Annotated in this window: 216 protein-coding genes, 1 tRNA gene and 1 riboswitch (2 of these 218 only partly in view); of the genes, 123 read left to right on the top strand and 94 right to left on the bottom strand. The window is 69.4% G+C overall.

The genetic code is table 11. The features are described from left to right. A protein-coding gene (locus ACIOHP_RS33075; protein ID WP_401893286.1) for an NAD(P)/FAD-dependent oxidoreductase crosses the window boundary here: on the bottom strand, positions 1-298 show its 5' portion. Its footprint begins 1007 nt before the window's first position; 298 of the gene's 1305 nt are visible here — the first part of the coding sequence; it begins with the start codon at positions 296-298; the stop codon falls past the left edge of the window. Between the two features lie 213 nt (positions 299-511). On the opposite strand from ACIOHP_RS33075, the gene ACIOHP_RS33070 reads away from it, so the two are divergent. The 10 genes from ACIOHP_RS33070 to ACIOHP_RS33025 all read left to right on the top strand — a co-directional run bounded on the left by ACIOHP_RS33070 (position 512) and on the right by ACIOHP_RS33025 (position 10492). Then, complete coding sequence (locus ACIOHP_RS33070) at positions 512-1327, top strand: SOS response-associated peptidase (protein ID WP_361542421.1); 816 nt, start codon at positions 512-514, stop codon at positions 1325-1327. A 10-nt stretch (positions 1328-1337) separates the two neighbouring features. Then, positions 1338-1967, top strand: coding sequence for an alpha/beta family hydrolase (locus ACIOHP_RS33065; protein WP_401893322.1), 630 nt, complete (start codon positions 1338-1340; stop codon positions 1965-1967). A gap of 257 nt (positions 1968-2224) precedes the next feature. Next, positions 2225-2908 carry an RNA polymerase sigma factor SigR gene (gene sigR / locus ACIOHP_RS33060; protein ID WP_266822218.1) on the top strand — a complete coding sequence of 228 codons (684 nt, stop codon included), beginning with the start codon at positions 2225-2227 and terminating at the stop codon, positions 2906-2908. Next, complete coding sequence (gene rsrA / locus ACIOHP_RS33055) at positions 2905-3210, top strand: mycothiol system anti-sigma-R factor (RefSeq protein WP_307026071.1); 306 nt, start codon at positions 2905-2907, stop codon at positions 3208-3210. The genes sigR and rsrA overlap by 4 nt, the downstream gene beginning before the upstream one ends. 127 nt (positions 3211-3337) lie before the next feature. Next, the gene (locus ACIOHP_RS33050) at positions 3338-4627 is read left to right on the top strand and encodes an HD-GYP domain-containing protein (protein WP_401893283.1); all 1290 of its coding nucleotides are present in this window, start codon (positions 3338-3340) and stop codon (positions 4625-4627) included. Further along, positions 4624-5856, top strand: coding sequence for an HD-GYP domain-containing protein (locus ACIOHP_RS33045; RefSeq protein WP_401893281.1), 1233 nt, complete (start codon positions 4624-4626; stop codon positions 5854-5856). The genes ACIOHP_RS33050 and ACIOHP_RS33045 overlap by 4 nt, the downstream gene beginning before the upstream one ends. Before the next feature lie 105 nt (positions 5857-5961). After that, positions 5962-6942, top strand: coding sequence for a tetratricopeptide repeat domain-containing protein (locus ACIOHP_RS33040; protein WP_046260485.1), 981 nt, complete (start codon positions 5962-5964; stop codon positions 6940-6942). A 150-nt stretch (positions 6943-7092) separates the two neighbouring features. Next, entirely contained in the window at positions 7093-7743 is a 651-nt protein-coding gene (gene def, locus ACIOHP_RS33035; RefSeq protein ID WP_361542409.1) for a peptide deformylase, read from the top strand. Between the two features lie 290 nt (positions 7744-8033). Then, positions 8034-9119, top strand: coding sequence for an epi-isozizaene synthase (gene cyc1, locus ACIOHP_RS33030; protein ID WP_401893278.1), 1086 nt, complete (start codon positions 8034-8036; stop codon positions 9117-9119). Continuing rightward, positions 9116-10492 carry a cytochrome P450 gene (locus ACIOHP_RS33025; RefSeq protein WP_361542403.1) on the top strand — a complete coding sequence of 459 codons (1377 nt, stop codon included), beginning with the start codon at positions 9116-9118 and terminating at the stop codon, positions 10490-10492. Before cyc1 ends, ACIOHP_RS33025 begins: the two co-directional genes overlap by 4 nt. A gap of 4 nt (positions 10493-10496) precedes the next feature. Here ACIOHP_RS33025 and ACIOHP_RS33020 read toward each other — a convergent pair whose 3' ends face one another. Continuing rightward, the gene (locus ACIOHP_RS33020) at positions 10497-11462 is read right to left on the bottom strand and encodes a helix-turn-helix domain-containing protein (protein ID WP_266888224.1); all 966 of its coding nucleotides are present in this window, start codon (positions 11460-11462) and stop codon (positions 10497-10499) included. A 92-nt stretch (positions 11463-11554) separates the two neighbouring features. Here ACIOHP_RS33020 and ACIOHP_RS33015 point away from each other — a divergent pair, with 92 nt between their 5' ends. Next, positions 11555-11773 (top strand): hypothetical protein, encoded by a 219-nt coding sequence (locus ACIOHP_RS33015; RefSeq protein WP_361542400.1) that lies wholly within the window; start codon positions 11555-11557, stop codon positions 11771-11773. On the opposite strand, the gene ACIOHP_RS33010 is transcribed toward ACIOHP_RS33015, so the two are convergent. The 9 genes from ACIOHP_RS33010 to ACIOHP_RS32970 form a co-directional block, all read right to left on the bottom strand. Continuing rightward, positions 11740-12165 (bottom strand): hypothetical protein, encoded by a 426-nt coding sequence (locus ACIOHP_RS33010; protein WP_401893275.1) that lies wholly within the window; start codon positions 12163-12165, stop codon positions 11740-11742. The two genes, ACIOHP_RS33015 and ACIOHP_RS33010, sit on opposite strands and share 34 nt — an antisense overlap. A 60-nt stretch (positions 12166-12225) precedes the next feature. Then, positions 12226-13236 carry a ribonucleotide-diphosphate reductase subunit beta gene (locus ACIOHP_RS33005; protein WP_361542394.1) on the bottom strand — a complete coding sequence of 337 codons (1011 nt, stop codon included), beginning with the start codon at positions 13234-13236 and terminating at the stop codon, positions 12226-12228. Further along, positions 13236-15605, bottom strand: a complete 2370-nt coding sequence (locus tag ACIOHP_RS33000; protein ID WP_401893273.1) for a ribonucleoside-diphosphate reductase subunit alpha — start codon at positions 15603-15605, stop codon at positions 13236-13238. Before ACIOHP_RS33000 ends, ACIOHP_RS33005 begins: the two co-directional genes overlap by 1 nt. Before the next feature lie 148 nt (positions 15606-15753). After that, a riboswitch (cobalamin riboswitch) is annotated at positions 15754-15836 on the bottom strand. A 77-nt stretch (positions 15837-15913) separates the two neighbouring features. Continuing rightward, positions 15914-16417 (bottom strand): GNAT family N-acetyltransferase, encoded by a 504-nt coding sequence (locus tag ACIOHP_RS32995; RefSeq protein WP_401893271.1) that lies wholly within the window; start codon positions 16415-16417, stop codon positions 15914-15916. A 73-nt stretch (positions 16418-16490) separates the two neighbouring features. Next, on the bottom strand, positions 16491-18101 hold the full coding sequence (mctP, locus tag ACIOHP_RS32990; RefSeq protein WP_401893269.1) for a monocarboxylate uptake permease MctP: 1611 nt from the start codon (positions 18099-18101) through the stop codon (positions 16491-16493). Further along, entirely contained in the window at positions 18098-18355 is a 258-nt protein-coding gene (locus tag ACIOHP_RS32985; protein ID WP_401893268.1) for a DUF3311 domain-containing protein, read from the bottom strand. Before ACIOHP_RS32985 ends, mctP begins: the two co-directional genes overlap by 4 nt. Positions 18356-18493: 138 nt before the next feature. Next, the gene (locus ACIOHP_RS32980; protein ID WP_046260443.1) at positions 18494-18694 is read right to left on the bottom strand and encodes a YbdD/YjiX family protein; all 201 of its coding nucleotides are present in this window, start codon (positions 18692-18694) and stop codon (positions 18494-18496) included. After that, positions 18666-20804: a carbon starvation CstA family protein gene (locus ACIOHP_RS32975; protein ID WP_401893265.1), complete on the bottom strand. Its 2139-nt coding sequence runs from the start codon at positions 20802-20804 to the stop codon at positions 18666-18668. Before ACIOHP_RS32975 ends, ACIOHP_RS32980 begins: the two co-directional genes overlap by 29 nt. A gap of 88 nt (positions 20805-20892) precedes the next feature. Beyond that, positions 20893-21657, bottom strand: a complete 765-nt coding sequence (locus tag ACIOHP_RS32970) for a GntR family transcriptional regulator (RefSeq protein WP_307026037.1) — start codon at positions 21655-21657, stop codon at positions 20893-20895. A 321-nt stretch (positions 21658-21978) separates the two neighbouring features. Between ACIOHP_RS32970 and ACIOHP_RS32965 the strand changes: the two genes are divergently transcribed. The 4 genes from ACIOHP_RS32965 (at position 21979) to ACIOHP_RS32950 (ending at position 26694) form a co-directional block, all read left to right on the top strand. Beyond that, positions 21979-23262, top strand: coding sequence for an extracellular solute-binding protein (locus tag ACIOHP_RS32965; RefSeq protein ID WP_361479656.1), 1284 nt, complete (start codon positions 21979-21981; stop codon positions 23260-23262). Between the two features lie 76 nt (positions 23263-23338). Continuing rightward, positions 23339-24328, top strand: coding sequence for a sugar ABC transporter permease (locus ACIOHP_RS32960; RefSeq protein WP_361542373.1), 990 nt, complete (start codon positions 23339-23341; stop codon positions 24326-24328). Further along, positions 24325-25200 (top strand): carbohydrate ABC transporter permease, encoded by an 876-nt coding sequence (locus ACIOHP_RS32955; RefSeq protein ID WP_401893263.1) that lies wholly within the window; start codon positions 24325-24327, stop codon positions 25198-25200. The genes ACIOHP_RS32960 and ACIOHP_RS32955 overlap by 4 nt, the downstream gene beginning before the upstream one ends. Before the next feature lie 9 nt (positions 25201-25209). Further along, complete coding sequence (locus tag ACIOHP_RS32950; protein ID WP_401893261.1) at positions 25210-26694, top strand: glycoside hydrolase family 3 protein; 1485 nt, start codon at positions 25210-25212, stop codon at positions 26692-26694. Positions 26695-26831: 137 nt separating this feature from the next. On the opposite strand, the gene nagB is transcribed toward ACIOHP_RS32950, so the two are convergent. Beyond that, the gene (gene nagB / locus ACIOHP_RS32945; protein WP_401893259.1) at positions 26832-27617 is read right to left on the bottom strand and encodes a glucosamine-6-phosphate deaminase; all 786 of its coding nucleotides are present in this window, start codon (positions 27615-27617) and stop codon (positions 26832-26834) included. A gap of 234 nt (positions 27618-27851) precedes the next feature. Here nagB and ACIOHP_RS32940 point away from each other — a divergent pair, with 234 nt between their 5' ends. Continuing rightward, entirely contained in the window at positions 27852-28922 is a 1071-nt protein-coding gene (locus tag ACIOHP_RS32940; protein WP_401893258.1) for an SIS domain-containing protein, read from the top strand. Positions 28923-28963: 41 nt separating this feature from the next. Here ACIOHP_RS32940 and ACIOHP_RS32935 read toward each other — a convergent pair whose 3' ends face one another. Beyond that, positions 28964-29725, bottom strand: a complete 762-nt coding sequence (locus ACIOHP_RS32935; protein ID WP_361542358.1) for an SDR family oxidoreductase — start codon at positions 29723-29725, stop codon at positions 28964-28966. Positions 29726-29820: 95 nt separating this feature from the next. Here ACIOHP_RS32935 and ACIOHP_RS32930 point away from each other — a divergent pair, with 95 nt between their 5' ends. Then, entirely contained in the window at positions 29821-30453 is a 633-nt protein-coding gene (locus ACIOHP_RS32930; protein ID WP_361542355.1) for a TetR/AcrR family transcriptional regulator, read from the top strand. A 449-nt stretch (positions 30454-30902) separates the two neighbouring features. Beyond that, complete coding sequence (locus ACIOHP_RS32925; protein WP_361542817.1) at positions 30903-32369, top strand: PAS domain-containing sensor histidine kinase; 1467 nt, start codon at positions 30903-30905, stop codon at positions 32367-32369. A 181-nt stretch (positions 32370-32550) separates the two neighbouring features. On the opposite strand, the gene ACIOHP_RS32920 is transcribed toward ACIOHP_RS32925, so the two are convergent. Next, positions 32551-32808 carry a WhiB family transcriptional regulator gene (locus tag ACIOHP_RS32920; RefSeq protein ID WP_016639615.1) on the bottom strand — a complete coding sequence of 86 codons (258 nt, stop codon included), beginning with the start codon at positions 32806-32808 and terminating at the stop codon, positions 32551-32553. A 319-nt stretch (positions 32809-33127) separates the two neighbouring features. Next, positions 33128-34096: a diacylglycerol kinase family protein gene (locus tag ACIOHP_RS32915; protein WP_046260433.1), complete on the bottom strand. Its 969-nt coding sequence runs from the start codon at positions 34094-34096 to the stop codon at positions 33128-33130. 140 nt (positions 34097-34236) lie between these two features. Between ACIOHP_RS32915 and ACIOHP_RS32910 the strand changes: the two genes are divergently transcribed. Then, the gene (locus ACIOHP_RS32910; protein WP_361542349.1) at positions 34237-34686 is read left to right on the top strand and encodes a hypothetical protein; all 450 of its coding nucleotides are present in this window, start codon (positions 34237-34239) and stop codon (positions 34684-34686) included. A 14-nt stretch (positions 34687-34700) separates the two neighbouring features. Here the strand turns inward: ACIOHP_RS32910 and ACIOHP_RS32905 are convergent, their stop codons facing one another. The 3 genes from ACIOHP_RS32905 to ACIOHP_RS32895 form a co-directional block, all read right to left on the bottom strand. Then, positions 34701-35777, bottom strand: coding sequence for an RNA polymerase sigma factor SigF (locus tag ACIOHP_RS32905; protein ID WP_389956933.1), 1077 nt, complete (start codon positions 35775-35777; stop codon positions 34701-34703). 17 nt (positions 35778-35794) lie between these two features. Then, positions 35795-36208 (bottom strand): anti-sigma regulatory factor, encoded by a 414-nt coding sequence (locus tag ACIOHP_RS32900; protein ID WP_030784224.1) that lies wholly within the window; start codon positions 36206-36208, stop codon positions 35795-35797. A 259-nt stretch (positions 36209-36467) separates the two neighbouring features. Continuing rightward, positions 36468-36728, bottom strand: coding sequence for a UBP-type zinc finger domain-containing protein (locus ACIOHP_RS32895; protein ID WP_361479628.1), 261 nt, complete (start codon positions 36726-36728; stop codon positions 36468-36470). A gap of 62 nt (positions 36729-36790) precedes the next feature. On the opposite strand from ACIOHP_RS32895, the gene ACIOHP_RS32890 reads away from it, so the two are divergent. Continuing rightward, positions 36791-38386, top strand: a complete 1596-nt coding sequence (locus tag ACIOHP_RS32890; RefSeq protein WP_401893255.1) for a Na+/H+ antiporter — start codon at positions 36791-36793, stop codon at positions 38384-38386. Between the two features lie 119 nt (positions 38387-38505). Here the strand turns inward: ACIOHP_RS32890 and ACIOHP_RS32885 are convergent, their stop codons facing one another. Together ACIOHP_RS32885 and ACIOHP_RS32880 are read right to left on the bottom strand one after the other, a co-directional pair. Beyond that, a complete protein-coding gene (locus ACIOHP_RS32885; protein ID WP_401893253.1) occupies positions 38506-39408 on the bottom strand; it encodes a 1-aminocyclopropane-1-carboxylate deaminase/D-cysteine desulfhydrase in 903 nt (300 codons plus the stop codon). A 45-nt stretch (positions 39409-39453) separates the two neighbouring features. Next, complete coding sequence (locus ACIOHP_RS32880; RefSeq protein WP_361542339.1) at positions 39454-40044, bottom strand: N-acetylmuramoyl-L-alanine amidase; 591 nt, start codon at positions 40042-40044, stop codon at positions 39454-39456. A 283-nt stretch (positions 40045-40327) separates the two neighbouring features. Here ACIOHP_RS32880 and ACIOHP_RS32875 point away from each other — a divergent pair, with 283 nt between their 5' ends. The 3 genes from ACIOHP_RS32875 to ACIOHP_RS32865 all read left to right on the top strand — a co-directional run bounded on the left by ACIOHP_RS32875 (position 40328) and on the right by ACIOHP_RS32865 (position 43760). Further along, positions 40328-41734 carry a family 2B encapsulin nanocompartment shell protein gene (locus ACIOHP_RS32875; RefSeq protein WP_401893251.1) on the top strand — a complete coding sequence of 469 codons (1407 nt, stop codon included), beginning with the start codon at positions 40328-40330 and terminating at the stop codon, positions 41732-41734. 113 nt (positions 41735-41847) lie between these two features. Further along, positions 41848-42924: a family 2 encapsulin nanocompartment cargo protein polyprenyl transferase gene (locus ACIOHP_RS32870; RefSeq protein WP_401893249.1), complete on the top strand. Its 1077-nt coding sequence runs from the start codon at positions 41848-41850 to the stop codon at positions 42922-42924. 236 nt (positions 42925-43160) lie between these two features. Further along, positions 43161-43760 (top strand): GNAT family N-acetyltransferase, encoded by a 600-nt coding sequence (locus ACIOHP_RS32865; protein WP_401893247.1) that lies wholly within the window; start codon positions 43161-43163, stop codon positions 43758-43760. Positions 43761-43821: 61 nt separating this feature from the next. Here the strand turns inward: ACIOHP_RS32865 and ACIOHP_RS32860 are convergent, their stop codons facing one another. After that, positions 43822-44412 (bottom strand): TetR family transcriptional regulator, encoded by a 591-nt coding sequence (locus tag ACIOHP_RS32860; RefSeq protein ID WP_361542327.1) that lies wholly within the window; start codon positions 44410-44412, stop codon positions 43822-43824. Between the two features lie 129 nt (positions 44413-44541). On the opposite strand from ACIOHP_RS32860, the gene ACIOHP_RS32855 reads away from it, so the two are divergent. From ACIOHP_RS32855 to ACIOHP_RS32835, 5 genes are all read left to right on the top strand, one after another. Next, the gene (locus ACIOHP_RS32855) at positions 44542-45126 is read left to right on the top strand and encodes a dihydrofolate reductase family protein (protein WP_361542324.1); all 585 of its coding nucleotides are present in this window, start codon (positions 44542-44544) and stop codon (positions 45124-45126) included. A gap of 26 nt (positions 45127-45152) precedes the next feature. Then, complete coding sequence (locus ACIOHP_RS32850; protein WP_401893245.1) at positions 45153-45362, top strand: hypothetical protein; 210 nt, start codon at positions 45153-45155, stop codon at positions 45360-45362. 84 nt (positions 45363-45446) lie between these two features. Continuing rightward, a complete protein-coding gene (locus tag ACIOHP_RS32845; RefSeq protein ID WP_401893243.1) occupies positions 45447-45860 on the top strand; it encodes a YciI family protein in 414 nt (137 codons plus the stop codon). Between the two features lie 5 nt (positions 45861-45865). After that, positions 45866-47062 carry an RNA polymerase sigma factor gene (locus tag ACIOHP_RS32840; RefSeq protein ID WP_401893241.1) on the top strand — a complete coding sequence of 399 codons (1197 nt, stop codon included), beginning with the start codon at positions 45866-45868 and terminating at the stop codon, positions 47060-47062. A 9-nt stretch (positions 47063-47071) separates the two neighbouring features. Then, positions 47072-47398, top strand: a complete 327-nt coding sequence (locus ACIOHP_RS32835) for a DUF952 domain-containing protein (RefSeq protein ID WP_361479592.1) — start codon at positions 47072-47074, stop codon at positions 47396-47398. 123 nt (positions 47399-47521) lie between these two features. On the opposite strand, the gene ACIOHP_RS32830 is transcribed toward ACIOHP_RS32835, so the two are convergent. The 5 genes from ACIOHP_RS32830 to sodN form a co-directional block, all read right to left on the bottom strand. Further along, positions 47522-48268 (bottom strand): VOC family protein, encoded by a 747-nt coding sequence (locus tag ACIOHP_RS32830; RefSeq protein ID WP_401893239.1) that lies wholly within the window; start codon positions 48266-48268, stop codon positions 47522-47524. Between the two features lie 15 nt (positions 48269-48283). Then, positions 48284-48694 carry a VOC family protein gene (locus ACIOHP_RS32825; RefSeq protein ID WP_307025994.1) on the bottom strand — a complete coding sequence of 137 codons (411 nt, stop codon included), beginning with the start codon at positions 48692-48694 and terminating at the stop codon, positions 48284-48286. Between the two features lie 26 nt (positions 48695-48720). Further along, positions 48721-49113, bottom strand: coding sequence for a helix-turn-helix transcriptional regulator (locus ACIOHP_RS32820; protein ID WP_046260418.1), 393 nt, complete (start codon positions 49111-49113; stop codon positions 48721-48723). An 85-nt stretch (positions 49114-49198) separates the two neighbouring features. Beyond that, the gene (locus ACIOHP_RS32815; RefSeq protein WP_401893238.1) at positions 49199-49498 is read right to left on the bottom strand and encodes a hypothetical protein; all 300 of its coding nucleotides are present in this window, start codon (positions 49496-49498) and stop codon (positions 49199-49201) included. A gap of 98 nt (positions 49499-49596) precedes the next feature. Beyond that, positions 49597-49992, bottom strand: a complete 396-nt coding sequence (gene sodN, locus ACIOHP_RS32810; RefSeq protein WP_020123534.1) for a superoxide dismutase, Ni — start codon at positions 49990-49992, stop codon at positions 49597-49599. A 145-nt stretch (positions 49993-50137) separates the two neighbouring features. Between sodN and sodX the strand changes: the two genes are divergently transcribed. After that, positions 50138-50572, top strand: coding sequence for a nickel-type superoxide dismutase maturation protease (sodX, locus tag ACIOHP_RS32805; RefSeq protein WP_361542300.1), 435 nt, complete (start codon positions 50138-50140; stop codon positions 50570-50572). Here the strand turns inward: sodX and ACIOHP_RS32800 are convergent. Beyond that, on the bottom strand, positions 50476-51105 hold the full coding sequence (locus ACIOHP_RS32800) for a CGNR zinc finger domain-containing protein (RefSeq protein ID WP_361479569.1): 630 nt from the start codon (positions 51103-51105) through the stop codon (positions 50476-50478). The two genes, sodX and ACIOHP_RS32800, sit on opposite strands and share 97 nt — an antisense overlap. Before the next feature lie 102 nt (positions 51106-51207). Here ACIOHP_RS32800 and ACIOHP_RS32795 point away from each other — a divergent pair, with 102 nt between their 5' ends. Next, the gene (locus tag ACIOHP_RS32795; RefSeq protein ID WP_401893236.1) at positions 51208-51966 is read left to right on the top strand and encodes a class I SAM-dependent methyltransferase; all 759 of its coding nucleotides are present in this window, start codon (positions 51208-51210) and stop codon (positions 51964-51966) included. A gap of 58 nt (positions 51967-52024) precedes the next feature. Here the strand turns inward: ACIOHP_RS32795 and ACIOHP_RS32790 are convergent, their stop codons facing one another. From ACIOHP_RS32790 to ACIOHP_RS32780, 3 genes are read right to left on the bottom strand one after another with little or no spacing between them, the layout of a single operon-like run. Continuing rightward, positions 52025-52786 carry an amino acid ABC transporter ATP-binding protein gene (locus tag ACIOHP_RS32790; RefSeq protein ID WP_401893234.1) on the bottom strand — a complete coding sequence of 254 codons (762 nt, stop codon included), beginning with the start codon at positions 52784-52786 and terminating at the stop codon, positions 52025-52027. Then, positions 52783-53727: an amino acid ABC transporter permease gene (locus ACIOHP_RS32785; protein WP_401893232.1), complete on the bottom strand. Its 945-nt coding sequence runs from the start codon at positions 53725-53727 to the stop codon at positions 52783-52785. Before ACIOHP_RS32785 ends, ACIOHP_RS32790 begins: the two co-directional genes overlap by 4 nt. A 32-nt stretch (positions 53728-53759) precedes the next feature. Next, entirely contained in the window at positions 53760-54719 is a 960-nt protein-coding gene (locus tag ACIOHP_RS32780; RefSeq protein WP_401893230.1) for an ABC transporter substrate-binding protein, read from the bottom strand. A gap of 614 nt (positions 54720-55333) precedes the next feature. Here ACIOHP_RS32780 and ACIOHP_RS32775 point away from each other — a divergent pair. The 4 genes from ACIOHP_RS32775 to ACIOHP_RS32760 all read left to right on the top strand — a co-directional run bounded on the left by ACIOHP_RS32775 (position 55334) and on the right by ACIOHP_RS32760 (position 58788). Beyond that, a complete protein-coding gene (locus ACIOHP_RS32775) occupies positions 55334-56554 on the top strand; it encodes an NADP-dependent malic enzyme (RefSeq protein ID WP_361479554.1) in 1221 nt (406 codons plus the stop codon). Between the two features lie 383 nt (positions 56555-56937). Continuing rightward, positions 56938-57903: a zinc-binding dehydrogenase gene (locus tag ACIOHP_RS32770; RefSeq protein ID WP_266888123.1), complete on the top strand. Its 966-nt coding sequence runs from the start codon at positions 56938-56940 to the stop codon at positions 57901-57903. A 109-nt stretch (positions 57904-58012) separates the two neighbouring features. After that, positions 58013-58222, top strand: a complete 210-nt coding sequence (locus ACIOHP_RS32765) for a helix-turn-helix domain-containing protein (protein ID WP_007384656.1) — start codon at positions 58013-58015, stop codon at positions 58220-58222. Then, positions 58222-58788: a Clp protease N-terminal domain-containing protein gene (locus ACIOHP_RS32760; protein ID WP_401893229.1), complete on the top strand. Its 567-nt coding sequence runs from the start codon at positions 58222-58224 to the stop codon at positions 58786-58788. The genes ACIOHP_RS32765 and ACIOHP_RS32760 overlap by 1 nt, the downstream gene beginning before the upstream one ends. 72 nt (positions 58789-58860) lie before the next feature. On the opposite strand, the gene ACIOHP_RS32755 is transcribed toward ACIOHP_RS32760, so the two are convergent. Both ACIOHP_RS32755 and ACIOHP_RS32750 read right to left on the bottom strand, forming a co-directional pair. Further along, positions 58861-59913, bottom strand: coding sequence for a helix-turn-helix transcriptional regulator (locus ACIOHP_RS32755; protein ID WP_401893227.1), 1053 nt, complete (start codon positions 59911-59913; stop codon positions 58861-58863). Position 59914: 1 nt separating this feature from the next. Next, positions 59915-60916, bottom strand: coding sequence for a DUF4097 family beta strand repeat-containing protein (locus tag ACIOHP_RS32750; protein WP_401893226.1), 1002 nt, complete (start codon positions 60914-60916; stop codon positions 59915-59917). A 150-nt stretch (positions 60917-61066) separates the two neighbouring features. Between ACIOHP_RS32750 and ACIOHP_RS32745 the strand changes: the two genes are divergently transcribed. Further along, on the top strand, positions 61067-61903 hold the full coding sequence (locus tag ACIOHP_RS32745) for a hypothetical protein (RefSeq protein ID WP_401893224.1): 837 nt from the start codon (positions 61067-61069) through the stop codon (positions 61901-61903). 62 nt (positions 61904-61965) lie between these two features. After that, a complete protein-coding gene (locus tag ACIOHP_RS32740) occupies positions 61966-62148 on the top strand; it encodes a DUF6104 family protein (protein WP_046261288.1) in 183 nt (60 codons plus the stop codon). Here ACIOHP_RS32740 and ACIOHP_RS32735 read toward each other — a convergent pair whose 3' ends face one another. From ACIOHP_RS32735 to ACIOHP_RS32715, 5 genes are all read right to left on the bottom strand, one after another. Next, entirely contained in the window at positions 62149-62793 is a 645-nt protein-coding gene (locus ACIOHP_RS32735) for a hypothetical protein (protein WP_401893222.1), read from the bottom strand. It lies immediately after the preceding gene. 20 nt (positions 62794-62813) lie between these two features. Next, complete coding sequence (locus ACIOHP_RS32730) at positions 62814-66608, bottom strand: multifunctional oxoglutarate decarboxylase/oxoglutarate dehydrogenase thiamine pyrophosphate-binding subunit/dihydrolipoyllysine-residue succinyltransferase subunit (protein WP_361542264.1); 3795 nt, start codon at positions 66606-66608, stop codon at positions 62814-62816. A gap of 281 nt (positions 66609-66889) precedes the next feature. After that, complete coding sequence (locus ACIOHP_RS32725; protein ID WP_307025947.1) at positions 66890-67996, bottom strand: ATP-binding protein; 1107 nt, start codon at positions 67994-67996, stop codon at positions 66890-66892. Continuing rightward, complete coding sequence (locus ACIOHP_RS32720) at positions 67993-68733, bottom strand: response regulator transcription factor (protein ID WP_046261291.1); 741 nt, start codon at positions 68731-68733, stop codon at positions 67993-67995. Before ACIOHP_RS32720 ends, ACIOHP_RS32725 begins: the two co-directional genes overlap by 4 nt. A gap of 134 nt (positions 68734-68867) precedes the next feature. Then, positions 68868-69545, bottom strand: a complete 678-nt coding sequence (locus ACIOHP_RS32715; protein WP_401893220.1) for a spermidine synthase — start codon at positions 69543-69545, stop codon at positions 68868-68870. Between the two features lie 139 nt (positions 69546-69684). On the opposite strand from ACIOHP_RS32715, the gene ACIOHP_RS32710 reads away from it, so the two are divergent. Beyond that, a complete protein-coding gene (locus ACIOHP_RS32710) occupies positions 69685-70500 on the top strand; it encodes a rhomboid-like protein (RefSeq protein ID WP_401893218.1) in 816 nt (271 codons plus the stop codon). Between the two features lie 166 nt (positions 70501-70666). On the opposite strand, the gene ACIOHP_RS32705 is transcribed toward ACIOHP_RS32710, so the two are convergent. Together ACIOHP_RS32705 and ACIOHP_RS32700 are read right to left on the bottom strand one after the other, a co-directional pair. Further along, the gene (locus ACIOHP_RS32705; protein ID WP_401893320.1) at positions 70667-71422 is read right to left on the bottom strand and encodes a GNAT family N-acetyltransferase; all 756 of its coding nucleotides are present in this window, start codon (positions 71420-71422) and stop codon (positions 70667-70669) included. Between the two features lie 95 nt (positions 71423-71517). Next, positions 71518-72162, bottom strand: coding sequence for a GNAT family N-acetyltransferase (locus ACIOHP_RS32700; protein ID WP_401893217.1), 645 nt, complete (start codon positions 72160-72162; stop codon positions 71518-71520). Positions 72163-72325: 163 nt separating this feature from the next. Here ACIOHP_RS32700 and lon point away from each other — a divergent pair, with 163 nt between their 5' ends. Beyond that, entirely contained in the window at positions 72326-74740 is a 2415-nt protein-coding gene (lon, locus tag ACIOHP_RS32695; protein WP_361479509.1) for an endopeptidase La, read from the top strand. A gap of 93 nt (positions 74741-74833) precedes the next feature. Here the strand turns inward: lon and ACIOHP_RS32690 are convergent, their stop codons facing one another. Further along, positions 74834-75667: a lysozyme gene (locus ACIOHP_RS32690; RefSeq protein WP_361542248.1), complete on the bottom strand. Its 834-nt coding sequence runs from the start codon at positions 75665-75667 to the stop codon at positions 74834-74836. 233 nt (positions 75668-75900) lie between these two features. On the opposite strand from ACIOHP_RS32690, the gene ACIOHP_RS32685 reads away from it, so the two are divergent. After that, a complete protein-coding gene (locus ACIOHP_RS32685) occupies positions 75901-76395 on the top strand; it encodes a MarR family winged helix-turn-helix transcriptional regulator (RefSeq protein WP_401893216.1) in 495 nt (164 codons plus the stop codon). 12 nt (positions 76396-76407) lie between these two features. On the opposite strand, the gene ACIOHP_RS32680 is transcribed toward ACIOHP_RS32685, so the two are convergent. Then, a complete protein-coding gene (locus tag ACIOHP_RS32680; RefSeq protein WP_401893214.1) occupies positions 76408-77196 on the bottom strand; it encodes a protein phosphatase 2C domain-containing protein in 789 nt (262 codons plus the stop codon). Between the two features lie 369 nt (positions 77197-77565). Between ACIOHP_RS32680 and ACIOHP_RS32675 the strand changes: the two genes are divergently transcribed. The 5 genes from ACIOHP_RS32675 to ACIOHP_RS32655 are packed head-to-tail and all read left to right on the top strand — an operon-like array spanning position 77566 to position 82995. Continuing rightward, positions 77566-80229: a nitrate- and nitrite sensing domain-containing protein gene (locus ACIOHP_RS32675; RefSeq protein WP_401893212.1), complete on the top strand. Its 2664-nt coding sequence runs from the start codon at positions 77566-77568 to the stop codon at positions 80227-80229. Further along, the gene (locus tag ACIOHP_RS32670; RefSeq protein ID WP_307025928.1) at positions 80226-80726 is read left to right on the top strand and encodes a roadblock/LC7 domain-containing protein; all 501 of its coding nucleotides are present in this window, start codon (positions 80226-80228) and stop codon (positions 80724-80726) included. Before ACIOHP_RS32675 ends, ACIOHP_RS32670 begins: the two co-directional genes overlap by 4 nt. Next, the gene (locus ACIOHP_RS32665; protein ID WP_307025926.1) at positions 80723-81130 is read left to right on the top strand and encodes a DUF742 domain-containing protein; all 408 of its coding nucleotides are present in this window, start codon (positions 80723-80725) and stop codon (positions 81128-81130) included. The genes ACIOHP_RS32670 and ACIOHP_RS32665 overlap by 4 nt, the downstream gene beginning before the upstream one ends. Then, complete coding sequence (locus tag ACIOHP_RS32660) at positions 81111-81722, top strand: ATP/GTP-binding protein (RefSeq protein WP_361479485.1); 612 nt, start codon at positions 81111-81113, stop codon at positions 81720-81722. Before ACIOHP_RS32665 ends, ACIOHP_RS32660 begins: the two co-directional genes overlap by 20 nt. 25 nt (positions 81723-81747) lie before the next feature. Further along, complete coding sequence (locus ACIOHP_RS32655) at positions 81748-82995, top strand: styrene monooxygenase/indole monooxygenase family protein (RefSeq protein WP_361542232.1); 1248 nt, start codon at positions 81748-81750, stop codon at positions 82993-82995. Here the strand turns inward: ACIOHP_RS32655 and ACIOHP_RS32650 are convergent. The 4 genes from ACIOHP_RS32650 to ACIOHP_RS32635 form a co-directional block, all read right to left on the bottom strand. Continuing rightward, complete coding sequence (locus ACIOHP_RS32650; protein WP_401893210.1) at positions 82974-84023, bottom strand: NlpC/P60 family protein; 1050 nt, start codon at positions 84021-84023, stop codon at positions 82974-82976. The two genes, ACIOHP_RS32655 and ACIOHP_RS32650, sit on opposite strands and share 22 nt — an antisense overlap. Before the next feature lie 103 nt (positions 84024-84126). Further along, a complete protein-coding gene (locus ACIOHP_RS32645; protein ID WP_361479476.1) occupies positions 84127-84438 on the bottom strand; it encodes a hypothetical protein in 312 nt (103 codons plus the stop codon). 10 nt (positions 84439-84448) lie between these two features. Beyond that, on the bottom strand, positions 84449-85096 hold the full coding sequence (locus tag ACIOHP_RS32640; protein WP_401893208.1) for a TetR/AcrR family transcriptional regulator: 648 nt from the start codon (positions 85094-85096) through the stop codon (positions 84449-84451). Between the two features lie 112 nt (positions 85097-85208). Further along, positions 85209-86147, bottom strand: coding sequence for a diiron oxygenase (locus ACIOHP_RS32635; RefSeq protein WP_327719372.1), 939 nt, complete (start codon positions 86145-86147; stop codon positions 85209-85211). Positions 86148-86236: 89 nt separating this feature from the next. Between ACIOHP_RS32635 and ACIOHP_RS32630 the strand changes: the two genes are divergently transcribed. Both ACIOHP_RS32630 and ACIOHP_RS32625 read left to right on the top strand, forming a co-directional pair. After that, on the top strand, positions 86237-87343 hold the full coding sequence (locus ACIOHP_RS32630; RefSeq protein ID WP_401893206.1) for a ferritin-like domain-containing protein: 1107 nt from the start codon (positions 86237-86239) through the stop codon (positions 87341-87343). After that, positions 87340-88236, top strand: a complete 897-nt coding sequence (locus ACIOHP_RS32625) for an ADP-ribosylglycohydrolase family protein (protein ID WP_361542216.1) — start codon at positions 87340-87342, stop codon at positions 88234-88236. The genes ACIOHP_RS32630 and ACIOHP_RS32625 overlap by 4 nt, the downstream gene beginning before the upstream one ends. A 21-nt stretch (positions 88237-88257) precedes the next feature. On the opposite strand, the gene ACIOHP_RS32620 is transcribed toward ACIOHP_RS32625, so the two are convergent. From ACIOHP_RS32620 to ACIOHP_RS32590, 7 genes are all read right to left on the bottom strand, one after another. Next, on the bottom strand, positions 88258-88764 hold the full coding sequence (locus ACIOHP_RS32620; protein WP_401893204.1) for a DUF3291 domain-containing protein: 507 nt from the start codon (positions 88762-88764) through the stop codon (positions 88258-88260). Positions 88765-88836: 72 nt separating this feature from the next. After that, positions 88837-90294, bottom strand: coding sequence for a penicillin-binding transpeptidase domain-containing protein (locus ACIOHP_RS32615; RefSeq protein WP_401893318.1), 1458 nt, complete (start codon positions 90292-90294; stop codon positions 88837-88839). Positions 90295-90314: 20 nt separating this feature from the next. After that, positions 90315-91676 (bottom strand): FtsW/RodA/SpoVE family cell cycle protein, encoded by a 1362-nt coding sequence (locus ACIOHP_RS32610; RefSeq protein WP_401893202.1) that lies wholly within the window; start codon positions 91674-91676, stop codon positions 90315-90317. A 41-nt stretch (positions 91677-91717) separates the two neighbouring features. Next, positions 91718-92125 carry an SH3 domain-containing protein gene (locus ACIOHP_RS32605; protein WP_401893201.1) on the bottom strand — a complete coding sequence of 136 codons (408 nt, stop codon included), beginning with the start codon at positions 92123-92125 and terminating at the stop codon, positions 91718-91720. Positions 92126-92275: 150 nt separating this feature from the next. Further along, positions 92276-93523 (bottom strand): ATP-binding protein, encoded by a 1248-nt coding sequence (locus ACIOHP_RS32600; protein ID WP_401893200.1) that lies wholly within the window; start codon positions 93521-93523, stop codon positions 92276-92278. Continuing rightward, positions 93520-94209, bottom strand: a complete 690-nt coding sequence (locus tag ACIOHP_RS32595; RefSeq protein ID WP_401893198.1) for a hypothetical protein — start codon at positions 94207-94209, stop codon at positions 93520-93522. Before ACIOHP_RS32595 ends, ACIOHP_RS32600 begins: the two co-directional genes overlap by 4 nt. A gap of 100 nt (positions 94210-94309) precedes the next feature. Beyond that, the gene (locus tag ACIOHP_RS32590) at positions 94310-94816 is read right to left on the bottom strand and encodes a dual specificity protein phosphatase family protein (RefSeq protein WP_401893196.1); all 507 of its coding nucleotides are present in this window, start codon (positions 94814-94816) and stop codon (positions 94310-94312) included. Positions 94817-94916: 100 nt separating this feature from the next. Between ACIOHP_RS32590 and ACIOHP_RS32585 the strand changes: the two genes are divergently transcribed. Continuing rightward, positions 94917-95720, top strand: coding sequence for a nuclease-related domain-containing protein (locus tag ACIOHP_RS32585; protein WP_401893195.1), 804 nt, complete (start codon positions 94917-94919; stop codon positions 95718-95720). A gap of 28 nt (positions 95721-95748) precedes the next feature. Here the strand turns inward: ACIOHP_RS32585 and ligD are convergent, their stop codons facing one another. Then, the gene (gene ligD, locus ACIOHP_RS32580) at positions 95749-96639 is read right to left on the bottom strand and encodes a non-homologous end-joining DNA ligase (protein ID WP_401893194.1); all 891 of its coding nucleotides are present in this window, start codon (positions 96637-96639) and stop codon (positions 95749-95751) included. Positions 96640-96708: 69 nt separating this feature from the next. Between ligD and ACIOHP_RS32575 the strand changes: the two genes are divergently transcribed. After that, positions 96709-97758, top strand: a complete 1050-nt coding sequence (locus tag ACIOHP_RS32575) for a Ku protein (protein ID WP_401893193.1) — start codon at positions 96709-96711, stop codon at positions 97756-97758. Positions 97759-97805: 47 nt separating this feature from the next. On the opposite strand, the gene ACIOHP_RS32570 is transcribed toward ACIOHP_RS32575, so the two are convergent. Further along, on the bottom strand, positions 97806-99584 hold the full coding sequence (locus ACIOHP_RS32570; protein ID WP_401893191.1) for a beta-ketoacyl-[acyl-carrier-protein] synthase family protein: 1779 nt from the start codon (positions 99582-99584) through the stop codon (positions 97806-97808). A gap of 558 nt (positions 99585-100142) precedes the next feature. Between ACIOHP_RS32570 and ACIOHP_RS32565 the strand changes: the two genes are divergently transcribed. Continuing rightward, a complete protein-coding gene (locus ACIOHP_RS32565) occupies positions 100143-100385 on the top strand; it encodes a hypothetical protein (protein ID WP_401893316.1) in 243 nt (80 codons plus the stop codon). 490 nt (positions 100386-100875) lie between these two features. Here the strand turns inward: ACIOHP_RS32565 and ACIOHP_RS32560 are convergent, their stop codons facing one another. Together ACIOHP_RS32560 and ACIOHP_RS32555 are read right to left on the bottom strand one after the other, a co-directional pair. Further along, positions 100876-102762 (bottom strand): restriction endonuclease, encoded by a 1887-nt coding sequence (locus tag ACIOHP_RS32560; protein WP_401893189.1) that lies wholly within the window; start codon positions 102760-102762, stop codon positions 100876-100878. 602 nt (positions 102763-103364) lie between these two features. Beyond that, positions 103365-105566, bottom strand: coding sequence for a P-loop NTPase fold protein (locus tag ACIOHP_RS32555; protein ID WP_401893188.1), 2202 nt, complete (start codon positions 105564-105566; stop codon positions 103365-103367). Between the two features lie 203 nt (positions 105567-105769). Here ACIOHP_RS32555 and ACIOHP_RS32550 point away from each other — a divergent pair, with 203 nt between their 5' ends. After that, complete coding sequence (locus ACIOHP_RS32550) at positions 105770-106198, top strand: GntR family transcriptional regulator (protein WP_401893186.1); 429 nt, start codon at positions 105770-105772, stop codon at positions 106196-106198. Position 106199: 1 nt separating this feature from the next. Continuing rightward, complete coding sequence (locus ACIOHP_RS32545) at positions 106200-106766, top strand: HD domain-containing protein (protein ID WP_401893184.1); 567 nt, start codon at positions 106200-106202, stop codon at positions 106764-106766. Here the strand turns inward: ACIOHP_RS32545 and ACIOHP_RS32540 are convergent. Together ACIOHP_RS32540 and ACIOHP_RS32535 are read right to left on the bottom strand one after the other, a co-directional pair. Further along, positions 106754-107227, bottom strand: coding sequence for an NUDIX domain-containing protein (locus tag ACIOHP_RS32540; protein WP_401893182.1), 474 nt, complete (start codon positions 107225-107227; stop codon positions 106754-106756). The genes ACIOHP_RS32545 and ACIOHP_RS32540 overlap by 13 nt on opposite strands. 4 nt (positions 107228-107231) lie before the next feature. Beyond that, entirely contained in the window at positions 107232-107990 is a 759-nt protein-coding gene (locus tag ACIOHP_RS32535; RefSeq protein WP_401893181.1) for an XRE family transcriptional regulator, read from the bottom strand. Positions 107991-108670: 680 nt separating this feature from the next. Here ACIOHP_RS32535 and ACIOHP_RS32530 point away from each other — a divergent pair. From ACIOHP_RS32530 to ACIOHP_RS32460, 15 genes are all read left to right on the top strand, one after another. Further along, complete coding sequence (locus ACIOHP_RS32530) at positions 108671-109297, top strand: hypothetical protein (protein WP_401893179.1); 627 nt, start codon at positions 108671-108673, stop codon at positions 109295-109297. Continuing rightward, positions 109294-110184 (top strand): DUF2637 domain-containing protein, encoded by an 891-nt coding sequence (locus tag ACIOHP_RS32525; protein WP_401893177.1) that lies wholly within the window; start codon positions 109294-109296, stop codon positions 110182-110184. Before ACIOHP_RS32530 ends, ACIOHP_RS32525 begins: the two co-directional genes overlap by 4 nt. A gap of 16 nt (positions 110185-110200) precedes the next feature. After that, complete coding sequence (locus ACIOHP_RS32520) at positions 110201-110584, top strand: RRQRL motif-containing zinc-binding protein (protein WP_401893175.1); 384 nt, start codon at positions 110201-110203, stop codon at positions 110582-110584. Between the two features lie 28 nt (positions 110585-110612). Next, positions 110613-111110, top strand: a complete 498-nt coding sequence (locus tag ACIOHP_RS32515) for a hypothetical protein (protein ID WP_401893174.1) — start codon at positions 110613-110615, stop codon at positions 111108-111110. 19 nt (positions 111111-111129) lie between these two features. Continuing rightward, positions 111130-111693: a plasmid transfer protein TraA gene (gene traA, locus ACIOHP_RS32510; protein ID WP_401893172.1), complete on the top strand. Its 564-nt coding sequence runs from the start codon at positions 111130-111132 to the stop codon at positions 111691-111693. Positions 111694-111750: 57 nt separating this feature from the next. Beyond that, positions 111751-113562 (top strand): plasmid transfer protein TraB, encoded by a 1812-nt coding sequence (traB, locus tag ACIOHP_RS32505; protein ID WP_401893314.1) that lies wholly within the window; start codon positions 111751-111753, stop codon positions 113560-113562. Then, positions 113549-114667 carry a DUF3631 domain-containing protein gene (locus tag ACIOHP_RS32500; RefSeq protein WP_401893313.1) on the top strand — a complete coding sequence of 373 codons (1119 nt, stop codon included), beginning with the start codon at positions 113549-113551 and terminating at the stop codon, positions 114665-114667. Before traB ends, ACIOHP_RS32500 begins: the two co-directional genes overlap by 14 nt. A 203-nt stretch (positions 114668-114870) precedes the next feature. Next, positions 114871-115062 carry a helix-turn-helix transcriptional regulator gene (locus tag ACIOHP_RS32495; protein ID WP_401893171.1) on the top strand — a complete coding sequence of 64 codons (192 nt, stop codon included), beginning with the start codon at positions 114871-114873 and terminating at the stop codon, positions 115060-115062. Beyond that, positions 115059-116564, top strand: a complete 1506-nt coding sequence (locus tag ACIOHP_RS32490; RefSeq protein ID WP_401893169.1) for a tyrosine-type recombinase/integrase — start codon at positions 115059-115061, stop codon at positions 116562-116564. Before ACIOHP_RS32495 ends, ACIOHP_RS32490 begins: the two co-directional genes overlap by 4 nt. A gap of 483 nt (positions 116565-117047) precedes the next feature. Then, positions 117048-118121: a hypothetical protein gene (locus ACIOHP_RS32485; protein ID WP_401893167.1), complete on the top strand. Its 1074-nt coding sequence runs from the start codon at positions 117048-117050 to the stop codon at positions 118119-118121. Beyond that, positions 118094-119683 (top strand): hypothetical protein, encoded by a 1590-nt coding sequence (locus ACIOHP_RS32480; RefSeq protein ID WP_401893166.1) that lies wholly within the window; start codon positions 118094-118096, stop codon positions 119681-119683. Before ACIOHP_RS32485 ends, ACIOHP_RS32480 begins: the two co-directional genes overlap by 28 nt. Continuing rightward, a complete protein-coding gene (locus ACIOHP_RS32475; RefSeq protein WP_401893164.1) occupies positions 119683-121419 on the top strand; it encodes an NERD domain-containing protein in 1737 nt (578 codons plus the stop codon). Before ACIOHP_RS32480 ends, ACIOHP_RS32475 begins: the two co-directional genes overlap by 1 nt. Then, positions 121416-124883, top strand: a complete 3468-nt coding sequence (locus ACIOHP_RS32470) for a helicase-related protein (RefSeq protein WP_401893162.1) — start codon at positions 121416-121418, stop codon at positions 124881-124883. The genes ACIOHP_RS32475 and ACIOHP_RS32470 overlap by 4 nt, the downstream gene beginning before the upstream one ends. Beyond that, complete coding sequence (gene drmB / locus ACIOHP_RS32465) at positions 124880-126772, top strand: DrmB family protein (RefSeq protein WP_401893161.1); 1893 nt, start codon at positions 124880-124882, stop codon at positions 126770-126772. Before ACIOHP_RS32470 ends, drmB begins: the two co-directional genes overlap by 4 nt. Before the next feature lie 114 nt (positions 126773-126886). Then, complete coding sequence (locus ACIOHP_RS32460) at positions 126887-127174, top strand: hypothetical protein (RefSeq protein ID WP_401893160.1); 288 nt, start codon at positions 126887-126889, stop codon at positions 127172-127174. A 169-nt stretch (positions 127175-127343) separates the two neighbouring features. Here ACIOHP_RS32460 and ACIOHP_RS32455 read toward each other — a convergent pair. Further along, positions 127344-127415, bottom strand: a tRNA-Arg gene (locus ACIOHP_RS32455). 115 nt (positions 127416-127530) lie between these two features. On the opposite strand from ACIOHP_RS32455, the gene ACIOHP_RS32450 reads away from it, so the two are divergent. The 26 genes from ACIOHP_RS32450 to ACIOHP_RS32325 all read left to right on the top strand — a co-directional run bounded on the left by ACIOHP_RS32450 (position 127531) and on the right by ACIOHP_RS32325 (position 155654). Continuing rightward, on the top strand, positions 127531-128091 hold the full coding sequence (locus ACIOHP_RS32450) for a response regulator (RefSeq protein ID WP_401893159.1): 561 nt from the start codon (positions 127531-127533) through the stop codon (positions 128089-128091). Positions 128092-128223: 132 nt separating this feature from the next. Further along, positions 128224-129507, top strand: coding sequence for an ArgS-related anticodon-binding protein NrtL (nrtL, locus tag ACIOHP_RS32445; protein WP_401893157.1), 1284 nt, complete (start codon positions 128224-128226; stop codon positions 129505-129507). Positions 129508-129524: 17 nt separating this feature from the next. Further along, positions 129525-130916: a diaminopimelate decarboxylase gene (lysA, locus tag ACIOHP_RS32440; RefSeq protein ID WP_361542165.1), complete on the top strand. Its 1392-nt coding sequence runs from the start codon at positions 129525-129527 to the stop codon at positions 130914-130916. Positions 130917-131060: 144 nt separating this feature from the next. Then, on the top strand, positions 131061-132353 hold the full coding sequence (locus ACIOHP_RS32435) for a homoserine dehydrogenase (protein ID WP_361542162.1): 1293 nt from the start codon (positions 131061-131063) through the stop codon (positions 132351-132353). A gap of 6 nt (positions 132354-132359) precedes the next feature. Continuing rightward, complete coding sequence (gene thrC / locus ACIOHP_RS32430) at positions 132360-133418, top strand: threonine synthase (protein WP_351689423.1); 1059 nt, start codon at positions 132360-132362, stop codon at positions 133416-133418. A 239-nt stretch (positions 133419-133657) separates the two neighbouring features. Next, complete coding sequence (gene thrB / locus ACIOHP_RS32425) at positions 133658-134587, top strand: homoserine kinase (RefSeq protein ID WP_361542159.1); 930 nt, start codon at positions 133658-133660, stop codon at positions 134585-134587. 408 nt (positions 134588-134995) lie between these two features. Then, on the top strand, positions 134996-137053 hold the full coding sequence (gene rho, locus ACIOHP_RS32420; protein WP_401893155.1) for a transcription termination factor Rho: 2058 nt from the start codon (positions 134996-134998) through the stop codon (positions 137051-137053). A 172-nt stretch (positions 137054-137225) separates the two neighbouring features. Then, the gene (locus tag ACIOHP_RS32415) at positions 137226-138968 is read left to right on the top strand and encodes a trypsin-like serine protease (protein WP_401893153.1); all 1743 of its coding nucleotides are present in this window, start codon (positions 137226-137228) and stop codon (positions 138966-138968) included. Positions 138969-139172: 204 nt separating this feature from the next. Continuing rightward, complete coding sequence (locus ACIOHP_RS32410; RefSeq protein ID WP_401893151.1) at positions 139173-140309, top strand: LCP family protein; 1137 nt, start codon at positions 139173-139175, stop codon at positions 140307-140309. A 159-nt stretch (positions 140310-140468) separates the two neighbouring features. Next, positions 140469-140687: a 50S ribosomal protein L31 gene (rpmE, locus tag ACIOHP_RS32405; RefSeq protein ID WP_307025833.1), complete on the top strand. Its 219-nt coding sequence runs from the start codon at positions 140469-140471 to the stop codon at positions 140685-140687. 103 nt (positions 140688-140790) lie between these two features. Next, positions 140791-141867 carry a peptide chain release factor 1 gene (prfA, locus tag ACIOHP_RS32400; RefSeq protein ID WP_361479402.1) on the top strand — a complete coding sequence of 359 codons (1077 nt, stop codon included), beginning with the start codon at positions 140791-140793 and terminating at the stop codon, positions 141865-141867. Between the two features lie 40 nt (positions 141868-141907). Next, complete coding sequence (prmC, locus tag ACIOHP_RS32395; protein WP_401893150.1) at positions 141908-142753, top strand: peptide chain release factor N(5)-glutamine methyltransferase; 846 nt, start codon at positions 141908-141910, stop codon at positions 142751-142753. A gap of 50 nt (positions 142754-142803) precedes the next feature. Next, the gene (locus tag ACIOHP_RS32390; RefSeq protein WP_046262518.1) at positions 142804-143451 is read left to right on the top strand and encodes an L-threonylcarbamoyladenylate synthase; all 648 of its coding nucleotides are present in this window, start codon (positions 142804-142806) and stop codon (positions 143449-143451) included. After that, positions 143448-144119, top strand: a complete 672-nt coding sequence (locus tag ACIOHP_RS32385) for a protein-tyrosine-phosphatase (RefSeq protein ID WP_361479395.1) — start codon at positions 143448-143450, stop codon at positions 144117-144119. Before ACIOHP_RS32390 ends, ACIOHP_RS32385 begins: the two co-directional genes overlap by 4 nt. A 153-nt stretch (positions 144120-144272) precedes the next feature. Continuing rightward, a complete protein-coding gene (gene glyA, locus ACIOHP_RS32380) occupies positions 144273-145514 on the top strand; it encodes a serine hydroxymethyltransferase (RefSeq protein WP_401893147.1) in 1242 nt (413 codons plus the stop codon). A 129-nt stretch (positions 145515-145643) separates the two neighbouring features. After that, a complete protein-coding gene (locus ACIOHP_RS32375; protein ID WP_401893145.1) occupies positions 145644-146984 on the top strand; it encodes an MraY family glycosyltransferase in 1341 nt (446 codons plus the stop codon). Positions 146985-147295: 311 nt separating this feature from the next. Next, positions 147296-147733 (top strand): hypothetical protein, encoded by a 438-nt coding sequence (locus ACIOHP_RS32370; RefSeq protein WP_361542136.1) that lies wholly within the window; start codon positions 147296-147298, stop codon positions 147731-147733. A 273-nt stretch (positions 147734-148006) separates the two neighbouring features. Next, on the top strand, positions 148007-148774 hold the full coding sequence (gene atpB, locus ACIOHP_RS32365; RefSeq protein WP_361542811.1) for a F0F1 ATP synthase subunit A: 768 nt from the start codon (positions 148007-148009) through the stop codon (positions 148772-148774). 72 nt (positions 148775-148846) lie between these two features. After that, entirely contained in the window at positions 148847-149083 is a 237-nt protein-coding gene (locus tag ACIOHP_RS32360) for a hypothetical protein (RefSeq protein WP_015657805.1), read from the top strand. A gap of 38 nt (positions 149084-149121) precedes the next feature. Continuing rightward, positions 149122-149670 (top strand): F0F1 ATP synthase subunit B, encoded by a 549-nt coding sequence (locus ACIOHP_RS32355; RefSeq protein ID WP_361479383.1) that lies wholly within the window; start codon positions 149122-149124, stop codon positions 149668-149670. Continuing rightward, positions 149667-150482 (top strand): F0F1 ATP synthase subunit delta, encoded by an 816-nt coding sequence (locus tag ACIOHP_RS32350; RefSeq protein WP_361479380.1) that lies wholly within the window; start codon positions 149667-149669, stop codon positions 150480-150482. Before ACIOHP_RS32355 ends, ACIOHP_RS32350 begins: the two co-directional genes overlap by 4 nt. Before the next feature lie 122 nt (positions 150483-150604). After that, positions 150605-152197 carry a F0F1 ATP synthase subunit alpha gene (atpA, locus tag ACIOHP_RS32345; RefSeq protein ID WP_307025814.1) on the top strand — a complete coding sequence of 531 codons (1593 nt, stop codon included), beginning with the start codon at positions 150605-150607 and terminating at the stop codon, positions 152195-152197. A 20-nt stretch (positions 152198-152217) separates the two neighbouring features. Next, positions 152218-153135: a F0F1 ATP synthase subunit gamma gene (locus ACIOHP_RS32340; RefSeq protein ID WP_327719417.1), complete on the top strand. Its 918-nt coding sequence runs from the start codon at positions 152218-152220 to the stop codon at positions 153133-153135. Further along, on the top strand, positions 153135-154571 hold the full coding sequence (gene atpD, locus ACIOHP_RS32335; protein WP_361542131.1) for a F0F1 ATP synthase subunit beta: 1437 nt from the start codon (positions 153135-153137) through the stop codon (positions 154569-154571). Before ACIOHP_RS32340 ends, atpD begins: the two co-directional genes overlap by 1 nt. A 132-nt stretch (positions 154572-154703) precedes the next feature. Continuing rightward, positions 154704-155078: a F0F1 ATP synthase subunit epsilon gene (locus ACIOHP_RS32330; protein WP_046262507.1), complete on the top strand. Its 375-nt coding sequence runs from the start codon at positions 154704-154706 to the stop codon at positions 155076-155078. Between the two features lie 129 nt (positions 155079-155207). Beyond that, positions 155208-155654: a DUF2550 domain-containing protein gene (locus ACIOHP_RS32325; protein ID WP_327719418.1), complete on the top strand. Its 447-nt coding sequence runs from the start codon at positions 155208-155210 to the stop codon at positions 155652-155654. Between the two features lie 24 nt (positions 155655-155678). On the opposite strand, the gene ACIOHP_RS32320 is transcribed toward ACIOHP_RS32325, so the two are convergent. The 3 genes from ACIOHP_RS32320 to ACIOHP_RS32310 all read right to left on the bottom strand — a co-directional run bounded on the left by ACIOHP_RS32320 (position 155679) and on the right by ACIOHP_RS32310 (position 159452). Then, positions 155679-157505 (bottom strand): glycosyl hydrolase family 18 protein, encoded by a 1827-nt coding sequence (locus ACIOHP_RS32320; protein WP_401893142.1) that lies wholly within the window; start codon positions 157503-157505, stop codon positions 155679-155681. Between the two features lie 118 nt (positions 157506-157623). After that, positions 157624-158265: a response regulator transcription factor gene (locus tag ACIOHP_RS32315; RefSeq protein ID WP_361542124.1), complete on the bottom strand. Its 642-nt coding sequence runs from the start codon at positions 158263-158265 to the stop codon at positions 157624-157626. Continuing rightward, complete coding sequence (locus ACIOHP_RS32310) at positions 158262-159452, bottom strand: sensor histidine kinase (RefSeq protein ID WP_401893140.1); 1191 nt, start codon at positions 159450-159452, stop codon at positions 158262-158264. Before ACIOHP_RS32310 ends, ACIOHP_RS32315 begins: the two co-directional genes overlap by 4 nt. A 152-nt stretch (positions 159453-159604) precedes the next feature. Here ACIOHP_RS32310 and ACIOHP_RS32305 point away from each other — a divergent pair, with 152 nt between their 5' ends. Next, a complete protein-coding gene (locus tag ACIOHP_RS32305; RefSeq protein ID WP_401893139.1) occupies positions 159605-160138 on the top strand; it encodes a hypothetical protein in 534 nt (177 codons plus the stop codon). On the opposite strand, the gene ACIOHP_RS32300 is transcribed toward ACIOHP_RS32305, so the two are convergent. From ACIOHP_RS32300 to ACIOHP_RS32290, 3 genes are read right to left on the bottom strand one after another with little or no spacing between them, the layout of a single operon-like run. Then, a complete protein-coding gene (locus ACIOHP_RS32300) occupies positions 160135-160707 on the bottom strand; it encodes a cob(I)yrinic acid a,c-diamide adenosyltransferase (RefSeq protein WP_361542115.1) in 573 nt (190 codons plus the stop codon). The two genes, ACIOHP_RS32305 and ACIOHP_RS32300, sit on opposite strands and share 4 nt — an antisense overlap. Before the next feature lie 13 nt (positions 160708-160720). Then, the gene (locus ACIOHP_RS32295; RefSeq protein ID WP_401893137.1) at positions 160721-161470 is read right to left on the bottom strand and encodes an ABC transporter permease; all 750 of its coding nucleotides are present in this window, start codon (positions 161468-161470) and stop codon (positions 160721-160723) included. A 13-nt stretch (positions 161471-161483) separates the two neighbouring features. Continuing rightward, positions 161484-162266, bottom strand: coding sequence for an ABC transporter ATP-binding protein (locus tag ACIOHP_RS32290; protein ID WP_401893135.1), 783 nt, complete (start codon positions 162264-162266; stop codon positions 161484-161486). Positions 162267-162346: 80 nt separating this feature from the next. On the opposite strand from ACIOHP_RS32290, the gene ACIOHP_RS32285 reads away from it, so the two are divergent. From ACIOHP_RS32285 to ACIOHP_RS32270, 4 genes are all read left to right on the top strand, one after another. Then, positions 162347-162988 carry a TetR/AcrR family transcriptional regulator gene (locus tag ACIOHP_RS32285; protein WP_361479354.1) on the top strand — a complete coding sequence of 214 codons (642 nt, stop codon included), beginning with the start codon at positions 162347-162349 and terminating at the stop codon, positions 162986-162988. 136 nt (positions 162989-163124) lie between these two features. Further along, entirely contained in the window at positions 163125-163973 is an 849-nt protein-coding gene (locus tag ACIOHP_RS32280) for a 3-hydroxyacyl-CoA dehydrogenase family protein (RefSeq protein ID WP_266887979.1), read from the top strand. Between the two features lie 150 nt (positions 163974-164123). Further along, a complete protein-coding gene (locus ACIOHP_RS32275) occupies positions 164124-164447 on the top strand; it encodes an STAS domain-containing protein (RefSeq protein WP_067029557.1) in 324 nt (107 codons plus the stop codon). Between the two features lie 255 nt (positions 164448-164702). Beyond that, a complete protein-coding gene (locus ACIOHP_RS32270) occupies positions 164703-167231 on the top strand; it encodes an ATP-binding protein (RefSeq protein WP_401893131.1) in 2529 nt (842 codons plus the stop codon). 103 nt (positions 167232-167334) lie between these two features. Here ACIOHP_RS32270 and nucS read toward each other — a convergent pair whose 3' ends face one another. Next, positions 167335-168018 (bottom strand): endonuclease NucS, encoded by a 684-nt coding sequence (nucS, locus tag ACIOHP_RS32265; RefSeq protein ID WP_307025783.1) that lies wholly within the window; start codon positions 168016-168018, stop codon positions 167335-167337. A 249-nt stretch (positions 168019-168267) separates the two neighbouring features. Here nucS and ACIOHP_RS32260 point away from each other — a divergent pair, with 249 nt between their 5' ends. Further along, on the top strand, positions 168268-168660 hold the full coding sequence (locus ACIOHP_RS32260; RefSeq protein ID WP_046262495.1) for an SCO5389 family protein: 393 nt from the start codon (positions 168268-168270) through the stop codon (positions 168658-168660). An 84-nt stretch (positions 168661-168744) separates the two neighbouring features. On the opposite strand, the gene ACIOHP_RS32255 is transcribed toward ACIOHP_RS32260, so the two are convergent. Next, a complete protein-coding gene (locus ACIOHP_RS32255) occupies positions 168745-169773 on the bottom strand; it encodes an LLM class flavin-dependent oxidoreductase (protein WP_361542100.1) in 1029 nt (342 codons plus the stop codon). Positions 169774-169995: 222 nt separating this feature from the next. Here ACIOHP_RS32255 and ACIOHP_RS32250 point away from each other — a divergent pair, with 222 nt between their 5' ends. Beyond that, complete coding sequence (locus ACIOHP_RS32250; RefSeq protein ID WP_361479339.1) at positions 169996-170319, top strand: ATP/GTP-binding protein; 324 nt, start codon at positions 169996-169998, stop codon at positions 170317-170319. Here ACIOHP_RS32250 and ACIOHP_RS32245 read toward each other — a convergent pair. The 7 genes from ACIOHP_RS32245 to mce all read right to left on the bottom strand — a co-directional run bounded on the left by ACIOHP_RS32245 (position 170316) and on the right by mce (position 180518). Continuing rightward, positions 170316-171194, bottom strand: a complete 879-nt coding sequence (locus ACIOHP_RS32245) for an ABC transporter permease (protein WP_361542097.1) — start codon at positions 171192-171194, stop codon at positions 170316-170318. The two genes, ACIOHP_RS32250 and ACIOHP_RS32245, sit on opposite strands and share 4 nt — an antisense overlap. Next, positions 171191-172558 (bottom strand): ABC transporter ATP-binding protein, encoded by a 1368-nt coding sequence (locus tag ACIOHP_RS32240; protein ID WP_401893125.1) that lies wholly within the window; start codon positions 172556-172558, stop codon positions 171191-171193. Before ACIOHP_RS32240 ends, ACIOHP_RS32245 begins: the two co-directional genes overlap by 4 nt. Positions 172559-172669: 111 nt before the next feature. Then, positions 172670-173440, bottom strand: a complete 771-nt coding sequence (locus ACIOHP_RS32235; protein ID WP_361479330.1) for an ABC transporter permease — start codon at positions 173438-173440, stop codon at positions 172670-172672. 2 nt (positions 173441-173442) lie between these two features. Beyond that, the gene (locus tag ACIOHP_RS32230; protein ID WP_401893121.1) at positions 173443-174402 is read right to left on the bottom strand and encodes an ABC transporter ATP-binding protein; all 960 of its coding nucleotides are present in this window, start codon (positions 174400-174402) and stop codon (positions 173443-173445) included. A gap of 436 nt (positions 174403-174838) precedes the next feature. Then, positions 174839-175777 (bottom strand): cellulose-binding protein, encoded by a 939-nt coding sequence (locus tag ACIOHP_RS32225; RefSeq protein WP_046263072.1) that lies wholly within the window; start codon positions 175775-175777, stop codon positions 174839-174841. Between the two features lie 209 nt (positions 175778-175986). Beyond that, complete coding sequence (gene scy / locus ACIOHP_RS32220) at positions 175987-179868, bottom strand: polarized growth protein Scy (protein ID WP_401893118.1); 3882 nt, start codon at positions 179866-179868, stop codon at positions 175987-175989. A 209-nt stretch (positions 179869-180077) separates the two neighbouring features. Then, complete coding sequence (gene mce / locus ACIOHP_RS32215) at positions 180078-180518, bottom strand: methylmalonyl-CoA epimerase (protein WP_388642411.1); 441 nt, start codon at positions 180516-180518, stop codon at positions 180078-180080. 148 nt (positions 180519-180666) lie between these two features. Between mce and ACIOHP_RS32210 the strand changes: the two genes are divergently transcribed. The 3 genes from ACIOHP_RS32210 (at position 180667) to ACIOHP_RS32200 (ending at position 184231) form a co-directional block, all read left to right on the top strand. Further along, a complete protein-coding gene (locus ACIOHP_RS32210) occupies positions 180667-181869 on the top strand; it encodes an acetyl-CoA C-acetyltransferase (RefSeq protein ID WP_361479315.1) in 1203 nt (400 codons plus the stop codon). Between the two features lie 30 nt (positions 181870-181899). Then, on the top strand, positions 181900-182856 hold the full coding sequence (gene meaB, locus ACIOHP_RS32205) for a methylmalonyl Co-A mutase-associated GTPase MeaB (RefSeq protein ID WP_266887950.1): 957 nt from the start codon (positions 181900-181902) through the stop codon (positions 182854-182856). Positions 182857-183004: 148 nt separating this feature from the next. Next, positions 183005-184231, top strand: coding sequence for an MFS transporter (locus tag ACIOHP_RS32200; protein WP_401893114.1), 1227 nt, complete (start codon positions 183005-183007; stop codon positions 184229-184231). A gap of 93 nt (positions 184232-184324) precedes the next feature. Here the strand turns inward: ACIOHP_RS32200 and ACIOHP_RS32195 are convergent, their stop codons facing one another. Further along, positions 184325-184966: a PepSY domain-containing protein gene (locus tag ACIOHP_RS32195; protein WP_401893111.1), complete on the bottom strand. Its 642-nt coding sequence runs from the start codon at positions 184964-184966 to the stop codon at positions 184325-184327. A gap of 149 nt (positions 184967-185115) precedes the next feature. Between ACIOHP_RS32195 and ACIOHP_RS32190 the strand changes: the two genes are divergently transcribed. Next, positions 185116-186522 (top strand): ATP-binding protein, encoded by a 1407-nt coding sequence (locus tag ACIOHP_RS32190; RefSeq protein WP_401893311.1) that lies wholly within the window; start codon positions 185116-185118, stop codon positions 186520-186522. 14 nt (positions 186523-186536) lie between these two features. Here ACIOHP_RS32190 and ACIOHP_RS32185 read toward each other — a convergent pair whose 3' ends face one another. The 5 genes from ACIOHP_RS32185 to ACIOHP_RS32165 all read right to left on the bottom strand — a co-directional run bounded on the left by ACIOHP_RS32185 (position 186537) and on the right by ACIOHP_RS32165 (position 189590). Then, on the bottom strand, positions 186537-187013 hold the full coding sequence (locus tag ACIOHP_RS32185; protein ID WP_361542074.1) for a MarR family transcriptional regulator: 477 nt from the start codon (positions 187011-187013) through the stop codon (positions 186537-186539). 95 nt (positions 187014-187108) lie between these two features. After that, positions 187109-187906 carry an AIM24 family protein gene (locus ACIOHP_RS32180; protein ID WP_266887941.1) on the bottom strand — a complete coding sequence of 266 codons (798 nt, stop codon included), beginning with the start codon at positions 187904-187906 and terminating at the stop codon, positions 187109-187111. Then, a complete protein-coding gene (locus ACIOHP_RS32175) occupies positions 187903-188553 on the bottom strand; it encodes an AIM24 family protein (protein ID WP_351689492.1) in 651 nt (216 codons plus the stop codon). The genes ACIOHP_RS32180 and ACIOHP_RS32175 overlap by 4 nt, the downstream gene beginning before the upstream one ends. 1 nt (position 188554) lies before the next feature. Next, on the bottom strand, positions 188555-189187 hold the full coding sequence (locus ACIOHP_RS32170) for an AIM24 family protein (RefSeq protein ID WP_361481286.1): 633 nt from the start codon (positions 189185-189187) through the stop codon (positions 188555-188557). Between the two features lie 85 nt (positions 189188-189272). Beyond that, positions 189273-189590 carry a DUF6191 domain-containing protein gene (locus ACIOHP_RS32165; RefSeq protein ID WP_361542068.1) on the bottom strand — a complete coding sequence of 106 codons (318 nt, stop codon included), beginning with the start codon at positions 189588-189590 and terminating at the stop codon, positions 189273-189275. Between the two features lie 129 nt (positions 189591-189719). On the opposite strand from ACIOHP_RS32165, the gene ACIOHP_RS32160 reads away from it, so the two are divergent. The 4 genes from ACIOHP_RS32160 (at position 189720) to ACIOHP_RS32145 (ending at position 194472) form a co-directional block, all read left to right on the top strand. Next, entirely contained in the window at positions 189720-190067 is a 348-nt protein-coding gene (locus tag ACIOHP_RS32160; RefSeq protein ID WP_401893106.1) for a DUF3817 domain-containing protein, read from the top strand. Next, positions 190064-190357, top strand: coding sequence for an MTH1187 family thiamine-binding protein (locus tag ACIOHP_RS32155; protein ID WP_384168863.1), 294 nt, complete (start codon positions 190064-190066; stop codon positions 190355-190357). Before ACIOHP_RS32160 ends, ACIOHP_RS32155 begins: the two co-directional genes overlap by 4 nt. A 375-nt stretch (positions 190358-190732) precedes the next feature. Next, positions 190733-192514: a glycosyltransferase family 2 protein gene (locus ACIOHP_RS32150; protein WP_401893103.1), complete on the top strand. Its 1782-nt coding sequence runs from the start codon at positions 190733-190735 to the stop codon at positions 192512-192514. Positions 192515-192516: 2 nt separating this feature from the next. Continuing rightward, positions 192517-194472: a galactose oxidase-like domain-containing protein gene (locus ACIOHP_RS32145; protein WP_401893101.1), complete on the top strand. Its 1956-nt coding sequence runs from the start codon at positions 192517-192519 to the stop codon at positions 194470-194472. 31 nt (positions 194473-194503) lie between these two features. On the opposite strand, the gene ACIOHP_RS32140 is transcribed toward ACIOHP_RS32145, so the two are convergent. Both ACIOHP_RS32140 and ACIOHP_RS32135 read right to left on the bottom strand, forming a co-directional pair. Then, entirely contained in the window at positions 194504-195502 is a 999-nt protein-coding gene (locus ACIOHP_RS32140; RefSeq protein ID WP_401893098.1) for a glycoside hydrolase family 6 protein, read from the bottom strand. Positions 195503-195672: 170 nt separating this feature from the next. Continuing rightward, positions 195673-196659, bottom strand: coding sequence for a DUF5937 family protein (locus ACIOHP_RS32135; protein WP_401893096.1), 987 nt, complete (start codon positions 196657-196659; stop codon positions 195673-195675). Positions 196660-196762: 103 nt separating this feature from the next. Between ACIOHP_RS32135 and ACIOHP_RS32130 the strand changes: the two genes are divergently transcribed. From ACIOHP_RS32130 to ACIOHP_RS32115, 4 genes are all read left to right on the top strand, one after another. Further along, positions 196763-198016 (top strand): MFS transporter, encoded by a 1254-nt coding sequence (locus tag ACIOHP_RS32130; protein WP_401893093.1) that lies wholly within the window; start codon positions 196763-196765, stop codon positions 198014-198016. Positions 198017-198027: 11 nt separating this feature from the next. Beyond that, positions 198028-198537, top strand: coding sequence for a MarR family winged helix-turn-helix transcriptional regulator (locus ACIOHP_RS32125; protein WP_307025739.1), 510 nt, complete (start codon positions 198028-198030; stop codon positions 198535-198537). A gap of 161 nt (positions 198538-198698) precedes the next feature. Continuing rightward, positions 198699-198860, top strand: coding sequence for a hypothetical protein (locus ACIOHP_RS32120; protein WP_401893090.1), 162 nt, complete (start codon positions 198699-198701; stop codon positions 198858-198860). A gap of 8 nt (positions 198861-198868) precedes the next feature. Next, complete coding sequence (locus ACIOHP_RS32115; protein ID WP_401893088.1) at positions 198869-199177, top strand: hypothetical protein; 309 nt, start codon at positions 198869-198871, stop codon at positions 199175-199177. A gap of 3 nt (positions 199178-199180) precedes the next feature. Here the strand turns inward: ACIOHP_RS32115 and ACIOHP_RS32110 are convergent, their stop codons facing one another. Further along, the gene (locus ACIOHP_RS32110) at positions 199181-199522 is read right to left on the bottom strand and encodes a DUF3817 domain-containing protein (RefSeq protein WP_361542037.1); all 342 of its coding nucleotides are present in this window, start codon (positions 199520-199522) and stop codon (positions 199181-199183) included. 64 nt (positions 199523-199586) lie between these two features. On the opposite strand from ACIOHP_RS32110, the gene ACIOHP_RS32105 reads away from it, so the two are divergent. Next, positions 199587-201287, top strand: coding sequence for a methylmalonyl-CoA mutase family protein (locus tag ACIOHP_RS32105; protein WP_361542034.1), 1701 nt, complete (start codon positions 199587-199589; stop codon positions 201285-201287). Here ACIOHP_RS32105 and ACIOHP_RS32100 read toward each other — a convergent pair. Continuing rightward, positions 201263-201901 carry a TetR/AcrR family transcriptional regulator gene (locus ACIOHP_RS32100; RefSeq protein ID WP_361542031.1) on the bottom strand — a complete coding sequence of 213 codons (639 nt, stop codon included), beginning with the start codon at positions 201899-201901 and terminating at the stop codon, positions 201263-201265. The two genes, ACIOHP_RS32105 and ACIOHP_RS32100, sit on opposite strands and share 25 nt — an antisense overlap. Positions 201902-202105: 204 nt before the next feature. Here ACIOHP_RS32100 and ACIOHP_RS32095 point away from each other — a divergent pair, with 204 nt between their 5' ends. The 4 genes from ACIOHP_RS32095 to ACIOHP_RS32080 all read left to right on the top strand — a co-directional run bounded on the left by ACIOHP_RS32095 (position 202106) and on the right by ACIOHP_RS32080 (position 206367). Next, complete coding sequence (locus tag ACIOHP_RS32095) at positions 202106-203086, top strand: tetratricopeptide repeat protein (protein ID WP_401893083.1); 981 nt, start codon at positions 202106-202108, stop codon at positions 203084-203086. Between the two features lie 664 nt (positions 203087-203750). Then, positions 203751-204386: a DUF6230 family protein gene (locus tag ACIOHP_RS32090; RefSeq protein ID WP_361479264.1), complete on the top strand. Its 636-nt coding sequence runs from the start codon at positions 203751-203753 to the stop codon at positions 204384-204386. A 117-nt stretch (positions 204387-204503) separates the two neighbouring features. Then, positions 204504-205073, top strand: a complete 570-nt coding sequence (locus ACIOHP_RS32085) for a DUF6114 domain-containing protein (RefSeq protein WP_361542025.1) — start codon at positions 204504-204506, stop codon at positions 205071-205073. Continuing rightward, complete coding sequence (locus tag ACIOHP_RS32080; RefSeq protein WP_401893079.1) at positions 205063-206367, top strand: hypothetical protein; 1305 nt, start codon at positions 205063-205065, stop codon at positions 206365-206367. Before ACIOHP_RS32085 ends, ACIOHP_RS32080 begins: the two co-directional genes overlap by 11 nt. Before the next feature lie 126 nt (positions 206368-206493). Here ACIOHP_RS32080 and pyk read toward each other — a convergent pair whose 3' ends face one another. The 3 genes from pyk to pta form a co-directional block, all read right to left on the bottom strand. Next, entirely contained in the window at positions 206494-207918 is a 1425-nt protein-coding gene (gene pyk / locus ACIOHP_RS32075) for a pyruvate kinase (RefSeq protein WP_361542019.1), read from the bottom strand. A gap of 82 nt (positions 207919-208000) precedes the next feature. Beyond that, a complete protein-coding gene (locus ACIOHP_RS32070) occupies positions 208001-209224 on the bottom strand; it encodes an acetate kinase (protein ID WP_401893077.1) in 1224 nt (407 codons plus the stop codon). Further along, on the bottom strand, positions 209221-211314 hold the full coding sequence (gene pta / locus ACIOHP_RS32065; protein ID WP_401893075.1) for a phosphate acetyltransferase: 2094 nt from the start codon (positions 211312-211314) through the stop codon (positions 209221-209223). The genes ACIOHP_RS32070 and pta overlap by 4 nt, the downstream gene beginning before the upstream one ends. A gap of 182 nt (positions 211315-211496) precedes the next feature. On the opposite strand from pta, the gene ACIOHP_RS32060 reads away from it, so the two are divergent. Continuing rightward, entirely contained in the window at positions 211497-212522 is a 1026-nt protein-coding gene (locus ACIOHP_RS32060; RefSeq protein ID WP_361542010.1) for an ATP-dependent 6-phosphofructokinase, read from the top strand. A gap of 19 nt (positions 212523-212541) precedes the next feature. Here the strand turns inward: ACIOHP_RS32060 and ACIOHP_RS32055 are convergent, their stop codons facing one another. Further along, positions 212542-213255: a helix-turn-helix transcriptional regulator gene (locus ACIOHP_RS32055; protein ID WP_361542008.1), complete on the bottom strand. Its 714-nt coding sequence runs from the start codon at positions 213253-213255 to the stop codon at positions 212542-212544. Between the two features lie 175 nt (positions 213256-213430). On the opposite strand from ACIOHP_RS32055, the gene ACIOHP_RS32050 reads away from it, so the two are divergent. Further along, complete coding sequence (locus tag ACIOHP_RS32050; RefSeq protein WP_361479240.1) at positions 213431-213895, top strand: PPOX class F420-dependent oxidoreductase; 465 nt, start codon at positions 213431-213433, stop codon at positions 213893-213895. A gap of 64 nt (positions 213896-213959) precedes the next feature. Continuing rightward, positions 213960-216077 (top strand): tetratricopeptide repeat protein, encoded by a 2118-nt coding sequence (locus tag ACIOHP_RS32045; protein ID WP_401893070.1) that lies wholly within the window; start codon positions 213960-213962, stop codon positions 216075-216077. Here the strand turns inward: ACIOHP_RS32045 and ACIOHP_RS32040 are convergent. The 3 genes from ACIOHP_RS32040 to ACIOHP_RS32030 are packed head-to-tail and all read right to left on the bottom strand — an operon-like array spanning position 216067 to position 219153. Further along, entirely contained in the window at positions 216067-216894 is an 828-nt protein-coding gene (locus ACIOHP_RS32040; RefSeq protein WP_401893067.1) for a carbohydrate ABC transporter permease, read from the bottom strand. The genes ACIOHP_RS32045 and ACIOHP_RS32040 overlap by 11 nt on opposite strands. A 5-nt stretch (positions 216895-216899) precedes the next feature. Next, the gene (locus ACIOHP_RS32035; protein ID WP_361479231.1) at positions 216900-217760 is read right to left on the bottom strand and encodes a sugar ABC transporter permease; all 861 of its coding nucleotides are present in this window, start codon (positions 217758-217760) and stop codon (positions 216900-216902) included. Positions 217761-217770: 10 nt separating this feature from the next. Then, complete coding sequence (locus tag ACIOHP_RS32030; RefSeq protein ID WP_401893064.1) at positions 217771-219153, bottom strand: extracellular solute-binding protein; 1383 nt, start codon at positions 219151-219153, stop codon at positions 217771-217773. 175 nt (positions 219154-219328) lie between these two features. Between ACIOHP_RS32030 and ACIOHP_RS32025 the strand changes: the two genes are divergently transcribed. Continuing rightward, positions 219329-219877: a hypothetical protein gene (locus tag ACIOHP_RS32025; protein WP_401893061.1), complete on the top strand. Its 549-nt coding sequence runs from the start codon at positions 219329-219331 to the stop codon at positions 219875-219877. Here the strand turns inward: ACIOHP_RS32025 and ACIOHP_RS32020 are convergent. Together ACIOHP_RS32020 and ACIOHP_RS32015 are read right to left on the bottom strand one after the other, a co-directional pair. Beyond that, positions 219864-220553, bottom strand: coding sequence for a response regulator (locus ACIOHP_RS32020; protein WP_327719468.1), 690 nt, complete (start codon positions 220551-220553; stop codon positions 219864-219866). The genes ACIOHP_RS32025 and ACIOHP_RS32020 overlap by 14 nt on opposite strands. Further along, on the bottom strand, positions 220550-222571 hold the full coding sequence (locus ACIOHP_RS32015; protein ID WP_401893058.1) for an ATP-binding protein: 2022 nt from the start codon (positions 222569-222571) through the stop codon (positions 220550-220552). The genes ACIOHP_RS32020 and ACIOHP_RS32015 overlap by 4 nt, the downstream gene beginning before the upstream one ends. 152 nt (positions 222572-222723) lie before the next feature. Here ACIOHP_RS32015 and ACIOHP_RS32010 point away from each other — a divergent pair, with 152 nt between their 5' ends. Next, positions 222724-224106: a cation:dicarboxylate symporter family transporter gene (locus ACIOHP_RS32010; protein ID WP_361541992.1), complete on the top strand. Its 1383-nt coding sequence runs from the start codon at positions 222724-222726 to the stop codon at positions 224104-224106. Positions 224107-224202: 96 nt separating this feature from the next. On the opposite strand, the gene ACIOHP_RS32005 is transcribed toward ACIOHP_RS32010, so the two are convergent. Beyond that, positions 224203-224820 carry a TetR/AcrR family transcriptional regulator gene (locus ACIOHP_RS32005; protein WP_361541989.1) on the bottom strand — a complete coding sequence of 206 codons (618 nt, stop codon included), beginning with the start codon at positions 224818-224820 and terminating at the stop codon, positions 224203-224205. 124 nt (positions 224821-224944) lie between these two features. On the opposite strand from ACIOHP_RS32005, the gene ACIOHP_RS32000 reads away from it, so the two are divergent. Further along, positions 224945-226618 (top strand): MFS transporter, encoded by a 1674-nt coding sequence (locus tag ACIOHP_RS32000; protein ID WP_401893056.1) that lies wholly within the window; start codon positions 224945-224947, stop codon positions 226616-226618. Positions 226619-226698: 80 nt separating this feature from the next. Continuing rightward, positions 226699-226717, top strand: the beginning of a protein-coding gene (locus ACIOHP_RS31995; RefSeq protein ID WP_401893054.1) for a DUF2127 domain-containing protein. It continues 758 nt past the right edge of the window; the window shows 19 of its 777 coding nt (coding positions 1-19); its start codon is at positions 226699-226701; its stop codon lies beyond the right edge, outside the window.

Genomic DNA, 226717 nt, shown 5'->3' with positions numbered 1-226717 from the left:
CCGACTCCTGCGTGGCGACGCCGAGTTCGTCGAACAGCCGCAGCAGATACGGGTAGGTCCGCCGGTTGTGCACGATGAAACCGGAGTCGACGCGGTGCACCCGCCCGTCGTGCGGCGAGGTCAGCTCATGGGTGTGCGCGTGTCCGCCGAGCCGGTCGTCGGCCTCGTAGAGGGTGACGTGACGGTCCGGGCCCAGGACGTACGCGGCGGTCAGCCCCGCCACCCCGGCGCCCACGACGGCAGTGCGCCGCCCCGCGTCCTGCGGCGCTCGCGACGCCTGTCTCGACGTGCGCTCCATCGCCCTTCCTCCTGCCGGCCGCGATCAGTGCTGTCCCGCGTAATCCGGATCAGGTCGGGCAGCGGATTGGCCCCGCGGCGGATCGCCTGTGCGGCACCGGGCGCCGGGCCGTCTCCTGTCCGCTCGCCCACCCGGCGTGGGCGCGGCGGCGGTCTGCCACTCTTGGATGTGTCCCGGTGGACGGGGCGCAGGAAGCCGGAGGGGTGGTCACGGATGTGCGGGCGGTATGCGGCGAGCCGGGGGCCCGGGGATCTCGCAGGAATCTTCGAGATCGAGAAGTGGGAGCCCGAGGAGACACTGGCGCCCGACTACAACGTGGCCCCCACCAAGGAGGTCTACGCCGTCCTCGACCGTCCTCTCAAGGACGCGGATGATCCACGCCCCGTTCGCCAGCTGCGCACGCTCAAGTGGGGACTGGTGCCGAGCTGGTCGAAGACCCCCGAGGGCGGCGCCCGGATGATCAACGCCCGCGCCGAGACCGTCCACGAGAAGCCGTCGTACAAGCGGGCCTTCTCCTCCCGCCGCTGCATCATCCCCGCCGACGGCTACTACGAGTGGGTCACCGCCAAGGCGGAGCGGGACCTGGAGGTCGAGGGCAGGAAGAAGCGACCGCGCAAGCAGCCGTACTTCGTGCTGCCGGCCGACGGGTCCGTCTTCGCGATGGCGGGGCTGTACGAGTTCTGGCGTGACAAGACCCTCCCCGACGACCACCCGCAGGCCTGGTGGGTGACCTGCTCGGTCATCACCACCGAGGCGGAGACCACCCCGCTCGCGGTCGCCCCGGCCGACGGACCGTACGTCCTCGCCGACATCCACCCCCGGATGCCGCTGATGCTGACGCCGGACCGCTGGGACTCCTGGCTGGACCCCTCCCGCACCGACGTCGAGGACCTGCGCTCCCTCCTGGAGCCGCCCCCGGCAGGGCTGATGCGCGCCTACCCGGTCTCCACGGCCGTCAGCAACGTCCGCAACAACGGACCGGAGCTGCTGACCGAGCTGGAGGGCCCCGAAGAGGGCACACTCTTCTGACGTGACCACAGTGACCACCGAGATCATCGGTACGGATGCCGGCGACGCCCGCATCACCTGGCACCCCGCGAAGAAGGCACGCCTCGTGCTCGCCGTCAGCCATGGCGCCGGCGGAGGGATCGAGGCGAGGGATCTGCAGGCTCTCGCGCGGACGCTCCCGGACCACGGCGTGAGCGTCGCGCTCGTGGAGCAGCCCTGGCGGGTGGCGGGCAAGAAGGTGGCGTCCCCGCCGAAGACCCTCGACGCGGGATGGCGGGGGATCTGGCCCGCCGTGGCCGGGCCGGGGCTGCCCGTCATCTCCGGCGGGCGCAGCGCCGGGGCCCGCGTGGCCTGCCGTACCGCCGTCGAACTGGGCGCCGCCGCCGTGCTCGCCCTCAGCTTCCCGCTGCACCCGCCCGGCAGGCCCGAGAAGTCCCGTGCCGACGAGCTGCTCGGATCCGGGGTGCCCACGCTGGTCGTACAGGGCGGCAACGACCCCTTCGGGAAGCCGGAGGAGTTCCCCGACGGTGCGTATGAGCTGGTCGAGGTGGCGTACGGCGATCATGGGTTCGCGGTGCCGAAGAAGGCGGACCTCACCCAGGAACAGGCCGTGACGCTCATCACCGACGCGGTGGTGAAGTGGGCCGGGTCACTCGGGTAAAGGCTCGGGAATGTTGAGCCCCGGAGCTCTGTTGTGGCGGACAGAAGTGCTGAAGAACCAGCACCGACCGTCGTAGAGAGGAAGTCCGCCGCATGGGTTCGACCTTCTGCCCGAGCCGCAGCAGCCGCGCTGACCTGGACTGGACGGTGCTGCACGCGGCCAAGACCGGCCCTATTCGGGCGGCGGGCGGACCGGATCGTGTTCTATCCTCCGATTCTGGTGGGATCGGTTTCGGTCCTGCCCGCAATCTTGAGGAGGTGGGTCCGGTTCCCGGTACCGACGCAGGGACCGAACACGGCCAGGCGGAGCAGCCCGAGGGCCAGGGCACGAGCACGGAGACCACCTCGGAGCGCACCGCGCGCTTCGAGCGGGACGCGCTCGAATTCCTCGACCAGATGTACTCGGCCGCCCTGCGCATGACGCGCAACCCGGCCGACGCCGAGGACCTGGTGCAGGAGACGTACGCCAAGGCGTACGCGTCCTTCCACCAGTTCCGCGAGGGCACCAACCTGAAGGCCTGGCTGTACCGGATCCTGACCAACACCTTCATCAACTCGTACCGCAAGAAGCAGCGTGAGCCCCAGCGCTCCGCGGCCGAGGAGATCGAGGACTGGCAGCTCGCACGTGCCGAGTCGCACATGTCGACCGGTCTGCGCTCCGCCGAGTCGCAGGCGCTCGACCACCTGCCCGACTCGGACGTGAAGGAAGCGCTCCAGGCGATCCCCGAGGAATTCCGCATCGCCGTCTATCTGGCGGACGTCGAGGGCTTTGCGTACAAGGAGATCGCGGACATCATGGGGACACCCATCGGTACGGTGATGTCCCGGCTGCACCGGGGCCGTCGCCAACTGCGCGGCATGCTCGAGGACTACGCCCGTGAGCGCGGGCTGGTCCCGGCCGGCGCCGGAGAGTCGAACGAAGCGAAAGGTTCGGGCTCATGAGCTGCGGAGAGCCGCACGAGACGGACTGCAGTGAGGTACTCGATCATCTCTACGAGTTCCTCGACAGTGAGATGCCGGACGTCGACCGCGACAAGTTCAAGCAGCACTTCACGGAGTGCTCGCCGTGCCTGGAGAAGTACGGCCTGGAAGAGGCCGTGAAGAAGCTGGTCAAGCGGTGCTGCGGTCATGACGACGTCCCCACCGACCTGCGCTCCAAGGTCCTGGGGCGGCTCGACCTGATCCGCTCCGGACAGGCGGTGCCCGACCACGACATCACCGCGGCCCCGGCCCAGGAGGCCTGAACTCCCTTCTGGGAACGGGCTGTCGTCACTCGAACGTGCTAATCCGCGGGTAATCGGCCCGCGGAACCCCCTCTTGCCCTCCTAGGCTCCGAAGCTGAGCAGGCTCGGGAGATCTCTAAGGGGCGTCATGGAGGGGACAGCGGCACGGGCACGCGTGTACGTCGTCGGTGTCGCCCTCGGCGCCCTCTACTGCGTGCACGCGCTGCCGGCGGTGACCGCCCCCTGGTGGGCGGTCGCCCTGCTCGCCGCCCTCTACGCCGGAGGCGAGCGGTTCTCCGGCACCTTCTATCCCGTGCTGCTCGCCGGGGCCTTCCTGCTGCCGCCCCCCGCCGCCGCGCTCGTCGCGCTGCCGGGGGCGCTGCTCTCCCCGGTCGTGCAGCGGCCGCGCACGATCCGCCGGATCTGGCGGGCCGCCCAACTCGCCGTCGCCGTCTGGGCGGCATCCCGGGTGCACTGGACGCTGGGCGGCAGGGACGCCGTCGTGGCCCCCGACTTTCCGTATGTGCTCGTCCCGGCCGGGGCGGCCGTCATCGCCTTCTGTCTGGTGCTCACCGTTCTGGACGGGGGCATTTTGGCGCTCGCCGAGCGGGTGCCGGTACGACTGGCCTGGCGCGGTCTGTTCGTACGTTCCCTCGCACCGATCGCCGTGCACGGTCTCGCCGGGCTGATGATGGCCGTGCTGTGGCGCAGCCCGTACGGGCCCGTCGCCGCGCTGCTCGTGCTGCTGCCGATGTGCGTGTCCTGGTGGGCGTTCGCCCAGTACCACCGGGAACAGGCCGCCCATCAGGCCACCATCCGCGCACTCGTGCAGGCCGTCGACATCAAGGACGAGTACACCCGCGGACACAGCGAGCGCGTCGGCCAGGCCTCGATGATGATCGCCCGTGAGCTCGGCATGGACGAGGGGCGCGTCGAGGTGCTCCGGTTCGCCGGGATCCTCCACGACGTCGGCAAGCTGGGCGTGCCGACCCGGCTGCTGCGCAAGGACGGGCCGCTGACCCCGGAGGAGCGGCGCGTCATCGAACTGCATCCCGAGTACGGGCACGAGATGGTGCGGGGGATCTCGTTTCTGGGGGAGGCGCGGGCTGCCGTTCTGCATCATCACGAGCGGCTGGACGGGAGCGGGTATCCGTACGGGCTGGTGGGAAGCCAGATCCCCGAGTCCGCGCGGGTGGTGGCGGTCGCCGACGCCTTCGACGCCATGACGTCGACGCGGTCCTATCGCCGGGCGCGGCCTGTCGCCACCGCGCTGGAGGAGCTGGAGCGGTGCGCGGGGTCGCAGTTCGACCCGCGGATGGTCACGGCGCTGGTGCGGGCGCTGGGCCGACACGGCTGGCACCCCGCGGTGACCGCGGACGAGGAACGCCCACCGAGCCCCCGGCGACCGGTCTCCAGCCGCCCCGGAGCGCACCGATGAGGTGGCCTCGGCTGCTGGTGCATGGTTCGGCGGGGGTTCTCGCTCTTGTGTCGCTCGGGGTCATTCTCTGGACGGGGCTAGAGGAGCGCGGGGTCGCGCTGGCCTTCGGGGTGCTGATCGCCGTCGGTGAGCTCGCGCGGTGGACCGGTGCCCGGGTCCGGGAGGCCGCGCCGCTCGGGTCCGCCGGGGCGCTGGCATACGCGCTGCTCGGGGCGGACGCCGGGCGGCCCACCACACACGGGGTCCTCCAGGTGGTGGCCGTCGTGCTCGCCGCCGCGCTCCTCGGCAGCGTGCCGCACATCGCGCGGGGGCAGGGTCCGATGGTCGACCATCTCTCGCGCCGCCTGCTCAGCACCGCGTTCTGCGCCGTCTGCTTCCAGCCCCTCTACAACCGGGGCGTCCTCGACGACTGGGGCGGACCGGCGTACGCCCTCGTGCTCATCGCGCTCCTCACCCTCACCGCGCTCTGCGACGCCGTGCTCGCCGCCGCGCTCGCGCACTCCCGCACCCGCTGGCCCTTCGCCCCGCTGCTGAGGCACGAACTGCGGGCCCTGCTCGGCATCGGGTCCGCCGTCTGCGCGACCGGCGCGGTGATGGCCCTCGCGGTCGCCGTCGTCGGACTGTGGGCGCTGCCCGTCTTCTCCCTGCCCCTCCTCCTCACCCAGCTGGCCTTCCGGCGGTACGCCGCCGTACGGACCACCTACCGGCAGACCATCGTCTCCCTCGCCCGGGCCACCGAGATCGCCGGGTACACCCCCGCGGGGCATGCCCGCCGCGTCGCCGAGCTCAGCAAGGCCGTGGGGCGGGACCTGGGGCTGACCGGACCCGATCTCACCGTCCTGGAGTACGCCGCCCTCATGCACGACATCGGACAGCTGAGCCTGATCGATCCGGTCCCGGCGGGGGCCACCGCAGGGCTGCCCACCGAGGAGCAGCGGCGGATCGCCCTGCTCGGCGGGGCCGTCGTACGGCAGACGGGGGTGGACGGCTCGGTCGCCGTGGTCGTGGAGCGGCAGGCCGACCCCTACCGGCAGCAGCCGGTCGCCGCGCGGATCGTGCGGGCGGTGAACGCCTACGAGGAGAAGGCGCGGGACGCCGGACCCGGCGGGCCCCTCACCGCCCTGGAGGAGCTGCGGCTCGCCACCGCGGGGGACTACGCGCCCGAGGTCGTGGAGGCCCTGGCCCGGGTGCTGGCCAGGGACAGTCTTACCCTGCCCTCGGTTGGGTAACCCATGGGTAATGAGCGCCCTTCCAGCCGCGCATGGTTGGATGCGAAGAAGAGGGTGTCCGGGGGCGATGGCCAGCCCACTGAACGGAACTGGCAGGCGGGAATCGTGAGGATCTTCGGCAAGGGACGGCACCGGCCCTCCGCCTCCTGGCGGCAGGCCACAGACCGCGCGTTCACGCTGATCGGCGACGGTCGGTACGAGGACGCGGGCGCGCTGCTGACGCGGGCCGCCGACCTGGAGCCCTGGCTGTCCGAGTCCTGGTTCAACCTCGCCCTGCTGCACAAGTTCCGGCACGACTGGGAGCAGGCGCGGGCCGCGGGCCTCAGGGCCGTCGCGCTGCTCGACCGGGAGACGGGCGCACCCGACTGGTGGAACGTCGGCATCGCGGCCACCGCGCTCCAGGACTGGCCGCTGGCCCGGCGGGCCTGGCAGGCCTACGGGCTGCGGGTGCCGGGCGGGGCCGCGGACCCCGGCGAGCCGGTCGGCATGGACCTCGGCAGCGCCGCCGTACGGCTGTCCCCGGAAGGGGAGGCCGAGGTGGTGTGGGGCCGGCGGCTGGATCCGGCCCGCATCGAGGTGCTGTCGATCCCGTTGCCGTCGTCCGGGCGGCGCTGGGGCGAGGTCGTGCTCCACGACGGGGTGCCGCACGGCGAGCGGACCACCGCCGCCGGGCACTCGTACCCCGTGTTCGACGAGATCGAGCTGTGGGCGCCGTCGCCGGTGCCGACGTGGGTGGTGCTGCTGGAGGCCGCTACGGAGGCCGACCGGGACGCCCTGGAGCAGCTCGCCTCCGACGCGGGGTTCGCCGCGGAGGACTGGTCGTCGTCCGTCCGGCTGCTGTGCCGGATGTGTTCCGAGTCGCAGATGCCGTCCGACGAGGGCGACGGGGAGCATCTCGATCCGCATGACCACAGCGAGCCGGGGCATCCGGGGCCGCTGGGGCATCGGACGGACGGGCAGTTGTGGGTGCCGGAGCGGGAGTGCGGGGTGGCTGCGCCGGCTGCGCTGGTTCGGGGGTTGCTGGACGGGTGGGTCGCCGACAGCCCTGATTCGCGGGACTGGCGTGATCTCGAAGAGGTGTGCTGACGGATTTCGGGCGCGGGCCCGTCGTGACTGGTCGCGCCCATGCGGCGGGGCCGCATATCGGGCACAGCCCCGCGCCCCTGAAAGCAAGCTCCCCTTACCCTGTATCAGCATCAACCCCCCGTTCTTGTTTGAGGAAGGCATACGTCGGTCATGGCGCAGCAGGACACCGATCAGCAGCACGCGGGCGTGCTCCCCGTGGACGACGAGGGCTTCGTCATCGACACCGAGGAGACCGAGGAGCGGGAGAACGGCTGGCGGGAGCGTGGGACCTCGCGGCCCATCACCGTCGTCGGGAACCCGGTGCTGCACAAGGAGTGCAGGGACGTCACCGAGTTCGGCGCGGAGCTGGACCAGCTGGTGGCGGACATGTTCGCCTCGCAGCGCACCGCCGAGGGTGTGGGCCTGGCCGCCAACCAGATCGGTGTCGACCTGAAGGTCTTCGTGTACGACTGCATGGACGACGAGGGCAAGCGGCACGTCGGCGTGGTCTGCAACCCCAAGCTCGTCGACCTGCCCGCCGACCGGCGCGTCCTGGACGACAGCAACGAGGGCTGCCTGTCCGTGCCGACCGCGTACGCGCCGCTCGCCCGCCCCGACTACGCGGAGCTGGCCGGGCAGGACGAGAAGGGCAACCCGATCAAGGTCCGCGGCACCGGGTACTTCGCTCGGTGTTTGCAGCACGAGACCGATCACCTCTACGGATACCTCTACATCGACCGGCTCTCCAAGCGTGAACGCAAGGACGCGCTGCGGCAGATGGCCGAGAACGAGCCCCGCTACCCCGTGGTCGCCAACGACTGAGACCTCTCGGGATCACCCAAGTCCCTTGCGTACGGCGTCTGTTCAGGTTCCCCTCGCTGACCAGGCGCCGTTCGTCTGTCCGTCGCACGTTCGATCGCATGTGCTCCCTTAGTGATCCAGATCCAGTCACACAAGGGGAGATTCTCGGCACTGTGGGGTAGTGAATGGTGCAAATGCGTTCCCAGATCGGTCAGTTGTAGTGCTGAATGGGAAGTGCGGGGATACGCAACGGCGCACGCCCGGCACTGCGGGAGGGGCGTGCGTAACTGGCGGCTGAGAGGGGTTAGTTCGTGCATGCTTTCTCACACGGCACCACATCGACACCGACAGCGATCGCGGTCCCGCCGTCGCTCTCTCTCCCGATGATCGAGGCGGCGTTTCCCCGGCAGCTCCACTCGTATTGGCCCCAGCTCCAGGAGAAGACACGCACCTGGCTGCTGGAAAAGCGGCTCATGCCGGCGGACAAGGTGGAGGAATATGCCGACGGACTTTGCTACACGGACCTCATGGCGGGCTACTACCTGGGAGCCCCCGACGAGGTCCTCCAGGCGATAGCGGACTACAGCGCGTGGTTCTTCGTCTGGGACGACCGGCACGACCGTGACATCGTCCACCACCGGCGTGGTGCCTGGCGGCGGCTCAGGTACCGGCTGCACGCGGCACTCGACTCCCCCGGGGAGCACCTGCACCACGAGGATCCCCTGGTCGCCGCGTTCGCCGACACCATGGTGCGGCTGTACGCGTTCCTGCCCGGCACATGGAACGCACGGTTCGCCCGGCACTTCCACTCGGTGATCGAGGCGTACGACCGGGAATTCCGCAACCGCACCGAAGGCATCGTGCCGACCGTCGAGGAATACCTCGCACTGCGGCGCCTCACTTTCGCGCACTGGATCTGGACCGATCTGCTGGAGCCGAGCGCGGGCCGGGAACTCCCGGACCGGGTGAGGAAACACCCGGCATATCGGCGGGCGGCACTCCTGAGCCAGGAATTCGCCGCCTGGTACAACGACCTCTGTTCGCTGCCGAAGGAAATAGCGGGCGACGAGGTCCACAATCTCGGAATCAGCCTCATCAAACACGAGGGTCTGACACTCGAAGAGGCAATAAGGGAAGTCCGGCGCCGGGTCGAGAAATGCATCATTGAATTCCTGGTCGCCGAAAAAGCGGCCCTGCGGTTCGCCGCATCGCTCGACGACGGAACCCTGCGCGGAAAAGACCTGAGCGCCACCGTGCGGGCCTGCGTCGGCAATATGCGCAACTGGTTCAGCACCGTCTACTGGTTCCACCACGAGTCCGGCCGCTACATGGTCGACAGCTGGGACGACCGGTCCACACCCCCGTACGTCAACAACGAAGCGGCAGGTGAGAAATGACCGTCGAGTCTGTGAAGCCCGAAGCCCCGATGACACCGGAGCCCGGGCCGCGTGAGCCGGTCCTCGCGGGAGGGGCCGTTCCGGTCCTCGGGCACGGGCTGAAACTGCTGCGGGATCCGCTGGCCTTCATGTCCCAGCTGCGTGACCACGGCGATGTCGTACGCCTCAAGCTCGGCCCCAAGACGGTGTACGCCGTCACCACGCCGGCCCTCACCGGGGCCATGGCACTCAACCCCGACTACGTCATCGACGGGCCGCTGTGGCAGTCCCTGGAGGGCCTGCTCGGCAAGGAGGGCGTGGCCACCGCCAACGGTCCGCGGCACCGGCGGCAGCGCCGTACCATCCAGCCCGCCTTCCGGCTGGACGCGATACCCGGATACGGGGCGATCATGGAGGAGGAGGCACACGCGCTGACGACGCGCTGGCAGGTCGGGGAGACCATCGACTGCACCTCCGAGTCCTTCCGGGTGGCGGTGCGCATCGCGGCCCGCTGTCTGCTGCGCGGCGACTTCATGGACGAGCGGGCCGAGCGGCTGTGCGTCGCGCTCGCCACCGTCTTCCGGGGCATGTACCGGCGGATGGTCGTCCCGCTCGGACCGCTGTACAACCTCCCCCTGCCGCCCAACCGCAAATTCAACGCGGCCCTGGCCGATTTGCATCTGCTGGTCGACGAGATCGTCGCCGAGCGCCGCGCATCTGGTCAAAAGCCGGACGATTTGCTGACGGCATTGCTGGAGGCGAAGGACGACAATGGCGACCCCATCGGGGAACAGGAGATCCACGACCAGGTGGTCGCCATACTCACCCCGGGCAGTGAAACAGTGGCCTCCACGATCATGTGGCTGCTCCAAGTGCTCGCGGAACATCCGGAACACGCGGACAGGGTGTGCGAGGAGGTTCAATCCGTAACGGGCGGCCGTCCTGTCGCATTCGAGGATGTCCGGGCGCTGACCCACACGAACAATGTCGTCGTCGAGGCCATGCGTTTGCGCCCCGCCGTGTGGATATTGACGCGCCGGGCGGTCGCCGACACGGAACTCGGTGGGTATCGCATTCCGGCCGGTGCCGACATCGTGTACAGCCCGTACGCGATCCAGCGCGATGCGAAGTCGTACAAGGGCAACCTGGAGTTCGACCCCGACCGCTGGCTTCCCGAGCGGGTGAAGGAGGTGCCGAAATACGCCATGAGCCCGTTCAGCGTGGGCAATCGCAAGTGCCCCAGCGACCACTTCTCGATGGCGCAGCTGTCGCTGATCACGGCGGCGGTCGCGACCAAGTACCGCTTCGAGCAGGTGTCGGGCTCCGACGACGGGACGCGGGTGGGCATCACGCTCCGCCCGCACAAGCTGCTGCTGCGGCCCGTCGCGAGGTGACCGCTCAGGCCGCTTCGGGCCCCCTGAACGCCCTTCGGTAGGCGTTCGGGGTGGTCCCCAGCGCCCGGACGAACTGGTGGCGCAGTGCGGCCGCGGTGCCGAACCCGGTTCGGCCCGCGACCGCGTCCACCGTCTCGTCGGTGCCCTCCAGCAGCCGCTGGGCCAGCAGCACGCGCTGGCGCAGGATCCAGCGGTAGGGGGTGGTGCCCGTCTCCTGCTGGAAGCGGCGGGCGAAGGTGCGCGGGGACATATGGGCGCGGTCGGCGAGCTGCTCGACGGTGACGTCCTCGTCGAGGTGGTGCTCCATCCACACCAGCACCTCGCCGACGGTGTCGCACGAGTTCTTCGGCAGGGGCCGTTCGATGTACTGCGCCTGTCCGCCGTCCCGGTGCGGGGGTACGACCATGCGTCGGGCGATCTTGTTGGCGACCTCGGGTCCCTGTTCCTTGCGCACGATGTGCAGACAGGCGTCGATGCCGGCGGCGGTGCCGGCGGAGGTGATCACCGGGTCCTCGTCGACGTACAGGACGTCGGGCTCGATGACCGCCCGCGGGTTGCGTACGGCGAGCTCGTCCGCCTGCCGCCAGTGCACACTGCAGCGCCGCCCGTCGAGGAGTCCGGCGGCGCCGAGCACGAAGACGCCGGAGCAGACGCTGAGCACCCGGGCGCCCCGGTCGACGGCCCTCCTGAGCGCGTCGAGCAGCTCGGGCGGATAGTCGCGCACGACATAGTCCGCCCCCGCCGGCACCGCGATCAGATCGGCCTCCTCCAGCCGCTCGAGACCGTACGGCGTGCCCACGGTGAGGCCGCCGACATGGGTGGTCAGCGACGGGCCCTCCGCCGAGGCGACCGCGAAGTCGTACGTCGGCAGCCCCTCGTCGCTGCGGTCGATGCCGAACACCTCGCAGATCACCCCGAGTTCGAAGGGGTGCACACCGTCGAGCAGAACGGCCGCCACGTTTTTCAGCATGGTGTCAGTATGCCTCGGAAGTGGCAGTAAATCGAGGTTGTACGGCAGTCCTGCCACTGTCGGTAAGGAGTGTCCGGCGCGACAGTGGTGTCATGACTACCGCACAGACAGAGGGACTGATCGGAATGCTCATCGTTCTCGCAATCCTGGTCCTGCTGGTCACCCCCGCCGTGATCGGCATCGCCCGCGACCGCCGGATCGACCGTGAGATCAGGGAGGCAGAGCTGGGCCGGGAGCACGCTCGTCCGAACGCGGGGCGCGCTGCTCGCCGGCAGGGCTACTTCACCACCACGGTGACCCACCACTCCTGAATCCCCTGGCACGCGACCCGTCCGGCCTCGGTGGCACACAGCGGGCGGGAGGAACCGAGCCGGACCGTGCCCTGCGACTCCGCCTCGAACGCGGCGTTCGCGTCGCCCGGTAGCAGCACGATGCCGCTGTTGGTGGGTTTCAGGCCGCTGCCCTTGGTGGTGACCGGTGTCCATGGCCGGTTCTTCGCCCCGTCCAGGGCGACCCGGACCGTGCCGCCCACCGTCAGGCAGACCGTGCGGCCGCTGTCGGCGGCGTGGAGTTCGGGTACGGACGTACAGCCGGAAGGCGACGGCGACACGGAGTCACCGCTGTCGCCTCGGTCGCCGCCGGTCTGGGTTCCGCACCCGGTCAGCAGCAGGGCTGTGACGGCGAGAGTCGCGATACGGCGCATGAAGAATCCCTCCTCACCGTTGTGACGTAACAGCGGCGAGGAGGGATCCACGATCCTCGGTCAGAAGTCCTCGTCCAGGTCGACCGTGCCCTCCACGGCGACCTGGTACGCGGACGGCCGCCGTTCGAAGAAGTTGGTCAGCTCCTGGACGCCCTGCAGCTCCATGAAGGAGAAGGGGTTCTCGGAGCCGTAGACCGGGGCGAAGCCGAGGCGGGTCAGGCGCTGGTCGGCGACGCACTCGAGGTATTGCCGCATCGACTCGGTGTTCATGCCCGGCAGGCCCTCACCGCACAGGTCGCGCCCGAACTGCAGCTCGGCCTCGACGGCCTCCTTCAGCATGTCGACGACCTGCTGCTTGAGCTCGTCGTCGAAGAGCTCCGGCTCCTCCTTGCGGACGGTGTCGACGACCTCGAACGCGAAGGACATGTGCATGGTCTCGTCCCGGAACACCCAGTTGGTGCCGGTGGCGAGGCCGTGCAGCAGGCCCCGGCTGCGGAACCAGTAGACGTAGGCGAAGGCGCCGTAGAAGAACAGGCCCTCGATGCACGCGGCGAAGCAGATCAGGTTGAGGAGGAAACGGCGGCGGTCGGCCTTCGTCTCCAGGCGGTCCAGCTTCTCGACTGAGTCCATCCACTTGAAGCAGAACTCGGCCTTCTCGCGGATGGAGGGGATGTTCTCCACCGCGTCGAACGCGGCCGCGCGGTCCTCCGGGTCGGGGAGGTAGGTGTCCAGAAGGGTCAGATAGAACTGGACGTGCACGGCCTCCTCGAAGAGCTGGCGCGACAGGTACAGGCGCGCCTCCGGGGAGTTGATGTGCTTGTAGAGGGTCAGGACCAGGTTGTTCGCGACGATCGAGTCACCCGTCGCGAAGAAGGCCACCAGGCGGCCGATCATGTGCTGCTCGCCCTCGGACAGCTTCGCCAGGTCGGCGACGTCCGAGTGGAGGTCGACCTCCTCGACGGTCCAGGTGTTCTTGATGGCGTCCCGGTAGCGCTCGTAGAAGTCCGGGTAGCGCATGGGGCGCAGAGTCAGCTCGAAGCCGGGGTCGAGCAGGTTCTGGTTGCTGGGCATTACTGGCAGGCCTCGCAGGACTCGGGGTTTTCCAGGGAGCAGGCGAGGGCCTCTTCGGAGGTCACCTGCTGGACGGGGACGGTCTTCTCGGGCTGGGCCTGCGCCTGGGCCGCGCGGGCGATCCTCGTCGCCGGGCGCGAGCGCAGGTAGTACGTCGTCTTCAGACCCTGCTTCCAGGCGTACGCGTACATCGAGGAGAGCTTGCCGATGGTCGGCGTCTCCAGGAACAGGTTCAGGGACTGCGACTGGTCGAGGAACGGGGTCCGGTCCGCCGCCATGTCGATCAGGCCGCGCTGCGGGATCTCCCACGCCGTGCGGTACAGGTCGCGGACGTCCTGCGGCACCCAGGTGAAGCCCTGCACCGAGCCGTTGGACTCGCGCAGCGCCTCCCTGGTCTGCGCGTCCCAGACGCCGAGCTTCTTCAACTCGGCAACCAGGTAGGAGTTGACCTGGAGGAACTCACCGGACAGCGTCTCGCGCTTGAAGAGGTTCGAGACCTGCGGCTCGATGCACTCGTACACGCCCGCGATGGACGCGATGGTGGCCGTGGGGGCGATCGCCAGCAGCAGGGAGTTGCGCATGCCGACCGCGGCGATACGCTCCCGCAGCGCCGCCCAGCGCTCCGGCCAGGTGAGCTCCACGTCGTAGTGGTCGGGGTGCAGGACACCCTTCGCGGTACGGGTCCTCTCCCACGCCGGCAGCGGGCCGTTGCGCTCGGCCAGGTCGGCGGAGGCCTCGTACGCGGCGAGCATGATGCGCTCGGCGATCCGGGTGGAGAGCGCCTTGGCCTGCGGGGAGTCGAAGGGCAGCCGCAGCTTGAAGAAGACGTCCTGGAGGCCCATCGCACCCAGGCCCACCGGCCGCCAGCGGGCGTTGGAACGGCCCGCCTGCTCGGTCGGGTAGAAGTTGATGTCGACGACCCGGTCGAGGAAGGTGACGGCGGTGCGGACGGTCTCGTCCAGCCGCTCCCAGTCGATGTCGTCGCCGAGCACGAACGCGCCGAGGTTGACGGACCCCAGGTTGCAGACCGCCGTCTCCCCGTCGTCGGTCACCTCCAGGATCTCCGTGCACAGGTTGGACGAGTGGACGACGCTGCCCGCCTCGGCCGTCTGGTTGGCGGTGCGGTTGGCTGCGTCCTTGAAGGTCATCCAGCCGTTGCCGGTCTGCGCGAGGGTGCGCATCATGCGGCCGTACAGGTCACGGGCCGGGATGGTCTTCTTGGCGAGGCCCTTCGCCTCCGCCTCGCGGTACGCCGCGTCGAACTCCGCGCCCCACAGGTCCACCAGCTCGGGCACGTCGGCGGGGGAGAACAGGGACCACTGGCCGTCGGCGTTCACCCGGCGCATGAACTCGTCCGGGATCCAGTGCGCGAGGTTCAGGTTGTGGGTACGCCGGGCGTCCTCACCGGTGTTGTCCCGCAGCTCCAGGAACTCCTCGATGTCGGAGTGCCAGGTCTCCAGGTAGACCGCGGCCGCGCCCTTGCGCCGGCCGCCCTGGTTCACGGCGGCGACCGAGGCGTCGAGCGTCTTCAGGAACGGGACGATGCCGTTGGAGTGCCCGTTGGTGCCGCGGATCAGCGAACCGCGGCTGCGGATGCGGGAGTACGACAGTCCGATGCCGCCGGCGTGCTTCGAGAGACGGGCGACTTGGTGGTAGCGGTCGTAGATGGAGTCCAGCTCGTCCAGCGGGGAGTCGAGGAGGTAGCAGGACGACATCTGGGGGTGCCGGGTGCCGGAGTTGAAGAGCGTGGGGGAGGAGGGCAGGTAGTCGAGGCGGCTCATGAGCCGGTAGAGCGCGGCGACTTCGTCCATGGCCCTGGCCGTGTCGTCCTCGGCGAGGCCGGACGCCACCCGGAGCATGAAGTGCTGGGGGGTCTCGATGACCTGGCGCGTGATCGGGTGCCTCAGGAGGTAACGGCTGTGCAGGGTGCGCAGACCGAAGTAGCCGAAGCGGTCGTCTGCGTGCACGTCGATCAAGGCGTCGAGCCGCGCGGCGTGCACCCGGACGAACTCCGCCGTGCGGTCCGCGATCAGGCCCTCACGGTGGCCGACCGCGACCGACTCGGTGAAGGTCGTGACGCCCTGGGAGGCGGCCTCGGCGGCGATGCTGATCGTCAGCAGCCGGGCGGCGAGCCGGGAGTAGGCGGGGTCCTCGGAGATCAGCCCCGCGGCCGCCTCGGTCGCCAGCTCGCGCAGCTCCGACTCGTCGGCCCGGGCGGACCGGCCGCGCAGCGCGGCGGCGGCGACCCGTCCGGGGTCGGCGTCGGGGAGGTCGGCGGTCAGCTCGGTCAGGGTCCGCAGCAGCGCGGTACCGGGACCGTCGGTCTCCGCCTGCGTCACTGAAGCCGGGTCGACTGGCGCGATGGTCACGTGGGGGCTCTCCCTCGCTCGGCACGGGGGCCTTGCGGAGGGCAGGGGGCAGCACACGAGCGCACGGGGCGTCGCGTCCACCGGCCCACTCCACGAGGCCCGGACGTCTTGGCACCCGGGCCACGGCGGCCTGGGCACACTGTCGACAGGTCCTCGGACTGACTCTCATATGCGCTTATGCACACATGAGTACACCGTTGCGGGACAGTTCCGGATTCGCACCGGATTCCCCTGCGGCGACAGCGAGCATGAGCATACATCTTGTGCCGGGTTCAGTTGGCACCCCTAGATGTTGTGTCGCGGCGACTTCAGAGAGTCAACTCGTAGGTGAGGAGCGTGAACTCCACGCCCTCGATCGGGTTCCAGTCGCGCGCGGGGACGCGGGTGAAGCCGAGGCGTTCGTAGACGCGGTGCGCGGCGTGCATGATCTGCTGGGTCGACAGGACCATGCCCGTGCAGCCGTCGGCGGCTTTCGCCCGGTCGACGCAGGCGCGGACGAGGGCTTCGCCGGCTCCTCTGCCGCGGGCCGCGCGGGACACGGCCAGCATGCGGATCTCGGCCTCTCCGGGACGGGCGAGGTTCGCCATGGGGCCGCCGGCGGGGACGTAGGTGACGGTGCCGATCGGCTCGTCGCCGAGGAGGGCCACGAGTACCTCGGCCGCCGCGGCTCGTTTGGCGACGTCTCTCAACTCGCCCAGGTACCAGTCGCTCTCGCCGAAGGTGAGGAGGCCGTCCAGGAGGTAGGCCTGGGCTGTGATCTCGCCGATCGCGTCGTATTCGGTGGGGTCCGCTGCCCGGATCTCGATGTCCATGAGGGCGAGTGTGCCCGACCCGCACGCCGACGGGCCGCCGGATATTCCGGCGGCCCGCCGATCACCGTGACCCTCAGTGAGCGGAACCCGCGGTCGCCGGCGGCAGCTCCACCTGTACGCCCGGGTCGCCCGCGTCCGCCGTGTAGTCCTCGGGGCGGGTCTCGTCGATGCCCTCGGGGGCCTTCGCGGCCCTCAGGACGAACGTGAGGACCACCGTGACCGCCACGTTGAGCACGAACGCCGTCAGACCGATGTAGCCGATCTCGCCGATGCCCGGGATCTCCTTCGACGAGCCGCCGAAGTGCTTCTGTGTGGGGGAGGCCACGCCGTACGCCGCGACCGTGCCGTAGACCATGCCGACCGCCCAGCCCGCGAGCAGCGCCCAGCGGTGGAACCAGCGGGTGAACAGGCCGCCGACCAGCGCCGGGAAGGTCTGGAGGATCCAGATGCCGCCCAGGAGCTGGAAGTTGATGGCGACCGTCTTGTCCATGGTGAGGACGAAGATCAGGGCCCCTACCTTCACCAGCAGCGAGACCAGCTTGGAGATCTTCGTCTCCTGCTGCGGCGTCGCGTCCGGCTTGATGAAGTCCTTGTAGATGTTGCGGGTGAAGAGGTTCGCGGCCGCGATGGACATGATCGCCGCCGGCACCAGCGCGCCGATGCCGATCGCCGCGAAGGCCACGCCCGCGAACCAGCTCGGGAACATGTCCTCGAAGAGCTGCGGGATCGCCAACTGCGGGTTGGTGACGTCGACACCGGCCGCGATGGCCATGAAGCCCAGCAGGGCGAGCAGGCCCAGCATCAGCGAGTACAGCGGCAGGATCGTGGTGTTGCGGCGGATCACCTCACGGCTCTTGGAGGAGAGCGTCGCGGTGATCGAGTGCGGGTACATGAACAGCGCGAGCGCGGAGCCCAACGCCAGCGTGGCGTACGTCCATTGGCCCGCCTCGGGCGGGACCAGGCCGCCCGCCTTGGCTGCGGTGTACTTGTCGTTCGCCGCGCCGAAGACCTCGTCGAACCCGCCCAGCTTGATCGGGATGTAGATGATCGCCACCGCGATGACGATGTAGATCAGCGTGTCCTTCACGAACGCGATCATCGCGGGGGCGCGCAGACCCGAGGAGTAGGTGTACGCCGCCAGCACACCGAAGGCGATGAGCAGCGGGAGGTCCTTGACGAACCAGTTGGTGTCCTCCCCGCCGCCGACGCCCATGACGTCCAGCACCGCCTGGATGCCGACGAGTTGGAGGGCGATGTAGGGCATCGTCGCCAGGATGCCCGTGACGGCCACCGCCAGCGACAGGCCCTTGGAGCCCCACCGGCCGCGCACGAAGTCGGACGTCGTCACATAGCCGTGCTTGTGGGAGACCGACCAGAGGCGGGGCAGGAAGGTGAAGATCAGCGGGTAGACGAGGATCGTGTACGGCACCGCGAAGAAGCCGGCCGCGCCCGCCGCGTAGATCGCCGCCGGTACGGCGACGAAGGTGTACGCCGTGTAGAGGTCGCCGCCGAGCAGGAACCAGGTGATCCAGGTGCCGAACGACCGGCCGCCCAGGCCCCATTCGTCCAGCGTGTGTTCGTTCTCGGCCTTGCGCCAGCGCGAGGCCAGGAAGCCCATGACCGTGACGGCCAGGAAGAAGATGATGAAGACGGCGAGTGCCACGCCGTTCACGCCGTCGTTCACTTGGAGGCACCTTCCCGGCGGGCGCGCTGGTCACGCTGCCACAGCTTGTACGCGACCATCGTCAGCGCGGTGGAGATGAGCACCCACAGCATCTGGTACCAGTAGAAGAACGGGATGCCGATGAACGTGGGGTCCACCTTGGCGTACGAGCCGACCCACAGCATGGCGACGAACGGTGCCAGGAGGCACAGGGCGATGACGACCCGCGTGGGTGTCACCACCGGTGGTCCGGCCTCGGGCGAATCTGTTGACATACGGCGGCTCCGATCCCCTCACTGATCACCGTGTAACGCGCAGGCAATGTAGGTCACGGTGTGACAGGAGAGGAAGACCTCGTCCGCATATCGGTATGTCGATTCCGTGAAGGTCCGACAACAGGCCCGACAACGGTGTCAGCAGCAGCGGAACCCCTGGCGCGGATCCGCCTCCTGGCGGTCCGTCCGCATCCGCTCGAACGCCCGCCGGGTCGGCACGTCCGCCTGCGGGTGGTCCCGGCGGACGTGCGCGACATAACGGTCGTACGCCGACTCGTCGGTCAGCTCACGCACGTACCAGCGCACACCCCTAAGTGCGCGCCGCAGTGCCGACCTCATGGCGTGCCTCCTCCTTCTCCTCCCGGGTCGGGAACAGCCCGGCCGGGGCGACGAGTTTCGACTCGACGTACGGCGACTCGCTGAGCGTGGAGAGCGCGGGACGGCGTATGTGCCGGACGCAGACCCGCAGGGCGTCGGCGATCACCACGACGATCAGCAGCGCGAGGACGGCCGTCAGTACGCCGTCCACCGTGGAGTTGGTGACCACGGTGCGCATGTCGTCCATGGTCTTGGCGGGCGGCAGCACCTCGCCCCGGTCGATGGCGTCCTGGAAGATCTGCCGCTGCTTGAAGAAGCCGACCTTGGGGTCGCTGGAGAACACCTTCTGCCAGCTCGCGGTCAGCGTGACCGTGGCGTCCCAGGCGAGCGGGATCCCGGTGATCCAGGCCCACTTGAGGCGTCCGGACTTCACGAGCAGCGTGGTGCAGACGGCCAGGGCGACGGCGGCGAGGAGCTGGTTGGAGATACCGAAGATCGGGAACAGCTGGTTGATCCCGCCGAGGGGTTCGTGGACGCCCACCCAGAGGAAGTAGCCCCACAGACCGCACACGATCGCGCTGGTGATGACCAGGCCGGGCTTCCAACCGATGTTCTTGAAGGGCTTGATGACGTTGCCCAGCATGTCCTGGAGCATGAACCGGCCCACGCGCGTGCCGGCGTCGAGCGCGGTCAGGATGAACAGCGCCTCGAACATGATCGCGAAGTGATACCAGAAGGCCCTCAGGCTCCCGCCGGTGACCTTGGAGAAGATCTCCGAGACACCGATGGCCAGGGTGGGCGCCCCGCCGGTCCGGGACAGCAGCGACGACTCCTCGACCCGCTCGGCCGCCCGGGCCAGATCGTCGGGGGAGATCGCGTAGCCCCACCCGGTCACCACCCGCGAGGCCTCCTGCACGGTCGTGCCGATCGCTCCCGAGGGCGCGTTCATCGCGAAGTACAGGCCCGGGTCGATGATGCTCGCCGCGACCAGCGCCATCACGGCGACCGACGACTCCATCAGCATGGAGCCGTAGCCGATCATCCGGACCTGCGTCTCCTTCTGGATCATCTTCGGCGTGGTGCCGGAGGAGATGAGGGAGTGGAAGCCGGACAGGGCGCCGCAGGCGATGGTGATGAAGACGAAGGGGAACAACGACCCCGCGAAGACAGGGCCGTTGCCGCGCGAGGCGAAGTCGGTGACCGCGTCCATCTTCAGAGTCGGCAGGGAGACGACGACACCGAGCGCGAGCAGGAAGATCGTGCCGATCTTCATGAAGGTGGAGAGGTAGTCGCGCGGTGCGAGCAGCATCCACACCGGCAGGATCGAGGCGATGAAGCCGTATGCCACCAGCCAGACGACCAGCGTCGAGGGCGCGAGGGTGAAGGTGCCGGCCCACGAGGACTCCGCGACCCAGCGCCCCGCGACCAGGGCGAACAGCAGCAGCGCCACACCGATGAGCGAGACCTCGGCGACCCGGCCGGGGCGCAGGACCCGCAGATAGAAGCCCATGAGCAGGGCGATCGGGATGGTCATCGCGATGGAGAAGGTGCCCCAGGGCGACTGCGCGAGGGCGTTGACGATGACCAGGGCCAGCACACCGAGCAGGATGATCATGATGGCGAAGGCGGCGATGAGGGCTGCCGCGCCGCCGAACGGGCCGATCTCCTCGCGGGCCATCTGGCCGAGCGAGCGGCCGTCGCGTCGGGTCGAGAAGAACAGCACCACCATGTCCTGGACGGCGCCCGCGAAGATCACGCCCACGATGATCCAGATCGTGCCGGGCAGATAGCCCATCTGCGCGGCCAGCACGGGGCCGACGAGCGGTCCGGCGCCGGCGATCGCCGCGAAGTGGTGACCTAGGAGCACGCGCCGGTCGGTGGGGTGGAAGTCGATGCCGTTGTCGAGGCGTTCGGCCGGGGTGGCCCGGGTCCCGTCGACCTTGAGGACCTTGTAGGCGATGAACTTCGAGTAGAAGCGGTAGCCGATCGCGTACGAGCCGAGGGCGGCCGCGACCATCCAGGCGGCGGAGACGTCCTCGCCGCGGGAGAGTGCGAGCACGGCCCAGCCGGTGGCGGCGATCAGCGCGACGACGGTCCAGATGGCGATGGTTCGGACGTTCGCGGTACGCACAGCGCGGTCCTCCCGTCCATACGGAGACGGGAGGACCGTAGAGCAGGATGCGCGGTCGCGCTACACCGCGTGCGGTATTGCAAGCCCGCTAGTCGACAGGCCTCTTGAGCCTCGCCACGAACTTGTACCGGTCCCCGCGGTACACCGACCGCACCCACTCCACCGGCTGCCCGTCGCGGTCCAGCGAGTGGCGGGACAGCATCAGCATCGGCAGGCCCACGTCGGTGCCGAGCAGGCCGGCCTCGCGGGGAGTGGCCAGCGAGGTCTCGATGGTCTCCTCGGCCTCGGCGAGATGGACGTCGTAGACCTCGGCGAGCGCGGTGTAGAGGGAGGTGTACTTCGCGAGGCTGCGCCTCAGCGCCGGGAAGCGCTTGGCGCTCAGGTGGGTCGTCTCGATGGCCATCGGCTCGCCGTTCGCCATACGGAGGCGCTCGATGCGCAGCACCCGGCCGCCGGCCGTGATGTCGAGGAGCTCGGCGAGGCGGTCGTCGGCGGTGATGTAGCCGATGTCCAGGAGCTGCGAGGTGGGTTCGAGGCCCTGGGCGCGCATGTCCTCGGTGTACGAGGTGAGTTGGAGCGCCTGGGAGACCTTCGGCTTGGCGACGAAGGTGCCCTTGCCCTGGATGCGTTCGAGGCGGCCCTCGACGACGAGCTCCTGCAGGGCCTGGCGGACGGTCGTGCGCGAGGTGTCGAACTCCGCGGCCAGGGTGCGCTCGGGCGGGACCGGCGTACCCGGCGACTGCGTCTCCGTCATGTCGAGCAGGTGCTTCTTCAGGCGGTAGTACTTGGGCACGCGCGCGGTACGGACGCCGGCCCCGCCCTCGTTCTCCGCACTGCTGACGTCGGTAGTCATGCTCTGCCTTCCCGGCTCCGGATGCGGGTCACATCGTGATCCCTTCTGTATACCGTCGCCGCCTCTTTTGGTCTAGTCCATAGCCCCAGGTGGTCTAGTGGAAGACAGTACTCCGGCGGAGCTGATTTCGCTGGCTTCTTACTTAAAGGTTCTTGCATATGTAGGTCGGATAACGGCTGGTCAGAGCCTATTCGGACACCCTTGACAGGCTTCCTGGTCTGGTCCAAGCTCCCGGTACTGGTCTACACCATTGGTCCAGGTCCCGGCCCAACGCTCGTGCGGGGAGGCAGGGGGGTTTGTGGCATCCCTGAGGAGGGTGGCGTGAAGCGCAAGCTGATAGCCGCGATCGGTATCGCGGGCATGATGGTCTCCATCGCGGCATGTGGGGACAGTGACAGCGGCAGCTCGGACAACAGCGGCGCCGACGCCAAGGAACTGACCGTCTGGCTCACCGTGGACGCGCAGAACAACTGGCCCGAGCTGGTGAAGGCCGCCGACGCGGCGATCGTGAAGAAGCACCCGGGCATCAAGATCAAGCACGAGTACTACGGCTGGCCGGACAAGAACGCCAAGCTCGACGCGGTCCTCGCCACCGACAAGGCCCCCGACGTGGTCGAGATGGGCAACACCGAGATGCTGAGCTACATGGTCAAGGGCGCCTTCGCGCCCGTCGACCCGGCGAAGTTCGACAGCTCGGACGCCTGGCTGGACGGCCTCAAGGCCTCGGTGACCTACGACGGCAAGACCTACGGTGTCCCGTACTACGCCGGTGGCCGCGTCGCCAACTGGCGCAAGGACCTCTTCGCCTCGGTCGGCGTCAAGTCCACGCCGAAGACGTACGACGAGCTCACCGCCGCCCTGGACAAGGTCCAGAAGAAGGAGGGCGACAAGTTCAACGCCTGGTACCAGCCCACCCGTGACTGGTACGCGGCCATGTCCTTCGTCTACGACGCCGGCGGCTCCATCGCGGTCGAGTCCGGCGGCCAGTGGAAGGCCAACCTCTCCTCGCCCGAGTCCGTCAAGGGCCTGAAGGCGTTCCAGAACGTCGTCGACACGTACATGCACGGCGACAAGACCAAGGACGAGTCCGACCGCTACATCGTCTACGGCCAGGGCAAGTCCGGCATGATCTTCGCTCCCGCATGGGAGGGCGCCACCGCCGCGGCCAAGGAGAACGACAAGACCGGCAAGCTCGAGGGCAACGTCGAGAACTTCGTGATGCCCGGCCCGTCCGGCAAGAACCTCCCCGTCTTCCTGGGCGGCTCCGACCTCGCCGTGCCGGTGAAGTCCGACGCGCAGGCCGTCGCCGCCGAGTGGATCAACGCCTTCACGGGCTCCGCCGGTCAGAAGGGCCTGATGGCCAAGGGCAACCTGCCCAACAACAAGACCGACCTCGCCACCCTGAAGAACGACCCGGCGACGGCGGTCCCGGCCACCGCGGCCGAGTCCAACTGGTTCGTCCCGATGGCGCCCGGCTGGGGCCAGGTCGAGAAGGCCCAGGTCCTGCAGACCATGCTGCAGTCCATCGGCACCGGCAAGAAGTCGGTCGAGGACGCCGCGAAGGAGGCGGACGCCGCGATCGACAAGGTCATCAACACCAAGTGACCACCGGCGGGGCCCCGTTGAGCGTGACGGGGCCCTGCTTCTCGTACGACCTGAGGGACCGCTGAGGAGCGCGCGGATGAGTGCCGCAGACACGACCACTGCCAAAGTGCCGCCGGCGCGGCAGTCACCACCACCAGCACCGGCCGTGCGGAAGAAGCCGGCCGGAAGACGCAGCTCCGGCGGAGCCGGCACCCCCTGGCTGCTGCTCGCCCCCTGTCTGCTGATCCTGGCGCTCGTCCTCGGCTATCCGCTGGTCCGCCTGGTCACCCTGTCCTTCCAGGAGTTCGGGCAGTCCCAGCTGTGGGGCTTCAAGCCGGCCGAGTCGGTCGGGTTCGACAACTTCAGCAAGGTGCTGGGCGACGGCGAGTTCTGGGCGGTCGTCGTGCGCACGGTCGTCTTCGCGGCCGGCTGTGTCATCTTCACGATGGTCGCCGGCATGCTGATCGCGCTGCTGCTCCAGCGGGTCTCCGGCTGGGTGAAGACCCTCGTCAACATCGCCCTCGTGGCCAGCTGGGGCATGCCGATCATCGTCGCCACCACCGTCTTCAAGTGGCTCTTCGACGCGGACTACGGCATCCTCAACGCGCTGCTCAGCAAGTTGCCCGGGGTCGAGATGGTCGGCCACAACTGGTTCGCGAGCGGACCGCAGGGCCTGGCCGTGATCATGCTGCTGGTGGTCTGGGGAGCCGTCCCCTTCGTCGTGATCACCCTCAGCGCCGGGCTCACCCAGGTCCCGGCCGAACTGGAGGAGGCGGCCCGCCTCGACGGCGCGGGCGCCTGGGGCGTGTTCCGTTTCGTCACCCTCCCCATCCTCAAGCCGATCATCGTGATGCTCACGACCCTCTCGGTCATCTGGGACATGGGCGTCTTCCCGCAGGTCTTCGTGATGCGCAACGGGCATCCGGAGGCCGAGTTCCAGCTCCTCACCACCTACTCCTACGACCGCGCCTTCGTGGTCAACGACTACGCCCAGGGCTCGGCGATCGCCCTGCTCACCGTGCTGCTCCTGCTGGGCGTGGTCGCGGTCTACATGCGTCAGATGCTGAAGATCGGAGACGTCGAATGACCAGCATGAGCGCGATCGCCACGTCGGGGCGCGGCTCGAAGGGCCGTTCGGGGCGCCGGAAGTCCAAGGCCGGCTGGAACCTCCTCGGTCTCCTCGTCTTCGTCACCGCCGGCTTCCCCGTCTACTGGATGCTCAACACGGCGTTCAAGCCGGCCAAGGACGCCATCGACCCGGACCCGAGCCTGCTGCCCACCGGCATCACGTTCTCCAACTTCGACCGGGCGCTGAACATCGCCGACTTCTGGGGCCCGGTCGGCCGCAGCCTCGTCGTGTCCCTCTCGGTGGTGGCGATCGGCGTCGTCATCGGCCTGCTGGCCGCGCTCGCCATCTCCCGGTTCGCCTTCCGCGGCCGCAAGATCGTGATCGTCGGCATCCTGGCGGTCCAGATGGTCCCGCTGGTCGCGATGATCATCCCGGTCTTCCTGCTGCTCAACGACCTCGGCCAGTACGACCGGTTGTCCGGCCTGGTCCTCACCTATCTGACCTTCATCCTCCCCTTCACGGTGTGGACGCTGCGCGGCTTCATCGTCAACATCCCCAAGGAGCTGGAGGAGGCGGCGATGGTGGACGGCTGCTCCCGCACGACCGCGTTCCTGCGCGTGGTCTTCCCGCTCCTCGCCCCCGGCATGGTCGCCACCTCGGTCTACGGCTTCATCCAGGCCTGGAACGAGTACCTCTACGCCCTCATGCTGCTCAGCCAGGAGAACCAGACGGCGACCGTCTGGCTGGGCAACTTCACCACCAAGCACGGCACCGAATACGCCCCGATGATGGCCGGATCCACCCTGATGGCCGTGCCGATCGTCGTCCTGTTCCTCCTCGTCCAGCGCAAGATGGCCGCGGGCCTGACCGCCGGCGCGGTGAAGGGATAACGCCACCCGATGACGACTTTCGCCAGCGGAACGGACACGCTCACCCGCGACGCCCTGACCGTCCTCCAGCCCGGTTTCACCGGCACCACCGCCCCCGACTGGCTGCTGCGCCGCCTGGGGGAGGGGCTCGCCTCGGTGGGCCTGTTCGGCCGCAACATCAGCTCCCCGGACCAACTGTCCGCCCTCACCGCCCAGTTGCGCGCCGAACGTGACGACGTCCTGGTCGCCATCGACGAGGAGGGCGGCGACGTCACGCGCCTGGAGGTGCGGACGGGCTCCTCCTTCCCCGGCAACCACGCACTCGGCGCGGTCGACGACGTGGACCTCACGCGCGAGGTGGCCTTCGAACTGGGCCGCCGCCTCGCCGCCTGCGGGGTCAACCTGAACTGGGCCCCGTCGGCCGACGTGAACTCGAACCCGGACAACCCGGTGATCGGCGTCCGCTCCTTCGGCGCCTCCGCGGACCTGGTCGCCCGGCACACGGCCGCCTACGTCACGGGCCTTCAGTCGGCCGGGGTCGCCGCCTGCACGAAGCACTTCCCGGGCCACGGCGACACGGCGATCGACTCCCACCACGCCCTGCCGCGCATCGACGTGGACCTCCCGGTCCTGATGTCCCGTGAACTCTCCCCGTTCCGCGCCGCGATCGCCGCCGGCTCCCGCGCGGTGATGAGCGCCCACATCCTGGTGCCGGCCCTGGACCCCGAGCACCCGGCGACGCTGTCCCACAAGGTGCTGACGGACCTCCTTCGCGGCGAACTCGGCTACGAGGGCCTGATTGTCACCGACGGCATGGAGATGCGGGCCATCGCGGGCACCTACGGCATCGAACGCGGCAGCGTGCTGGCCGTCGCCGCCGGCGCGGACGCGATCTGCGTGGGCGGCGGCCTGGCGGACGACGAGACGGTACGACGGCTGCGCGACGCGCTGGTGTCGGCGGTCCGCTCGGGCGAGCTCCCCGAGGAGCGCCTGGCGGACGCGGCGGAACGCGTCCGCTCCCTGGCCCGCTGGACGGCGGCGGCATCGGCGGCCGACCCGCAGGCCGAGCCGGACCCGGAGGTGGGCCTCCGCGCAGCCCGCCGAGCCCTCACCCTGACCGGCGTGAACCCCGCCCCCCTCACCGAACCGCCCTATGTCGCCGCCTTCACCCCGGTCGCCAACTTCGCGGTGGGCGACGAGACCCCGTGGGGCGTGGCCGCGGAGCTCACCCGCCTGCTGCCCGGCACGGAAACGGGCAGCTTCGCGGGCGAGGGCGCCGGCATGGCCGCACTGGCGGCAGCGGGGCGGCGCCGTATCGTCGCCGTCGTCCGCGACGAACACCGCCACCCCTGGATGACGGCAGCCCTGGACAGCGTCCTCCGCAGCCGCCCGGACACGATCGTGGTCGAGATGGGCGTCCCCCAGGCCCCCGCACGCGGCGCCCTGCACATCGCGACGCACGGCGCGGCGAGAGTGTGCGGCAGGGCGGCGGCGGAAGTCATCGCGGGCGAGTAGCCGCTACGACAAGACAGGCGCCGGTTCCTCGGAAGGGAACCGGCGCCTGTATTGCGTTGAGGGGCGCGGGGAACTGCGCGATCAGCCACATCGGACCCGCACCCGGCAGCAAACCGAACCCGGCAGACGAGACTCCGCTAAATCCCCTGCCACTCCGGCTTGTTGGCGAACGTGTGCCGGAAGTAGTCCGCCAGCTTCAACTTGGACGCGGCACCCTCGTCGACCACAACCGTCGCATGCGGATGCAACTGCAACGCCGACGCGGGACACACCGCGGCGACCGGTCCCTCCACCGTCGCCGCCACCGCGTCCGCCTTCCCCTCACCCGTGGCGAGCAGCACCAGATGACGGGCCTCCAGGATCGTCCCGATCCCCTGGGTGATCACGTGATGCGGCACCTGTGAGATGTCCCCGTCGAAGAACCGCGCGTTGTCCACCCGAGTCTGCTCGGTCAACGTCTTGATCCGGGTCCGCGAGGCCAGTGAGGAACACGGCTCGTTGAACCCGATGTGCCCGTCGGTCCCGATCCCGAGCAACTGCAGATCCACACCACCGGCGTTCGCCAGCGCCGCGTCATACGCCTCGCACGCCCCCTGAACGTCCTCCGCCGTACCGTCCGGCCCGATGAAGGAGGACATCCCGATCCCCAGCGGCTCCAGCACCTCGCGCCGCAGCACCGACCGGTACGACTCCGGATGCTCGGCAGGAAGCCCCACGTACTCGTCGAGCTGGGCGATCCGCGCCCGCGAGACGTCCACCGCACCGGCCCGCACCTTCGCCGTCAGCGCCTGGTAGATCGGCAGCGGAGTCGAGCCGGTGGCCACGCCGAGCAGCGCGTCGGGCTTGCGCCGCAGGAGCTGCGCCATGGCCTCGGCGATGAGCTCGCCACCCGACTTGGCGTCCGGAACGATGACAACTTCCACGCTGGGCCTGCCGTTCTGAAAGGGCTGTGTGGTTTAGACCAATTTAACAGAATCAGCCTTCCCTGCCCAGGTGAAGCGGCCCGTACGAGACGGCCGCGAACAGGTGTGGACGAGATGCCGGGACGGACGGATCCGCACCCCGCACAGGCGTCCTGGCGCCCGGGGGAGTGGAATGGGAGAGGCCACTGGCCGATCGAGAACCGGACGCACGGCCCCACCCGGGAGGACCCCCGCATGACCGCCACGACATCGGAGCCCCAGAGCGACCTCCCCGGCCGGATCATGGCCCGCGAGATGGCCGAGCAGCCTGCCGTGCTCCGCCGGATCCTGGAGGAGGGCGCCCCCGCCATCCGGCAGGTCGCCCAGGAGATCGCCGCCCGCAACCCCCGCTTCGTCCTGCTCACCGCCCGCGGCACCTCCGACAACGCGGCGCTCTACGCCAAGTACCTCCTGGAGATCCGCCTCGGCCTGCCCTGCGGTCTGACCTCGATGTCGACCACCACCGCCTACGGCGCCCGCCCCGACCTCACCGACGTCCTGGTCGTCACCGTCAGTCAGTCCGGCGGCTCCCCGGACCTCGTGGCCTCGACCCGGGCCGCCCGCGAGGCCGGCGCGATCACCCTCGCCGTCACCAACAACCCCGACTCGCCACTGGCCGGCGTCTCCGAGTACCATGTCGACATCATGGCCGGACCGGAGAAGGCCCTCCCCGCGACCAAGACCTACACCGCCTCCCTCCTCGCGCTCTATCTCTTCGTCGAGGGCCTGCGCGGCGGCGACGGCGCCCCCGCGAAAACCCTGCCCGACCTCGCCGAGCGGCTCCTCGCCCGGCAGGACGAGATCCGCGCCCTCGCCTCCCGCTACCGCTTCGCCGAGCGCATGGTGATCACCTCGCGCGGCTACGGCTACCCCACGGCCAAGGAGGCCGCCCTCAAGCTGATGGAGACCAGCTACATCCCCGCCCTCTCCTACTCCGGAGCCGACCTTCTGCACGGCCCCCTCGCCATGGTCGACAACGTCTCACCGGTCATCGCGGTCGTCACCGACGGCAAGGGCGGTGAGGCTCTCCAGCCCGTCCTCGACCGACTGCGCGGCCGGGGCGCCGACCTGGTCGTCATCGGCCCCGCCGACCAGGTCGAGCAGGCGTCGGCCGGCTTCGTCCTGCCCACCGAGGGCATCGCCGAGGAGCTCCAGCCCGTCCTGGAGATCATCCCGCTGCAACTCCTCGCCTACGAGGTCACGATCGCCCGCGGCCAGGACCCGGACGCGCCGCGGGCCCTGGCGAAGGTGACGGAGACCCGCTGACAGGGTGCCCGCTGACGGCCGGTGCGGGACCGGCCGGGGAGCTAGTGCAGGCTCAGCAAGGACCCCCCGGTCGCGTCGATGTGCTGCCCCGTGACCCAGCGGGAGTCCGGTGACGCCAGGAAGGCCACCACATCGGCCACGTCGGACGGGGTGCCGACGCGCCGGAAGACCGACACGGACTCCGCGTGCGCGCGTATAGCGGGGTCGGCCAGGGCCGCGCTCGTCAGGTCGGTGTCGATGAAGCCGGGCCCGACCGAGTTGGCGGTGATGCCGCGCGGTGCCAGCTCGGCCGCGAGGGAGCGGGTCAGGGTCGTCACGGCTCCCTTGGCCATGTGGGTGGCGGCGATGGGGGAGATGGCGGCGTCCGTCGCCGCCGTGACGTTGATGATCCGGCCGTGGTCGCGCAGTCGCCGCAGGCCGTGCTTGACGATGAAGAACGGCGCTCTGGCGTTGACCGCCTGCGTCCGGTCGTAGAGCTCCTCGTCCGTCTCCTCGACGGTCGCGAAGAGGGCCATGCCCGCGTTGTTGACCAGGATGTCCAGTCCCCGCGCCTGCCGGTCGAAGGCCTCCCACAAGGACTCCGCGTCGCCGGGCACGCCCAGCTCGGCCCGGATCGCGAAGGCGTTCCCGCCCGCCGCTCCGATCGCGGCGACCGTCTCCTTCGCCGCCGCCTCATTGCTGCCGTAGTGCACGGCGACCCGCGCCCCGTCGCGCGCCAGCCGCTCGGCCACCGCCCGCCCGATCCCCCTGCTCGCCCCCGTGACCAGTGCCGTCCTGCCCGCGAGCACACCCGTGCCACCCATGCCGACGCCCCCTCGCAATTCCCTAGCGGTCGATACAGAAAGACCGTACAACAGGGTGCCGGCAATTCTCTAGCACCCGCTATAAAATGCACTCCATGGTGAGCAGCGAGGAGACGAAGGCGAAGACCGCACCCGTGGCCAGGCCCCGCGGCCGGCCCCGTTCCTTCGACCGGGAGACCGCCCTGGAGAAGGCGATCCTCGCCTTCTGGGAGCACGGCTACGAGGCCACGTCGGTCTCCGACCTCACCCGGGTCATGGACATCGGCGCCCCGAGTCTCTACGCCGCCTTCGGCGACAAGCGCTCCCTCTTCGACGAAGCCGTCCGCGTCTACACCGCCCGCTACGCGGCCTTCGCCGACCGGGCCCTCGCCGAGGAGCCCACGGCCCGCGCCGTGGTGGAGCGGACCCTGCGGGAAGCCGCCGCCCGGTACACGGACCCGGAGCGCCCGCACGGCTGCCTCATCGCCCACGCGGCCATCAACTGCACGACCCCGGAGGTCGCCGACTCCCTGCGCGACCGGCGCAACGCCACCATCGCCGCCTTCGAGAGTCGTATCCGGGCGGACATCGCCACCGGCGCGCTCCCGCCCGGCGTCGACGCCGCCGCGCTCGCCCGTCACACCGGGGCGATCATCAACGGCATGTCCCAACAGGCGCGCGACGGGGCGAGCCGGGCGGAACTGGAGGCGCTCGCGGAAATTGCCATGGCCATCTGGCCCCGCACATGAACCCACACGGGTTAGGCTGCGTGGTGGATGCTAGGGCGTCCGATCAGTTCTCCAGCGGGGGTCGAGCCGCTTCGGGGACCCTCGGAGAACTGACAACAACGAACAGCCTCCAACGCATGGACACATCGAGTGGTCTAGTCCACAATGCGTTGCAGAGAACTGAATACACAGACTTCCGTCTTCCCCGCACAGGAAGGCGGACCGAGGAACCGGTGCTCTCTGCCCTGACTGCCCCGGCTCCTCATCCTTCGGCCGACCGGGACCGCACACCCCGCGGCCGTTGTTGCTCCGGGCTGCGGTGCCGAGAGGGTTGAGGGTCCCTCTCAGGCGCCGCGGCCCGCGGGTGTTCTCAGGGCCCGTCCGGGCCGGGCCGGTGCGCGGGGCCGTACGACCCCCGGCGCTTTTAGGCCATCCACATACCGCCAGGTACGCTCGCACACGTGCCCTCCATGAACGAACTGGTCCGCCAGCACACCGCCCTCGACGACTCCGACCTCGAGTGGCTCCATCTGCTGGTGTCGGAGTGGCAACTGCTCTCCGACCTCTCCTTCGCCGACCTCGTGCTGTGGGTGCCCACCCGGGACGGCGCCCGGTATGTGTCGGTGGCGCAGATGCGCCCCAACACCGGCCCCACCTCGTACCAGGACGACATGGTCGGCCATCTCGTCCCACGCGGCCGCCGCCCGCTTCTCGACGCCGCGCTCGACGAGGGCCGGATCGTGCGCGAGGGCGACCCGGAGTGGCGCGAAGAGGTCCCCGTACGGGTCGAGTCGATCCCCGTACGACGGGAGGGGCGCGTCCTCGGTGTCATCGCGCGCAACACCAACCTGCTCACCGTGCGCACCCCGAGCCGTCTCGAACTGACGTATCTGCAGAGCGCGTCGGACCTCGCGCAGATGATCGCGGCCGGTTCCTTCCCGTTCGCGAACCAGCAGATGGACATGGACGCCGCCCCACGCGTCGGCGACGGCCTGATCCGCCTCGACGCCGACGGTGTCGTCCAGTACGCCTCCCCGAACGCGCTGTCCGCCTACCACCGTCTCGGCCTCGCCTCCGACCTGGTCGGCCACCACCTGGGCATGACCACCGCCGAACTCGCCCCCACCCGCGGCCCGGTGGACGAGGCGCTCGCCAAGGTCGCCAGCGGCTGGGCGCCGCGCGAGTTCGAGATCGAGTCGGGTGACGGGGTCATCCAGTTCAGGGCGATCCCGCTGAAGCCCAAGGGCACCCGCATCGGTTCGCTGGTCCTGCTCCGGGACGTCACCGAACTGCGGCGCCGCGAGCGCGAGTTGATCACCAAGGACGCGACCATCCGGGAGATCCACCACCGGGTGAAGAACAACCTCCAGACGGTCGCCGCGCTGCTGCGCCTCCAGGCCCGCCGCATCGAGTCCGATCGCGGCCGCGAAGCCCTGGAAGAGGCGGTGCGCCGGGTCGGGTCGATCGCGATCGTGCACGAGACGCTGTCTCAGAACCTGGACGAACGCGTGGAGTTCGACGAGATCGCCGACCGGGTCCTGGCGATGGTCGCGGAGATCTCGCCCGGCAAGGTCGCCGGCCGGCGCACCGGCCGCTTCGGCATCCTCGACGCCGAGGTCGCCACCCCGCTGTCGATGGTGCTGACCGAGATCCTCCAGAACGCCCTGGAACACGGCTTCCGCGAGGGCGAGACCGGCACGGTCGAGGTCTCGGCCGTCCGTGGCGGTACGACCAAGGATGCCCGCCTCCTCGTCACGGTCCAGGACGACGGGGTCGGTCTGCCCGAGGGCTTCGACCCGCACACCGGCGGCAACCTCGGTCTTCAGATCGTCCGGACGCTGGTCGAGGGCGAGTTGGGCGGCACGTTCGACATGGTTCCGGCACCGGAGGGTGGCACCCGGGTGATCCTGGACGTTCCGGTGAGCGCGAACAAGTAGGAGTGAAACGCGCTGTGTTCAGTAAACGGGCACAGCAAGAAGCCCCGGACCTGAAGTGGTCCGGGGCTCGAATGCTCGTTGGCAGCTTGTGCTGCGCATCGGGGGTACTGCGCGCTGCGGCTCGGGGGCGGGAGATGCGTACTCGCTGTACGCGCCGCCAAGCTCAGGCGGGGTGGGTGCGTCAGGCAGAAGCCTGACGGGCCCGGTTGCGGGCGGCGCGGCGCTTCATGGCGCGACGCTCGTCCTCGCTGAGACCACCCCAGACGCCGGAGTCCTGGCCGGACTCGAGCGCCCACTGCAGGCACTGCTCCATGACGGGGCAGCGGCGGCAGACGGCCTTGGCTTCCTCGATCTGCAGCAGCGCAGGACCGGTGTTGCCGATGGGGAAGAAGAGCTCGGGGTCTTCCTCGCGGCAAACGGCGTTGTGACGCCAGTCCATGGCTGCTACCTCTCCTTGGTATTACATGCAAGTTGCTTGTGAATGTGAACGCTTTCACGAATCCCTCAACAAGTGAAGGGCCGAACGTCAGGTTTCCCCGGCGTGGTCCTGGGTTTTGATGAGGGGTTCCGGTGATCTGTGGAGCCGGTGTTGCGGGCTGTCCCGATCGCCACGTAGAGACTCGCAAACCTCAGCGGCGGATACAACCCCTTCCGGAAAGTTTTTTTTGATTCCTCGGTGTCGACTAGGTCACAGCCGTACTTCCATGGGGTGGATGCTGGCCTAAACGTTCGAGTGAAAGGACTTCAGCCCTTTCTGCTCACACAATCACACGCAGTGCACGGCGTACGCCTGTGAACGTCACGCTCGTACGCAGCCCCAGGTGGTCGCCGTCCATCTGAAGGGGCAGGGGCACCTTGGAATGCAAGGTGAACTGGTCCAGGTCGTGCAGGGAGAACGCATGCTTGCCATGCGGGCCACGCTCGGGGGACGAAGTGAGCAACTGGGTGCCATACCGGGCAACCGCGGTCGTCGTCATTCGGCTGAGACCGAGTACGTCGAGGCCTTTATCGAACGAGGCCTTAGGTGACGCGTACATCGGGTGATTGCCCAGGAACGTCCACGGAGAAGTGTTCGAGACTATGGACAGCACCAGATCGGTCACCGGATCGGCGTCCGGGCGCTCCAAGGTGATCGTGCCGTGCCGGCGGTGGGCCTCGCCGAAGAACTGACGCATGGCCTGGCGGACGTAGAGCGCGTGCGTCGACTTCCTGCCGCGCTCGCGCTGCTGCTCGACCCGGCCGACCACGCCGGCGTCGAAACCGAGGCCCGCGTTGAAGGTGAACCAGCGCGCGGGCACCGCCTCGTCCTCCGTGCCGGGCGTGCCCGAGGTCAGACCCAGGCCGACCGTGCGCTCGCTGCCGTCCCGCAGCGCGTCCAGGATCGCGCCGGTCGCCTCCACGGCGTCGTTGGGCAGGCCCAGGGCGCGGGCGAAGACATTGGTGGAGCCGCCGGGGACCACGGCGAGACGGGGGAGCCGCTCCGGATCGGGCCCGGCGTGCAGCAGACCGTTGACGACCTCGTTGACCGTCCCGTCGCCGCCGAGGGCGACCACCAGATCGACGTCCCGGCTCTCCGCCGCCTGCCTGCCCAGATCGCGCGCGTGCCCTCGGTACTCGGTGGTGACCGCCTCGAGCTTCATCTCGCTCGCGAGCGCGTGGATCAGCACATCGCGCGTACGTGCGCTTGTGGTGGTAGCTGCCGGATTGACCACGAGAAGTGCACGCATGAGTTGCAGGGTACCTACTGGGTGGTACCCGGCACAGGCCGAGGTAGGGATCAAGTAAGAGATGAGCACGTGAACCTCGCCACGGAGGAGACGCTCGGGCCCGCCATGGGGGCGCTGTGGGCGGCCGATACCCTTCAGGGGTGACCAGTGAGCAGACGCCCGTTCCCGAGGAAACCGCCGGTCCGCGTCCGCGGCGGCTGACCTACGCCGCCGCGCTGGCGGCGCTGGAGGGGCTCGCACTGTTGGTCGGGGGCGTGTGGATGCTCGTGGCGGGTTTCACGGGCGACTCGGAGAACAGGGAGACCGGTGTCACCGGCGGGATCACGGTGATCGTCCTCGCCCTGCTGCCGCTGCTCGCCGCACGGGGGCTGCTCGCCCGCCGCAGCTGGAGCCGGGGACCCGCCGTCATCACACAGATCCTGGCGCTGCCCGTGGCCTACAACCTGCTGCAGGCCGACAGCGTGGCGATCCCGGCGGGGATCGTGCTCGCGGTCGTCGCGGTCACCGCGCTCGTCCTGCTCGTCAACGGCGAGACGACCCGGGCCCTCGGAATCCGCGGACCCGGCAACGCCGGCGGCGCGGAGAAGTAGGGCCCGGCCCTCGGCTACTCCTCCACCAGGAGCTTCTCCCGCAGCTGCGCCAGCGTCCGCGCCAGCAGCCGGGAGACGTGCATCTGCGAGATGCCGACCTCCTGCGCGATCTGCGACTGCGTCATGTTGCCGAAGAAACGCAGCAGCAGGATCCGCTTCTCGCGCGGGGGCAGGTCCTCCAGGAGCGGCTTGAGCGACTCGCGGTACTCGACGCCCTCCAGCGCCTCGTCCTCCGCGCCCAGGGTGTCCGCCACCGCCGGTGACTCGTCGTCGGTGTCCGGGACGTCCAGGGACAGCGTGGAGTACGCGTTGGCGGACTCCAGGCCCTCCAGGACCTCCTCCTCCGAGATGCCCAGCTTCTCGGCCAGCTCGTGGACCGTGGGGGAGCGGCCGTGCAGTTGCGAGAGCTCCGCCGTCGCCGTGGTGAGCGAGAGGCGCAGTTCCTGGAGCCTGCGCGGGACGCGGACCGCCCAGCCCTTGTCCCGGAAGTGCCGCTTGATCTCGCCGACGACCGTCGGGGTCGCGTATGTCGAGAACTCGACGCCGCGCTCCGGGTCGAAGCGGTCGACCGACTTGATCAGGCCGATGGTGGCGACCTGGGTCAGGTCGTCCAGCGGCTCGCCGCGGTTGCGGAAGCGGCGCGCGAGGTGCTCGACGAGCGGCAGGTGCATACGGACCAGCCGGTTGCGCAGGTCCGCGTACTCCGCGCTGCCGTCCTGCAGCTTGCGCAGCTCGATGAAGAGTGCCCGCGCCCCGCTGCGGTCCTGAGGGTTGTGCTGCGTGGCCTGCCCGCTCTGCGCGCCCTGTTGATCGTCTCGCTGGTGCTCGCTCATCGTCCCGCCCGTCGCCCTTCCCCGAGCCCTCGTCTCTGCTCGGACAGGGGAGACCCCGATCCGTCCGTCCAGAGACACGCTCTGCACGGCACCTTCCTGATCCCGCTGCCCGTCGTCCAGGAAGCCGGCCTCCGGCGAGTCGTCCTCCGGATGCGGCCGGGCCTGTTCGGGGATGCCGTTGACGCCGTCCCCCATGCGTCGGGACCCGCCTGTGCCCTCGGCCGGCAGCTCCCGTGTGCCGCGCTCTTCGTCACGCACCGGCCCGTCCCCTGTCCTCACGCCGGCCCGGGTCCCGCGCCGCGCTGTTTGTAGAGGCTGATCGAAACGGTTTTGTCGTCGTCCACGGCTGAGGAGACCTTGCCCGCGAGAGCGGACAGGACGGTCCAGGCGAAGGTGTCACGCGCGGGGGCGTGACCGTCCGTGGTCGGCGCCGAGACGGTGACCTCGAGTGAGTCGTCGACGAGGCGGAAGACGCAACTGAGCACCGAGCCGGGCACGGCCTGCTGGAGCAGGATCGCGCACGCCTCGTCCACCGCGATGCGCAGGTCCTCGATCTCGTCGAGGGTGAAGTCCAAACGGGCCGCGAGGCCGGCAGTCGCCGTACGCAGCACCGACAGGTAGGCACCCGCAGCCGGCAGCCGGACTTCCACGAAGTCCTGGGTCGCGGGCTCGCCTGCGATCTGGGACACCCTCACCTCCAAGGTGGTACAAGCATTTCGGGGCCGAGGGTCGCCCCCCGGGGTAACGCGAAGTGTGGTTCAGCGGTGACGCTATCGCGCTCTCAACTTTCCTGTCCCCAGGACCCCAACCCCTCGGCGTCACTCACAGTAAAACTGTGGATACGCTCCGTGTCTAGGGGTCTGCGGCTCCAATTGGGAAGAACGCGCGCCGGGTTGACGTACCCAGACGTCAGACGGTCGAACCGTCGAAAACCGGAGCGGTCCGAGGTCATACGAGGACGTGGTCCACGAAGCACCAGCGCCAGCTCTCACCGGGTTCGAATGTCCGCATGATCGGGTGTCCGGAATCCTTGTGGTGCTCGGTGGCATGTCTTCCCGGCGAGGAGTCGCAGCAGCCGACGTGGCCGCAGTCGAGGCACAGTCGCAGCTGCACCGGATGCTGGCCCTCGCGCAGACACTCGACGCACGTGTCGCTCAGCGGGGCGGGTTCCGGGTGCGGCAGCGCGTCGGCATGCGTGCACTGTTTCATGATTGCCAGATTACGACGGCTGCGCGGAAGACCGTGCGGAAAAACGAGGGCGGGCGAAGACCATGGACGTGATGCCACTGCTGTTGCTGGTGGCGGGCAGCGCCGCGGTCGCCGCGGCGGCCCGGCGCACCCCGGTGCCGGCACCCCTGCTGCTGGTGGCCGTGGGGCTGGTGCTCTCGTACGTCCCGGGGGTCCCGGAGTACACCCTCGACCCGGACGTCGTCCTGCCCCTGGTGCTGCCCCCGCTGCTGCACTCGGCGGCCACCGACAGCTCCTACCTCGACCTGCGCGCGCAACTGCGGCCCGTGGCGCTGCTGTCCGTGGGGTACGTGCTCTTCGCGACCTTCGTCGTCGGCTGGGCCGCCTACCAGATCGTGCCCGGCCTGTCGCTGACCGGGGCACTCGTCCTGGGCGCGGTGGTGGCGCCGCCGGACGCGGTCGCGGCGACGGCGGTCGCGCGCCGGGTGGGGCTGCCGTCCCGGATCACCACGATCCTCCAGGGCGAGTCCCTGGTGAACGACGCCACCGCGATCACCGCCTACCGGGTCGCCCTCGCGGCCGCGGTCGGCGAGGGCGCGTCCTGGGCGGGCGGCATCGGCGAGTTCCTGCTCGCGGCGATCGGCGGCGTGGCGGTCGGTCTGATCCTGATGGTCCCGATCCACTGGCTGCGCACCCACCTCAAGGAACCGCTGCTCCAGAACACCCTCTCCCTGCTGATCCCCTTCGTCGCCTACGCCGCCGCCGAGCAGTTCCACGCCTCCGGGGTCCTCGCGGTCGTCGTCGTGGCCCTCTTCCTCGGGCACCGCGCGTGGGAGGTCGACTTCGCCACGCGCCTCCAGGAGGACGCCGTGTGGAAGATGGTCGCCTTCGTGCTGGAGTCGTCGGTGTTCGCCCTCATCGGTCTGCAGCTGCGCGTCGTGGTGAAGGGGCTCGGCGAGTACGAGGGCGGCGACGCCGTCTGGTACGCGGTGGCCGTCTTCGCGGTGGTCGTCGTGTCCCGGTTCGTCTGGGTGTACCCCGCGACCTTCCTGCCGCGTCTGCTCTCCGCACGGATCAGGGAACGTGAGCCCGACCCCACCTGGAAGGCGCCGTTCGTCATCGCCTGGGCCGGCATGCGCGGTGTCGTCTCGCTGGCCATCGCCTTCTCGATCCCGGAGACCATGCACGGCGGCGAACCGTTCCCCGGCCGCAACCTCATCCTCTTCCTGACCTTCACCACCGTCATCGGCACCCTGGTCGTCCAGGGCGTCACCCTGCCCCCGCTGATCCGCCTGCTGAAGCTCCCCGGCCGCGACGTTCAGGCCGAGACCCTGGCGGAGGCCAACGCCCAGGCCCAGGCCTCCCGGGCCGCCGAACGCACCCTGGACAGTCTCCTCTCCGACGAACGCAACGCCCTCCCGCAACCCCTCGCCGACCGCCTCCGCTCGGTCCTGGAGCGCCGCCAGAACGCCGTCTGGGAGCGCCTGGGCTCGGTGAACCCGGTGACCGGCGAGACCGTCGACGACACCTACCGCCGGCTGTCCCGGGAGATGATCGGCGCCGAACGCGAGGTGTTCGTGAAACTGCGGGACGGGCGCTACATCGACGACGAGATGCTGCGGACCCTGCTGCGCAGGCTGGACCTGGAGGAAGCGGCGGCGTACCGGGAGGCGACGTGACGATTTCCGTACTCCCGCGGCGGTCCGACGGGGGCATGGGCGGGTACGCGGGTCGGCAGGTCCAGAAGCTGATGGGGAAGTCGGCGACGAAGCGTGGATTTCGCGAGGAGTCCCGCCAGTCACCCGGAGAAGGGAGCCCCGGTGATCACCGCGACCACCTTGGTCCCCGCCGGAAACGAGTCGCCCTCCGACAACGCGACAAGTCCATACAGCAACTTGGCGACATAAAGCCGCTCCACCCCCACCCCGTGCCGCCCCTCGAAGTCCTCCGCGAAGGCGTCGAGTTCGGGTGTCGTCCGTGCGTACCCCCCGAAGTGGAACCGGTCGTCCAAAGACCAGTCGCCGCGACGCCCCCCGAACGCCTCCCGTTGCAGCCGCTCTATGTCGGCCGTCAGGAACCCGCCCTTGAGCACCGGTATCCCCAACGCCCGCTGATCCGGCCCCAGTCCCGCCGCCAGCCCCGCGAAGGTCCCGCCGGTCCCGCACGCCACCGCGACCACGTCGGCCCGCCCCCGCAACTCCTCACCGAGCGCCCGGCAGCCCCGTACCGCGAGCGCGTTGCTCCCGCCCTCGGGCACCACGAACGCGTCCTCCGCGCCCGCGGCCCGCAGGACGGCCTCCAGTGCGGACGGTTCGGACTTGCGGCGATAGGTCGATCTGTCGATGAAATGCAGCCGCATGCCGTCGCTCACGCAGCGGGCCAGGGAAGGGTTCAGGGGCCGGTCGGCCAGTTCGTCGCCGCGGACCACGCCGACTGTCGGCTGCCGCAGCAACCGCCCCGCGGCAGCCGTCGCGCGCAGGTGGTTGGAGTACGCGCCGCCGAAGGTGAGCAGCGTACGGCCGGCCGCGGCCGTGAGGTTCGGGGCGAGTTTGCGCCACTTGTTGCCGACGAGGTCCGGGTGGATCAAGTCGTCGCGTTTCAGCAGCAGGCGGACACCCCGGCGGGTGAAGCGTTCGTCCTCGATCTCCTGCAGCGGCGACGGGAGCCGGGGGCGCAGGGCGGCGAGGTCGGTGCTGGTCACGCCCTCATTGTCGCCTGTGCGGCCGCCCCCGGACCAGCCGCGCCGTCACGTCAGACGGTTCCTGATCCGGGTCCGCATCGACGCCATCGTGAAGCCGCGTGGGTCCACCTTCCCGGGCTGCCACTCCAGGTGGCCGATGACCGACCGTTCCGTCCAGCCGTGGTGGCGGCAGATCGCGGCGGCGACCTTCTCGATCGCGTCCAGCTGGGCCGCCGGCCACGGGTCCCGGCCGTCGCCGAGGTTCTCGCACTCGAAGCCGTAGAAGTGGCGGTTGCCGTCGGTGTTCGCCTCGTTGTCCGCAGGGAGCGCCGTCTCGGCGATCACCGCGCGCAGGACGTCGTCGTCGCCGAGGCCCGCGTGGTTGGCGCGGCCGTAGCCGACGAGGTGGACGCGGCCGTCCTTGGTGATCACGCCGTGGCAGAGCGGGCCGGGGAGGTCCTCGTAGCCGTCGCGGCAGAGTTCGACGGTGCGTTCGCTGCCCTTGGTCACCGTGTGGTGGATCATCACGCCGTGCACCGGGCCCCAGGGGCCCTTGTGATTGCGGTTGTGATGTCTCCAGTCGCCGACCTGGACGACGGTGACGCCCTCGTCCTGCAGGGCGTCCAGGAACGTGCTCGCGGACATGGGTGGGGCCATGCCGCCTCCTTCGCTTGCGCGGCGACCGCCTGTCGCGACCGGCTCGTACCGCTGCTTGTACCCGTGGCGGACAACCTGGACCACCTGGTTCGTACGGTGTGCGAGCCGTTTCGGACACCGGGCCGGGAACAGTGTGCGAGATCTCGGTACTGCCCAGTTATCGAAGATCCATTCCAACTCTTTCGTGTAATAGCACCAGCACACTCCGTGATGGAAGGCTGGTCCGCAGTTCGATGCCCCGGTGCAGACCGGCGCCGGGGTTGACCGGGAGGGCAATTCTCATATGTCGGTAGGCGAAGAGGTCCGCACCGAGCAGGGTCGGCCGCAGCAGAGTCTCGGCACGGCGGCCGCGCGGAACCTGGCCACCACCACCAAGTCCGCACCCCAGATGCAGGAGATCAGCTCGCGCTGGCTGCTGCGCACGCTGCCCTGGGTGAATGTTCAAGGCGGTACGTACCGCGTGAACCGGCGGCTGACCTACGCCGTGGGGGACGGCCGGGTCACTTTCGTGAAGACGGGCGATCGGGTCGAGGTCATCCCGGAGGAGCTGTGCGAACTGCCGGCGCTCCGGACGTACGAGGACGAGGAGGTGCTCACGGAGCTCGCCCGGCGGTGTGAGCAGCGCGAGTTCGCGGCGGGGGACGTGATCGCCTCGTTCGGCAGCCAGGCCGATGTGGTCTTCCTTCTCGCGCACGGCCGGGTGGAGAAGATCGGCACGGGCCCCTACGGCGACGACGCCGTCCTCGGAGTCCTCGCCGACGGCGCCTACTTCGGCGACCAGGCGCTGCTCGACCCCGAGGCCATCTGGGAGTACACCGCGCGCGCGGTCACCGCCTGCACGGTGCTCGTCCTTCCGCGGAACGCCGTCGAGCAGGTCGCGGAGCGGACCGACTCCCTGCGTGAGCATCTCCAGGCGCTGCGCTCGATCCCGGAGCAGAGCACCAACAAATACGGTGAGAAGGCGATCGACCTCGCGGCAGGCCACAGCGGCGAGCCGGACATCCCGCACACCTTCGTGGACTACGAGGCCCGGCCGCGCGAGTACGAACTGAGCGTGGCCCAGACCGTGTTGCGCATCCACTCGCGCGTGGCCGACCTCTACAACCAGCCGATGAACCAGACCGAGCAGCAACTGAGGCTGACCGTGGAGGCGTTGAAGGAGCGCCAGGAGCACGAGCTGGTCAACAACCGCGAGTTCGGGCTGCTCAGCAACTGCGAGTACGACCAGCGCATCCAGCCGCACGACGGCGTGCCCAGCCCCGACGACCTGGACGAGCTCCTCAGCAGGCGGCGCGGCACCAAGCTGCTGCTCGCGCATCCGCGCGCGATCTCCGCGATCGGGCGCGAGCTCAACAAGCGCGGACTCGTCCCCGAGACCATCGACGTGGGCGGCAACCGCATCCCCACCTGGCGGGGGGTGCCGATCTACCCGTGCAACAAGATCCCGGTCACCGAGGCCCGTACGACGTCGATCATCGCGATGCGTACCGGCGAGGCCGAGCAGGGTGTCATCGGTCTGCAGCAGGTCGGCATCCCGGACGAGATCGAGCCGAGCCTGTCGGTGCGGTTCATGGGCATCAATGAGCAGGCGATCATCAAGTACCTGGTGACGGCGTACTACTCCGCCGCGGTGCTGGTGCCGGACGCGCTCGGAGTGTTGGAGAACGTCGAGATCGGCCGGTGGCGGTGACGTTTCTGCAGCTGGGAACCGTGTCCCCGCCCCCGCGGGCGGGTACACCCCGGTCGTATGCGCCCAGTCGCAGCGGAAACGCCACCGTCCGCGGACTCTCCGAGGGGACCTCCATGGCCGAGCTCATGAGGGAGGTGCCCCAGCACCCCGCCGGGACGGAGCCGCTCGACGGGCACGACGCGGCGGTGATCCTGGAGCGGGCCCGGGCGTCGGTCGACCCCGTGCTGCGCGAGGCGATCGAGTCGCTGCCCGGCTCCATGCGCCGGATCGCGCTCTACCACTTCGGCTGGGAGCACGCCGACGGCACTCCGGCGGCGGGCAACGCCGGCAAGGCGATACGGCCCGCACTCGTCCTCACCGCCGCCGCCGCACTCGGGGGAGCGGCGGCGCGGGAGGCGGCCGTGCGGGCGGCCGCGGCGCTGGAGCTGGTCCACAACTTCACGCTGCTGCACGACGACGTGATGGACCGGGACACCACCCGGCGGCACCGGCCCACCGCGTGGACGGTGTTCGGTGACGCCGACGCGATCCTCGCCGGGGACACCCTCCACGCGCTCGCCCTCGGGCTGCTCGCCCAGGACCCGCACCCGGCGGCCGGGGCCGCGGCGGCCCGGCTCGTGGCCTGTGTCGTCGAGCTGTGCGCCGGTCAGCACGCGGACACGGCCATGGAGACACAAGGCCCCGGAGAGGTCACCCTCGACGAGGTGCTCGCCATGGCCGAGGCCAAGACCGGCGCGCTGCTCGGATGTGCCTGTGCGGTGGGCGCGCTGTACGCGGGCGCGTCGCGGGAGGACGTCGAGGCGCTGGACGCGTTCGGCCGGGAGGCCGGGCTCGCCTTCCAGCTCATCGACGACGTGATCGGCATATGGGGCGACCCGCGCCACACCGGCAAACCGGCCGGGGCCGACCTCGCGGTCCGCAAGAAGTCCCTGCCGGTGGTCGCCGCGCTGGCCTCCGGCACCCCGGCGGGCGCGGAACTCGCGGAGCTCTACGCGACCCCGTACGCGAAGGAGGACCTGGACCGGACGACACTCGCCGTCGAGCGGGCCGGCGGACGTGACTGGGCGCAGGTCCAGGCGGCCGACCGGATGGCCCGCGCGATGGTGGAACTGTCCCGTGCGGTGCCCGAGCCGGCGGCGGCGGAGGGACTGCTGGCCCTGGCCGAGTTCGTGACACGGCGTACCAGTTGAGCGCTGGTACCTCAGTAGGCCGTACTGCTCTGCGGAAGCAGTCGATCCGGACCCCGGAGCCCCCGGGGCCGTGCGGCTCCTGACCCCGCACGGCCCCGAGGGGCTCCGGTCAGGCGGGTCCCGCACATCCCCACGGCGTGCGGGCCCCGCCCCTTTTCCGGCCCACCCGCCACTTGGTCCCCGATAGAGTCAACGCCCGTACGATCACGGTCGGTTGAGACGAGGGGCGGCGGAACATGGGTGTGGCGATCCGGACGGCGGGCGAAGGGGACCGTGAGCTGGTCGTCGGACTGCTGGACGCGGCGTTCCAGGACGACCCGGTCAGCCGGTGGGTGTTCCCGGGTGACGAGCACCGTCGTACGGCCCACCCTCGGCTCATGGCCGCCTTCACGGACATCGTGCTGGCCGAGGGGCGCGTCGACGTCACCGAGGACGGTACGGCCTGTGCGCTGTGGCTGCCGGTGCCGGACGGCGAGCACGCGGACGAGGAGGGTGCCGACGGTCCCGCCGAACTGCGCGCGGAGGTCGACCCCGACAACGAGCGCGTCGAGCTGATCGGCCGGCTGACGGCGGACATCCACCCCGCCGGCCGCGCCCACGAATACCTGTGGATGATCGGCGTGGCACCGGAGCACCAGGGCCAGGGCCTGGGCACCGCGCTCATCGCCTCGGTCCTCGACCGCTGCGATCGCGAGGGCCTCTCCGCCTATCTGGAGGCGAGCAGCGCCCGCAGCCGCGCCCTGTACGAACGCCTCGGCTTCCAGCCCACCGGTCCCGCACTGGACCTCCCGGACGGCCCCCGGATGTGGCCGATGTGGCGCGAGCCGCGGGGCTGAGCCGACACGAGCGGGACCCGGGGGCGCGGGCGGCCACAGGGGTGCCGGACGGGCCCGGCGGCTACGCCTCCGGCACGACCGCCCTCACAACCCGCTCCACCATCCCTTCCGGCACCCCCACCCCCGGCAGCACCCCGTCCAGTACCCCCGGCAGGGTCAGGTGCTCCAGGATCAGGCCGAGCATCGCGAGGTAGAGCACCACGACCGTCTCGTCGCCACCGGGCAGCCCCGCGTCGCGGTGGAACCGCATGCCGTATTCGAGGTCTCCGCGTACCGACCCGGTGTAGGACTCCCGGAGTCCGGGGCGGCGTGTTGCCTCGAGGCGCATTTCCAGAAGGGCCAGATAGCCGGTGCGGTCGTGGGTCGCGCGGGCCATGAGGTCGTGCATGAAGGCCGTGACCAGCGCGCGGTCCTTCGGTCTCGTCATCAGCTCGGCGAGCACGGAGGGATCCGGAGCGAGCCGTACATGGAGCCGGGCGTCTATCTGGCGCAGCAGGTCGTCGCGCCCGGTGAAGTAGTTGGAGGCGGTCCCCACCGGCACCCCGGCCTCCGCGTCCACCGCGCGGAAGGTCAGCCCCCGCGCCCCCTCCCGTGAGAGCACCTCGATCCCCGCGTCGACCAGCGCCGCCCGTCGCTCCGGATTGCTCGCCATGCGGAATCCCCTTTCCTACTTGTGCCAGGTGCCGAAAACATCTTGCAACCACTACAAGTGAAGCACTACAAATGAAGTTGTTCAACGGACAGTACACAGCCAGCACCAAGCCGACGGAAAGAGACCAGTTTGCGCAAGCTCACGTACTTCATCGCCTGTTCCATCGACGGCTTCATCGGGGACGAGAGCGGCGACGCGACGTTCATGATGCCGTTCGTCGACGAGGAGTTCCTGGCGTTCCTCGCGGCCGAGTACCCGGAGACCCTGGCGACCGCGGGCCGCAGGGCCCTCGGTCTCGACGGCCTCGAGAACAAGCGCTGGGACACCGTCGTCCAGGGCCGCGGCAGCTACAACGAGGGCCTGAAGCAGGGCATCACCAGCCCCTACGCCCACCTGCGGGAGTACGTCGCCTCGCGCACCCTGACCGAGTCGCCCGACCCCCACGTCGAGATCATCACCGACGACCTGGTGGGCAAGGTCCGCGAACTGAAGGCCGAGGAAGGGGAGCTGGGCATCTATCTGTGCGGCGGATCCCGGATCGCGGGCGAACTGTTCGACCTGATCGACGAGCTCGTCATCAAGACGTACCCGGTCACCATCGGCTCGGGCATGCCGATGTTCGGATCCGGTTTCTCGATCACCGAGTTCGGCCTCGACGACGTCCGCACCTTCAAGAACGGCGTGTTCGTGCGGACGTACAGCAGGAAGCGCTGACGTCCTGTCCGCCCTACCCTGAAGGCATGGACAGCGAAGGAAATGCCTGTCCCGCCTGTGGACAGTCTGTCGAAACGGTCGTCAAGCGTCACAAGACGCTGGGTGCGTGGGTCCCGGTCTGGGTGGCCGGGCGGTGCCGGAATCCGAAGTGCGAGACGTACGCCGAAGAGGGCGGTGAGCGCGAGGACGAGCGCGCGAAGAAGACCGACGGGAAATCCGCCGCGAAAAAACCCTGAACCCTGTCGAGAACCCGGGCCCGGCTCCGACGTCCCCTGTGAGAGCCGCCCGTCAGGGGCGGCCGGAGCCGAAGGAGTGGACTCATGAAGTACCTGGTCATGGTGCAGGGAACCCAGGCCGACTACGAGGCCATGCGCGGCAAGGCCTCCGCGAACTCCCCGGCCTGGAGCGAGCAGGAGATCCAGGCGATGTACGCCTTCATGAGCGCGATCAACGACGACCTGGCCGAGAGCGGCGAGATGGTCGACGGCCAGGGACTCGCCGAGCCCGCGAAGATCCGGCACGTCGGCCTCGGCGCGGACGGCAAGGCCGTGATCACCGACGGGCCGTACAGCGAGACCAAGGAGCTGCTGGCCGGCTACTGGGTGCTGGACTGCGCGAGCCTGGAACGGGTCACGGAGATCGCCGAGCGCATCGCCCGCTGCCCGCAGCCCGCGGGCGCCCCCGAGTACCCGGTGGTCATCCGCCCCATCCTGGACGGCGCCGGGGACATCTGAGCCCCGTGCGACGGACGACCGACGTCGAGGACCTGCTGCGCCTGCACGCGCCGCAGGTCCTCGGCGCGCTGATCAGGCGCTACGGCCATTTCGACACCGCCGAGGACGCCGTACAGGAGGCACTCCTCGCGGCGGCCGGGCAGTGGCCCGAGGCCGGGGTGCCGGACAACCCGCGCGGCTGGCTCATCAAGGTGGCCTCGCGGCGGCTCGTGGACGCACTGCGGGCGGAGGACGCGCGGCGGGCGCGGGAGGAGAAGGCGGCGGCGCTCGCCCTGCCGCCGGCCGAGCGGGTCCCGCAGGACGACGACACCCTCTCCCTCCTCTTCCTGTGCTGCCACCCCGATCTGCCCCCACCCGCGCAGATCGCCCTCACCCTCCGCGCGGTCGGCGGTCTGACGACGGCCGAGATCGCCCGCGCCCACCTGGTGCCCGAGGCGACCATGGCCCAGCGCATCAGCCGTGCCAAGCAGCGCGTCAAGGGGGTGCGCTTCGGGCGGCCCGACCACGGGGTGGAGCGGCTGCCTGCCGTCCTCCACACGCTGTACCTGATCTTCAACGAGGGCTATACGGCGACCTCCGGCCCGGCGCTGCAACGCCGCGACCTCGCCGGCGAGGCGATCCGGCTGACCCGCACCGTCCACCGCCTCCTCCCCGGCACCGGCGAGGTCACCGGACTGCTCGCCCTGATGCTGCTCACCGACGCCCGCCGCGAGGCCCGTACCGGCCCGCACGGCGACCTCGTGCCCCTCGACGAACAGGACCGCGACCGCTGGGACAAGGCCGCGATCGAGGAGGGCGTGGCTCTCGTCACCCACGCCCTGAGCAGCGGCCCGGCGGGCCCGTACCAACTGCGCGCGGCCATCGCCGCCGTGCACGACGAGGCACCCTCCGCGGAGGCCACCGACTGGCGGGAGATCCTCGGCCTCTACGACGTCCTGGTCCGCCTCGTCCCCGGCCCCGTCGAACTCCTCAACCGCGCGGTCGCCGTCGCCATGGTCCACGGGCCCGAAGCGGGTCTCGCCGAAGTGGATGTTCTGGAGGGCGAGTTGGGGCACCGCCGGGACGCCGTACGGGCGCATCTACTGGAGCGCGCCGGATCGTACGACGAAGCCCGCGCCGCCTACGAGTCGGCGGCCGCGCAGACGCTGAGCCTGCCCGAGCAGCGCTATTTGCACGCGCGGGCCGCACGGCTCAGGGCTTAACGTGAGTCCATGTCCACGCCGATCGTGCACCTGACCGAACGTTCCCTCTGGGAAGCCGCGCGCGCCCGCGGCACGTACGAGATGTCGACCCGCGGCAAGACCCTCCAGCAGGAGGGCTTCATCCACTGCTCGACGCGCGCGCAGCTCCCGGACGTCGCCGCGTTCCTCTACGGCTCCTACGACGGCCCCGACGAACTGGTGCTCCTGGTCATCGACCCCGACCGGCTCGGCGTACCCCTGAAGTACGAGGCCCCGGAGCCCGGTGCCGAGGCGTTCCCGCACATCTACGGGCCGCTCCCGGTGGAGGCGGTGGTCGACGTGGAGCCCTGGGGGTGACGCCACGGCCCCGGTGGTGGTGATGGGCTGTGCTCACGTGGGCGATCGTGGTGGTCGTCGGAGGCGGGCTCACCACGCCCAGCCCGCCGGAGGAGGAGAGCGACGGGATGGATGTCCTGTGCGTCACGACGCGCTGGGCAGCCCGCCCGTCTCCGGATCCCGGCCCGTCAGGCAGTACGTCCCGCCCGCAGGGTCCCGCATCACCGTCCAGTGCTTGCCGTGCGCGACCGTCGCCGCTCCCAGCTCCTCGTGCCGGACCCGGGTCGCCTCGATGTCCGCGCAGGCCAGGTCGAGATGGGCGGAGCCCGCGCGTTCCTCGCCGAGCCGCTGGAGCAGGATGCGGACCGGGAGGCCGGGCGGCGGCGCGAGTACGTGGAACTCGGGCAGGGAGCCGGGGCGGGACTCCCAGTCGGGCAACAGGGCGCTCCAGAAGGCGACTTCGGCGTCGTGGAGCGAAGGCGCGACGTCGAGGCAGACCTGGTCGAGGCGGCTGCCGCGGACGACGGGCGGGCGGACCGACTCCCCGTGCCAGGGCACCGCGCAGAACAACTGCCCGGCGGGGGAGCGGAGTACGGCCCACCCGTCGTGCTCGGCGGCCATGGTCGCGCCCAGCCGCAGAGCCGACCGCACGAACTCCGGCAGGTCGTCCGCGTCCACGCAGAAGTCGAGGTGGGCGCCGCCGTCGCCCCCGTCGACGCCCTGGACCTTGACGCAGGCGTCGGCGCCGTCGGGGAGAAGGGTCACGAACTCGCCCCGCGAGCCACGTGGCGCGGACAGTCGCGTGTCGGTGACCGCCGTCCAGAACTCTTGGGCCCGGTCGAGGAGTTCGATGCGACGGTCGACGAAGGCGTACGTCCAGCGGATGCTCATGCCGGGGATCGTAGGTCAGGGGGACTGCATGAACCGCAGCATATTTCCGGCGGGGTCCCGGAACGCGCAGTCGCGCACCCCGTACGGCATGTCCGTCGGTTCCTGGATCACGTCGGCGCCGGATTCCCGCACGCGGGCGAAGAGGGCGTCGCAGTCCTCGGTGGTGAAGTTGACCCCGCGCAGCACGCCCTTGGCCAGCAGCTGCTCCATCGCCTCCCGGTCGGCGGGGGAGAGGTCGGGGTTGGCCGCGGGCGGCTCCAGGACGATCGACACGTCCGGTTGCAGCGGCGATCCGACGGTCGTCCACCGCATGCCCTCGTACTTGACGTCGTTGCGGACCTCCAGGCCCAGGACGTCGCAGTAGAAGGCGATCGCCTTGTCGTGGTCGTCGACGGCGATGAAACAGGTGTGGAGTTTCAGGTCCATGGGACCAACCTAAGGTCAGAACGGCGTCACGTCCGTCTGGGGCGCGTGTACGCCCGCACCACACAGGGCGGGATCTCCGCGCTCTCCTCGTGCGAGCGGGCCCGGTAGGAGCTCGGTGTCTCGCCCACCAGTTCGGTGAAGCGGGAGCTGAAGGAGCCGAGGGACGTACAGCCGACCGCCATGCAGACATCGGTGACGGAGAGGTCGCCGCGGCGCAGCAGCATCTTCGCGCGCTCGACGCGGCGGGTCATGAGATAGCCGTACGGCGTCTCGCCGTACGCCTCCTTGAAGCTGCGCTGGAAGTGGCCCGGGGACATCAGGGCCGTGCGCGCGAGGGCGGTCACGTCGAGGGGCTCGGTGTACTCGCGGTCCATGCGGTCGCGAGCCTTGCGCAGTCTGACCAGATCCTCACGATTCACCTCGCCACCATCGCACGCAGGCGCACGACTCGACCAGGTCTTATGAGGCGGGCCAATGACGAGCGAGGCGCTCAGGTGACCTGTGTCAGCCTTCGTCGTCCAGCGCGAAACGCAGATACCGCTCCGCCGAACGCCGCACGAAGTCGGGGACGCTGTGCATGAAGCTGACCCACCGCCGGTCCCTGACCACCATGAAGATGCCGCCGCTGAACAGCGCGCCGCGCCCCTCGGGATCGTCCGCCCAGTGCAGCACGGTGCCGCCGGCGAAGTGCGTGCCCGCGTTGACCAGCGTCATGCCGGGGGCGATCGAGTGGGTGTCGCCCGACCCGGCAGCGCCCGCTGCCCGATGGCCACGGACGGCTCCGCGGCGACGCCGCCGACGCATGCCGAAGGGGTCCGGCCAGAACTTCGGCCGGACCCCTTCGGATCCCCGCTGACCCGCGATGGTGCACCGATCGCCGGTCAGGGACGGCTGACTGTGTGTCAGGCCTTCTTGGTCTCCCAGAAGATCTTGTCGATCTGGGCGATGTAGTCCAGCGCCTTCTGGCCGGTCGCCGGGTCGGTGGACGCCTTGGCGGCCGAGAGGGCCTTCAGGGCGTCGTTGACCAGCTGGTGCAGCTCCGGGTACTTCTCGAAGTGCGGGGGCTTGAAGTAGTCGCTCCAGAGCACGGAAACGTGGTGCTTCGCGAGCTCGGCGCGCTGCTCCTTGATGACCGTGGCACGGGCCTGGAAGTGCGGGTCGTCGTTGGCGGCCATCTTCTCCTGCACGGCCTTCACCGACTCCGCCTCGATGCGGGCCTGGGCCGGGTCGTACACACCGCAGGGCAGGTCGCAGTGTGCGCTGACCTTGACCTTGGGGGCAAACAGGCGGGAAAGCATGGAGCATTCCTTCCTCGTGATCGTCTTCTCAGGTGCGACATTACTCCCTGGGAGAGGCGATTTCGCGAGTGCCCCCATGGGCTTAGGACAAAAGTCCGGGGTCAGTATCAGACTGGTGGATGAACGGACAGGGGAGGTGCCGGGGATGCCGGAACTGTCGCAGGAGACCGAACACAGGGGAGCGCTCCTGCCCTTCGGACCGGCCGAGGTGACCGGGCCGTCGATGGTGCCCACGCTGCACCACGCGGACCGGCTCGTGGTGCAGTACGGGGCCCGGATCCGGCCCGGTGACGTGGTGGTCCTGCGGCATCCGTTCCAGCAGGACCTGCTGGTCGTCAAGCGGGCCGTGGAGCGCCGCGAGGGCGGCTGGTGGGTGCTGGGGGACAACGCGTACGCCGGCGGCGACAGCACGGACTACGGTGTCGTGCCCGTCGAACTGGTCCTGGGCAAGGTGCGTCTGAGGTACCGGCCGCGCAGGCCGGATCAGCGTTCGCCGTTCGCCGTCGCGCGCTGGGTGCTGTCCTGCGCCAGGCCCGTCCTCTCCGACCGGTCGGCCTCCAGGCGTTTGCGGGCGCGGTAGGCGGCCACGTTGGCGCGGGTGGCACAGCGGTCGGAGCAGTAGCGCCGGGAGCGGTTCGTGGACGTGTCCAGATAGGCGTTGCGGCAGGGCGACGCCTCGCACAGGCCCAGGCGGTCCACGCCGTACTCCGTGAGGTGGAAGGCGAGGCCCATCGCCGCGATGGCCGCGTAGCCGGCGGTCGCGTTGGACGGGTGGTCCGCCAGGTGCATGTGCCACAGGGGGCGGCCGTCGTCGTCGCGGTGGTCGTGCCCGGAGATCTGCGGGCTCACCGGGAACTCCAGGAGGAGCGAGTTCAGCAGGTTCACCGCCAGGCTCTCGTCGCCGTCGTTCGCGGCCTCGAAGACCGCCCTCAGGCGTCCGCGGACCGAGCGGAAGCGGCTGACATCGGCCTCGGCGGCGCGCCGGGCCGCGTCCTGGCTGGCGCCGAACAGGTCGCGCACGGCCTCGACCGAGGTGAGCGAGTCCTTGCCCCGGGCCGGGTCCTCGGTGTTGACGAGGCGCACGGCGTAGTCCGAGTAATAGGCCAGTTCCACTTGTAGTCCTTACGGAGGCGTTCTATCGTCGTCGTGCGGTCGGCCGGTAACAGCTGATCGTGCTTCCAGGGTATTACGCATACGTTCGAAGAGGGGGCTCCCATGACGACGAGTACCGGAACCGACTGGCAGGCCTGGCAGGAGAGCTGGGACCGGCAGCAGGAGTGGTACATGCCCGACCGGGAGGAGCGCTTCCGGATCATGCTCGACATGGTCGAGGCCCTCGTCGGACCCCGCCCCCGGGTACTGGATCTCGCGTGCGGCACGGGAAGTATCACGGCCCGGCTGCTCGCCCGGTTCCCGGAGGCCGTCAGCACGGGTGTCGACCTCGACCCGGCGCTCCTCGCTATCGCCGAGGGCACCTTCGCGGTCGACGAGCGGGTCACCTTCGTGACGGCCGACCTCAAGGACCCGGACTGGACGGCGAAACTGCCCCACGCGTCGTACGACGCCGTCCTGACCGCCACGGCCCTGCACTGGCTGCACAGCGAACCCCTCGCGGCCCTCTACGGTCAGGTCGCGGGCCTGGTCCGCGACGGTGGTCTCTTCATGAACGCGGACCACATGATCGACGACACCACGCCCCGGATCAACGCGGCCGAACGCGCCCAGCGCCACACCCGTATGGATCAGGCCAGGCGCGACGGCGCCCTCGACTGGTCCGAATGGTGGCAGGTCGCCGCCAACGACCCCGTCCTCGCGGAGCCCACCGCCCGCCGCTTCGAGATCTACGGCGACCACGCCGACGGCGACATGCCCTCCGCCGCGTGGCACGCACGCGTGCTGCGTGAGAAGGGCTTCGGGGAGGCTCGGCCGGTGTGGTGCTCGCCGTCGGACACGCTGTTGCTCGCGGTGAAGTAGCGCATGGGAAAGGGGCGGTACGGGAATCCCGTACCGCCCCTTCCACGTCGTACCGCCGCTACAGCACCTTCGACAGGAACGCCTGCGTCCGCTCGTGCTGCGGGTTGGTCAGGACGTCGCGGGGGTTGCCGGACTCGACCACCACGCCGCCGTCCATGAAGACCAGGCTGTCGCCGACCTCGCGGGCGAAGCCCATCTCGTGGGTGACGACGATCATCGTCATGCCGGACTCGGCGAGGTCGCGCATGACGTCGAGGACGTCGCCGACCAGCTCCGGGTCGAGGGCCGAGGTCGGCTCGTCGAACAGCATCAGCTTCGGGTCCATGGCGAGGGCCCGGGCGATGGCGACGCGCTGCTGCTGGCCGCCGGAGAGCTGCGCGGGGTAGGTGTCGGCCTTGTCGGCCAGTCCGACCCGGTCGAGCAGCTCCCGCGCCCGCTCCCTCGCCTGGGCCTTGCTCACGCCCTTGACCTGGACCGGCGCCTCGATGATGTTGTCGGCGGCCGTCATGTGCGGGAACAGGTTGAACCGCTGGAACACCATGCCGATGTCCCGGCGCTTCAGGGCGACCTCGCTGTCCTTGAGCTCGTACAGCTTGTCGCCCTTCTGGCGGTAGCCGACCAGCTCGCCGTCGACGTACAGCCGCCCGGCGTTGACCTTCTCCAGGTGGTTGATGCACCGCAGGAAGGTCGACTTGCCGGAGCCGGACGGGCCGATGAGGCAGAACACCTCGCCGGACTGCACTTCCAGGTTGATGCCCTTCAGGACCTCGACCAGGCCGAAGGACTTGTGGACGCCCTCGGCCTTCACCATGGCGGTCATGCGGCACCTCCCGTCGACGAACGGTTCGACAGGGACAGCAGGTTCGCCCTGACCTTCTGGAGCGGGGTCGCCGGCAGGCTGCGGCTGGAGCCGCGTGCGTAGTACCGCTCCAGGTAGTACTGGCCGACGCTGAAGACCGAGGTCAGCACGAGGTACCAGGCCGCGGCGAGGAACAGCATCTCGGCCGGGGCACCGGAGGTCTGACCGATGTCCTGGGCGACGCGGAGCAGCTCCGAGTACTGGACGACCGACACCAGCGAGGTCGTCTTCAGCATGTTGATGACCTCGTTGCCCGTCGGCGGCACGATCACGCGCATCGCCTGCGGGATGACGATCCGGCGCAGCGTCTTGGCATGGCTCATGCCCAGCGCGTGCGACGCCTCCGTCTGGCCCTCGTCGACGGCCAGCAGGCCGGCGCGGCAGATCTCCGCCATGTACGCCGCCTCGTTGAGGCCGAGGCCGAGCAGGGCCGTCAGGAACGGGGTCATGAACTGCGACCACTCGTCCTTGTAGACCGGCCCGAGGTTGATGTACTCGAAGACCAGGCCCAGGTTGAACCAGACGATGAGCTGGACCAGGACCGGGGTGCCGCGGAAGAACCAGATGTAGAACCACGCGATGGACGAGGTCACCGGGTTCTTCGACAGGCGCATCACCGCCAGCAGGATGCCGCCGACGATGCCGATGACCATGCACAGCACCGTGAGCAGAAGCGTCTTGCCCACGCCGCTGAGGATGCGGTCGTTGAAGAAGTAGTCCGGGATCGCGCCCCAGTTGATCCTGCCCTGGGAGAACGCGTAGACGATGGCGCCCAGCGCGGCGAGCGCGACCACGGCGGAGACGTACCGCCCGTAGTGGCGGACGGGGATGGCCTTGATGGCCTCCGGACCGGCCGGCGGGGTGTCCGCCGGCCCGTCCTTCTTGTCGATGTCAGCAGTCACGGATGTTGCCTTTCAGTGCCCGCGGTCCGCGGTCACTTGCCGCCGTTGACGGCGGCCTTGGTGACGGCGCCGTCCTCGACGCCCCACTTCTTCATGACCTTGTCGTACTCGCCGTTCGCGATGATCGCGTCCAGGGCGGCCTGGAGGGCGTCCCGCAGCTGGGTGTTGTCCTTGGCGACCGCGATGCCGTACGGAGCGGCCTCGACCTGCTCGCCGACGAGCTGGAAGTCCTTGCCGCCGCCGGAGTTCGCGACCGCGTACGCCGCCACCGGGAAGTCGGAGGAGCCGGCGTCGGCGCCGCCCGCGCGCAGCCGGGTCTGGGCCTGCTGGTCGTTGTCGAAGGACTCGAGCGTCAGCTTCTTGCCGCCCGGGCACTTCTTGGCCTCGGCCTTGGCGAGGTCCTCGGAGACCGAGCCGCGCTGCACGACGAGCTTGCGGCCGCACAGGTCGGCCCACGTCTTGATGTCGGTGTTCTTGCCCTTCTGGGTGTAGATCGAGACACCAGCGGTGAAGTAGTCCACGAAGTCGACGCCCTCACCGACCTTCTTGCCGGTCTCGGAGTCGACGCCCTCCTGGCGGTCCTTGGTGTCGGTCATCGCGGACATGGCGATGTCGTACCGGTCCGAGCGCAGGCCCGTGATCAGCGTGTCGAAGGTGCCGTTCTCGAACTCGAACGTCACCCCCAGCTGCTTGCCCAGGGCGGCCGCGATGTCCGGGTCGATGCCGACCGTCTTGCCGGAGTCGTCCTTGAACTCGACCGGCGCGTACGCGATGTCCGAACCGACCTTGATGACGCCCTTGTCGCGGATCTCCTTGGGCAGCTTGTCGGCCAGCGGAGCAGAGGACGTCGAGGCGGTGTCGGAGCCGTCCGACCCGTTGTCCTTGGTCTGGTCACCGCAACCGGTGAGAAGCAGGGCGCCTGCGACCGCGATCGCGCCTACCGCGGCAGTCCTGGAGCGCGCGGCGGTCGTACGACGGGAGCTTGCGGTCATTTTGGGTTCCTCCGGCGGATGGGTGGAGTTGCCGATGGGGCGGGCATCTGTCGACGGTGCCGACGAACGCCTTGGTTTCTCAGGTCGACGAGAGCACACGCCTTCGAGTGTCGCGACCTCGTGTGATTACGGCATCTTGCCATTCGGACTGGACCATTCAGGGGCCCAGCCATGTCAAAATCGGATAACGGGTGACCCCCGAACCGCATCAGGTCGGACATCACGGCCGCACCTTCTGCGGGAATCTCTCCTTCCGGCCGGAGGATCTTCGGCGCATCTCAGGATGCGAGCGTGGCCTTGACGTCACGGCCCGCTGTTCAAGTCCTTGTCAAGAGGCAATCGAGGATGAGTCCGCATATTTGACCATGATTCATGTCACCGGTCTGTGGCCCACAAGGTCCGTCATGTGACCTTGCACTTATGGACTCGTCGCGGGTGCCGTCCGTCCGGTAAGAAGGTTCTTTACACCCCTCATCCGGGGCTCAGGGCGCGTGTGCGGCGCGCCCGTCGCGCACGACCCATACGCATCACCGACAGGGTTGTACGCGGTGCCCGCCCACTTCTCAACCAGGAGTGGCCACCCTCAAACCATGAATATCTAAGGGGTAGAACAAGTGGCAGCGGAGATCGTCAATCCTCGCAGCGACAGCGATACGGGCCAGGACGGGGCGGAGCCCCTCGATTCCTTCGACCCCGCGTTCGCGCTGCATCGCGGCGGCAAGATGGCTGTGCAGGCCACCGTGCCGATCCGTGACAAGGACGACCTGTCCCTCGCGTACACGCCCGGCGTGGCGAAGGTGTGCAGCGCCATCGCCGAGCAGCCCGACCTCGTCCACGACTACACGTGGAAGTCCTCCGTCGTCGCCGTCGTCACGGACGGCACGGCCGTGCTCGGACTCGGTGACATCGGGCCCGAGGCCTCCCTTCCGGTGATGGAAGGCAAGGCCATCCTCTTCAAGCAGTTCGGCGGCGTCGACGCGGTGCCGATCGCGCTGGCCTGCACGGACGTCGACGAGATCGTCGAGACCGTGGTCCGGCTCGCGCCGTCCTTCGGCGGCGTGAACCTGGAAGACATCTCGGCGCCCCGGTGCTTCGAGATCGAGAAGCGCCTCCAGGAAGCCCTCGACATCCCGATCTTCCACGACGACCAGCACGGCACGGCCGTCGTGACCCTCGCCGCCCTGCGGAACGCCGCGCGGCTGACCGGGCGCGGGGTCGGTGAGCTCCGTGCGGTCATCTCGGGCGCCGGCGCGGCCGGTGTCGCCATCGCGAAGATCCTCGTCGACGCCGGGATCGGGGACGTCGCCGTCGCCGACCGCAAGGGCGTGGTGTCGGCGGACCGGGACGACCTCACCCCGGTCAAGCGCGAGCTCGCCGGCTTCACCAACAAGGCCGGCCTCACCGGGACCCTGGAGGCCGCTCTGGAGGGTGCCGACGTCTTCATCGGCGTCTCCGGCGGCACGGTGGCGGAGGAGGCGGTGGCGTCGATGGCCAAGGGCGCCTTCGTCTTCGCCATGGCCAACCCGAACCCCGAGGTGCACCCGGACGTCGCGCACAAGTACGCGGCGGTCGTGGCCACGGGCCGCTCCGACTTCCCGAACCAGATCAACAACGTCCTCGCGTTCCCGGGCATCTTCGCCGGTGCGCTCCAGGTGCGGGCCTCCCGTATCACCGAGGGCATGAAGATCGCGGCGGCGGAGGCGCTGGCGGCGGTCGTCGGTGACGACCTCGCGGCGGACTACGTGATCCCGTCGCCGTTCGACGAGCGGGTGGCTCCGGCCGTCACCGCGGCTGTCGCGGCCGCGGCCCGTGCGGAAGGTGTTGCCCGCCGCTGAGGCAGGCAGCTGTGGGTGGCCCCGTCCGGTTCGCCGGGCGGGGTCGCTTTTTTTACCTGAGCAGGGGGCTGAGCGGGTGGTTTTTCGCCCCCGCAGCCCCTGCCCGTCCCGTCCTCCAGGGGCTGCCGCCGCTTTGACCCCGCTCCCAGCGGGCTCCGCCCCTGCACCCCCGTCGGCCCTGAAGGGGCCTCGTCCTCAAACGCCGGACGGGCGGGAAGATCCTGACCGGCGTCGAGGGGCGCAGCCGCCTTCGGGTGGGTGGGGGTGGGGACGGTAGGGCCTCGTCGTCGGACGCCGGACGGGTTGGACCTGTCGCGCAAGAGGGTGTGTGTCACACGCTTTCCCGGTTCCCCGTGTCGCCGGTGGACCCTATCGTCAAGGTCATGTTCGCCGCCTATGCCGCCCGCATCGACCGTGACCAGCCGCTCTCCGGACTCGAGTTGGGGGAGCGTCCGGCTCCCGAGGCCCGCCCCGGCTGGAGCGTGATCGACGTCAGGGCCGCCTCCCTCAACCACCACGACCTCTGGTCCCTCAAGGGCGTCGGTCTGTCCGAGGACAAGTTGCCGATGATCCTCGGCTGTGACGCCGCCGGTGTCGACGAGGACGGCAACGAGGTCGTCCTGCACTCCGTGATCGGCCAGACCGGACACGGCGTCGGCCCCAGGGAGCCCCGCTCCATCCTCACCGAGCACTACCAGGGCACCTTCGCCGAACAGGTCGCCGTGCCGACCTGGAACGTCCTGCCCAAGCCCAAGGAGCTCTCCTTCGCCGAGGCCGCCTGTCTGCCCACGGCGTGGCTGACGGCGTACCGGATGCTCTTCACCAACGCGGGCGTACGCCCCGGCGACTCGGTCCTCGTCCAGGGCGCCGGCGGTGGTGTCGCCACCGCCGCGATCGTGCTCGGCAAGGCCGCCGGTCTGAGGGTCTTCGCCACCAGCCGGGACGAGGCCAAGCGCAAGCGGGCGATCGAGCTGGGCGCCGTGGAGGCGCTGGAGTCGGGGGCGCGGCTGCCGCAGCGGGTGGACGCCGTCATCGAGACCGTCGGCGCCGCCACCTGGTCCCACTCGGTGAAGTCCCTGCGGCCGGGCGGCACGCTGGTCATCTCCGGTGCGACGAGCGGCGACCGGCCCTCGCACGCCGAACTCACCCGGATCTTCTTCCTGGAGCTCAAGGTCGTGGGCTCGACCATGGGCACCAAGGACGAGCTGGAGGACCTGCTGTCCTTCTGCGCCGCCACCGGGGTGCGTCCGGTGATCGACGAGGTGCTTCCGCTGGACCGGGCCCGCGAGGGCTTCGAACGGCTGGCGTCGGGCGAACAGTTCGGGAAGATCGTGCTCACGCATTCCTGAGGTGCCGTGAGGTGACATGAGGCGGGTCCGGGATCTCGGGCCCGCCTTTCTCGCATCCGCGGCGTCAACTTTGGTTGACACGCGGTTGCTGTCAACGTAAGTTGACGGCATGACCGAAGCAACGGATCTCGCCGAGCGTGCGGGCGACCGCGATCCACGGGTCGGCCTGCGGGCCGTCGCCGCCCTGCGCCGGCTTCTCGAACAGCTGGAGTCGGTGCAGGTGCGCAGCGCGCGCAACCAGGGCTGGTCGTGGCAGGAGATCGCCGCCGAACTCGGTGTGAGCAGGCAGGCCGTGCACAAGAAGTACGGGAGGCATTGATGTTCGAGCGGTTCACGAAGGACGCCCGCGCCGTGGTGCAGTCGGCGGTGACACAGGCCGAACGGACGGGCGCGGACACCGTAGACGCCGAGCACCTTCTGCTCGCGCTGCTCGACCGCGAGGCGAGCCGTGCCTCATTCGCGCTGGCCTCGCTGGGCGTCGCGGAGGAAGGCAAGGAGTCGGTTCGGCAGTCCCTGGCCGAGGCCCGGCGCCGTGCCGGCCTCTCCCAGGCCGAGTCCGACGCCCTCGCCGGACTCGGCATCGACGTCGCGCGGATCGTCGCCCGCGTCGAGGAGGTGCACGGCGTCGGCGCGATGTCCGGCGACCGCAAGGGCAGGAGTGGCCTGTCCGGGCGCCGCCCCTTCAGCCGGGGCGCCAAGGACACCCTGGAACGCTCCCTGCGCACCGCCGTCGCCCGCCACGACCGCCATATCGGCGACGAACACCTGCTTCTCGCCCTCACGATCCGCCCCGGCGTCCCGGGCGAGGTGCTCGCCGACCACGGGGTGACGTACGAGTCGCTGGTCCGTGTGCTCTACGGCGACGGGGAGGCGAAGGCGGGCTGAGGGGGGTGAGGGGGCGGAGGCGGACCCGGGGCGGTGGGGCGGCGCCGGGTCCGGAGGTGGGCCTGAGGAGACTCAGGCCTTCGGTGCCCTCAGCAGTGCCCCGATGTGCGCCGCCGCCGTCGACAGGTGCCGGCGGGCGTCGCGGAGCTGGTCCGAGGTGACGCCGTGGTCCCGGGCCGCGTCGCGGATGTCGTCCCGGAAGCGGTCGAGGAGGCGGTCCAGGTCGCGGGCCGAGTCCCCGGTGCCGTCGTCATGGGCCCAGGCCGGTTCGTAGTCGGCGGGGAAGTCCTCGGGGGTCTGTGAGTACTCGGGCGCGCCCGCCGCCGGCTTCGCGCCGTCCTTCTCCGCGTGCCCGTGCCCGAACCCGAAGTCCTTGCCGAACTCCCTGCCGTAGTCCCGCCCGAACTCGCCGAACTCCTTGGCCAGTTCGGTCAGCCCCTCGCGCACCCCCGTCGGCCAGTCGCCCCGCGCGAAGTGGTCCTGCACCTGCTCCTGGACCCGCCGTGCGATGCGCTGCACCTCTTCCTGGGCCTGGACCCGCGCCCGCTCCTGCGCCTCCTTGGCCTGACGCCGGGCCCGCTGGGCCTCCTCACGGGCCCGCCGGCTCTCGTCCTTGGCACGCCGGGCCTGCTCCTTCCACTCCTGCTTGACGCGGCGCATCTCCTCCTTGGCCGCGCGCCACGACTCGTTGTCGCCCTGGTCCCCGAACTCCCCTGGAGGGCCGTCCTGGTCGCCGCCGCGGGCCTGCGAGGCGGCCGCCCGCATCTCGCGCCGCAGGTCGCCCGCCGCACCGCGCACATCGGCCCGGATCTCGGCGGCGAGCTCGGCGACCGACTCCCGGATCTCCAGCTCCAGATCGGCCAGCTCACCGCTGCGGTCGGCCAGTTCGGCGCGGCCCGCGTCCGTGATGGCGTACACCTTGCGGCCGCCCTCGGTGGTGTGGGTGACCAGGCCCTCGGCCTGCAGCTTGGCGAGGCGGGGGTAGACGGTGCCGGCCGAGGGTGCGTACAGCCCCTGGAACCGCTCCTCCAGCAGCCGGATCACCTCGTAGCCGTGGCGGGGGGCCTCGTCGAGCAGCTTCAGCAGGTAGAGGCGGAGGCGGCCGTGGGCGAAGACGGGAGGCATGTCAGAGCACCTTCTTGTCGGTCGTGCCGTCGGCCGGGGTGTCGTCGGCGTCGGCCGCGTCCGCGGCGTCAGCGCCCTCACCCGGGCCGGAAACGGAATTGTCCCCCGAGTCGCTCTGCGGACCGGTCACCGGGCCGGTGCCCGCCTCCTCGGGCACCGGGCCCCTGTCCGCCGGGTCCGCGTCCCACGGCACGTCCTCGGCCGGCGGGCGGCGCAGCAGGGCGATCGAGCCCGAGACGGTGGTCGCCTTCAGGCTGCCGTTGCCCGCGCCGAGCCGGCCGGTGATCCGCTTGGCGCCCCACTGGCCGCCGACCCGCAGGTCCTCGAAGGCGTTGGAGACCTTTCCGCTCGCGGTGTTCGCCTCCACCTCCGCGTCCGCCGGGTGGGGGAGGCGGATGGCGATCTCGCCGGACACGCTCGTCAGGTTGATGTCGGTCGGGCGGCTGGTCGGATCGAGGTCGACGATCATCGAACCGCTCACCGAGTCCGCCTTGACGGAGGAGCCCGCCTCGACCACGGTCAGGTCGCCGGAGACGGAGTTGAAGCGGAGGTCTCCGCGCAGGGCCTGGGCCTCCAGGTTGCCCGAGACGGTGTCGGCGCGGACGGGGCCGGTGAGCCCCACGAGCGTGGTGTCGCCGGTGACCCCCTTGACCTCCGCGCGTCCGTCGATCCCCGAGATCACGGCCGCGGCGCCCACCACGCCCACCTCGACCCGGGTGTCGGCCGGCACGGCCAGCGAGACGACGGCACTGCGCCGCCAGCCCTTGCGGTCCAGCCACTTGAGGAAGCCCTTCCAGGGCAGGTCCTCGTAGGCCACCGTGAGCGTGCCGCCCTCCTGGGTCACCACCAGGGGCGGCCCCTCCAGCTCGGAGACCTCCAGACGGGCGGAACCTTCGTCCGTGCCCACGACGTTCACCGTGCCATTGACGATGCGTACATGGAGCTGGCTCACCGGCTCGTCGAATGTGAGCTTCCTGGGCTCCGATACGGACCACTCGGACATGGTGCAGACCTCCCCGTGACACCGCACACGCCATATCGCGTCTTCCGTCATTCACGATATATCGCGGACACGGAAAGTCAAGACACCCGTTCTGGGGATGTTCGGAGCCCAAAAATGCCCAAACCATATGAATCCGCCTAGCGTGTGAGCATGTCCCCGACGGATGTTCCTCGTACCGGTCCCGCCCCGGGTGCCCTGCTGCTCTGCCGCGCGGAACCCGAGTCCGTCGCCCCGGCCGCCCGGCTGCTGCGCGAGCGCATGCTGCTCACGAGCGCGGGCGCGCAGTGGAGCGTCCTCGTCCCCGAAGGCAAGCCCTGGCAGCAGGGCGGCGAGCCGGTCGACCGCGTTCTCACCGGCTGGGCCACGGCACTGGCCGTCGGCGCCCCCTGGCCCGTCCTCGCCCTGTGGTGGGACGCCGACCGCAGCGGCTACACCCTCGCCGCCGGCTTCCGCCGCCCCGTCGGCTACGTCTGGCTCGCGGGCGGCACCCCGGCCGGCGAGGACGAGGCCATGCGCACCTTCGCCACCCGCCTGGGCCTGGACCCGGTCCTGGACGTGCAGTCCCTGAACGCCCTCATGCAACCCGACCCGGCCGCCGACGCCCGCGCCCGCCTCCGCGGCCTCCTCGCCGTCCTCACCCGCGCGGGCCTGACCCTCCCCACCGGTCTCGCCCCCGGCGAACCCGCCGACCGCCTCCGCGAGGTCGCCGGCGTCCAGCCGGACGCCCGCCCGGTCGAGTGGTCGGGCTGGCGGGACGCGGTCCGCGCGGAACTCGACGTCGTCGAGAGCAGCCGCCTGGGCCCCTGGCTCCCCTGGGCGGGCACCCCCAGGGCGCGCGTTCTCGCCCTGGCCCAGGTGGCCGCGGGCGTCCCGCTCACGGCCCTCGGGCTGCGGCGCCGCAGCGGCGGCTGGATCACGGCGGGCGCCCTGCTGCTGGCGCACGGGACGCTGGGGCTGGCGTACGACCTGGGGCGGCCGCGCGACTGACGTACGGCATACCCTGAGGGAGTAGGTCCGAGGGCAGTGCCCGTCCGTATCAGGAGCGAGAGTTGTACTTCACCGACCGTGGCATCGAAGAACTGGAGAAGCGGCGCGGCCAGGAGGAGGTCACCTTCGAGTGGCTCGCCGAGCAGCTGCGGACGTTCGTCGATCTCAACCCGGACTTCGAAGTGCCGGTGGAGCGGCTGGCCACGTGGCTGGCGCGACTGGACGACGACGAGGACGACGAGTAGTCAGTCCGCCCGGCCGACGGGCGGCAGATACCGCGGCTGCCCGTCCGGATCGGTCACCGCGGTGAACCCGGCGCCCTCCAGCAGGGCGGCGTTCTTGGCCCGGTAGCGCCGGTTCGCGACGAGCAGGACCGGGACGAGGGCCATCAGCGCGGCCCAGAGGGTGCCGCCGACGAGAAGGCCGAACTTGATCCAGGGGCCGATGGCCAGCCCGGTGAAGCCGAACGTGGTGAGCCCGAGCATCTGCTTCTCGGTGAAGCGGGTGGCCAGCTCGAAACTGATCCGCGCGTTCAGCACCGCGACCGCGTGGTCGTCCAGTGGCGGCAGCGCGCCTCCCCGGGCGGCGCCCGGGTATCTCACCCAGTTCTCCGCCGCCCGCGCGCGGGCGGCGGGGCCGTGGGCGGGCACGACCCGGATCGCGTACTTCCTGTCGAGTTGCTGAGCGCTCACGTACTCGTACCCGAACTGCTCGGCGTAGAAGGCGAGTCGAGCGAGCCCCTTGGTGGTCCCCAGGCCGGTGGTGGCCTGGACGGGCTCACCGCCGCCCATCCGGCGCAACATCTTCCGTACATGGCGCTCGCCCACGCACACACCCCCGTAGCGGGAAGGGCCCGGCCCCTGGACGGGGTCGGGCCCTTCTGCGATCAATTGATCAACTGTGCCGAGACCTACGCCTCGAACACCTCACGCACCAGCTGCTCCTGCTCGGCCTGGTGGCGCTTGGCCGAACCCACCGCAGGCGACGAGCCGTGCGGACGCGAGATGCGCCGCAGACGCTCGCCGTGCGGGACGTCCGCGCCGACCGCCAGGTCGAGGTGGTCGATCAGGTTGAGGGCGATGAAGGGCCACGCGCCCTGGTTCGCCGGCTCCTCCTGGGCCCACAGGTACTTCTCGGCGTTCGGGTACTTGGCGATCTCCGCCTGGACCTCGGCGCCGGGCAGCGGGTACAGGCGCTCGATACGGATGATCGCCGTGTCCGTGTTGCCCCGCTTGGTGCGCTCGGCATCCAGGTCGTAGTACAGCTTGCCCGTCACGAAGACGACCTTGCGCACCGCGGCCGGGTCCGGCACCGTCGAGTCGCCGATGACCGGGCGGAACTGACCCGACGTGAACTCCTCCGTCTTCGACGCGGCGGCCTTGAGGCGCAGCATCGACTTCGGGGTGAAGACCACCAGCGGCTTGTGGTGCGGGTTGTGCACCTGCCACCGCAGGAGGTGGAAGTAGTTCGACGGCAGGGTCGGCATCGCGACCGTCATGTTGTTCTGGGCGCAGAGCTGGAGGAACCGCTCGACACGGGCCGAGGAGTGGTCCGGGCCCTGGCCCTCGTAGCCGTGGGGGAGGAGGAGGGTGACGCCGGAGGTCTGGCCCCACTTCTGCTCCGCCGCCGAGATGTACTCGTCGACCACCGTCTGAGCGCCGTTGACGAAGTCGCCGAACTGCGCCTCCCACATCACGAGCGCGTCGGGGCGGGCCAGCGAGTAGCCGTACTCGAAGCCCATGACCGCGTACTCGGACAGCAGGGAGTTGTAGACGTTGTAGCGCGCCTGGTCCTCGGCGAGGTACTGGAGCGGGGTGTGCTCCTCGCCCGTCTCACGGTCGATGAGGACCGCGTGGCGCTGACCGAAGGTGCCGCGCTGGGAGTCCTGGCCGGAGAGCCGGACCGGGGTGCCCTCCAGCAGGAGGGAGCCGACGGCCAGCGTCTCGCCCATGCCCCAGTCGATCGTGCCGTCCTCGACCATCGTCGCCCGGCGCTGCAGCTGCGGCAGCAGACGCGGGTGGACGTGGAAGGTGTCGGGGATGTTGACCTGGGACTCGGCGATCCGCTTCACGGTCTCCGAGGTGATCGCGGTGTTCACGGCGACCGGGAAGTCCGCCTGCGGGTCCGAGATCGGTCCCGCGGCCGGCTGGGCCGTGATGGCCTCGCGGACCTCGGTGAAGACCTTCTCCAGCTGGCCCTGGTAGTCCTGCAGGGCCTGCTCGGCCTCTTCCAGGGTGATGTCGCCGCGACCGATGAGGGACTCGGTGTAGAGCTTGCGCACCGAGCGCTTCTTGTCGATCAGGTCGTACATCAGCGGCTGGGTGAAGGCCGGGTTGTCGGACTCGTTGTGGCCGCGGCGGCGGTAGCAGATGAGGTCGATCACGACGTCCTTGTTGAACGCCTGACGGAACTCGAAGGCCAGCCGGGCCACGCGGACGACGGCCTCGGGGTCGTCGCCGTTCACGTGGAAGATCGGTGCCTCGATCATGCGGGCCACGTCCGTGGCGTACATCGAGGAACGCGACGACTCGGGAGCCGCCGTGAAGCCGACCTGGTTGTTGATGACGATGTGGACCGTGCCGCCGGTGCGGTAGCCGCGCAGCTGCGACATGTTCAGGGTCTCGGCCACCACGCCCTGGCCCGCGAAGGCCGCGTCACCGTGCAGGGCGACCGGCAGGACGGTGAAGTCCGTGCCGCCCTTGTTGATGATGTCCTGCTTGGCGCGGGCGATGCCCTCGATGACCGGGTCGACCGTCTCCAGGTGGGACGGGTTCGCGGCCAGCGAGACGGTGATCTGCTCGCCGTCCAGGCCGGTGAAGGTGCCCTGGGCGCCCAGGTGGTACTTCACGTCGCCGGAGCCGTGCATCGACTTCGGGTCGAGGTTGCCCTCGAACTCGCGGAAGATCTGGGCGTACGACTTGCCGACGATGTTCGCGAGCACGTTCAGCCGGCCGCGGTGGGCCATGCCGATGACGACCTCGTCCAGACGCGACTCGGCCGCGCTGTCGATGACCGCGTCCAGCAGCGGGATGACGGACTCGCCGCCTTCGAGCGAGAAGCGCTTCTGGCCGACGTACTTCGTCTGCAGGAAGGTCTCGAAGGCCTCCGCCGCGTTCAGCCGGCGCAGGATGCGCAGCTGCTCCTCGCGCTCCGGCTTGGAGTGCGCGCGCTCGATGCGGTCCTGGATCCACTTGCGCTGCTTGGGGTCCTGGATGTGCATGAACTCGACGCCGGTGGTGCGGCAGTACGAGTCGCGCAGCACGCCGAGGATGTCGCGCAGCTTCATCAGGGACTTGCCCGCGAAACCGCCGACCGCGAACTCGCGCTCCAGGTCCCACAGGGTGAGGCCGTGCTCGGTGATGTCCAGGTCGGGGTGCTTGCGCTGGCGGTACTCCAGGGGGTCGGTGTCGGCCATGACGTGGCCGCGGACCCGGTAGGAGTGGATCAGCTCGAAGACGCGGGCGGCCTTGGTGACGTCGTCGTCGTGCGAGGCGTCGATGTCCTTGAGCCAGCGGACCGGCTCGTAGGGGATGCGCAGGGCCTCGAAGATGTCGTCGTAGAAGCCGCCCTCGCCGAGGAGGAGGTTCGCGACGATCCGCAGGAACTCGCCGGAGGCGGCGCCCTGGATGACCCGGTGGTCGTAGGTCGACGTGAGCGTCATGACCTTCGAGATGCCGAGCTTGTTCAGGGTGTCCTGGGAGGTGCCCTGGAACTCCGCCGGGTAGTCCATGGAGCCGACGCCCATGATGACCGACTGTCCGGGCATCAGACGCGGCACGGAGTGGACGGTGCCGAGGCCGCCGGGGTTGGTCAGGGAGACCGTGACACCGCTGAAGTCGTCCATCGTCAGCTTGCCGTCGCGGGCGCGGCGGACGATGTCCTCGTAGGCCTGCCAGAACTCGAAGAAGTTCAGCGTCTCGGCCTTCTTGATGCCCGCGACGACCAGCTGGCGGTCGCCGTTGGGCTTCACCAGGTCGATCGCGAGGCCGAAGTTGACGTGCTCCGGCTTGACCAGGGTCGGCTTGCCGTCCTTCTCCGTGAAGGAGTAGTTCATCGACGGCATGGCCTTGATGGCCTGCACCATCGCGTAGCCGATCAGGTGCGTGAAGGAGATCTTCCCGCCCCGGGCGCGCTTCAGGTGGTTGTTGATGACGATGCGGTTGTCGAAGAGCAGCTTCACCGGGACCGCGCGCACGGACGTGGCCGTGGGCACCTCGATCGAGGCGTTCATGTTCTTCGCGACGGCGGCGGCGGGGCCGCGCAGCGTGACCAGCTCCGGGCCGGCCGCGGACGTGGCGGCGGGCTCGGCCTTCGGCTTGGCCGCTGCGGGCTGCGCCGCGGCCGGAGCCGGGGCGGCGGCCTTCGCGGGCGCCGGAGCGGCGGCCGCGGGCTGCGCGGCCGCGGGGGCGGCGGGAGCCGGAGCGGGCACCGCGGGAGCCGCTGGAGCGGCCGGGGCGGCGGGCGCGGCCTGGGCCGGCGCGGCGGCGGGGGCCGGAGCGGCCGCCGCCGGGGCGGCAGCGGCACCCGGCTTGTAGTCGGCGAAGAAGTCCCACCAGGCTCGGTCGACCGAGTTCGGATCCTGGAGGTACTGCTGATAGATCTCGTCGACGAGCCACTCATTGGGACCGAACGCAGCAGCAGGGTTCTTCCCCGCTTGGTCGGTGTCGGTCGAGATGCTCGAGTTACTGGGGGACTGTGACGACACGGCGGCAACCGCCCTCTTCCGCTTCACAAGGTGATGGACAGCGGGAATAAAGGCTACGCCCCCATGGCCGGGAAGTTCAGGTCGGGCAAGGTCATCGTCGCGTAAGTCACATCGGAAAGTGTGTTTCGGGGCCAGAAATGGCGGGAAACAAGCGTGGTTCCGCTTCAGATGGGAAGGGCTTCGCAGGACCCCGGACGCCGATGGCGCGGGCCTGTGGCTGATCACACGTGTCCGTCAGTGCGGACGCACATGGATCTTGTGGCTCCGGTTCGAACTTTACGTCAACTTGGCAGAGATGGAAGTCCCGGAAGGGTGACAAGAATCCGGCAACCCCGCTCGGATTCGGCCACTCCTATCCGGCCGCCGTGCAGATCCACCGCCCAGCGGGCGATCGCCAGACCGAGCCCCGTGCCGCCGTCGCTGCCGGGACCGTGCGGCCGGTTCACGGCCCCCCGGTTGAACCGCTCGAAGACGCGATGCCACTCCGAGCGCGGGATACCGGGGCCCTCGTCGAGAACCTCCAGCTCCAGGGAGTCCGACAGCGGCCCGCGCCGGGCCTTCACCGTCACGCGCCCGTGCGGCGGGCTGTGCTTGACCGCGTTGTCGATCAGGTTGGCCACGACCTGGTGGATCCGCTCCGGGTCCGCGTTCGCGGTCAGCTCGGGCGGGGACACGTCCAGGTGCAGATGGACGTCCGTACGCGTGTGACTGCCCGATCCGGAGGCGATGCCCGCACGCGCCGAAGCGACCATGTTGGCCTCCTTCAGCACGCCGGACAGATACGGCCACACCTCGAAGCGACGCGTCTTCAGCGGTACGACGCCGTTGTCGAGGCGGGAGAGGTCCAGCAGCGTCTCGACCAGCCGGCCGAGCCGCTCCGTCTGTTTCAGTGCCGTCCGCATCGTCTCGGGGTCCGCGGGCGAGACCCCGTCCACGATGTTCTCCAGCACCGCCCGCAGCCCCGCGATGGGGGTGCGCAGCTCATGGGAGACATTCGCCACGAGTTCCTTGCGCTGCTGCTCCTGGGCCTCCAGGTCGTCGGCCATCCGGTTGATGGTCTCGGCGAGGTCGCCCAGCTCGTCCCGGCGGTTCTCCCGCACCCGGCGCGTGTAGTCGCCGTGCGAGATGGACCGGGCCACCGCGTTCATCTCGTCCAGCGGAGCCGTGAGCGAATGCGCCACGAACTGCGTAATGAGCAGTGTGGCGATCATCGAGAACACCGTGATGAAGCGCAGCTCCGTCTTGGTGCGAACCGCGATCATCGACAGACCCGTGGTGATCAGGACCGAGGTGACGACGAGCGCACCCAGCTTGGTCTTGATCGAGAACGGGCGCACGCCGCCCCAGGGCTCCCAGGGACCTCTCCGTCCGGACGGACCGCCGCTCATGGCGTCGGCGTCTCCAGGGCGTAGCCCACGCCGTGCACCGTGCGGATCCGCTCCGCGCCGATCTTCCGGCGCAGCGCCTTGATGTGGCTGTCGACCGTGCGGGTGCCGGAGGCGTCCGCCCAGTCCCACACCTCCGCGAGCAGCTGCTCGCGGGACAGGACCGCGCGCGGGGTGTTCGCCAGGCACACCAGGAGGTCGAACTCGGTCGGCGTGAGGTGAACATCCTCACTCCGCACCCGCACCCGGCGCTGCGCGTGGTCGATCTCCAGCTCGCCCAGGCGCAGGATGCCGCTTCGGGGCGTAGCGGCGGCCAGTGCGGCCCGCTCCACCCGGCGCAGCAGCACATGCACGCGGGCGGCCAGCTCACGCATGGAGAAGGGCTTGGTCATGTAGTCGTCGGCGCCGACCCCGAGTCCGACCAGCATGTCGGTCTCGTCGTCGCGCGCGGTCAGCATCAGTACCGGCACCGGCCGGGCGGCCTGCACACGGCGGCAGACCTCCAGACCGTCGAAGCCGGGCAGCATGATGTCGAGGATCAGCAGATCGGGCTGCCAGGCCTCGGCCGTGTCGACCGCCGCCGGACCGTCGCCCGCGGTCTGCACGAGGAATCCCTCGGCACGCAGGCGGGTCGCGATGGCCTCCACGATCGTCGGGTCGTCCTCGACCACGAGCACCCGGCGCTGTGCGCCGGGAGTGGCCGTGGCCGTGCCGTTGTGGGAGGTGTGTGTCTGCTCCATCGCCCGCCCCAAGGGTTGCTTTCCGGAATCAGTGGGGTGATCCCGCTTACTGGCTTATGCCTGCGCATGCTTGCGATTGACGCTTGAATGATCTGCGCCAGGGAAGCAGAGTACGGGGAGTCACCACGCCTCGGCTATCCAGGTCGGACCCCGAGGTGCACGACGTCCGGAACGCCCCGGGCAACGGGCACCTCTTCGGTACGCACCCCCTGGAACCCGGCATTCCGTAGGGATCCTTCGAATTCCGGCGAAGGCTGCGCCGACCACACGGCGAGCACCCCGCCGGGCCTCAACACCCTTGCGCAGCTGGCCAGTCCGCTCGGCGAGTACAGCCCGTCGTTGCCCTCGGTGACGGTCCAGTCGGGCCCGTTGTCGATGTCCAGGCACAGCGCGTCATACGTGTTCGATGTCTCATTCACATAAGCGACAAGATCTGTTTCCAGAATCTCGGTCCGTGGATCGGCGAGCGCCGGCGCCGAGAGCGCGGACAGCGGGCCGTGACGGTGCCAGTCGACGATGGCCGTCTCGCGCTCCACGACCGTGATCCGCCCCCAGCGCGGATCCGCGGCCGCGTGGGCGAGCGAGAACCCGACCCCGAGCCCGCCGATCAGCACACCCGGCTCGGGCCGCCCCTCCAGCGCGTCGAGCGCCACGTCCATCAGCAGCCGCTCCGAGCGCCCGTCGGAGGTGTCCATCAGGAAGCACCCGTTGGCGATGATCTGCAGCAACTCACCGTGCCGGCGCAGCACGACCTCACCGTGCGGGCCCTCACGACGGTCCAGGACTTCGGGAATGTCGTACGAGATGGGCATCCGCCCATCCTGGCAAAGAGATCGGGCTGCCGGACGGTTCTTGAGAAGTGCCTGTGAATCGGGGTCCGCGTGGCGCCGGTCACAGACACGGGGGCGGCGGAGCGCGAAGGCTGGAGTGCAACGGAAGGAGCGCCTCACGGTGGAACGTAGCGAGGCCGCCGCGCGGGCTTCTGAGGACGGGGCGGGTACGGAGTCCGTGCCGGACAGCGCCTCGGGCCTGCTGGACGGGTTGCCGAAGCAGCGCGGGGCGGTCTCCGTACCGGCCCCTGTCCCGGCCGTTCTCCCGGTCGCCGGGGCCGCCCCCGAGGCCGGCCCGGGGATCCGCCCGTGGCGGCTGTTCCCCACCCCCACCGGGACGCCGTTCACCTTCGGTTACGCCGCCGTCCTGGCCGTCACCTCGCTCGTCACGGAGTACGCCGACCCGTCCCTCGTGCACGCCCTGCTCCAGGGCTCCAGCACCGACGTGGCCCACCTCGTGCGCACGCCCGTGCTCGTCCTGCCGGCCAGCGCGCTGTGGATCGCGGGCGGGGTCGCGTCGCCGTACGTCCTCGGCTTCCTGCTGGTCATGACCGCGCTGGAGCGCCGGATCGGCGGTCTGCGCGCGGCCGGCGTCTTCCTCCTCGGCCACGTGCTGGCCACTCTCGCGACCGAGGTCCCGGTGGGCCTCGCCGTCCTGGCCGGCCACCTCCCCGACACCTCCCTGCACCGCCTCGACTACGGCATCAGCTTCGGCGTCGCCGCCGCGACGGGCGCGCTCGCCGGGCTGCTCCCGCCGTGGCTGCGGTGGCCGTTGCTGGGGTTGTACGGGGGGATGCTCGTGCAGGACCTGCTCGCCTTCGCCGACCCGATGACGGAGTGGGGGCATCTGATGGCGCTGGCGATCGGGGTGGCGACCTGGCCGACGGTCCGGCGCTGGTACCGGGCTCGGACCCCGGGCGCGGCCACCGCCGGATAGGCCCCGGGCGCGTCCGGCTCCGCGAGCGTGCCGTGGCACGGGACGCGCCCGCCGGACAGGCCGAACACCTGGTCTCCGGCGGGGCTAAGGGGCTGCTGGAACATGACGTACGACCGAGGCGCCCGGCCGTCATCCGGAACGGCACCGGGGGCGATCGCAGCGTGTCTCAGGCCGTGCGGGGCGGGTTCCAGACGTACGGCGTGGTCGTCGTCACCGCCTCGAAGCCGAGGCGGCGCAGGATGGGTGCGCTGTCGTCGGAGGCGTCCACGTGCAGATAGGTGACGCCGCGCGCGGACGCGAGGGCGGCGCGGGTGGCGACCAGGGCGCGGTAGATCCCCCGTCCCCGCCACTCCGCGAGCGTGGAGCCGCCCCACAGGCTCGCGAACGCGGAGCCCGCGCGAAAGGCCAGCCAGGCCGCGGAAACCACCTCGCCGTCCGCCTCGGCGACGTAGACCGCGATCTCGTCGGGGGCCGCGGCGACCCGGCCGACGAGGTCGTCGGCGAGCCAGCTCCAGTCCTGGCCCCAGACGGTGGACTCCATGGCGGCGATCCGGCGCATGTCGGCGTCCGCCGTGACCCGCCGCAGCGTCACACCGTCCGGCAGGACGGGCTCGCGTACGGACATGTCGGCCGCGCGTCCGATCAGCACCGTCTCCCGGTCCTCCGGCAGGAAGCCCGCCGCGCGGAGCCGTTCGGTGAGGTCGGCCGGGGTGTCGTGGCCCCGGGTCTTCCACTCCACGGCCTCGCCGCGCGCCGCGAAGAAGTCCCGCTGCGAGGCGATGAGTCCGTCCAGCGCGTCCCCGTCGACGCCGAGTTCGCGCGGCCCGCTCACGAACCCCCGGAACTGCCCGACGATCCGGAGCAGCGGGCCGTCCTTCTCGTACGTCACCCCGGCGGGCGGGGTGGGCGGCGCACCGCGCATCTGGTCGTCGTAGGCTGCGAGGAAGATCTCGGTGTCGGTCACGGCACGACCGTACGGCGCCCGGCACAGGAGGCAACCGGTTTTGTGCGGCGCCCTCAGCCGGTGAACTTCGCGCTGGTCAGTGGCGCGGCCACCGTCCAGCCCAGCGACTCGTACAGCCCCCGCCCCGCGGGGGTCCCCGCCAGGACGCAGAGCTCCGCGCCCTGTTCCGAGGCGGCCCGCTGGAGGGTGTGCATGACGAGCGTGCCGAGGCCCTTGCGGCGCTGCCGCGGCGAGGTCTCGATCTGGTCGACGACCGCGGTCGCGCCGGTCGGGGCGAGCTGGCCGCGGGCCGCCCAGGAGCCGTCGGGGGCGGCGAGCATGGTGCGGGTGACGCCGCCGCGGGACCAGGTGCGCAGGCGGTAGCCGTCGGGGACCGTCGGCTGGTCGGGCGCCGTGGTGAGGGGGAGGGTCATCAGGTGGCCGGGTTCGGGGTCGATCCACCAGCCCTCGCCGAGCCAGCCGCCGACCACGCCCGGATCCCGGAACACCTTGAGCCACACACCGGCACCGGTGACCGCCCCGGCCACCTTCCGCACGGCCGTCTCCTCGACGCCGTCGCCGATCGCGCCGAACACATGCCGTGCGACATGGCCGTCCGTGCCCACGTCGATCGTGCACCCCCACGGCTCGACCACCGGCGGGGCCGCCCCGCGCGAGAGCACCCATCCGTCCACCCATGCCCGTACGAGCCGGTCCATGACACCCCTCCGGTAACGAATGAAAGCCGTCTGGGGTTATTACAGTCGCTGGTCACGCGTTCCGGCAGACGTGATCGCTCACAGCGAACGCGCCCAGGGGAACAATCGAAGGCTCACGTGCATTGAGTCGGCATAGCTCAACTTGAGTGCCGAAGGGGAGATCATGGCTTCGACGTCCACACCGCTCACTCTGCCCGTGCTGCCGCTCGACGACGAGGTCGTGCTTCCCGGCATGGTGGTCCCGCTCGACCTGAACGATCCCGACGTACGCGCCGCGGTGGAGGCCGCCCAGGCCGCCGCCCGGTCGGAGCCGGGCAAGCCCAAGGTGTTGCTGGTGCCGCGCATCGACGGCACCTACACCGGTACCGGCGTCCTCGGCACGGTCGAGCAGGTCGGCCGGCTGGCCGACGGCGACCCGGGCGCGCTGATCCGCGGCCGGGGACGGGTGCGCATCGGTGCCGGGACCACGGGGCCGGGCGCCGCCCTCTGGATCGAGGGCACCCGTATCGACGAGACCACGCCCGAGCCGCTGCCGGGCCATGTCACCGAACTGGTCAAGGAGTACAAGGCCCTCGCCACCGCCTGGCTGCGCAAGCGCGGCGCCTGGCAGGTCGTGGACCGTGTCCAGGCCATCGACGACGTCTCCGCGCTCGCCGACAACTCCGGCTACTCACCCTTCCTGACCACCGACCAGAAGGTCGAACTGTTGGAGACCGCCGATCCGGTGGCCCGCCTCAAGCTCGCGACCCAGCACCTCCGCGACCACCTCGCCGAGCAGGACGTCGCCGAGACCATCGCCAAGGACGTCCAGGAAGGCGTCGACAAGCAGCAGCGCGAGTTCCTGCTCCGCCGCCAGCTGGAAGCCGTGCGCAAGGAACTGCGTGATCTCAACGGCGAGAAGGACGGCGAGGAGTCCGACGACTACCGCGCCCGCGTGGAGGCCGCCGACCTGCCGGAGAACGTCCGCGAGGCGGCCCTCAAGGAGGTCGACAAGCTGGAGCGGTCCAGCGACCAGTCGCCCGAGGGATCGTGGATCCGGACCTGGCTGGACACGGTGCTCGAACTCCCGTGGAACGAGCGGACCGAGGACGCCTACGACATCCAGGGCGCCAAGGCGGTCCTGGACGCCGAGCATGCGGGCCTGGAGGACGTGAAGGAACGGATCACCGAGTACCTCGCGGTGCGCAAGCGGCGCAACGACCGGGGGCTGGGTGTGGTGGGCGGCCGCCGTGGCGGTGCCGTCCTGGCACTGGTCGGCCCGCCCGGCGTCGGCAAGACGTCCCTGGGCGAGTCCGTCGCGCACGCCATGGGCCGCAAGTTCGTCCGCGTCGCCCTCGGCGGGGTGCGGGACGAGGCCGAGATCCGCGGTCACCGGCGTACGTACGTCGGCGCGCTGCCCGGCCGGATCGTCCGTGCCGTCAAGGAGGCCGGGTCCATGAACCCGGTGGTCCTGCTCGACGAGATCGACAAGGTGGGGTCCGATTTCCGGGGCGACCCGGCGGCGGCCCTGCTGGAGGTCCTCGACCCCGCGCAGAACCACACCTTCCGGGACCACTACCTCGAGGTGGAGCTGGACCTGAGCGATGTGGTCTTCCTCGCCACCGCCAACGTCCTGGAGGCCATCCCCGAGGCCCTGCTCGACCGTATGGAGCTGGTCCGCCTCGACGGCTACACCGAGGACGAGAAGGTCGTCATCGCCCGTGACCACCTGCTCCCGCGCCAGCTGGAGCGGGCCGGCCTCGACAAGGACGAGGTGACCCTGGACGAGAGCGCCCTGCGCAAGCTCGCCGGCGAGTACACCCGCGAGGCGGGTGTCCGGACCCTGGAGCGGTCCATCGCGCGGCTGCTGCGCAAGGTCGCGGCCCAGCACGAACTGGGCGAGCGGAAGCTGCCGTTCACCGTGACGGACGAGGAGCTGCGGGGCCTCATCGGGCGGCCGCACCACGTGCCGGAGTCGGCGCAGGACCCGGCGGAGCGCCGTACCGCGGTGCCGGGTGTGGCGACGGGCCTGGCGGTGACGGGAGCGGGCGGTGACGTGCTCTTCGTGGAGGCGTCCCTGGCGGACCCGGAGACGGGCGCGGCGGGTCTGACCCTGACGGGCCAGCTGGGTGACGTGATGAAGGAGAGCGCGCAGATCGCGCTGAGCTTCCTGCGCTCGCACGGCGCCGAACTGGAGCTGCCGGTGGGCGACCTGAAGGACCGGGGCGTGCACATCCACTTCCCGGCGGGCGCGGTGCCGAAGGACGGCCCGAGCGCGGGCGTCACGATGACGACGGCACTGGCGTCGCTGCTGAGCGGGCGGCTGGTGAGGACCGACGTCGCCATGACGGGCGAGGTCTCGCTGACGGGCCGCGTGCTGCCCATCGGCGGCGTGAAGCAGAAGCTGCTGGCCGCGCACCGGGCGGGCGTCACGACCGTCATCATCCCCAAGCGCAACGAGCCCGACCTGGACGACGTCCCCGCCGAGGTGCTGGACAAGCTCGACGTCCACGCCGTGACGGACGTCCGCCAGGTCCTGGAACTGGCGTTGTCGCCGGCCGTTGCCGGAGCGACGTCGGAGGTTCCGGTGGCGGCGTGACTTCCGATGACGGCGTGACGGACGTCATCGGATGAGGTGAAGGCCCGGGTTCTCGTGAGGGAGGCCCGGGCCTTCGCCGTACCGGGGAGGGGATCAGCCCTTGGCGAGCGCCTGCACCCGGTCGAGCGCCCCGTTGAACCGGTCGTGGTCGCCGACCGTCGGTCCGGACGAGGTGTACTGCCACATCGTGTAGGTGCTCCAGCCGGCCGGGAGGGTCCCCACGGTCGAGGCGTAGCGGGCGATCCACAGCGGGTTGGCGGCGAAGCCGGCGTAGTTGCCGGTGCACTGGGTCCACCAGCTGGTGGAGGTGTAGATGACGGCGTCCCGGCCGGTGCGGGCCTTGTACCGGTTCAGGAAGTCACGGATCCAGCTCACCATCGCGCTCTTGGTCTTTCCGTAGCAGGAGTCGCCGTACGGGTTCCACTCGATGTCGAGGGTGCCGGGCAGGGTCCTGCCGTCGGCGGACCAGCCGCCTCCGTGGTCGACGAAATAGTTGGCCTGCGTTGCTCCGGTCGTGGTGTCCGGGGTCGCGAAGTGGTACGCGCCGCGGATCATGCCGACGCCGTAGGAGCCGCTGTACTGCTGGGAGAAGTAGGGGTTCGTGTAGTACGTCCCCTCGCTCCCCTTGGTGTAGGCCCACCGGACCCCGCTGTTCCAGAGGGTCGTCCAGGCGACGTTGCCTTGGTAGCTGGCCACGTCGACGCCCTCGGTCTGGGCGGCGCGGGTGCCTGCGGGCAGGCCGCCCTGTCCGTCGTGGGCGACGACGCCCATGCCCATGCGGGCGGTGCCGCGCGTCGGGGTGGCTGTGGCGTCGGGCGACTCGGCGGCCGACGCCGGGGCTATGGACAGCAGCGCGAACACGGCGGTGAGGACGCCGGCGAGGAACAGAGGGCGCGGGCGGGGCGATCCGGGTCTGTGCGCGGGCATGGCGTGCCTCCGAGGGCTCGGTGATGCTCGGTGGGGGACACCCGGCCGGGGGTGTATGGCGTGGGCATGCCAGAGTCAGCGCCTGGTCAAGAAGCTACGCACGTCGACGAGCGGGTGGGAAGAGGGACCGGTTGCTGCCGTTGGTCTAGCCCTGCGAAATACTTACCGAGCTGCGGTGACGGCGCAATTTGGCGGAAACTTTCACAACCGGGAAAACCGAGGCAGGGACTGACGTGCACGAAGACGGGAACGACGGCGGACACGGAGACGGGCCCGGAGGGCCCAGGACTGGTCTCGACCAGCCAGAGTTCCTGGCGCTGGAACGCGAGTTGACCGTGCTCCTGCGGCGCGCCCGGGCCAACCAGGGCGAGATGGCACGCGAAGTCCACCCTGACCTGGAGTCCGCCGCGTACGGACTGCTGGTGCGGCTCGAGGAGTCCGGACAGCAGCGCGCCACGGAACTCGCCGCCTACATCGGCGTCGGCAAGGCCACCATGTCCCGCCAGCTGCGCGCCCTGGAGACCCTGGGCCTCGTCACCCGCGCCCCGGACCCCGCGGACGGACGCGCCTGGCTCGTCGAGCTCACGGCGGAGGGACGGTCCCGGGTCGGGCGGGTACGGAACGCGCGACGGGCGCGGTACGCGGGGCGGCTGGCGGACTGGGACCCCCGCGAGGTGTCCGAACTAGCGCGGCTGCTGCATGAGCTGAACCGGGGCATGGAGCGCTGACCCGACCCCGCCTCACAACTCGGCGTACACCACCGTCGCGTCGTCATGCGTCTTGCTCCGCCCCAGATACATCCGGCCCTCCGCATCCGCGCTCTCCAGCTCCCGCACCCGCGCCACCAGCGCCCCCGCCCCGTCCTTCCGTACGAGGGTGAAACAGTCCGCCCAGTCCCCCTCGCGGAACTTCTCCACCCACCGGGCCGCCCCGTCCGTCAGCGCGGCCAGGGAACGGACCGACGAACGCGGCAGCGCGCCCGTCACCGCCCTGCCCGCCACCGACGGATCGGCCGCGGCGGTGAAGAAGCCGCCCTCCATGTTGCGGAGGGTCGAGTCGATGAGGGCGTCCGTGGCCAGGGCGGAGCGGGGGAGGCGGGCGAGGCGGTCGTCGAGGACGGCCGTCACCGTGCCGTCCTGCGACTCCAGCAGCAGGGCCGAGTCCGAGAGGACCAGGTACTCCACCGTCCGCGCCGACCAGCGTGCGACGACCACCGTTGCCTGCGGTGTTCGTGGGTGAGAAAGGTCACAGGTGTGGGCGTGGGACGCGGAGGTACGGGAGATGGCGAGGCCCAACGCCTCGGTCAGCGGAACATCGGGGAGGGAAACGGTCAGTTCGGTCAGCGCGCCACCCAGGCGTGCCGTGAACCAGGGGACGGAATGCAGACACCCCGTCCCGCCCTTCGGCGGCGTGACGCCGTCCAGGACCACGAGCGCCCCGCCCTGTCCGGAGGCCGGAAGGGCGACGCTCGCGAAGTCCTCGTTGGGGCGGGTGCGGTCGCCGGGCTCCGAGACAAGTTCCGTACGCATCCGGCCAGTCTGCACGAGCCCTTCACGGTGTTCACAAAAGGCTGGCAATGGTTGCCGGACGGGCGCAGCCGCGCAGGTCAGGCGCCTGGTTTGGGAGGGATTGGTTCACTCCGGGAAGACGTGGTGGCGGATAATGCCATCGGTCGGCGGCGACGTCCAACCGGCCCGCCGGTCAAGGTCGCTGACCATGCCACCGGAACTTGCTCGCCAACTCCCGTCCGGGGTTCACTCCTTCGGGTGGCGGGTCGGGTGATGCGCGCCCGCTGCCCAGCGGCACTGGGAGGGTCGGGAAACGTACCCGGTGTGTGACTCCAGTTGACGGAGCGTCACCCGGGCCCATGGGTACACGAGTCAGGAATGCGAGCACCGGTGCAGAAGACGCGGCCACGTCGTACGAGCAAGCAGACGGCCCCCGCCGATCCCACCACCGCCGACGGTTCCGCCGTCGGCAAGGGCCGCCCCACCCACGTACGCAACCGGCTGATCATCGCCGCGGCCGTCGTGGCAGCCGCCATCGCCGGAGCCGGGGCCCCCTCGATCCTCGCCGCCTCGGGAGAACTGAGCGACTCCCAGGACCTGGTGACGCTCGCCGAGCAGACCCAGGACGCCCTGATCCTCGCGCACTCGCTCGCCGACGAACGGGACGAGGTCACCTCGTACGTCGCCGCCGGGCGCGCCAAGTCCAAGGCGCCCTCCGAGCAGCGCGGCGCCCGCGTCGACCGCCAGGTCGAGGAGTTGCGCGCCGACACCGACACCCCCGCCGACCTCCGCGCGGATCTCGACGGCATCGCCGCCCTGCGCCGCGCGGCGCTCACCGGCAAGAGCTCCGCCCTCGAGGTGCACCAGACCTACTCCGCGGCCATCAACGAGCTGCACCGTCTCGCCGAGCACCTGCCCGAGCAGATGCCGCCCCGCGCGGGCTCCGGCGCCTACGCGCTCGCCGAGCTGGACTCCGCCGTACAGCAGGCGGCCGCCACCCGCGGCCTGCTCCTCGCGGCGCTCAACGTGCCCCGCACCACCCAGACGGTCACCGACCCCGTCACCGGGATCGCCTCCACCGTCGTCGCCTCCTCGGCCGCCGACACCAAGCAGCGCGACGCCCTCACCGCCGCCGCCCAGCAGGCCCGGCTGCGCTCCGACGCAGCCCTCGCCGACTTCCACGACACGGCTCCCGAGGCCGCGAAGAACAGCTTCGACTCCACGGTCACCGGCCCCGAGGTCAACTCCGCCGAGAAGTACCTCGCCGGCCTCACCGACCGGGCCACGCTCTCCGACGGCGAACTCGACACCAGCACCAAGAAGGCCGACGCGGCTCTCTCCGCCCGCGTGGACCTCATGCGCGGTGTGGAGTCCGCCCTCTACAACCAGCGCACCAAGGACCTCGCCCAGCTCCGCGACGACGACGTCACCGCGTTGGAGCTGCGCGTCGCGGTCCTCGGCGCCCTCATGCTGCTCGCCGTCGGTATCGCCACCGCCATGGCCCGCACCCTGACCCGCCCCCTCGCCGTCCTGCGCCTGGGCTCCGCACGGCTCGCCGGGTCCGAGGAGCCGGCCGCCGAGGAACCGGTCAAGTTCACCGGCCGCAACGACGAGTTCGCCCAGGTCGTCCGCTCCGTCAACGCCCTGCACGCGCACGCCGTCGCGGTCCAGGAGCGCGTCGTCACCCTGGAGTCCGACCGTAAGCACCTGGTCGGCCAGCGCCAGAAGATGGCCGACGCCCGCGAGGAGCTGCGCACCGAACTCGCCGAGTCCGCCGCCCAGTTGGCGCGGCTTCGCGAGAGCATCGGCGGCACCTTCGTCAACCTCGCCCTGCGCACCCTCGGCCTGGTGGAACGCCAACTCGCCGTCATCGAGGGCCTGGAGGAGCGCGAACAGGACCCCGACCGCCTCGCCACCCTCTTCAAGCTCGACCACTTCGCCACGGTCATGCGCCGCCACAGCGAGAACCTCCTGGTCCTCGCCGGCACGGAGCACGTCCAGCAGCACGCGGGCCCGGTCCCGCTGGTGGATGTCGTACGGGCGGCGGTGAGCGAGATCGAGCGCTACGAGCGCGTCCGTATCGCGGCCCTGCCCCCGCACGCGCATGTCGCGGGCTTCGCGGCCGACGACCTGTCCCACCTCCTGGCCGAGCTGATGGAGAACGCCACGTCGTTCTCCCCGCCGGACATGCCCGTCGAGGTCTCCGGCTGGCTGCTGGAGAGCGGCGAGGTCATGCTCTCCGTCCAGGACGAGGGCATCGGCGTGACCGACGAGCGGCTGACCCGCCTCAACTCCCGCCTCGCCGACTTCGACCCGGACTCCCCGTACGACCAGGAGGGCGAGGAGGGCCTCGGCCTCGGCCTGTACGTCGTCGCCCGCCTCGCCCACCGCCTCGGCGTCCGCGTCCAGCTCCGCGAGCAGAAGCAGGGCGGCATCGCCGCGGTGGTCGTCCTCCCGAAGGGCCTGCTGGCGCCGGCACCGTCCGCCGCGGTCCCCTCCTCCGCCCCGCTGCCCACCGACCACACCTTCTCCCTGCCGGGCGCCGACGCGGAGGCCAACTCCAACGTCCTGCCCACCCGTTCGGGCACCGGTGACGTGCTGGTGGCCCTGGCGGAGAAGGCGGTACGGACGTCGGAGACGGCGGGGGCGGAGACCCCGGCCGAGACGACGATGGAGCTGTTGCTGCCGGTTCCGGCGGAGCCCGAGGCAACCCCCGAACCCGCGGCCGCCGACGGCGAGGAACCCCCACAGGGGCCACCCGCGCCCGACGACGGCGAGACGGAGCACGAGCGCACCCCGGACGAGGACCAGCTCACCGCGAAGGGCCTCCCCAAGCGCACACCGAAGATCACCGCGCCCGCGACCACACCGCGGCCGCGCAGCAGTTCCGTGGACGCCGAAGCCCTCCGCCGGAGGCTCGGCGGCTTCCGCCGGGGGGCGGAGGCCGGCTACCGCGACGTAGAAGCAGAGATCGCCGAACAGACGGGTCAGACGAGGACGCCCGCACACAGCGAAGATTCCACGGGGGGCACTCCCGAGGAGGCAAGCAGTTGACCGCGCCCAGTACCTTCGGACTGAGCAGTGAAGCCCGCAACCTGCACTGGCTGCTGACGAACCTGGTCGAGGAGGTGCCGGGCATCCAGTCAGTAGCGGTCGTCTCATCGGACGGCCTGCTCCTGCTCTCCTCCGACCCCGGCACCAACGACGAGGCCCGTCAGACCCGCACCACCCCGAAGGGCCCACGAGGCTCCTCCGCCGATCTCGCGACCATCGTGTCCGGCATCGGCAGCCTCACCATCGGCGCCGCCAAGCTCATGGAGTCCGGCGGGGTGAAGCACACGATGGTCGCGATGGACGAGGGCAGTCTCTTCGTGATGTCGATCAGCGACGGCTCGCTGCTCGGTGTGCACGGCTCTGCGGACAGCGACATGAGCGTCGTGGCGTACCACATGGCGCTGTTCGTCGGCCGTGCCGGGCACGTCCTGACCCCCGAACTCCGCAGTGAGCTACGGCAGTCGCTGGAGTCCGAGACCACGGGGGGCGGGCGATGACCGGCCGTCCGAACCTCCCCGTCCGCGGCGGGGACCGCAAGCCCGCCCGTGTCCGCCCCTACTCGCTCACCGGCGGCCGCACCCGCTTCGGCCACGTCCTCCTCGTGGAGACGTTCGTCGCGGCACTGGAGGCAGCCGAGGAGCGCAAGGAACTGACGAATGGTTCCCTCAACACCCGGGTCATGCCGGAGATGCGGGCCATCGTCGAACTCTGCCGCCGTATGCGCACGGTGGCCGAGATCGCCGCGCTGCTGAAGATGCCGCTCGGCGTGGTCCGCGTGCTCCTGAGCGACCTCGCGGACCAGGGAAAGATCCGTGTGTACGGCACCGGCACCGGTCACGGCACCGGCCGCCCGGACCGCGCTCTGCTCGAAAGGGTGCTGAGTGGACTCCGCCGTCTTTGACGACACCGACGAGGACGTGAAGTCCTGGCAGACAGACCGTACCCGGGCCCCGATCGCGACGAAGATAGTCGTGGCCGGCGGCTTCGGCGTCGGCAAGACCACGCTCGTCACCGCCGTCTCGGAGATCACGCCTCTGCAGACCGAGGCGCTGATGACCGAGGCGAGCGAGGAGACCGACGACCTCACCGCCACGCCCGGCAAGCTGACCACCACCGTGGCCATGGACTTCGGCCGCCTCACGCTCGACGACGACCTGGTGCTCTATCTGTTCGGCACGCCGGGCCAGCAGCGGTTCTGGTTCATGTGGGACGACCTGGTGCGCGGTGCGATCGGCGCGGTCGTGCTGGCCGACACCCGCCGGCTGAAGGACTGCTTCCCGGCGCTGGACTACTTCGAGAGCTGCGGGCTGCCGTACGTCGTCGCGGTCAACCACTTCGACGACAGCGAGCTGTTCGAACCGGAGGACGTGCGGGAGGCGTTGACGATCCCCGCGCACATACCTGTAATGATCATGGATGCGCGCCGCAGGATCTCGGTGATCGAGAGCCTCCTGGCCCTCGTCGGCCACGCGCTGGACGAAACACCCGAGTAGTCGCGACCTAGGAGCCACCAGCCGTATGCGGAAGATACTCGTCGTAGGGGCCGGCCAGTCCGGTCTCCAGCTCGCCCTCGGACTCCAGTCGCACGGGTACGAGGTCACCCTGATGTCGAACCGGACGGCGGACGAGATCCGCTCCGGCCGGGTCATGTCGACGCAGTGCATGTTCCACACGGCACTGCAGCACGAGCGCGATCTCGAGCTGAACTTCTGGGAGTCCCAGGCCCCGAAGATCGAAGGACTCGGCGTCTCGGTCGCGGCCCCCGGCTCGTGGGCCGAGGGTCCCGCGGCCCGTGCGATCGACTGGGTGGGCAAGCTCGACGGGTACGCGCAGTCGGTCGACCAGCGCGTGAAGATGGCGGGCTGGATGGAGACGTTCGCCCAGCGCGGCGGCCAGCTCGTCATCCACGGCGCGGCGGTCTCCGACCTCGACTACTTCTCCCGTACGTACGACCTGGTGCTGGTGTCGGCGGGCAAGGGCGAGCTGGTGTCGATGTTCGGCCGGGACGCCTCCCGTTCGCCGTACAGCGAGCCGCAGCGCGCGCTGGCCGTGTCGTACGTCCACGGCCTGGGCCCCCGGCCCGAGCACCCGGACTACGACGCGGTCCGCTGCAACCTGGTCCCCGGTGTCGGCGAGCTGTTCATCATGCCGACCCTCACGACCTCCGGCCGCGCGGACATCCTGTTCTGGGAGGGCATACCCGGCGGCCCGCTCGACGTCTTCAACGGCGTCAAGGACCCCGCGGAACACCTCTCCCTGACCCTGGAACTCATGGAGCGGTTCACGCCGTGGGAGTACGCGCGGGCCACGAAGGTCGAACTGACCGACGCGGGCGGCACATTGGCGGGCCGGTACGCGCCCACCGTCCGTAACCCCATCGGCCGTCTGCCCGGTGGCGGCCTCGTCCTCGGTGTCGCCGACGTCGTCGTCGCGAACGACCCGATCACCGGCCAGGGCTCCAACTCCGCCTCCAAGTGCGCCGCTTCGTACCTCGCCTCGATCCTCGAGCGCGGGGAGAAGGAGTTCGACGAGGAGTGGATGCAGGGCACGTTCGACCGCTACTGGGACACGGCCCAGCACGTCACCAAGTGGACGAACGCGATGCTGGCGCCGCCGCCGGAGCACATCCTGAACCTCATCGGCGCGGCAGGACAGTTGCAGCCCGCCGCCGACCGGTTCGCCAACGCGTTCAACGACCCGGCCGACTTCGAGAACTTCTTCTACGAGCCCGACAAGACGGCGGCCTACCTGGCCTCGCTGTCCTGATCAGGGCGTACGGCTCCGAGGATCGGGTTCGACGCGATCGGCGACACCTTGATCTTCTCCCCGGTCCTCGGAGCCTGGACGATCCTGCCCTTGCCCAGGTACATCCCCACATGGGTGGCGTCGGGGAAGTAGACCACCAGGTCGCCGGGGCGCAGCTCCTTGAGAGGGATACGGGGGAGCCGCGCCCACTGCTCCTCGCTGGTCCGGGGGATGGGCGTCCCCGCATGACCCCACGCCTGCGAGGTCAGACCTGAGCAGTCGTACTCCTTCGGCCCCTCCGCACCCCACTTGTACGGCTTCCCGAGCTGGTCCATGGCATAGCGCACCGCCTTGTCGCCCTGGTCCGACGGCTTGCCGTCCTTGTCGCTCAGGGCACCCGACGCGATGAGGTCGTCCTGTGCCTCGGTGATCTCGTCCTCCTCGAACCGGGCGAGCTCCCGCACCTGCTCCTCGCTCAAGGACGAGAGCAGCTCCTCGACGTCGTGCAGCTTCCTCCGTACCTCGTCCCGGTCCTTCTTCTGGCGTGCGGCCAGGGTGAGTTGGCCGTCCAGCGCCTTGCGGGCCGCGCGCGCCACGCCGTCGGCCTTCTTCTCGCTCCCGGTCAGGCGGCCGACCGTCTCGGCGCGCTCCTGGGCCATCCGGCCGATGACATGGCCCTGGTCGAGGGCGTGCTGGGGGTCGCGGGCCAGGAGCAGACGGACGTACGGGGAGATGTCGGTGCTGTTCTGGTACTGCTGGCGGGCCAGACGGCCGGCCGCGCCCCGGCTGTCGTGGAGGGAGAGCCGGGCCCGGGACAGCGCGGTGTCCAGACGGAGCACCTCCGCCTTCTGCTTACTCAGCTTCTCCTCGGTAGCGTTGTACGTCTCCGTGGCCCGCTCCGCCTCCCGGTACAGGCGCTGAAGGTCCGTCAGCAGTTCGGCGACGGTGCGCTCCCCGGGTTCCGGTACGGCGTTCGCGGGCACGGGCGCCAGGGCGGTACCGGCCGCGATCGCCGCCGTACACGCCAGGCGCAGAAGCCTTCCTGACACGTCATCACCTCCGGTGCGGGACAGCCACTCTGTTCCGCACCGCGAGCATGGGACGGGCCGGAAGGGCGCGCGCGTCGAGCGTGCGCGGTTCGGCCCAATCACGTCACCCGTCGGTGTCCTCCCGCTTGCCACCCGGCGTGGCGTCGGGCTTGGTGCCGGGTTTCGACCATGGCCAGCGCAGCCGGGACGGTGTGCCCTCGGGCTCGTACTCGTACTTCCACCCCTGCGGGAGGCCGAGCCGCTTGCTCTGGCCCCGGGGGACGCGCCGGTAGACCAGCACGGTGGGCGGGCCGCCGGCGGCGTCCGGGACCGGGATGCGGTACTGCTTGGGCGGGTGGCCGGTGGGGCCCAGGAGGACGGGCAGCACGCGGCCGTCCATCGGGCCGCCCTCGAAGGGGGTGTCTTCGCTCTTCACGGGACCAGTCTCAGATATCCGACGTGAGGGCCTGCGCCAGCGTCGCCGTCTGCGGGTCGCGGGCGGCGGTGACGGTGAGTACGGCGACGAACTGGTCGACCAGCCAGTCGCGGAGCTCGTCGAGGGGAGGCTGCTTGCCCTCGTCGAGCCAGATCAGGGACGCCGCCTCCACCGCGGTGATCCACATGCGTACGGTCATGCGGAGCCGGAGGCCCGGTTCGGTGACCCCGAGGTGGCTGAGGATGTGCTCGGCCGCGGCTCGGCGTACGCCGTCCACGATGGCCGTCGTACGGGACGTCTCGACCACGCTGCCGCCCTGGAGCAGGGCGCTGAAACCGGCGTCGTGCTGGTCGACGAAGGCGAGGTAGCGGTCCAGGGCACGGGAGAGACGGATGAGGAGCGGGCCCTCGCGGGGCTCGTCGAAGCACTGCCGGAGTTCATCGGCGGCGGATCTGAGAGAGGCCTCGTACAGTTGCTGCTTGCCGCCGGGGAAGTACCGGTACACCAGGGGGCGGGAGACTCCGGCCGCCTCCGCCACGTCGTCGAGAGACACGTCCTCGGGTGCGCGGTGCGCGAAGAGGCCGAGGGCGGCCTCGAGGAGCTGGGTGCGGCGCTCCTCGACACTCAGACGGCGGTAGGCGGGCGCGGCAGGGGTCATGGGTGCAGCGTAGTCGGGCGTTCCCCGCGCCCCTGAGGTACGTGCACTGGACCCAGCTTTTCAGGGGCGCGGGGAACTGCGTGACCAGCCCCCACCGGCCCGCACCCGACGATCAAGCCAACAGCCCCGAAGCCCTCCACAGCCGTCGCCCGACCCCCCGCAGCACCCCGATGTCGTCCAGGAAGTCCGTCAGCTTCTTCGCGCCCGTCTGCATGACCTCCCGGCGGTGGCCGCTGGCCTTCACCTGCGCCATCGCCTCCCGGCTGTCCAGCCCCACATTCGTGTAGACCTCCGGATTGACGAACGCCACCGAGAACACCCGGGCGAACTCCCCGGACGTCACCCGGGTGAACTCCTGCGACCACCGGGGCGCCGTCATCATCTGGCGGCGCAGTTCCTCACGGGCGTAGCGGACATGGCGGGCCTCCTCCACGACGTGGATGCGGGTCACGCCCCGGACCAGGGGCTGCACCCGCTCGTCGGGGAACGTCAGCCGCTGCATCCAGTCGAGGACCTCCTCGCCGAGCAGCGTGGCCGTGAAGGAGCCGGGGGTGGTGGAGATGGTCTTGAAGAGGCGGCCCAGGTTCTGATGGGCCCGGCTGACCGGGTACCAGGGGGTGCCGCCGCGCGAGATCAGCCGGGCGAACATCTTCGAGTGCCGGCACTCGTCCTCGATCTCGGTCAGCGCGTAGCGCACATGCGCACTCGTCGCCGCCTTGTCGTAGATGTGCCGGACGAGCAGCTGCATCAGGATGATCTCGAACCAGATGCCCAGCGAGGCCAGCGCCGCCGCCTCGTGCTGGGAGAGCAGGATCCGCTGCTCCTCGCTCATCCGTTTCCACATCGGGGTGTCGTAGAGGGAGACCAGTTCCGGCGGCCAGAACCACTTGCCCTCCTCGAAGGGCGCGTCCCAGTCCAGTTCCTTGTCCGGGTCGAAGGAGTGCTTCGCGGAGGAGTCGAGGAGCCGCTGGGCCACCTGCTCCCGGTCCTTGAGCAGGCCGAGCGCATCGCGCAGTCCCGCGAGCGCGTCGGCGTCCGTCAACGTCGTCATGCCCTTATGAGACTGCTTGTCAGCAAGCTCGTCAATCCCTCGCGCGCGACTTGTTGACCCCGCGTCTACCGCGTGTGAGCCTGCGGGACATGCCGACTTTCGACCTGTACGCCACAGATCCGGGAGATCCCCACTGGCAGGTGCCGGCCACCGGCGCGGCGCGTTTCAGCTGGGAGTACGACGACGGGCGGGACCGTCTGCTCGCCCTCTATCAGAAGGGCAAGGACAAGCAGTGGGACGGGCAGAAGCGCATCGACTGGGAGCTGGAGGTCGATCCGAACGACCCACTCGGCACCCCCGACGAGTCCATGTCCCTGTACGGCACCAAGCACTGGGCGAAGCTGACGGAGAAGGACAAGGGGGAGTTGCGACAGCACTACGCCTCCTGGCAGTTCAGCCAGTTCCTGCACGGTGAGCAGGGCGCGATGGTGTGCGCCGCGCGGATCGTCGAGTCCGTGCCCGACCTCGACGCCAAGCTCTACTCGGCGACCCAGGTGATGGACGAGGCCCGGCACGCGGAGATCTACGGCCGGTTCCTGCACGAGAAGATCGGGATGCTCTACCCGGTCAACGACAACCTCCAGTCCCTGCTGGGCGACACCCTGCGGGACAGCCGGTGGGACATGCCCTATCTGGGGATGCAGGTCCTCATCGAGGGGCTCGCCCTCGCCGCCTTCGGGATGATCCGCGACACGACCGACAAGCCGCTGCCCCAGCAGATCCTCGCCTACGTCATGCAGGACGAGGCCCGGCACGTGGCCTTCGGGCGGATGGCGCTGCGGGACTACTACAAGCAGCTCAGCGACGCCGAACTCCGGGAGCGGGAGGAGTTCGTCATCGAGGGCTGCTACCTGATGCGGGACCGGCTGCGGGGCGTCGAGGTCCTGGAGAACTTCGGGATCCCGACCGCCGAGGCCGAGGAGTACAGCGAGCAGTCCGAATTCCTCGCCCTGTTCCGGCAGTTGCTGTTCTCGCGCATCGTGCCCTGCGTCAAGGACATCGGACTGTGGGGCAAGCGGCTCCAGCAGGCCTATGTCGACATGGGGGTCTTCGAGATGGGGGACTCCAACCTCGATCTGCTGATGGCCCAGGACGAGGAGATCGCCGAGAAACTGGATGCGGAACGGTTCGCGGCGGAGGAGCATGAACGCGTCGCCGAAGTGCGGCAGTCGATCGAACTGGGGGCCAGTGAGTGACCATCGTCCCGGACCGTGCCGCCGCGCGGCGCAGCCTCGAGGGCCTCGCCCTCGGTGACGCGTTCGGCGAGCGGTGGTTCCCGCTCTTCCGCGAGCCCCGGCAGGCGTACAACGAGGTCCGTGACCGTCGGGTGCCGCAGGAGCCCGAGTGGCACTGGACCGACGACACGGCCATGGCGCTCGGGATCTTCCGGGTGCTCGACGAGTTCGGTGAGGTACGCCAGACCGAGCTGGCCCAGGCGTTCGCGCTCGGCTACGACGCCGATCCCGCCCGTGGGTACGGCCATGGCATGCACCAGTTGCTGCCCCGGCTGCTCCACGAGCCCGGCCGCTGGCCCGAGTTCGCCCGGGAGCTCTTCGGCGGCGAGGGCAGCCTCGGCAATGGCTCGGCGATGCGGGTGGCGCCGTTGGGCGCGTGGTTCCACACCGATCTGTCCCGGGTGGTCGAGCAGGCCACCCTGTCGGCCGAGGTCACGCACGCCCATCCGGAGGGGGTCGCGGGTGCGGTCGCCGTGGCGGTGGCCGCGGCGCTGTCTGCCGGACATGAGCTGACGCTGGACGCGGTGGCGTCGCTGACGCCCCGGAGCGCGGTGCAAGAGGGCCTCGTCCGGGCCGCGGAAGTCCCCTTCTCCACCGAACCCTGGAAGGCCTCCGACCTCCTCGGCAACGGACAGCGGATCCGCGCCGACGACACCGTCCCCTTCGCCCTCTGGACCGCCGCCCGCCACCCCGACGACCTCGTCTCCGCCCTCTGGGCCACCGCCGAGGGCTTCGGCGACGTCGACACCACCTGCGCCATCACGGGCGGCATCGTCGCCGCCCGTACGGGTGTGGAAGACGTGCCGGAGGGGTGGCTGCGACGGCGGGAGGCGGTACCCGGCGGAGCGGGCTAGGGACCGTCCGCCGTTCAGGCCCTAGACCCCGCAGCCCAGATCCTCCGGCACCGCGAACGACACCGGCTCCGCGCCCTGGGCCGGGAACGACGTCCGCAGGGTGAAGGCGTACGGGGTCGGGCCGTTCGCCCGGAGGTGCAGGAGGCGGGCCTCGGCCTCCGCGACCGTCGGGCGATGGCCGGCCGGGACCCACCACAGGGCCGTCATCGCCTCCGTGACCTTCTCGAACCACTCGCGGCGCCGGGCCAGCATCTCGCGGTGCTGCCCCTGGTACATGAAGGCCGTCAGGGCGTTGGTGTCCCGCCACACCGTCAGGTTGATGATCAGCCAGTCGTCGCCGAAGACCTTGATGTCGGTCGCGTCGCCCCCCTCGGACTGCAGACGCCAGACGTAGCCGTCGGCCGCCTCGGCGGAGGCGTTGACCGGGTCGAGCGCGTCGACGAAGTCCTTCAACTCGGGTGAATCCAGCGGGAACCTGAGGCGGGAGACATTGACCTGGGCGAGTTCGTAAGCGGCGGCTGAAGTCATGTACCGAACGTTAGGTCGGCCCTCTGTCGGAAGTACAGACCCCGTCTCACCACGTGAACAGGCGCCGCCGCCCTACGAGTTGAGCACCGCCTCCATCACCGCCCGGGCGATCGGCGCCGCGTCCCCGCCCCCGCTGATCTCCCCCCGGTCCGCCTCCGCGTCCTCCACCACCACGGCGACCGCGACCTTCGGTTCCATGTCCCGCTCGCCCTGCGCCCAGGAGATGAACCAGGCGTACGGCGTCCCGGAGTTGCCGACCCCGTGCTGCGCGGTGCCGGTCTTGCCGCCGACCCTCGCGCCGGGGATCGCGGCGTTGGTGCCGGTGCCCTCCCGCACCACGTCCTCCATCAGCTCCTTCAGACGTACGGCGGTCGACGGGTACATCGCCTGCCGTACCGGCCGGGAGCCGGACGTCGCCACGGTGGCACCGCCCGAACGGGTCGTACGCTCCACCAGATACGGCGGCCGCAGCTGACCCCCGTTCGCGACCGCCGCCGACACCATCGCCATCTGCAGCGGTGTGGCCCGCGTGTTGTACTGCCCGATCGACGACAGCGCGAGCTGCGCCTTGTCGACGGAGACGTCGAAGGTGCTCTCGGCGACGGAGAACGGGATGCCGAGCCCCTGGTCGTTGAAGCCGAACCCCGCCGCCGTGGCCGCCATGTCCGCCACCCCGACCCGCACCCCCAGCTTGGCGAACACCGTGTTGCACGACCACACGAAGGCCGCGTGCACCGAGGCGTCCGCACAGCCCGTCGCCTCGTTCACCAGCGAGGTCGAGGTGCCCGGCAGACGGTAGGGGTCCGGCGAGTCGGTCGGCTTCTCCACGTCCGTCACCACTCCCGCGTCCAGCGCGGCCGCCGCGGTCACCACCTTGAAGGTCGAACCCGGCGGATAGGTCTGCCGGATCGCCCGGTTGAGCATCGGCTTGTCCGGGTCCTCGTTCAGCCCCGCCCAGGACCGCTCCACGGCCGCGCCGTTCCCGGACAGCACCCCGGGGTCGTACGACGGGCTCGACACCAGTGCCAGAATCCGCCCGCTCGACGGCTCGACGGCCGCCACCGCGCCCTTCCGTCCGGCGAGCCCCGCGTAAGCCGCTTCCTGAGCGGCCCCGTTGATCGTGGTGACCACGTTCCCGCCGGGGCTCTGGGCACGAGTGAAGTCGTTCCACAGCGGGAACGCCGAGAGCATCGGGTCGGTCCCGGACAGGATGCCGTCCTCGGTGTGCTCCAGGAACGTCGTGCCGTAGATCTGCGAGGCGAACCCGGTGACCGGCGCGTACAACGGGCCCTTGGGATACGTCCGTTCGAAGCGCAGCCGCCCGTCCGTGTCCTGGGAGCCGGTGACCGGCTCTTCGCCGACCAGGATGTCGCCGCGCGGCTGGCCGTAACGGGCGATGGAGGAGCGGCGGTTGGCGGGGTTGTCGTCGTAGGACCGGGCCTCGAAGACCTGGACGCGGGTGGCGTTGACGAGCAGCGCCGCGAGCAGCAGGGCACAGAAGCAGGCGGCGTGCCGGATGTAGCGGGTCATGTGCCGGGTCCTGTCCCGGGTCATGGGGCCACCTCCCCGTCGTACTGGCTGCGGGCCGAGTCGCTCACCCGGATCAGCAGCGCCACGATCGCCCAGTTGGTGACGACCGACGAACCGCCCTGCGCCAGGAACGGCATCGCCATCCCGGTCAGCGGGATCAGCCCGGTCACCCCGCCGGCGATGACGAACACCTGCAACGCCACGATCGAGGCGAGCCCGACGGCGAGCAGCCGCCCGAAGGGATCGCGCAACGCCAGCCCGGCCCGGATCCCGCGCTCCACCAGCAGGGCGTAGAGCAGGAAGATCGCCGACAGCCCGGCCAGGCCCAACTCCTCGCCCGCCGTCGCCAGGATGAAGTCCGACTTCGCGGCGAACCCGATGAGGATCGAGTGGCCGAGCCCCAGCCCGGTGCCGAGCATGCCGCCGGCGGCGAAGGCGAACAGGGACTGTGCGAGCTGGTTCGGCCCCTGGCCGGCCTCGATCGAGGCGAACGGATGCAGCCAGTCCTCGACCCTGCTGTGCACATGCGGCTCCAGCCATCCGACGGCGACCGCGCCGAAGGAGGCCAGCAGCAGGCCCACGGCGATCCAGCCGGTGCGCCCGGTGGCGACGTAGAGCAGGACCACGAACAGTCCGAAGAACAGCAACGAGGTCCCGAGGTCCCGCTCCAGCACCAGCACGCACACGCTCAGCAGCCAGATCGCCACGATCGGCCCGAGCACCCGCCCGGTCGGCAGCTGGAGCCGCCACACCCGGCGCCCCGCGTACGCGAGCGCGTTGCGGTTGGCGGCGAGGTAGGCCGCGAAGAAGACCGCGAGCAGCACCTTCGCGAACTCGCCCGGCTGGATGGAGAATCCGGCGATCCGGATCCAGATCCGGGCCCCGTTCACGGAGGGGAAGAAGATCGGCAGGGTGAGCAGCACGAGGGCGGCCGCCACGCAGACGTACGCGTACCGCTGGAGCACGCGATAGTCGCGGAGCAGCAGCACGGTCACGATGAACAGGGCGACGCCGACCGTGGACCACACGAGTTGGGTGGGGGCCGCCCGGTCGCCGGGCGTCTCCAGGTCGAGCCGGTAGATGAGGACCAGGCCGAGCCCGTTGAGCAGGACGCCGATCGGCAGAAGCAGCGGATCGGCGTACGGCGCCCGGTAGCGCACCACGAGATGCGCGACCAGCGCCAGCACACCGAGCCCGGCGCCGTAGCCGGCGGCGCCGGGCGGGACGGCGCCGTAGGTGGCGAGGCCGACAGCGCAGTAGCCGTACACGGAGAGCAGTACGGCGACGACGATGAGGGCGAGTTCGATGCCACGGCGCCGGGGGAGACGTACAGCGGGAGCGGGGGGATCCGCTTGAGCCACGGTGGTTCCGGCCTTGGTCATGTCCGGAACTTACCCAAATGGTGCAGGTTGTCTTCCTAGCCTCAGCACCAGCGTGGCGCGGCCCCGATGTTGTCGATGTACCGGGCGGCGCCCCAGGCCCAGGTGCCGTCCGTGAGGAGGTACCAGAGGTGGTTGCCGTCGACGTTCTGGCCGCCGGTCTTGCAGAAGATCGAGACGATCTCGCCCTGGTAGGCGTAGCGGATGACCTGGGAGCCGGTCGTCGGCTTGCTGCGCAGCCGCAGCGTGCTCGCCGTGACGACGCCCTTGTAGAGGCGCGGCTTGCTCTGGTGGTTCTGGCCCCAGTCGCCGCGGGAGCCGCTCTGGGAGTCGCTCTGGGAGGTGCTCTGGGAGCCGTTCCAGTCGTCGTTCGCGACGGCGGGGGTGACGGCGGCCGTGGCGAGAAGGGCGCCGGCGGCGACGGTTATGGAGAGACGGGAACGCAGGGACATGGGGGAGACCTCCACGTATGGGGCGAAGCTGACTATTCGCCACATTAGGAGCGCTCGCGGATGAACGCGCGCCACGATGGGCCATAGGAGCGCGCAGCTGTATCCGATATGCGGCTCCGCCGCGTGGGCGCGACCGGCCACACACAACCGTCAGACCGCGAACGACCGCAGCGTCAACGTCGCAACCGCCCCACCACCGGCCGCATTCGCGAACGAAAGCCGCGCCCCCAACACCTCCGCCTGACCGAGCGCGATGGTCAGCCCCAGCCCATGCCCCTTGGAACCCCCCTCCGTCCGGAACCGCTGCGGCCCGTGCTCGACCAGATACTCCGGAAACCCGTCCCCGTGATCACGAACGATCACGACCGGCCCGTCCACCGTCAGAGACACCGGCCCCCGCCCATGCCGATGCGCATTGGCCACCAGATTCCCCAGCACCCGCTCCAGCCGCCGCCGATCCGTCTCCACGGAAACATCCCGTACGACGACGACCTCGGTGTCGGTCCCGGACGCCCGCACCACCCGCTCGGCCAGCGCCCTCAACGGTTCGGTGTCCAGCTCCACCCGCTCCCGCCCGGTGTCCAGCCGCGAGATCTCCAGCAGATCCTCCGTCAGCGTCCGCAGCGCCCCCACCCGGTCCCGCACCAACTCCGTCGGCCGCCCCGGAGGCAACAGCTCCGCCGCCGCGTGCAACCCGGTCAACGGCGTCCGCAGCTCATGCGCCACATCCGCCGTGAACCGCTGCTCGCTCAGCAGCTTCCCCTGCAACGAGGCCGCCATGGAGTCCAGTGCCGCGGCGACCGCGGCGACCTCGTCCTGGGGCCGCGAGGGATCCTTCGTGCGGGGATCGTCGACCCGTGCGTCCAGGTCACCCGCGCTGATCCGGCGGGCCACCCGGGCCGTGGCGTGCAGCCGCCGGGTCACCCGGGTCACCGCGAACGCCCCCACCAGCAGCGTCGCCCCGATCGCCAGCGCCGAGGACCACAGGATCGACCGGTCGAGGGCGGCGATGGTGCGGGCCTGCTGGCGATAGTCGACGCGGACCGCGAGGGCCCGGTCCCCGTCGGCGGGGCCGGCCGCCCACATCGTGGGGTCCCCGTCCCGGGAGGCGACCATCGTGCCGCGGTCGCCCGCCACGGCCAGGTCCCGCAGCGAGGTCGGCAGTCCCGGCGGATCGACGCCCGCGAAGGGTCCGAGGGTGTCCCCGGCCTCGTACGCCGAGGTCGCGTCCTCGAGTCGCTGGAGCGCGAGGTCACGGGCCTGGCCGACGGTCTGGTTGGTCACCGAGACATGTACGAGGACGCCGAGCAACGCGGCGAGCGCACAGCACATCACCGTGATGAAGAGGGCGGCCTTCACGGCGAGGGCGCCGGCCCACCGGGGGAGCGCGAGCCTCACCGCGAGCTCCCCGACGGGGACGGGCTCTTGCCGATGTGCAGCATCTCGTCGTGGGTCAGCAGCATGACGCGCTGCTCCGGATCCCAGGTCCACTGGAAGCGGTACTCGTAGTCCGCGAGGTCGGACGGCGCGTGGATGATCACCGAGCGCCCGGCCAGCTCGACCCCGCTCACGGCGTCCTCGTTGGCCATGACCTGGACCAGCCGGCCGCCCTCGAAGGTGTAGACGCGCACCGCCGTCTGGTGGCCCGGCAGCAGCCGGAACCCCAGCGTCAGATCGTCGTGCCCGTCGCCGGTGAGGTCGCGGTAGTACGCCTTGAGCAGCGGGCACCGGCTGTCGGCCGGCTTCTTCCCGCAGTACGCCATGCGGCGGGCCGTCTCGCGGTACGGCGCCTTCGCACCGGAGTACTCGTCGGGATGCTGGGCGATCTCCGCCTTCACGACGGCCACCGGATCCACCTCGCGGACGTCGTCGCCCGGCGCCGTGATGCCCTTCATGGTCTCGGACTCGCCGTCGTCGTAGTTCCAGGCGGGACTGGCGGCAGGGGTCAGATTCGGCCACAGCCGGGCCGGGCTGGTCGCGGTCGAGGTGGGGCCCGCGCCGTGCAGGCCGCCCGCGTCACCGCAGCCCGCGACGGTGGCCAGCACCAGGGCTGCGGTGACGAGGGAACGGACGGGGCGTGGCACTGTGCTCCTGGCGGGACGGGCGGGCGGTGGGGTGTGACCGGCCCGTACACCTTATTCGTACGGAAGTCCTTTTTGCGCACCTGGTGGGCGGGGCGTGGGCCTACTCTGCCAGCTCCTCCAGCAGCCGTGCGGTCGGCAGCCCCGCCCGCAGATAGTCGACGAACAGGTCGTTGTGCAGCGCCCACGGCGAGCGGCGGGCCCGGATCGTCCGGATCGCCTCCTCCGCGGAGCGCCCGCTCCGGATCAGCGTGTGTGCGATGACCAGTCCCGAGCGGTTGTAGCCGTGATAACAGCGGACGAGGACCTTGCGGCCCTCGTCCAGTGCGTCGCTCGCGGCTTGCGCGAGGCGTATCACGCCCGCGAGCTGGGTTCCGTCCAGTGGCCCGTCGGGAATCGGCCAGACATGGTGTTCCACTCCCGGGTCGGGCCCGTGCCCCGGCAGCCTCAGCAAGGTCTGGACGAGATCGAACTCGTCCCGTACGACGGCGAATTCCAGTTGCCCCGAGTGCCCCCTGAACTCGTGCCCGCCCATCCACAGGCCGGGCACTATCTCGCTCCATGGACTGTCCGGGGCCGGTACGTCGGGCTGCTTCCTGCGGGTACGCAACAACGCCTCCCCAACTCCCCCACCCAACTACTCCCAAAGGTAACCGCCTTCTTGCCCCTGGAGCACCCCGCCTGTTCCCATGGTCAAGGGGTGATGGTGCATGAGCGGACTGCGCGTCATACCGACCTGGCGCCACGGCCAGGAGCGGCTCTACGTGTGCCTGACGGACGGGCGCAACGTCGCCTGGTACGACCGTGAGGCGGCCCGGGTGAACCTGCTGAGCGAGGACCGCAGGGACGACGTACTCGAAGTCCTCGGTCCCTTCCTGACCGGCCCGGTGGCGGTGGGGCCGCCCCCGGTGCCGACACCGGCGGAGCTCGCCCGGCTCACCCTCCACCCGGACGACGACCTGGCGCCCAACCGCCCCGGCGAGGCCCTCCAGGTCGCCCTCGACCGCGACCCGGGACCACCGCACCGGCTGCGCCCGGACCCGCGCCGCAGGGCACTGCTGGCCGAGCAGGCGGTGGGGGAGGCGCTGGACCGGCTGGACGGGGCGGGCTGGCACGTCCTGCACTCGGTCCCGTTGCCCGGCGGCGACCGCGTCCACCATCTGGCGATCGGTCCGGGAGGCCTCTTCGCGATCCATTCGGTGTACGCCCGCAAGCAACGGGTGACGGTCGCCGACCCCATGGTCGGCCTGGGCCGCCGCGACGCCCGTCCGCTGCTGCGCCGCGTCCGCGCCGACGCCGACCGCGCCTCCTACGCCCTGACCGCCGAGGTCCATCCCGTCCTCGCCCTCGTCGGGCCGACGGACGTCCGGATCACCGCCCCGCCGAGGGAGGTCCGGATCATCGCGGACACGGAGGTGGAGAGCCTGGCCCGGCTCGGCGGGATGCTCAAGCCGGCGGACGTGGAGGCCCTGCACGCGATGGCACGCGACCGGCACACCTGGACGCGGGTGTGACCACGTCAACCGCCTGAAGCGATGACGGTCACCGAGGCGGGGGCAGCCGAGCGGCGTCAGCGCTGTCGAAGAGCGGGGCGAGCAGGTCGCCGTGGTCCTGGAGGCGGGGCGGGACGTCCGTCGCGAGGAAGGTGAGTTGGCCGGGTGACCGGCACTCCTCGACCTCGTCCCAGGTGACGGGAGCGGAGACGGTGGGCTCCGGTCGGGCCCGCAGCGTGTAGGGCGTGGCGGTCGTCTTCCGGGCCGCGTTCTGGCTCCAGTCGACGAAGACCTTTCCGGGCCGCAGGCTCCTGGTCATCCGGTGCACGGCGAGGCGGGGGAGGGCACGCTCGGCGGCGACGGCCAGTTCCTTGGCGTACTCGGTCACGCGTTCGGACGGGGTGGGGTGCACGGCGGCCAGCAGATGCAGCCCCTTGGACCCCGACGTCTTGGCGTACGCCTCGATCCCGTCCTCGGCGAGACGCTCCCGCAGCCAGAGCGCGACCTCGCAGCAGTCCACGACGGTGGCCGGGGAGCCGGGGTCGAGATCGAAGACGATCCGGTCGGCATGGTCGGGCCGCTGGATCACCCACTGGTGCGTATGGAACTCCGTGACGAGGTTCGCGGCCCACATCAGGCTCGCCAGATCCTGGACCAGCACCATCCGCGCCGGCCCCTCCGACCTGGGCACCTCGGCCGTGGTGACCCAGTCGGGCGTACCCGGCGGCACGTTCTTGGCGAAGAACACCTGACCGTCGGGGCCGTCCGGATACCGCAGGAAGGACAGCGGCCGGTCCCGCAGATGGGGGAGCAGGGCGTCGGCGGCGGTCGCGTAGTAGTGCAGCACCTCGCCCTTGGTGAACTCGGTCGCGGGATACAGCACCTTGTCCAGATTGCTGAGCGCGAGCCGGTGCCCGTCCACCTCGGTGATCGGCGTCATACGATGAGAATCCCACGGAATGGGTGGATAACACCCCAAATGCCTTTATGTTCCGGAAAGGTGCTGATCGTGCGATCCATATGGAACGGCGCCATCTCGTTCGGCCTGGTCAGCATCCCCATCAAGCTGGTCAACGCCACCGAGAGCCACTCGATCTCCTTCCGTCAGATCCATCTGGAGGACGGCGGCCGCATCCGCTACCGCAAGGTCTGCGAGCTGGAGGAGAAGGAGGTCGGCTCGGCCGAGATCGGCAAGGGCTACGAGGACGCCGACGGCACGATCATCCCGATCACCGACGACGATCTCTCCCACCTCCCCCTCCCGACGGCCAAGACGATCGAGATCGTCGCCTTCGTACCGGCCGACCGTATCGACCCGCTCCAGATGGACGCGGCGTACTACCTCGCGGCGGGCGGCGCCCCGGCGGCGAAGCCGTACACGCTGCTGCGGGAGGCGCTGAAGCGCAGCAACAAGGTCGCCATCGCCAAGTTCGCGCTGCGCGGCCGGGAGCGCCTGGGCATGCTGCGGGTGGTGGAGGACGCGATCGCCATGCACGGGCTGCTGTGGCCGGACGAGGTCCGGGCCCCGCAGGGGGTCGCGCCCGACACCAAGGTCACGGTGAACGACAAGGAACTGGACCTCGCGGACGCGCTGATGGACACCCTGGGCGAGATCGACCTGGACGACCTCCACGACGAGTACCGCGAGGCCCTGGAGGAGGTCGTCGCCGCCAAGGCGGCCGGCGAGACCGTGCCCGATGCTCCGGAACCCGCGAAGGGCGGCAAGGTCCTCGACCTCATGGCCGCCCTGGAGAAGAGCGTCCGCGACGCGAAGGAGTCCCGGGGCGAGGAGCCCGCGGAGGTCCGCCGCCTGCCCCAGCGCAAGTCGGCACGCGCCACGCCGAAGCAGGCGGGGGGCAAGAAGTCGACGGCGACGGCGACCGCGGCGGCGAAGAAGACGACTGCTTCCGCGAAGACGGCGGCGTCGGCGAAGAAATCGACGGCGTCGAAGAAGACGGCGTCGAAGAAGACGGCGTCAAAGTCCGCAGCGTCGAGATCCACGGCGTCGGCGAAGAAGACGACGGCGAAGAAGACGACACCCCGCAAGCGCTCGGCCTGAGGCGAGCCCCGCTGTCCCTTCCGGCATCGCAGCCCGGCGGTGCCGGACTATGCGAGCCCGAGCCGCCGCAGGGCCAGTACCGCGTTGTGCCCCCCGAACCCGAACGAGTTGCTGAGCGCCAGGTCGCCGTCGGCCGGCAACTCCCGCGGCTCCCCGAGCACCACGTCCAGCCCGACCGCGTCGTCGACCTCCCGGCACCCCACGGTCGGCGGCACCACCCCGTGATGCAACGTCAGCACGGCGGCGATCGCCTCGACCCCGCCCGCGGCCCCCTGCAGATGCCCGAGGTGCCCCTTCAACGCGGTCACCGGCACCGACCGTCGCCCCAGCACGGCTCGCAGAGCGCCCGCCTCGGCAAGGTCACCCTCCACGGTCGCCGTCGCATGCGCGTTCACATGGACGACGTCCACCACATGCCCACCCGCGTCCCGCACCGCCCGCCGCACGGCCAGCGCGACCCCGCTGCCGGACGGATCGGGCGCGGCCATGTGATGCGCGTCGGCGGAGAGCCCCCACCCGGCGGCCTCGCAGTAGATCCGCGCACCCCGGGCCCGGGCATGCTCCTCGGCCTCGAGTACGAGCACCCCCGCACCCTCCCCGTTCACGAACCCGTCCCGATCCTTGGCGAACGGCCGCGAGGGCGATCCCTCCGCCAGCCCCGCCTGGGACAGCGCCCGCATGGAGGCGAACGAGGCCATGATCGCCGGCGTGACGACAGCCTCCGCGCCACCCGCGAGAGCGAGGTCGACCCGGCCGTACCGTATGCGGTCGATGGCCTGTCCGATCGCCTCGGTCCCGGAGGCGCAGGCGCTGGTGACGGTCCGTGCCTCGCCCGTGATGTGCAGATCGAGGGAGACCTGGGAGGCGGCCTGCGAGGGCACGGTCATGGGTGTGGTGAGCGGCGAGACCCCGCGAGGTCCCTTGTCCCGCAGCTTCCGGTCCCCGCCGACGAGCACGGACGCGTCCCCGAGAATCGCCCCGAGGCTCACCCCCACGCGCGCCGGGTCGAGCCCGCTCTCGACCGTCCCGCCGTCCACGAACCCGGCATCCCCCCAGGCCTCCCGCGCGGCCAGCACGGCGAACTGGGCGGCACGGTTCATCCGCCGAGCGGCAGCGCGGGGCAGCAGCGTGACGGGATCGACGGGTACGGTCCCGGCCACCCGCACCGGCAGCTCACGGAACTCCTCGTCGTCCAACTCCCGTATCCCGTGCCGCCCGTCGAGCAGCCCCCGCCACAGCTCGTCGACCCCGACGCCGAGCGGGGTGACGGCCCCGAGCCCGGTGACGACGACCCGCCGAGGTCCGGAGGCGGCGGCCGCACGCGCCGGCCGAGGGTGATGCCGTACGACGAACCCCTCCCGGTCCGCGTCGGCGGCCCACCGCCGCACGTCACGGTCGGACACGGCCGACTCGGCGCAGTGGTCGAGATCCCGATGCCAGACCCCCCACCGCCGTACGAAGGTCATCTCGACGGCACCCGGATCGACGGCCCGAAGGGACCCCACGCGGTCCCCGTCCCGGAACTCGACGTCGTCGAGAGGGGGCGAGGAGAGCCGAGGCACCCCGGCGACATCCATCCGCCGACAGGCGACGGTCACCGGCCGCTCCCGCCCGATCACCTCGTCCCGGTCCACCCCGCCCAACGGCGGCCGCAACGTCAGCCGGATCGTCTCCGGCGACTCGGGCAGCGTGTGCGTGACGACGTACCACCGAGGCGCCTCGACATCCTCCGGCGCCAGGGCGACGAGATCCCCCGGGATGACCTCGGCGGCGCTAACGGGGTGGGGATTTATCGGTACTTGCGGATTCTCGGACGATTTGGACATATCCGTACATGCTTCCTGTGGTCCGAACTGCCTTGCGGCAGGCCGTCCCGAGTGAACTGGACGAAAGCCGGAAAGGCCATAGTTGAAAGGGAAACATGCCCGCTTCCTTGCACTCCGCAAACGGACCGCGAAACGAACCCGTCGTCAACTCACCTCGGTCACTGGTGAGTTGCCGGACGATGCGGTGGATGATCTGTGTGGAAGGTCACGGCCGCACACGGCCTGATCACCGCCCAGCCTCACAACGCGAAGGTCGATGACACGGGGACGGCCCGTCGTGAGCGAAGCCGTGCGGGGCGGAGCGAGCGAGAGACACGACGGCACCCCTGCGCCGAGAGCCGAGCCGGCACCCTCGTCATAAGGGGCAGCGCGTCGAGCAACGTCGACAGATGCGCTACCGGCCCTCATGGCAACAACCTCGCCGCAATCCCGGCCTCAAATGGGCGTCCGGCTAACCGACTTGAGGTCCGCGCGCTTGCCGCCGTGCAGGCAGGCCTGTGGCTTGTCGCCCGATCGCGTGGCGACGCTGGAGTGCGACTGGCGCTGCTCGAGCCGGACATGGGGCCGTCGGCCCACGCCGTGCCGGCGGAACACCGATGGATCGAGCTGTCCGACGGGCGGGTGACGGTCTACGACGTGTGCCCGCCGGCCCCCTTTCCGCGGTGCCGCATCGACCACGGACCACCACGGACTCGCCTGCTCGGCCCAATCCGAGCGGACCGACAGCAGCCTTCTCTTCGAACCCAACCCCCGAGACACGGTGGCGTCCCACCGAGTGGTGCAGCCGCGCAGAGTTCGTGACTCCGCAGGTCAGTTGGCCGACGCGGTCGCCTTGGCGCCGGATCGGGGTGCTTACGCCCGCGAGCAGCACGCGCTGCGGCCGGGTGAGCCAGTCGGCTACAGCCATCTCGACCCTGAGCCGAGCCCCACGGCCGGCATGGCTGCACCACTCGGCGGGACACCACCCGAGACACTGCCGGACGCCGGGCGAGAACACCTCGATGCCACGGTGCCTCAGGGCCTACGCATACGCGAAGACCCCGCACTCAGCATCTCTGCTGGTTACGGGGTCTCTGGGCACCTCATACAGGGTGCCCCCGGCAGGATTCGAACCTGCGCACACGGCTCCGGAGAGCATGCCTCGGCGATATCAGAAATGCTGCTTGACTTGCGATTTTTCCCCGTCGAGAACAGAGCGGGTCTGATCCCTATCGCATACCGTGCACAGGCTGACTTCGATGCGTCCTGACGGACACGGGCGCTAGGGGGACCCGAGCAGGCCTCAGCTGTCCTACAACAGGCCGACGACTCGCAGGGCAGAAGCTGTGTCCGTGTCGGGATCCTCGAAAACGTGACCATGTTCGAGACTCTTTAGCAGCACTTGTCCCTTGGGCACTCGGTCCACGTGAAACGTGGACCAGGTGCGGCATTTACGACAGTCCTGGCCGATCAAGAACGGCCGCAGCAGGTGAAGCCCATGGTTGGGATCACGTAGATACAGGCTGCCCGGCTCAAGGTCATTGCTGGGCAGAGTCATGGCCTTGATGGGCACGACCGGATGGTCACCCATAAGTTCGCGGTATTGGACTCGGGAAGTCCGAACCAAAGAGTCCGGGCGAACGTTGGCGATGTCTAGCAGAGACCAGTCAGCGAGGAATCGCGCATTGTCCACCAGGGTTTCGAAGTCATCGAATGCCTCCTTGATGGCGTGCGGAAGGTCGATGGAGTCGACGCGGCGCAAATGAGCTTGATCATTACGGCGATCATTTAGTCGCTTGCACGCATCAACCGCATCGTTGTCGGATAGTAGTGACCGGATTTCGTTCAACGGATGCTCGGCGGGCAGCTTGCGCAGTTTGCGACTGGTGGCGACCTCTTGGAGGACGGCCACCCAGTCTCCGAATCCCGGTCCGCTGCGCCCTCCAGCAAATTTCTCTTTGATGGCTGTGACCGCACCTAGCTCGGTCCCGGCTGACCGAGCTAGGGCGAGCGCGAGTTGCGCGGTGTAACAAAGCAAGATTTCGGCAGCATCAAGTACAGCGCCGTATGCTGCTTGAGAATCACCCTCGCTCAGGTGAGCCTCCATCGCCCGCCACCGGTAGGCCACGGGGTAGGGAAAGCGAGTGCGCACCGTATAGCCTAGATCATCAATTTGGGAAGCAGCCTCCGCTCTCAGGCGGAGCGTACGCCCTGACCGGATAACACGTGACCTGGCCTGAGCCGCGGTCTTTTCCAGGAACACGGACTCTAGGACTGCGTCTGCTTCCGCTTCCCAGTTCCTGAGTTGCTGCTTGACACTAGCCAAATCGTCTAGCGCTTTGGCCAGAGCTTCGTCTGGTTGCGGAACGGTGAGAGCTTGCAACTGGCGAACACTGACGTGAACACCGTCCGCACCAACCAGAGCACGGGCCAGCTTTGTGCGCAAGAACATCAGCGCAAGACGGACCTGTTGTGGCTCTAGTTCTTGGCGAGGGCGAAGCGCGATGGTCATATGACTGGCAGCCATTGGCAGGTTCTCGGCTGTTACCTGTGCTGCTCTGAAGCCGTAAAGGTCACTCGTCCGAGAAACGGCGCCCACCACGAGGTCACCGGAGGCCAATAGGTACTTTTCTGGCACCTCGGCCCAATATGTGTCGTCTGACGGCGCGGTAATCATGCCATCGCGACTGATATCACGTCCGCCGATTAGCCGAACTGTTTTAGGGCCCTGTTCAGAGCGAATCCATTGAGAATCATTAGCCATGTGAACCCTCGGCAAGCTGTCGTACAGGTCACCCAGTCTTCTCACGCTGCCGAAGCTGGCCAGTTCATCCCGACGGTCCAAAAGGGTCGGATCATAAAGGTCGAATGCGAGACTCTCATGTGGTGCTGGCACCGATCGGGCCACATAACCATGGGACACACGACCGCCACCTCGATTGAGTAGTCGCTCGAAGTCCTGCGTGATTGTTGTCTGGTCATTCTGCTGAGACATGCGAAAAATCTTCAGCGGAGGCCGGGTCGCAGCGCGGGCACGCAGGAAGACGGCCGCAATCACAAAGCTCGAATGCGCCCCCACCACTACACCTTCACCAAAGGCGACGATGAGTGTGTCCCAGTGTTCCGCTATGGCTACTCGACAGTCCACGGCCCACGGTGCCTCCGAAACAAAAGCGTTTGCGGGAAGCAGGATTGCCATCAAAGATTCAGGTCCTGCAGGCCGGCAGTTGCGCAACATCTCGGCAAGGGTGCTCCCCTGAGCCTCTCTCCTCCTGCCGGACATCAGCTTCTGATCCCATGGCGGGACCAGCAACACGGGGCACTGGTTGAGTAGTTCCTCAGCTCTGACGGCCAGGTTTGCCCATACAGGTTCTCGGTAGGAAGTCCAGCCCTCCGGGGCTTTGAAGGCCTCGCCGTCAGAGAGCTCACCACTCGTCAAAACGACTGGCTCTACCCCGCTCGGTCCCAAGCGCGCGAAGCCGAGTGTTAGTGACTGTTCGTACCCTGAAATCAGCGATCCTGCCACTCGCGCCCCCACTCACCACGACGACTGTTGTTTGCACACCGCTTGGCCCCGAAGCCTATGTGACGCGATGAGTTGGGCGCCGCCTCTACTACTGGGACGCTGGCTTGGGTCACGCCGCTCAACAGGACAGCTGGCGGCGAAGGACAGCACTGACGGCACAGTGCGAACGACCGCGGTCGACACCCCTCCAGTCGAACTCCGCCGGTAGGCTGTTGTCACTGTTCGGCTCCGCACCAGCCCATGCACAGTCCCGGGCCGGCGCATGTTGGGCGCGGTTAGCCAGCGGGGTTTTGTGCTTCCACGTCACCCTCGCCAGGCTTGTTCTCTGCTTCTCGCCGCCGATGACGGGCAAATCTCAAGGCTGCAAGCGCAACCGATCGCCGATTCTCAGGCGTGTCAGGGAGTCCTTTCATAAGCACATCTGTCGATGCATCATCAATTTCCGTGGAGAGATGCTCGAAGACATAGTTGAGCCCCAATGTCGCTTCGACAGTGTGGTCTTCAAGCCCCATTAGTACCGTCCCGGGGCGGCCGTCAGCAGTGCCGCGAGTAACGAGCCTGTCGACGACTTCGATAAGTGGCCAAGTGCCCGATTCGGTCTGTCCCCTCAGGAACTCAATAACCGCAGTTGAATCGATCTCTGCCCAAATGTGAACTGAGCTAAAGACACTTTGATCCATAGAAGCGATGTTCCTGCTTTTGGAGTGTTCGAACCTTTCTGTAATGATCCGCGTGATATCTCCCGTCAGGCGCCGGGCAACCTCCTCTCTTCCTGATCGATTCGCCCGTGCCCTAGCTTGCTTCAGCCCGCGCAAGGCCATGCAGTAACCGCCGTCGGACTGCGCGATTGCATCCAGATTTTCCTGGAGCGGCTCTGGCTTCCCCTCAAGGAAGAGGTCTGCTGCGAACCCCTCAATGGAGCTTCTTGAGAATAGACTAAGAAATCCGATGCCATTTGGAATGGCGAGGTACTTTTCGGCCATTAGAAGCAAAATTTTAAGGTTGCCTCCCGCTCCTAGATCTCCATAGTTGCGAACTTTTCTAACGATTCGCTCAGGATCCTTTTCCAGTGCTTCTAGTAGCCGGGGGATTCGATCAGATTCTTCCCCCTGCGAGATGCTGTCCAGTGCCGCATCGACCACGGAGTCAGGAATGTCATCGGAGGGGACGCCGAAGAAGAAGTAGCGCGAGAAATAATCTGTATGTCCGACGCCTTTGCGTTTGGCTACCTCAGGCAGCCAGTCTCGGCCGTACTCCATGCCTTCGAGGGCAGATCGCAATGGAAGGAACAGCTTTGCGAGGATTGCCAGCACTCCATCTGCGTGTTCTTGAGCAACCCCCCAAGTCTGCATGTACGTGGTCCACCTGATCAGCCTGTCCTTGGGGCTCTCGTTGCGCAGCCCAATTGTGCGAGTGCCGGCGGTCATCGTGAGCTCTTCGCGATGTTCTTGTAGCCCGTAGTAGACCCGGGGTTCGTGGGTGCGCAGGAAGGTCAGTGCAAGGAAGTCAATGAAGTTCACCTCGTAGGCGACAGTGACATAACTCGAATCAACCTGAGCGAAAAATCGGCGAATCGCGCGCGGCGTCGTCAAGCGAGCAAAGAAGGCCTCTCTCCAGAGCGAAGCAATCGCGGTGAGAGACGATTCCGGGAGCGAGATGGCATTGTTCTCAAGTACGACACTCAAAGAAGAGTTCACCAGCTGGGCTCTCTGTGCATCCCCGAGTGCTGGCATGTCCAGTCTCACTTGAACCATCTTCTCAAGGTAAGACCGTGCGCGCCCTTGATCTGCAAAGGCAAGGTCGGTCCTGCACAGAACATCCATCAATGTTTTTTCGTCATACGACAGCAGGTAGTAGACATTTGGCAGGCGGCCGACAAGACGGATCATCTTAAAAACTTCAAGCAACTCATCGGGGGTCAGTCGGTCGAGGTCATCCATCACAACAAGAATGGAAACACTGCACTCCTTCAGTGCCTCCTCTACCTTTTCCTTTTTTGCGGCCGCACTCGTGTCTCCGGATACCTTCTCGGCAAGCTTCTCGAAAGCAGGACTGGCATCTACACGCACGACTCCACCCAGCTTTCCGAGTGGCGCAGCGTTCTGGATCCAACTGCCGATCGACTCCCGCGCGTCGCTCCAGCGTTCACCTCCCGGCAGGCAGGCCCTTAGCTCGGAATAGAAGCCCACGTACATGGAAAGAGAGTCGCTATGAATCCAAGGATTAAACTCAGCTACGCGCCACTCGGGTGACTTGTCATCCTCGGCGGAACTCAGGTCATCGATTGAGTCCTTCACCATCCCCAGAATCGATGATTTTCCTGAACCCCACGGGCCGATCAACGCAATCACGCTAGATTCCGACTGCGCGCGCACGCGGTTGATCACTCGGATCATGTGCTCGCTAAATCTCTTGCGGTCCAGCTCATCGCCGGCAGCGTCCACAGGGTCATCGCCGAGCAGGTGTCGAGAGTCCATGCCCTTGATGCTAGTGAGAGATGAGCACCTTAAGGTATGGAAAACCTTTTCGTGCCCTTTGTTCCTTGTGTCGCACTTCGAGTTTCGTAGGCCTGGAACATCGGCCACTTCTGGAAGGATCCGTGCGTGGGATGCTTGGTTCAGATGCATCAGAGGTGAAGGGAGGCCGGGTGTCCCAGCAGGCTAGCCCTCGGGGAACCTTCTTGCAGATCGCTGAGGTGGTGAAGGCTCGGATCCAGGCGGACCCGCAGATGGCGCAACTTCCGGCCGTCGGAGACCTCATGCATGATCACGCTGTCTCGCGTGGGGTGGTACTCCGCGCGTTCAAGGAGCTCCAGATGGATGGGGTTGCTGAACCGGTGCGGGGCGGCCGGTGGCGGGTAGTACGCCAGGGCGAGCAGGTCGACCGGCGACCGCTGGAGGAGCGCATTGCCGACGTCATCGCGGCCGAAGGGTTCGAGGTGGGGGCCAAGTTCCTCAGCGCGTCCGATCTGATGGGCAGGTTCGGGGTCTCCCGACCGACCGTGACCAAGGCTCTCGACAAGCTCGAAGCCGCCGGCGTGCTTGCGAGTGAAGGTCAGGGCAGGGTGCGGACGGTCCGCACTGTGCCGAACCGAGAGGGGCGTTTGTAGCTTGTCGACGTTGACGAAGTGGGCCTACCCGCTCGCGGAATCCCTGCTCGCTGAGCCGCTGCCGCGACGGTGGCAGCACTGCTTGGGCGTCGCTGAGAGGGCGCGCACCATCGCGCTCATCCTCGGAGAGGACGCCGAGCTGCTGGAGGCCGCGGCAGTCCTGCACGACATCGGCTACGCGCCCGACCTCGCCAAGACCGGCTTTCACCCCCTTGACGGCGCTCGCTACCTCCGGGACGTCGCGAACGCCGACGAGCGGGTCGTGCACCTGGTAGCCCACCACTCCTGCGCGTGGATGGAGGCCGATGCACGCGGCTTGCGCGAAGAGTTGGAGGGGGAGTTCCCCCGCGAGTGCGCGCACCTGAACGACGCTCTCTGCTTCTGCGACATGAACACGACGCCCGACGGCACGCCCACGAATCCTGTGGATCGGATCAACGAGATTGCCGGCCGCTACGGGCCCGACAGCCTGATCGGCACGTTCATTCGGCGCGCCGAACCCGAGATCCTGGCGAGCACCGCGCGCGTACTCGAGAGGGTCGCCGACGCCAAGCGTCAGCCAATGTAGGGCGCTGTCCGGGTCCGGTCCATCGCATGCTCGATGCGGAGTCGCATCGTGGGGTGAACGTCCAACTCCCGCAGGTCCGTTGGCTCGACCCAACGGACCTGCGTCGTCTCGTTGCTCGTACGCAGCTCACCGCCGACCGGGCGCGCGCGGAAGCAGATGCTGAACTGCTGACGGATCTCGCCGTCGTCGTACTGCATGACGTGACCGGGGTCGGTGTAGATCCCGGACATGTTGACGACCTCGGCCTTGATGCCCGTCTCTTCCCAGACCTCACGGACCACCGTGTCGCTGATGGACTCGCCCACGTCGTGGCCGCCGCCGGGCAGCGCCCAACGTCCGTTGTCGGACCTCTGGATCATGAGCACTTGCCCCGAGTCGTTCTGGACGAACGCCACGACCGAGGGCACGACCGAGTTGGCCGGCGGGGCGTCCGGGTCGTGCAAGTAGTCGATGCGTCCCATGCTCTCAAGCTCCCGTGATGTCGCGTTCGTTTACTGGCCTGGCGCCTTCCCAGGTCTGCTGAACGCTATTGGCAAAGGTGTCGAACAGACCACTTCCGGGGAGACGGCGCAGGTGGAACACGGGAGCCATGTACGCGCCGATGCCGTAGACGTGCGTGTTGGCCAGCATCTCGTCATCGGCGCGGTAGATCGAGTTGTAGAGCACCGTGTCGTGGAGGCGGAAGGTGATCTCGGGATGGCTGGTGAACAGCGGGCGGTAGTTGACCAGCGCGTTGCGGATCTTGCCGTCCATGATGCGGTGACCTTCGTCGATGCCGCGCCGGATGACGGCTTCGCACTCTGGATCACCCATCAGTACTCGGATGCGGACGCCGCTTTCTGCCTTCTCCTTCAGCGTTGAGAAGAAGAGAGGGTCCTCCGCAAGGTAGATACCGGCGTACACGAGGATGTCGATGCGTTCCGTGGCGCGCTCGCACATCTCGCGCCAGAGGCTCGACGGCGCCGTGTGGCGATGCTGGTAGACGGTCACGATCTCGGCTTTCGCCAGGTCGGATGCGCTCTCGGCATTGCGGTCGTCGTCCCAGAGGGTCAGTACATCGACCTGGAGTGCCGCTGCCGTTGCGTACTGGTGTCGCCGGTACGGCACCTTGCCCTGAGTGATCCACCGCTCAACGGTCTTTGGGTTGACTTCGATCTCTTCAGCGAGGCTCTGAATGGTCATGCCTCGCGCCAACAGGGCTGTCCGCAGACGCTCGTTGGACATCTGAGCCCTCCGTGGGACATCTAGGGAGCTCTTGACGGTAGCGAGATCAACCAGAGCTGTCCACGGGTGGGGTAACCAACTCCCCTGACCTGGGGCGATTCTGATCGTGCGCCAAGAAGTCCCGGCGCAAAACCAGGAGGTTCCGCCGCTGTGCTTGACGGACCCCTATGCAGTACCTGTAAAACAGGTACTGCAACACCGAACGCCCAGAGAGCCTCGTGAAACGGGTTCGAAGGAAACGTCTGTGCCTTGACAACTCCACAGCGTGACAAGCCGACGGGGTGAGATTCCCTGTCCCCGCGGCGGCCCGGGTGACGGCCGTCGGCGGCCACTTCCCCGCGCACCGGCTCTGGAGAACAGCCGTCGGGATCATTCCTTCCTCACGGGAGGGCAACCCGGCGGGTGCCACCTGGTGTGCGCCGCCCTGTTGGCGTCAGAGCAGTGACGATGACGCACCCGACCTTTCCCGGCTCGGGGCCGGTCCGCCGCCGCAAGCGGTGGGCCGGTGAAGCCGGTCTTTCTTGCCTCGCCCCGCTGGTCTGCACGTTCGGGTTCGACTCCCGACCGGGGCGCTCCGGCCCGCCGCTTGTGCGGTGCTGGCCGCTTCTCGGGTCGGCCGCCCTCTCGCCAACGTTTCGCGGCCCCCGGCTCTCTCCGTCCCTTCGACTCAGGAGTACGCCATGCGTATCCGCAACTTCGTCTCCGGCCATCCGGCCGACACCGCGCACGACTTCCTCGAACTTGCCCTCGGTACCCCGGTTGAGCTGTGGCTGGGTGTCGGGGGGGAGAGTGAGGAGGAGCGCGCGGCGCGTCTGGACGCGGCCCGCGACATCCTCGCCGACGACCCCGAGCTTGCCGACCGCGGGGGTGCAGGTGGCCGCCAAGGCGCTGGACGAGGCGGGCCTGCTGCGCCTGTCGCCGCTGCCCGTGTCCAGCGCCGCCCTGCGCCGCAGCCTGCGGACGGGGGTCGCCGCATGAACACGAAGCTGACGCTGGACGACCTGGCCGCGCCGCTGTCCGTCCTGCGCCTGCTGGCCGTCGACTTCGGGCATCTGCCGGCGCCGACCGTGAACGTCACGCCCATCTATCCGGACCAGCTGGAGCTTGCGCTCCACTCCGGCCTGACCGACTTCGAAGCCTGGCGCGAGGCGCTGGGTGTCGCTCCGGACAACGTGGACTACCACGTGCAGGGCGACGGCCGCACGGGCGTCCTGCGTAGCACCTTCACCTACGCGGGCGTCGAACTGGAACTGGTCGGCTACGGCGACGTTTCCGCGCCGGTGCTCGCGGAAGCGGAGGCGGCATGAGCACCCCGGCTCGCGTCGACGCCACGTTGACGCCCGTCGAGACCCTGTCGACGCCCGTCAACGTAGACCGTGCCATCACGGCGCTCGCATCGGTGCTCACGGTGGTGCTGACCGCGGTGGCGTTCTGGCTCTCCTACGAGCACTTGCAGGAGGTTGCTGCCCGGCACGGCATGGCGGAAGCGGTGGCCCGCTCGTGGGCCTGGCCCGCCACGGTGGATCTGTTCATCGTGATCGGTGAGCTGTTGATCCTGCGTGCCTCGCTCGCCCACCGGGTCGACTGGTGGGCAATCGCCCTGGTCACCGCCGGGGACGGCGCCTCCATCGCGCTGAATGTGGCCGGGGTTGGACAGGACGCCAACGCCCTGGACTACGTGGTTGCTGCCGTTCCGCCGGTGGCCGCCCTGATGGCGTTCGGCGCCCTGATGCGGCAGGTGCACACCTACCTCACCCACCGGACGATGACGGGCGGCAACGCCCCGTCGACGGGCGTCGAAGCACTGTCGACGCCCGTCAAGGCCAGCGTCGACGCCCCGCAACCCGCACCGACCGCGCCCACGGTGCCCGCGCCCGCTTCGGTCCCCTCCGGCGGGCCGGAGCCGCTGGCCGTCGAGGCTGCGTCGACGCCCGTCACCGCAGAGCCGGTGTCCATCGCCCCGGCGTCGACGCCCGTCGATCTGTGCATGCCGGTCGTCTACCCGAACCGGGTGGATCAGTTGGTGCGGGCGCTGTACGGCACCGACTTCACGCAGCCGAGCACTGCCCGCATGACGATGGCGATGGCCGGGGCGGGACTGGGGGCGTCGGAGTCGACGGCTCGCACGGCGCGTAGCCGGGTCAAGGCTCGTGAGCCGTACCTGACCGACTTCCCCACCGCGCTCGCCGGTTGAGCGGGAGGGCGCGGTCATGTCGTTCTCGTACGCCAAGTGCTTCGACCCCAACGGCGCGCGCCACGGGATACCGACGTTCCCGTGGCGCTGCGCTCCCGACGGTTACGCCACCCTCCGGCAGTTACGTGCCCGCGGCCTGCGCCCCGGCGGTCAGCCCATCGCTGCGCAGGTCCTGCGCCCGCGCTACCGGCGCGGCCCGCTGGTCGCCTACCTCTACCGCATCGACCAGGCCAAGCCCGTGCGGCCGATGACGCCGGCCAAGCGCGCGGCGCTCGCCAAGGCGAACACCGCCCGGCGTACCTGCCCGCAGTGCGGCACCGACGCGGGCTACGTCATCCCCGCCTCGCTCGGGGTGTGCGTGCCCTGCGCCTTTCCCGACGACGAACAGCGCGCTGCCTGAACCACCCCTTCGAGCAAGGAGCTTCGCCATGTCCAGTCGTACCCGTACCCGCAAGGTGAAGACCGGCGCAGGCGTCCACACCGTCCAGCTCCCGCGTCAGCGCGGGCGCCGCTCGCAGCCGCTCGTGGTCGTCGTCCCCGAACACCCGTCGCTGACCCGCGAGGCGCTCGGATTCGTGGGCCGCGGGCTGTGGATGGCCCGGCACGCGCTCGCCCCGACCGCTCTCGCCCTGCTCGCCCTAGTCGTGACCGGCCTGCTGCACGTCCTCGCCTGGTGGTCCGCTCTCGTGCTCGCCCCCACCGCGCTCGCGCCGGCGGTCTGGTTCGCCGTCGTGCAGCGCTCACGCCCGGCACAGAGTTCCACGCTGGCCTGGCGTATCGCACTGGCCGTGTTCGCCACGCTCGCGTTCGCTTGGGCGGCGCTGGCGGCGGGGTTCGGCCCGTGGGCCGGTGCCCTGCCCCTGGTCTGGCTGCTGACGCTGATCGTGGCGCAGACCGCGTGGCTCATCGTCCGCCGTACGCACTGATCAGAGGAGACCACGTCTGATGGCAACCCCTACGCGCAACGGCAACGGCCGCGCCAACGGCACCAATGGTTCGAGCAGCAACAACGGCAAGGGCAACAAGTTCGCCAACGTCGGTGCGGCAGCAGGCGGGTTCGTCGGTGCGATGGGCGGATCGTTCGTCCCGCCCATCAACGTCACTGTCAACAACAACCGCAACCGGAGCCAGGCAGGCGGCGGCCGGTCGGGCAACCAATCCCTTCTGCCTGCACCGGAGTTCACTTCCCCCGCGCAGGTACGGAACTACTGCAACACCCTGCGGGCGGCCGGCGTGACGCTGTCCATCGAAGTGGCCATGGCCGCCGAGATCCTCGACAGCATCCTGGCGGCCGTGCCCGACCCGGAAGGCCGCGCGTTCGGCTCCCGCATCCGGGCCCGGAAGGTGACCCGCAAGATGCGGAAGTCCGCCGACAGCCTGCGGGATGCCGCGAAGAACGCCGCCGCCTGCTACTCCGCGTTCCAGCAGGAGTTCGAGGAAGAGATCAACCGGGTGCGGCACCGCGCCCGGCGCCCGCAACAGCCGGTCATGAACTGGGCTCAGCAGTAAGGAGGTTGGGCCATGGCCCGAGATCGAAACAGCATGACGACCTACTACCCCGACGGGATGCCCGGCTACGTCATGGACCCCCAGGGCGGGCCGGAGAACGGCACCGTCCGCGCGTACCTGCTGCACAAAGCCAAGCCGCATATCCCGCCGTGGCTCACGTGGGGCGCCACCGGTGTGGTCGGGGCGTTGGGGCACTGGCGGTGGCCGGACAACACGGCGGCCGGCGTGGGCCTGACGCTGGCGTCGGTGGCGCTGACCGGTGTCACTTGGGCCGCGGGCAAGTCGACCAGCAAACAGCGCCGTCTGCACTCCGCGGTGACGGTGGCGGCCGGGTCGGCGTGGGTGACGGCCGCTTGTCTGGCCGGGCCGACCGCCGGGCCGGTCGACGACCTGTTCCTGATGGGCGGGCCCGCCGTGGCACTGTCCTGGAACGTGCGCATGGTCCTGCGCCACAACACCGACGGGACCGCGGGCAGTCCGGATGGGGGCCTGCTGGGGAAGGTGGGGCTTGCGCGGGCGCAGATCGGTGCGGCGAAGGTGGAGCCCAACCGGGTCACCGCGCCGCTCGCTCTGCAACCGGGCGAGCAGACCAACGACGACGTCGCCAAGGCACTGGCCCGGATCGCGTCCGCGCTGGACCTGCCGAAATCCGCTGTTCGGTATAGCCCCGACCCGGATTCCGAGCGCCGGGGCGATCTGGTGATCGTGCCGGAAGACATGCTCGCCGAAGTCGTCGAGTGGGAGGGGCCATCGAACCTGGGTGGTTCGATCGCGGAGCCGCTGGTCATCGGCCGCTACGACGATGGGGCCCCGCTCCTGATCTGGCTTCCGGGCGATCCGGATGCGGGCCGCAACTCCACACACGTGCTGGTCGCGGGCGGTACCGGCTCCGGCAAGGGCGATGCCGCTCTGAACCTGCTCACGGAGATCCAGTCCCGCACCGATGTCATCGTGTGGTTCTCCGACCCCAAGGCATTCCAGGACTTCGCGCCGCTGCGGGCGGGGCTGGACTGGGCTGCGGAGGGCGGCTCGCAGACGGAGGTCATGGTGGCGGCCGTGGAGGCGGCCATCCCGGCGCGTACGCGCTGGCTCGGCTCGCACGGCTACCGCCAGTGGGTTCCCGCGGCGGCGCAGGTGCAGAACGACCCGGAGCACTCCTGTCGCACCGACAGCAGGGCGTGTGGCTGTGCGGGGATGCCGTTCCTGGTGGCCTGGTTCGAGGAGGCGGCCAACACGCTCCGTGCGATGGGCGATGACGCGTTCACCGGCATCGCTCAGGAGGCTCGGTCGGCCGGCATCTCGTTGATCGTGTCGTTGCAGCGCCCGTCCTACGACCAGATGTCCACCTCCACCCGCGCCTCCCTGCCCTCCGTCGTCGCGCACGGCTGTGACCCGCGCGATGAGGGGTTCTCGCTGCCGGAGACGGTCATCGACGCGGGCGCCTACCCCGGGGCGTGGGGCAACCGGCGGCCGGGCTATTGCTACGTGGTCTCGCCGGGCATCGAGGAGTCCCGTTACCCCTCGCCAGGGCGTACCCGGCGCTTCAGCCTCCGGGCCGTGCCGGTCATGGAACGGCTTGGCGCGTGGGCGCAGTGCAACGGTGCTTCCGCCGACCCCGTCACCGCGGGCGCGGCCACCTCCGTGGCCGGACGCGCCTACACGGGCCGCCCGATCCCCGGCGAGGAGCGGGCGGCACTGACCGTCGTGGATGAGGAGGAGCAGGACATGGACCACGGCGGACCGCTCGTCGACCCCGAGGACGCGGGCATCGATCCCGAGGCGGAGCTTCCCGAGTCGCAGGAGGGCGACGACGCCCCGATCTTCGGCCAGGACACGGGCCGCAAGCCGTCGCCGGATCTTCCCGAGTGAAGCCGCCTACGTGGCTGTGACCCTCTGGGATGCCCACGCCCACCTGCTCGACTCCTTCGATTCCACTCCGCGTATCGCGTTCCTCTCCCCGGAGCCGGGGTCCGGCAAGTCCCGCGCGCTGGAGATCGTGGAAACCTTGGTGCCCAACAGCATGGCGGCCGTGGCTGCGTCGGCATCCGCGCTTTTCCGCTCCGTCTCCGGTATCGACGGTGAACGCCCCACGATCGTCTTCGACGAGATCGACACCGTATTCGGCCCCAAGGCCGGAGAGAACGAACAGCTCCGAGGCTTCCTGAACGCCGGACACCGGCGCGGCCGGCTCATGTACCGGTGCGTGGGCGACGGTGCCAACCAGACCGTGCAGGGCTTCCCGTCGTACGCCGCGGTGGCCATGGCCGGACTCGGCTCGTTGCCGGACACGATCCTGACCCGTTCGGTCATCATTCGCATGCGTAAGCGCGCCCCCAACGAGAAGGTCGAGCCCTACCGGGAGCGCATCAACGAGCGGGAAGGCCACGCCCTGCGCGACCGCCTCGCCGAATGGGCCGACACCGTCCGGGAGACCATGGCAGGCGCCTGGCCCGCCATGCCGGAGGGCGTCACCGACCGGCCCGCGGATGTGTGGGAACCCCTGCTCGCAGTTGCCGACGCGGTCGGTGGCCACTGGCCGGAGCGGGCTCGACTGGCCTGTGTCGAGTTGGTCCGCGCGGCGCAGGACAACAGCGAAACCTCGCTCGGGGTTCGCCTGCTGACCGACCTGCGCGACCACGTGTTCAACGGCGCCGATCGCGCTTCCACGGCCGTCATTATCGACCGGCTCAACAGCCTGGAGGATGCGCCCTGGGGTGACCTCAACGGCAGGCCCCTGGATTCCCGGCGGCTCTCGCGCTTGCTCAAGGAGTACATGCGGGCCGACAACGAGCCGATCAGGGCGCGCAACATGCGGACCGCAGATGGCCTGCTCAAGGGCTACTACGCGGCCGACCTGCGTGACGCATGGATGCGCTACTGCCCGCCGCGGCTTGGGTCCCTTCCAGAATCCGCTACATCCGCTACATCGGCCACGCTGGACGCTGAACCGCTTCTGACCAGCGTCAACGCGTAGCAGACCGACCATCTATCAGCCGCTACACCGCCCTCCCGGGCCGCTACATCCGCTACATCCCGGGGCGGTGTGGCGGCTCTATCCGCTACATGCCACGCATCCGCTACACGAAACAGGCCCCCTGACCTGCGATGTAGCGGATGTAGCGGATGTAGCGGACTTGTGGGAGGGGCGGCGTAGCGAACCGCGACAGGAGAGACACCGTGGCCAGGCCGCGCGACGAAATGCTCACCATCTCGCAGGTGATCGAGGAAATCGGAATCCCAAAGGCGACCTTCTACCGCTGGCGGGCATGCAAGAAGGGTCCGAAGTCCATCAAACTCCCGAACGGCGCGGTACGGATTCGCCGTTCCGAACTCGACCGCTGGCTGACCTCGCTGGAGGAAGCCGCGTGACGAGCAGCAACACGGGGGCCGAACTCGACAATGGTTCGGCCCTCGAGGCCTTTTCCTTCGACGTGCGCCTGTGGAACGTATCCAAGGCGCAGAGCAAGACCCGCCCATACCAACTACGTTGGAAAGTCGGCGGAAAGGTCAGCAGTGCCACGTTCGCCACGGTCATGCTTGCCGATAGTCGTCGAAACGAACTCTGGGCAGCCATGCGTAGAGGGGAAGCCTTCCGGATCGAAGACGGGCTTCCCGAATCCGAGGTGAGAGCGGCTGAAGCGGCGGCGGCCGTTCGCCATGACCCGTCGTGGTTCGAGTTCGCCCGTGAATACATGGCGGTCCGATGGCGCACCGCCGCGGCGAAGACCCGGGAAGAGCTCGCGGACAGCCTCGCTACCGTGGCTCTCGCCATGATGGGCGACGATGCCAAGGCTCCGACGCTGGAAGACGTCCGGCGCGCTGTCCGTTGGGCCGTCGTACCGGCTCACAAGGACGACGAGCCGCCGGCGGACCTGGTCGCGGCGCACACGTGGCTCGCAGCCCACTCGCTGTCGCTCTCAGCGCTCACGGACTCCAAGGTCATCCGGGACGTTCACTATCGGCTGTCTTTCAAATTGGACGACACTCCTGCCGCAGCGGATACGTACAAACGGAGACGCCGCGGCTTCAACACCGCGATGGAATACGCGATTCAAGAGGGATACCTGGCAGAGAACCCCCTCAAGGGGGTGAAGCGGACCACGTCCCAAGGCGGAGACGCAGTAGACCCCCGGACCCTGGTGAACGAGGTACAGGGAAAGCAACTCCTCACCGCGGTCTCATACGTGGGGTCAGTGCACCGAAATCGCGGGCGTCGGCTGGTCGCCTTCTTCGCGTGCATCCTGTACGCCGCAATGCGCCCCGCCGAAGTCGTCGGACTCCGGCTGAGCGACTGTGACCTGCCGGAGCCGCCTCGGTACGTCGTGAGCCTTGTAAAGGGCTTCACGCAGCCTCGGGCGCGATGGGGGACGCTGACGCTGCGGGAGACGCGGCCGATCTCGGGCAAGAAGTGGACCGACTCGGGGGAGCGCCACGACAAGCGCGGGTTGAAGTCACGAGAGCCCGGTGCGGACCGGCCGGTCCCGATCCCGCCCGTACTGGTGGCGATGCCCCGGGCGCACGTTGAGGAGTTCGGCACGGCCGCGGACGGCCGGCTGTTCCCGAACGAGCGTGGGGGACTGCTCGGCACCTCCAGCTACTGGCGGGTGTGGCAGGAAGCCCGGCAGTTCGCGCTCACTCCGCAGAAGGTCACGTCCCCGCTGGCCCGCAAGCCGTACGACCTACGGGCCACCTGCATCACGAACTGGCTCCGCGCGGGTCTCCCCGTAGCCGAGGTGGCGCGGCGCGCGGGCAACTCCCCGGAGGTCATCCACCGCCGCTACGCCGGCGTCATCGACGACAGCGAGGAGGCGAACAACAGGAAGATCGAGCAGGCGATGGGGTGGAGCTCGGAGAACGGCTCCGGAGCGTAGCGATGCTCTATCGCAGGTCTATCACGACGACTGCGAAACAACGACAAAGAGCGGGAGTCAGTGAGGCTGACTCCCGCTCTTTCATGTCGGCATCCGCCCAGGTCAACGTGCAGTTTCTGCTGATCTTCGGCGAGTGCCCCCTGCAGGATTCGAACCTGCGCACACGGCTTCGGAGGGGGCTTCGGGTCCGGACATCAGTGCTGGTCATGTGCCTCTGACCGATCACATGGTCGTCCCTCGTCCGCGGATGGTCCACAAGCCGCTACAGCTAGGCGGAGGGTGACGAGCGGCGGTGCTCGATCGGGAGTCCCGCCGGACTGGGACGCGTGGTGCTACGCATGCAGACTCCCTAGGCCCCTCCAAGCAGCCCTACTTCGGAGCCGCGCCCTTCGCCCCCTCTGGCACCCTCGCTGAGTAAAAGATGAGTGTCCCAACTGTGAAGATATTGTAAGATCCACGCACTGTCAGAGGGGGAAATCCTCGATGGTGGTGCTGAGGGATCTTCTCTTGGTGGGGGCTGGGGCGGTGGCAAGAGGCAAGACGTCGCTCCGTGGCGCGTCCACACTGGTCGGCAACAGGTGGCAGGCGCTGCCTGAGTGGGCGGCATGGTTCTCGGAGATCGGGTACTGGGCGGCCGGCCTGCGCGACGGAGGCTCAAACACGGTAGTGGCGCTGTCCGTTCCGACGCGTGAGTACATCGCAGTGTTGCTGGCCTATGGAGTAGTGAACCGGGCATCCCAGGACGACGCGTTTCCTGCGGAGTCGAAGCAGAACTTCGACCAGGCCAAGGGCCTGCCCGTCGGCACCTGTGTCCGCGTTATCCCGGTCAAGGGGCCCGGACAGGGACGGCGCGTGTACACGGGGGTGTTCGGCGGGGCGTTCCAGAACCATCATGGACGGGTCTACGAACTTGCGGGTAGTAAGAGTCCTGGCCGACGTCCTGGACCGCTTTCTTGGTTTCCAGCAGACGACTACCGGCTCCAACTGCTTCGCTGGCCGGACCTGCCGGAAGATTACAGGGGTAGTAACCGCTTCAGCGAAGAGCTTGAAATACCCGTCGGCGCCGAGAAGCTGTTAGCCGGACAGATGGCCGACTTCTACGAACGCTGCTCGCTGCACAGCGTCGTGATAGGGGTAAGGAACACGGTCCTGGCTGAAGCCCAGGTCGTCGTCGGGGCGCCCGGAGGACCAGCATTGTCCCTGCAGGAGCTCCTGCGTCTGCGCGCAGTCCGCTCACCTGGATCCCACTATCGCAGCGTGGTGCTGTCGAGCCGGGGTGATCCGGATGAGTACCGCGACGTGGTTCGATCCTGCCAGCCGGCTGTGGCCGTGCTCGACGGTGCGGCAACGGTTCGGCGGTGGCTTGGAGCCAGCCTCGCGGGTGTGACGGTGGCCGTGGTCGAGCGGACTAGCCCGTCAGCACTGGCCGCTGCGGACGGGCTCTACGAAAACCGATGGCGCAGTGTGGCCAACGTCGATGTGCCCAGAGACCTCGGCAGCCGGATTCCTCCGGGAGTTGAGCTGCTGGCATGGAAAGGCAGGGGGGCGGCGCGATGAGTTTGTGGGAGGCGGACAAGGTCTACCAGCACGCCGACTGCGCTATTGAGGAACAGCCGGTGCACCACTCAGGGGTGCACTCGTTCATGCGGGTAGCGTCACAATTTTTGCGTTCAGTAGGGGAGTTGGAAAGCTCTGACCTGTGGAGGAAGGCTTGCGTCGAGATCCGGCGCGTCAGGTGGCTCCTCGGTACCGTGCCGGTGCCCCTCAATAGCGTGCAGCTCAGGCTTCAGGAAAAGGCGCACAGTTTGGCGGGCATTAGCGCTCGTTTGCGGCAGGCTGCGGATGCTGATCTGGTGCGCCAGCTGTCCACCGTCGCGCAGGCTCTGACCCGCCTAGGGGCGGACTCATCCAATCCGCTTGCGGCCGGGGTTATGACGTTCCTGTCGTCTGGCCGCAAGAGCACCTCGCTTGTGGCGGTGACCAACCGCTTCTACCAGGACGCCGTTGTCCACGCGCTTGGCGTGAGCCGCTACCCAGTGGAGATTGGCCTGGTCAGCGACCTGTTGGGAGCTGAGGTATATGACTCGGCCGTGGTGGTTGGACCGGTTGGCTGGCTTCCGCCGGGGGTGCTGAATGCTCCCCGGGCAGCGCGGCTCGGACTGGTCCACTATGACTTCTACCGTGAACCGCTGGACATACAGCCGCTATTCGACGAAGGGCCTGTGCTGCGCGGCACCATGCCAACGCGCGTACGCCGCCGTGAAACGAAGACAGTCGGAACACCGTCCGAGCTCGCGGGCCATACGACGCCTGAGACGGCAGAGTCTCTGCTGACGGATCTCGACGTCGCTTCACTGGCGCAGGATGCTGTTGCAGGACTTCCCATTGAAGCTTTGCGGGACAGTGCTTCAGGCGGTCACGAGGGCGTGGAGGCTCGTGCGGCTCTACTCGCTGACGGTTCGTATGTCCTGTTGCCCGCGGAATCCAGCGTTCACAAAATTCTGTTGGTTGAGCCGGATCAGGATGATGAGCCGTCTGTCGAGGCGGTCGACGGGGCCTCGATTTCGGTCGGCGACTACGTTGTACTGCGCGGTAGCTCCTATTATCAGAGCCTGATCGAGCGGGCCGATGTCGTCCTGGGCGAGGACGCACCTATGCTGCGCGCGCTACAAAAGGGGTGGAAAGCGCAGCTGGGCGATCGTATTGCCCATCACCCAGATGGTCGTCGGGGGGTTGCGAAGGACTTGGTGGCGCGCGGCGCGGTGACAACCAACCTGGACTACTGGACGAGCCCTTGGTGCATCAGAACCCGTCGGAAAGATGACTTCGCTGTCGTCATGGCGTACCTGGGCCGCAGAGGGGAGGCACAGGACGCCTGGGTGGCTCTCGGCCGAATCGATCACGCACACCGCAGTGCCGGGCGGAGCTACGCCGAGGCTGTGCAGCGTGCTGTCTCCGGGGATCTGTGGCAGCAGCTCTGGGTGGATCGCTGGTGCGAGATCCCCCTGGATGACACGGACTCGGGCGCGCGGGTGGCTCTGGTCGACGCCCTTCTCCCCGGACAGCTGTGCGTCCCCCCGCATTATCTCTGCCGGCTCCGCACTTCGGAGGTGCCCTGATGGCGCGCATGATCCCGTCGGCCTTCGATCCGGAAGCCACCCCAAGTCCCGGGGAGAAAGAAGTATTTCAGCGGCTGCGCGATGACCCTGGCACAGATGGTTGGGTGGTGCTGCACTCGCTGGGGATTGCCAACCATCCGCGACAGATCCAGGGTGAAGCAGACTTCGTCATCATCGTGCCCGGAAAGGGACTGCTAGTCCTTGAGGTGAAGGCCCATCAGCAGGTCAGGCGCCTCCCGAGTGGTGAGTGGCGGTTGGGCAGCCAGTCACCAACCCTGAGGAGCCCGTTCCAACAGGCCGATGAGGCCATGCACGCGGTCAAGGCGAAGCTCATAGGCCACGGCGGTGGGTTCGGAGCTATACCTATGACCTCCGCGGTTCTGTTCACGCACAGCCGGTTCGCGGTGTCAGGCCCCATGGAGTGGCACTCATGGCAGGCGATCGACACGGTGGCTCTGCACAGCCGTCCCATTTCCGCGCTGATCACCGGGGTCCTGGACGCCCACCGCGCGCACCTCACCTCGACTCCCACAGCAGGCTGGTTCAACCCGGCATCTGCCACACCCGACGCCGACCAGACCGACCGGATCCTGGAGGCGCTGCGCCCCTCCTTCGAGTTTGCCGAACCGCCCAAACTGCGACGTCAGCGGATGGAACGCGAGACGCAGACCTTTACGAAGCAGCAGTACGAGGTACTCGACATGATCGCCGCCAACCGGCGGTGCCTGGTCCGCGGTGCCGCAGGGACGGGCAAGACGTTCGTGGCGGTGGAGGCGGCACGACGGTTCGCTGGAAACGGTCAGAGAGTTTTGCTGTGCTGCTTCAATCGGCAGTTGGGCCACTGGCTCAAAGAAGAGACCGCCGGGGTGGATGGGATCACGGCGGCTCACCTTCACTCCTACATGGCGGGACTGGTGCCCGCTGCACGCCCTGCGGCAAGCGGAGACGACGGGTTCTTCACCGAGGAGCTTCCCGATCTCGCCCTGGAAGCCCTGTTGGAATGTGACGGCCCGCCGTTCGACGTGCTGGTGATCGACGAGGCACAGGACCTGATGCGCGAGTCCTACCTCAACGTCCTCGACTCCTCCTTGCGCGGAGGTTTGTCCAGCGGCCAGTGGCTGGCGTTCGGCGACTTCACGCGCCAGGCCCTCTACGACTCCGGCGGCGAGGGAATGGAAGCCCTCCATGAGCGGACGGCGGGCGAGCCAGCGGTGTTCATACTGCGTCACAACTGCAGAAGCGTCCCCGACATCACCTTCTATGTGGAAGCGACGTCCGATCTTGACCCGGGCTATGCGGGAACGCTGCGTCCCTCCAACGACCGGACCGCAGAGCACCTGTGGTGGACGGACAGCGAGGAACAGCAGCGGCTGTTGGCGGACAGGCTCACCCAGCTCACCCGCGAAGGGTTCCGGCCCGAGGACATCGTCGTCCTGTCACCGCTGCGCAATGACCAGAGCGCGGCCGGCATCTGCCAGGACCCCCGGTGGCGGAACCGGCTCGTGCCTTTCGGCTCCCAGCAGCCGGGAGCGGTGCGATACGGGACAGTGCACGGGTTCAAGGGCCTGGACTCCCCAGCGGTCATCCTCACGGATATCGCCTCGTTCGGGTCGGCGCGCGAACAGACGCTCTTCTACGTGGGCGCCTCCCGCGCCAGGGACGAACTCACGGTGCTGATGTCCCAGAACGCACGCCCTGGCTTCCGCAAGCAGGTCTTCAAGGAGAAGGCAGCATGACCACCAGCGATCACCTCGGTCCGCGTGAAGACGTTATCGACGCCCTGAGGGCCGAACTGCTCGGCCCTGCGCCCGCCGGCAAGTCCCTCAACCCGGAACCGTTCGGCAACTGGGAGGAAGCCCGCGGCCCATGGGTTGACCCCGAGTCCGGAGAGGAGATCCTCGACCGGGCCCCGCTGGTGCGGTACGGCGTCGGCGTCCTGTACCCCGCTGAGAGCACCGCTCGACCCGCAGACGAGGATCGCACGGTCGTCGCCGGTCTCGTGGACGGTGAGCTCGACGAAAAGGTCTTCGAGGGCCTGCAGGATGCTGCACAGCGCACGGTCGGCGGGCCGCCCGAGGACGACGACTTCGACCTTGCCGGCGCGAACGACCGACGTCCCAGCACCATGGGTCTGTCGTTCATGCTGGCAGGTGGGAGCGGTGTGGCTCTCCGCATCGTTTTCACAGGAGGCCGCTACAGACACCAGAACGTGTCTGTAGCGGGCGATGCGCGGCGGTGGTGGGTACGCAGCCCCGTTACGGCGGTCTGGGAGCTGACTGCGGACGAAATCGCCACGGCCAACCGGGTTCTGCGGAAGCCGCAGCCGGACACGGACGCCTCGCGCAGCATCGACGGGCTTGACCTGGAGCTGATCGTCAACGTGCGCAGCCACCAGGACGGCAGGCTGATCACAGTCGCCCTTGTCAACCGGACGGTCCCCGGAACCCAGCCACTCGATGCTGTGAGCCTGTTCCAGGCCGAGATGACCGTCGAGCCGCAGGGCGGGTGGCTCGTCCCCTACCCGGAGGCGGCCGAAGCCGAGACGCACCCGGACGACGCCTCGTTCAATCTGCTCTACCGGGAAGCACGGACCTTTGCCGTGGGGCACGGCTGCGCCGCGGACTGGGCCGACCCCATAGAGGGTCGGGCCGCATGGGCCAAGGCCGACCCACTGCCCTGGTACGAGGCACCCAGCATCACCCCCGACATCCGGCAGAACGGCAGCCCGCTCACCGTCTCTATGGAGCAGCTTTCTGGGGACGGCCCTGGCGGTCCTGAGCGCCTGGAGCAGGTCGTCGGCGCGTACGCGGAGTGGATCGAGGTTCTCGAAGAGAAGGCTGCCGGCCTCGACGAGCGGTTCCGGCCGACCGCCGCGCAGCACATCGAAGGCTGCCGCAAGGCTCTGGGCCGGATGCGGGAAGGGCTCGAACTGGTCCGTGACGCGCGGAGCGACGTGGGCCGTGCCTTCCGGATGGCAAACCGTGCCATGCTGCGCCAGCAGCTGCGCTCTGGGGCCGACCTGCGTCCGACGCAGTTCGTCGACGGGCGCTACCAGGTGGAGGGAGCCCAGCCGGATGAGAACGAGGCTCGCCGTAAGGGCAAAGGGAACTGGCGTGCCTTTCAGATCGCGTTCCTTTTGGCCGCCATCCCCTCAAGTGCCGATCCTCTCCATGAAGACCGTGAGGTTGTTGACCTCATCTACTTCCCGACCGGCGGTGGCAAGACTGAGGCCTACCTCGGACTGTCTGCCTTCACGATGCTGCTCCGTCGTCTGCGCAATCCCGGTGACACGAGTGTCACCGTCCTCATGCGCTACACGCTGCGTCTGCTGACCGCTCAGCAATTCCTACGCGCCGCCGCTCTCGTCTGCGCGCTTGAGGAACTGCGCGCAGACGCGCAGGACCTCGGAGCAGTCCCCTTCTCGATCGGGATCTGGGTGGGTGGCGAGACCACTCCCAACCGGCGCGCGGATGCGAAGTCAGCACTTGGAAGGCTCTACCGCGGAGAGCAGGAGAACCCGTTTCTGCTGCTGCGCTGTCCCTGGTGCTCAGCTCAGATGGGTCCCGTCCCCAGCCAGGAGGAAGACACCGCGCCCGGGCAGCGTCGCCGTAGGACTGGTCGGCGCACCGGAGCAGCGGCCCGCACACCCGTAGCCGGGTACACGGAGTACCGCGGAACCGTGCGCTTCATCTGCCCGGACAACGAGTGCCGTTTCTCCACGGAGGACTCGCCGCTGCCTGTCTACGTGGTTGACGAGGACCTCTACGAGCACCGGCCGACTCTCGTGATCGGGACGGTGGACAAGTTCGCCCTCATTGCCTGGCGGCCCAAAGCGCGGGCCCTGTTCGGCTTCGGATCTGACGGGCTCGGTTCGGACGGCTCCCGGGCCTACTCGCCCCCTTCGTTGATCATCCAGGACGAGCTGCACCTCATCGCCGGTCCGCTCGGCTCCCTTACAGGTCTCTACGAGAGCGTTATCGAAGAACTGTGCACCGACCGGCGAGACGGCACGCGAATCCTCCCCAAGATCGTCGCCTCCACCGCGACGATCCGGCGGCACGAAGAGCAGGTCAAGGCCCTCTACGGCCGTGAGCAGGTGCACCTTTTCCCGCCGCACGGCATCGACGCCTCCGACTCCTTCTTCGCCGTCTACGACCGCGATCCGGAGACCGGCACTCTCAAACCGGGGCGGCGCTACATCGGCGTGCACGCCCCCGCCCTCGGATCCATGCAGACCACCCAGGTCCGCACGTTCGCCGCCCTGCTCCAGGCAGCCAAGGACCTTCCCGAAGACCTCTGCGACCCCTGGTGGACACTGCTCGCCTTCTTCAACAGCCTCCGTGAGCTCGGCAACTCACTGTCGCTCATGCAGTCCGACATCCCCGACTACCTGAGGACCATCAACAACCGCTCAGAGACGGACCGCACCGGGATGCGCTACCTCAACTGGGTCGAGGAGATGACCAGCCGCCTCCGTCAGGACCAGATCCCCGAAGCCATCCAGAAACTCGAGCGGCAGCTCACGGACGAACAGCGGGCCGTAGACGCCTGCCTGGCCTCCAGCCTCATTGAGGTCGGCATCGACATCCCCCGCCTCTCGCTGATGACCGTTGTCGGCCAGCCCAAGAGCACCTCTCAGTACATCCAGGTCACCGGTCGCGTCGGACGACGCATTCCCGGCCTGGTCGTCACCCTGTACGGAGCCGGCAAGCCCCGCGACCGCAGCCACTTTGAGCGCTTCCGCAGCTACCACGAACGCCTGTACGCGCAGGTCGAACCGACCAGCTCCACCCCATTCGCCCCGCCCGCGCTGGACCGGGCCCTGCGCGCAGTCGCGGTTGCCTACATCCGGCAGACCGGACCGGAGGCGCTTGAGCCTCAGCCGTTCCCAGCCGAAGGGTGGGAAGCGGCCAGAAAGCTTCTCCTCGACCGGGTCGACTTCTGCGACTCCGAAGAAGCTGACCGCACAGCCAGCATCCTGGACAGGATGCGCAAGGAGTGGGAGGCGTGGCAACCCGGACAGTGGGGCGACTTCGGGCCCATGGCTAGCGGCGACCAGCTCCTGCGCCCTCTTGGCCAGTACGCGGACGAGCAGGCGCAGAGTATGACCTGGGCGATCCCCTCATCCATGCGCGGCGTCGACGCCGAATGCCAGATCGAGGTCACCTCGGAGTACGCGATCCAGGAAGGACAGTCATGATCCGCGGCAAGGTCCGGCGCTCCCAGATGGTCGCTCCATTCGGCCCCGGGGCCATGCATGTGCTCTCCGACGGCACGTCGGTCATTACCGCAGGCCTCGACCACTGGTTTCCACGCGGAGACGACCGCAACCAGGAAGAGTTCCGTATCCATGAATGGCGCCTGGAACAGCATCTCGGCGTTGACGCGCTCTACTCTCCTCCGGACTACCGCACCCGTTCGGATAACGGGGTCAATACCGGTCTCACCGTCCCGGTCCTCCGATTCCCCACCTGGGGCTTCTGCCCGCGCTGCCGCAAGCTGGCCAAGGACCGGCTCCACCAGGAGAACCGTCCGGCCTGCAAGGAGCATGAGTCCTCCGGCCGCAAACCCTTCTTCGCTCAAGTGCCCTTCGTCGCGATCTGTGAGCGAGGGCACCTCCAGGACTTCCCCTGGTTCGAATGGGCGCACAAGTCAGCGTCGCCCTCCTGCCGGGGGCACCGCCTCTCGCTGCGGTCCTCCGGCGGCGGCACTCTGGCCTCTCAACGGGTGTCCTGTTCCTGCAAAGCGACTCGGAGCCTGGAGGGCATCACATCAACAAGGAGTAGTGCCGAGAACGGCCTTTCCACGTTTCTCTCGGAGGAGCTCGAGCCGGGCGGGCCGGCGTACCTGTGCCGCGGCGGGGCACCCTGGCTGGGGATCGACCGCGAAGGGGAGCCGTGCGGGAGTCCTCTCCGCGGCAGCCTGCGCGGCGCCGCGAACGTCTACTACTCGCTCCTGAAGAGCTCCATCTTTGTGCCTGAGGTGGCCGCGTCGACCGCTGACCCAAAGATCCTCGCTGTCCTCCAGGACGGGGCGATCGTCCAGGCCCGGAACAGGACAGCGGTCTTCCTTGACAAGGGCGAGGCTTTGCCTGTCCCTATGCTCCGGAAAGCGGCCCAGGGTAACGCCTTCCTCCTCGATGACTTCAGCGACGAGGAGATCGCCCGCGCACTAGCCGTCCTGCAACAGTCCGAATCCGGAGTTTCCGAGACAAAGGAGCCTGGCTCCGCACAGGATCCGGCCCCATTCCGCGCCACCGAGTACCAGACGCTGCGTGGTGCGATCGAGTCTGAGGAACTGGTCGTACGCGAGCCCCGAGGACAGTACGCCCCCAGCATTGCCTCCGCCTTCGCCCGCGTAAGGCTTGTAGAAAAGCTCCGCGAAACTCGGGTGCTATGGGGATTCAATCGCGTTTTCGCGGAGTCCCCTTACGATGACGCGTCCCGTAAGGCACTGCTGCGCCGCACGCTCGCGCGCCCGGGTGGCAACTGGCTTCCGGCATACGCTGTAAGCGGCGAGGGCATATACCTGGAACTCGACACGACGCTGCTAGGTGCATGGGAGGAGCGCCGGGAAGTTCTGGCACAGGCTGAACTACTCACGCAGCGTTTCTCGGACCTGGCCGAACAGCGCGGCCTGACCAAGCGCGAGTTGTCGCCGCGCTTCATCCTCCTGCACACACTGGCGCACCTGCTCATCAACCAACTCACCTACGAGTGCGGCTACAGCTCGGCTTCTCTGAGGGAGCGCCTCTACGTGAGCCCCGGCCCGGACGGCATGGCCGGCATCCTCATCTACACCGCCGCCGGGGACTCGGAGGGCACTTTGGGCGGCCTGGTTCGGATGGGCGAGCCCGGTCGGTTGGAGGGAGTGCTGGAGAACGCCCTGGCACACGCTGCGTGGTGTTCCTCGGACCCGGTGTGCATCGAGAGCAAAGGCCAAGGTCCCGGATCCTGCAATCTTGCCGCCTGCCACAGTTGCGCACTGCTTCCTGAGACTGCATGCGAGGAGTACAACCGCTTCCTTGACCGGGCCTTGGTGGTCGGTGGGCTCGGGAAGAGCGAGCTCGGATTCTTTGCCACGAACTGAGAGTAGGTCGGTGGTGTGCGTGAGCCTCTCACGCACACCACCTTCGTCTGGCACTTCACCTGAGCGGTTCCGGAGGCCTCTTGAGTCTCAGAGAGTGCACCAGACCTCGCTGCGTTGCTGCGCAGCCTCACCGACGAGCTGAGCGATCCGCGAGTTCACGGTTTTGGGATCTCCGAGGATGTCGCTCGGATGTTGAATGACTCGGCGTGGCAGCTGTCTGGCTTGGAGGACAACGCGAGGCTGCTCGCCCGTGCGACGGACAAGCTGGCCAATCTCAGCGACAACGCAGGATTGCTCGCGGATGCTGCCTCGGACTTCAGCGGTCTCCCAGACACGGTGCGGATACTCGATGCGGCAACGCGGAGGCTCCAGCAGGCCGCCGAGCGGATGGGTCCGTACTAGGCGTGTCGGCGGGGCGCTGCTCGCCCTGATCGTGTCGGGTGTCTATCGCAGGTCTATCGCGACCACTGCGAAACAACTACAAAGAGCGGGAGTCAGTGAGACTGACTCCCGCTCTTTCATGTCGGCATCCGCCCAGGTCAGCGTGTGGTTTCTGCTGATCTTCGGCGAGTGCCCCCGGCAGGATTCGAACCTGCGCACACGGCTCCGGAGGCCGTTGCTCTATCCCCTGAGCTACGGGGGCGTGTCGGTCGCGTTGCTCGCGGCGACGGGTAGAACACTACCAGCTTCGTCGGGGTGTTCATGAACGGGTTTATCGGCGTCGCAGCCCTGTCCGGGAGGGGTCGCGGTGGTCGGTTGTGGGGACCGGTGATCTCGTTCGTTCCCCCGCGGGGGCAGAAGTCGGTAAAACCCGGACGCGGTGGCCGGTCCGGACCTACTCTCGAGTTGTGCCAGGCGCTTCGGGCCGGGTGCTTGTTGTGGACGACAACAAGGTCATCCGGCAGTTGATCAGGGTCAATCTCGAGCTGGAGGGCATCGAGGTCGTGACCGCGGCTGATGGTGCCGAGTGTCTGGATGTGGTGCATCAGGTGCGGCCCGACGTGGTGACCCTTGATGTCGTTATGCCCCGACTCGATGGGCTTCGGACCGCCGCCCGGCTGCGTTCCGATCCTCGGACCCGTGATCTTCCTCTTGCCATCGTCAGCGCGTGCACACAGCACGAGGTGGAGAGCGGTCTCGATGTCGGTGTCGACGCCTTCCTGGCCAAGCCCTTCGAGCCCGCCGAACTCGTCCAGCTCGTACGGCAGTTGATCGAGCGCAAGCATGCCGCGGACCCGGTCGAGGAGGACAGCGACGATGTCTTCGGGCGCGTTCTCGGTGCCGGAGAGGCTGAGAGGGCCGGGCGCACCGGCGGCTGAGCCCCACGCCCACCCAGCCCCGCCCCGCCCACCCCACGCCCGCCCGGCCCGGTGTCTCGCCCCCGTCCACATCGCGGACCTTCGCCCAAACCGACTCGCCTACCCACCCCCCTCCTCCCCTACGCTTGTCCCGTGACCCCCGTCGAGCTCTCCCGTACCGTGCTGCGCGCGGTCCGTCGCGCTGTCGACGGCGGGGAGCTGAACGTGACCGTTCCTGGACGGGCCGTCGTCACGCCCCCCGGGCCCGGCGGCTGTGGTGACTACGCCACCAACATCGCCCTCCAGCTCGCCCGCCCCGCCGGCCGGCCGTCGGAAAAGGTCGCCGAGATTCTCCGGCCGCATCTCCTCGACACCCCCGGCGTCACCGACGTCGTCGTCACGGGGCCCGGGTTTCTCAACATCAGCCTGCGCGACACCACCCCCGCCGGGCTCGTCGAGGAGATCCTGCGGCGCGGGCTCCGGTACGGCCACAGCGACCGCCCCACCGGAGAGATCGTGCGGCTCCACGCCCCGCACGAGGTCCGCGCCGTCGTCGTCATGGACGCCATCGCCCGCATCCTCGTCTCCCAGGGCGCCCTCGTCCGTACGTCCTCGCAAGCCCTGCCCCGGCCGGAATGGACCGACCTCCTCGGCGCACGCGTCGACGCCTCCGGCACCCGCGGGGCGCCCGCCCCCTTCGACGTCGACGTCCGTCCGGTGCCCGCCCCCGCCGACTCCGCCCCCTTCGGCGCGCGCGTCGGCGCATCCGGCGCCCCCGAGGCGCCCGCCCCCCTCGACATCAACGTGCGACCGGCGCCCGCCCCCGCCGCCCCCACCCCCCTCGGCGCAAGCCTTGACGCCTCCGCCCCCCTCCACATCAACATCCGCCCGGTGCCCGCCCCCGCCGACCCCACCCCCCTCGGCCGCGACGCCGCCCGCTGGGCGCTGCTTCATCCCGCCGCCCACGACCGGCCCCGTATCACCGACGAGCACCTGGTTCAGCGCGAGAGCAACCCTCTCTTCCGCGTCCGCTATGCCCACGCCCGCACCCGGGCGCTCAGCCGCAACGCCGCCGACCTGGGATTCGACCCCCACCCCGGCGACGTACGGCCTGGAGAGCCGCACCCCGGAGACGTACGGCCTGGAGATCCGCAGTCCGGCGACCCGCACGTCACCGCCGGTGTTCTCATCGCCGCCCTCGCCGACCACCCCCGGATCCTGGGCGCCGCCGCCACGGCACATGCGCCGGACCGCCTTGCCCGCCACCTGGTGACCGTCGCCGACGCGACCCTCGCCTTCCTGCCCACGGTCCTCCCGCTCGGCGACGAGAAACCCTCGGTCGCCCACCGTTCCCGGCTCGCCCTCGCCGAAGCCGCCGGGACGGTGCTGGCCGGCGGCCTGACCCTGCTCGGCATCGACGCACCCGACCACATCTAGAGAGCCAGCCACAGACCATGAGCCGTTCCGCACACCCCGCCGGGCCCCGTCACGCCGATGTTCTCCCCGAGGGCCACTACTCCGCGCCGCCCGCCGACCTCAACACCCTCGACCCGAAGGTCTGGGCCCAGACGGTCACGCGCGACGAGGACGGTGTCCTCACCGTCGGCGGCATCACCGCCACGCAGCTCGCCGAGGAGTACGGCACTCCCGCCTACGTCATCGACGAGACCGACTTCCGTGCGCGGGCCCGCGCCTGGCGTTCCGCCTTCGGTGCCGACGCCGACGTCTTCTACGCCGGCAAGGCCTTCCTCTCCCGCGCCGTCGTCCGCTGGCTGCACGAGGAGGGGCTCAACCTCGACGTCTGCTCCGGTGGCGAGCTAGCCACCGCCCTCTCCGCCGGTATGCCCGCCGACCGCATCGCCTTCCACGGCAACAACAAGTCGAAGGAGGAGATCGAAAGGGCGATCCGCGCGGACGTCGGCCGTATCGTCCTCGACTCCTTCCAGGAGATCGTCCGCGTCGCCCACATCGCCCAGGAACTCGGCAAGCGGCAGCGCGTCCAGATCCGTGTCACCGTCGGCGTGGAAGCGCATACGCACGAGTTCATCGCCACCGCCCACGAGGACCAGAAGTTCGGCATCCCGCTCGCCGGCGGGCAGGCCGCCGAAGCCGTACGACGGGCTCTTCAGCTGGACGGCCTCGAGCTCATCGGCATCCACTCCCACATCGGGTCGCAGATCTTCGACATGTCCGGCTTCGAGGTCGCCGCCCACCGGGTCGTCGGGCTGCTGAAGGACATCCGTGACGAGCACGGCGTAGAGCTTCCCGAGATCGACCTCGGTGGTGGCCTCGGTATCGCCTACACCTCCGACGACGACCCGCGTGAGCCCCACGAGATCGCCAAGGCGCTCACCGAGATCGTCACGCGTGAGTGCGAGTCCGCCCGGCTCCGCACGCCCCGTATCTCCGTCGAGCCGGGGCGCGCCATCGTCGGCCCCACCGCGTTCACGCTCTACGAGGTCGGCACCACCAAGCCCCTCGACGGCCTGCGCACCTACGTCTCCGTCGACGGCGGCATGTCCGACAACATCCGGACCGCGCTGTACGACGCCGAGTACACCGTCGCCCTGGTCTCCCGCACCTCCGACGCCGAGCCCATGCTCGCCCGGGTCGTCGGCAAGCACTGCGAGAGCGGGGACATCGTGGTGAAGGACGCGTTCCTGCCGGCCGACATCGTGCCCGGTGACCTCATCGCGGTCCCTGCCACGGGTGCGTACTGCCGGTCCATGGCCAGCAACTACAACCATGTGCTGCGGCCGCCGGTCGTCGCGGTGAACGATGGTGAGTCGCGGGTCATCGTCCGCCGTGAGACGGAGGAGGACCTGCTGCGTCTCGACGTCGGGTGAGCCCTCGCCGGCGGGTGGAAGATCTCCTGTCTTCCACCCCCGTACAAATGAAATAGATGTCTCACGATCCGGACGAAGGGTAGAAACTCCCGTCCGGTGAGTGAGACTGGACCAACCGTAGACGGTATGAGGAAACGAGGTCGGATGATGCGTACGCGTCCGCTGAAGGTGGCGCTGCTGGGCTGTGGGGTTGTCGGCTCAGAGGTGGCGCGCATCATGACGACGCACGCCGACGACCTCGCCGCGCGCATCGGCGCTCCCGTCGAGCTCGCCGGGGTCGCCGTGCGACGGCCCTCCAAGGTGCGCGAAGGCATCCCGGCCGAACTGGTCACCACGGACGCGACCGCGCTCGTCAAACGCGGGGACATCGACGTCGTGGTGGAGGTCATCGGCGGCATCGAGCCCGCGCGCTCCCTCATCACCACGGCCTTCGAGCACGGCGCCTCCGTCGTCTCCGCCAACAAGGCGCTCCTCGCCCAGGACGGCGCCGCCCTGCACGCCGCCGCCGAGGAGCACGACGCGGACCTCTACTACGAGGCCGCCGTCGCCGGTGCCATCCCGCTGATCCGGCCGCTGCGCGAGTCCCTCGCCGGCGACAAGGTCAACCGTGTGCTGGGCATCGTCAACGGCACGACCAACTTCATCCTCGACAAGATGGACTCCACCGGCGCCGGCTACCAGGAGGCTCTCGACGAGGCCACCGCCCTGGGGTACGCCGAGGCCGACCCCACCGCCGATGTCGAGGGCTTCGACGCCGCCGCCAAGGCCGCCATCCTCGCCGGTATCGCCTTCCACACGCGCGTGCGTCTCGACGACGTCTACCGCGAGGGGATGACCGAGGTCACCGCCTCCGACTTCGCCTCCGCGAAGAACATGGGCTGCACCATCAAGCTGCTCGCGATCTGCGAGCGGGCCGAGGACGGCGCGTCCGTCACCGCGCGCGTGCACCCCGCGATGATCCCGCTGACCCATCCGCTGGCCTCCGTGCGCGGCGCCTACAACGCCGTCTTCGTCGAGTCGGACGCGGCCGGTCAGCTCATGTTCTACGGCCCCGGCGCCGGTGGTGCTCCCACCGCCTCGGCCGTGCTCGGCGACCTGGTCGCCGTCTGCCGGAACCGGCTCAATGGTGCGACCGGTCCCGGCGAGTCCGCGTACGCCGCCCTTCCCGTGTCGGGGATGGGCGAGGTCTTCACGCGGTACCACATCAGCCTTGACGTGGCGGACAAACCGGGTGTTCTCGCCCAGGTGGCCACCGTGTTCGCCGAGCACGGGGTGTCCATCGATACGGTTCGCCAGCAGGGCAAGGACGGCGAGGCCTCCCTCGTCGTCGTGACCCACCGCGCGTCCGACGCCGCCCTGGGCGGGACCGTCGAGGCGTTGCGCAAGCTCGACACCGTGCGCGGTGTCGCCAGCATCATGCGGGTTGAAGGAGAGTAACCAGCAATGACCCACCAGTGGCGCGGAATCATCGAGGAGTACCGGGACCGGCTGCCCGTCTCCGACAGCACGCCGGTCGTGACGCTCCGCGAGGGCGGCACGCCCCTCGTGCCCGCGCAGGTGCTCTCCGAGCGCACGGGCTGCGAGGTCCACCTCAAGGTGGAGGGCGCGAACCCGACGGGGTCCTTCAAGGACCGCGGCATGACCATGGCCATCACCCGGGCCAAGGAAGAGGGTGCGAAGGCGGTCATCTGCGCCTCCACCGGCAACACCTCCGCCTCCGCCGCCGCGTACGCGGTGCGCGCCGGCATGGTCTGCGCCGTACTCGTCCCGCAGGGAAAGATCGCGCTCGGCAAGATGGGCCAGGCGCTCATCCACGGCGCGAAGATCCTCCAGGTCGACGGCAACTTCGACGACTGCCTCACCCTCGCCCGCGCCCTGAGCGACAACTACCCCGTGGCGCTGGTCAATTCGGTCAACCCGGTGCGCATCGAGGGCCAGAAGACCGCCGCCTTCGAGATCGTGGACATGCTCGGCGACGCACCCGACATCCACGTCCTCCCGGTCGGCAACGCGGGCAACATCACCGCGTACTGGAAGGGCTACAAGGAGTACGCCGCCGACGGCATCGCCGCCAGGACCCCCCGCATGTGGGGCTTCCAGGCCTCCGGCAGTGCCCCGATCGTGCGCGGCGAGGTCGTCAAGGACCCGTCGACGATCGCCACCGCCATCCGCATCGGCAACCCGGCCTCCTGGAACTACGCCCTCGCGGCGCGGGACGAGTCCGGCGGCCTCATCGACGAGGTGACGGACCGTGAGATCCTGCGCGCCTACCGCCTGTTGGCCGCGCAGGAGGGCGTCTTCGTGGAGCCCGCCTCCGCCGCGTCCGTCGCCGGTCTGCTGAAGGCCGCCGAGCAGGGACTGGTCGACCCGGGTCAGAAGATCGTGTGCACCGTCACCGGCAACGGCCTCAAGGACCCCGACTGGGCCGTCGCCGGCGCCCCGCAGCCGGTCACCGTCCCGGTCGACGCGGCGACGGCGGCCGAGCGCCTCGGCCTCGTATAAGAGACATCCCCGGAGCGACATCCCCAAGGGGGTGCACAGGGGGCTTACGACACGCATCGTGCGCCTCCTGTGCGCCCTATGTCGCCACAGAACCTTCCTTCGATAGGCTGTACTGAACCCGCCCGCCGCATATGCCCCCGCGCATGGCCGGGAGTCGTGTCATCTCCGCGACCCGAGGGTTTCCAGGTACGTATCGAATGTCTTCGACAATCACGCAGCTCAAGGAGAGTCATCGAGCGATGGCCGGTCCAGCGTTCCGCGCCGCCGCCGTCCGGGTGCGCGTCCCCGCCACCAGCGCCAACCTCGGCCCGGGCTTCGACGCCCTCGGCCTGTCGCTGGGGCTCTACGACGACGTCGTCGTCCGGGTGGCCGACTCCGGGCTGCACATCGACATCGCGGGTGAGGGCAGCGAGACCCTCCCGCGCGACGAGAAGCACCTCCTCGTACGGTCCCTGCGCACCGCCTTCGACCTGCTCGGCGGACAGCCGCGCGGCCTCGAGATCGTGTGCGCCAACCGCATCCCGCACGGCCGTGGCCTGGGCTCCTCGTCGGCCGCCATCTGCGCGGGCATCGTCGCCGCGCGTGCCGTGACCATAGGCGGCGAGTCCAAGCTCGACGACACCGCGCTCCTCGAGCTCGCGACCGAGATCGAGGGCCACCCCGACAATGTCGCGGCGTGTCTGCTCGGCGGTTTCACGCTCTCCTGGATGGAGGCGGGCGCCGCGCGGGCGATCAGGATGGAGCCCGATCGTTCCGTCGTTCCGGTGGTCTTCGTGCCCGGGAAGCCGGTGCTCACCGAGACCGCGCGCGGACTGCTGCCGCGCACCGTGCCGCACGTCGACGCCGCCGCCAACGCGGGCCGTGCCGCGCTGCTCGTCGAGGCCCTCACCCGGCGCCCCGAGCTGCTGCTGCCCGCGACCGAGGACCGGCTGCACCAGGAATACCGGGCTCCGGCCATGCCGGAAAGCGCCGCGCTCGTAGAGCGATTGAGGGCGGACGGAGTTCCGGCCGTGATTTCCGGAGCGGGCCCCACGGTTCTCGCGCTGGCCGATGAGGACAGCGCGGACAAGGTGGCCCATCTGGCAGGCGAGGGCTGGGCCGCCAACCGGCTCGAACTCGATGGTCAGGGGGCGATTGTGCTGCCGCTCGCTTCCACCAGTGACATCTGAATACCGGCGATTGCCGGATTTGGAGAGGGGGAATGTTTGTTGGATCCGGTAGTGTTAACCTCAAGTCTGCACCCGACCCCACCATGGCGAGGTGCTTCACGTCCCCGTCCGGGACAGACATTCTTCCGGGAGCCTCCCAAGCCGCACTGTGTTTCGTACGACGTACGCGGGCTGTACCTCGTGCGCGGGCACTGAGCGACTTGCCGGGCACGCTCCGGAACCGGTGCGACCGAGCCATGTGACACAGACCGTCGGTGTCACTGCTCTGGGAAGCGCCATCACCAGATTCCTCCGCCGCCCAGGCGGACCACCGCCCCGGCACGGTCCACAAGGATGGGACCGCCGTCGGACAGCACAAACGGTCGCCGAGCCAGACAGGCCGACGTCCGCTCCAGGGAAGGACCCTTCGTGAGCGACACCACCGATCTGATGGGCGCACGTGTCGAGGAGACCGCTGCCGCGCCCTCCACGGACGCCTCCGCGCCTGCCACCGGTGCCGGCTCCCGGCGGCGCCGCGGTACCGGCCTCGACGGCATGGTGCTGGCCGAGCTGCAGCAGGTCGCATCCGGCCTCGGCATCAGGGGCACCGCGCGTATGCGCAAGAGCCAGCTGATCGAGGTCATCAAGGAGGCACAGGCCGGCGGTGGTGCCGCCCCGGCCAAGGCCGCGTCATCCGCCGCCGCGGACGCCGCCGAGACCAAGCCCAAGCGCCGCGCCACCTCCAAGGCCCGTACCGGCGAAGCCGCCGAGAAGAAGGCGGAGAAGGCGGCCGAGGCCCCCGCCGAGAAGGCCGTGGCCCAGCAGCAGATCGAGATTCCCGGGCAGCCCGCTGGGGGCCCCTCCCGCGCGAGCGAAGCCGAGCGTGGGGGAGAGGACGCTCCCGCGGAGCGCCGTCGTCGCCGTGCCACGGCCGACGCCGGCAGCCCCGAGACGGTGGTCGCCGAGGCGAAGAGCGAGCCGAAGGCCGAGACGCCCGCGCAGACGCAGGGCGACGCCGGTGACGCGGAGGGCCGTCAGGGCCGTCGCGACCGCCGGGACCGTGCCGAGCGTGGTGACCGTGCCGAGCGCGGTGACCGTGAGCGGGGCGGCCGGGACCGCGACCGCCGCGGCAAGGGCGACGACCAGCAGGGCGGCCAGCGCGGCCAGCAGCAGAGCCAGCAGCAGGGCGGCGGCCGTCAGGACCGCCAGGACCGCAACGCCGGCCCGCAGGACGACGACGACTTCGACGGCGGCCGCCGTGGCCGTCGCGGCCGTTACCGGGACCGTCGTGGCCGTCGTGGCCGTGACGAGATGGGTGGCGCCGCCGAGCCGCAGGTCGCCGACGACGACGTCCTGATCCCGGTCGCGGGCATCCTGGACATCCTCGACAACTACGCCTTCATCCGTACGTCGGGTTACCTCCCGGGTCCCAACGACGTGTACGTCTCCCTCGCCCAGGTCCGTAAGAACGGCCTGCGCAAGGGTGACCACGTCACAGGTGCGGTCCGTCAGCCCAAGGACGGCGAGCGCCGCGAGAAGTTCAACGCGCTGGTCCGGCTGGACTCCGTCAACGGCATGGCGCCCGAATCCGGGCGCGGGCGGCCGGAGTTCAACAAGCTGACGCCGCTGTACCCGCAGGACCGCCTCCGTCTGGAGACGGACCCGGGCATCCTCACCACCCGCATCATCGACCTCGTCGCGCCGATCGGTAAGGGCCAGCGCGGTCTGATCGTGGCCCCGCCGAAGACCGGCAAGACCATGATCATGCAGGCGATCGCCAACGCGATCACGCACAACAACCCCGAGTGCCACCTGATGGTCGTCCTGGTCGACGAGCGTCCGGAAGAGGTCACCGACATGCAGCGGTCGGTCAAGGGCGAGGTCATCTCCTCGACCTTCGACCGCCCCGCCGAGGACCACACCACGGTCGCCGAGCTCGCCATCGAGCGCGCCAAGCGTCTGGTGGAGCTGGGTCACGACGTCGTCGTGCTGCTCGACTCGATCACGCGTCTGGGCCGTGCGTACAACCTCGCGGCGCCCGCCTCCGGCCGCATCCTGTCCGGTGGTGTCGACTCGACCGCCCTGTACCCGCCGAAGCGCTTCTTCGGTGCGGCCCGCAACATCGAGGACGGCGGCTCGCTGACCATCCTCGCCACCGCCCTGGTGGACACCGGGTCCCGCATGGACGAGGTCATCTTCGAGGAGTTCAAGGGCACCGGCAACGCCGAGCTCAAGCTCGACCGCAAGCTCGCCGACAAGCGCATCTTCCCGGCGGTGGACGTGGACGCGTCCGGTACCCGTAAGGAAGAGATCCTGCTCGCTCCCGACGAGCTCGGGATCGTCTGGAAGCTGCGTCGGGTGCTGCACGCGCTCGACCAGCAGCAGGCGGTCGAACTGCTCCTCGACAAGATGAAGCAGACGAAGTCGAACGCCGAGTTCCTGATGCAGATCCAGAAGACGACGCCGACCCCCGGTAACGGCGACTGACGTAAGTCTTCGTTAAGAGGGCCGCCCTGTTGCAAGGGTGGCCCTCTTTGCTGTCTGTGGCCCGGTGTACGATCGCGCTCTTCGGTCACTTTTTCGACCCTTGAACTTCTGATCCCGAGGGGGGACTTGAGTGGGTACAGCCATGTCCGGAGCCGGTCGCCACAGACGTCGGATGCGGATCGCCCTGCCCATCGGCGCGGCCGGTGCGGCAGCCGCTGTCGCCGCCGCGCTGCTGACCACGTCGGCCGGTGCCGCCACCGAGCTCCCGAAGCCGACGGTCAAGCCCGCCATCAGCACCGTGTCGCAGGCCGAGCTGGAGAAGCGCGTCGCCGGCGCGGTCGCCGGTGACGACACCGCGGGGGAGAACACCAGCAAGTCGTCGCTGAGTTCGAGCAGCGGCACCGTCGACGCGAAGATCATCGGCGGCTCCACCACCACCATCACCTCGGCGCCGTGGATGGCCCAGCTCTGGTACTACGACGACACCACCGACACCGGCTTCTTCTGCGGTGGCACCGTCGTCTCGCCCACGAAGATCCTCACCGCCGCGCACTGCGCCAAGGGCTACGACTGGGCCAAGTACGGCGCGATCGTGACCGGTGCCACGCAGCTGCCCGACGACGCGGGCAACACCACCGGCGAGGTCTCCGGTGTGGTCCGTCAGTGGACCCACCCGTCCTACAGCTCGCGGACCATCGACAACGACATCGCCGTCCTCACCCTGGCCTCCCCGGTCAAGGCGACGCCGATCCGTATGACGACGTCCACGGACACCGCCTCGTACACCGCCGGCACCAGCGCCAAGGTCTACGGCTGGGGCCGCACCAGCTCCACCACCCAGGACGTCTCCGACACCCTGAAGACGGCCACGCTGCCGATCCAGTCGGACAGCACCTGCGCCGGTTACTACGGCACCGACTTCGTCAAGGGCCACATGGTCTGCGCGGGCAAGCCCGCCAGCGGCAGCGACGCCGGTACGACGTCCGCCTGCAACGGTGACTCCGGTGGCCCGCTGGTCGTCAACGGCCGCATCGTCGGTGTCGTCTCCTGGGGTGTCGTGGACTGCGTCGAGAAGGGCGCGTACAGCGTCTTCTCGAAGGTCAAGACGTACCTCGGTGCCGCCTACGCCCAGGTCGACGACGCCAACATGAGCTACACCGACGCCAAGGCCGACCTCTTCGTGCGCAACGCGTCCACGAAGACGGGCTATGAGAAGGACTCCAAGGGCACGTCCTTCGGCGCCCGGCAGAGCCTCGGCGACTGGGGCGGCGTCAACCTCGTCACGCAGACGGACTTCGACCGGGACAGCGTCCAGGACCTGGTGTACCGCCGCAGCGACACCGGCGACGTCTACTGGACGCACTACGACTGGTCCATCCAGGACTGGGCGACCAAGCAGATCTTCGACAACTGGAAGACCCGCACCCGCATCATCACCCCCGGCGACCTGACCGGTGACTACAAGCCCGACCTGGTCTCCGTGGACTCCGCCGGCAAGGCGTGGCTCTACCCGGGCAAGGGCAACGGCACCTTCTCGGCCCGTGTGCAGATCGGCACGGGCACCGGCTGGAACGCGTACAACATGGTCCGCGGCAAGGGTGACTTCAACGGTGACGGCAAGGCCGACCTGCTCGCGCGCAACAAGAGCACCGGTGCCCTCTACCTCTACAAGGGCACCGGCAAGGCCTCCAGCCCCTTCTCCGCCCGTGTGAAGGTGCGCACCTGGAGCAACACGACGTACAACGCCTTCGACGCCATCGGTGACATGACCGGCGACGGCAAGGCCGACTTCCTGGCCCGTACGCCCGGCGGCACCCTGTACCTGTACAAGGGCACCGGCAAGGCCACGAGCGAGATCTTCGCCACAAGGATCTCGGTCGGTACCGATTTCAAGCAGTACGACATCTTCGGATGAAATAGCAGGTGAGCGCGGTACGCCCGCGTTCAACGACTACGCACTGTGCCCACCCTTCCACGGGGTGGGCACAGTGCGTTGTGCAACCCTTTCTCCGGTTTACCCGTCTGACCAGGCGGGGCGACCATGGTGATGTTCGGGTCGTAACGACCACGTCTGACCCTGAAAGCAGGGGGTAACCGACCGGACGAGAATGAGGAGCACATGTCTGCCGAGAGCACGCCGGAACCCGGCATACCCGGGGAGTCCGGCTCCACGGGCCCGCGCCATCGCGCCAAGGGCAGCCGCCGCAAGACCCGCGGCAAGCGCAAGGGCCTGCTGATCGGGGCCTGGACCGCCGCGGGCATCGTCGTGCTGGGCGGCACGGGCGCCGGCTATCTGTACTTCAAGCTCAACGGCAACATCAAGAGCGTCGACATCGACCAGGCCCTCGGCACCGACCGGCCCACCAAGGTCGACAACGGCTCCGAGAACATCCTCGTGCTCGGCTCCGACACCCGTTCCGGCTCCAACAAGAAGCTGGGCGGCGGCGCCGACGACGGCAGCGCCCGCTCCGACACGGCGATGATCGTGCACGTCTACGAGGGCCACAAGAAGGCCAGCGTGGTCTCCATCCCCCGCGACACCCTCGTCGACCGCCCCGAGTGCACCGACTCCGAGGGCACCGAGCACGACGCCGCGACCAACGTGATGTTCAACTCCGCGTACTCCACGGGCGGCGCCACCTGCGCCGTGAAGACCGTCGAGTCGCTCACCGACATCCGCATGGACCACTATCTGGAGGTCGACTTCTCCGGCTTCCAGAAGCTCATCGACGAGCTCGGCGGCGTCGAGGTCACCACCACGAAGAACATCACCGACCCCGACAGCCACCTCGACCTGAAGGCCGGCACGCACACGCTCACCGGCAAGCAGGCCCTCGGCCTGGTCCGCACCCGGCACGGCGTCGGCGACGGCTCCGACCTCGGCCGCATCCAGCTCCAGCAGGCGTTCATCAAGGCCCTGATCAACCAGATCAAGACCGTCGACCTCTTCGACAGCCCGAAGAAGCTCTACAACCTCGCCGACACCGCGACCAACGCCGTGACGACCGACACCGGCCTCGGCTCGGTCAACAAGCTCATGTCCTTCGCGAACGGCCTCAAGGGCATCAGCTCCAAGAACATGACCATGGTCACCATGCCGGTCCAGTACGACCCGCAGGACGGCAACCGGGTACTGGTGGACGAGGACAAGGCGAAGCTGGTCTGGAAAGCCCTGGAGAACGACCGGGCGATCCCGAAGAGCGCCACCAAGGGCACCGCCACCGGCCAGGCCAAGGGCGTCGTCACCTCGTCGTAGGGCCGCGCACGACCCCCGCCGGGGCGCTGGGAATAGATCGCCCCGCCTCCCGGTTTTGGGGGATGCGGCCAGTGCTGGCAGACTGGTACGTCGGCCCCGGTTCACGCCCCCGCAACCCGCGGACGGCGACCCGGTGCCCTCCCGAAACTAGGAGACACCTTGAAGCGCGAGATCCACCCCGAGTACGTCGAGACGCAGGTCAGCTGCACCTGTGGCGCGTCGTTCACCACCCGTAGCACGATCCAGAGCGGCGCCATCCGCGCCGAGGTCTGCTCCGAGTGCCACCCGTTCTACACGGGCAAGCAGAAGATCCTCGACACCGGTGGCCGTGTGGCCCGCTTCGAGGCCCGCTTCGGCAAGGCTGCTGCCAAGAAGTAGCGAGCCACCAGCGCCGGTCCACGCCGCACTCCTCGGAGTGCGCCGGGACCGGCGTTTTTGGTCGCCCGCCTTCCCCCTTCATCCGCAGTACAGGAGCCCTGAGATGTTCGAGGCCGTCGAGGAACTCGTCGGTGAGCACGCCGACCTGGAGACGAAGCTCGCGGACCCGTCGGTCCACGCCGACCAGGCCAACGCGCGCAAGCTGAACAAGCGCTACGCCGAGCTCACCCCGATCGTCGCCACGTACCGCTCCTGGAAGCAGACCGGTGACGACATCGAGACGGCGAAGGAGTTCGCCGCCGACGACCCGGACTTCGTTGCCGAGGTCAAGGAGCTGGAGAAGCAGCGCGAGGAGCTCACCGAGAAGCTGCGCCTGCTGCTCGTTCCGCGGGACCCCAACGACGACAAGGACGTCATCCTCGAGGTCAAGGCGGGCGCCGGCGGCGACGAGTCCGCCCTGTTCGCCGGCGACCTGCTGCGCATGTACCTGCGCTACGCCGAGCGGGTCGGCTGGAAGACCGAGATCATCGACGCCACCGAGTCCGAGCTGGGCGGCTACAAGGACGTCCAGGTCGCCGTGAAGACCAAGGGCGGCCAGGGTGCCACCGAGCCCGGGCAGGGCGTCTGGGCCCGGCTGAAGTACGAGGGCGGCGTGCACCGCGTGCAGCGCGTGCCGGCGACCGAGTCGCAGGGCCGTATCCACACCTCCGCGGCCGGTGTCCTCGTGACCCCCGAGGCCGAGGAGGTCGACGTCGAGATCAACCCGAACGACCTCCGCATCGACGTCTACCGCTCCTCCGGTCCCGGCGGCCAGTCCGTCAACACGACCGACTCCGCCGTGCGCATCACGCACATTCCCACCGGAGTCGTCGCCTCCTGCCAGAACGAGAAGAGCCAGCTGCAGAACAAGGAGCAGGCACTGCGTATCCTGCGCTCCAGGCTGCTCGCCGCGGCGCAGGAGGAGGCGGAGAAGAATGCCGCCGACGCCCGCCGCAGCCAGGTCCGCACCGTCGACCGCTCCGAGAAGATCCGTACGTACAACTTCCCGGAGAACCGCATCTCGGACCACCGCGTCGGCTTCAAGGCGTACAACCTGGACCAGGTCCTGGACGGCGACCTCGACGCGATGATCCAGGCCTGCGTCGACGCGGACTCGGCGGCGAAGCTGGCAGCCGCCTAAAGGCACGTCCGCACGACCTAGTACGACACGGAGGACTTGCGTGAACCTGCTGCTCGCAGAGGTGGCCCAGGCCACCCAGCGGCTGGCCGACGCCGGCGTGCCCTCGCCGCGCAACGACGCGGAGGAGCTCGCCGCGTTCGTGCACGGCGTGAAGCGGGGCGCGCTGCACTCCGTGAAGGACCCGGACTTCGACGCCCGGTACTGGGAGGTCATCGCCCGCCGTGAGCAGCGCGAGCCGCTCCAGCACATCACCGGGCGGGCCTTCTTCCGCTACCTGGAACTCCAGGTCGGCCCCGGGGTCTTCGTGCCCCGGCCCGAGACCGAGTCCGTGGTCGGGTGGGCGATAGACGCCGTACGTGCCATGGACGTCGTGGAGCCCTGCATCGTCGACCTGTGCACCGGCTCCGGCGCCATCGCGCTCGCCCTCGCCCAGGAGGTCCCGCGCTCCCGGGTGCACGCCGTGGAGCTGTCCGAGGACGCCCTCCAGTGGACGCGCAAGAACACGGAGGGGTCCAGGGTCGACCTGCGTCAGGGCAACGCCCTGGACGCCTTCCCGGACCTCGACGGCCAGGTCGACCTGGTCATCTCCAACCCGCCCTACATCCCGCTGACCGAATGGGAGTACGTCGCTCCCGAGGCACGGGACTACGATCCCGAACTCGCCCTGTTCTCAGGGGAGGACGGCCTCGAACTCATCCGCGGTCTGGAACGGACCGCACACCGGCTCCTGCGCCCCGGCGGCGTCGTCGTCATCGAGCACGCCGACACCCAGGGCGGCCAGGTGCCGTGGATCTTCACCGAGGAGCGGGGCTGGGCCGACGCGGCCGACCACCCGGACCTCAACAACCGCCCCCGGTTCGCCACGGCCCGCAAGGCGATGCCGTGAGCCCCACCCCCCAGTCTTCAGAGCAGTACGTGTACGAGGAGGCCCGCTAAATGGCACGGCGATACGACACCAACGACGCGACCGACCGCTCGACCGGTCTGCGCGAAGCCGCGTCCGCCGTCCGCCGTGGCGAACTCGTGGTCCTCCCGACCGACACGGTGTACGGCATCGGCGCCGACGCGTTCTCCTCGGAAGCGGTGCACGACCTGCTGGAGGCCAAGGGCCGGGGCCGCAACATGCCCACGCCCGTCCTCATCGGCTCCCCGAACACCCTGCACGGCCTCGTCACGGACTTCTCCGAGCTGGCCTGGGAGCTCGTCGACGCGTTCTGGCCGGGCGCGCTGACGCTCGTCGCCAAGCACCAGCCGTCGCTCCAGTGGGACCTGGGGGACACGAGGGGCACGGTCGCCGTCCGTATGCCCCTGCACCCCGTGGCCATCGAGCTGCTGACCGAGGTCGGCCCGATGGCGGTGTCCTCGGCGAACCTGACGGGCCACCCGGCGCCGGAGGACTGCGACGCGGCCCAGGAGATGCTCGGCGACTCGGTCTCCGTGTACCTCGACGGCGGTCCGACCCCGGGCAACGTCCCCTCCTCGATCGTCGACGTCACCCGCGAGGTGCCGCTGCTGCTGCGTGCGGGCGCGATCTCCGCGGAGGAGCTCCGGAAGGTCGTACCCGACCTCGAGGTGGCGAATTGACGGCCCCTGACGCGGGGCGTGGCATATGGGACCCGGAGGAGACGCGGACCTTCACAGGGCTCCCGCGTGACACCTTCCGCATCCTCCACGTCAGCACCGGCAACGTGTGCCGCTCGCCGATCACCGAGCGGCTGACCCGGCATGCCCTGGCGGACCGGCTGGGCGACCCGCTGTGGGGCGGGCTCGTCGTGGAGAGCGCGGGGACCTGGGGCCATGAAGGCGCACCCATGGAGGCCAACGCGGAGACCGTGCTGGCCGACTTCGGCGCGGACGCGACCGGCTTCACGGGCCGCGAACTCCTCGACGAGCACGTCATCATGGCCGACCTGGTCCTCACCGCCACCCGCGATCACCGTCAGCAGGTCATCTCGATGGGCCACTCGGCGGGTCTGCGCACCTTCACCCTGAAGGAGTTCACCCGCCTGGTCCGCGCGATAGACCCGACAACGCTGCCTCCCCTGGAGGACGGCGTGGTGGCCCGCGCCCGCGCCCTGGTCCGCGCCGCGGCAGCTCTACGCGGGTGGCTCCTGGCCCCGACGGCGGAGGCGGACGAGGTGTACGACCCGTACGGTGCCCCGCTGCCGTTCTTCCGGTCGATCGGGGACGAGATACATCAGGCGGTGGACCCCGTGATCACTGCGCTGACGGGTGTGCCTGCCCGGATGTGACGCGGACGGGGCGGTGAGCCGACGGACGTCGGGGATCGGGTTGCTGTCGTCACTGCGCTCACCGGAGTAACTGCGAGGACGTGACGACCGAGCACCCCACCGGTCCCGGGCCTACATTGGACGTACGTCACCGTCGACGCCCCGGAGTCCACCATGTCGGTCACCCATGCCCCCGAGACCGCCGACATCCTGCGGCGGCAGGATCCCGAGCTGGCCGAGATCCTGCTCGGTGAGCTCGCGCGCCAGTCGACGTCGTTGCAGCTGATCGCCGCCGAGAACTTCAGCTCGCCGGCCGTGCTGGCCGCGATGGGGTCGCCGCTGGCGAACAAGTACGCCGAGGGATACCCCGGTGCCCGGCACCACGGCGGCTGCGAGATCGTCGACGTCGCCGAGCGGATCGCCGTGGACCGCGCCAAGGCCCTCTTCGGCGCCGAACACGCCAACGTGCAGGCCCATTCGGGGTCGTCGGCCGTACTGGCCGCCTATGCCGCCCTGCTGCGCCCCGGCGACACCGTCCTCGCCCTCGGCCTGCCCTACGGCGGTCACCTCACCCACGGCTCGCCCGCCAACTTCTCCGGCCGCTGGTTCGACTTCGTGCCGTACGGCGTCGACGCGGAGACCGGGCTCATCGACTACGACCAGGTCCGCACACTCGCCCGCCAGCACCGGCCCAAGGCCATCGTGTGCGGCTCCATCGCCTACCCCCGGCACATCGACTACGCCTTCTTCCGCGAGGTCGCCGACGAGGTCGGGGCGTATCTCATCGCCGACGCCGCCCACCCCATCGGGCTCGTCGCCGGGGGAGCGGCGCCCAGTCCGGTGCCGTACGCCGACGTCGTCTGCGCCACCACGCACAAGGTGCTGCGCGGACCCCGCGGCGGCATGATCCTGTGCGGCGCCGCTCTGGCCGAGCGGGTCGACCGGGCCGTCTTCCCGTTCACGCAGGGCGGCGCGCAGATGCACACCATCGCCGCCAAGGCCGTCGCGTTCGGCGAGGCGGCGACACCGGCCTTCACGGCGTACGCCCATCAGGTGGTCGCCAATGCGAGGGTTCTCGCGGCGGGGCTGGCCGCCGAGGGGCTCGTCGTCACCACGGGCGGGACCGACACCCATCTGGTCACCGCCGATCCGGCACCGCTCGGCGTCGACGGGCGGACCGCCAAGGGCCGGCTCGTGGCGGCCGGCATGGTGCTCGACTGCTGTGCGCTGCCGCACGCGGACGCCCGCGGCCTGCGCCTGGGAACGGCGGCCGTGACCACCCAGGGCATGGGGGAGGCGCAGATGACGCGGATCGCCGTACTGCTCGCGGGGGTGCTCAGAGGTGAGGCCGAGACGCAGAAGGCACGTGAAGAAGTCCGGGATCTGGTCGGGGGATTTCCGCCGTATCCGGCCTGAGCGGGGGTACGCGTTCCGAGGTGCACAGCCACTCGTGCAACCATCGTCGCTACCCGAAAGTCCCCATCCATATGCGTCCATCGCTAGGGTGTGGGGCTGAGATGGCCAGCGAGACCTGTGGGGAAGCCTGTGCGTGAATACCTGCTGACGCTCTGCATCACGGCCGCGGTGACGTATCTGCTGACAGGGCCGGTACGTAAGTTCGCGATCGTGGCCGGAGCGATGCCGGAGATCAGGGCCCGTGACGTGCACCGGGAACCGACTCCGCGGCTCGGCGGTATCGCCATGTTCTTCGGCCTGTGCGCGGGCCTGCTGGTCGCCGACCACCTCACCAACCTCAGCCAGGTCTTCGACAAGTCGAACGAGCCCAGAGCGCTGCTCAGCGGCGCCGCGCTGATCTGGCTGATCGGCGTCCTGGACGACAAGTTCGAGATCGACGCCCTGATCAAGCTGGGCGGCCAGATGATCGCCGCAGGCGTCATGGTCATGCAGGGTCTGACGATCCTGTGGCTGCCGATCCCGACGGTGGGCAATGTCGCGCTGACCCAGTGGCAGGGCACCCTGCTGACGGTGGCGCTCGTCGTCATCACCATCAACGCGGTCAACTTCGTCGACGGCCTCGACGGTCTCGCGGCGGGCATGGTGTGCATCGCGTCGGCGGCGTTCTTCCTCTACGCCTACCGCGTCTGGGTGTCGTACGGCATCGAGGCCGCCGCCCCGGCCACGCTGTTCTCGGCGATCCTGATGGGCATGTGCCTGGGCTTCCTGCCGCACAACATGCATCCCGCGCGGATCTTCATGGGTGACTCCGGCTCGATGCTGATCGGTCTGGTGCTGGCCGCGGGCGCGATCTCCATCACCGGCCAGGTCGACCCCGACGCGTTGAAGCTGTTCGCCGGGTCCGAGAAGGCGGCCGTGCACCAGACGGTGCCGGTCTACATCCCGCTGCTGCTGCCGCTGACCATCATCGCGATCCCGGCGGCCGACCTGGTCCTGGCGATCGTGCGCCGCACCTGGCGCGGTCAGTCGCCGTTCGCCGCCGACCGCGGGCATCTGCACCACCGGCTCCTGGAGATCGGGCACTCGCACAGCCGCGCGGTGCTGATCATGTACTTCTGGTCGGCGCTGATCGCGTTCGGCGCGCTCGCGTACTCCGTGAACTCCGCGTCCATGTGGATCGTCCTGAGCGTGGTGTTCCTCTCCGCGATCGGTCTGCTGCTCCTGCTGCTGCCGCGCTTCACGCCGCGTGCCCCGAGGTGGGCGCAGGCCTTCCTGCCGCCGCGCTACCGCCGCCGCAGGGCCGTTGCGGAATCCGCGCCGGTCGCCGAACCGGCCGCCGCGGCCGTGGAGTCGGAGGAGGACGAGGAGCGCACTCCGGTCGCCGTCGGGGTCTCCGGCGTCAACGGGGCGACCGCCCTCGGCGCCCGTTCGCGCTTCCTGGACAGGCGGAAAGCCGGAACGTCGCGCTGACGCGGCAAGGTAAGAATCTGACGAGAGCATTGCCAAGTCGTGGGAGTGGGTTGGGGGTGCAAAGCGCCCCAATACCAGACAACTGGGCCGCCTTTTTGCACAGACGCGCACTCTCACTCTCATGTGTGACACCGAGCACACCCACCAGGTAAAGACCTCATCAAATAGTTTGTGATACGGTTCACGAGAACCCCGGACAGAGTCGAAGGACCGCAGTGCGACGGTCCATTGGCGCGAGACTCAAGCTCTCCATCCGGGACTACGCTCGTCCATGACGACACCCTGCCCCCTGTGAAAGCGGAGTTGCCGCCATGCCCTCCAATGACGCCCGGAACCTCCTCCAGACCGCTGTGCCAACAGCGGCCGTCGGCGCGGTCACCGTCGCCGTCAGTGGAGTGGTCGCCGGCGGCAAGGGGGCACTCGGAGCGGCTGTCGGCACCGTGCTGGCCATCCTGTTCATGGGAATCGGTCTGTACGTCCTGCAATGGACGGCAAAAACGCTCCCGCAGTTGTTCCAGGCCATGGGGCTGATGCTCTATGTCGCCCAACTCCTGTTGCTCCTCATCTTCGTCGCCCTTTTCCAGGACACCTCCCTCTTCAACCCGAAGGCGTTCGCGGCCTCGCTCGTCGTCGCGACCGTCGTGTGGATGGCCGCTCAGGCCCGTGCGCATATGAAGGCCAAGATCTTCTACGTCGACCCGGACTCCGAGAAGAGCGGGAAGTCGGAGAAGTCAGGGTCGTCGTCGTGAGGGGTAGGGCCGGGATAAAGGCGTGGAAGAACTCCTGCTATCGTCCGGTGCCAACTGCGGCATCGCGGGCGCGGGCATCTGAGCTGACGCCTGCTCAATCGCGAGGCTTGATGCCCCCCAGCCGCCCCCACATCCGTAAGACCTGTCCGGTGCCGACCAGCGGCTGCGTGCCGCGCCGACACAACGAGGTAGCCGTACCCATGCGTCACGCCGAAGGAGCCCGCGGTGAGTGCTGACCAGACCCAGCTCGCCTTTGACTGGAGCTGTCGGATCATGTCCGACGGGTGTGGCTTTCCGGCTCCGGGCCTGCACTCGTTCCTGTTCCAGCCCATCGCCACGGTCGGCGGGTTCGAGTTCAACAAGGTGATGTTGCTCGCGCTCATCACCACCCTGCTCGTCATCACCTTCTTCTATGCCGCGTTCGGCAAGGCCAAGGTCGTCCCGGGCAAGCTGCAGATGATCGGCGAGGCCGGCTACGACTTCGTGCGCCGCGGCATCGTCTACGAGACCCTCGGCAAGAAAGAGGGTGAGAAGTGGGTGCCACTCATGGTCTCCCTCTTCTTCTTCATCTGGATCATGAACATCTGGTCCGTGATCCCGCTGGCCCAGTTCCCGGTGGCCTCGGTCTTCGCCTTCCCGGTGGTGCTCGCCGCGCTCGTATGGGTTCTCTGGGTCGGCCTGACGTTCAAGCGTCACGGCTTCGTCGGCTTCTTCAAGAACGTGACGGGCTACGACAAGTCGCTCGGCGCCGTGCTGCCGCTCGTGATGATCATCGAGTTCCTCTCGAACCTGTTCGTCCGGCCCTTCACCCACGCGGTCCGGCTCTTCGCCAACATGTTCGCCGGCCACCTGATGCTGGTCATGTTCACCGTCGCCTCCTGGTACCTGCTGAACGGCGCGATGATCCCGGCAGCCGGTGTCTCCTTCGTCATGACCATGGTCATGATCCTCTTCGAGCTCTTCGTGCAGGCCGTCCAGGCATACGTCTTCGTGCTGCTGGCCTGCTCCTACATTCAGGGCGCTCTCGCCGAGCACCACTGAGCCCCTACCCCAAGCCCCAGAACGTCCGGTGGCCAACCCCCGCCGGTCCAAGAAAGAGAAGGAAGAATCAGCATGGCTGCCACTGAGACCCTCGCCGCTGTCTCCGGTTCGCTCGGCTCCATCGGCTACGGCCTCGCCGCCATCGGCCCCGGCGTCGGCGTCGGCATCATCTTCGGTAACGGCACCCAGGCCCTCGCCCGTCAGCCCGAGGCCGCCGGCCTGATCCGCGCCAACCAGATCCTGGGCTTCGCCTTCTGTGAGGCGCTCGCCCTCATCGGCATCGTCATGCCGTTCGTGTTCGGTAAGTAATCCCTCTTACCTGACACGTTTCGACGAAAGGCACTGATGTGATCGCCAACCTGGTACAGCTGGCGGCCGAGGAAGAGCAGAACCCGCTCATTCCTCCGGGCCCCGAGCTGCTCGTCGGCACCATCGCCTTCGCCATCGTGTTCTTCTTCTTCTGGAAGAAGCTGCTTCCGAACATCAACAAGGTTCTGGAAGAGCGCCGCGAGGCGATCGAAGGCGGAATCGAGAAGGCCGAGGCCGCGCAGGTCGAGGCCCAGAGCGTTCTTGAGCAGTACAAGGCTCAGCTCGCCGAGGCCCGGCACGAGGCCGCGCGTCTGCGCCAGGAGGCGCAGGAGCAGGGCGCCACGCTCATCGCCGAGATGCGCGCGGAAGGCCAGCGGCAGCGCGAGGAGATCGTCGCCGCCGGTCACGCGCAGATCGAGGCCGACCGCAAGGCCGCGTCCTCCGCGCTGCGCCGGGACGTCGGCAAGCTCGCCACCGACCTGGCCGGCAAGCTCGTCGGTGAGTCCCTCGAGGACCACGCCCGACAGAGCCGCGTGATCGACCGCTTCCTCGACGAGCTCGAGGAGAAGGCCGAGGCCGCGCGATGAACGGAGCGAGCCGCGAGGCCCTGGCAGCCGCACGTGAGCGTCTCGACGCGCTGACGGACAACACGTCCGTGAACGTCGGCACGCTCGCCGGGGAGCTGGCCGCCGTCACCGCGCTGCTCGACCGCGAGGTGTCGCTGCGTCGGGTCCTCACCGACCCGGCGCAGGCCGGCGAGGGCAAGGCCGAACTGGCCCGGCGCCTCCTCGGTGGCCAGGTGGGCGGCGAGGCCGCCGATCTGGTGTCCGGCATGGTGCGTTCCCGCTGGTCGCAGTCGCGTGACCTCGCGGACGCCCTGGAGGAGCTGGCGAACATCGCCGACCTCACCGCCGCACAGCAGACGGGCGCGCTCGACGACGTCGAGGACGAACTGTTCCGGTTCGGCCGGATCGTCTCTTCGAACACCGAGCTGCGTGCCGCGCTGACCGACCGCGCCGCGACGGCGCCGGCCAAGGGCGAGCTGCTGCGCAGCCTGCTCGGCGGCCGTGCCCACGCGACCACCGAGCGTCTGGTGACGCGTCTTGTGACCGCGCCCCGGGGACGTAGCCTGGAGTCGGGACTGGAGTCCCTGTCCAAGCTCGCCGCCGAGCGCCGGGACCGGCTGGTCGCCGTCGTCACCTCGGCGGTGCCGCTGAGCGACACGCAGAAGCAGCGCCTGGGCGCCGCCCTCGCGAAGCTCTACGGCCACACGATGCACCTCAACATCGACGTGGACCCCGAGGTCCTCGGCGGGATCCGGGTGCAGGTCGGCGACGAGGTCATCAACGGCTCCCTCGCGGACCGTATCGAGGACGCCGGCCGCCGCCTGGCGGGCTGACCAGCAACTTCATAAGCAGTACGTACAGACGGCCCGGTTGGGCCGTGCAGAGGATTCCTGGGGGTCGCCCCCAGACCCCCAAGTTGAAACTTCGGGCCCAACAAGGAGAGCAGGGAACCCAGATGGCGGAGCTCACGATCCGGCCGGAGGAGATCCGGGACGCGCTGGAGAACTTCGTCCAGTCGTACAAGCCGGACGCGGCCTCGCGCGAGGAGGTCGGTACGGTCACCCTTGCCGGCGACGGCATCGCGAAGGTCGAGGGTCTTCCCTCGGCCATGGCCAACGAACTGCTGAAGTTCGAGGACGGCACCCTCGGACTCGCGCTCAACCTGGAAGAGCGCGAGATCGGTACCGTCATCCTCGGCGAGTTCAGCGGTGTCGAGGAGGGCCAGCCGGTCACCCGCACCGGCGAGGTCCTGTCCGTCGCCGTGGGCGAGGGCTACCTCGGCCGCGTCGTCGACCCGCTCGGCAACCCGATCGACGGCCTCGGCGAGATCGAGACCAGCGGTCGTCGCGCCCTTGAGCTGCAGGCTCCGGGCGTCATGGCCCGTAAGTCGGTGCACGAGCCGATGGAGACCGGCTACAAGGCCGTCGACGCGATGACCCCGATCGGCCGTGGCCAGCGTCAGCTGATCATCGGTGACCGTCAGACCGGCAAGACCGCCCTGGCCGTCGACACGATCATCAACCAGCGTGACAACTGGCGCTCCGGCGACCCGAAGAAGCAGGTCCGCTGCGTCTACGTCGCCATCGGCCAGAAGGGCTCGACCATCGCCTCCGTGCGTGGCGCCCTCGACGAGGCCGGCGCGCTGGAGTACACGACCATCGTCGCCGCCCCGGCGTCCGACCCGGCCGGCTTCAAGTACCTGGCGCCGTACACCGGTTCGGCCATCGGCCAGCAGTGGATGTACGAGGGCAAGCACGTCCTCATCATCTTCGACGACCTCTCGAAGCAGGCCGACGCCTACCGCGCCGTGTCCCTGCTGCTGCGCCGCCCGCCGGGCCGTGAGGCCTACCCGGGTGACGTCTTCTACCTGCACTCCCGTCTGCTGGAGCGCTGCGCGAAGCTCTCCGACGACCTGGGCGCCGGTTCGATGACGGGTCTGCCGATCGTCGAGACCAAGGCGAACGACGTGTCGGCGTTCATCCCGACCAACGTCATCTCCATCACCGACGGCCAGTGCTTCCTGGAGTCGGACCTGTTCAACGCCGGTCAGCGCCCCGCGCTGAACGTCGGTATCTCCGTCTCCCGAGTCGGTGGTTCCGCGCAGCACAAGGCGATGAAGCAGGTCTCCGGCCGTCTGCGCCTCGACCTCGCCCAGTACCGCGAGCTGGAGGCCTTCGCCGCCTTCGGTTCCGACCTGGACGCCGCGTCGAAGTCGCAGCTGGAGCGCGGTCAGCGTCTGGTCGAGCTGCTCAAGCAGGCTCAGTACCAGCCGATGCCGACCGAGGACCAGGTCGTCTCCGTGTGGGCCGGTACCACCGGCAAGATGGACGACGTCCCGGTCAACGACATCCGCCGCTTCGAGAAGGAGCTCCTGGAGTACCTGCACCGCAAGGAGCAGGGCCTCATGACCTCCATCAAGGAGGGCGGCAAGATGTCGGACGACACGCTCACCGCCATCGCCGACGGCATCGCGGACTTCAAGAAGCAGTTCGAGACCTCGGACGGCAAGCTTCTCGGCGAAGACGCGCCGGCCGCCGCGGCCAAGTGACGACGGAAGGGACCTGACTCATGGGAGCCCAGCTCCGGGTCTACAAGCGTCGCATCCGATCCGTCACCGCGACCAAGAAGATCACGAAGGCGATGGAGATGATCGCCGCCTCGCGTGTCGTCAAGGCGCAGCGCAAGGTGGCGGCCTCCACGCCGTACGCGACCGAGCTCACCCGCGCGGTCACGGCGGTCGGAACCGGCTCGAACACCAAGCACCCGCTGACCACGCAGGCCGAGACGGTCGTGCGGTCCGCGGTGCTGCTCCTCACGAGCGACCGTGGTCTCGCCGGCGCCTTCAACGCCAACGCCATCAAGGTGGCGGAGAAGCTCACCGAGCGTCTCGAGGCCGAGGGCAAGGAGGTCGACACGTACATCGTCGGCCGCCGCGGTCTGGCCCACTACAACTTCCGCGAGCGCAAGGTCGCGGAGTCGTGGTCGGGCTTCACCGACGAGCCCACGTACGCGGACGCGAAGAAGGTCGCGGGTCCGCTGATCGAGGCCATCGAGAAGGACACGGCCGAGGGTGGCGTGGATGAACTCCACATCGTCTTCACCGAGTTCGTCTCGATGATGACGCAGACGGCGCTCGACGACCGTCTGCTGCCGCTCAGCCTCGAAGAGGTCGCCGCGGAGGCCACGCCCAAGGGCGAGATCCTTCCGCTGTACGACTTCGAGCCCTCGGCGGAGGACGTCCTCGACGCCCTCCTGCCGCGCTACGTGGAGAGCCGTATCTACAACGCGCTGCTCCAGTCGGCCGCTTCGAAGCACGCCGCCACGCGGCGCGCGATGAAGTCGGCCACCGACAACGCGGGAGAGCTGATCACCACTCTCTCCCGTCTTGCCAACGCGGCCCGCCAGGCCGAAATCACCCAGGAAATCAGCGAGATCGTCGGTGGCTCCGCAGCCCTGGCCGACGCGACCGCGGGGAGTGACAGGTAATGACGACGACAGTTGAGACGGCCGCTGCCACGGGCCGCGTCGCCCGGGTCATCGGCCCGGTCGTCGACGTGGAATTCCCCGTCGACGCGATGCCGGAGATCTACAACGCTCTGCACGTCGAGGTGGCCGACCCGGCCCTCGACGGTGCGAAGAAGACGCTGACCCTGGAGGTCGCCCAGCACCTGGGTGACGGCCTGGTCCGCACCATCTCCATGCAGCCCACCGACGGTCTGGTCCGCCAGGCCGCGGTCACCGACACGGGTGCCTCCATCACCGTGCCGGTCGGCGACTTCACCAAGGGCAAGGTGTTCAACACCCTCGGCGAGGTCCTGAACGTCGACGAGCAGTACGACGGCGAGCGCTGGGGCATCCACCGCAAGGCTCCGAACTTCGACGAGCTCGAGTCGAAGACCGAGATGTTCGAGACCGGCGTCAAGGTCATCGACCTTCTCACCCCGTACGTCAAGGGTGGAAAGATCGGTCTGTTCGGTGGTGCCGGCGTCGGCAAGACGGTGCTCATCCAGGAGATGATCTACCGCGTCGCCAACAACCACGACGGTGTCTCCGTGTTCGCCGGTGTCGGTGAGCGCACGCGTGAGGGCAACGACCTCATCGAGGAGATGGCGGAGTCGGGCGTCATCGACAAGACCGCCCTGGTCTTCGGTCAGATGGACGAGCCCCCGGGCACCCGTCTGCGCGTGGCCCTCGCCGGTCTGACCATGGCGGAGTACTTCCGCGATGTGCAGAAGCAGGACGTGCTGTTCTTCATCGACAACATCTTCCGCTTCACGCAGGCCGGTTCCGAGGTCTCGACCCTGCTCGGCCGTATGCCCTCCGCGGTGGGTTACCAGCCGAACCTGGCCGACGAGATGGGTCTCCTCCAGGAGCGCATCACCTCGACCCGTGGTCACTCGATCACCTCGATGCAGGCGATCTACGTCCCCGCGGACGACCTGACCGACCCGGCCCCGGCCACCACCTTCGCCCACCTCGACGCGACGACGGTTCTCTCCCGTCCGATCTCCGAGAAGGGCATCTACCCGGCCGTGGACCCGCTGGACTCCACGTCCCGCATCCTGGACCCCCGCTACATCGCGGCGGACCACTACAACACGGCCATGCGTGTCAAGGGTGTCCTCCAGAAGTACAAGGACCTCCAGGACATCATCGCGATCCTCGGTATCGACGAGCTGGGCGAAGAGGACAAGCTCGTCGTCCACCGCGCCCGTCGCGTGGAGCGCTTCCTGTCCCAGAACACCCACGTCGCCAAGCAGTTCACCGGCGTCGACGGGTCGGACGTGCCGCTGGAGGAGTCGATCACGGCCTTCAACGCGATCATCGACGGCGAGTACGACCACTTCCCGGAGCAGGCGTTCTTCCTCTGCGGTGGCATTGAGGACCTCAAGGCCAACGCCAAGGAGCTCGGCGTCTCCTGAACTCGGACCTGAAGAGTCCTGAGCTCTGAGTTCGACTGAGGGGGCGGGGCACGTCCCGCCCCCTCTTTCACGCCTACTAGACTTGTAACCAACACCCGGCCGAACCGCCGGGTGGTGACCCGAGGAGCCACCTTGGCTGCTGAGCTGCACGTCGCGCTGGTCGCGGCCGACCGAGAGGTCTGGTCCGGCGAGGCCACCCTGGTCGTCGCGCGCACCACGTCCGGCGACATCGGCGTCATGCCCGGTCACCAGCCGCTGCTCGGTGTGCTGGAGTCGGGCCCGGTGACCATCCGTACGAGTGATGGTGGAACGGTCGTCGCCGCGGTGCACGGCGGTTTCATCTCGTTCGCGGACAACAAGCTGTCGCTGCTGGCCGAGATCGCCGAGCTGTCGGACGAGATCGACGTCCAGCGCGCGGAACGCGAGCTGGAGCGTGCGAAGGCGGAGGGTGACGCCGCCGCCGAGCGTCGCGCGGACGTACGCATCCGTGCGGCGGCGACGCGTTAGTCGGCGCGTCACGCCTATGACGTCACTCAGCCGCGGCTGGGACCGGAGCAATCCGGCCCTGGTCGCGGCTGAGGCAAATGTGGATGTTTTTTCCATTCCGTTACCGAGTAGACGAGGAGGTCGGTGTCGATGGCCCTCGCTCTGACTGTGTGCGGAATCGTCGTGGCACTCGTGGTGCTGGGACTGTTCGTCTTCGGCCTTCGTCGCAGACTCATCCAGCGCTCCGGCGGCACCTTCGACTGTTCGCTGCGCTGGGACGTCCCGGAGAAACCCGACACCAACGGCAAGGGCTGGAGCTACGGTGTCGCCCGCTACAACGGCGACCGCATCGAGTGGTACCGCGTCTTCTCCTACGCCTACCGCCCGCGCCGCGTCCTGGAGCGCGCCGCGATCGAGGTCGCCGGGCGTCGGCTGCCGGAGGGCGAGGAGGAGCTGGCGCTGCTCTCCGACGCCGTCATCCTGACCTGTCTGCACCGGGGCACGCGGCTGGAACTCGCCATGAGCGAAGACGCGCTGACCGGTTTCCTCGCGTGGCTGGAAGCAGCCCCGCCCGGTCAGCGCGTCAATGTCGCCTAGGTCCTACCGACGGTCGTAACCCGTTTACGACAGCCCGTTGTTGATCGCGCTCACCAGCTCACCGTTGCCGGTGTCGCCGCTGAACTCCCAGAAGAACGCCCCGCCCAGGCCCTGGTTCTTGGCCCAGGTCATCTTGGTGCCGATGGTGGCGGGGGTGTCGTACGACCACCAGTTGTTGCCGCAGTAGGCGTACGCCGTGCCCGCGATGGTGCCGGTGGCCGGGCAGGACGTCTTGAGGATCTTGTAGTCCTCGATGCCCGCCTCGTAGGTGCCCGGGGCCGCTCCGGTCGCCGTGCCGCCGGGGGCGGCCTGGGTGACACCGGTCCAGCCGCGGCCGTAGAAACCGATGCCGAGCAGCAGCTTCTTGGACGCCACGCCCTTCGACTTCAGCTTGGCGATCGCGTCGGCGGAGTTGAATCCGGCCTGCGGGATGCCGGAGTACGAGGTCAGCGGCGAGTGCGGGGCGGTCGGGCCCTGCGCGTTGAAGGCGCCGAAGTAGTCGTACGTCATCACGTTGTACCAGTCGACGGAGGCCGAGGCGCCGCCGTAGTCGGCCGCGTCGATCTTGCCGCCGGAGGAGCCGTCGGCCGTGATGGCCGCGGTGACCAGGTAGTTCGAGCCGAACTCGGTACGCAGGGCCTGCATCAGGTTCTTGAAGGACGCCGCGCCGGAGGTGTCACAGGTCAGTCCGCAGGCGTTCGGGTACTCCCAGTCGATGTCGATGCCGTCGAAGACATCGGCCCAGCGGGGGTCCTCGACGACCGCCTTGCAGGACTTGGCGAACGCGGCCGGGTTGGCCGCGGCCTGGCCGAAGCCGCCGGAGTAGGTCCAGCCGCCGAAGGAGTACAGCACCTTGATGTGCGGGTACTTGGCCTTCAGCTGGCGCAGCTGGTTGAAGTTGCCGCGCAGCGGCTGGTCCCAGGTGTCGGCGACGCCGCTGACGGACTGGTCGGCGGTGTAGGCCTTGTCGTAGGCGGCGTAGGTGTCGTCGACGGTGCACTGACCGTTCTTGACGTTGCCGAACGCGTAGTTGATGTGTGTGATCTTCGACGCGGAGCCGGAGCTGACCAGGTTCTTGACGTGGTAGTTGCGGCCGTAGACGCCCCACTCGGTGAAGTAGCCGAGCTTGACCTTGTCGCCGGTGGGCGGCGGCTCGGTGGTGCCGCCGGTGGTGCGCACCGCGCGGGCGCCGCTGACCGGGCCGGTCTGGTCGGCGGTGTCGCGGGCCTGGACACTGTAGGAGTAGTCGGTGCCGGCGGTCAGGCCGGTGTTGGTGTACGAGGTCGTCGTCACGGTGGCGACCTTGGTGCCGTCGCGCAGGACGTCGTAGTTCTTGATGCCCTTGTCGTCGGTGGCGGCGCTCCAGGAGAGCTTCACCGAGGTGTTGGTGATGTCCGAGGCGGTGGGAGTGCCGGGGGCGCTCGGCGCGCTGTCGCCGGGGGTCGTGGTGCCGCCGTCACAACTGCCGCCGTTGAGCTTGCAGTTCGCGGGGGAGCCGGACCCGGAGCCGTTGAAGCCGAAGGAGAGGGAGGCGCCGGGGGCGAGGGTGCCGTTCCAGGACTTGTTCTTGGCGGTCCAGTGGGTGCCGGAGGAGGTGACGTCGGCGTCCCAGGCGGAGGTGACGGACGTGCCGGAGGGGAAGTCCCACTCGACGGTCCAGGAGCTGAGGGCGGTGTCGCCGGTGTTCTTGACGGTCCACTTGCCTTCGAAGCCGGTGCCCCAGTCCTGCGTCTTGGCATAGGTGGCGGTCGCGGATGTCGCGGCCTGGGCGGGGCTCGCGAGGCCGACGAGGCCGGCGAAGGGGAGCACCAGGGTCGCTAGCCCTGCCGCCACTCTGTGTCTGAAGCGCATGCCGCGCCTCCTTGAGGGGTGTTGGGGGCGCAACTGAGCCTTCACGCCCACGGTGCGGCGAGAATAGAAAGGTCTGGACCACGGGTCAATAGGTCTGGACCACTCAGTATGCGATCGCTCAGACACCCAACTCCTGCGCCAGCACCGCCGCTTGCACGCGGCTGCGCAGCTCCAGCTTCCCCAGCAGTCGGCTGACGTGCGTCTTCACCGTCGCCTCCGCCATGTCGAGACGGGTCGCGATGTCCGCGTTGGACAGTCCCTCGCCCAGGCAGGACAGCACCTCGCGTTCACGGCGGGTGAGGGTGTCCAGGACCGCCGGGTCGACGCCCGGCTGCCGTACGGGCTTGGCGGCGAACTCGGAGATCAGCCGGCGGGTGACGGCCGGGGCCACGATCCCCTCGCCGCGCGCCACCGTACGGACCGCCTCCACGAGGTCCCGCGCCTCCGTGTTCTTCAGCAGGAACCCGGCCGCCCCGGCCCTGAGCGCCCCGAACACATACTCGTCGAGGTCGAAGGTGGTCAGCACGAGGACGTCCGCGAGCCCCTCCTCCGTGACCTTCCGGGTCGCCGACACCCCGTCCAGACGCGGCATCTGTACGTCCATCAGCACCAGGTCGGGCCGCAGTTCCCGGGCCAGCGCAACCGCCTGTTCGCCGTCCGCGGCCTCGCCGACCACCTCGATGTCGGGCGCGCTGCGCAGGATGAGGACCAGTCCGGCGCGGACGGCGGACTGGTCCTCGGCGACGAGCACGCGGATCATGCGGGATCTCCTTCGATGACGTCGGCGACGGGCAGGGTGGCGCGTACGGCCCAGATCTTGCCGTTCGCCGAGCTCTCGGGGCCGGCCTCGAAGGTGCCGCCGAGCAGCGCCGCCCGCTCCCGCATACCCACCAGACCGGCGCCGGAACCGGGCGCGCTCGGCCCGTCGCGGTCGCCGTAAGGGCTGGTCACGGCGATGGCGAGGGAGCCGTCCGCCTGGTGCAGCAGCACGGTGACCCGGCCGGGGCAGGCGTGCTTGAGGGCGTTGGTGAGGGATTCCTGGACGATCCGGTAGGCGGCGAGCTCGACGGGGGCCGGCAGGGTCGTGCCGTGCTCGGCCTCCAGCGTGACGTCGAGGCCGTTGGCGCGGGCGTCGTCGGCCAGGACGGCGAGCCCGTCGAGGGTGGGGACCGCGCTGGGTGCACCGTCGCCGTCCCGCAGGATGCCGATCAGCCGGCGCATCTCCTCGAGTCCCTTGACGCTGTTCTCGCGGATGACGCCGAGGGCCTGCCGGGACGTCTCCGGATCGTCCAGCGACAGCGCGGCCGTGGAGTGGATCGCGATCGCCGACAGATGGTTGGCGACCATGTCGTGCAACTCCCGTGCCATCCGGGCGCGTTCGGCGACGACGGCCTGGCTGCGGTCCATCTCGGCGAGCAGGGCGGTCTGTTCGGCACGCAGGCGCGCGGCCTCGGCGGCGTCGCGGTGGTTGCGGACGATCCAGCCGGTGGCGGCGGGCCCGTACGCCACGACACCGACGACCACGCCGATCAGCAGCGCCTCCGGCTCCCGCCACACCGCGAACGGCACCAGCGTCCCGGCCACCGTGAGCAGACCGGTGATCCACTGGATGCGCCGGGCCGAGGCGAGCGGGCCGTACAGGACGGCCGCGTAGACCAGGTCGGTGAACATCAGCACCGACGCGAGGCTGCCCTGGGTCACCAGGTCCGCGCAGATCGCGACCGTGCCGGTCAGCAGCGCCACGCGGGGTGCCGCGCGGCGCAGCAGCTCGCAGCCGGCCAGCACGGTGAGCGGCACCAGCACCGGCCAGGGGCCGTCGAAGAGGGTGATCGGGTCGTCGGACCGCCGGGTGCCGAGACCCGCGAGGACGAGGAGCAGCCCGCCGAGCAGCCCGCCGGCCGCGATGTACACGTCGAAGCGGTGCGGGCGGGGGAGTCGTACGGCCATGTCCCCATGAAACACGGCCCGCGCGGCGCCCGCCTGATCCCCGGGGACGGTCCTGGACTGCATCTTTCGATGTACGGCGACTTCGTCAGCGGCGACGACGAAAGCGGCCGCGCGCGCCGGGAGCCTGGAAGGGTGACCGAAGGGAGCGAGCCGTGATCGTCGGACTGATCGTCGCCTGCGAGGTGGCGTTCTGGGTGCTGCTGGCCGCGGGACTGGCCTTCCGGTACGTCCTCGGGATGCCGCGGGCGGGGCTGGCGCTGCTGCTGTGCGAGCCGCTGCTGGAGCTCGTGCTGTTCATCGTGACCGCGGTCGATCTGCGCGGCGGCGCCGAGCCCGACTGGAAGCACGGTCTGGCCGCCGTCTACATCGGCTTCACCGTGGGCCTCGGCCACTCCACGATCCGATGGGCCGACGCCCACTTCGCCCACCGCTTCGCGGGCGGCCCGCCGCCGGTACGGCCGCCGAAGTACGGCACGGCCCGCGCCGTCCACGAGTGGAAGGTCGCGGGCCGCTGGATCCTCGCCGCGGTCGTCGCCATGACCCTGCTCCAGGGGGCGATCTGGTACGTCGGCGGCGACGGCGGGACCGACTCGCTACGGGCCTGGCAGCAGCGCATGGCGTGGCTGATCGGCATCAATGTGATCATCGCCGCCGGCTACACGCTGTTCCCCAAGCGCGAGCGTTAACGCTCCCCGCCCGGGACCCAGAGCACGTCCCCGACGTCCTTGTTGGCCGAGCGGGCAAGGATGAACAGCAGGTCCGACAACCGGTTCAGGTAGGTCGCCGTCAGCGGGTTCATCACCTCGCCGTGGACCTCCAGAGCGGCCCATGTGGAGCGCTCGGCACGTCGTACGACCGTGCACGCCTGGTGCAGCAGGGCCGCACCCGCCGTGCCGCCGGGCAGGATGAAGGAGCGGAGCTTCTCCAGTCGCTCGTTGAAGTGGTCGCAGTCCGCCTCCAGCTTGTCGACGTAGAACTGCTCGACCCTGAGCGGCGGGAACTCCGGGTTCTCCACGACCGGCGTCGACAGGTCCGCACCCACGTCGAACAGGTCGTTCTGCACCCGGGTGAGGACCTTGACGATCTCCTCGTCGAGCCCGCCCAGCGCGATCGCCGTGCCGATCACCGCGTTCGCCTCGTTGGCGTCGGCGTACGCCGAGATCCGCAGATCGGTCTTGGCGACCCGGCTCATGTCACCGAGGGCGGTGGTGCCCTGGTCGCCGGTCCTGGTGTAGATGCGCGTCAGATTGACCATGAGGTCAGCGTAGTTACGCCCCGGCCGTTCGGAACACGCGTGTGCCCACCGTCACGGCGAGTGCCGTGAGCGCGAGGGCGACCAGCACGCCGTACGCCATGTGCGCCGAGGCGTACGAGCCGACGTAGGCGTCCCTGACGGCGTCCACCAGATAGCGGAACGGCACGAAGTGGGAGAGGACGTCCAGCCAGGCCGGGCCCAGGGTCATCGGGAGCATCAGGCCGGACAGCAGCATCATCGGCATCGTCAGGGCGTTGACCGCCGGGCCGAACTCCCCCGGGGTGTGCAGCTTCATGGCCAGCGCGTACGACAGCGAGGCCAGCGACACCGTCAGCAGCGCGACGAACGCGAAGCCGATCAGGATGCCGGCGAGCGGGGCCCGCAGCCCCATGGCCAGCGCGGCCAGCACGAGCAGTACCGCCTGGAGGACGAAGACGGTGGCGTCGCGCAGCACCCGCCCGAGCAGCAGCGCCAGCCGGCTGACCGGTGTCACCCGCATCCGCTCCACCACCCCCTGGCTCTTCTCGACGATGATCGCGAACCCCGCGAACGAGGCCCCGAACAGGCCGAGTTGAAGCAGCAGCCCGGGCACGAGCAGCTGCCAGGAGCTGCCCGCCCCGCCCAGCGGGAGATCGGTGAGCAGCGGGCCGAAGAAGAGGAGATAGAGCAGCGGCATCAGCACGCCGAAGAGCAGGGCGAAGCGGGAGCGCAGGGACTGACGGAGATAGCGGCCGTAGATCAGCGCGGTGTCGTGGAGAAGCATCGTCGGGGGATTCCTATACGGCTACGGGGGCGGCGTCGGCCGGTGTGGCGGTGCGGCCGGTGATGGCGAGGAAGGTGTCCTGGAGCGAGGCGTCGATCGAGCCGCCGTACTCCAGCTTGAGCGCGGTCGGTGTGCCCTCCGCGACGACCACGCCCTTGTCGACGACGACCAGGCGGTCGGCGAGGGCGTCGGCCTCGTCCAGGTAGTGGGTGGTCAGGAACACCGTCGTGCCGTGCTCGTCGCGCAGCCGGCGGACCAGGTCCCACAGGTCGGCCCGGCTGCCGGGGTCGAGGCCGGTGGTGGGTTCGTCGAGGAAGAGCACCTTCGGGCGGTGGGTGAGGGCCATCGCGATGTCCAGGCGCCGGCGCTGACCGCCCGACAGCGCCCCGCACTTGCGGTCGAGCAGCCCGGTCAGGTCCAGATCCCGGGCCAGCTCCTCGGCCCGCTCGGCTGCCCGGGTCTTCGTCAGGCGGTAGAGGCGGCCCTGGGTGACCAGTTCCTCCCGCACGGTGATCTGCGGGTCGACCCCTCCCGACTGGGCCACATAGCCGCAGGCCCTCCGCACCCCGGCGGGGTCGGTGGCGAGGTCGTGGCCGGCGACGGTGGCGGCGCCGCCGGTGGGTGTCAACAGGGTCGTGAGCATCCGCAGGGTGGTGGTCTTCCCGGCGCCGTTCGGGCCGAGGAAGCCGAGGATCTCGCCCTCGCGGACCCTCAGGTCGATGCCGCGCACGGCCTCCACCGGGCCGAGTTTCGTCTGGAAGGTACGGGCCAGGCCCGCCGTACTGATGACGGTCATGACCACAGAAAAACAGAGTCTCTTAAATTTTGCAATGACCCCAAAGTTTCATGGAGTCCAACGAAGCTAGGATGTGGACCATGGCTGAAGGGCTCAGGGAGCGGAAGAAGCGCGAGACGAGACAGCGGATCTCGGACATCGCCACCGGACTGTTCCTGGAGCACGGGTTCGTGACCGTGACCATCGCGGAGGTGGCGGAGGCCGCCGATGTCTCCGTGAACACCGTCTACAACTACTTCCCGGCGAAGGAGGACCTCTTCTTCGACCGCTCCTCCGGCGTAGTCGAACAGCTCTCGCGCTGGGTGCGCGCCCGGGACGTGGGGGAGTCGGCCGCGCGGGCCGTGCTGCGCGAGCTGCGCGCGGAGGCGGAGGCGGTCTCGCCCCGGATCGGCCTCATGACGGGCTACGACCGTTTCATGCGCTGCATCCACGAGGCGCCGCCGCTCCGCTCCCGGCTGTGGAGTCTCCAGCAGGAGATCCACGACCACCTCGAGGCGACCCTCCGGGAGGCGACCGGTGCCGACGGTGCGGACCCGCTGCCGGGGCTGATCGCCGGTCAGATCTGCTGGGTCCACTCGGAGGTGTTCGTCCACATCGGGCGTGAGATGGTCGCAGGGCGCAATCCGGACGAAGTGTCACGAGAGGTGCTGACGCTTCTCGACGACATCGAGGAGCTGTTGAGCGAGAACGTGCTCAACTACGCCGTACGTGACCACGGATGAGCCGTGCCGGTGTGATGTCCGTCAGATGAGACGTGACGCGCATTACTAACCGGCCACACAGCACCTCACGCCCGCTAAGGTCCGCCGAAGAGGCAGATGTCAACAGCGTGTAAGGCGTTCAAAGGGGAGTCGCACAGTGGCACGGAAGCTTGCCGTCATCGGCGCCGGCTTGATGGGTTCCGGGATCGCCCAGGTCTCCGCTCAGGCGGGCTGGGACGTCGTCCTGCGAGACGTCACCGACGAGGCACTCAAGCGTGGCACCGACGGCATCAAGGCCTCGTACGACAAGTTCGTGAGCAAGGGCAAGCTGGAGGCGCACGACGCCGACGCCGCCCTCGGCCGGATCACCGCCACCACCGACCTGGACGCCGTCGCCGACGCCGACATCGTCGTCGAGGCCGTCTTCGAGAAGCTCGAGGTCAAGCACGAGATCTTCCGTGCCCTCGACAAGATCGTGCGCGAAGACGCCGTCCTCGCCTCCAACACCTCCGCCATCCCGATCACCAAGATCGCGGCGGCCACCGAGCGCCCCGAGCGGGTCGTCGGCGTGCACTTCTTCTCGCCGGTGCCGATGATGCAGCTCGTCGAGCTCGTCCGCGGATACAAGACGAGCGACGAAACCCTCGCCACCGCCCGGGAGTTCGCCGAGTCCGTCGGCAAGACCTGCATCGTCGTCAACCGGGACGTCGCCGGCTTCGTGACCACCCGGCTCATCTCCGCCCTCGTCGTCGAGGCGACCAAGCTCTACGAGTCGGGCGTCGCCACCGCCGAGGACATCGACCTCGCCTGCAAGCTGGGCTTCGGCCACGCCATGGGCCCGCTCGCCACCGCCGACCTCACCGGCGTCGACATCCTGCTGCACGCCACGAGCAACATCTACACCGAGACCCAGGACGAGAAGTTCGCCCCGCCGGAGCTGATGCGCCGGATGGTTGACGCCGGTGACATCGGTCGCAAGAGCGGGCAGGGCTTCTACAAGCACTGAAACCGCACAGGCCCCTGACGTATCACTCCCGGGGGTGAATTCGGTATCGGTTCGCTTACAGACGGCAACCTCTGACCGTCCAACTCAGTCAGACGTTGCATCACTGGACATCACATTCGCGGAGCACGAGACGCACCACGGGGAGCGCATATGTTCATCAGGGGCGACCACGCCGAGCTGGTCGTCGGGGGCCGCCTCGACGTCCGCAGCGCGGCGGACGCCCGTACGGTCCTGCACACGGCCGTCGACGACGGAGTCGGCGATCTGGTGCTGGATCTGTCCGAGCTCGACTCCTGGGACGCCACCGGACTCGGGGTGATCATGGGGGCCCACCGCAGGGCCGGCCGCTGCGGCCGACGCCTGGTGCTGCGCGACGTACCGCCGCAGATGCAGCGCCTGCTGGTGGCCACCCGGCTGCACCGGATCCTGGCGATCGAGGGCGGCATCGGGGTGGAGTCACTGCCCCGGGTGTGACCCCTTGTGTGAACGCGGTGTGAGGGCCGGGTGCTGCGACTGTGAAACGCGCGTCGCGCACAATCCTCACGAGACTGTGACGTCTCGGACGGCGCGGTACCCCGGGCTGTCGTAGATACTGTGCGAAGGTTTAGGGTTCGGTCGCCCGCTGAGTGAACATCCCTGAATGAGCGGGCCCGGACCAGAAGCGACAGCGCGGTGTGCAGCAAGGCCGGGAGGGGCTCGGCACACGACGCTTTTGGGGGGCTTGAACCTATGGACCCGAACAACCGGGGACCCGAGGAGTACGGCCATGACGGTGACGGCGATTCGCCGCGCCAGCGCCCGCCCAGGGACCCCCTCACACCTGGCTTCGGCCAGAACACACCAGCCCTGGCCCGCACGGTGCAGCTGGTGTCCGGCGACTACCTGCTCACCGTCAACCCCGTCGACGGCAGCGAGATAGAAGTCTGCCCGCCCGGCGAGCGGCCCTCGGGGCCGCGGAAGCTCAGCGCCACCGAACGGGCCGAGCTGGACCGCGCGGCCAAACCGCCCGTCCCGTCCGGCCTCAACCGGCCCACACTGCACCTCCTGGCCCGCCAGGACGAGCGTGAACGACTGGTACGTCTGCTCGCCCGCGGCCGTTCCGTACGCCTCACCGGCCCCGCCGGCTCCGGTCGCACCAGCCTGCTCGACCTTCTCGCCGAGGACTGCTCGGACCTCGCCCCCGACGGCGTGGTCCGGCTGACCGGCTTCCACCGCACGGCCGACGACCTGCTGTACGACCTCTTCTACGCCGTCTTCGACGCCCCCCTGCACCGGCCCGCACGGGACGAGCTGCTCGGGTACGTCCGGGAGATCGGCGCGGTCGTCATCCTGGACGACGTCGAGTTCGGCGGGACCGCGCTCGACGAGCTCCTGGACGCCACCCCCGAGTGCGCCTTCCTGGTCGCCACGACACCGGACGTGCCCGCGCCGTCCGCCGACTCGGCCGTCGAGGAGGTCTTCCTCAGCGGCCTGGACCGGGCCGGCGGCGTCGAACTCCTGGAGCGCGGTGTCGGCCGGGTCCTCACCGAGGAGGAGGCCAACTGGGCCGGCGACCTCTGGTTCGAGTCCGAGGGTCTGCCGCTGCGCTTCGTCCAGGCCGGCGCCCTGCTCCGGCAGCGCGACGAACTGCGGGCCAGCGCGGAGGCCTTCGACGAGTTCGGCGTCTTCCAGGAAACCCAGGTCGACGCACCCTTCGAGGCCGGCGACGGACACGACGTACCGCTGCCCTCGCTCGCCGAGGGCGCCGCCCCTGCGGCCCTGCTCGCCACCCGGCTCAGCGACTCGGCACGCGCCGCACTGCGGTTCGCCGTGGCGCTCGGCGGCGAGGTGCCGCACCAGGCACATCTGCCCGCCCTCGTCGGCGACACCCACGCGGACGCCGCCCTCGGCGAACTGCTGGGCTGCGCGCTGGTCTCCCCGGTCGGCTCCCGCTACCGGCTCGCCGCCGGGGTGCAGGCCCAGCTGGAGGCCGCCGGCTACGGCACCGACGCCGAGGCCAAGGCCCTCGCCGCCGCCCGGCACTACGCGTGGTGGGCCGGGCATCCGTCGGTCACTCCCGAGCGGGTGTGCGCCGAGGCGGACGCCGTGCTCGCCGCGCTCGGCATCCTCGTGCCGGCCGCCGTCCCGCCCTCCGAGGACGAGGAGTCCGTCACCGTCCAGCTGGCCCGCACGGCGGCGCCCGCGTTCGCCGCGGGGCTGCACTGGAGCGCCTGGGAGCGGACCCTGCAGTGGGGGGCCGAGGCTGCCCGGGTCGCCGGTGACGGGGGCGAACGGGCCTACTTCCACCACGAGTTGGGTGTCCTCGCGCTCTGCGCCGACCAGCTCGACCGGGCCCGCTCCGAACTGGAGGCCTCCATCGGGCTGCGCGGCACACTCGCCGACAAGCGCGGCACGGTCGCCGGCCGCCGGGCTCTGGCCCTGGTCTCCGACCGCTCCGGCGCCCCGCTCGGTATCGGGGCGACGGCCGGTGAAGAGATACCCGACGCCCGGTCCGAGGAGTCGCAGTCGCCTCCCGGTGGCGTCCCCGCGGCCTTCCCGCCGCTCCAGTCGCCGTTCGACAACTCGACCCTGGTCACCAACCGGGTCCCGGCGGCCCCCGTTCCCAACCGCAAGGCCCGGGGCGGTCTGAAGGGTCTGGCCCGCCGCAACCTGGTCGCGGCCGGCGCGGGCGCGCTGCTCGCGGCGGTGCTCGGCACGGTGGTCACGCTCGGCGCCACCTCCAACCCCGACAACGACAACCCGTCCACCAAGGTCGGCCCCAACCCGTCGGCCAGCCAGGGCCTGGACGACGGCAGCCTGGGCGCCGACGTGCCGAAGAACGGCGACGAGGGCGACACCGGCGAGGCCACCAGCCGGCCGACCGACCCGGGCCCCGACGGCACCTACGGCACGTCCGACGACCCGACGCCGACGGACACCGCGGAGCCTTCGGACGACCCGAGCGGGACGAAGGGGACAGGCGGGACGTCGAGCTCGCCGAGCAAGACGCCGACGACGAAGCCGCCGTCCTCGACCTCGAAGCCGCCGACCTCCAAGCCGCCGACGGAGTCTCCGGATCCGACGCCGACCGAGACATCCGAGCCGCCGTCGCCCACGACGAGCCCCACGCCGGACCCCTCGGACGAGCCGTCCACCTCCGACTCCGCCAGTGGCCCCGCCGCCTCCAGCGCACCGGCGAGCACCTCCGCCGGCGTCCCGGAGAGCAGTGACGCGGGTTCGCCCAGCAGCACGGGCTCGGCGTCGAACGCGGTGATCTGACGCCGGTACGGCAACGCAAGAGGGCCGGATCCTGGAAACAGGACCCGGCCCTCTCAGCCGTAGAAGAATCGTCGTAGAAGAACCGGCGTAGAAGAAGAACCCGTCAGAACAGGCGCAGCTTGTCGTCCTCGATGCCGCGCAGGGCGTTGTAGTCGAGGACCGTGCAGCCGATGCCGCGGTCCGTGGCCAGGACGCGGGCCTGGGGCTTGATCTCCTGGGCCGCGAAGACGCCGCGGACCGGGGCGAGATGCGGGTCGCGGTTCAACAGCTCCAGATAGCGGGTGAGTTGCTCCACGCCGTCGATCTCGCCGCGCCGCTTGATCTCGACCGCGACGGTCTGGCCCTCGGCGTCCCGGCACAGGATGTCGACCGGGCCGATGGCCGTCATGTACTCGCGGCGGATCAACGTATAGCCGTCGCCGAGGGTTTCGATGCGGTCGGCGAGCAGCTCCTGAAGGTGTGCTTCCACGCCGTCCTTGATCAGGCCGGGATCCACACCGAGTTCGTGCGAGGAGTCGTGGAGGATCTCCTCCATCGTGATGATCAGCTTCTCGCCGCCCTTGTTGACGACGGTCCAGACGCCCACGGCGCCCTCGGGAAAGTCCCCCGACTCCTCCTTCAACGTGCAGGGCGGCGACATCCAGTTCAGGGGCTTGTAGGCCCGGTCGTCCGCGTGGATCGACACGCTGCCGTCCGCCTTCACCAGGATGAGACGGGGGGCGGACGGGAGGTGGGCGGTGAGCCGGCCCGCGTAGTCCACGGAGCACCGGGCAATGACGAGACGCATGGTCGGCAACGCTACTCGACGGGCCCGGGTCCACGCGATTCGCCCCAGAAACGCGATGTTCGTTTGTGGCCGATTGTGTCCCCAACCAGGGCTCTCTATGTACGCGTTCGCCTGGTGCCGTCACCGTCCGTTGCTTACCGTAGTAACCGGGAGGTCGCGAGATGTGCACTCAGCGTGTTCGGATTCGCGAACTCCCTTACCTGTCCGGCAACCCCTGAATTCCTGTTCAGGGGTGCGAGAGGAGAACCCATGTCGCTCGACGTCTCACCGGCCCTACTCGAGAAGGCCGAGCGAGGCGAGGTCGACGAAGCGGAATTCGTCGACTGCGTCCGGACCTCCCTGCCCTACGCATGGGAGATGGTCAGCTCCCTGGTGGCCCAGCTGAAGGTCGACGGCGGTCAGTTCGCCGACAACCAGACGCCTCCGCCGGACGAGCAAGCACGCGGTCAGCTGCTGCGTGCGCTCGCGAGTGACGCGATACGCGGCGCGCTGCAACGGCACTTCGGGGTGCGACTGGCCTTCCAGAACTGCCACCGTGTGGCGGTGTTCCCGCTGGACGGCTCGGTGGACGAGACGCTGGCCCGTTTCACCTCGGTCCGTAGTCAGCTGCTCAATCAGTCACCGGAGTTCCGGGACTGCTGACAGCGAACTGCCTGCTTGCCGCTCCGTATGCGGGAGGTGCATCAAGTACCGGGGCGGCAAGCACGGCGGGTGCGATACGCACGGTCAGCCGAGGTGGGGGAGCACCTCGGCGCCGAGCCGCCGGACGTTCTCCTCCGTCGCCGCCAGATCCCCCGAACCCTCCGTGAGCAGGGCGAAGCGGGTGATACCGGTCCGCTCGCTGGTCGCCGCGAGCCGGTCGGCGCAGAGCCGCGGAGTGCCCACCGGGTGCAGCCCGCAGAGCAGTTCGGTGTACGCCACCGGGTCGCGCATCGAGCGATGCCGGCCATCGACCGTCACATGGGCCTCCAGACCCTGCCGCAGCCAGCCCGGCATCGCCTTCACCAGGGTCTCCACCGCGTCCGTGCGCCGGTCCGCGATCTGGCAGACCCCGGCCGAGACATGGGCCGCGCCCCGCACCTCCCGCGGCGAACGGCCCGCCGCGCGCGCGTGCGTGCGCCACAGGGAGACCATCTCGGCCTTCTCCTCGTCCCCCACATGCATCCCGAGCAGCATCGGCAGTCCGCGCTCGGCGGCCAGCCGCACACTCGCCGGGGAGGTGCACGCGACGACGACCTCGGGTCCCGGCTCCCCCGACAGGGACTCCGACGGCCGCGGGACGACGGGCACTTCACGGAAGGTGAAGCGCTCCCCGGAGGCACCCACCGACGGTTCGCGCAGCCAGCGCACCAGCAGATCGAGTGATTCCGGGAACCCCGTCTCGTACGCCTCCAGGCCCGAGCCGAACACCTCCAGGTCGACCCACGGCCCGCCGCGCCCCACGCCCAGCGAGAACCGTCCGCCGGACGCGATGTGCAGCAGCGCGGCCTGCTCGCCGAGCGCGACGGGGTGGACGGTGGGCAGCACGCTGACCGCGGTGCCGACCCTGAGGCGACTGGTGCGGCCCAGCAGTAACGCCGCCAGGGTGATCGCCGACGGACAGGTGCCGTACGGCACGAAGTGATGCTCGGCCAGCCAGACGGAGTCCAGCCCGGCCTCCTCGGCCACCTCGGCCGAGCGGACCGCGCGGTGCAGCGCCTCCCCCTGGCCCTGCCCCGGGAACTGGGCAGCCAACACGAAACTTCCCACGTGCATTGCTTTTCCTGCTTCCTTGGCCCCGACGCGGAGCTCCCCCACCCGGCATAACCGTCTGACACGTGCCGAGGACACGGCCTGGCGAAGAGATACTCGGATTGTCTGCAGAATGAACCTGTATGACGGGGCACTTGTGGGGGTTGGTCCCCTACGCCTACCCAGGCTCGCGCCGCGTAGGCTGGACACGGCCCATGCTTCCTGTATAGCCCCGTGAGGTGTCCTGTGTCCCCGCGTCGCAACCGACCCAAAGGAGCCGACCCCTCAGGCGGGGACGACCGCTCGGGACGTTACGGCGGATTCCAGTCCACCGAGAGCTGGCAGGGCGAGGAGTGGAACATCCGCCATGTGCCGGGGGCGAGCGCCCAGGGCAAGTCCTACCGCTGCCCGGGCTGCGACCAGTTGATCCCCGACGGCGTCCCGCACGTGGTGGCCTGGCCGGACCACTCGGGCGTCGACGAGCGCCGGCACTGGCACAAGGCGTGCTGGAACGCGAAGGACCGCCGCACCTCGCGGGTGCAGCGGTCCCGTAACGCGCCGAGGTTCTAGACGTCCCGCTGGTTGAGGAGGGCGTAGGCACCGGCGAACGCGGCGGCCGTCACCCCCGCGATGATCCACAGCGGGTCCCAGCCCGAGGGGCCGGTCTCGGTCAGCGAGTTGGAGTAGAAGACGCTCAGCTGGTTCGGGATGGAGTACTCGAACAGGGCCGTGCGCAGGTCCTCCAGCGAGGACGAGAACATGAACAGGGCGATGACCAGCGGTGCCAGCACCAGGCCGATCATGATGGTGATGGCGCCCGCCGAGTGCCGGATGATCGAGCCGACGACCAGCGAGAGCAGGCCGAGCAGCGCGATGTAGAGCGAGATGCCGAGGGTGCCCTTGAGCCACTCGCTGCCGGAGGGGTCCTTGACACCGGTGCCGTCGAGGAGGGCCACGTCGGCGAGGGCGACCAGCAGGACCGACGCGAACGTGACGACGAAGGCGACCAGGAAGAAGACGACGGCCTTCGCGGTCAGCACCCGGCCACGGCTCGGGCACGCGGTCATCGTCGTGCGGATCATGCCGGTGCCGTACTCGGAGGCCGTGGTCAGCACGCCGAGCGTGATCACGCACATCGTGCCGAGCAGCAGTCCGAAGAAGCCGAACGACAGCGGGTTCTCACCCGACAGATCACCCTCGGTCGCGCTGCTCGACACCACGGCGGCGGCGAGCAGGCCGATGCCGACGACCAGCAGCACGAAGACGCCCAGCGTCCACATCGTCGAGCGCACCGAGCGGATCTTCGTCCACTCCGAGGCGATCGCGTGCCCGAGGTGCGTGCGCACGACCGGGATCGGCGAGGTGTACGCGGCGTACGAGGGAGCGGGCGCCGCCTGCCAGTCGGGTGCGGCGGCCTGCGGCATCGGGGGCTGGGGCGTACTCATCGGGCGTCCTCGGACTTCGTCAGGTCGGCGGCGGGCGCGGGGGTCGGCTGCGGGGCCGGAGGGGCGGCCGCCGGAGGGGCGGCGACGGGCTGCTGGGGCGCGGGGGCCGGGGCGGCCGCGGGCGGCGCGGGGGCCGTGGCGGGCGCGCTCGGGGTGGCGGGCTGCTGGTCCGCGGGCGGGGTTGCCGGGCCGGAGGGCTGCGCCGGGGCCTGGGCGGCCTGGGGAGGCGTCTGGGCGTACGGATTGGGCTGACCCGCGCCGGGGGCGCCGTACGGGCCCGCCGGGGGCTGCCCGGTGCCGTACGCGCCGGCGGGGGCGCCCGCGAGCGGCTGGCCGCCCTGCTGCGGCGGCGGAGGCGCGTACCAGCCCGGCTGGCCCTGGCCCGGGACCGGCATCGGGGGCTGGGCTCCCGGCGGGAGCTGCTGCTGGAGGCCCGCCTTCTGGTCGATCGTCGAGCGGTAGTCGACGGCGCCCTGGGTCATCCGCATGTACGCCTCTTCCAGCGAGGCCTGGTGCGGGGAGAGCTCCCAGAGGCGTACGTCCGTGTCGTGGGCGATGTCGCTGATGCGGGGGAGCGGCAGACCCGTGATGCGCAGCGCGCCGTCCTGCTCCGGCAGCACGTGCCCGCCCGCCTCGGTCAGCGCGGACGTCAGCTTCTCGCGCAGCTGCGGATCGGTGTCGGGGGTGCGTACGCGCGCGAAGCCCGCGGAGTTCGCGGCGATGAAGTCCTGCACGCTCATGTCGGCCAGCAGCTGTCCGCGCCCGATGACGATCAGGTGGTCGGCGGTCAGCGCCATCTCGCTCATGAGGTGCGAGGAGACGAAGACCGTACGGCCCTCCGCCGCCAGGGACTTCATCAGGTTGCGCACCCAGAGGATGCCCTCCGGGTCGAGCCCGTTGACCGGCTCGTCGAACAGCAGCACCTGGGGGTCGCCCAGCAGCGCGGCGGCGATGCCGAGCCGCTGGCCCATGCCGAGGGAGAAGCCCTTGGAGCGCTTCCTGGCCACGTCCTGGAGCCCGACCACGCCGAGCACCTCGTCCACCCGGCGGGCCGGGATACCGGACAGCTGGGCGAGGCAGAGCAGATGGTTGCGGGCGTGCCGGCCGCCGTGCACGGCCTTGGCGTCGAGCAGCGCGCCCACCTGGCGGGGGGCGTTGGGCAGCTTGCGGTACGGGTATCCGCCGATCGTCACCTGCCCCGACGTGGGGTTGTCCAGACCGAGGATCATCCTCATCGTCGTCGACTTGCCCGAGCCGTTGGGGCCCAGGAAGCCGGTGACGGCACCGGGCCGCACCTGGAAGGAAAGGTTGTACACAGCGGTCTTGTCGCCATATTGCTTGGTCAGGCCGACTGCCTCGATCATGCTCCGCACCCATCGAAAGGTTCAGGACAGCAGGGCACACGCCCCCGTAAGGGTTAGGAGCTTATCGGGGCGCTGACGGTTCCACTCAAGAGCGAGCAAAGCTCCGGGGCGTCATGCATCCCGCTTCTTCAGCAGGACGTACCCTCCCGCGACCGCCGCGACCACCCACAGCACCATGATCCCCAGCCCGCCCCAGGGACCGTACGGAGTGTCGTCGTCGATCGGGGTGACCACCTGCATGATCTTGCTGCCGGCCTGGTCGGGCAGGTACTGGCCGATCTTCTTGGTCGCCGAGACGTTGCCGAGAATGTTGGAGATCAGGAAGAAGAACGGCATCAGGATGCCCAGCGACAGCATCGGCGAGCGCAGCATCGTGGCCACGCCCATCGAGAACACCGCGATGAGGGTCATGTAGAGCCCGCCGCCGATGACCGCGCGCAGCACTCCCGGGTCGCCGATCTCGGCCCGGCGCGAGCCGAGCATCGCCTGCCCGAGGAAGAAGGTGACGAAGCTGGTGACGAGGCCGACGACGAGGCAGAGGCCGGCCGCCACCGCGATCTTGCTGAACAGGAAGGTGCCCCGCTGCGGTACGGCGGCCAGCGAGGTGCGGATCATGCCGGTGCTGTACTCGTTCGACACCACGAGCACCCCGAACACGATCATCGCGAGCTGACCGAGGCCCATCCCGGCGAAGCTGATGAAGGTGGGGTCGAAGGAGAGCTGGTCGTTGCGGCTCATGTTGTCGAACTCGTTCTTCGACAGGGCCGAGATCAGCATGCCGAGGGCGAGGGTGACGACCACGGCGAGGGAGAGCGTCCACACGGTGGAGGCCACCGACCGGATCTTGGTCCACTCGGACCGTACGACCTGGATCGCCGCCATGGTCAGTTCCCCTTCCAGTCGTCGCCCCACTGCTCGGCCGGCGCCGCGACGGGTGCGTCGGAGTGCGCGTGGTACTCGACCGACTCCGCGGTCAGCTGCATGAACGCCTCCTCCAGGGAGGCCTGCTGAGGGCTCAGCTCGTGCAGCACGAGCTGGTGCTGCGCGGCCAGCTCCCCGATGTGCTCGGACTTGCCGCCGTCGACCTCCAGCGTCCCGTTGCCGGACTCCACGGCCGTGATCCCGGCCTCGTGCAGCACGTCGAGCAGCCGCTCGCGCTGGGGAGAGCGGATCCGGACGTACGACCGCGAGTTCTGCTCGATGAACTCGGCCATGGAGGTGTCGGCGAGCAACCGCCCCTGCCCGATGACGACAAGGTGGTCGGCGGTCAGCGCCATCTCGCTCATGAGGTGAGAGGAGACGAAGACCGTCCGCCCCTGTGCCGCGAGCGATTTCATCAGGTTGCGGATCCAGTGGATGCCCTCGGGGTCGAGCCCGTTCACCGGCTCGTCGAACATCAGGATCCGCGGATCGCCCAGGAGCGCGCCCGCGATGCCGAGCCGCTGTCCCATGCCGAGGGAGAACCCCTTGGCCTTCTTCCTCGCCACCGCGGTGAGGCCGACGGTGTCGAGGACCTCGGCGACCCGCCCGCGGGGGATGCCGTTGCTCTGGGCGAGGCAGAGGAGGTGGTTGAAGGCGCTGCGCCCGCCGTGCATGGCCTTGGCGTCCAGCAGGGCGCCGATGTACTTCAGAGGCTCTCTGAGGTGGTCGTAGTGCTGCCCGTCGATCCGGACGTCTCCGGCCGTGGGGCGGTCGAGGCCGAGCATCATCCGCATCGTCGTGGACTTGCCGGCGCCGTTGGGACCGAGGAAGCCCGTGACGATGCCCGGTCTGACGGTGAAGGTCAGGTTGTTGACCGCCACCTTCTCGCCGTACCGCTTGGTCAGGCCCTCGAGCTCGATCATGCGGCCACGCTAAGACGGGCGTTCGGGGGCTGCCACTTGAGCGGGCGGGGAGAGTGCGACGAGCGCGGCGAGCACCGTGAGGACCGTCGACCAGAGGCGATCCGGACGGTGGTGCTGCCGTGCGGGACGCGGTGTGGGCTCAGGCCCTGGTAGGCGCCGACGTTCACGGCGAGGTCGGCGGCGCTCATCCCGAAGTCCCGGACACGCCGTACGGGCTGCTCGCCGAGGCCCGGGACATGGACCCGTCCTGCTTCGGCATCATGCGGGGCGCGCTGCGCACGCTCGTCGAGCGGGCCGCCGAGCGCGGCGAGATTCCCACGGCGGTGCGGACGAGACGTTTACGGAGATCGTCGACGACGTCTTCCTGCCCCTGGCGGGCACGCCAGAGGCCCGCACCTCCGGGGGAGACGGTGCGGGCCTCTGAACGCGCTACTGCTTACCGGGACTGCTGAGCCGGGACCCCACGGGAGATCGGCTCGTCGTCCGTGGCCGGCGAACCGGCCGCGGCCACCGCGGCGCCCGTGAGCGTGGCGAGCATCTCGCGCACGTTCGTCAGCTGGGCGTTGATGCTGTCGCGGCGGTTGGTGAGGGCGGCCAGCTCGCGCTCGGATTCCGAACGGATCCGGTCGGCCTTGGCGTTCGCGTCGGCCACGATGTCCTCGGCCTGGCGCTGCGCCGTCTCGACGGTCTGACGGGCACGGCGCTCGGCGTCCGTGCGCAGCTTCTCGGCCTCGAGACGCAGCTGCTCCGCGCGGTGCTCGATCTCCGCGAGGCGCTTCTCGGCCTTCTGCTGGCGGGACGCCAGGTCGCGCTCGGACTGCTCGCGACGCTTGGCGAGGTTCGTCTCGAAGTCCGCGGCGGCCTGGGCGGCCTTGGCGCGGGTCTCCTCGAAGAGGGCGTCCGCCTCCTCGCGCTTCTGCTGCGCGTCCTTCTGTGCCTCCTGGCGCAGCTGAGAGGAGTCGCTCTTGGCCTTCTCGACGATCCGGACGCCTTCGTCCTCGGCCTTGGCCTTGCGCTCCGCGGCGAAGGACTCCGCGTCGTTGCGGACCTGCTGGGCCGCCGACTCGGCGAGTTCGCGGTGCTGCTCCGCCGCGCGACGGGCCTCCTCGCGCAGATCCTTGGCCTCCTCCTCGGCGAGGCGGAGGATCTTCTCGACACGCGCGCCGAGACCGGCGTACGAGGGCTCGGCGTCGGTGACCTGAGCCTGCGCGTTCTGCGTTTCGAGGTGGAGCTCCTCGATGCGCTTTTCCAGAGCGGTGATGCGGGAGAGAGCGCTGTCACGGTCGGAGACGAGCTTGGAGATCCGTTCGTCCACCTGAGCGCGGTCGTACCCACGCCGCACAAGCTCGAAGCCGTAGGGGGAAGTGTCGCTCATGGGGTTCCTGTCAAATGAGACCGGTGAGGTGATAGGGGGAATCCTAGGGGCCGAAGCGGTGTGTCATCGAGCGGATACGTGTTTGATCTGGAGAATGACACCCCTTTTGAGTGGCTAACCCCGGGACGGCTTGCCAAAAACTTGGTCAAAGGCCCCAGACGGCACCGGAATTCGACCTGCCGGTCAGCCTTCGGTCAGCTGTCCGACGCCTAACTGTCGGACGGCTTGCCACCCGATCGAGGGGCTCCGACCGTGACGCCGGCCTTGACGCCACCGTCCTTGCCCGCCGAAGGGGCCTCGAAGGACTCCAACGCTTCCAGGACGTCCTGGACACGGGAGATCTCGGCGTTGATGTCCTCGCGGCGACGCACCAGGATCTCCAGCTCGCGCTTGCCTTCCTCCACCGTGCGCCGGGCCTCGCGGATCGCCTCCGCCTTGAGCTCCTCGGCCTCCCGCACGAGCGCCGACTTCTTCTGCTCGGCCTCCTTCAGGAGCCCCTCGGCCTTCTTCACGGCGGCGATACGGACCTTGCCCGCCTCGGAGTTGGCCTCCGAGACCAGCTCCTTGGCCTTCGCCTGCGCCTTCGCCAGCTGCTCCTCGGACGCCTTGATGAGCGCGTCGCAGCGGTCGCCGGTCGACCTCATCGTCTCGGAGGCCTCGCGGCGGGCCCGCTCGTGCAGGTCCTCGATCTCGGCCGTGATGCGGTCGCGCAGCTCCTCGGCACGCTCCCTTATGGCGGTGGCGTCCCGGCGGGCACCGACGAGCAGCTCGTCCGCGTCCGTACGGGCCTTCTCCACCAGGGAGTTGCCCTCGACGGTCGCCTCCGAGACCAGCCGGTCGGCCTCCGAGCGGGCCGCGCCCACCATGGAGTCGGCCTGCCCCTCCGCGTCCGCGGTGGTCTTGTGAGCCTGCTGCTGCGCCTCGGTGAGGAGCTTGTCCGCCTCGGCCGTGGTCTCCGTGATGAGCGTGTCGACCTGCTCGGCCACGTCCTGGCGCCGCTTGTTCGCGTCCTTGCGGGCCTCGTCGAGGGTCCGCTCGGCCTCCTCGCGCGCGGCCGTCGTGACCCGGTCGGCCTCGGCCAGCGCGTCGGCCTTGAAACGCTCGGAGTCGGCGCGGACCCGATCGGCGTGCTGCTGAGCGGAGCCGACCGTGTCGGCGGCCTCGGCGCGCAGCCGCTCCGCGTCCCCGGTGGCGTCCGCGATCAGCTTCTCGGCCTTGGCGACCGCCTCGGACCGTACGCGCTCGGCCTCGTTGACCGTGTCCGTGCGCAGCCGGTCGGTGTCGGCGAGCGTCTCCGTGGTGAGCCGCTCGGCCTCGTTGCGCGCCTCGGTGATGAGGGCGTCGGCCTGCGAGGCCGCGTCCGAGCGGATGCGGTTGGCGTCCTCACGGGCGTCCGCCCGGGTACGGGCGGCGGCCTGGTCGGCCTCGGCGATCGCGTTCGAGGCGTCCGTGCGCACCCGCTGGGCGTGCTCGGCGGCGTCCGACCTGAGCCGCTCCGCCTCCGAGATCGCCTCCCCGACGGTGCGCTCGGCGAGCGCCTTGGCGGCCTCCGACTCCTCGTTCGCCTCGCGCCGGATACGGCCCGCGTCCTCGCTGGCCCGCTCCCGCTCGGCGTAGGCGTCGCCGCGGACCCGGTCCGCCTCCTCCTCGGCCTCGCGCCGGGTGCGGTCCGCCGCGTGCTCGGCGGCGCTGCGCAGCCCGGTGATCTCCTCCTGAGCCTGCTCGTGCAGCCCGGCCACGGAGTCCCGTACCTGCTGGGCGTGCTGTTCGGCCGCCGACACCATCTCGGTGGCGCGCCGGTCGGCCTCCTCGACCAGCCGTACCGCCTCGGCCTGCGCCTCCTCCACACGGTTGCGGGCGGAGGCCAGCAGCTCCTCGCTCTGCTCGCGGGCCCGCTCGCGCTCCTGGTCGGCCTCCTGGCGCGCCGAGCCGAGGGTCTCCTCGGCCTCGCGGCGGCGCCGGACGGCCTCCTCCTGGGCGGCGGCCAGCGTCTCGGACGCCTCCGTCGCGAGCCGCTCGGCGGCGGCCTGCGCCTCCGCACGGACCCGGTCGGCGGTGTCCTGGGCCTCCGCCTTCAGCTGCTCGGCCTCGGCCGCGGCCGCCGAACGCAGCCGTACGGCGATGGCCTCGCCCTCCGCGCGGGACGCGGACGCGTCGGAGGCGGCCTCGTTGCGCAGCCGTTCGGCCTCCGCCTCGGCCTGCTGCTGCAGGGTGCGGATCCGCTCGGCGGACTCGGAGCGCAGCCGCTCGCTCTCCTCGACGGCCTCGCGACGGATCCGCGCGGCCTCGGCACGAGCGTCGGTCAGCGCCTGCTCGGCGGCGGCGAGACGCTCCTCGGTGTCGGTGCGCAGCCGGGTCAGTTCCTCGGCGGCCTCGGCCTGGCGGGCCGCTATGGCCTGCTCGGTCTCCTCGTGCAGTTCCCGCGCGGCCCGCTCGGCGTCCGCCTTGATGCCCTCGGACTGCTCGACGACCTCCGCGCGGTGCCGCTCGGCCTCCTGGCGGGTGCGCTCCAGGGTCTCCTCGGCCTGCCGGCGCAGCGTGGTGGCGCGCTCGATGGCCTCGGTGCGGACCTTCTCGCTGTCCGTCGTGGCCGTCTGACGCAGCTCGTCCGCGTCCTGCTTGGCCTTCGCCAGCAGTTCCTCGGCGGTCTTGGCCGCCTCCTCGATCTGCTGGACGGCCTCCTTGCGGGCCTCCGCGCGGATCTTCTCGCCCTCGGCGACCGCGTCGGCGCGCAGCTGCTCGGCCTCGCCGCGCAGCCGACGGGCCTCCTCCTGGAGCTCGACCGTCTTGGCCCGGTACTCCTTGGTGTCGTCCTTCGCCGAGCCCTTGAGCTGCTCGGCGATGTCATGCGCCTCGGCGCGCAGCCGGTCCGCCTCGGCCTCGGCCTCGGAACGGATCCGCTCGGCCTCCTCGGCGGCGGCCTTGGTGGTCCTACGGGCGTCCTCGGACGCCTTGTTGAGGACGTCCTCGGCGGTCTTGGCCGCCTTGCCCAGCTGGGACGCGGTCTCCTCGGCGGTGATCGTGCGGGCCTTCTCGGAGGCCTGGGCGACGATCTTCTCGGCCTCCGCGCGGGCGTCCGCGACGACCTGCTCGGCGTCCGCCTTGGTGGCCTCGGCCTCCTTGGTGGCCTCGGTGACCAGCCGGGCGACCTGCTCCTTGGCCGTGCGCGTGCGCTGTTCGTTGGCCGACTCGGCGCTGGAGAGCGCCTTCTCGGCGCTCGTCTTGGCCTCGGTGAGGAGCTTCTCGGCCTCGCTCTGCGCCTTGCGCAGCGCCTCCTCGGCCTCCGTCATCCGCTGCTCGGCCGCGCGGCTCAGCTCGGTCGCCTCGCGGCGGGCGCTGTCCGACTCGCTCGCCGTGGAGTTGCGCAGCTGCTCGGCGTGGTCGGTGGCCTCCTGGGCCTGCGTCGACGCGGCGTTCAGCAGTCGCTCGGCGTCGGTGCGGGCGCGCCGCAGCAGTTGTTCGGCCTCCGTGCGGGCCGTCTCGGCCTCGCTCTGGAGTCGCTGGCGGGCCTCGGCGGCGACCCGCTCGGCCTCCGCGCGGGCGGCGGCCATGGCCTGCTCGGCCTCCGCGCGGGACTCCTCCAGGAGCCGGCGGGCCTGCTGCTCGGTACGGGCGCGCAGCTGCTCGGCCCACGCCACGTTCTCGTTGACGTGCGACTCGACGGTCTGGCGGCGCTCGGAGAGCTCCTGGTCCAGCTGCTGGCGGCGGGTGACCGCCTCCTGGTGCAGCTCCGCCTGGAGCCGCGCCGCGTTCTCGGCGTGCTCCTGGAGGATGCGCTGCGTCTGCGCCCGCGCCTGGCTCAGCTCGCGCTCGGCGTCCTGGCGCAGCTGATCGGCCTGGATCTGGGCGTTGCGGAGCAACTGTTCGGCTTGATAGCCGATGTCGCCGCCGTCGTAGGACGGTCGGGACATGAGGGTGCGCCGCGCCTCGTGCAACTTGGCGCGCAGCACCTCGACCTGGTAGCCGAGGTCCTCGGCGTGCTGGATCGCCTTTTCCCGCTCGGTCTTCAGCCGGTCCATCTCGGCCTCGAACCGAGAGAGGTGGTCGACGTCAGCCGCCGGCACTCGCTCCTGGCTTTCGTAGCCCCGCACTGCGCGGTCCCATCCGTCCCCTGGTCGCGTGTCTGCCCAAACGAGCTCCGTCCATCCGCCGAACGGGGCCCCCGGGGAATGGTGTCAGATCAACGGCGGAGCAAGGGCTGCCGCCCCGACGCTTGTCCCCCGAAACCCGGACCCCGGCCCGCGGTCGCCCCCCAAGAGCGGCGACCGCCCCCAACCCTACCGGCCCATATGTACGGGGGTCAGTGCTCAGGTGACTCAACAGGCGCCGAAGTGACCAGTTCTGTCAGTACTCCATGGCAATCCTTGGGGTGCAGGAAGGTGATCCGTGACCCCATGGAGCCGCGTCGAGGCTCCTCGTACAGGACGCGTACGCCCTTGTCGCGGATGTCCGCGGACTCGGCGTCCACATCCGCCGTACCGAAAGCGATGTGGTGCACGCCCTCACCGTTCTTGGCGAGCCACTTCGCGACGGTGGAGTCCTCGCGGGTCGGCTCGAGGAGCTGCAGGTAGGAGGCCCCGCCGTCCGACGTGTCGTTGATCTTGAGCATGGCCTCGCGCACGCCCTGCTCCTCGTTGACCTCGGAGTGGTACACCTCGAAGCCGTAGGTGGCCCGGTAGAACTCGACAGTCTTGTCCAGGTCGAAACAGGCGATCCCGATGTGGTCGATTCGCGTCAGCATGGAACTCAGTGCAGCGCTCCCGAGGTGGTTACGCAACGTGCGCGCGATCACACCGACGGCCCGGTGACGGCACGGAGTGCCACTCAGTACATTCGAAGTAAACCCTCGTTCACTCCTCAGCTGTGCAGCTGAAAGGGGATCGCACCTCATGTCTGGTTCGAACAGCACGACGTCCGTCATCGTGGCGGGTGCCCGCACCCCGATGGGACGGTTGCTCGGCTCGCTCAAGTCCTTCTCCGGAGCCGACCTCGGCGGCTTCGCGATCAAGGCCGCCCTCGACCGTGCGGGGATCGGCGGCGACCAGGTGCAGTACGTGATCATGGGCCAGGTGCTCCAGGCCGGGGCCGGCCAGATCCCGGCGCGCCAGGCCGCGGTCAAGGCCGGCATCCCGATGGGCGTCCCGGCGCTCACCATCAACAAGGTCTGTCTGTCGGGCCTCGACGCGATCGCGCTGGCCGACCAGCTGATCCGCGCGGGCGAGTTCGACGTGATCGTCGCGGGCGGCCAGGAGTCCATGACCAACGCCCCCCACCTGCTCCCGAAGTCCCGCGAGGGCTTCAAGTACGGTGCCATCGAGATGCTCGACGCCATGGCCCACGACGGTCTGACCGACGCCTTCGAGAACATCGCCATGGGCGAGTCCACCGAGAAGCACAACGCGCGCCTGGGCATCCAGCGCCCCGAACAGGACGAGATCGCCGCCCTGTCCCACCAGCGGGCCGCGGCCGCGCAGAAGAACGGCATCTTCGAGGCCGAGATCACCCCGGTCGAGATCCCGCAGCGCAAGGGCGAGCCGGTCGTCTTCAGCAAGGACGAGGGCATCCGCGCCGAGACGACCGCGGAGTCCCTGGGCAAGCTGCGCCCGGCGTTCACCCGTGACGGCACCATCACGGCGGGCACGTCCTCGCAGATCTCCGACGGTGCCGCGGCCGTGGTCGTGATGAGCAAGACCAAGGCGCAGGAGCTCGGCCTGGAGTGGATCGCCGAGATCGGCGCCCACGGCAATGTGGCGGGACCGGACAACTCCCTCCAGTCCCAGCCGTCCAACGCCATCCTCCACGCCCTCAAGAAGGAGGGCCTGGACGTCTCCGACCTCGACCTGATCGAGATCAACGAGGCCTTCGCCGCCGTCGCGGTCCAGTCAATGAAGGACCTCGGCGTGTCCTCCGAAACGGTGAACGTCAACGGCGGCGCCATCGCCCTGGGCCACCCGATCGGCATGTCCGGCGCCCGTCTGGTGCTGCACCTGGCGCTGGAGCTGAAGCGGCGCGGCGGCGGTGTCGGCGCGGCCGCGCTGTGCGGCGGCGGCGGTCAGGGTGACGCGCTCATCGTGCGGGTACCCAAGGCCTGAGCTGTACTTCTCTAACGGATCGGAGCTGTGATGCAGGACGTCTCCTCTCTGGTGGCCCAGGCGAGAGAGGGCAGGCCGCGTGCCGTGGCCCGGCTGATCTCCCTGGTGGAGGGGGCGTCCCCGCAACTCAGGGAGGTCATGGCGGCGCTCGCCCCGCTGACGGGCAACGCGTACGTCGTGGGTCTCACCGGCTCCCCGGGCGTGGGCAAGTCCACGTCCACGTCCGCCCTGGTCACCGCGTACCGCAAGCAGGGCAGGCGGGTCGGCGTCCTGGCCGTCGACCCGTCCTCGCCCTTCTCGGGCGGCGCCCTGCTGGGCGACCGCGTCCGGATGTCGGACCACGCCTCCGACCCGGGCGTCTACATCCGCTCGATGGCCACGCGCGGCCACCTCGGCGGTCTGGCCTGGTCGGCCCCGCAGGCGATCCGTGTCCTGGACGCGGCCGGCTGCGACGTCGTCCTGGTCGAGACGGTCGGCGTCGGCCAGTCGGAGGTCGAGATCGCCTCGCAGGCGGACACCAGCGTGGTCCTCCTGGCCCCGGGCATGGGCGACGGCATCCAGGCGGCCAAGGCCGGAATCCTGGAGATCGGCGATGTGTACGTCGTCAACAAGGCCGACCGGGACGGCGCCGACGCCACCGCCCGTGAGCTCAACCACATGCTGGGCCTCGGCGAGTCCCGCGGCCCCGGCGACTGGCGCCCGCCCATCGTGAAGACGGTCGCCGCCCGCTCCGAGGGCATCGACGAGGTCGTCGAGGCGCTGGAGAAGCACCGCGCCTGGATGGAGGAGCGCGGAGTCCTGGCCGAGCGCCGCCGCGCCCGCGCCGCCCGCGAGGTGGAGACCATCGCGGTCACGGCCCTGCGCGAGAGGATCGGCGACCTGCACGGCGACCGACGCCTGGACGCGCTGGCGGACCGGATCGTGGCCGGCGAGCTGGACCCGTACGGGGCGGCGGACGAGCTGGTGGCGGGCCTGACACAGGGCTGAGGCGCCCTGGTCGACTCCGCGGCGCCGCTGGTACGTTGATCCGCATGTTCCTCTCCCTGGCGTAGAGCGCACACCGAGTCACGGTCGAGCACACCGCTCCCGTGACTCCCCGGTGTCCGCCTTCCGCCTCTTCTCCGAGGAACTCACCATGTCCGCGTCCTACGCGCGCGTGCTGCGCCTTCCGCATGCCCGCCGCACCTTCGCCACCGCCCTGGTCGGCAGACTGTCGTACGGCATCGTCCCGCTGTCCGTGATGCTCGCCGTGACCCGCGCCTCCGGCTCGTACGCCGTGGCGGGCACCGTGATGGCGCTGTTCGGCGCCACCGTCGTCTTCCTGTCGCCCGCGAGGGCCTCGCTGATCGACCGGTACGGGCCACGCCGGGCGCTCGTGCCGATGCTCGTCGCCTACACCGTCCTGCTCGGCCTGCTGACCGCGGCCGTCTGGCGGCCGGGCGCTCCGGCGTACGTCCTGGGCGCCCTCACCGCCCTCGCCGGCGCCTGCGTGCCGCCGCTCGGCCCGACCATGCGGACCGTCTGGAGCCGGCTCGCCCCGGACCGCGACCTGCTGCAACGCGCGTACAGCCTCGACGCCGTCGCCGAGGAACTGCTCTTCGTCTCGGGCCCGCTGCTCGTGGGCGTCCTGGTCGGGGTCGCCACGCCGGCGGTCGGGATCGCCGTGGGGGCGGCGTTGATGGTGACGGGGGCGGTGGGGTTCGTGTCGTCGCCGGCGGTGCGGGGCACGGCGCCTGCGGGCCGCGGTGGGGCCGACGGCCGGGGCGGGCGCGGTCGTCCCGTGCTGCGGAGGATCGGGCGGCCCGTCACCGCCGCGGTGGCCGTCGGGGTCGCTCTCGGTGTGCTCGATCTGCTGGTCATGGTCTTCGCCGAGCGGCACGACCACGGCGGGGCGAGCGCGGCCTGGGTGCTGGCCGCGCTGTCCGCCGGGAGCGCCGTCGGCGGCCTGCTGAACGGTGCCGTCGACTGGCGTACGTCCGCCCCGGTCCGGCTGGCTCTGCTGACGGCGGGCCTCGGCCTCGCGCTCCTCGGCGCCGGTCTCGCCCCGGGCCTGGGCACGCTCGCCCTGACCATGACGGTGGCCGGCCTCTTCGTGTCGCCGGCCGTCACCACCGCGTATCTCCTCGCCGACGAGGCCGTCACCGACGAGGCACGCACACGGGCCGGTGCCTGGGTCAACACGGCGATCAACGCCGGAAGCACGGCCGGTACGGCGGCGGCCGGTGTCCTCGCCGGGCGGCTGCCGGTGGCCGGGTGCTTCGCGGTGACCGGTGCGGCCGTGGTCCTGGCGGCGCTGGCCGTGGCGAAGGGCGCCCGCCGCGGCCGTACGGCTGAGGCGAAGGAGGCCCTGGCCGCCGTATGACGAGACCGGCGGGCGCGGCCAGGAAGCCGCGCCCGCCGGGTGGGGGATCCGCGGGTCCGGCGGGGGAGACCGGGCCCACGGTGGAGGGGAAGGTCAGTCGTCCTGGTCCTGGGTGAGCTTGCCCGTGTCGAGGGCGGCCTTCCACTCGGAGGTCACGTTGTTCTTCACGGTCTCCACGCTCCAGGCCACGGTGCCGTTGTCGTCGTCGACGCCGACCTCGGTGACCGTGCCCTTCGCCGCGGCCGCCAGCGCGATCTCGCGGGCGTCGAACTCGGCGCCCTTCAGGGCGGCCAGTTCGGCGCGGTCCTCGCTGTCCTGGTCGTCGTCGGTGTCGCGGTGGGCGCCGAGAACCTTGCCGGAGTCCGAGGCGACCTTGACGCTGTACTCGCCGCCGTCGCCCTTGACGACGTCCACGTCCCACGTGCCGGCGCCGTCGTCGTCCACGTCGGCGGAGACGGCGGTGCCCGGGGTGTGCTTGAGGGCGGCCGCGATCGCCTCGGCGGCGGTGACGTCGCCGTCGACGGTCGTCGTACGGTCGTCGTCGTTCGCGTCATCGGCGTCGTCGTTGCGGTCGTTCACGTCGTCGGCGTCGTCCCGGTCCGCGATCACCTGCGCGCCGGTGCTCGCCTGGCGCTGCGCCGTCGTGTCGTCGTCGCCCGCCGCGAAGGCCGCGACGGTCCCGCCGGTGACCAGGGCGGCGGCGGTCAGGGTGGCGATGACGATGTTGCGCTTCATGAGGATTCCTGCCTGTTCGGTCGACTTCACTCGGTTTCAGCGATTCGCTCGCTTTCGACATGACCCAACATGGCCGACCGACGCTGAGGGGAAGCTGAAGTCACCTGAAGGGATCTTCAGCTTGGCTTTGCGAACCTTTACGTATGACGGTGAACAGGCTCTTCGGCTCGGTCCGCTCGCGCGCGACCCTCGGTGCCGGTCTCGTCGTGGCCGTGGCGCTGGTGATGGCCGGGGCGGCGGTGCTGTTGTCGCTGCGGTCCAATCTCATCGACCAGGCGGACACCCAGGCCGAACGCTCGGCACGCGGCGTGGCCACCCTGCTCGCCACCGGGAAGTCCCCCGCCGACCTGGACCTGGGCGACGAGAACCCGGTCCAGGTCGTCGACGCGAACGGCACGCTGGTCGCGGTCAGCGACGGCCTGGAGCGGATCAGCGGCACCGCCACCGACGTGGTGAAGGCACCGGCGCGGCCGGGCAGCCCGAGCGACGACGACTCCGACGACGACGCGGACGACACCACCGCCCCCGAACCCGGCGAGATCGGCGACGACGTCGAGCTCACCGACGGCACCGCGACCATCGACGGCGAGAGCGCCGACTACCGTTTCGCGGCGCTCCCCGTGGAGACCGACGACGGGGTCGAGCTGACCGTCTACGCCGGCGAGTCCCTGGACACCGAACAGAGCGCCGTGGACACCGCGCTCACCGTCATGCTGATCGGCTTCCCCCTGCTGCTCGGCGTCGTCGCCGCCGCGACCTGGCTCGTCACCCGGCGCGCCCTGCGCCCGGTCGAGGGCATCCGGCGCGAGATGGCCGCGATCACCGCCTCCGAGGACCTCGCGCGACGCGTACCGGAGCCGGACACCCACGACGAGGTCGCCGCGCTCGCCCGCACCACCAACGCGACGCTGGCCGCGCTGGAGGCCTCCGTGGAGCGCCAGCGCCGGTTCGTCGCCGACGCCTCGCACGAACTGCGCAGCCCGCTCGCGTCCCTGCGCACCCAGCTGGAAGTGGGCGCCGCCCACCCGGAGTTGCTGGACGTGCCGGGCGCGGTCCAGGACACCGTACGACTCCAGCGGCTCGCCGCCGATCTGCTCCTGCTCGCCCGTCTGGACGCGGGGGAGGGGCCCGGCGACAAGCGGCTCGACCTCGGCGAGGTGGCGCGGCGGGAGGCGCGGGGGCGCGCCGGGGTGACCGTCGAGGCGGCGGAGGTGGAGGTGGCCGGGTCCCGGAGCCGGCTGGAGCGGGTGATCGGCAACCTGCTCGACAACGCCCAGCGGCACGCCCGTTCGGTGGTCGGTGTGACCGTACGGCGGGACGGGGCGTGGGCCGTCGTCGAGGTCGCCGACGACGGGGACGGGGTGGCCGAGGCCGACCGGGAGCGGATCTTCGAGCGGTTCGTACGGCTCGACGAGGCCCGCAGCCGTGACGACGGCGGCGCCGGGCTGGGGCTCGCCATCGCCCGGGACGTCGCCGCACGTCACGGCGGCACGCTCACGGTCCGCGACGCACCGGCAGGCGGAGCCCTGTTCGAACTCCGCCTGCCGCTCGTCTAGCTGCCGCTACCCGGTCAGGGGCGCCCGCGCTGGCCGCGCAGATGCTCCGCGATGGGCTTGAGGGACTTGTCGAGCTCCGCCATGGAGTCGGGGTTCAGCAGGTCGATGAAGTGGCGCCGCACGGACGCCACGTGGTGTGGCGCGACCTTCTTCATCGTCTCCATGCCGTGCTCGGTCAGGACCGCGTACAGACCGCGGCGGTCCGACTCGCAGTTCTCGCGCCGCACCAGGTCCGCGTTCTCCATGCGGGTGATCTGGTGCGAGAGGCGGCTCTTGGACTGGAGGGTGGCGGACGCGAGGTCGCTCATTCGCATCCGTACGTCCTCCGACTCGGAGAGATTCACCAGGATCTCGTAGTCGTTCATTGTCAGGCCGAACGGCTGGAGGTCCTTCTCGAGCTGGTACGTCAACAGCCTGTTGACCTCCAGGTGGGTGCGCCAGGCGCACTGCTCCGCATCAGTCAGCCAGGGCGTGGCCGTCTCGGTCTCCATGAATGAAGTCTACCTAAGAAGTTGAAAGGCGAACTAGTGAGGGTTTCGGCGTGACGGCGTGCACACGTTCGACGTCACACTCCGCAGACTACCGCTCACAGCCCGAAGCGACGCTGGAGGTCCCCCAGCTGTCCGGGAAGGCGCGGTGTGCCCGCTTGCTGTGAAGGGCCTGTGGAGGGCACTCCGGAACCGGGTACTCCGGCCTGCTGGGGAACCGCCCCCGTGGCCTGCTCCGCCATCAGCGCCTCGGAGGACTGGAGCAGTACGGTGCCGGCCCCCACGAACTCGAACTGGTGCTCCTCTCCGGAGGCCCCGCCCAGGCCCGTCATCGCACGTAGACCGCCCATCAGGCCGGTCATATAACCGTGGTCGTAGTGATGGCACGGCGACGGGCAGTCGGCCCAGCCGACGAGCGCCTGCGGGTCCACCCGGATCGGGGGTTCCATGAACACCACCGGGCCGTTAGATGCGGCCACGAACTTTCCGGTTCCTATCAGGGTCAGAAAACCCGGCACGATCGATTGCTTGAGGGCGAGACTTGGCTGAAAAGCGAGCAGGTTGCCTGAGCGAATGGTCAGGTTGCCGTTCTCGAGGTCGTACGAATTCACGTCGAAGGCCCGGTCGGCGAGCAGCATCTTGCCCGAGCCCTCGGCCACGACCCAGTCGCTCGCGTGCAGAGGCGAATGGAAGGACGTACGGACAAGTCGGTCGAGTCGCCCGTGCCCGACGCCGTTGAAGTCGATCGAACCGTAGTAGGCGATCATCTTCCCCTTCTGCAGGAACCATTGGCTCCCCTTGAGCTCCACGCAGAAGGTGTAGTTGTTCACGTTGTCGTCGACGGGCAGTGTCGCGGGGTCGTGGACGGTGGGGCCCGCGCCCGGGTAGGTGCTCACAGCTTCTCCTCCGACGCCTGGACGAACACCGTTCCGTGCCCACTGAGCTCCAGCTGGAAGGCCTCGCCGGAGCCGCGGCCCACCATGTCGCGCCAGCCGAGCGCGGTGGACAGCTTGTTGCGGACGTCCCCGTGGTGGGCGACGTAGGCCTGCGGGTCGACATGGACCGGACGCTGCGGGGTGATCGGCAGCTCGATGACGCCGCCGTGGGCCATCACGGCGACGGAGCCGTGTCCCTTGAGGGTGGTGGTGAACAGCCCCTGGCCGGTGACCTGGCCGCGGACCATGCCCATGACGCCGCCCTGCGAGCCCATGAACATCGTGCCCTGATCCAGGGTGCCCTCGAAGGCGAGGAGACGGTCCGCCTCGACGTACAGGGTGTCGCCGGTGAGGTTGATCACCTGGACGTGGTGGCCGCCGTGCCCGAACAGGACGGTGCCGCTGCCCTCCACGGTCATCAAGGGAGTGGCCTCGCCCGCGACCCGGCGCCCGATCATGGACGCGATCCCGCCCTGGCCGCCCTGGGTGTTGGGCGTGAACGACACCTCGCCCCGGTAGGCGAGCATCGCGCCGCGCTGGCTGAACAGCCGCTGCCCGGGCATGACGGTCGCCTCGACCATCTTCGAGTTGAGCTCACGGAAGGCCATCTCAGACATCCCCCGCGATCGTGTTCCGCTCACTGGGCTGGACGTACACCAGACCGTCCCCCTCGAAGCGGATCTGGAAGGCCTCGCCGCCGCCCTCTCCCATGAGAGTGCGGAATGTCACACCGGACTGGAAGGACTGCCGCAGATTCCCCTGGTGCGCGATGTACGCCCCCGGGTCGACGCTCAGCGGGTACTGCGCGCTGACCCGCAGCACCACGGCCGGACCGTCCGAGGTGATCGCCGCCTGTCCATGGCCCTCGACGGTGGTCGTGAACAGCCCGTTGCCCTGCGAGGCGCCACGCAGCCCCGTGAAGCTGGTCCCCGTCCGCAGCCCCCCGTCGGTCGCGAGCAGATTGCTCGACTCCACGTAGAGCTTGTCCCCCTGGAGACCGACGAGATTGATCTCGGAGGCGCGATCGGCGAACCAGCAGGTCCCCTGCCCCCTCACCTCCATCACCGTCATCTGCTCACCGGTGATCCGCCGGGTCACCATGCCCCGGATGCCCTCACCGCCACCGCTGAGCTTCTTGAACGCCATCTGTCCGTCGTACGCGACCATCGAGCCGTTCTTCGCCTTCACGGCGTCCCCGGTCATCTCGACGGCGAGCACCTTGCTTCCTTGAAGTCGGAACATCGCCACGCTGCGAAGGTAGCCCGCAGAAAGGCCTTGCCGACAGAGCCCGTGGGTGGAGAGCGACCCTGATCGCACCCCTAGGGGGTCAGCGGTGGGTCCCGGGCAGCCGTATGACCGCCTTCCCCGAGGTCAGGTCGACGGTGGAGTGCGGGGGCGCCCCGTCCTCCTCGTCGTCCCGCATCACCAGCGCGCTCTGCCGTTCCTTGAGCTCGCTCTGCTTGCCGGGCGAGAGGGCGGCGTGCAATTGCTCGAAGCCGGTCGCGGAGACCTGCCCCTGCCGGGCAGCATTGCGCCAGGGCAGCACTCCGGCCCGGCCGGCCCGCAGCAGCAGCTGATCGACGAAGGCCAGCACGGTGAGCAGGACGACCAGTCCGGGCAGGGTCATGAAGAAGACGAACTGCACACGCACTCCTGGCTGCGAGACACCGACGACGGACCCCCCAGCCTGTCCCCGCTCGGCCGTTTGCCACAATGGACGAACGTTTGTGCACGCATTCACAAAGCGTCGACGCCCCTCCACCGAAGGTGACCCGTGGACCTCAAGACCGCCAGCGCCCTCCGCCGCCTCCGCCTCGTCTCCGCCCCCGAGGCGGTCTCGTTCCTGCTCCTGCTCGTCTGCTCGGTCCTGAAGCGGACCACGGACTTCAACGCGGTGCCCGTGATGGGCATGGTCCACGGCGTTCTCTTCGTCCTCTACGTGGTCTTCTGGGCCGACGCCTGGAACCGCACGAAGTGGTCCGTGCAGACGGCCGCCCTCTACTTCGTCCTCTCGGTCCTGCCCACCGGCGGCTTCTTCGCCGAGCGCAAGCTCAAGCGCGAGGCCGAGGACGCGGTCATCGCCTCCCGCGCCCGCCAGGAGAGCGCGGTGAAGACGTCATGATCGTCGCCTTCTCCGTCACGCCGCTCGGCGTGGGCGACGAGGTGGGGGAGTACGTCGCCGACGCCGTCCGCGTCGTCCGCGAATCGGGCCTCCCCAACCGCACCGACGCGATGTTCACCTCGATCGAGGGCGACTGGGACGAGGTGATGGACGTCGTGAAGCGCGCCGTCGCCGCAGTCGAGGCACGCGCTCCGCGCGTGTCCCTGGTCCTCAAGGCCGACATCCGCCCGGGCGTGACCGACGGGCTGACCTCCAAGGTGGCAACGGTGGAACGTCACCTGGCCGAGTAGCCCCGGAGGCAGACGAAACCCCGGCCCGCATAGGCCGGGGTTTTCTTGTGTACGGGGTGCGCGCCGTCCCCAGACGGGACGGGCCCGCGCTTGCGCAACGGCGAGAAGGGGACGTACCGGGGGGTGTCCGCCCGCAGCGTCGGGCGACCAACCAAGAGCACAGCCCCAGCCCACAGCACCGCCCGACCGAGGACGGACACCCCCCGGTGCGGCACCGACCCACAATCCGGCCGTAGTGCGCAACGCGAACCCCCACCGAAGCCGCCACGGGCTGCCGCAGGCATCCCCCCACTCGCCTGGACCCTCCCAGTTCGACACGCCCGTAAATCTCCACTTGTGTGTGGATATCGGCTCGTTCGATCACTGGAGGGCGCTGTGCGGCCGGAGGGCTACGACTACGACACCCACAGCCGACTTGCCGGACCGCTCACCGAGCCGTCCGCCGAGAAGTACCGGGTGCAGTACACCTCACTCCTCGCAGGCGAGCCGCACCGAATACGCGCGATCCTTCTGATGACCCTCGCGCCCCTGCTCACCGGCGCCCTGCTGGTCTACCTCGTCTGGCCCACCCACTGGGTCGAACGCGAGGGCGGCGACGAGTGGATGGTCGGCCTCGACATCACGATGCTCATAGCCATCGCGCTCATCGAGCTGTTCATGGTCGTCAACGTCGTCTCCGTCGCCCACGCCACCCTCGTGGCCCGCGACCCCGTCCCCGTCACCCCCGAACCCGGCACCCGCGTCGCCTTCCTCACGACGTACGTTCCGGGCAAGGAACCCCTGGAGATGGTCCGCGCCACCCTCGAAGGCGCCACGAGGATCACCCACACCGGCCCCCTGGACGTCTGGCTCCTGGACGAAGGCGACGACGAACAGGCCAAGGCCCTGTGCACGGAACTCGGCGTACGGCACTTCACCCGCCACGGCGTCCCCGAGTGGAACAGACCCAAGGGCGTCCACAAGGCCAACACCAAGCACGGGAACTACAACGCCTGGATCGCCATGCACGGCGACGAGTACGACTTCTTCGCCTCGGTCGACACCGACCACGTCCCGCTCCCCAACTTCCTGGAGCGGATGATGGGTTACCTCCGGGACCCGGACGTCGCCTTCGTCGTGGGCCCGCAGGTGTACGGCAACTACCACAACCCCGTCACCAAGGCCGCCGAGTCCCAGCAGTTCCTCTTCCACGCGCTGATCCAGCGCGCCGGCAACCGCTACCGCTCACCCATGTTCGTCGGCACCAACAACGTCGTACGCATCGCGGCCGTGAAACAGATCGGCGGCCTGTACGACTCCATCACCGAGGACATGGCCACCGGCTTCGAGCTCCACCGCCACCGCAACCCGGGCACCCGCAACCACTGGCGCAGCGTCTACACCCCCGACGTCCTCGCCGTGGGCGAAGGCCCCGCCTCCTGGACGGACTTCTTCACCCAGCAGATGCGGTGGTCGCGCGGCACGTACGAGACGCTCTTCAAGCAGTACTGGAAGGCGCTGTTCACGATGCCGCCCGGGCGTCTCCTCTCGTACACGCTGATGCTCGTCTACTACCCGATGACGGCCGTCAACTGGTTCCTGGGCATCCTGAGCTGTTTCCTGTTCCTCTGGTTCGGCGCGTCCGGCACTCAGGTCGCCGCGTCGGTCTGGCTGATGCTCTACAGCGACGCTGCCGCCCTCCAGATCGGCCTCTACCTCTGGAACCGCCGCCACAACGTCTCCCCGCACGAGCCCGAGGGCTCCGGCGGCCTTGCGGGCATGGCGATGTCGGCCCTCTCCGCGCCGATCTATCTCAAGTCCTTCGGCGAGGCGCTCATCCGCCGCCCCAGCCGCTTCGTCGTCACCCCGAAGGGCGGCGACGCCAGCCCCGACCGGCTGCTCACCTTCCGCATCCATCTGTTCTGGGCGGCCCTCCTCGCGACCTCGCTGGCCGGCTCGGTCGTCCTGGACCACACGCATGTGGCGATGCGTACCTGGGCGGTCCTGGCCATGGCGATCTCCCTGGCCCCGGTAGGGGTGTGGCTCTCCACCCGCCTCAAGGAACGCCAGGCCCACCGATCCGCAGCCACGGCCACAGCCTCAGTCACCCCCCGCCCCGTCGACGGCACCGAGCCCGCCCTCGCCACCACCTCCAGCACCACGACAGGAGGCAACTAGGCATGGCCTACCAGCCGTCCCAGCGCACCAAGAAGACCGTCCTCGGCATCGGCGGCATCGCCGTCCTCGTCGGTCTGAACGCCCCGGCCGCGCTCGACTTCGCCGGTGATCAGTACTACGCGTACAAGATCGCCCAGCCCGGGTACAAGGCGAAGTACGGGAGTTGGAGCCGGGTCGACATCCCGGAGGAGTACCGCACCAACGCCATCCACGCGGCGCTCCTGCACACCGGCAAGGTGCTCATCGTCGCGGGCTCCGGGAACGAGCAGAAGAAGTTCGACGAGGGGTCCTTCGACACCGTTCTCTGGGACCCGGCCACCGACACCTTCAAGAAGATCCCGACCCCCGACGACTTCTTCTGCTCGGGGCACGCCCAACTCCCGGACGGCAGGCTCCTGGTGGCCGGCGGCACGGCCCGCTACGAGCTGCTCGACGGCGAGGTGGACCGGGCCGGCGGCGGCATGCGCGTGAAGAACGAGAACCCCGACAAGGCGATGGTCCTGAAGAAGGGGACCCGCTTCCGCTCGCCCGCCGGAGTCGAGTACGCCACCAAGTTCGACGTCACCGTCCCCAAGGCGAAGAAGTCCTTCAAGGTCACCTACAACGCCCGCGGTGTGATGCAGCCCTGGCAGACGAAGGTGACGGCCGCCGAGGCGCGGGTCTTCGTGGAGGCCGTGGAGAAGGGCCCGATGTCCGTCACCGAGAAGCAGGCCCAGTACGAGATCGTGGGCCTGAACGGCGAGGACGCGGACAACGCCTACGGTCTCAGCGAGAAGATCACCCTCGACAAGCAGGACTTCCAGGGCATCCGCGCCGCCTACGAGTTCGACCCGCTCGCCGAGAAGTACATCCCGGTCGACCCGATGGACAAGGCCCGCTGGTACCCGACCCTGGTCGGCCTCGACGACGGTCGCGTCCTCGCCGTCTCCGGCCTGGACGACGTGGGGATGATCGACCCGGGCGACAACGAGATCTACGACCCGAAGACGAAGAAGTGGTCACCAGGCCCCAAGCGGTACTTCCCCACGTACCCCGCGCTCTTCCTCACCAAGGGCGGCAAGCTCTTCTATCCGGCTTCCAACGCCGGTTACGGGCCCGCCGACATGGGCCGCGAACCGGGGCTGTGGGACCTGAAGACCAACACCTTCGAGAAGGTCCCCGGTCTGCGCGACGCCGACGAGACGGAGACCTCGGCATCCCTCCTCCTCCCGCCCGCGCAGGACCAGAAGGTGATGATCCTCGGCGGCGGAGGCGTCGGCGAGTCGAAGAAGTCGACCCCGCGCACGGCCGTCGTCGACCTGAAGAAGGACAACCCCGTCTTCGAGGACGGCCCCAACCTCCCGCAGGGCACGCGGTACCTGAACAGCGTGATCATGCCGGACGACACCGTGTTCACCGCGAACGGCGCCGAGGACTACCGCGGCCGCAGCGCCAGCAACATCCTCAAGGCGCAGTTCTACGACCCGAAGGGCAACGTCTTCCGCGAGGCCGCGTCCCCGACGGTGGGCCGCAACTACCACTCCGAGGCGCTGCTGCTGCCCGACGGAAGGGTCGCCAGCTTCGGCTCCGACCCGCTCTACGACGATCAGCAGAACACCAAGCTCGGCCACTTCGAGCAGCGCATGGAGATCTTCACACCGCCGGCCCTGCACCGTGGCGGCGACGACCGCCCCGAACTGAAGGACGGGCCGAAGGAACTCGACGCGGACCACCGCGCGACCTTCCGCACCGACGACGCGGACCGGATCGCCAAGGCCCGGCTGATGCGGCCGAGCGCGGTGACGCACACCACCGACGTCGAACAGCGCTCCATCGAACTCGGCGTCACGAAGAACGCGAACGCCGTCACCTTCGATGTGCCGAAGGACCCGGCCCTGGTGCCGCCCGGCTGGTACATGCTGTTCGTGACGGACGCGGACGGCACCCCGTCGGAAGCGAAGTGGATCCAGGTGAAGTAGGTGAAGCGGGTGGAGCGGGTGAAGTGGCCGGTCAGTTCCGGGAGTTGTGCGCCAGCCCCAGGGCGTACTCCGGCCACCACTGCCCGGCGTCCGGACCGCCCTCGCAGGTCCCGTCCGACTCGCCGGGCCGCTTGACCCACAGATAGGCGTCCAGGGCCGTCTCGCCGGTGCTCGTCGTCGGCGCGGTGCCCAGCGCCCGGCCGGGCGGGTTGCACCACACGCCCGGCAGCGGTCCGTTGCCGTTGCGGCTGCTGTCGATGACGAAGTGCTTGCCGTCGAGGTCCTTGGAGAGGCGGCGGCCGTACTCCTTGGTGACGGCGTCGGTCTGGAAGTTGGAGACGTTGAGCGAGAAGCCGTCGGCCTTGGCCACGCCCGCCCGCCGCAGTGGCTCGACCAGCTTCCTGGGCTCCCGGATCCAGGACGGATTGCCCGCGTCGAGGTACACCTTGGTGTTCGGCCGCTGCTTCAGCCGGTCGATCGCCTCGCCCAGCAACTGCTCGCGCTCGGCGTGGTATTCGCCCGGTGTGCAGCCGTCCACGATGTGCGCGACCGCGTCGGGCTCGAGGACGACGAGGGCCCGCGCGTCACCGAGCGCGTCCGCGAACCTCCCGATCCACTGGCGGTAGGCGTCCGCGTCCGCGGCCCCGCCCGCCGAGTGCTGGCCGCAGTCCCGGTGCGGGATGTTGTACGCGACGAACAGTGCCGTCCGGTCCTCGGCCTCGGCCGACGCGATGGCCGCCCTGACGGTCGGCCCCGGGTCGATCTCACCGGCCGGCCACAGCGCGGCCGGCTGGTCCGCGATCTTCTGGAGCTGCGCCGCGTCCCGGGTACGGCCCTCCCGCTGCCACAGCTGGATCTGCTGGGCGGCGGAACTGTTGGGGTCCACCCAGAACGGGGACGCCGGATCCGTGTCCGACTTCCTGCTGGCAGCGCCGGCGACGGAGGCCTCCTCGACGTCGGACGCGGACGAGCAGCCTGCGGCGAGCGTGAGGGTTGCGAGGACCGCGAGGGTGTGGGTCAGCCGGGGCATGCTGCTCCCTTGCGCGAGGGGTGACGTTGAGTAAGGGTGCGTGACTTATCGTCACATGGATCACGTGTCCGAGCCCTGTGCGACACCGCTCCGCGGGAGGGCCGTGCCTCGGGTGCGGGTTCGTTGTGGCTGGTCGCGCAGTTCCCCGCGCCCCTGAGCGGGGCCCGCCCCTAGCGGGGCGCGGTCCCGCTCAGGGCGATCCCCAGTGGTGTGCGCTCGTACAGGACCTGGTGGCCGTAGCGTCTCGCGGTGAGCAGGCCCGCGTCGCGCAGGACCGTCAGATGGGCGGACACGGACGACGGGGCGAGACCGAGCCGGTGGGCCAGGGCGGTCGTCGTGGCCGGTTCGTCGAGTGCGGCGAGTACGGCGGCCCGGCCGCGGCCCAGAAGCCGTACGAGCGAGTCGGACGTACGGTCGTCGGGCTCGGCCCACAACCCGCCGATGCCCCGCGCCGGATACGCGAGGGTCGGCTGCCAGGGCGGGTCGAAGGTGCTGACCACGTCGGGCCAGATGAAGACGCTCGGCATGAGGACCAGCCCCTGGCCTTCGAGCCGTCGCTCGTGCTCGCCCCGGTGCTCGACGGTCAGCGTCCCCGCGTCCCACCCGAACCGCCGGCTGATCTCCGGCAGCAGTCCACCGAGCCCCACCTCGGCCAGCCGGCGCGAGTGGAAGGCGACGTCGGCCTCCAGCAGGGCGCGCAGCCGAGGCCAGTCCGGGGCGACGAGGGTGCGCCAGACCTCCTCCATCGCGTCGGACAGCTCCCGCACCATCCGGACGGGATCCCGCATCCAGGCCTGTCCGTGCGCCGACTCCAGCGCGCCGGGCGTGGACGCGAGCGACTTCGCGGTGTCCGCCCGTGCGGCCACCGGATCACTCGCGCGTACGGCCGCGATCTCCTCCTCGAAGGTGGCCCCGGGCCCGAGCGGGGGCGGGCCCAGCCAGTCGGGGGAGTGCCCGCGGCGGGGCATCAGCAGCCACAACGGCGTGAGATCCAGCCCGGCGGCCGCGGTGCGGATCCGGCGCAGCCAGGGTGTGTGATAGCCGTGCCGGTCGGGCCGTTTGAGGGTGCGGACGACTTCCTGCGTCTCCCAGAGGGGGGAGATCGCGAAGCGGCAGCGGAGGAAGTCGTCCTCACCGAAGTGCAGTCGCGACGGCATACGTGTCCCTGGCCGGGTGGGTGGCTGAATGGCTGGAGGGCGGAAGATTCGGCTGTGTCCGAAACTCTAGGGTGAGGACGGGGCGGTCGGCACGCTGCTGCACATGACGGACGACACCCTCACCGCCGCCGCCCCGCCCACCGGCTACGGCCGCGTCTTCGCCGTACGGGAGTTCCGCGCGGTGTTCGTGGCGCACCTGCTCTCCCTGCTGGGTGTCGTGGTCAGCGAGATCGCGCTCTCGGTCCTCGTCTACGACCTGACGGGCTCGCCCCTGATGAGCGCGCTGGCGTTCGCGCTCGGATTCCTGCCGTACGTCGTCGGCGGCACCCTTCTCGCGGGGATCGCCGACCGCTTTCCGGCTCGGCGGGTGCTGGTGGTGTGCGACCTGGTGTGCGCGGCGTGCGTGCTGCCGATGGCGGCGCCGGGGGCGGGCATCGCGCTGCTGCTGGCGCTGCGGTGCTGTCTGGCGGTGGTGGCGCCGGTGTTCCAGGGGACGCGGATGGCGACGCTGGCCGACATCCTCGGGGACGGCGATCTGTTCGTGCTGGGCCGCTCACTGCTGCGGATCGTGTCGCAGAGCGCGCTGCTCGCGGGGTACGGGGTGGGCGGCCTGCTGCTGACCGTCGTGGCGCCGCGGCACGCGCTGCTGATCACGGTGGTCACGTTCTGTGTGTCGGCGGTGCTGCTGCGCTTCGGTACGCGGCGGCGGCCGGCGCGGGCGGCGGCCGGGACCGCTCTGGTGACGGAGTCGCTGAAGGGTGCGCGGCAGGTGTTCGCGAACCGCCGGGTCCGGGTGCTGCTGTTCCTCTTCTGGGTGCCGCCGATGTTCTCGGTGGTGCCGGAGGCGCTGGCGGCGCCGTACGCGGACGATCTGGGCGCGGGGTCGGTGGGGCTGGGACTGCTGATGTGCGCGCTGCCGGTGGGCACGATCGCGGGGGAGCTGTGGGCGGGGGCGCGGCTGGGGCCGGCGGCCCGGGAACGGATCGCGTTGCCGCTGGTGTGCGTGACGCTGGTGCCGTACGTGGCGTATGTGCTGCACCCGGGTCTGTCCGTCTCCTTGCTGGTGTTGGTGCTGTCGGGGGCGGGGTCGGCGTACACGCTGGGTCTGGACCAGTGGTTCGTGCGGGCGGTGCCGGAGGAGCTGCGGGGCCGGGCGATGACGCTGCTGACGGCCGGCCTGATGACGATCCAGGGTGTGGGGATGGCGCTGGCGGGGGTGGTGGCGGAGTTCGCGGGGGTCGCGGGGACCGTGGCGGGGGCGGGGGTGCTGGGCACGGCGTGCTGTGTGCTGCTGGCCGTGGCGGCCCGCCGGACCGAATGCCAAGACGGGGCTGACCAGCATGTGACCGGCCGGTAAGGTCTGGTGCCGTGCCGAAGCCGCTCAGCCTTCCCTTCGATCCCATCGCCCGCGCCGACGAACTCTGGAAGCAGCGCTGGGGAAACGTGCCGTCCATGGCCGCGATCACCTCGATCATGCGCGCCCACCAGATCCTCCTCGCCGAGGTCGACGCGGTCGTCAAGCCCTACGGACTGACCTTCGCGCGCTACGAGGCCCTGGTCCTGCTCACCTTCTCCAAGGCCGGCGAGCTGACCATGTCCAAGATCGGCGAGCGTCTGATGGTCCACCCCACGTCGGTCACCAACACGGTCGACCGCCTGGTGAAGTCGGGCCTCGTGGACAGAAAGCCCAACCCCAACGACGGCCGCGGCACGCTCGCCGTCATCACCGACAAGGGCCGCGAGGTCGTCGAATCCGCCACCCGCGACCTCATGGCCATGGACTTCGGACTCGGCGTGTACGACGCGGAGGAGTGCGCCGAACTCTTCGCGATGCTGAGGCCCCTACGGGTGGCGGCGCACGACTTCGACGAGGGCTGAGGCCGTCGGTCAACCTGCGGGGGCGGGTCGCACCTGAAGGTGATCTCACTCGCGCATGATCGATACGGCAGCCAGGGTTCGATGTTTTCCCTGCGATCTTGTTGGACGGTCATCGTCCGGGCGGTCGGAGCCCGGGCCCCACACGAACAGGGGAATCCGCCGTGTCGAAGCTTCGTACTGCCGCTCGTCGCTTACTGACCGCCGGGAGCGCCGTCGCGGTCATCGGTGCCGTGACGCTGGGTGCCGGCGGGGTGGCGAGGGCCAGCGCCACCGGGACCACCGCGATCGGGACGTTCGACTACGACCTGCGCGGGGCGGGGTGAAGGTCCCCGTGGGGTGCTTCCTGACGCACTCCATCGACGGCTCGGGCAAGCGCATCACGAGCCAGTTGGCGGGCGTGGACTGCATGGGGCTCGCGGCGACCTTCTCCAAGTTCTGCAACTGGAGGATCGACTTCACCTACGCGGACACGAGCAACCGGACGTACAAGACCGCCCGGGGCAAGACGCACACCGAGTGCCGACGCGATCCGCTGCGGCGCAATTCCGCGCAGACGCTGCCGAAGTACGGCAAGGCCTGCGCGAGGTTCTACGTGAACGGCAAGCTGCGCGCCACGCAGTGCCACTTCATCACGAAGTGAGCGTCAGACCGCGGCGGTCTTCGGGGCGGGGTCGTCGATCACGAGTGGTGTGACCTCCCGGGTCACCTTGCGCTCGACGAAGAAGGCGGCGGTCGGAACCGTGCCGGCGAGGAGCACCCAGGCGAGGCGGCCCAGCGGCATCTTCGCCTTGGTCCCCAGGTCGAAGGCGAAGATCAGGTAGATGAGGTACAGCCAGCCGTGGGCGATGCCGACCACCGAGACGAAGCCGTCGAACCCGTCCAGGTCCAGCAGCCGCTTCCCGATCACGCCGATCGTCAGCAGGATGAGCAGGACGGCGGTGACGTAGGCCATCACCCGGTAGCGGGTCAGGACGCTCTTCTTCATGCCGTCGAGACTAACGGGTGGGTTGCCGTCGACATTTACTAGGACGTCCTAGTAAATTTGAAGCATGGACGCTGACGCCATCGAAGAGGGCCGCCGACGGTGGCAGGCCCGGTACGACGCCTCGCGTAAGCGGGAGGCGGACTTCACCACGTTGTCCGGGGATGCCGTGGAGCCGGTGTACGGGCCTCGGGCGGGGGACCGGTATGACGGGTTCGAGCGGATCGGGTGGCCGGGGGAGTATCCGTTCACGCGGGGGCTCTATCCGACCGGGTACCGGGGGCGCACGTGGACCATCCGGCAGTTCGCCGGGTTCGGGAACGCCGAGCAGACCAATGAGCGGTACAAGAAGATCCTCGCCAACGGAGGCGGGGGGCTGTCCGTCGCCTTCGACATGCCGACCCTCATGGGGCGGGACTCCGACGACCCCCGGGCGCTCGGGGAGGTCGGGCACTGCGGGGTGGCCATCGACTCGGCCGCCGACATGGAGGTGCTGTTCAAGGACATCCCGCTCGGGGACGTCACCACCTCCATGACCATCAGCGGGCCCGCCGTTCCCGTCTTCTGCATGTATCTCGTCGCCGCAGAGCGGCAGGGTGTCGATCCCGGGGTGCTCAACGGCACTCTCCAGACCGACATCTTCAAGGAGTACATCGCGCAGAAGGAGTGGCTCTTCCAGCCCGAGCCCCATCTGCGGCTCATCGGGGATCTGATGGAGTACTGCGCGGCCGGCATTCCCGCCTACAAGCCGCTCTCCGTCTCCGGGTACCACATCCGGGAAGCGGGATCGACGGCCGCGCAGGAGCTCGCCTACACACTCGCCGACGGGTTCGGGTACGTGGAGCTGGGGCTGAGCCGCGGACTCGACGTCGAGGTCTTCGCACCCGGGCTCTCCTTCTTCTTCGACGCCCACGTCGATTTCTTCGAGGAGATCGCCAAGTTCCGCGCGGCCCGCAGGATCTGGGCGCGGTGGATGCGGGACGTGTACGGGGCGCGGAGCGACAAGGCGCAGTGGCTGCGGTTCCACACCCAGACCGCCGGGGTCTCGCTGACCGCGCAACAGCCGTACAACAACGTCGTACGGACGGCCGTCGAGGCGCTCGCGGCCGTGCTCGGCGGCACCAACTCCCTGCACACCAACGCCCTCGACGAGACCCTCGCGCTCCCGTCCGAGCAGGCCGCGGAGATTGCGCTGCGGACCCAGCAGGTCCTCATGGAGGAGACCGGGGTCGCCAACGTGGCGGACCCGCTGGGTGGTTCGTGGTACGTGGAGCAGCTGACGGACCGTATCGAGGCCGACGCCGAGAAGATCTTCGAGCAGATCAGGGAGCGGGGGCTGCGGGCCCATCCCGACGGGCGGCATCCCATCGGGCCCATCACCTCCGGCATCCTGCGCGGCATCGAGGACGGCTGGTTCACCGGCGAGATCGCCGAGTCCGCGTTCCAGTACCAGCGGTCCCTGGAGAAGGGCGACAAGAGGGTCGTGGGCGTCAACGTCCACCACGGCTCCGTCACCGGCGACCTGGAGATCCTGCGGGTCAGCCACGAGGTGGAGCGGGAGCAGGTCCGCGTGCTGGGTGCCCGCAAGGGCGCGCGGGACGAGGCAGCGGTACGCACCGCGCTCGACGCGATGCTCGCCTCCGCGCGGGACGGCGGCAACATGATCGGGCCGATGCTGGACGCCGTACGGGCCGAAGCGACCCTCGGTGAGATCTGCGGGGTGCTGCGGGACGAGTGGGGCGTCTATACGGAGCCGGCGGGGTTCTGAGCCGAGGTCAGGCCCAGGAGCAGCACCCTCGTGAAGCTCCGTACCCACTCCTCGTCCGCCGCGCCCGCGCTCACCAGGGTGCGGTGGACCACCGCACCCGCGACGACGTCGAAAATGAGATCCACCGTGCGCGCGGCTTCCTCCGGATCGGGCTCCGGGGGAAGTTCTCCGCGTTGCTCGGCGCGGGCGCGGCCCTCCAGGACCAGGCGTTTCTGGCGTTCGACGATCGACTCCCGGATGCGTTCGCGCAGGACCTCGTCGCGGGTGGACTCGGCGATCACCGCCATCAGGCCGCTCTTGGCCTCCGGGCGGTCCAGGATCCGCGCGAACTGGAGGACCACGCCCTCGATGTCGGCGGCGAGAGTGCCGCGGTCGGGGAGTTCCAGTTCGTCGAAGAGCTCCGCCACCGCGTCGACGACCAGTTCGTTCTTGCCCGCCCAGCGACGGTAGAGCGTCGTTTTCGCGACCCCCGCCCGGGCCGCCACGTCTCCCAGAGTGAGCTTGGACCAGCCCAGCTCCACCAGGGCCTCCCGGGTCGCCGCGAGGATCGCCGCGTCCGCGGTGGCGCTGCGGGGGCGTCCTGAGGCCCGTGGGGCGGGAGTGCGGCTCTGCATCCCACGACCATAACCGGCGGTTCCCGTGAGGCCGTGAGGGAGATCACCGGGCTCCGGTGGCACCGAGGCACCCTGTGCCATTACGCTACGACCCGTAGCGAAACCACTGGCGTGGGGTGGGGACCCGGCGCTCGGCAGTACAGAAGCGGTACCGGCTTTCTCAACGCTTTTCACTTGCGCGCGCGGACGGGGGAGGATAGACGCATGCAGCCACGGAACATGTCCATGAGCGGAGTCGTCGACCTCGCCGCGGTGAAGGCGGCCCAGGAGGCCAAGGAGAAGGCGGAGCAGGCGCGCGCCGCAGCGGCCCGGCAGGGCGGCGGCAGCGCAGGCGTCTCGCCGGCCGATCTCGTCATCGACGTCGACGAGGCCGGATTCGAGCGGGACGTCCTGCAGCGCTCCACCGAGGTACCGGTCGTCATCGACTTCTGGGCCGAGTGGTGCGAGCCCTGCAAGCAGCTCAGCCCGGTGCTGGAGCAGCTCGTCGTCGAGTACAACGGGCGCCTCCTCCTCGCCAAGATCGACGTCGACGCCAACCAGATGTTGATGCAGCAGTTCGGGGTCCAGGGGATTCCCGCCGTCTTCGCGGTGGTGGCCGGACAGGCCCTGCCGCTCTTCCAGGGGGCCGCCGGCAAGGAGCAGATCCAGCAGACCCTGGACCAGCTGGTGCAGGTCGCCGAGGAGCGCTTCGGGCTCACCGGGATCACGGTGGACCCCGACGCCCGGCCCGGTGCCGCACAGGCCGCCGCGCCCGCGACGCCGGTCGGACCCTACGACGCGCTGCTCGAGGCCGCCGTACAGGCCCTGGACGCGGGGGACTTCGGCGGTGCGGTGCAGGCGTACAAGAACGTCCTGAGCGACGACCCGGGCAACTCGGAGGCCAAACTCGGCCTCGCCCAGGCCGAGTTGCTCCAGCGGGTGCAGGGTCTGGACCCGCAGCAGGTCCGCAAGGACGCCGCCGAGAAGCCGGCCGATGTGCCGGCGCAGATCGCCGCCGCCGACCTGGATCTGGTGGGCGGGCATGTGGATGACGCCTTCGGGCGGCTCATCGACACCGTGCGGCGCACGTTCGGTGACGACCGGGATGCCGTACGGGTACGGCTGTTGGAGCTCTTCGAGGTCGTCGGGGCCGATGACCCGCGGGTGGTCGCGGCGCGCCGGGCGCTGGCGCGGGCCCTGTTCTAGGGAGGGGCGCCGACCGGGGCGGTAGCCCCGTTCTGACCAGTCCCTAAACACCCGGGCCTGTGGTGCCCGAGTGAAAGATTTGCCGACGGAGTGCCACTGCGGCCGCGCTTTACCAAATCTTGGTAATCGCGGCCGCTGTTACTGCAAGTAAGTTTTGGGCGTTGATCTGTCGGATTCTGTCCGGCCATCAACAATTTTGTCCGGCCCCTGCGCGCCACCCTGAGTCGTCGGCCGAGACCAGCGGGTCGTTGTTCGGTTATCCGGCCGTTACTACCGAGTAACGAAGCCCCTTGTGCGGGCGGCGAGAATGCACCACGATCGGCGACGCTCGGTCCATTCCCCGCACCCCGACAGCCGGTCGGGCCCGCGGGAACTCCTGGGTCCCCACCGAGCAGAGCAGGCAGCAGTGGTGCCTGCTCTTGGACAGGGGGGTCTTCGCCTTCCGGTGAAGCCTGTCCAGCAAGGTTGTGCGTGATGTGCTCAGGCGCGACCAGTGGTTGTCGCTCGGGGGTGATCGCCGGTGATCGGTGCGCGGTTCGCGCCTCCGAGTACGGGCGCTCCCCTTCCCGAGGACGTAGCACTTCTCCCATCCCTGCCCGGCTGAGCCGTCATGTTCGACAGATGCAGTCAGGGCCAGGAGATGTACGTCCGAGAAGGAGGAAATATGGAGTCCCAGGTGCGTGGCGGGACCAGATGGAAGCGGTTCGCCGTCGTGATGGTGCCCAGCGTGGCCGCCACGGCTGCGATAGGTGTCGCCCTCGCGCAGGGCGCTCTCGCCGCGTCGTTCAGTGTGTCGGGCCAGTCGTTCAAGGTCACCGCGGACAAGCTCGTCGGTACGGGCTTCTCCCAGTACGGTGCGCTTGACACGGGTTACACCCTCGACGGCAAGAAGACGGCTCACCCCGTCGCGGTCTCGGCGTTCAAGTCGGCCTCGATCACTGGCATGTGCCAGTCCGTGGTCACGCCGAACATCCCGATCCTCGGTTCCGTCAGCCTCATCCTGAAGGCGGGCGGCGGCGGTACTCCCGTCCAGGCCGAGAACCTGTACATCGACGTCGAAGAGCTCGAGGCCGACGCGACGTTCGAGAACATCGACATCGGTGTGGCCGCCAAGGACGCCAGCAAGGGTCCGGGCATGAAGGGTGGCGCCGAGCAGGCCAACCCCTTCGGCTTCGCCCAGCAGGCCGACAAGGCCACGCTGACCGGCGTGAAGCAGACGGCGTGGGCCACCACTGCCGGAACCTTCAAGCTCAGCGGCCTCAAGATGTCGCTGTCGTCAGGTGTCAAGGAGTGCTACTAAGCACTCGCTGACGGGCGGGGGAGCCGATGGCGCCCCCGCCCGTCCACTGTGAAGCGCGGTTCTTCACGTGCCGTACAACTCACCACCACAGCAACGCCGCACCAGGGAGCTGTATCCATGAGCGCCGAGACTCCTGCCGTACCCGGCCACGACGAGCACTACATCCGGGTCATCAAGCGGAAGTTCCGCGCCTGGCGGGGCGACCGGCCGTTCTGGGCCGGCCTGTTCGTCCTTCTGGGCGGAATCCCCATCGCGTACTTCCCTTACGCACACATCCAGATCGGTCACCTGACCCTCGCGATGGCCACCACCGCGGGCGCCGGGTCGCTGATCATCGGCGTGCTGCTGGTCGTCCTCGGCATCAGCCTCTGGTTCCAGAAGCACGTCCGCACGTTCGCGGGCGTGGCGGCGATCCTGCTGGCCCTGGTGTCCATCCCCGTGTCCAACCTCGGCGGCTTCCTCGTCGGCTTCCTCCTCGCCCTCATCGGCGGAGCGATGGCCGTGGCCTGGGTGCCGGGCGAGCCGCCGGTGCAGGAGCCGGGCCAGGGGGACACCGCGGGTGAGGGCAGCGCCCCCGAGGGTGCGGTTCCCACGCTCTCCAAGGACGCGTACGACGTCGGTGAGCCGAACGATCTGTCAGGAACGAGCCCGGCGAACGGGGCGAACGGGAGGCACAGTGCCGGCTGACGAGGTGACCCACGGGACCGATGTGGAGGGGTCCCGTGCGAGAACCGGGCCACGGCATGCGGCGCCCAAGAAGCCGCTGTTCACCCGCTTCCACATGCCCGCCGGCAAGGCGATAGCCCTGGCGGCGATGCCGACCGCAGTCCTCATGGGGATGGGGTTCACGCCGACGCTCGCCAACGCGGAGGACCAGCCCACCTCCAAGAGCCTGACGGCCGACGAGTACAAGGACTGTGTCGCGGCCCTGGAGGACGGCGCCTCGGCGTCCGCCTCACCGTCGCCGTCGGCCTCCGCCAGTGACTCCGCCGACGACGCGGAGGCGACTCCCTCGGCGTCCGCCTCACCGGGCTCCGGCTCGGGCGGCGACTCCTCGTCGGATTCAGGTTCCGACGACGAGGCCGAGCCCACGCCGTCGGCGTCCGCCAGTTCGTCCTCGGCGAGCTCGAACGACGCCCAGTCCGGTGCCACCGCCACGCCCTCGCCCTCGGCCTCCGAGAGCGACGGGAACGTGCTGGAGGAGATCGGCGACGCCATCGAGGACATCTTCACGGGCGGTGAGAGCGCCTCGCCGTCCGCGAGCGCCAGCCCGACGCCGTCGGCCTCGGCCTCGGCCTCGGAGAGCGCCTCCGACGACAGCAAGGACGACGACGCGTCCGACGCCGTCAAGGACACCACCGGCAAGGTCGCCGACACGGTCGAGGACACCGTGAAGGACACGACCGACGCGGCGTCCAAGGCTGCCGAGGACACCACCAAGGCTGTCGAGAAGGCGGCCGAGGCGGCCACGGCCAGCCCGTCGCCGAGCTCCAGCACGGACGTCGACGACTGCCCGGTCGCCACCGACGCGGAGGGCGGCGTGGACAACGCGGTGCCGCTGCCGGCCGACCCCTGGTACCTGAACGCCAGCTCGCTGCTGCTGAAGGGCGCCGACTACAAGGGCATCGTCAAGGTGCGCACGGCCGACGGCACGGTCAAGGAGGTGCTGAAGTACGTCATCTCCGACGGCACCGACATCGGCGACCTGCACCAGACGGTGAAGGACGAGCAGTCCGGCAAGACCTACCACGTGCAGGCGGCCAAGGGCTCGACCTCCACGATCCGTGACGGCGACACGGTGATGTACACGGAGAGCATCTCGGGCAACCTGCTGGGGCTGATCCCGGTGACGTTCAGCCCGAAGAGCCCGCCGCCGCTGAACATCCCGCTGATCTACTTCACCAAGGTGACGGTCGTGCAGGCCGGCCAGTTCGGCGGCACCCTGCACGTGCCCGGGCTGCACAACTACACCACCGACTGAGCGCCCCCACAGGCCCGTTCGGGAGCCGCAACACGCCTGAGGGCGCCCCCTGGATCCAGGGGGCGCCCTCAGCGCCGTACACGGGCCTTCTCGGCCGTCGGGGCCCCCGGAGGGGCCCCGGGGGTCCTACTTCTGGCCGCCCAGGTGGTGGACGCGGAGCATGTTGGTGGTGCCGGGGATGCCGGGGGGCGAGCCGGCGGTGATGATGACGATCTCGCCCGGGTTGAAGCGGTTGATCTTCGCGATCTCCTGGTCGACCATGTCGACCATTTCGTCGGTGCTGTTCACGAACGGCACGACGTGCGACTCGACGCCCCAGCTGAGCGTCAGCTGGTTGCGGGTGCTCTCGTCGGTGGTGAAGGCGACGATCGGCTGGACCGCGCGGTAGCGCGACAGACGACGGGCGGTGTCGCCGGACTGGGTGAAGGCCACCAGACCCCGGCCGCCCAGGAAGTCCGCGATCTCGCACGCGGCACGTGCGATCGAACCGCCCTGCGTGCGCGGCTTCTTGCCGGGGACGAGCGGCTGCAGGCCCTTGCTGAGCAGCTCCTGCTCGGCCGCGGTGACGATCTTCGACATCGTCTTGACGGTCTCGATCGGGTAGGCGCCCACGCTCGACTCGGCGGACAGCATGACCGCGTCCGCGCCGTCCAGGATCGCGTTGGCCACGTCGGAGGCCTCGGCGCGGGTGGGGCGGGAGTTGGTGATCATCGACTCCATCATCTGGGTCGCCACGATCACCGGCTTGGCGTTGCGGCGGCACAGCTCGATGAGGCGCTTCTGCACCATCGGGACCTTCTCGAGCGGGTATTCGACGGCGAGGTCGCCACGGGCGACCATCACGGCGTCGAACGCCATCACGACGTCCTCCATGTTCTCCACCGCCTGCGGCTTCTCCACCTTGGCGATGACGGGGACCCGGCGGCCCTCCTCGTCCATCACCTTGTGGACGTCGGCCACGTCCTTGGCGTCGCGGACGAAGGACAGCGCGACCATGTCGCAGCCCATGCGCAGCGCGAAGCGGAGGTCCTCGACGTCCTTCTCGGACAGCGCCGGCACGTTCACGGCCGCGCCGGGCAGGTTGATGCCCTTGTGGTCGGAGACGACACCGCCCTCGATGACGATCGCCTTGACCCGGGGGCCCTCGACGTCCAGGACCTTCAGCTCGACGTTGCCGTCGTTGATGAGGATCTGGTCGCCGCGCGAGACGTCGCCCGGCAGGCCCTTGTAGGTGGTCCCGCAGATCTGCTTGTCACCCTGGACGTCCTCGGTCGTGATGACGAACTCGTCACCGCGCTCCAGCTCCACCGGGCCCTCGGCGAAGGTCTCCAGGCGGATCTTGGGGCCCTGGAGGTCGGCGAGGACACCGATGGCCCGGCCGGTCTCCTTGGCGGCGGCACGGACGCGGTCGTACCGCCCCTGGTGCTCGGCGTGCGTGCCGTGGCTGAAGTTGAAGCGGGCCACGTTCATGCCGGCTTCGATCAGGGACACGAGCATTTCGTGGGAGTCGACCGCGGGGCCGAGAGTACAGACGATTTTCGAACGGCGCATGGGGCGATCCTATCGGTTTGTTTCGCTACGGAATATTCCGTCTGGTGGAAGATACAAATGGGCGCCTATCTGCTCAGGCGTGTTACTGACGTGTATTACTTCCGACCAGCGCGTAGGTCTGTGTGGCGATCTCCAGTTCTTCGTCGGTGGGCACGACGGCCACGGCCACGCGCGCGTTCTCCGGGGAGATCAGCCGCGGTTCGTCGCTCCGTACGGCGTTGAGCTCGCTGTCCACCGTGAGGCCCAGCTCCTCCAGGCCCGACACCGCAGCCTCCCGCACCGGACTCGCGTTTTCCCCGACGCCCGCTGTGAAGGCGACCGCGTCCACCCGGCCCAGCACCGCGTAATAGGCGCCTATGTACTTCTTCAAACGGTGAATGTAGATGTCGAAGGCGAGTTGCGCCTGTTCGTCACCCTCGTCCACGCGGCGGCGGATCTCCCGCATGTCGTTGTCCCCGCACAGTCCGATCAAGCCGCTCTTCTTGTTGAGAAGAGTGTCGATCTCGTCCGTGGACATTCCGCCAACACGCGTCAAATGGAAGATGACGGCCGGATCCACGTCTCCGGAGCGCGTACCCATCACGAGCCCCTCCAAAGGCGTCAGCCCCATGGAGGTGTCCACGCACCGGCCCTTCTCGACCGCCGAGGCCGAGGCCCCGTTGCCCAGGTGCAGCACGATGACGTTGACCTCCTCCGGCGCCTTGCCCAGCAGCTTCGCCGTGGCCCGGGCGACGTACGCGTGCGAGGTGCCGTGGAAGCCGTAGCGCCGGATGCGGTGCTCGTCGGCGGTGGCGACGTCGATCGCGTACCGGGCGGCCGACTCCGGCATCGTCGTGTGGAAGGCGGTGTCGAAGACGGCGACCTGGGGCAGGTCGGGGCGCAGCGCCTGGGCCGTGCGGATGCCGGTCAGGTTGGCCGGGTTGTGCAGCGGGGCGACCGGGATCAGCCGCTCGATCTCGGCGAGCACGGCGTCGTCGATGACGGTGGGCGCGGTGAAGGACTGCCCGCCGTGCACCACCCGGTGCCCGATGGCGGCCAGCTCGGGGGAGTCGAGGCCGAGCCCGTCCTTGGCCAGTTCCTCCGATACGGCCTTCAGGGCGGCCTCGTGGTCGGGGATCGGTCCGGTCCGCTCACGGGAGTCGCCCGTGGTGAGGGGCGTGTGCTTGAGCCGCGAGGACTCCTCGCCGATGCGCTCGACGAGGCCCACCGCGAGCCGGCTGCTGTCGCTCATGTCGAGCAGCTGGTACTTCACCGACGAGGAGCCGGAGTTGAGGACGAGGACACGGGTGCCGCGGGGCGAGCTCACTGCTGGGACGCCTTCTCGGTGGGGGACTGGGCCTGGATCGCCGTGATGGCGACGGTGTTGACGATGTCCTGGACGAGCGCGCCCCGGGACAGGTCGTTGACCGGCTTGCGCAGACCCTGGAGCACCGGGCCGACGGCGATCGCGCCGGCCGAACGCTGCACGGCCTTGTAGGTGTTGTTGCCCGTGTTGAGGTCCGGGAAGATCAGCACCGTCGCCTGCCCGGCCACCTCGGACTCCGGCAGCTTGGTCGCCGCGACGGTGGGCTCGACGGCGGCGTCGTACTGGATCGGCCCCTCGATCCGCAGATCGGGCCGCCGCAGCCGTACCAGCTCGGTCGCCTCGCGCACCTTGTCGACGTCGACGCCGGAGCCGGACGTACCCGTCGAGTACGACAGCATCGCGATCCGCGGGTCCACCCCGAACTGCCCGGCGGTCGCGGCCGCCTGGATGGCGATGTCGGCCAACTGCTCGGCGTTCGGGTCCGGGTTGACCGCGCAGTCGCCGTAGACGAGGACCCGGTCGGCGAGGCACATGAAGAAGACGGACGACACGATGTCGGCGTCCGGCTTGGTCTTGATGATCTCGAAGGCGGGCCGGATGGTCGCGGCGGTGGAGTGCACGGACCCGGAGACCATGCCGTCGGCGAGCCCCTCCTGCACCATCAGCGTCCCGAAGTAGTTCACGTCGGAGACGACGTCGTACGCCAGCTCCACCGTCACGCCCTTGTGGGCGCGCACGGTCGCGTACTTCTCGGCGAAGGAGTCGCGCAGCTCGCTGGTGGCCGGGTCGATCAGCTGGGCGTGGCCGAGGTCGATGCCGAGGTCGGCGGCCTTCTTGCGGATCTGGTCGACGGGGCCGAGCAGGGTGAGTTCGCAGACCCCGCGGCGCAGCAGCACCTCGGCGGCGTGCAGGACGCGGGGCTCGGTGCCCTCGGGCAGCACGACGCGGCGCTTGTCGGAGCGGGCCTGCTCCAGGAGCTTGTGCTCGAACATCATCGGCGTGACGCGGTCGCTGCTCGGTGCCGAGACCCGCTTGAGCAGGTCGCCGCTGTCGATGTACCGCTCGAAGAGGCCGAGCGCGGTCTCCGCCTTGCGGGGCGTGGCCGCGTTCAACTTCCCCTCCAGGGAGAAGAGTTGTTCGGCGGTCGGGAAGCTGTTGCCGGGCACCGAGAGCACCGGGGTGCCGGGGGCGAGGCGGGCGGCGAGGGTGAGGACGTCGTCGTTCGGCACCTCGCCCAGGGTGAGCAGCACACCGGCTATCGGCGGGGTGCCGGCGCTGTGCGCGGCGAGCGAGCCGACGACCAGGTCGGCGCGGTCGCCCGGGGTCACGACGAGACAGCCCGGGGTCAGGGCGCCGAGGAAGTTCGGCAGCATGGCGCCGCCGAAGACGAAGCCGAGCGCGTCCCGGGCGAGCCCCGAGTCGTCGCCGAGCAGCACCTTGGCGCCGAGGGACTGGCCGATCTGCGCTACGGTCGGGGCGGACAGGGCGGGCTCGTCCGGCACGACGTAGCAGGGCACGGGCAGCCGTGAGGAGTCGAGCCGCTCGGCGATGAGGTCCCGGTCCTCGCGGGCGACCCGGTTGGTGACCATGGCGAGGACGTCGCAGCCCAGGCCGTCGTAGGCACGGTAGGCGTTACGGGTCTCGGCGAGCACCGACTCGGCGGGCTGCTTGCGGCCGCCGACGACGGGGATGACGGACGCCCCGAACTCGTTGGCGAGCCGGGCGTTGAGCGAGAGCTCGTCGGGGAGCTGGGTGTCGGCGAAGTCCGTCCCGAGGACGAGGACGACGTCGTAGTCGCGCGCGACGAGGTGGAAGCGGTCGACGAGCGTCGAGACCAGCTCGTCCGTCCCCTGTTCGGCCTGGAGCGTGGACGCCTCGTGGTAGTCCATGCCGTAGACCGTCGCGGGGTCCTGGGAGAGGCGGTAGCGGGCCCGCAGCAACTCGAACAGGCGATCGGGGCTGTGGTGGACGAGGGGCCGGAAGACACCCACCCGGTCGACCTGCCGGGTCAGGAGTTCCATGACCCCCAGCTCGACGACCTGGCGGCCGTCGCCGCGGTCGATTCCGGTCACGTACACACTGCGGGTCACGCGTGCTCTCCGTTCGAAAGAGGGGGCACAAAAATCGCCCACCGAGGTGAGCAGAACCCTCTTGACAATACCTCTCGCGCTGGTTAAGGCGCCCGTCAGGAGTGGAGGCGGCAGTGCGGTGTGGGACGTGAAACAATCGGACTGGCTCACCGATATCAACAGCGAGCAGGAGACACAGCACGATGCGTATCGGAGTTCTCACCGCAGGCGGCGACTGCCCCGGCCTGAACGCAGTGATCCGGTCGGTCGTGCACCGAGCGGTCGACAACTACGGCGACGAGGTCATCGGCTTCGAGGACGGCTACTCCGGCCTGCTGGACGGCCGTTACCGCGGCCTCGACCTCGATAGCGTGAGCGGCATCCTGGCCCGCGGCGGCACCATCCTCGGCTCCTCCCGGCTGGAGCGCGACCGGCTGCGCGAGGCCTGTGAGCGCGCCGAGGACATGGTCGCGGAATTCGGCATCGACGCGCTGATCCCGATCGGCGGCGAAGGCACCCTGACGGCGGCCCGCATGCTGTCCGACGCGGGCCTGCCGGTGGTCGGCGTCCCGAAGACCATCGACAACGACATCTCCTCCACGGACCGCACCTTCGGCTTCGACACGGCCGTCGGCGTCGCGACCGAGGCGATGGACCGCCTCAAGACGACCGCCGAGTCCCACCAGCGGGTGATGGTCGTGGAGGTCATGGGCCGCCACGCGGGCTGGATCGCGCTGGAGTCCGGCATGGCCGCCGGCGCCCACGGCATCTGTCTCCCGGAGCGCCCCTTCGACCCTGCCGACCTGGTCAAGATGGTCGAGGAGCGCTTCTCCCGCGGCAAGAAGTTCGCGGTCATCTGCGTCGCCGAGGGCGCGCACCCCGCCGAGGGCTCCATGGACTACGGCAAGGGCGACATCGACCAGTTCGGTCACGAGCGCTTCCAGGGCATCGGTACGGCGCTGGCGTACGAGCTGGAGCGACGGCTCGGCAAGGAGGCCAAGCCGGTCATCCTGGGCCACGTCCAGCGAGGTGGCGTACCGACGGCGTACGACCGCGTCCTGGCCACCCGCTTCGGGTGGCACGCGGTGGAGGCCGCGCACCGGGGTGAGTTCGGGCGGATGACGGCGCTGCGCGGGACGGACGTCGTGATGGTGCCGCTCGCGGAAGCGGTGACCGAGTTGAAGACGGTGCCGAAGGACCGGATGGACGAGGCGGAGTCGGTCTTCTAGCCCGTGTACGCCGGGACGCCTACCCCGTGACCTTCTGGACGTTCGTCCAGAAGTTGTCGACGATCCGGTCGAGGAAGTCCCGGCCCGAGTGGCTCGAATCGCCTGCCGCGCTGCCTTCTCCCCAGCTCAGCGTGGCGACCATCTGCCCCTGGTACTCCTGGTGCAGTTCCTGGAGGACGTCCTCCAGGAGCCGCCGGTCCAGGGGCACGATCTTGCTCACAGGACGGACGTACGCCTGCCAGCGCGTGGTGACGGCGCTGCGGAGATGCTCGGTCAGCCGTGGCTCGCGGCCCGTGACGGTGACGAAGTCCGGCAGGGACAGGTCCAGCGCCTCGGCGAGGACGGCTGACTGACGGTCGTTGCCGCGCCAGTCGTTGTTCTCCTCCATGCGCAGATAGGCGAGGAGTTCGAGCCCCAGGGCATGGGCGACGTCCTCGGGGGCCAGGCCGCGTCTGATCCGGTGCTCGCGCAGGGTGCGCGGCTTGCCGATGAGTTCGCCGGCCGAACACCACAACACGCCCGCGAGAGCGGTGAGTTCGGGGCTGGTGGGGTTCGTCGCGCCCCGTTCCCACGCAATGACGAGGTCCGGGGTGACGTAGGGCAGTCCGTAGGAGGCCCGCATGCCGTAGGCGACATGTTCGGGGCCCATGTTCAGGGCGGCACGGAGGCGGCGGGCGGCGGGGGCATTGAAGGGAGGGCCTGGCTGGTTCGGAAGGGCTGGGGGTCGGCGCACGGGGCACAACGTAGGGGCGTTGGGCTCCGGTTACTACGGTCTGTTCGGCCAGGATCACGGATTGTAGGAACGTACGGTTCAGGCCCCGGTCAGGGGTGGCCGAAGATCGTCTGTCGGGTGGGCGGGGCGCTCGCGAGGATGGCGCGCAGGGGCTTGATCGGGATTCCGGAAAGGCGTGTGGATCTTCGTGTACGAGGTGAATGGCAAGGTAGAGGGGCATATTCGCGAGCGCTTGCTGGCGCCGAACTTCTGGCACCTCGCGACGGTGGGGGCGGACGGGTCTCCGCAGGTCTCGCCCATGTGGGCGGATCTCGAAGGGGAGTACGTCATGGTCAACACGGCGATCGGGCGGGTGAAGGAGGAGAATCTTCGGCGCAATCCGAACGTTTCGCTGTCGCACCATGACCCCGAGAACCCCTACGACCGGGTGGAGATCCGGGGGCGGGTCGTGCGTTTCGTCGAGGGGGAGGAGGCGGAGCGGTCGATGGACCGGCTTACCCGGAAGTACATCGGGGAGGAGCGGTATCCGTGGTTGCTGGCCGGGGAGCGGCGGGTGATGTTGCTGATCGAGCCGGTGCGGGTGCGGAGGGTTGTGGGGGTGGAGCCGTTCCGTCCCGGGGTGTTGCCTGAAGAGGGTTAGGGGAGGTCGGCGGGGGCGTACCTTGTTGCCACGCGGGTTCGGGGGCGGCACGGGGGTCGGCGTGATGAGCGACGGGTATGGCGGGGACCATGTCGACTTGCGGGACGGGGAGTTCAAAGGGCCCGTCATCGGCAAGGGGAACTTCTATCAGCAGGCTGCCGCACCCACGGCCTTGAACGCGCTGCCCGCGCGGGCAGCGGGGTTCACCGGGCGCGGTGACGAACTGGATGAGCTGCTGCGTGCCTTCGATCCGTCGTCGGAGGGCGCGGCGGGGGCGGTGCCTGTGCTGGTTGCGGCCCTGTCCGGGCTCGGCGGGATCGGCAAGACCACGCTCGCGGTGGAAGCCGCGCACGAGGCGTGTGGGCGCGGGTGGTTTCCGGGCGGGGTGCTCTTTCTGGATCTTCATGGGTACGACGACGATCCGGTGAAGGGGGAGCAGGCGCTGGAGACGTTGCTGCGGGGGCTCGGGGTGGAGCCGGAGCACATTCCGGTGCGGGTGGATGAACGGGGGCCGCTGTATCGGTCGGTGCTTGCCGAGCGTGGGCGGGAGCGGGGTGCGGTGCTGATCCTTGCCGACAATGCCTCTTCGCCGGATCAGGTGCGGCCGCTGCTTCCGGGTGATGGGCGGCATCGTCTGCTGGTCACTTCGCGCGGCAAGCTGCCTCAACTGGGGGCGCGGTTGCTTGCTTTGGACGAGCTGACGCCCGACGAGGCTTACGAGCTTCTCGACCGTGCGTTGCGGATCGCCGATCCGGACGATAGTCGGGTTGTCGATGAAGCGGAGGAAGCCGCGCAGGTTGCCTTGTGGTGTGGGTACTTGCCGCTGGCGCTTCAGATTGCGGCGGCGCTGCTGGTGGTGGACCGGGACAAGGATGTCGCTGAACTTGCTGGGGAGTTAGCTGAGTTGCGCGACCGTCTGGTTCACCTCGACGACGGTGAGCGCAGTGTTCGCGCCGCCTTTGACCTCTCGTACCGGCGTTTGCCAGCTGAGCAGGCCAGGGTGTTGCGGTTGCTTTCCCTAGCCCCAGGGAGCGAGGCGACGATCGAGGTAGTGACTGCGTTGATAGGGGAAGCGACTCCGCCGACTCGGATCTTGGGCGCATTGACTCGTGCTCACCTTGTCGGGCGGGGGAGAGGCCGTCAGCGGTGGCGGTTGCATGACCTGGTGCGGGCGTACGGGGCGGCGGTGGTAGCGGGGGATGCGGACTTGCGGGAAGAGGGCGAGCAGGCGCGGGCGCGGCTGCTGGATTTCTACTGGCGGTGGGCGGATGCGGCGGATAACCGGTTGCAGTGGCTGCCCGGGAAGCCGGAGCCGGAGCGGTTCGCGGACCGCGCGCAGGCGTTGGCCTGGCTGGATGGGGAGCGGGCGGGGCTGGTGGCGGCCGTGCAGTGGGCGGGTGACGATCAGCATGCGCGGCAGGCAGTGTGGCTGGCCGCATGTCTGGAGGAGTATCTGCGGTGGCGGCGGTATTTCAATGACGCGATCGCCGTCGCGTGGACCGCGCGGGAGGCTGCCCACCGGGTCGGGGACCGCGAGGGCGAGGCCGAAGCGTGGACCAGCCTCGGCAGCGCCCTGCACGATGTGGGCCGGATGGACGAGGCGATCGACACCCTCACTCGTGCCCGCGACCTGCACCAAGCCGCAGGTGACCGTCGGCGCGAGGCCAGGGCATGGACCATCCTTGGCGTCGCTCTGGAGGATGTGGGCCGGACGGAGGAAGCGATCTACGCCCTTACCTGTGCCCGCGACCTGTACCAGGCCATAGGGGACCCCCAGGGGGAGGGAATGGCGTTGAACAACCTCGGCCTCGCCCTGCAAGAGGCAGGCCGGGTGGAGGAGGCGATCGACGCCCACATCCGCGCCCGCGACCTGCACCAAACCGTCGGGGGCCGCCACGGGGAGGGCATGGCGTGGCACAACCTCGGCCTCGCCCTGCGGCGAGCGGGCCGGGTGGCGGAGGCGATCGAGGCGTACGGCAAGGACCTGGAGATCTGTCGCGAGTTCGAGGACTGGTACGGGACCGGCGACACCCTCCACAACCTGGCCATCGCCCACAGGGACATCGACCGCCTCACCGAAGCTCGCATCTACTACCTCCAGGCCGCCGACGCCTACGCCCAGGCCAACGCCCTCACCGAAGCCGCCGAAGTCCGAGCCCAAGCCGAAACCCTCACCCCTTGACCGCCCCGCCCAACGCGAACCCCCCACCCAACCGCCGAGCCACCAGCACGTACAACAAGATCACCGGCGTCGAGTAGATGACCGAGAACGCCGCCAGTTGCCCATACGCCACCATCCCCCGGTTCCCGAAGAACTCGTTGATGCTCACCGCTGCCGGCATCTGATCCGGCGTCAGCAGCAGCATGAACGGGACGAAGAAGTTGCCCCACATCATCACGAACGAGAAGACCGTCACGACCGCCACCCCCGGCCCCATCAGCGGCAGCACGATCCGCACCAGCGACTGCAACGACGACGCCCCGTCCGTCCAGGCCGCCTCCTCCAGTTCCCTCGGTACGCCGTCCATGAAGTTCTTCATCAGCCATATCGCGAACGGCAGTTGAGAAGCCGCGAAGAAGAGGATCGTGCCCTGGAGGGTGTCGATCAGGTTCACCTGGACGAACAGCGCGTACACCGGGACCATGATCGCGGTGATCGGCAGGCTCGTGGCGAACAGGATCGTGAGCAGGAAAGGTCGATTCAACCGAGACCGGAACCGCGACAGCGGATACGCCGCCAGCGCCGCGCACACCACCGTCAGCAGCGTGCCGCCACCGCACAGCAGCAGACTGTTCAGCAGTGGCGTGAATGTGATCTCCGGGGTCAGGACCGCGTCGAAGTGGGACAGGGTCACACCGTCGGGGAGCTTCACACGGAGGTTCGCGTCCGGGTCCACCGAGGACAGGAGCACCCACGCCAGCGGGAGCATGAACGCGGCGGCCACCACCAGGAGGCCAGCGTCGGCGGCCAGGCGGCGGGTGGTTCTGCGGGATGCCATCGGTGTCAGACCTCCGTCCGGAGCAGCCGCACGTACACCGCCGAGAACAGCGAGCCCACCACCAGAAGCAGCAGCGCCACCGCCGTGCCGTAGCCGATCATGCTCTTCTGGAACGCCTCCTCGTACATGAAGAGCGGCAGCGTCTGGCTCTTGCCGCCCGGGCCGCCCCTCGTCATCACCCAGATCAGGCCGAACACGGACAGGGTCTGGAGGGTGATGAGCATGAGGTTCGTGCCGATGGAACGGCGGATCATCGGGAGGGTGATGTGCCACATGCGGCGCCAGCCGCCCGCGCCGTCGACTTCCGCGGCCTCGGTGATCTCCTTGGGGATCTCGTTCAGCGCCGCCGAGTAGACCAGCATGGAGAAGGCCGTGCCCCGCCACACGTTCGCGAACGACACCGCGAGGATCGGCAGGGTGAACAGCCAGTTCTGGGTGGGGAGATGGAGCCAGTCCAGGAGGGCGTTCAGGGTGCCCTCGCGGCGGAAGAAGGCGTAGAGGAGGAAGCCGGCGACCACCTCCGGGAGCACCCACGCCGCGATGACCACCGCGCCGACGACCGTGCGCACCGGCTTCGACGCGCGCCGCATCAACGCGGCCAGCGCCAGGCCCAGCGTGTTCTGGCCGATCAGCGCCGACACGACGGTGAAGACCAGCGTCAGCCACACCGCGTTCAGGAACGCTTCGTCCCCGAACGCCGTACGGAAGTTCTCGAAGCCGATGAACGACTCCTGGGCCTGGCCGGTGAGTTGGAGGTCGGTGAAGGCGATGTAGGCGCAGTACGCGATCGGGCCGGCCAGGAAGAGGAGCAGGAGGATCACGGACGGGGCGAGGGGGAGGGCGCGGGCGGTCCTCGTGAGTCTCATGGGAGAGGGCTCACTTCTCGATCACGTTGCCGTCGGCCGCCGTTTTCAGCTCCTCGTCGTAGGCCTTCGCCGCTTCCTCCACCGACATGTCGCCCGTCGTCACACCCTCCATCGCCTCCTGGATCGCGGTGGAGACCTTCGGGTACGCCGGGTAGGCGGGCCGGTAGTGCGTGCTCGCGACCAGGTCGGTGAAGAACGAGATGCCGGGCTGGGCATCGGCGTACGCGGGGTCTTCGGCGACGTCCTTGCGGACCGCGATGCCGGAGTTGGCGACGTACCACTTCTGGGCGTTCGCCTTCGTCTGCATCGTCTTGATGAAGTCGAAGGCGAGGTCGGGGTTGGCCGCCTTCGAAGGGATCGCCCACGTCCAGCCGCCGGACATGCTCACCTTGCCGGGGGCCTGGCCGTGCTGTGTGGGCATGTACGCGAGGCCCAACTTCTGCGACCACTCGGGCCATTCGTGCCCGCTGCCCTCCAGCCAGTCCTGCGGGAGCCAGGAGCCGTCCAGGTCTATGCCGAGCTTGCCCTTGGGAAGGAGGTCACCGCGGATGATGGTCTGGATGTTGGGGTCCAGGGCGGTCTCGACGTCCGGGCCGAGCTTCTCCCTGTAGACCGTCTCGACGAAGGAGAGGGCGTCCTTGAAGCCCTGGCCGCCGGCGATCCACTTCTTGGCGGCGGCGTCGTAGAGAGGGTCCGCGGTGCCGTTGTCCGTGCCGTAGAGCAGCATCTCGAAGCCCTGCATCGTCGCGGCCTCACCTGCGGGTTTGCCGGTGTAGACGTTGAGAGGGGTGACGTCTGGGACCTTCTTCTTGATCGTGCGGGCGGCTTCGAGGACCTCGTCCCAGGTCTTCGGCTGCCAGTCGGCGGGGAGGCCGGCCTTGGCGAAGATGCCCTTGTCGAACCAGAGTCCCCGGGTGTCCGTGCCGTCCGGGACGCCGTACGTCTTTCCGTCCTCGGCCTTGGCCGCTGTCTTCGCGGTGTCGATGAACTGGTCCCAGTCCGGCCACTTGGCGAGGTAGGCGTCCAGGGGCTTCAAGTACCCGCTGGTGATGTCGGAGTTGATGAGGAACGTGTCCTCGTAGACCAGGTCCGGGGCGGTCTTGGGGGAGCGGAGCATCTGCTGGACCTTGGTGTAGTACTCCGAGTCCGGGGCCTTGATGGGGACGAGCTCGACCTTCTTGCCGGGGTTCTCCTTCTCGAACTGCTTCTTGATGCCGGCCAGGAACTCGTCCATCACCTTGATGGAGTTGTCCGTGGACTGCTTGAAGGAGACCTTCAGGGTGTCCGGGTCGCTTCCGGAACCGGAGCTGCACGCGGTGAGGGCGGTGGCGGTGAGGGCGGCGGCGAGGAGTGCGGGGAGCGCGGTGCGAACGGCGGTGGGGCGCACGGGCATGACCTCCTACGGGCTCACGTGGGGGTGGCCTGGTGGCTGCCCGGTGAACGTAGGGGGAGTGGTCTAGTCAGGTCAATGAGTCTGCGCCGGATTGGGTGCGCGAGGCTGCCGTCCCTCCCTTAAGGTACGGCCAAGTGACCTGCGCGGGGACGCCGTTGGGACCAGGGGAGAGCTGATGCCGGACCAGCACGACGTCACCGTCGGGCAACTGCTTCTCGCCGAGTACCAGACCCTCAAGGACGAGCAGAAGACCCGCATCGGCTTCCGCGACAACCTCCTCTACGTCACCCTCACCGTCGTCGCCGCGGTCATCGCCGCCACCGCCCAGGCGGAACGCCCCGAGATGCTGCTCGCGCTCCCGCCCGTGTGCGTGGTGCTCGGGTGGACGTACCTCGTCAACGACGAGAAGATCTCCGCGATCGGCCGGCACATACGCCACGACCTGGGACCGAAGCTCGCCCAACTCGCCAGAGCTGAACGCGCGTTCACCTGGGAGGCCGCCCACCGCTCCGACTCCCGCCGATGTCAGCGCAAGGTCATCCAGTGCGGGATCGACCTTCTGGCCTTCTGCGTCGTACCCCTCGCCGGGCTCACCGTTTATTGGGCGGCGGGAGGGAACGGTGCCGGACTTCTCGTCCTGTCGCTCGTCGAGGCGCTGACCGTGATCGGGCTCGCGTCCCAAGTCGTCGTGTACGCGCGGCCGTTCGCTCCTACGGCCCCTTGACCCACCGGTACTGCAACTCCGGCCGCCCCACCGTCCCGTACTGCGGAGCCCGCGCCGCCCTTCCCGCGTCGACGAGATGCTCCAGATACCGCCGGGCGGTGATCCGGGAGATCCCCACGACCTCCGCGAGTCCGGTGGCCGTCAGTCCCTCCCCGCTGTCCCGCAGCGCCACGGTGACCCGTTCCAGCGTCGGGGAGCTCAACCCCTTCGGCAGTGCCGCCGGTCCCGGAGCCCGCAGTGTCGCCAGCGCCCGGTCCACCTCGTCCTGCCCGCTCGCCTCGCCCACCGACGCGTGGAACTCGGCGTAGCGCACCAGCCGGTCCCGCAGCGTGGCGAAGGTGAACGGCTTCAGGACGTACTGGACGACACCCAGGGAGACGCCCTCCCGTACCACCGTCAGGTCCCGCGCCGACGTCACCGCGATCACGTCCGCCTGATGTCCGGCGGCCCTGAGGGAGCGGGCGAACTGCAGACCGTGCACATCGGGGAGGTGCAGGTCCAGCAGGAGCAGGTCCACCGGCGTACGGTCCAGCAGGCGCCGCGCCTCCGCCCCGGTGTGCGCCTTGCCGACGGCCGTGAAGCCCTGCACCCGGTTGACGTACATGACGTGCGCGTCCGCGGCGACCGGGTCGTCCTCCACGACCAGGACACGGATCGGCTGTGGCTGGGTCGTCATGCGTAGCCTCCAGAAGCGGTACCCCGCGAACCGGTGCCCTCCGGCGCGGGCGCCCCACGCTCGGAGCCCTCCGGTACGGCACCCTCCGGCCCCGGGGTCCGCGGCTCGATCCCCACCGGTACGGCACCTGTCGTCGACGCATCTTCGGACACCGCCGCGCCCACCGTACGCCCGCCCCCCACACGGCCGCCCCGCGAGGCCTCCCCGTCGCTCCCCCACGAGGACACCCCCCCGACCTCCGCCGCGCCCCCGACCTGTACTCCGCCCAGAGTCTCGGTCCCGCCCCCGGTCTGCGCCGTGCCCCGGGGCTCCGGCTCGCTGCCGATGCTTGCGGTCAGCACGCCGTCCCGAGTCTCCGCCTCGCCCCCGACGCTCCCGCCATCTCCGGCCCGAGCAGCCCTCCGCGCTCCTGTCTCGCCCGGACCGCCGCCCCGCAACGGCACGCGCACCTCGAACTCCGCCCCGCCCCCGGCAGCCTCCGCCACCGTCAGTGTTCCCTCGTGGCGGCCGACCGCCTGGCGTACGAGAGCCAGGCCGAGCCCCCGGCCGCCCGGGCCCGCCGGTTTCGTGGAGAAGCCCCGTTGGAACACCGCCTCCGTGTGCGCCGGGTCCACGCCCCCGCCGGTGTCGGAGACGCGCAGGATCAGTTCGTCGGCTTCCGTGTACGCCGTCACCGTGACCCGCGCGCCCACGCTGCCCTGCGCCGCGTCCACCGCGTTGTCGATCAGGTTGCCGAGGATCGTCACCAGGTCGCGTGCGGGGAGCGAGGCCGGCAGGAGGCCGTCGTCCAGGCGGCTGTCCTCCGACACCACCAGCTCCACGCCCCGCTCGTTCGCCTGTGCCGTCTTCCCCAGCAGCAAGGCCGCCAGGACCGGTTCGCTCACCGCCGCCACCACCTGGTCGGTGAGCGCCTGCGCCAGCTCCAGTTCGGCCGTGGCGAAGTCCACCGCCTCCTCGGCGCGGTCGAGTTCGATCAGCGAGACGACCGTGTGGAGCCGGTTCGCCGCCTCGTGCGCCTGCGAGCGCAGTGCCTGGGTGAAGCCGCGTTCGGAGTTCAACTCGCCCATCAGGGACTGGAGTTCGGTCACATCGCGCAGGGTCACGACCGTGCCGCGGCGGTCTCCCCCGGACACCGGTGACGTGTTGACGACCAGGACCCGGTCCGCCGTCAGGTGCACCTCGTCCACCCGTGGCTCCGACGCCAGCAGCGCGCCCGTCAGGGGGGCGGGCAGGCCGAGTTCCGCCACCGAGCGGCCCACCACGTCATCGGCCACGCCGAGCAGTTCCCGGCCGCCGTCGTTGATCAGCGCCACCCGGTACTGCCCGTCCAGCATCAACAACCCCTCGCGCACCGCGTGCAGCGCGGCCTGGTGGTAGTCGTGCATGTGGCTGAGCTCGGTCGCGTTCATGTTGTGGGTGTGGCGGCGCAGGCGGGCGTTGATGACGTACGTGCCCACCGCGCCCAGCGCCAGCGCGCCCGCGGCGACGCCCAGCAGGGCCGTCAGCTGGCCCTGTACCCGCTCGCTGATCGCCTCGACCCGGATGCCCGCGCTGACCAGGCCCACGACTTTGCCGTCCGCCTCGATGGGGGTGACCGCGCGGACCGAGGCGCCGAGCGTGCCCGTGTAGGTCTCGGTGAAGGAGTCGCCGCGCAGGGCGGGGGTGATGTTGCCGAGGAAGTGCTTGCCGATCTCCTCCTCGCGGGGATGCGTCCAGCGGATCCCCTTCGGATTCATGATCGTGACGAAGTCGACGTCGGCGTCGTGCATCACCCGCAGCGCGTACGGCTGGAGCTTCGCCGACGGATCGGGCGTACCTATGGCCTCCCGTACCGAAGGGGCGTCCGCGACCGCGCGGGCCACCCCCATCGCCTGGCGGCCGGCCGCGTCCTCGGCCTGGCTGCGGTCGCTGACGTAGGTGAAGAGCGCGTACCCGGCGACGAGCACCGCTATCAGCACGGCCTGCATGGCGAAGAGCTGGCCGGCCAGGCTGCGGGGTCTCGGGACCGGGATGTGCATGTCGTCAGTGTGCCTCCGACAGTAAGTGTGAACTAAATGAACGGAAGGGTGACCGCCCTCACAGGGCGGGAGATAGTCACGGCATTCCTCTAAAGCCCGGACGTGAGCCGCACGCCGGTGACAACCGACGAAGACGTCAAAGGAGGGCAGCCGTGGCCGCCAGCACCCCCGAAACCGCATCTGCCGCGCCCGCCAAGCGGGACCGCACCCATTATCTGTACATCGCGGTGATCGTCGCGGTCGCCCTCGGCATTCTTGTCGGCATGGTCGCGCCGGACTTCGCCGTCGAGCTGAAGCCCATCGGTACCGGCTTCGTGAACCTGATCAAGATGATGATCTCGCCGATCATCTTCTGCACGATCGTGCTGGGCATCGGTTCGGTACGGAAGGCCGCCAAGGTCGGTGCCGTCGGCGGTATCGCGCTGCTCTACTTCACGATCATGTCGATGGTCGCGCTGGGTATCGGCCTCGTCGTCGGCAACATCCTGGACCCGGGCACCGGCCTCGCGGTGACCGACGCGGTCAAGGACGCCGGTCACGCACAGGTCGACGCGGAGGCCAAGGACACCACCGAGTTCCTGCTCGGCATCATCCCGACCACGATGATCTCCGCGTTCACCCAGGGCGAGGTCCTGCAGACGCTGCTCATCGCGCTGCTCGCCGGGTTCGCGCTCCAAGCCATGGGTCCCGCCGGTGCGCCGGTCCTGCGCGGTGTCGAGCACATCCAGCGGCTCGTCTTCCGCATCCTCGCCATGATCATGTGGGCCGCTCCGATCGGTGCCTTCGGTGCCATGGCCGCCGTCGTGGGCTCCGCCGGCGTGGACGCGCTGAAGGACCTCGCCCTGCTGATGCTGGGCTTCTACACCACCTGCGTCCTGTTCGTCTTCATCGTGCTCGGCACGCTGCTGCGGGTGATCGCGGGCCTGAACATCCTCACGCTCTTCAAGTACCTCGGCCGTGAGTTCCTGCTGATCCTGTCGACCTCCTCCTCCGAGTCCGCGCTGCCGCGGCTCATCGCGAAGATGGAGCACCTGGGCATCAGCAAGCCCGTCGTCGGCATCACCGTCCCGACCGGCTACTCCTTCAACCTCGACGGCACCATGATCTACATGACCATGGCCTCGCTGTTCATCGCCGACGCCATGGGTACGCCGATGTCCATCGGTGAGCAGATCCCGCTGCTGCTCTTCCTGTTCGTCGCCTCGAAGGGCGCCGCCGGTGTCACCGGTGCGGGTCTGGCCACGCTGGCCGGTGGTCTCCAGTCGCACAAGCCCGCCCTGGTGGACGGTATCGGCCTCATCGTCGGCATCGACCGCTTCATGAGCGAGGCCCGCGCCCTCACCAACTTCGCGGGCAACGCCGTCGCCACGGTCCTGATCGGCACCTGGACCAAGGAGATCGACCGCGAGCGCGTCGACCAGGTCCTCGCCGGTCATCTCCCCTTCGACGAGAAGACCCTCCTCGACGACGGCCACGAGACCGTTGTCGCGGATGTGCCGGAGCAGGGTGGCGAGAAGGAGCTCGCAAAGGCCTAGAGCTCGGGGCCCAGCCCGCGAGGGCAACAGACTCCGGGCGGCTGAGAAGCTCCCCCGTCGCTCAGCCGCCCGGGCCACAACCGGCAGCAGTACAACTCAATCGCTCAGCTTCGCCACCAGCTCGGTGGCACGAGAGGCGGGTACGCCCGCCGCGGTCAGTACGGTGACCGCGGCGGAGCGGCCCGCCTCTTCGGGTGCCAGGAGGCCGTCGTTCACCGCCTCCATCACCGCGAACACCAGCTGCTCATGGACATACGCCAGAGCCGGCACGGGCAGCGGGGAGACGAAGACGCCCGCTTCCAGACCGCGCCGCAGCAGCTCCTCGCTGGACTCGCGCACCGGCGTCAGACGTTCCCGGATGCCCTGCATCGTCACGCTGCGCTGGGCCAGCGCGACCAGGATGCGATAGCGGTCGGCGACCTCCCAGACCGCCAGGGTGGAGGCGGCCAGCGCCTGTGCCGGGTCCTCGAAGTCCTTGCGCCCCGCCTCGTCTGCGGCCGCCACCGCTTCGACGGCTCCGTCGACGAGCGTGCTCACCAGCGCCTCGCGGCTGGGGAAGTGCCCGTACACGGTCCGCCGTACGACTCCCGCGGCGCGCGCGATCTGGTCCATGGACGCGTCCGGATCGCGCAGCAGCTCGGCGAGCGCCACGTCGAGGATGCGGCGGCGGTTGGCGTCGGCGCGGCTGGTGTTACCCGTGGTCATGGACGCCATTGTGCCTCTTCCCTCATCGACTTGCACAGTGCTGTGCAAGGAGCGTACATTGCACAGTGTTGTGCAGTTGCACAGCGCTGTGCAACCCGTGGAAGAAAGTCCGCTGAGGAAGGCCACCCCTGCCATGCGACTCGTCATGACCGAACCGGTCGAGAGGATGGACCGCCCCTACGCCCGGCGTTGGTGGGCGCTCCTCGTCCTCTGTCTGAGCCTGCTGATCATCGTGATGGCGAACACCGCCCTCACGGTCGCCGCGCCCGCCATGACCGAGGACCTCGGTCTGTCCAGCGCCGATCTCCAGTGGGTCATCGACGGCTACACCGTCCCGTACGCCGCGCTGATGCTGCTGCTCGGCGCGATCGGCGACAAGTACAGCCGCCGCGGCGCCCTGCTGCTCGGCCTGATCGTGTTCGGCGGCGGGTCCGTCTTCGGGTACTTCGCCGACAGCTCCACGACGGTCATCGCGGCCCGTGCCGTGATGGGCACCGGCGCCGCGATGATCATGCCGGCGACGCTGTCCCTGCTCGCCTCGACCTTCCCGCGCGCCGAGCGGGCCAAGGCGATCACCGTGTGGACCGCCACGTCGGGCGTGGCCATCGCGGCCGGTCCGCTGGTCGCGGGCGCGCTCCTGGAGAACCACGACTGGACCTCGACGTTCCTCATCAACGTCCCCGTCGCCGCGCTCGCGATCGTCGGCGCCCTGGTCCTCGTCCCGCCGTCCAAGGCCAGGGGCAGGGGCCGGATCGACTACGTCGGCGGACTGTTGTCGGTGGTGTGGATCGGCTCGCTGGTCTACATGATCATCGAGGGCCCGCACTTCGGATGGGGTGTGAAGGCGATCGGCGCCGCGGTCGTCGCGGGCGCCGGACTGCTGGCCTTCGTTCTGTGGGAGCTGCGTCATCCGCGCCCCGTCGTCGACGTCCGCCGCTTCACCGACCGCGGTTTCGCCGGCTCCAACCTCGCCGTCGCCCTGTTCTTCCTCGCCGTCTTCGGCGCCTTCTACTACCTCACCCAGCACCTCCAGTTCGTCCTCGGCTACAGCGCCCTGGAGACCGGCCTGCGCATGCTGCCGCTCGCCGGCGCGGTCTTCGCCGGTTCGGCTCTGACCGGGTTCCTCACCCCGCGGGTCGGCATGAAGTGGACGGTCACCGCGGGCATGGTGGGCGGCACCGCGGCGCTCGCGCTGCTGACCCAGGTGGACGCGGGTTCGTCGTACGGCGATTTCGTCGCCCCGCTCGCCGTCCTCGGTCTGGCGATCGGCCTCGCCCTCTCGCCCGCCACGGACGCGATCATGGGGGCGTTCCCCGAGTCCGAACTGGGCGTCGGCGGCGCGGTGAACGACACCTCGATCGAGCTCGGCGGCTCGCTCGGCATCGCGATCCTCGGCTCGCTGCTGGCGACGTCGTACTCCGGCCACCTCGCCGATGCCACCGGCGGCAGCAAGCTCCCCGCGGCCACGCTCGACACCGCGCAGGACTCGGTCGGTGCCGGGTACGCCGTCGCGCAGGGCATCGGGGAACAGGCCCGACAGGTCGCCGGACAGGCCGCGAAGGCGACGGACCCCCAGCAGGCCGCCCAGTTGAAGGCGCAGGCCGATCAACTCGCCGCCGGAGCCAAGCAGATGGCCGAAGCGGTCGGCTCCTCCTTCTCCGACGCGGTCGCCCACACCAGCCTGATCGGGGCCGTGGTCCTGGGGGTCGGCACGGTGCTGGTCGCGGTGCTGCTGCCGGGGCGGAAGAAGGCGGCGGAGCCCGTCGAGGCGGCCGCGGAGGAGAAGGAGTTGGCCGGCAGCCGCTGACTCACCGAACTCTTACCCCCTCCCCGTAGCGTGCCGCGTCTGTCCAGTACAGGCGCGGCACGTCGGTGGAGGCACGGAGGATGGCGATCGACTGGGACC

Source organism: Streptomyces sp. NPDC087859 (assembly GCF_044742595.1).
Classification (GTDB): Bacteria; Actinomycetota; Actinomycetes; order Streptomycetales; family Streptomycetaceae; genus Streptomyces; species Streptomyces canus_F.
Note: the sequence above shows the minus strand (reverse complement) of the source record. Positions and strands in the feature narration are given on the sequence as shown.

Coding starts and splice junctions, on each gene's coding strand:
- ACIOHP_RS33070 (WP_361542421.1), top strand. CDS start 512: ATGTGCGGGCGGTATGCGGCGAGCCGGGGGCCCGGGGATCTCGCAGGA.
- rsrA (WP_307026071.1), top strand. CDS start 2,905: ATGAGCTGCGGAGAGCCGCACGAGACGGACTGCAGTGAGGTACTCGAT.
- ACIOHP_RS33050 (WP_401893283.1), top strand. CDS start 3,338: ATGGAGGGGACAGCGGCACGGGCACGCGTGTACGTCGTCGGTGTCGCC.
- ACIOHP_RS33045 (WP_401893281.1), top strand. CDS start 4,624: ATGAGGTGGCCTCGGCTGCTGGTGCATGGTTCGGCGGGGGTTCTCGCT.
- def (WP_361542409.1), top strand. CDS start 7,093: ATGGCGCAGCAGGACACCGATCAGCAGCACGCGGGCGTGCTCCCCGTG.
- ACIOHP_RS33025 (WP_361542403.1), top strand. CDS start 9,116: ATGACCGTCGAGTCTGTGAAGCCCGAAGCCCCGATGACACCGGAGCCC.
- ACIOHP_RS33020 (WP_266888224.1), bottom strand. CDS start 11,462: ATGCTGAAAAACGTGGCGGCCGTTCTGCTCGACGGTGTGCACCCCTTC.
- ACIOHP_RS33015 (WP_361542400.1), top strand. CDS start 11,555: ATGACTACCGCACAGACAGAGGGACTGATCGGAATGCTCATCGTTCTC.
- ACIOHP_RS33010 (WP_401893275.1), bottom strand. CDS start 12,165: ATGCGCCGTATCGCGACTCTCGCCGTCACAGCCCTGCTGCTGACCGGG.
- ACIOHP_RS33005 (WP_361542394.1), bottom strand. CDS start 13,236: ATGCCCAGCAACCAGAACCTGCTCGACCCCGGCTTCGAGCTGACTCTG.
- ACIOHP_RS32995 (WP_401893271.1), bottom strand. CDS start 16,417: ATGGACATCGAGATCCGGGCAGCGGACCCCACCGAATACGACGCGATC.
- ACIOHP_RS32985 (WP_401893268.1), bottom strand. CDS start 18,355: ATGTCAACAGATTCGCCCGAGGCCGGACCACCGGTGGTGACACCCACG.
- ACIOHP_RS32980 (WP_046260443.1), bottom strand. CDS start 18,694: ATGAGGTCGGCACTGCGGCGCGCACTTAGGGGTGTGCGCTGGTACGTG.
- ACIOHP_RS32970 (WP_307026037.1), bottom strand. CDS start 21,657: ATGACTACCGACGTCAGCAGTGCGGAGAACGAGGGCGGGGCCGGCGTC.
- ACIOHP_RS32960 (WP_361542373.1), top strand. CDS start 23,339: ATGAGTGCCGCAGACACGACCACTGCCAAAGTGCCGCCGGCGCGGCAG.
- ACIOHP_RS32955 (WP_401893263.1), top strand. CDS start 24,325: ATGACCAGCATGAGCGCGATCGCCACGTCGGGGCGCGGCTCGAAGGGC.
- ACIOHP_RS32950 (WP_401893261.1), top strand. CDS start 25,210: ATGACGACTTTCGCCAGCGGAACGGACACGCTCACCCGCGACGCCCTG.
- ACIOHP_RS32940 (WP_401893258.1), top strand. CDS start 27,852: ATGACCGCCACGACATCGGAGCCCCAGAGCGACCTCCCCGGCCGGATC.
- ACIOHP_RS32935 (WP_361542358.1), bottom strand. CDS start 29,725: ATGGGTGGCACGGGTGTGCTCGCGGGCAGGACGGCACTGGTCACGGGG.
- ACIOHP_RS32930 (WP_361542355.1), top strand. CDS start 29,821: ATGGTGAGCAGCGAGGAGACGAAGGCGAAGACCGCACCCGTGGCCAGG.
- ACIOHP_RS32925 (WP_361542817.1), top strand. CDS start 30,903: ATGAACGAACTGGTCCGCCAGCACACCGCCCTCGACGACTCCGACCTC.
- ACIOHP_RS32920 (WP_016639615.1), bottom strand. CDS start 32,808: ATGGACTGGCGTCACAACGCCGTTTGCCGCGAGGAAGACCCCGAGCTC.
- ACIOHP_RS32915 (WP_046260433.1), bottom strand. CDS start 34,096: ATGCGTGCACTTCTCGTGGTCAATCCGGCAGCTACCACCACAAGCGCA.
- ACIOHP_RS32895 (WP_361479628.1), bottom strand. CDS start 36,728: ATGAAACAGTGCACGCATGCCGACGCGCTGCCGCACCCGGAACCCGCC.
- ACIOHP_RS32890 (WP_401893255.1), top strand. CDS start 36,791: ATGGACGTGATGCCACTGCTGTTGCTGGTGGCGGGCAGCGCCGCGGTC.
- ACIOHP_RS32880 (WP_361542339.1), bottom strand. CDS start 40,044: ATGGCCCCACCCATGTCCGCGAGCACGTTCCTGGACGCCCTGCAGGAC.
- ACIOHP_RS32875 (WP_401893251.1), top strand. CDS start 40,328: ATGTCGGTAGGCGAAGAGGTCCGCACCGAGCAGGGTCGGCCGCAGCAG.
- ACIOHP_RS32870 (WP_401893249.1), top strand. CDS start 41,848: ATGGCCGAGCTCATGAGGGAGGTGCCCCAGCACCCCGCCGGGACGGAG.
- ACIOHP_RS32865 (WP_401893247.1), top strand. CDS start 43,161: ATGGGTGTGGCGATCCGGACGGCGGGCGAAGGGGACCGTGAGCTGGTC.
- ACIOHP_RS32860 (WP_361542327.1), bottom strand. CDS start 44,412: ATGGCGAGCAATCCGGAGCGACGGGCGGCGCTGGTCGACGCGGGGATC.
- ACIOHP_RS32850 (WP_401893245.1), top strand. CDS start 45,153: ATGGACAGCGAAGGAAATGCCTGTCCCGCCTGTGGACAGTCTGTCGAA.
- ACIOHP_RS32845 (WP_401893243.1), top strand. CDS start 45,447: ATGAAGTACCTGGTCATGGTGCAGGGAACCCAGGCCGACTACGAGGCC.
- ACIOHP_RS32835 (WP_361479592.1), top strand. CDS start 47,072: ATGTCCACGCCGATCGTGCACCTGACCGAACGTTCCCTCTGGGAAGCC.
- ACIOHP_RS32830 (WP_401893239.1), bottom strand. CDS start 48,268: ATGAGCATCCGCTGGACGTACGCCTTCGTCGACCGTCGCATCGAACTC.
- ACIOHP_RS32825 (WP_307025994.1), bottom strand. CDS start 48,694: ATGGACCTGAAACTCCACACCTGTTTCATCGCCGTCGACGACCACGAC.
- ACIOHP_RS32815 (WP_401893238.1), bottom strand. CDS start 49,498: ATGCGTCGGCGGCGTCGCCGCGGAGCCGTCCGTGGCCATCGGGCAGCG.
- sodN (WP_020123534.1), bottom strand. CDS start 49,992: ATGCTTTCCCGCCTGTTTGCCCCCAAGGTCAAGGTCAGCGCACACTGC.
- sodX (WP_361542300.1), top strand. CDS start 50,138: ATGCCGGAACTGTCGCAGGAGACCGAACACAGGGGAGCGCTCCTGCCC.
- ACIOHP_RS32795 (WP_401893236.1), top strand. CDS start 51,208: ATGACGACGAGTACCGGAACCGACTGGCAGGCCTGGCAGGAGAGCTGG.
- ACIOHP_RS32790 (WP_401893234.1), bottom strand. CDS start 52,786: ATGACCGCCATGGTGAAGGCCGAGGGCGTCCACAAGTCCTTCGGCCTG.
- ACIOHP_RS32780 (WP_401893230.1), bottom strand. CDS start 54,719: ATGACCGCAAGCTCCCGTCGTACGACCGCCGCGCGCTCCAGGACTGCC.
- ACIOHP_RS32770 (WP_266888123.1), top strand. CDS start 56,938: ATGTTCGCCGCCTATGCCGCCCGCATCGACCGTGACCAGCCGCTCTCC.
- ACIOHP_RS32765 (WP_007384656.1), top strand. CDS start 58,013: ATGACCGAAGCAACGGATCTCGCCGAGCGTGCGGGCGACCGCGATCCA.
- ACIOHP_RS32760 (WP_401893229.1), top strand. CDS start 58,222: ATGTTCGAGCGGTTCACGAAGGACGCCCGCGCCGTGGTGCAGTCGGCG.
- ACIOHP_RS32755 (WP_401893227.1), bottom strand. CDS start 59,913: ATGCCTCCCGTCTTCGCCCACGGCCGCCTCCGCCTCTACCTGCTGAAG.
- ACIOHP_RS32750 (WP_401893226.1), bottom strand. CDS start 60,916: ATGTCCGAGTGGTCCGTATCGGAGCCCAGGAAGCTCACATTCGACGAG.
- ACIOHP_RS32745 (WP_401893224.1), top strand. CDS start 61,067: ATGTCCCCGACGGATGTTCCTCGTACCGGTCCCGCCCCGGGTGCCCTG.
- ACIOHP_RS32725 (WP_307025947.1), bottom strand. CDS start 67,996: ATGAGCGGCGGTCCGTCCGGACGGAGAGGTCCCTGGGAGCCCTGGGGC.
- ACIOHP_RS32720 (WP_046261291.1), bottom strand. CDS start 68,733: ATGGAGCAGACACACACCTCCCACAACGGCACGGCCACGGCCACTCCC.
- ACIOHP_RS32715 (WP_401893220.1), bottom strand. CDS start 69,545: ATGCCCATCTCGTACGACATTCCCGAAGTCCTGGACCGTCGTGAGGGC.
- ACIOHP_RS32705 (WP_401893320.1), bottom strand. CDS start 71,422: ATGCGCGGTGCGCCGCCCACCCCGCCCGCCGGGGTGACGTACGAGAAG.
- ACIOHP_RS32700 (WP_401893217.1), bottom strand. CDS start 72,162: ATGGACCGGCTCGTACGGGCATGGGTGGACGGATGGGTGCTCTCGCGC.
- lon (WP_361479509.1), top strand. CDS start 72,326: ATGGCTTCGACGTCCACACCGCTCACTCTGCCCGTGCTGCCGCTCGAC.
- ACIOHP_RS32690 (WP_361542248.1), bottom strand. CDS start 75,667: ATGCCCGCGCACAGACCCGGATCGCCCCGCCCGCGCCCTCTGTTCCTC.
- ACIOHP_RS32680 (WP_401893214.1), bottom strand. CDS start 77,196: ATGCGTACGGAACTTGTCTCGGAGCCCGGCGACCGCACCCGCCCCAAC.
- ACIOHP_RS32665 (WP_307025926.1), top strand. CDS start 80,723: ATGACCGGCCGTCCGAACCTCCCCGTCCGCGGCGGGGACCGCAAGCCC.
- ACIOHP_RS32655 (WP_361542232.1), top strand. CDS start 81,748: ATGCGGAAGATACTCGTCGTAGGGGCCGGCCAGTCCGGTCTCCAGCTC.
- ACIOHP_RS32640 (WP_401893208.1), bottom strand. CDS start 85,096: ATGACCCCTGCCGCGCCCGCCTACCGCCGTCTGAGTGTCGAGGAGCGC.
- ACIOHP_RS32635 (WP_327719372.1), bottom strand. CDS start 86,147: ATGACGACGTTGACGGACGCCGACGCGCTCGCGGGACTGCGCGATGCG.
- ACIOHP_RS32630 (WP_401893206.1), top strand. CDS start 86,237: ATGCCGACTTTCGACCTGTACGCCACAGATCCGGGAGATCCCCACTGG.
- ACIOHP_RS32620 (WP_401893204.1), bottom strand. CDS start 88,764: ATGACTTCAGCCGCCGCTTACGAACTCGCCCAGGTCAATGTCTCCCGC.
- ACIOHP_RS32615 (WP_401893318.1), bottom strand. CDS start 90,294: ATGACCCGCTACATCCGGCACGCCGCCTGCTTCTGTGCCCTGCTGCTC.
- ACIOHP_RS32610 (WP_401893202.1), bottom strand. CDS start 91,676: ATGACCAAGGCCGGAACCACCGTGGCTCAAGCGGATCCCCCCGCTCCC.
- ACIOHP_RS32605 (WP_401893201.1), bottom strand. CDS start 92,125: ATGTCCCTGCGTTCCCGTCTCTCCATAACCGTCGCCGCCGGCGCCCTT.
- ACIOHP_RS32585 (WP_401893195.1), top strand. CDS start 94,917: ATGAGCGGACTGCGCGTCATACCGACCTGGCGCCACGGCCAGGAGCGG.
- ligD (WP_401893194.1), bottom strand. CDS start 96,639: ATGACGCCGATCACCGAGGTGGACGGGCACCGGCTCGCGCTCAGCAAT.
- ACIOHP_RS32570 (WP_401893191.1), bottom strand. CDS start 99,584: ATGTCCAAATCGTCCGAGAATCCGCAAGTACCGATAAATCCCCACCCC.
- ACIOHP_RS32565 (WP_401893316.1), top strand. CDS start 100,143: ATGGGGCCGTCGGCCCACGCCGTGCCGGCGGAACACCGATGGATCGAG.
- ACIOHP_RS32560 (WP_401893189.1), bottom strand. CDS start 102,762: ATGGCAATCCTGCTTCCCGCAAACGCTTTTGTTTCGGAGGCACCGTGG.
- ACIOHP_RS32555 (WP_401893188.1), bottom strand. CDS start 105,566: ATGGACTCTCGACACCTGCTCGGCGATGACCCTGTGGACGCTGCCGGC.
- ACIOHP_RS32540 (WP_401893182.1), bottom strand. CDS start 107,227: ATGGGACGCATCGACTACTTGCACGACCCGGACGCCCCGCCGGCCAAC.
- ACIOHP_RS32535 (WP_401893181.1), bottom strand. CDS start 107,990: ATGTCCAACGAGCGTCTGCGGACAGCCCTGTTGGCGCGAGGCATGACC.
- ACIOHP_RS32530 (WP_401893179.1), top strand. CDS start 108,671: ATGCGTATCCGCAACTTCGTCTCCGGCCATCCGGCCGACACCGCGCAC.
- ACIOHP_RS32525 (WP_401893177.1), top strand. CDS start 109,294: ATGAGCACCCCGGCTCGCGTCGACGCCACGTTGACGCCCGTCGAGACC.
- ACIOHP_RS32520 (WP_401893175.1), top strand. CDS start 110,201: ATGTCGTTCTCGTACGCCAAGTGCTTCGACCCCAACGGCGCGCGCCAC.
- ACIOHP_RS32515 (WP_401893174.1), top strand. CDS start 110,613: ATGTCCAGTCGTACCCGTACCCGCAAGGTGAAGACCGGCGCAGGCGTC.
- traA (WP_401893172.1), top strand. CDS start 111,130: ATGGCAACCCCTACGCGCAACGGCAACGGCCGCGCCAACGGCACCAAT.
- traB (WP_401893314.1), top strand. CDS start 111,751: ATGCCCGGCTACGTCATGGACCCCCAGGGCGGGCCGGAGAACGGCACC.
- ACIOHP_RS32485 (WP_401893167.1), top strand. CDS start 117,048: ATGGTGGTGCTGAGGGATCTTCTCTTGGTGGGGGCTGGGGCGGTGGCA.
- ACIOHP_RS32480 (WP_401893166.1), top strand. CDS start 118,094: ATGGAAAGGCAGGGGGGCGGCGCGATGAGTTTGTGGGAGGCGGACAAG.
- ACIOHP_RS32475 (WP_401893164.1), top strand. CDS start 119,683: ATGGCGCGCATGATCCCGTCGGCCTTCGATCCGGAAGCCACCCCAAGT.
- ACIOHP_RS32470 (WP_401893162.1), top strand. CDS start 121,416: ATGACCACCAGCGATCACCTCGGTCCGCGTGAAGACGTTATCGACGCC.
- drmB (WP_401893161.1), top strand. CDS start 124,880: ATGATCCGCGGCAAGGTCCGGCGCTCCCAGATGGTCGCTCCATTCGGC.
- lysA (WP_361542165.1), top strand. CDS start 129,525: ATGAGCCGTTCCGCACACCCCGCCGGGCCCCGTCACGCCGATGTTCTC.
- ACIOHP_RS32435 (WP_361542162.1), top strand. CDS start 131,061: ATGATGCGTACGCGTCCGCTGAAGGTGGCGCTGCTGGGCTGTGGGGTT.
- thrC (WP_351689423.1), top strand. CDS start 132,360: ATGACCCACCAGTGGCGCGGAATCATCGAGGAGTACCGGGACCGGCTG.
- thrB (WP_361542159.1), top strand. CDS start 133,658: ATGGCCGGTCCAGCGTTCCGCGCCGCCGCCGTCCGGGTGCGCGTCCCC.
- ACIOHP_RS32415 (WP_401893153.1), top strand. CDS start 137,226: ATGCGGATCGCCCTGCCCATCGGCGCGGCCGGTGCGGCAGCCGCTGTC.
- ACIOHP_RS32410 (WP_401893151.1), top strand. CDS start 139,173: ATGTCTGCCGAGAGCACGCCGGAACCCGGCATACCCGGGGAGTCCGGC.
- prfA (WP_361479402.1), top strand. CDS start 140,791: ATGTTCGAGGCCGTCGAGGAACTCGTCGGTGAGCACGCCGACCTGGAG.
- ACIOHP_RS32390 (WP_046262518.1), top strand. CDS start 142,804: ATGGCACGGCGATACGACACCAACGACGCGACCGACCGCTCGACCGGT.
- glyA (WP_401893147.1), top strand. CDS start 144,273: ATGTCGGTCACCCATGCCCCCGAGACCGCCGACATCCTGCGGCGGCAG.
- ACIOHP_RS32370 (WP_361542136.1), top strand. CDS start 147,296: ATGCCCTCCAATGACGCCCGGAACCTCCTCCAGACCGCTGTGCCAACA.
- atpB (WP_361542811.1), top strand. CDS start 148,007: ATGTCCGACGGGTGTGGCTTTCCGGCTCCGGGCCTGCACTCGTTCCTG.
- ACIOHP_RS32360 (WP_015657805.1), top strand. CDS start 148,847: ATGGCTGCCACTGAGACCCTCGCCGCTGTCTCCGGTTCGCTCGGCTCC.
- ACIOHP_RS32350 (WP_361479380.1), top strand. CDS start 149,667: ATGAACGGAGCGAGCCGCGAGGCCCTGGCAGCCGCACGTGAGCGTCTC.
- atpA (WP_307025814.1), top strand. CDS start 150,605: ATGGCGGAGCTCACGATCCGGCCGGAGGAGATCCGGGACGCGCTGGAG.
- ACIOHP_RS32340 (WP_327719417.1), top strand. CDS start 152,218: ATGGGAGCCCAGCTCCGGGTCTACAAGCGTCGCATCCGATCCGTCACC.
- atpD (WP_361542131.1), top strand. CDS start 153,135: ATGACGACGACAGTTGAGACGGCCGCTGCCACGGGCCGCGTCGCCCGG.
- ACIOHP_RS32325 (WP_327719418.1), top strand. CDS start 155,208: ATGGCCCTCGCTCTGACTGTGTGCGGAATCGTCGTGGCACTCGTGGTG.
- ACIOHP_RS32320 (WP_401893142.1), bottom strand. CDS start 157,505: ATGCGCTTCAGACACAGAGTGGCGGCAGGGCTAGCGACCCTGGTGCTC.
- ACIOHP_RS32315 (WP_361542124.1), bottom strand. CDS start 158,265: ATGATCCGCGTGCTCGTCGCCGAGGACCAGTCCGCCGTCCGCGCCGGA.
- ACIOHP_RS32310 (WP_401893140.1), bottom strand. CDS start 159,452: ATGGCCGTACGACTCCCCCGCCCGCACCGCTTCGACGTGTACATCGCG.
- ACIOHP_RS32300 (WP_361542115.1), bottom strand. CDS start 160,707: ATGGTCAATCTGACGCGCATCTACACCAGGACCGGCGACCAGGGCACC.
- ACIOHP_RS32295 (WP_401893137.1), bottom strand. CDS start 161,470: ATGCTTCTCCACGACACCGCGCTGATCTACGGCCGCTATCTCCGTCAG.
- ACIOHP_RS32290 (WP_401893135.1), bottom strand. CDS start 162,266: ATGACCGTCATCAGTACGGCGGGCCTGGCCCGTACCTTCCAGACGAAA.
- ACIOHP_RS32285 (WP_361479354.1), top strand. CDS start 162,347: ATGGCTGAAGGGCTCAGGGAGCGGAAGAAGCGCGAGACGAGACAGCGG.
- ACIOHP_RS32275 (WP_067029557.1), top strand. CDS start 164,124: ATGTTCATCAGGGGCGACCACGCCGAGCTGGTCGTCGGGGGCCGCCTC.
- ACIOHP_RS32270 (WP_401893131.1), top strand. CDS start 164,703: ATGGACCCGAACAACCGGGGACCCGAGGAGTACGGCCATGACGGTGAC.
- nucS (WP_307025783.1), bottom strand. CDS start 168,018: ATGCGTCTCGTCATTGCCCGGTGCTCCGTGGACTACGCGGGCCGGCTC.
- ACIOHP_RS32260 (WP_046262495.1), top strand. CDS start 168,268: ATGTCGCTCGACGTCTCACCGGCCCTACTCGAGAAGGCCGAGCGAGGC.
- ACIOHP_RS32255 (WP_361542100.1), bottom strand. CDS start 169,773: ATGCACGTGGGAAGTTTCGTGTTGGCTGCCCAGTTCCCGGGGCAGGGC.
- ACIOHP_RS32245 (WP_361542097.1), bottom strand. CDS start 171,194: ATGAGTACGCCCCAGCCCCCGATGCCGCAGGCCGCCGCACCCGACTGG.
- ACIOHP_RS32240 (WP_401893125.1), bottom strand. CDS start 172,558: ATGATCGAGGCAGTCGGCCTGACCAAGCAATATGGCGACAAGACCGCT.
- ACIOHP_RS32235 (WP_361479330.1), bottom strand. CDS start 173,440: ATGGCGGCGATCCAGGTCGTACGGTCCGAGTGGACCAAGATCCGGTCG.
- ACIOHP_RS32230 (WP_401893121.1), bottom strand. CDS start 174,402: ATGATCGAGCTCGAGGGCCTGACCAAGCGGTACGGCGAGAAGGTGGCG.
- ACIOHP_RS32225 (WP_046263072.1), bottom strand. CDS start 175,777: ATGAGCGACACTTCCCCCTACGGCTTCGAGCTTGTGCGGCGTGGGTAC.
- mce (WP_388642411.1), bottom strand. CDS start 180,518: ATGCTGACGCGAATCGACCACATCGGGATCGCCTGTTTCGACCTGGAC.
- ACIOHP_RS32210 (WP_361479315.1), top strand. CDS start 180,667: ATGTCTGGTTCGAACAGCACGACGTCCGTCATCGTGGCGGGTGCCCGC.
- meaB (WP_266887950.1), top strand. CDS start 181,900: ATGCAGGACGTCTCCTCTCTGGTGGCCCAGGCGAGAGAGGGCAGGCCG.
- ACIOHP_RS32200 (WP_401893114.1), top strand. CDS start 183,005: ATGTCCGCGTCCTACGCGCGCGTGCTGCGCCTTCCGCATGCCCGCCGC.
- ACIOHP_RS32195 (WP_401893111.1), bottom strand. CDS start 184,966: ATGAAGCGCAACATCGTCATCGCCACCCTGACCGCCGCCGCCCTGGTC.
- ACIOHP_RS32185 (WP_361542074.1), bottom strand. CDS start 187,013: ATGGAGACCGAGACGGCCACGCCCTGGCTGACTGATGCGGAGCAGTGC.
- ACIOHP_RS32175 (WP_351689492.1), bottom strand. CDS start 188,553: ATGGCCTTCCGTGAGCTCAACTCGAAGATGGTCGAGGCGACCGTCATG.
- ACIOHP_RS32170 (WP_361481286.1), bottom strand. CDS start 189,187: ATGTTCCGACTTCAAGGAAGCAAGGTGCTCGCCGTCGAGATGACCGGG.
- ACIOHP_RS32155 (WP_384168863.1), top strand. CDS start 190,064: ATGATCGTCGCCTTCTCCGTCACGCCGCTCGGCGTGGGCGACGAGGTG.
- ACIOHP_RS32145 (WP_401893101.1), top strand. CDS start 192,517: ATGGCCTACCAGCCGTCCCAGCGCACCAAGAAGACCGTCCTCGGCATC.
- ACIOHP_RS32140 (WP_401893098.1), bottom strand. CDS start 195,502: ATGCCCCGGCTGACCCACACCCTCGCGGTCCTCGCAACCCTCACGCTC.
- ACIOHP_RS32135 (WP_401893096.1), bottom strand. CDS start 196,659: ATGCCGTCGCGACTGCACTTCGGTGAGGACGACTTCCTCCGCTGCCGC.
- ACIOHP_RS32130 (WP_401893093.1), top strand. CDS start 196,763: ATGACGGACGACACCCTCACCGCCGCCGCCCCGCCCACCGGCTACGGC.
- ACIOHP_RS32110 (WP_361542037.1), bottom strand. CDS start 199,522: ATGAAGAAGAGCGTCCTGACCCGCTACCGGGTGATGGCCTACGTCACC.
- ACIOHP_RS32105 (WP_361542034.1), top strand. CDS start 199,587: ATGGACGCTGACGCCATCGAAGAGGGCCGCCGACGGTGGCAGGCCCGG.
- ACIOHP_RS32100 (WP_361542031.1), bottom strand. CDS start 201,901: ATGCAGAGCCGCACTCCCGCCCCACGGGCCTCAGGACGCCCCCGCAGC.
- ACIOHP_RS32095 (WP_401893083.1), top strand. CDS start 202,106: ATGCAGCCACGGAACATGTCCATGAGCGGAGTCGTCGACCTCGCCGCG.
- ACIOHP_RS32090 (WP_361479264.1), top strand. CDS start 203,751: ATGGAGTCCCAGGTGCGTGGCGGGACCAGATGGAAGCGGTTCGCCGTC.
- ACIOHP_RS32085 (WP_361542025.1), top strand. CDS start 204,504: ATGAGCGCCGAGACTCCTGCCGTACCCGGCCACGACGAGCACTACATC.
- pyk (WP_361542019.1), bottom strand. CDS start 207,918: ATGCGCCGTTCGAAAATCGTCTGTACTCTCGGCCCCGCGGTCGACTCC.
- ACIOHP_RS32060 (WP_361542010.1), top strand. CDS start 211,497: ATGCGTATCGGAGTTCTCACCGCAGGCGGCGACTGCCCCGGCCTGAAC.
- ACIOHP_RS32045 (WP_401893070.1), top strand. CDS start 213,960: ATGAGCGACGGGTATGGCGGGGACCATGTCGACTTGCGGGACGGGGAG.
- ACIOHP_RS32040 (WP_401893067.1), bottom strand. CDS start 216,894: ATGGCATCCCGCAGAACCACCCGCCGCCTGGCCGCCGACGCTGGCCTC.
- ACIOHP_RS32035 (WP_361479231.1), bottom strand. CDS start 217,760: ATGAGACTCACGAGGACCGCCCGCGCCCTCCCCCTCGCCCCGTCCGTG.
- ACIOHP_RS32030 (WP_401893064.1), bottom strand. CDS start 219,153: ATGCCCGTGCGCCCCACCGCCGTTCGCACCGCGCTCCCCGCACTCCTC.
- ACIOHP_RS32025 (WP_401893061.1), top strand. CDS start 219,329: ATGCCGGACCAGCACGACGTCACCGTCGGGCAACTGCTTCTCGCCGAG.
- ACIOHP_RS32020 (WP_327719468.1), bottom strand. CDS start 220,553: ATGACGACCCAGCCACAGCCGATCCGTGTCCTGGTCGTGGAGGACGAC.
- ACIOHP_RS32015 (WP_401893058.1), bottom strand. CDS start 222,571: ATGCACATCCCGGTCCCGAGACCCCGCAGCCTGGCCGGCCAGCTCTTC.
- ACIOHP_RS32005 (WP_361541989.1), bottom strand. CDS start 224,820: ATGGCGTCCATGACCACGGGTAACACCAGCCGCGCCGACGCCAACCGC.
- ACIOHP_RS32000 (WP_401893056.1), top strand. CDS start 224,945: ATGCGACTCGTCATGACCGAACCGGTCGAGAGGATGGACCGCCCCTAC.